The 228,210-nt window shown below is 59.9% G+C and carries 212 protein-coding genes, 2 tRNA genes and 4 pseudogenes (1 of these 218 only partly in view); 116 read left to right on the top strand and 102 right to left on the bottom strand.

What is annotated here, in order from left to right; all coding sequences use genetic code 11:
- Positions 1-48 precede the first annotated feature (48 nt).
- Together tkt and gnd are read left to right on the top strand one after the other, a co-directional pair.
- The gene (gene tkt, locus ACMX25_RS05145; protein ID WP_414948451.1) at positions 49-2,145 is read left to right on the top strand and encodes a transketolase; all 2,097 of its coding nucleotides are present in this window, start codon (positions 49-51) and stop codon (positions 2,143-2,145) included.
- 6 nt (positions 2,146-2,151) lie between these two features.
- On the top strand, positions 2,152-3,138 hold the full coding sequence (gnd, locus tag ACMX25_RS05150; RefSeq protein WP_414948452.1) for a phosphogluconate dehydrogenase (NAD(+)-dependent, decarboxylating): 987 nt from the start codon (positions 2,152-2,154) through the stop codon (positions 3,136-3,138).
- Between the two features lie 134 nt (positions 3,139-3,272).
- Here gnd and ACMX25_RS05155 read toward each other — a convergent pair whose 3' ends face one another.
- Both ACMX25_RS05155 and nodI read right to left on the bottom strand, forming a co-directional pair.
- Positions 3,273-4,154, bottom strand: coding sequence for an ABC transporter permease (locus tag ACMX25_RS05155; RefSeq protein WP_414948453.1), 882 nt, complete (start codon positions 4,152-4,154; stop codon positions 3,273-3,275).
- A gap of 3 nt (positions 4,155-4,157) precedes the next feature.
- Entirely contained in the window at positions 4,158-5,135 is a 978-nt protein-coding gene (nodI, locus tag ACMX25_RS05160) for a nodulation factor ABC transporter ATP-binding protein NodI (protein ID WP_414948454.1), read from the bottom strand.
- Positions 5,136-5,536: 401 nt separating this feature from the next.
- On the opposite strand from nodI, the gene ACMX25_RS05165 reads away from it, so the two are divergent.
- Positions 5,537-6,043 carry a universal stress protein gene (locus ACMX25_RS05165; protein ID WP_414948455.1) on the top strand — a complete coding sequence of 169 codons (507 nt, stop codon included), beginning with the start codon at positions 5,537-5,539 and terminating at the stop codon, positions 6,041-6,043.
- 83 nt (positions 6,044-6,126) lie between these two features.
- Here ACMX25_RS05165 and ACMX25_RS05170 read toward each other — a convergent pair whose 3' ends face one another.
- The 3 genes from ACMX25_RS05170 to lexA form a co-directional block, all read right to left on the bottom strand.
- Positions 6,127-6,768 carry a DUF2939 domain-containing protein gene (locus ACMX25_RS05170; protein ID WP_414948456.1) on the bottom strand — a complete coding sequence of 214 codons (642 nt, stop codon included), beginning with the start codon at positions 6,766-6,768 and terminating at the stop codon, positions 6,127-6,129.
- A 157-nt stretch (positions 6,769-6,925) separates the two neighbouring features.
- On the bottom strand, positions 6,926-7,312 hold the full coding sequence (locus ACMX25_RS05175) for a hypothetical protein (protein WP_414948457.1): 387 nt from the start codon (positions 7,310-7,312) through the stop codon (positions 6,926-6,928).
- 162 nt (positions 7,313-7,474) lie between these two features.
- Positions 7,475-8,131, bottom strand: a complete 657-nt coding sequence (gene lexA, locus ACMX25_RS05180) for a transcriptional repressor LexA (RefSeq protein WP_414948458.1) — start codon at positions 8,129-8,131, stop codon at positions 7,475-7,477.
- A gap of 293 nt (positions 8,132-8,424) precedes the next feature.
- On the opposite strand from lexA, the gene ACMX25_RS05185 reads away from it, so the two are divergent.
- From ACMX25_RS05185 to ACMX25_RS05210, 6 genes are all read left to right on the top strand, one after another.
- Complete coding sequence (locus tag ACMX25_RS05185; RefSeq protein ID WP_414948459.1) at positions 8,425-9,474, top strand: sulfate ABC transporter substrate-binding protein; 1,050 nt, start codon at positions 8,425-8,427, stop codon at positions 9,472-9,474.
- 166 nt (positions 9,475-9,640) lie between these two features.
- Positions 9,641-10,537, top strand: coding sequence for a sulfate ABC transporter permease subunit CysT (gene cysT, locus ACMX25_RS05190; RefSeq protein ID WP_414948460.1), 897 nt, complete (start codon positions 9,641-9,643; stop codon positions 10,535-10,537).
- Positions 10,534-11,463: a sulfate ABC transporter permease subunit CysW gene (gene cysW, locus ACMX25_RS05195; RefSeq protein WP_414948461.1), complete on the top strand. Its 930-nt coding sequence runs from the start codon at positions 10,534-10,536 to the stop codon at positions 11,461-11,463. The genes cysT and cysW overlap by 4 nt, the downstream gene beginning before the upstream one ends.
- Positions 11,464-11,478: 15 nt before the next feature.
- Entirely contained in the window at positions 11,479-12,537 is a 1,059-nt protein-coding gene (locus ACMX25_RS05200) for a sulfate/molybdate ABC transporter ATP-binding protein (RefSeq protein ID WP_414948462.1), read from the top strand.
- Between the two features lie 24 nt (positions 12,538-12,561).
- Positions 12,562-13,488: a CysB family HTH-type transcriptional regulator gene (locus ACMX25_RS05205; RefSeq protein WP_414948463.1), complete on the top strand. Its 927-nt coding sequence runs from the start codon at positions 12,562-12,564 to the stop codon at positions 13,486-13,488.
- A 61-nt stretch (positions 13,489-13,549) separates the two neighbouring features.
- On the top strand, positions 13,550-14,554 hold the full coding sequence (locus ACMX25_RS05210; protein ID WP_414948464.1) for an asparaginase: 1,005 nt from the start codon (positions 13,550-13,552) through the stop codon (positions 14,552-14,554).
- A gap of 20 nt (positions 14,555-14,574) precedes the next feature.
- Here ACMX25_RS05210 and ACMX25_RS05215 read toward each other — a convergent pair whose 3' ends face one another.
- The 6 genes from ACMX25_RS05215 to gcl form a co-directional block, all read right to left on the bottom strand.
- Complete coding sequence (locus tag ACMX25_RS05215; RefSeq protein ID WP_414948465.1) at positions 14,575-15,033, bottom strand: GNAT family N-acetyltransferase; 459 nt, start codon at positions 15,031-15,033, stop codon at positions 14,575-14,577.
- 174 nt (positions 15,034-15,207) lie between these two features.
- Positions 15,208-15,849: a Vat family streptogramin A O-acetyltransferase gene (locus tag ACMX25_RS05220; protein ID WP_414948466.1), complete on the bottom strand. Its 642-nt coding sequence runs from the start codon at positions 15,847-15,849 to the stop codon at positions 15,208-15,210.
- 197 nt (positions 15,850-16,046) lie between these two features.
- Positions 16,047-16,547 carry a peptidoglycan-binding protein LysM gene (gene lysM, locus ACMX25_RS05225; protein WP_414948467.1) on the bottom strand — a complete coding sequence of 167 codons (501 nt, stop codon included), beginning with the start codon at positions 16,545-16,547 and terminating at the stop codon, positions 16,047-16,049.
- 308 nt (positions 16,548-16,855) lie between these two features.
- Positions 16,856-17,737: a 2-hydroxy-3-oxopropionate reductase gene (glxR, locus tag ACMX25_RS05230; RefSeq protein WP_414948468.1), complete on the bottom strand. Its 882-nt coding sequence runs from the start codon at positions 17,735-17,737 to the stop codon at positions 16,856-16,858.
- 18 nt (positions 17,738-17,755) lie between these two features.
- A complete protein-coding gene (gene hyi, locus ACMX25_RS05235; RefSeq protein WP_414948469.1) occupies positions 17,756-18,559 on the bottom strand; it encodes a hydroxypyruvate isomerase in 804 nt (267 codons plus the stop codon).
- A gap of 15 nt (positions 18,560-18,574) precedes the next feature.
- Positions 18,575-20,350, bottom strand: coding sequence for a glyoxylate carboligase (gcl, locus tag ACMX25_RS05240; RefSeq protein ID WP_414948470.1), 1,776 nt, complete (start codon positions 20,348-20,350; stop codon positions 18,575-18,577).
- Positions 20,351-20,492: 142 nt separating this feature from the next.
- Between gcl and ACMX25_RS05245 the strand changes: the two genes are divergently transcribed.
- The 6 genes from ACMX25_RS05245 (at position 20,493) to ACMX25_RS05270 (ending at position 24,627) form a co-directional block, all read left to right on the top strand.
- Positions 20,493-21,404 carry a LysR family transcriptional regulator gene (locus ACMX25_RS05245; RefSeq protein ID WP_414948471.1) on the top strand — a complete coding sequence of 304 codons (912 nt, stop codon included), beginning with the start codon at positions 20,493-20,495 and terminating at the stop codon, positions 21,402-21,404.
- 174 nt (positions 21,405-21,578) lie between these two features.
- Positions 21,579-21,980: a 30S ribosomal protein S6 gene (gene rpsF, locus ACMX25_RS05250; RefSeq protein WP_031359789.1), complete on the top strand. Its 402-nt coding sequence runs from the start codon at positions 21,579-21,581 to the stop codon at positions 21,978-21,980.
- Between the two features lie 43 nt (positions 21,981-22,023).
- Positions 22,024-22,323, top strand: coding sequence for a primosomal replication protein N (gene priB, locus ACMX25_RS05255; protein WP_414948472.1), 300 nt, complete (start codon positions 22,024-22,026; stop codon positions 22,321-22,323).
- Between the two features lie 2 nt (positions 22,324-22,325).
- Positions 22,326-22,601 carry a 30S ribosomal protein S18 gene (gene rpsR, locus ACMX25_RS05260; protein ID WP_158935384.1) on the top strand — a complete coding sequence of 92 codons (276 nt, stop codon included), beginning with the start codon at positions 22,326-22,328 and terminating at the stop codon, positions 22,599-22,601.
- 28 nt (positions 22,602-22,629) lie between these two features.
- Entirely contained in the window at positions 22,630-23,085 is a 456-nt protein-coding gene (gene rplI / locus ACMX25_RS05265; protein ID WP_414948473.1) for a 50S ribosomal protein L9, read from the top strand.
- A 153-nt stretch (positions 23,086-23,238) separates the two neighbouring features.
- On the top strand, positions 23,239-24,627 hold the full coding sequence (locus ACMX25_RS05270) for a replicative DNA helicase (RefSeq protein WP_031359785.1): 1,389 nt from the start codon (positions 23,239-23,241) through the stop codon (positions 24,625-24,627).
- A gap of 113 nt (positions 24,628-24,740) precedes the next feature.
- On the opposite strand, the gene ACMX25_RS05275 is transcribed toward ACMX25_RS05270, so the two are convergent.
- The 14 genes from ACMX25_RS05275 to ACMX25_RS05340 form a co-directional block, all read right to left on the bottom strand.
- A complete protein-coding gene (locus ACMX25_RS05275; RefSeq protein ID WP_414948474.1) occupies positions 24,741-26,582 on the bottom strand; it encodes a TadE/TadG family type IV pilus assembly protein in 1,842 nt (613 codons plus the stop codon).
- Positions 26,579-27,163, bottom strand: coding sequence for a TadE/TadG family type IV pilus assembly protein (locus tag ACMX25_RS05280; RefSeq protein ID WP_414948475.1), 585 nt, complete (start codon positions 27,161-27,163; stop codon positions 26,579-26,581). The genes ACMX25_RS05275 and ACMX25_RS05280 overlap by 4 nt, the downstream gene beginning before the upstream one ends.
- A gap of 86 nt (positions 27,164-27,249) precedes the next feature.
- A complete protein-coding gene (locus tag ACMX25_RS05285) occupies positions 27,250-27,744 on the bottom strand; it encodes a TadE/TadG family type IV pilus assembly protein (RefSeq protein ID WP_414948476.1) in 495 nt (164 codons plus the stop codon).
- Positions 27,741-28,646 (bottom strand): tetratricopeptide repeat protein, encoded by a 906-nt coding sequence (locus ACMX25_RS05290; protein ID WP_414948477.1) that lies wholly within the window; start codon positions 28,644-28,646, stop codon positions 27,741-27,743. The genes ACMX25_RS05285 and ACMX25_RS05290 overlap by 4 nt, the downstream gene beginning before the upstream one ends.
- Positions 28,643-29,605, bottom strand: coding sequence for a type II secretion system F family protein (locus tag ACMX25_RS05295; RefSeq protein ID WP_414948686.1), 963 nt, complete (start codon positions 29,603-29,605; stop codon positions 28,643-28,645). The genes ACMX25_RS05290 and ACMX25_RS05295 overlap by 4 nt, the downstream gene beginning before the upstream one ends.
- Complete coding sequence (locus ACMX25_RS05300; RefSeq protein ID WP_414948478.1) at positions 29,602-30,576, bottom strand: type II secretion system F family protein; 975 nt, start codon at positions 30,574-30,576, stop codon at positions 29,602-29,604. Before ACMX25_RS05300 ends, ACMX25_RS05295 begins: the two co-directional genes overlap by 4 nt.
- Positions 30,573-31,982, bottom strand: a complete 1,410-nt coding sequence (locus ACMX25_RS05305; protein WP_414948479.1) for a CpaF family protein — start codon at positions 31,980-31,982, stop codon at positions 30,573-30,575. The genes ACMX25_RS05300 and ACMX25_RS05305 overlap by 4 nt, the downstream gene beginning before the upstream one ends.
- Entirely contained in the window at positions 31,982-33,202 is a 1,221-nt protein-coding gene (locus tag ACMX25_RS05310) for an AAA family ATPase (RefSeq protein ID WP_414948480.1), read from the bottom strand. Before ACMX25_RS05310 ends, ACMX25_RS05305 begins: the two co-directional genes overlap by 1 nt.
- Before the next feature lie 28 nt (positions 33,203-33,230).
- Positions 33,231-33,605 carry a CpaD family pilus assembly lipoprotein gene (locus ACMX25_RS05315; protein WP_414948481.1) on the bottom strand — a complete coding sequence of 125 codons (375 nt, stop codon included), beginning with the start codon at positions 33,603-33,605 and terminating at the stop codon, positions 33,231-33,233.
- A 10-nt stretch (positions 33,606-33,615) separates the two neighbouring features.
- Positions 33,616-35,022: a type II and III secretion system protein family protein gene (locus ACMX25_RS05320; protein WP_414948687.1), complete on the bottom strand. Its 1,407-nt coding sequence runs from the start codon at positions 35,020-35,022 to the stop codon at positions 33,616-33,618.
- A gap of 112 nt (positions 35,023-35,134) precedes the next feature.
- Positions 35,135-36,103 carry a Flp pilus assembly protein CpaB gene (cpaB, locus tag ACMX25_RS05325; RefSeq protein WP_414948482.1) on the bottom strand — a complete coding sequence of 323 codons (969 nt, stop codon included), beginning with the start codon at positions 36,101-36,103 and terminating at the stop codon, positions 35,135-35,137.
- A gap of 12 nt (positions 36,104-36,115) precedes the next feature.
- Positions 36,116-36,625: an A24 family peptidase gene (locus ACMX25_RS05330; protein ID WP_414948483.1), complete on the bottom strand. Its 510-nt coding sequence runs from the start codon at positions 36,623-36,625 to the stop codon at positions 36,116-36,118.
- 72 nt (positions 36,626-36,697) lie between these two features.
- Positions 36,698-36,877: a Flp family type IVb pilin gene (locus tag ACMX25_RS05335; RefSeq protein WP_414948484.1), complete on the bottom strand. Its 180-nt coding sequence runs from the start codon at positions 36,875-36,877 to the stop codon at positions 36,698-36,700.
- An 836-nt stretch (positions 36,878-37,713) separates the two neighbouring features.
- Positions 37,714-38,115 carry a hypothetical protein gene (locus ACMX25_RS05340; RefSeq protein ID WP_414948485.1) on the bottom strand — a complete coding sequence of 134 codons (402 nt, stop codon included), beginning with the start codon at positions 38,113-38,115 and terminating at the stop codon, positions 37,714-37,716.
- 858 nt (positions 38,116-38,973) lie between these two features.
- On the opposite strand from ACMX25_RS05340, the gene ACMX25_RS05345 reads away from it, so the two are divergent.
- Entirely contained in the window at positions 38,974-39,600 is a 627-nt protein-coding gene (locus ACMX25_RS05345) for a DUF47 domain-containing protein (protein WP_089159053.1), read from the top strand.
- Between the two features lie 29 nt (positions 39,601-39,629).
- Complete coding sequence (locus ACMX25_RS05350) at positions 39,630-40,643, top strand: inorganic phosphate transporter (RefSeq protein WP_414948486.1); 1,014 nt, start codon at positions 39,630-39,632, stop codon at positions 40,641-40,643.
- 69 nt (positions 40,644-40,712) lie between these two features.
- Here ACMX25_RS05350 and ACMX25_RS05355 read toward each other — a convergent pair whose 3' ends face one another.
- From ACMX25_RS05355 to ACMX25_RS05405, 11 genes are all read right to left on the bottom strand, one after another.
- Positions 40,713-41,519, bottom strand: a complete 807-nt coding sequence (locus ACMX25_RS05355) for an SDR family NAD(P)-dependent oxidoreductase (protein ID WP_414948487.1) — start codon at positions 41,517-41,519, stop codon at positions 40,713-40,715.
- Between the two features lie 129 nt (positions 41,520-41,648).
- Positions 41,649-42,851: a C40 family peptidase gene (locus tag ACMX25_RS05360; RefSeq protein WP_414948688.1), complete on the bottom strand. Its 1,203-nt coding sequence runs from the start codon at positions 42,849-42,851 to the stop codon at positions 41,649-41,651.
- A 224-nt stretch (positions 42,852-43,075) separates the two neighbouring features.
- Entirely contained in the window at positions 43,076-44,944 is a 1,869-nt protein-coding gene (locus ACMX25_RS05365) for a PhoH family protein (RefSeq protein WP_414948488.1), read from the bottom strand.
- A gap of 474 nt (positions 44,945-45,418) precedes the next feature.
- Complete coding sequence (locus ACMX25_RS05370) at positions 45,419-45,880, bottom strand: peroxiredoxin (RefSeq protein ID WP_414948489.1); 462 nt, start codon at positions 45,878-45,880, stop codon at positions 45,419-45,421.
- 246 nt (positions 45,881-46,126) lie between these two features.
- Complete coding sequence (locus tag ACMX25_RS05375; protein ID WP_414948490.1) at positions 46,127-47,023, bottom strand: polysaccharide deacetylase family protein; 897 nt, start codon at positions 47,021-47,023, stop codon at positions 46,127-46,129.
- Positions 47,024-47,032: 9 nt separating this feature from the next.
- Positions 47,033-48,082, bottom strand: coding sequence for a bifunctional UDP-4-keto-pentose/UDP-xylose synthase (locus ACMX25_RS05380; protein WP_414948491.1), 1,050 nt, complete (start codon positions 48,080-48,082; stop codon positions 47,033-47,035).
- Entirely contained in the window at positions 48,079-49,101 is a 1,023-nt protein-coding gene (locus tag ACMX25_RS05385; RefSeq protein ID WP_414948492.1) for a formyltransferase, read from the bottom strand. Before ACMX25_RS05385 ends, ACMX25_RS05380 begins: the two co-directional genes overlap by 4 nt.
- Positions 49,098-50,126: a glycosyltransferase gene (locus ACMX25_RS05390; RefSeq protein WP_414948493.1), complete on the bottom strand. Its 1,029-nt coding sequence runs from the start codon at positions 50,124-50,126 to the stop codon at positions 49,098-49,100. The genes ACMX25_RS05385 and ACMX25_RS05390 overlap by 4 nt, the downstream gene beginning before the upstream one ends.
- Positions 50,127-50,226: 100 nt before the next feature.
- Positions 50,227-51,390 (bottom strand): DegT/DnrJ/EryC1/StrS family aminotransferase, encoded by a 1,164-nt coding sequence (locus tag ACMX25_RS05395; RefSeq protein WP_414948494.1) that lies wholly within the window; start codon positions 51,388-51,390, stop codon positions 50,227-50,229.
- A gap of 108 nt (positions 51,391-51,498) precedes the next feature.
- Complete coding sequence (locus ACMX25_RS05400) at positions 51,499-51,870, bottom strand: SMR family transporter (RefSeq protein WP_089159042.1); 372 nt, start codon at positions 51,868-51,870, stop codon at positions 51,499-51,501.
- 119 nt (positions 51,871-51,989) lie between these two features.
- Complete coding sequence (locus ACMX25_RS05405) at positions 51,990-53,663, bottom strand: glycosyltransferase family 39 protein (protein WP_414948495.1); 1,674 nt, start codon at positions 53,661-53,663, stop codon at positions 51,990-51,992.
- A 91-nt stretch (positions 53,664-53,754) separates the two neighbouring features.
- Here ACMX25_RS05405 and ACMX25_RS05410 point away from each other — a divergent pair, with 91 nt between their 5' ends.
- Entirely contained in the window at positions 53,755-54,018 is a 264-nt protein-coding gene (locus ACMX25_RS05410; protein ID WP_414948496.1) for a hypothetical protein, read from the top strand.
- A gap of 57 nt (positions 54,019-54,075) precedes the next feature.
- Here ACMX25_RS05410 and ACMX25_RS05415 read toward each other — a convergent pair whose 3' ends face one another.
- Complete coding sequence (locus tag ACMX25_RS05415) at positions 54,076-54,450, bottom strand: Mth938-like domain-containing protein (protein ID WP_414948497.1); 375 nt, start codon at positions 54,448-54,450, stop codon at positions 54,076-54,078.
- Between the two features lie 572 nt (positions 54,451-55,022).
- On the opposite strand from ACMX25_RS05415, the gene ACMX25_RS05420 reads away from it, so the two are divergent.
- From ACMX25_RS05420 to ACMX25_RS05440, 5 genes are all read left to right on the top strand, one after another.
- The gene (locus ACMX25_RS05420) at positions 55,023-56,261 is read left to right on the top strand and encodes a pyridoxal phosphate-dependent aminotransferase (protein ID WP_414948498.1); all 1,239 of its coding nucleotides are present in this window, start codon (positions 55,023-55,025) and stop codon (positions 56,259-56,261) included.
- A gap of 26 nt (positions 56,262-56,287) precedes the next feature.
- Entirely contained in the window at positions 56,288-57,604 is a 1,317-nt protein-coding gene (locus ACMX25_RS05425; RefSeq protein WP_299707220.1) for a homoserine dehydrogenase, read from the top strand.
- Between the two features lie 9 nt (positions 57,605-57,613).
- Positions 57,614-59,059: a threonine synthase gene (thrC, locus tag ACMX25_RS05430; protein ID WP_414948499.1), complete on the top strand. Its 1,446-nt coding sequence runs from the start codon at positions 57,614-57,616 to the stop codon at positions 59,057-59,059.
- Between the two features lie 231 nt (positions 59,060-59,290).
- Positions 59,291-60,883, top strand: coding sequence for an ABC-F family ATPase (locus ACMX25_RS05435; RefSeq protein ID WP_414948500.1), 1,593 nt, complete (start codon positions 59,291-59,293; stop codon positions 60,881-60,883).
- Between the two features lie 236 nt (positions 60,884-61,119).
- Entirely contained in the window at positions 61,120-62,277 is a 1,158-nt protein-coding gene (locus ACMX25_RS05440) for an NAD(P)H-dependent flavin oxidoreductase (protein WP_414948501.1), read from the top strand.
- A 27-nt stretch (positions 62,278-62,304) separates the two neighbouring features.
- Here the strand turns inward: ACMX25_RS05440 and ACMX25_RS05445 are convergent, their stop codons facing one another.
- The 3 genes from ACMX25_RS05445 to ACMX25_RS05455 all read right to left on the bottom strand — a co-directional run bounded on the left by ACMX25_RS05445 (position 62,305) and on the right by ACMX25_RS05455 (position 65,770).
- Positions 62,305-62,508 carry a DUF1289 domain-containing protein gene (locus ACMX25_RS05445; protein WP_414948502.1) on the bottom strand — a complete coding sequence of 68 codons (204 nt, stop codon included), beginning with the start codon at positions 62,506-62,508 and terminating at the stop codon, positions 62,305-62,307.
- Between the two features lie 65 nt (positions 62,509-62,573).
- Entirely contained in the window at positions 62,574-63,833 is a 1,260-nt protein-coding gene (locus ACMX25_RS05450) for a phospholipase A (protein WP_414948503.1), read from the bottom strand.
- Between the two features lie 596 nt (positions 63,834-64,429).
- Positions 64,430-65,770, bottom strand: a complete 1,341-nt coding sequence (locus ACMX25_RS05455; protein WP_414948504.1) for an Nramp family divalent metal transporter — start codon at positions 65,768-65,770, stop codon at positions 64,430-64,432.
- Between the two features lie 675 nt (positions 65,771-66,445).
- On the opposite strand from ACMX25_RS05455, the gene ACMX25_RS05460 reads away from it, so the two are divergent.
- From ACMX25_RS05460 to ACMX25_RS05475, 4 genes are all read left to right on the top strand, one after another.
- A complete protein-coding gene (locus ACMX25_RS05460; RefSeq protein WP_414948689.1) occupies positions 66,446-67,525 on the top strand; it encodes a polyamine ABC transporter substrate-binding protein in 1,080 nt (359 codons plus the stop codon).
- Positions 67,526-67,824: 299 nt separating this feature from the next.
- Positions 67,825-68,934 carry an ABC transporter ATP-binding protein gene (locus ACMX25_RS05465; protein WP_414948690.1) on the top strand — a complete coding sequence of 370 codons (1,110 nt, stop codon included), beginning with the start codon at positions 67,825-67,827 and terminating at the stop codon, positions 68,932-68,934.
- Positions 68,931-69,854 (top strand): ABC transporter permease subunit, encoded by a 924-nt coding sequence (locus tag ACMX25_RS05470; RefSeq protein ID WP_414948505.1) that lies wholly within the window; start codon positions 68,931-68,933, stop codon positions 69,852-69,854. Before ACMX25_RS05465 ends, ACMX25_RS05470 begins: the two co-directional genes overlap by 4 nt.
- Positions 69,851-70,672, top strand: a complete 822-nt coding sequence (locus ACMX25_RS05475) for an ABC transporter permease subunit (RefSeq protein ID WP_414948506.1) — start codon at positions 69,851-69,853, stop codon at positions 70,670-70,672. The genes ACMX25_RS05470 and ACMX25_RS05475 overlap by 4 nt, the downstream gene beginning before the upstream one ends.
- Before the next feature lie 25 nt (positions 70,673-70,697).
- Here ACMX25_RS05475 and ACMX25_RS05480 read toward each other — a convergent pair whose 3' ends face one another.
- The 3 genes from ACMX25_RS05480 to mfd form a co-directional block, all read right to left on the bottom strand.
- The gene (locus ACMX25_RS05480; RefSeq protein WP_414948507.1) at positions 70,698-71,711 is read right to left on the bottom strand and encodes a threonine/serine dehydratase; all 1,014 of its coding nucleotides are present in this window, start codon (positions 71,709-71,711) and stop codon (positions 70,698-70,700) included.
- A 39-nt stretch (positions 71,712-71,750) separates the two neighbouring features.
- Positions 71,751-72,995, bottom strand: a complete 1,245-nt coding sequence (gene argE / locus ACMX25_RS05485) for an acetylornithine deacetylase (protein WP_414948508.1) — start codon at positions 72,993-72,995, stop codon at positions 71,751-71,753.
- 89 nt (positions 72,996-73,084) lie between these two features.
- Positions 73,085-76,576, bottom strand: coding sequence for a transcription-repair coupling factor (mfd, locus tag ACMX25_RS05490; protein WP_414948509.1), 3,492 nt, complete (start codon positions 76,574-76,576; stop codon positions 73,085-73,087).
- A 110-nt stretch (positions 76,577-76,686) separates the two neighbouring features.
- On the opposite strand from mfd, the gene ispD reads away from it, so the two are divergent.
- Both ispD and ispF read left to right on the top strand, forming a co-directional pair.
- Positions 76,687-77,400: a 2-C-methyl-D-erythritol 4-phosphate cytidylyltransferase gene (ispD, locus tag ACMX25_RS05495; RefSeq protein ID WP_414948510.1), complete on the top strand. Its 714-nt coding sequence runs from the start codon at positions 76,687-76,689 to the stop codon at positions 77,398-77,400.
- Between the two features lie 40 nt (positions 77,401-77,440).
- Positions 77,441-77,932, top strand: a complete 492-nt coding sequence (ispF, locus tag ACMX25_RS05500) for a 2-C-methyl-D-erythritol 2,4-cyclodiphosphate synthase (protein ID WP_031359751.1) — start codon at positions 77,441-77,443, stop codon at positions 77,930-77,932.
- A gap of 82 nt (positions 77,933-78,014) precedes the next feature.
- Here ispF and ACMX25_RS05505 read toward each other — a convergent pair whose 3' ends face one another.
- The 4 genes from ACMX25_RS05505 to ompR form a co-directional block, all read right to left on the bottom strand.
- Entirely contained in the window at positions 78,015-78,539 is a 525-nt protein-coding gene (locus tag ACMX25_RS05505) for a carboxymuconolactone decarboxylase family protein (protein ID WP_414948511.1), read from the bottom strand.
- A 104-nt stretch (positions 78,540-78,643) separates the two neighbouring features.
- Positions 78,644-79,192: a peroxiredoxin gene (locus ACMX25_RS05510; protein WP_414948512.1), complete on the bottom strand. Its 549-nt coding sequence runs from the start codon at positions 79,190-79,192 to the stop codon at positions 78,644-78,646.
- A gap of 225 nt (positions 79,193-79,417) precedes the next feature.
- Entirely contained in the window at positions 79,418-80,779 is a 1,362-nt protein-coding gene (locus ACMX25_RS05515; protein WP_414948513.1) for an ATP-binding protein, read from the bottom strand.
- Between the two features lie 55 nt (positions 80,780-80,834).
- A complete protein-coding gene (ompR, locus tag ACMX25_RS05520; protein WP_031359745.1) occupies positions 80,835-81,560 on the bottom strand; it encodes an osmolarity response regulator transcription factor OmpR in 726 nt (241 codons plus the stop codon).
- Between the two features lie 177 nt (positions 81,561-81,737).
- On the opposite strand from ompR, the gene ACMX25_RS05525 reads away from it, so the two are divergent.
- The 3 genes from ACMX25_RS05525 (at position 81,738) to ACMX25_RS05535 (ending at position 85,313) form a co-directional block, all read left to right on the top strand.
- Positions 81,738-82,304 (top strand): hypothetical protein, encoded by a 567-nt coding sequence (locus tag ACMX25_RS05525; protein WP_414948514.1) that lies wholly within the window; start codon positions 81,738-81,740, stop codon positions 82,302-82,304.
- 199 nt (positions 82,305-82,503) lie between these two features.
- Complete coding sequence (locus tag ACMX25_RS05530; protein WP_414948691.1) at positions 82,504-84,087, top strand: DUF1800 domain-containing protein; 1,584 nt, start codon at positions 82,504-82,506, stop codon at positions 84,085-84,087.
- Positions 84,088-84,095: 8 nt separating this feature from the next.
- Positions 84,096-85,313, top strand: coding sequence for a DUF1501 domain-containing protein (locus ACMX25_RS05535; protein WP_414948515.1), 1,218 nt, complete (start codon positions 84,096-84,098; stop codon positions 85,311-85,313).
- Positions 85,314-85,773: 460 nt separating this feature from the next.
- Here ACMX25_RS05535 and ACMX25_RS05540 read toward each other — a convergent pair whose 3' ends face one another.
- From ACMX25_RS05540 to ACMX25_RS05555, 4 genes are all read right to left on the bottom strand, one after another.
- Positions 85,774-86,667, bottom strand: coding sequence for a squalene/phytoene synthase family protein (locus ACMX25_RS05540; protein WP_414948516.1), 894 nt, complete (start codon positions 86,665-86,667; stop codon positions 85,774-85,776).
- A gap of 1,006 nt (positions 86,668-87,673) precedes the next feature.
- Positions 87,674-88,477, bottom strand: coding sequence for a transglutaminase-like domain-containing protein (locus ACMX25_RS05545; RefSeq protein WP_414948517.1), 804 nt, complete (start codon positions 88,475-88,477; stop codon positions 87,674-87,676).
- A 28-nt stretch (positions 88,478-88,505) separates the two neighbouring features.
- Positions 88,506-89,387, bottom strand: a complete 882-nt coding sequence (locus ACMX25_RS05550) for a transglutaminase family protein (protein WP_414948518.1) — start codon at positions 89,385-89,387, stop codon at positions 88,506-88,508.
- Positions 89,388-89,627: 240 nt separating this feature from the next.
- On the bottom strand, positions 89,628-90,407 hold the full coding sequence (locus ACMX25_RS05555; protein ID WP_414948519.1) for a sigma-70 family RNA polymerase sigma factor: 780 nt from the start codon (positions 90,405-90,407) through the stop codon (positions 89,628-89,630).
- Positions 90,408-90,602: 195 nt separating this feature from the next.
- On the opposite strand from ACMX25_RS05555, the gene clpP (ACMX25_RS05560) reads away from it, so the two are divergent.
- Complete coding sequence (gene clpP, locus ACMX25_RS05560) at positions 90,603-91,205, top strand: ATP-dependent Clp endopeptidase proteolytic subunit ClpP (protein WP_414948520.1); 603 nt, start codon at positions 90,603-90,605, stop codon at positions 91,203-91,205.
- 84 nt (positions 91,206-91,289) lie between these two features.
- On the opposite strand, the gene ACMX25_RS05565 is transcribed toward clpP (ACMX25_RS05560), so the two are convergent.
- Positions 91,290-91,376: transfer RNA gene (locus ACMX25_RS05565), tRNA-Leu, on the bottom strand.
- A gap of 314 nt (positions 91,377-91,690) precedes the next feature.
- Here ACMX25_RS05565 and ACMX25_RS05570 point away from each other — a divergent pair.
- The 3 genes from ACMX25_RS05570 (at position 91,691) to ACMX25_RS05580 (ending at position 96,073) form a co-directional block, all read left to right on the top strand.
- Positions 91,691-92,113: a DUF2946 domain-containing protein gene (locus ACMX25_RS05570; RefSeq protein WP_414948521.1), complete on the top strand. Its 423-nt coding sequence runs from the start codon at positions 91,691-91,693 to the stop codon at positions 92,111-92,113.
- A 103-nt stretch (positions 92,114-92,216) separates the two neighbouring features.
- On the top strand, positions 92,217-94,622 hold the full coding sequence (locus ACMX25_RS05575) for a TonB-dependent receptor (protein ID WP_414948522.1): 2,406 nt from the start codon (positions 92,217-92,219) through the stop codon (positions 94,620-94,622).
- Positions 94,623-94,666: 44 nt separating this feature from the next.
- The gene (locus ACMX25_RS05580; protein ID WP_414948523.1) at positions 94,667-96,073 is read left to right on the top strand and encodes a PepSY-associated TM helix domain-containing protein; all 1,407 of its coding nucleotides are present in this window, start codon (positions 94,667-94,669) and stop codon (positions 96,071-96,073) included.
- Between the two features lie 46 nt (positions 96,074-96,119).
- Here the strand turns inward: ACMX25_RS05580 and ACMX25_RS05585 are convergent, their stop codons facing one another.
- Positions 96,120-97,289: a glycerate kinase gene (locus tag ACMX25_RS05585; RefSeq protein WP_414948524.1), complete on the bottom strand. Its 1,170-nt coding sequence runs from the start codon at positions 97,287-97,289 to the stop codon at positions 96,120-96,122.
- A 518-nt stretch (positions 97,290-97,807) separates the two neighbouring features.
- On the opposite strand from ACMX25_RS05585, the gene tig reads away from it, so the two are divergent.
- The 7 genes from tig to ACMX25_RS05620 all read left to right on the top strand — a co-directional run bounded on the left by tig (position 97,808) and on the right by ACMX25_RS05620 (position 105,871).
- Positions 97,808-99,163 (top strand): trigger factor, encoded by a 1,356-nt coding sequence (gene tig / locus ACMX25_RS05590; protein ID WP_414948525.1) that lies wholly within the window; start codon positions 97,808-97,810, stop codon positions 99,161-99,163.
- Positions 99,164-99,310: 147 nt separating this feature from the next.
- Complete coding sequence (gene clpP / locus ACMX25_RS05595; RefSeq protein ID WP_414948526.1) at positions 99,311-99,964, top strand: ATP-dependent Clp endopeptidase proteolytic subunit ClpP; 654 nt, start codon at positions 99,311-99,313, stop codon at positions 99,962-99,964.
- A 286-nt stretch (positions 99,965-100,250) separates the two neighbouring features.
- The gene (gene clpX / locus ACMX25_RS05600) at positions 100,251-101,522 is read left to right on the top strand and encodes an ATP-dependent Clp protease ATP-binding subunit ClpX (RefSeq protein ID WP_089159577.1); all 1,272 of its coding nucleotides are present in this window, start codon (positions 100,251-100,253) and stop codon (positions 101,520-101,522) included.
- Between the two features lie 204 nt (positions 101,523-101,726).
- Positions 101,727-104,150 (top strand): endopeptidase La, encoded by a 2,424-nt coding sequence (gene lon / locus ACMX25_RS05605; RefSeq protein ID WP_414948527.1) that lies wholly within the window; start codon positions 101,727-101,729, stop codon positions 104,148-104,150.
- A 361-nt stretch (positions 104,151-104,511) separates the two neighbouring features.
- Entirely contained in the window at positions 104,512-104,784 is a 273-nt protein-coding gene (locus ACMX25_RS05610; RefSeq protein ID WP_414948528.1) for an HU family DNA-binding protein, read from the top strand.
- Between the two features lie 133 nt (positions 104,785-104,917).
- Positions 104,918-104,993: transfer RNA gene (locus ACMX25_RS05615), tRNA-Val, on the top strand.
- 170 nt (positions 104,994-105,163) lie between these two features.
- Positions 105,164-105,871 (top strand): FadR/GntR family transcriptional regulator, encoded by a 708-nt coding sequence (locus ACMX25_RS05620; protein WP_414948529.1) that lies wholly within the window; start codon positions 105,164-105,166, stop codon positions 105,869-105,871.
- Here ACMX25_RS05620 and ACMX25_RS05625 read toward each other — a convergent pair.
- Positions 105,847-106,287 (bottom strand): annotated as a pseudogene (locus ACMX25_RS05625) (FadR/GntR family transcriptional regulator); the annotation flags it as partial. The gene ACMX25_RS05620 and the pseudogene ACMX25_RS05625 sit on opposite strands and share 25 nt — an antisense overlap.
- A gap of 395 nt (positions 106,288-106,682) precedes the next feature.
- On the bottom strand, positions 106,683-107,555 hold the full coding sequence (locus tag ACMX25_RS05630) for a helix-turn-helix domain-containing protein (protein WP_414948530.1): 873 nt from the start codon (positions 107,553-107,555) through the stop codon (positions 106,683-106,685).
- Between the two features lie 175 nt (positions 107,556-107,730).
- Here ACMX25_RS05630 and ACMX25_RS05635 point away from each other — a divergent pair, with 175 nt between their 5' ends.
- From ACMX25_RS05635 to ACMX25_RS05670, 8 genes are all read left to right on the top strand, one after another.
- Positions 107,731-109,290: a sugar ABC transporter ATP-binding protein gene (locus ACMX25_RS05635; protein WP_414948531.1), complete on the top strand. Its 1,560-nt coding sequence runs from the start codon at positions 107,731-107,733 to the stop codon at positions 109,288-109,290.
- A 9-nt stretch (positions 109,291-109,299) separates the two neighbouring features.
- Positions 109,300-110,394 (top strand): ABC transporter permease, encoded by a 1,095-nt coding sequence (locus ACMX25_RS05640; RefSeq protein ID WP_414948532.1) that lies wholly within the window; start codon positions 109,300-109,302, stop codon positions 110,392-110,394.
- A 38-nt stretch (positions 110,395-110,432) separates the two neighbouring features.
- Positions 110,433-111,539 carry a substrate-binding domain-containing protein gene (locus ACMX25_RS05645; RefSeq protein ID WP_414948533.1) on the top strand — a complete coding sequence of 369 codons (1,107 nt, stop codon included), beginning with the start codon at positions 110,433-110,435 and terminating at the stop codon, positions 111,537-111,539.
- A 134-nt stretch (positions 111,540-111,673) separates the two neighbouring features.
- Positions 111,674-112,933: an LVIVD repeat-containing protein gene (locus ACMX25_RS05650; protein ID WP_414948534.1), complete on the top strand. Its 1,260-nt coding sequence runs from the start codon at positions 111,674-111,676 to the stop codon at positions 112,931-112,933.
- Positions 112,934-113,103: 170 nt separating this feature from the next.
- Positions 113,104-113,346, top strand: coding sequence for a hypothetical protein (locus ACMX25_RS05655; protein ID WP_414948535.1), 243 nt, complete (start codon positions 113,104-113,106; stop codon positions 113,344-113,346).
- 27 nt (positions 113,347-113,373) lie between these two features.
- Positions 113,374-113,613, top strand: a complete 240-nt coding sequence (locus ACMX25_RS05660) for a DUF6566 family protein (protein WP_414948536.1) — start codon at positions 113,374-113,376, stop codon at positions 113,611-113,613.
- A gap of 199 nt (positions 113,614-113,812) precedes the next feature.
- Positions 113,813-115,054: an NAD(P)/FAD-dependent oxidoreductase gene (locus ACMX25_RS05665; protein WP_414948537.1), complete on the top strand. Its 1,242-nt coding sequence runs from the start codon at positions 113,813-113,815 to the stop codon at positions 115,052-115,054.
- Between the two features lie 56 nt (positions 115,055-115,110).
- Positions 115,111-115,383: a UBP-type zinc finger domain-containing protein gene (locus ACMX25_RS05670; protein WP_414948538.1), complete on the top strand. Its 273-nt coding sequence runs from the start codon at positions 115,111-115,113 to the stop codon at positions 115,381-115,383.
- Positions 115,384-115,442: 59 nt separating this feature from the next.
- Here the strand turns inward: ACMX25_RS05670 and ACMX25_RS05675 are convergent, their stop codons facing one another.
- The 6 genes from ACMX25_RS05675 to ACMX25_RS05700 form a co-directional block, all read right to left on the bottom strand.
- On the bottom strand, positions 115,443-118,244 hold the full coding sequence (locus tag ACMX25_RS05675) for an ATP-dependent Clp protease ATP-binding subunit (protein WP_414948539.1): 2,802 nt from the start codon (positions 118,242-118,244) through the stop codon (positions 115,443-115,445).
- Positions 118,245-118,321: 77 nt separating this feature from the next.
- Positions 118,322-118,927: an Hsp20/alpha crystallin family protein gene (locus tag ACMX25_RS05680; RefSeq protein ID WP_414948692.1), complete on the bottom strand. Its 606-nt coding sequence runs from the start codon at positions 118,925-118,927 to the stop codon at positions 118,322-118,324.
- Between the two features lie 104 nt (positions 118,928-119,031).
- Complete coding sequence (locus ACMX25_RS05685; protein WP_414948540.1) at positions 119,032-119,454, bottom strand: PRC-barrel domain-containing protein; 423 nt, start codon at positions 119,452-119,454, stop codon at positions 119,032-119,034.
- Between the two features lie 76 nt (positions 119,455-119,530).
- Positions 119,531-120,106, bottom strand: coding sequence for an HdeD family acid-resistance protein (locus ACMX25_RS05690; RefSeq protein ID WP_414948541.1), 576 nt, complete (start codon positions 120,104-120,106; stop codon positions 119,531-119,533).
- 173 nt (positions 120,107-120,279) lie between these two features.
- Positions 120,280-121,026, bottom strand: coding sequence for a helix-turn-helix domain-containing protein (locus ACMX25_RS05695; protein WP_414948542.1), 747 nt, complete (start codon positions 121,024-121,026; stop codon positions 120,280-120,282).
- 420 nt (positions 121,027-121,446) lie between these two features.
- Entirely contained in the window at positions 121,447-122,292 is an 846-nt protein-coding gene (locus ACMX25_RS05700; protein ID WP_414948543.1) for a phytanoyl-CoA dioxygenase family protein, read from the bottom strand.
- A 104-nt stretch (positions 122,293-122,396) separates the two neighbouring features.
- Between ACMX25_RS05700 and ACMX25_RS05705 the strand changes: the two genes are divergently transcribed.
- Positions 122,397-123,284 (top strand): LysR family transcriptional regulator, encoded by an 888-nt coding sequence (locus tag ACMX25_RS05705; RefSeq protein WP_414948544.1) that lies wholly within the window; start codon positions 122,397-122,399, stop codon positions 123,282-123,284.
- Between the two features lie 26 nt (positions 123,285-123,310).
- On the opposite strand, the gene ACMX25_RS05710 is transcribed toward ACMX25_RS05705, so the two are convergent.
- Positions 123,311-123,970 (bottom strand): carbonic anhydrase, encoded by a 660-nt coding sequence (locus ACMX25_RS05710; RefSeq protein ID WP_414948545.1) that lies wholly within the window; start codon positions 123,968-123,970, stop codon positions 123,311-123,313.
- Positions 123,971-124,253: 283 nt separating this feature from the next.
- On the opposite strand from ACMX25_RS05710, the gene ACMX25_RS05715 reads away from it, so the two are divergent.
- Complete coding sequence (locus ACMX25_RS05715) at positions 124,254-125,582, top strand: NAD(P)/FAD-dependent oxidoreductase (protein ID WP_414948546.1); 1,329 nt, start codon at positions 124,254-124,256, stop codon at positions 125,580-125,582.
- 187 nt (positions 125,583-125,769) lie between these two features.
- Here the strand turns inward: ACMX25_RS05715 and ACMX25_RS05720 are convergent, their stop codons facing one another.
- From ACMX25_RS05720 to ACMX25_RS05765, 10 genes and pseudogenes are all read right to left on the bottom strand, one after another.
- Positions 125,770-125,958 carry a hypothetical protein gene (locus tag ACMX25_RS05720; RefSeq protein WP_414948547.1) on the bottom strand — a complete coding sequence of 63 codons (189 nt, stop codon included), beginning with the start codon at positions 125,956-125,958 and terminating at the stop codon, positions 125,770-125,772.
- A 598-nt stretch (positions 125,959-126,556) separates the two neighbouring features.
- Positions 126,557-126,964 (bottom strand): Hsp20/alpha crystallin family protein, encoded by a 408-nt coding sequence (locus tag ACMX25_RS05725; RefSeq protein WP_414948548.1) that lies wholly within the window; start codon positions 126,962-126,964, stop codon positions 126,557-126,559.
- Positions 126,965-126,994: 30 nt separating this feature from the next.
- Positions 126,995-127,429, bottom strand: coding sequence for an Hsp20/alpha crystallin family protein (locus ACMX25_RS05730; protein WP_414948549.1), 435 nt, complete (start codon positions 127,427-127,429; stop codon positions 126,995-126,997).
- Positions 127,430-127,709: 280 nt separating this feature from the next.
- Complete coding sequence (locus tag ACMX25_RS05735; protein WP_414948550.1) at positions 127,710-127,994, bottom strand: DUF6723 family protein; 285 nt, start codon at positions 127,992-127,994, stop codon at positions 127,710-127,712.
- Between the two features lie 139 nt (positions 127,995-128,133).
- On the bottom strand, positions 128,134-128,337 hold the full coding sequence (locus tag ACMX25_RS05740; protein WP_414948551.1) for a CsbD family protein: 204 nt from the start codon (positions 128,335-128,337) through the stop codon (positions 128,134-128,136).
- A gap of 68 nt (positions 128,338-128,405) precedes the next feature.
- Positions 128,406-129,275 carry a manganese catalase family protein gene (locus tag ACMX25_RS05745; protein WP_414948552.1) on the bottom strand — a complete coding sequence of 290 codons (870 nt, stop codon included), beginning with the start codon at positions 129,273-129,275 and terminating at the stop codon, positions 128,406-128,408.
- 524 nt (positions 129,276-129,799) lie between these two features.
- Entirely contained in the window at positions 129,800-130,096 is a 297-nt protein-coding gene (locus tag ACMX25_RS05750; protein WP_414948553.1) for a hypothetical protein, read from the bottom strand.
- Positions 130,097-130,484: 388 nt separating this feature from the next.
- Positions 130,485-130,702: pseudogene (locus tag ACMX25_RS05755) on the bottom strand (hypothetical protein); the annotation flags it as partial.
- A 27-nt stretch (positions 130,703-130,729) separates the two neighbouring features.
- Positions 130,730-132,174, bottom strand: a pseudogene (locus ACMX25_RS05760) (aminotransferase-like domain-containing protein).
- Positions 132,175-132,597: 423 nt separating this feature from the next.
- Positions 132,598-134,184, bottom strand: a complete 1,587-nt coding sequence (locus ACMX25_RS05765; RefSeq protein WP_414948554.1) for an EAL domain-containing protein — start codon at positions 134,182-134,184, stop codon at positions 132,598-132,600.
- Positions 134,185-134,454: 270 nt separating this feature from the next.
- On the opposite strand from ACMX25_RS05765, the gene ACMX25_RS05770 reads away from it, so the two are divergent.
- A complete protein-coding gene (locus ACMX25_RS05770) occupies positions 134,455-135,906 on the top strand; it encodes an aminotransferase-like domain-containing protein (RefSeq protein WP_414948555.1) in 1,452 nt (483 codons plus the stop codon).
- Here the strand turns inward: ACMX25_RS05770 and ACMX25_RS05775 are convergent.
- The 3 genes from ACMX25_RS05775 to ACMX25_RS05785 form a co-directional block, all read right to left on the bottom strand.
- Positions 135,903-138,689 carry an EAL domain-containing protein gene (locus ACMX25_RS05775; RefSeq protein WP_414948556.1) on the bottom strand — a complete coding sequence of 929 codons (2,787 nt, stop codon included), beginning with the start codon at positions 138,687-138,689 and terminating at the stop codon, positions 135,903-135,905. The two genes, ACMX25_RS05770 and ACMX25_RS05775, sit on opposite strands and share 4 nt — an antisense overlap.
- 487 nt (positions 138,690-139,176) lie before the next feature.
- Positions 139,177-140,046, bottom strand: a complete 870-nt coding sequence (locus ACMX25_RS05780) for a fumarylacetoacetate hydrolase family protein (RefSeq protein WP_414948557.1) — start codon at positions 140,044-140,046, stop codon at positions 139,177-139,179.
- Positions 140,047-140,233: 187 nt separating this feature from the next.
- Entirely contained in the window at positions 140,234-141,163 is a 930-nt protein-coding gene (locus ACMX25_RS05785; protein WP_414948558.1) for a LysR family transcriptional regulator, read from the bottom strand.
- Positions 141,164-141,292: 129 nt separating this feature from the next.
- Between ACMX25_RS05785 and ACMX25_RS05790 the strand changes: the two genes are divergently transcribed.
- From ACMX25_RS05790 to ACMX25_RS05800, 3 genes are all read left to right on the top strand, one after another.
- Positions 141,293-142,087, top strand: coding sequence for a hydroxypyruvate isomerase family protein (locus ACMX25_RS05790; RefSeq protein WP_414948559.1), 795 nt, complete (start codon positions 141,293-141,295; stop codon positions 142,085-142,087).
- A 105-nt stretch (positions 142,088-142,192) separates the two neighbouring features.
- Positions 142,193-143,476: a Rieske 2Fe-2S domain-containing protein gene (locus ACMX25_RS05795; RefSeq protein ID WP_414948560.1), complete on the top strand. Its 1,284-nt coding sequence runs from the start codon at positions 142,193-142,195 to the stop codon at positions 143,474-143,476.
- Between the two features lie 81 nt (positions 143,477-143,557).
- A complete protein-coding gene (locus tag ACMX25_RS05800) occupies positions 143,558-144,898 on the top strand; it encodes an MFS transporter (RefSeq protein WP_414948561.1) in 1,341 nt (446 codons plus the stop codon).
- 155 nt (positions 144,899-145,053) lie between these two features.
- On the opposite strand, the gene ACMX25_RS05805 is transcribed toward ACMX25_RS05800, so the two are convergent.
- Entirely contained in the window at positions 145,054-146,130 is a 1,077-nt protein-coding gene (locus ACMX25_RS05805) for a tartrate dehydrogenase (RefSeq protein WP_414948562.1), read from the bottom strand.
- A 67-nt stretch (positions 146,131-146,197) separates the two neighbouring features.
- Positions 146,198-147,205 (bottom strand): PDR/VanB family oxidoreductase, encoded by a 1,008-nt coding sequence (locus ACMX25_RS05810; RefSeq protein WP_414948563.1) that lies wholly within the window; start codon positions 147,203-147,205, stop codon positions 146,198-146,200.
- Positions 147,206-147,514: 309 nt separating this feature from the next.
- Here ACMX25_RS05810 and ACMX25_RS05815 point away from each other — a divergent pair, with 309 nt between their 5' ends.
- The 14 genes from ACMX25_RS05815 to ACMX25_RS05880 all read left to right on the top strand — a co-directional run bounded on the left by ACMX25_RS05815 (position 147,515) and on the right by ACMX25_RS05880 (position 161,315).
- Entirely contained in the window at positions 147,515-148,414 is a 900-nt protein-coding gene (locus ACMX25_RS05815) for an AraC-like ligand-binding domain-containing protein (RefSeq protein WP_414948564.1), read from the top strand.
- A 284-nt stretch (positions 148,415-148,698) separates the two neighbouring features.
- Positions 148,699-149,400 (top strand): maleate cis-trans isomerase family protein, encoded by a 702-nt coding sequence (locus tag ACMX25_RS05820; RefSeq protein WP_414948693.1) that lies wholly within the window; start codon positions 148,699-148,701, stop codon positions 149,398-149,400.
- A gap of 61 nt (positions 149,401-149,461) precedes the next feature.
- Positions 149,462-150,508, top strand: coding sequence for a ferritin family protein (locus ACMX25_RS05825; protein ID WP_414948565.1), 1,047 nt, complete (start codon positions 149,462-149,464; stop codon positions 150,506-150,508).
- Positions 150,480-150,797: an MmoB/DmpM family protein gene (locus ACMX25_RS05830; protein WP_414948566.1), complete on the top strand. Its 318-nt coding sequence runs from the start codon at positions 150,480-150,482 to the stop codon at positions 150,795-150,797. The genes ACMX25_RS05825 and ACMX25_RS05830 overlap by 29 nt, the downstream gene beginning before the upstream one ends.
- A 2-nt stretch (positions 150,798-150,799) precedes the next feature.
- Positions 150,800-152,275 (top strand): ferritin family protein, encoded by a 1,476-nt coding sequence (locus tag ACMX25_RS05835; protein WP_414948567.1) that lies wholly within the window; start codon positions 150,800-150,802, stop codon positions 152,273-152,275.
- 10 nt (positions 152,276-152,285) lie between these two features.
- Complete coding sequence (locus ACMX25_RS05840) at positions 152,286-152,561, top strand: hypothetical protein (RefSeq protein WP_414948568.1); 276 nt, start codon at positions 152,286-152,288, stop codon at positions 152,559-152,561.
- 29 nt (positions 152,562-152,590) lie between these two features.
- Positions 152,591-152,947 (top strand): (2Fe-2S) ferredoxin domain-containing protein, encoded by a 357-nt coding sequence (locus tag ACMX25_RS05845; protein WP_414948569.1) that lies wholly within the window; start codon positions 152,591-152,593, stop codon positions 152,945-152,947.
- 25 nt (positions 152,948-152,972) lie between these two features.
- On the top strand, positions 152,973-154,175 hold the full coding sequence (locus tag ACMX25_RS05850; protein WP_414948570.1) for an NADH-ubiquinone oxidoreductase-F iron-sulfur binding region domain-containing protein: 1,203 nt from the start codon (positions 152,973-152,975) through the stop codon (positions 154,173-154,175).
- Between the two features lie 79 nt (positions 154,176-154,254).
- Entirely contained in the window at positions 154,255-155,922 is a 1,668-nt protein-coding gene (locus ACMX25_RS05855; RefSeq protein ID WP_414948571.1) for a purine-cytosine permease family protein, read from the top strand.
- A gap of 24 nt (positions 155,923-155,946) precedes the next feature.
- Positions 155,947-156,783, top strand: a complete 837-nt coding sequence (locus ACMX25_RS05860) for an alpha/beta fold hydrolase (RefSeq protein WP_414948572.1) — start codon at positions 155,947-155,949, stop codon at positions 156,781-156,783.
- 4 nt (positions 156,784-156,787) lie between these two features.
- A complete protein-coding gene (gene groEL / locus ACMX25_RS05865; RefSeq protein WP_414948573.1) occupies positions 156,788-158,395 on the top strand; it encodes a chaperonin GroEL in 1,608 nt (535 codons plus the stop codon).
- Between the two features lie 32 nt (positions 158,396-158,427).
- A complete protein-coding gene (locus tag ACMX25_RS05870) occupies positions 158,428-159,474 on the top strand; it encodes a 2,5-dihydroxypyridine 5,6-dioxygenase (RefSeq protein ID WP_414948574.1) in 1,047 nt (348 codons plus the stop codon).
- On the top strand, positions 159,471-160,094 hold the full coding sequence (locus ACMX25_RS05875) for an isochorismatase family protein (protein WP_414948575.1): 624 nt from the start codon (positions 159,471-159,473) through the stop codon (positions 160,092-160,094). The genes ACMX25_RS05870 and ACMX25_RS05875 overlap by 4 nt, the downstream gene beginning before the upstream one ends.
- A 177-nt stretch (positions 160,095-160,271) precedes the next feature.
- The gene (locus ACMX25_RS05880; protein WP_414948576.1) at positions 160,272-161,315 is read left to right on the top strand and encodes a porin; all 1,044 of its coding nucleotides are present in this window, start codon (positions 160,272-160,274) and stop codon (positions 161,313-161,315) included.
- Between the two features lie 43 nt (positions 161,316-161,358).
- On the opposite strand, the gene ACMX25_RS05885 is transcribed toward ACMX25_RS05880, so the two are convergent.
- The 6 genes from ACMX25_RS05885 to ACMX25_RS05910 all read right to left on the bottom strand — a co-directional run bounded on the left by ACMX25_RS05885 (position 161,359) and on the right by ACMX25_RS05910 (position 166,977).
- Positions 161,359-162,087, bottom strand: coding sequence for an SDR family NAD(P)-dependent oxidoreductase (locus ACMX25_RS05885; protein WP_414948577.1), 729 nt, complete (start codon positions 162,085-162,087; stop codon positions 161,359-161,361).
- Positions 162,088-162,092: 5 nt separating this feature from the next.
- Positions 162,093-163,406, bottom strand: a complete 1,314-nt coding sequence (locus tag ACMX25_RS05890; protein WP_414948578.1) for an MFS transporter — start codon at positions 163,404-163,406, stop codon at positions 162,093-162,095.
- Between the two features lie 67 nt (positions 163,407-163,473).
- A complete protein-coding gene (locus tag ACMX25_RS05895) occupies positions 163,474-164,001 on the bottom strand; it encodes a 2,4'-dihydroxyacetophenone dioxygenase family protein (protein WP_414948579.1) in 528 nt (175 codons plus the stop codon).
- A gap of 105 nt (positions 164,002-164,106) precedes the next feature.
- Positions 164,107-165,048 (bottom strand): TauD/TfdA dioxygenase family protein, encoded by a 942-nt coding sequence (locus ACMX25_RS05900; RefSeq protein ID WP_414948580.1) that lies wholly within the window; start codon positions 165,046-165,048, stop codon positions 164,107-164,109.
- 157 nt (positions 165,049-165,205) lie between these two features.
- A complete protein-coding gene (locus ACMX25_RS05905) occupies positions 165,206-165,916 on the bottom strand; it encodes a GntR family transcriptional regulator (protein ID WP_414948581.1) in 711 nt (236 codons plus the stop codon).
- A 131-nt stretch (positions 165,917-166,047) separates the two neighbouring features.
- On the bottom strand, positions 166,048-166,977 hold the full coding sequence (locus ACMX25_RS05910; RefSeq protein ID WP_414948582.1) for a LysR family transcriptional regulator: 930 nt from the start codon (positions 166,975-166,977) through the stop codon (positions 166,048-166,050).
- Positions 166,978-167,129: 152 nt separating this feature from the next.
- Here ACMX25_RS05910 and ACMX25_RS05915 point away from each other — a divergent pair, with 152 nt between their 5' ends.
- Entirely contained in the window at positions 167,130-168,269 is a 1,140-nt protein-coding gene (locus tag ACMX25_RS05915; RefSeq protein ID WP_414948583.1) for an iron-containing alcohol dehydrogenase, read from the top strand.
- Between the two features lie 203 nt (positions 168,270-168,472).
- Here the strand turns inward: ACMX25_RS05915 and ACMX25_RS05920 are convergent, their stop codons facing one another.
- Entirely contained in the window at positions 168,473-170,089 is a 1,617-nt protein-coding gene (locus tag ACMX25_RS05920) for an EAL domain-containing protein (RefSeq protein WP_414948584.1), read from the bottom strand.
- A gap of 125 nt (positions 170,090-170,214) precedes the next feature.
- Entirely contained in the window at positions 170,215-171,045 is an 831-nt protein-coding gene (locus tag ACMX25_RS05925) for an oxidoreductase (RefSeq protein ID WP_414948585.1), read from the bottom strand.
- Positions 171,046-171,210: 165 nt separating this feature from the next.
- Between ACMX25_RS05925 and ACMX25_RS05930 the strand changes: the two genes are divergently transcribed.
- Both ACMX25_RS05930 and ACMX25_RS05935 read left to right on the top strand, forming a co-directional pair.
- Positions 171,211-172,122 (top strand): AraC family transcriptional regulator, encoded by a 912-nt coding sequence (locus ACMX25_RS05930; RefSeq protein WP_414948586.1) that lies wholly within the window; start codon positions 171,211-171,213, stop codon positions 172,120-172,122.
- 301 nt (positions 172,123-172,423) lie between these two features.
- On the top strand, positions 172,424-173,071 hold the full coding sequence (locus ACMX25_RS05935; protein ID WP_414948587.1) for an isochorismatase family protein: 648 nt from the start codon (positions 172,424-172,426) through the stop codon (positions 173,069-173,071).
- 104 nt (positions 173,072-173,175) lie between these two features.
- Here the strand turns inward: ACMX25_RS05935 and ACMX25_RS05940 are convergent, their stop codons facing one another.
- Both ACMX25_RS05940 and ACMX25_RS05945 read right to left on the bottom strand, forming a co-directional pair.
- Positions 173,176-173,682: a universal stress protein gene (locus ACMX25_RS05940; RefSeq protein ID WP_414948588.1), complete on the bottom strand. Its 507-nt coding sequence runs from the start codon at positions 173,680-173,682 to the stop codon at positions 173,176-173,178.
- Positions 173,683-174,269: 587 nt separating this feature from the next.
- Entirely contained in the window at positions 174,270-175,061 is a 792-nt protein-coding gene (locus ACMX25_RS05945; protein WP_414948589.1) for an SDR family NAD(P)-dependent oxidoreductase, read from the bottom strand.
- A gap of 394 nt (positions 175,062-175,455) precedes the next feature.
- Here ACMX25_RS05945 and ACMX25_RS05950 point away from each other — a divergent pair, with 394 nt between their 5' ends.
- The 7 genes from ACMX25_RS05950 to yghU all read left to right on the top strand — a co-directional run bounded on the left by ACMX25_RS05950 (position 175,456) and on the right by yghU (position 180,881).
- Positions 175,456-176,520, top strand: a complete 1,065-nt coding sequence (locus tag ACMX25_RS05950; RefSeq protein ID WP_414948590.1) for an LLM class flavin-dependent oxidoreductase — start codon at positions 175,456-175,458, stop codon at positions 176,518-176,520.
- A 134-nt stretch (positions 176,521-176,654) separates the two neighbouring features.
- Entirely contained in the window at positions 176,655-177,401 is a 747-nt protein-coding gene (locus ACMX25_RS05955; RefSeq protein ID WP_414948591.1) for a GntR family transcriptional regulator, read from the top strand.
- Between the two features lie 14 nt (positions 177,402-177,415).
- The gene (locus ACMX25_RS05960) at positions 177,416-178,279 is read left to right on the top strand and encodes a sulfite exporter TauE/SafE family protein (RefSeq protein WP_414948592.1); all 864 of its coding nucleotides are present in this window, start codon (positions 177,416-177,418) and stop codon (positions 178,277-178,279) included.
- Positions 178,276-178,602 carry a DUF1634 domain-containing protein gene (locus tag ACMX25_RS05965; protein ID WP_414948593.1) on the top strand — a complete coding sequence of 109 codons (327 nt, stop codon included), beginning with the start codon at positions 178,276-178,278 and terminating at the stop codon, positions 178,600-178,602. The genes ACMX25_RS05960 and ACMX25_RS05965 overlap by 4 nt, the downstream gene beginning before the upstream one ends.
- Before the next feature lie 186 nt (positions 178,603-178,788).
- Entirely contained in the window at positions 178,789-178,911 is a 123-nt protein-coding gene (locus tag ACMX25_RS05970) for an aromatic-ring hydroxylase C-terminal domain-containing protein (protein ID WP_414948594.1), read from the top strand.
- 260 nt (positions 178,912-179,171) lie between these two features.
- A complete protein-coding gene (locus tag ACMX25_RS05975; RefSeq protein WP_414948595.1) occupies positions 179,172-179,813 on the top strand; it encodes a DsbA family oxidoreductase in 642 nt (213 codons plus the stop codon).
- Between the two features lie 189 nt (positions 179,814-180,002).
- On the top strand, positions 180,003-180,881 hold the full coding sequence (gene yghU / locus ACMX25_RS05980; protein WP_414948596.1) for a glutathione-dependent disulfide-bond oxidoreductase: 879 nt from the start codon (positions 180,003-180,005) through the stop codon (positions 180,879-180,881).
- Between the two features lie 103 nt (positions 180,882-180,984).
- On the opposite strand, the gene ACMX25_RS05985 is transcribed toward yghU, so the two are convergent.
- The 3 genes from ACMX25_RS05985 to ACMX25_RS05995 are packed head-to-tail and all read right to left on the bottom strand — an operon-like array spanning position 180,985 to position 182,575.
- Entirely contained in the window at positions 180,985-181,416 is a 432-nt protein-coding gene (locus ACMX25_RS05985; RefSeq protein WP_414948597.1) for a carboxymuconolactone decarboxylase family protein, read from the bottom strand.
- Between the two features lie 47 nt (positions 181,417-181,463).
- Positions 181,464-182,108 (bottom strand): FMN-dependent NADH-azoreductase, encoded by a 645-nt coding sequence (locus ACMX25_RS05990; protein ID WP_414948598.1) that lies wholly within the window; start codon positions 182,106-182,108, stop codon positions 181,464-181,466.
- On the bottom strand, positions 182,105-182,575 hold the full coding sequence (locus ACMX25_RS05995) for a GNAT family N-acetyltransferase (protein WP_414948599.1): 471 nt from the start codon (positions 182,573-182,575) through the stop codon (positions 182,105-182,107). Before ACMX25_RS05995 ends, ACMX25_RS05990 begins: the two co-directional genes overlap by 4 nt.
- A gap of 101 nt (positions 182,576-182,676) precedes the next feature.
- Here ACMX25_RS05995 and pdxR point away from each other — a divergent pair, with 101 nt between their 5' ends.
- From pdxR to ACMX25_RS06025, 6 genes and pseudogenes are all read left to right on the top strand, one after another.
- The gene (gene pdxR / locus ACMX25_RS06000) at positions 182,677-184,098 is read left to right on the top strand and encodes a MocR-like pyridoxine biosynthesis transcription factor PdxR (protein ID WP_414948600.1); all 1,422 of its coding nucleotides are present in this window, start codon (positions 182,677-182,679) and stop codon (positions 184,096-184,098) included.
- Between the two features lie 324 nt (positions 184,099-184,422).
- Complete coding sequence (locus ACMX25_RS06005) at positions 184,423-185,670, top strand: DUF1479 domain-containing protein (RefSeq protein ID WP_414948601.1); 1,248 nt, start codon at positions 184,423-184,425, stop codon at positions 185,668-185,670.
- Between the two features lie 176 nt (positions 185,671-185,846).
- Entirely contained in the window at positions 185,847-187,091 is a 1,245-nt protein-coding gene (locus ACMX25_RS06010; RefSeq protein WP_414948602.1) for an ABC transporter substrate-binding protein, read from the top strand.
- Positions 187,092-187,141: 50 nt separating this feature from the next.
- Positions 187,142-187,540, top strand: a complete 399-nt coding sequence (locus tag ACMX25_RS06015; protein ID WP_414948603.1) for an aldo/keto reductase — start codon at positions 187,142-187,144, stop codon at positions 187,538-187,540.
- Positions 187,527-187,760: pseudogene (locus tag ACMX25_RS06020) on the top strand (heme-binding protein); the annotation flags it as partial. The gene ACMX25_RS06015 and the pseudogene ACMX25_RS06020, both read left to right, overlap by 14 nt.
- 22 nt (positions 187,761-187,782) lie before the next feature.
- Positions 187,783-187,977 carry a heme-binding protein gene (locus tag ACMX25_RS06025; protein WP_414948604.1) on the top strand — a complete coding sequence of 65 codons (195 nt, stop codon included), beginning with the start codon at positions 187,783-187,785 and terminating at the stop codon, positions 187,975-187,977.
- 508 nt (positions 187,978-188,485) lie between these two features.
- On the opposite strand, the gene ACMX25_RS06030 is transcribed toward ACMX25_RS06025, so the two are convergent.
- Positions 188,486-189,109, bottom strand: a complete 624-nt coding sequence (locus ACMX25_RS06030) for a LysE family translocator (protein ID WP_414948605.1) — start codon at positions 189,107-189,109, stop codon at positions 188,486-188,488.
- Positions 189,110-189,296: 187 nt separating this feature from the next.
- Between ACMX25_RS06030 and ACMX25_RS06035 the strand changes: the two genes are divergently transcribed.
- The 3 genes from ACMX25_RS06035 (at position 189,297) to ACMX25_RS06045 (ending at position 192,932) form a co-directional block, all read left to right on the top strand.
- On the top strand, positions 189,297-189,686 hold the full coding sequence (locus ACMX25_RS06035) for an Lrp/AsnC family transcriptional regulator (RefSeq protein WP_414948606.1): 390 nt from the start codon (positions 189,297-189,299) through the stop codon (positions 189,684-189,686).
- 249 nt (positions 189,687-189,935) lie between these two features.
- The gene (locus tag ACMX25_RS06040; protein WP_414948607.1) at positions 189,936-191,090 is read left to right on the top strand and encodes a 2-aminoethylphosphonate--pyruvate transaminase; all 1,155 of its coding nucleotides are present in this window, start codon (positions 189,936-189,938) and stop codon (positions 191,088-191,090) included.
- 201 nt (positions 191,091-191,291) lie between these two features.
- Complete coding sequence (locus ACMX25_RS06045; RefSeq protein ID WP_414948608.1) at positions 191,292-192,932, top strand: methyl-accepting chemotaxis protein; 1,641 nt, start codon at positions 191,292-191,294, stop codon at positions 192,930-192,932.
- Positions 192,933-193,018: 86 nt separating this feature from the next.
- On the opposite strand, the gene ACMX25_RS06050 is transcribed toward ACMX25_RS06045, so the two are convergent.
- The gene (locus ACMX25_RS06050) at positions 193,019-194,116 is read right to left on the bottom strand and encodes an NADH:flavin oxidoreductase/NADH oxidase (protein WP_414948609.1); all 1,098 of its coding nucleotides are present in this window, start codon (positions 194,114-194,116) and stop codon (positions 193,019-193,021) included.
- A gap of 104 nt (positions 194,117-194,220) precedes the next feature.
- Here ACMX25_RS06050 and ACMX25_RS06055 point away from each other — a divergent pair, with 104 nt between their 5' ends.
- The 3 genes from ACMX25_RS06055 (at position 194,221) to ACMX25_RS06065 (ending at position 196,335) form a co-directional block, all read left to right on the top strand.
- Positions 194,221-194,523: an ArsR/SmtB family transcription factor gene (locus ACMX25_RS06055; RefSeq protein ID WP_414948610.1), complete on the top strand. Its 303-nt coding sequence runs from the start codon at positions 194,221-194,223 to the stop codon at positions 194,521-194,523.
- A gap of 128 nt (positions 194,524-194,651) precedes the next feature.
- Positions 194,652-195,668: an Ldh family oxidoreductase gene (locus ACMX25_RS06060; protein WP_414948611.1), complete on the top strand. Its 1,017-nt coding sequence runs from the start codon at positions 194,652-194,654 to the stop codon at positions 195,666-195,668.
- A 172-nt stretch (positions 195,669-195,840) separates the two neighbouring features.
- Positions 195,841-196,335 (top strand): lysozyme inhibitor LprI family protein, encoded by a 495-nt coding sequence (locus ACMX25_RS06065; RefSeq protein WP_414948612.1) that lies wholly within the window; start codon positions 195,841-195,843, stop codon positions 196,333-196,335.
- 156 nt (positions 196,336-196,491) lie between these two features.
- Here ACMX25_RS06065 and ACMX25_RS06070 read toward each other — a convergent pair whose 3' ends face one another.
- Positions 196,492-196,725: a hypothetical protein gene (locus tag ACMX25_RS06070; protein ID WP_414948613.1), complete on the bottom strand. Its 234-nt coding sequence runs from the start codon at positions 196,723-196,725 to the stop codon at positions 196,492-196,494.
- A gap of 655 nt (positions 196,726-197,380) precedes the next feature.
- On the opposite strand from ACMX25_RS06070, the gene ACMX25_RS06075 reads away from it, so the two are divergent.
- A complete protein-coding gene (locus ACMX25_RS06075) occupies positions 197,381-198,394 on the top strand; it encodes a lysylphosphatidylglycerol synthase transmembrane domain-containing protein (RefSeq protein ID WP_414948614.1) in 1,014 nt (337 codons plus the stop codon).
- Between the two features lie 15 nt (positions 198,395-198,409).
- On the opposite strand, the gene ACMX25_RS06080 is transcribed toward ACMX25_RS06075, so the two are convergent.
- Positions 198,410-199,174, bottom strand: coding sequence for a glycosyltransferase family 2 protein (locus ACMX25_RS06080; RefSeq protein WP_414948615.1), 765 nt, complete (start codon positions 199,172-199,174; stop codon positions 198,410-198,412).
- 221 nt (positions 199,175-199,395) lie between these two features.
- Positions 199,396-200,289 (bottom strand): LysR family transcriptional regulator, encoded by an 894-nt coding sequence (locus tag ACMX25_RS06085; protein ID WP_414948616.1) that lies wholly within the window; start codon positions 200,287-200,289, stop codon positions 199,396-199,398.
- A gap of 122 nt (positions 200,290-200,411) precedes the next feature.
- On the opposite strand from ACMX25_RS06085, the gene ACMX25_RS06090 reads away from it, so the two are divergent.
- Positions 200,412-201,245, top strand: coding sequence for an SDR family oxidoreductase (locus ACMX25_RS06090; RefSeq protein WP_414948617.1), 834 nt, complete (start codon positions 200,412-200,414; stop codon positions 201,243-201,245).
- Between the two features lie 14 nt (positions 201,246-201,259).
- Here the strand turns inward: ACMX25_RS06090 and ACMX25_RS06095 are convergent, their stop codons facing one another.
- Positions 201,260-201,976 carry a hypothetical protein gene (locus ACMX25_RS06095; protein ID WP_414948618.1) on the bottom strand — a complete coding sequence of 239 codons (717 nt, stop codon included), beginning with the start codon at positions 201,974-201,976 and terminating at the stop codon, positions 201,260-201,262.
- A gap of 352 nt (positions 201,977-202,328) precedes the next feature.
- Positions 202,329-202,625 (bottom strand): Clp protease/crotonase-like domain-containing protein, encoded by a 297-nt coding sequence (locus ACMX25_RS06100; RefSeq protein ID WP_414948619.1) that lies wholly within the window; start codon positions 202,623-202,625, stop codon positions 202,329-202,331.
- A 219-nt stretch (positions 202,626-202,844) separates the two neighbouring features.
- Between ACMX25_RS06100 and ACMX25_RS06105 the strand changes: the two genes are divergently transcribed.
- Positions 202,845-203,198, top strand: coding sequence for a DUF1428 domain-containing protein (locus tag ACMX25_RS06105; protein ID WP_414948620.1), 354 nt, complete (start codon positions 202,845-202,847; stop codon positions 203,196-203,198).
- A 30-nt stretch (positions 203,199-203,228) separates the two neighbouring features.
- Here the strand turns inward: ACMX25_RS06105 and ACMX25_RS06110 are convergent, their stop codons facing one another.
- Positions 203,229-204,167, bottom strand: a complete 939-nt coding sequence (locus ACMX25_RS06110) for a DMT family transporter (protein WP_414948621.1) — start codon at positions 204,165-204,167, stop codon at positions 203,229-203,231.
- A gap of 310 nt (positions 204,168-204,477) precedes the next feature.
- Here ACMX25_RS06110 and ACMX25_RS06115 point away from each other — a divergent pair, with 310 nt between their 5' ends.
- From ACMX25_RS06115 to denD, 7 genes are all read left to right on the top strand, one after another.
- Positions 204,478-205,182 carry a FadR/GntR family transcriptional regulator gene (locus tag ACMX25_RS06115; protein WP_414948622.1) on the top strand — a complete coding sequence of 235 codons (705 nt, stop codon included), beginning with the start codon at positions 204,478-204,480 and terminating at the stop codon, positions 205,180-205,182.
- 24 nt (positions 205,183-205,206) lie between these two features.
- Positions 205,207-206,109: an L-threonate dehydrogenase gene (ltnD, locus tag ACMX25_RS06120; protein WP_414948623.1), complete on the top strand. Its 903-nt coding sequence runs from the start codon at positions 205,207-205,209 to the stop codon at positions 206,107-206,109.
- A complete protein-coding gene (gene otnK / locus ACMX25_RS06125) occupies positions 206,109-207,395 on the top strand; it encodes a 3-oxo-tetronate kinase (protein ID WP_414948624.1) in 1,287 nt (428 codons plus the stop codon). Before ltnD ends, otnK begins: the two co-directional genes overlap by 1 nt.
- A 2-nt stretch (positions 207,396-207,397) precedes the next feature.
- Complete coding sequence (otnC, locus tag ACMX25_RS06130; protein ID WP_414948625.1) at positions 207,398-208,051, top strand: 3-oxo-tetronate 4-phosphate decarboxylase; 654 nt, start codon at positions 207,398-207,400, stop codon at positions 208,049-208,051.
- A gap of 68 nt (positions 208,052-208,119) precedes the next feature.
- Positions 208,120-209,457 carry an MFS transporter gene (locus ACMX25_RS06135; protein WP_414948626.1) on the top strand — a complete coding sequence of 446 codons (1,338 nt, stop codon included), beginning with the start codon at positions 208,120-208,122 and terminating at the stop codon, positions 209,455-209,457.
- A 22-nt stretch (positions 209,458-209,479) separates the two neighbouring features.
- Positions 209,480-210,277 (top strand): 2-oxo-tetronate isomerase, encoded by a 798-nt coding sequence (gene otnI, locus ACMX25_RS06140; RefSeq protein WP_414948627.1) that lies wholly within the window; start codon positions 209,480-209,482, stop codon positions 210,275-210,277.
- A 7-nt stretch (positions 210,278-210,284) separates the two neighbouring features.
- Positions 210,285-211,250 (top strand): D-erythronate dehydrogenase, encoded by a 966-nt coding sequence (denD, locus tag ACMX25_RS06145; RefSeq protein ID WP_414948628.1) that lies wholly within the window; start codon positions 210,285-210,287, stop codon positions 211,248-211,250.
- 7 nt (positions 211,251-211,257) lie between these two features.
- Here denD and ACMX25_RS06150 read toward each other — a convergent pair whose 3' ends face one another.
- Complete coding sequence (locus ACMX25_RS06150; protein ID WP_414948629.1) at positions 211,258-211,950, bottom strand: response regulator; 693 nt, start codon at positions 211,948-211,950, stop codon at positions 211,258-211,260.
- Positions 211,947-213,632 carry an ATP-binding protein gene (locus ACMX25_RS06155; RefSeq protein WP_414948630.1) on the bottom strand — a complete coding sequence of 562 codons (1,686 nt, stop codon included), beginning with the start codon at positions 213,630-213,632 and terminating at the stop codon, positions 211,947-211,949. Before ACMX25_RS06155 ends, ACMX25_RS06150 begins: the two co-directional genes overlap by 4 nt.
- A gap of 311 nt (positions 213,633-213,943) precedes the next feature.
- Here ACMX25_RS06155 and ACMX25_RS06160 point away from each other — a divergent pair, with 311 nt between their 5' ends.
- Both ACMX25_RS06160 and ACMX25_RS06165 read left to right on the top strand, forming a co-directional pair.
- Positions 213,944-214,309, top strand: coding sequence for a DUF2866 domain-containing protein (locus tag ACMX25_RS06160; RefSeq protein ID WP_414948631.1), 366 nt, complete (start codon positions 213,944-213,946; stop codon positions 214,307-214,309).
- Between the two features lie 965 nt (positions 214,310-215,274).
- Entirely contained in the window at positions 215,275-216,069 is a 795-nt protein-coding gene (locus ACMX25_RS06165) for a winged helix-turn-helix domain-containing protein (RefSeq protein WP_414948632.1), read from the top strand.
- Between the two features lie 21 nt (positions 216,070-216,090).
- Here the strand turns inward: ACMX25_RS06165 and ACMX25_RS06170 are convergent, their stop codons facing one another.
- Complete coding sequence (locus ACMX25_RS06170; RefSeq protein WP_414948633.1) at positions 216,091-217,020, bottom strand: glycosyltransferase family 9 protein; 930 nt, start codon at positions 217,018-217,020, stop codon at positions 216,091-216,093.
- A complete protein-coding gene (locus ACMX25_RS06175; protein WP_414948634.1) occupies positions 217,017-217,922 on the bottom strand; it encodes a glycosyltransferase family 9 protein in 906 nt (301 codons plus the stop codon). The genes ACMX25_RS06170 and ACMX25_RS06175 overlap by 4 nt, the downstream gene beginning before the upstream one ends.
- A gap of 430 nt (positions 217,923-218,352) precedes the next feature.
- Here ACMX25_RS06175 and ACMX25_RS06180 point away from each other — a divergent pair, with 430 nt between their 5' ends.
- The 11 genes from ACMX25_RS06180 to ACMX25_RS06230 form a co-directional block, all read left to right on the top strand.
- Positions 218,353-219,204 carry a polysaccharide deacetylase family protein gene (locus ACMX25_RS06180; RefSeq protein ID WP_414948635.1) on the top strand — a complete coding sequence of 284 codons (852 nt, stop codon included), beginning with the start codon at positions 218,353-218,355 and terminating at the stop codon, positions 219,202-219,204.
- Between the two features lie 594 nt (positions 219,205-219,798).
- Positions 219,799-220,488 (top strand): beta-ketoacyl synthase chain length factor, encoded by a 690-nt coding sequence (locus ACMX25_RS06185; protein ID WP_414948636.1) that lies wholly within the window; start codon positions 219,799-219,801, stop codon positions 220,486-220,488.
- Positions 220,472-221,266: a lysophospholipid acyltransferase family protein gene (locus ACMX25_RS06190; RefSeq protein ID WP_414948637.1), complete on the top strand. Its 795-nt coding sequence runs from the start codon at positions 220,472-220,474 to the stop codon at positions 221,264-221,266. The genes ACMX25_RS06185 and ACMX25_RS06190 overlap by 17 nt, the downstream gene beginning before the upstream one ends.
- Positions 221,241-221,546 carry a phosphopantetheine-binding protein gene (locus tag ACMX25_RS06195; RefSeq protein WP_414948638.1) on the top strand — a complete coding sequence of 102 codons (306 nt, stop codon included), beginning with the start codon at positions 221,241-221,243 and terminating at the stop codon, positions 221,544-221,546. The genes ACMX25_RS06190 and ACMX25_RS06195 overlap by 26 nt, the downstream gene beginning before the upstream one ends.
- Positions 221,543-221,794, top strand: a complete 252-nt coding sequence (locus ACMX25_RS06200; protein ID WP_414948639.1) for an acyl carrier protein — start codon at positions 221,543-221,545, stop codon at positions 221,792-221,794. The genes ACMX25_RS06195 and ACMX25_RS06200 overlap by 4 nt, the downstream gene beginning before the upstream one ends.
- Positions 221,794-222,468: a COG4648 family protein gene (locus tag ACMX25_RS06205; RefSeq protein ID WP_414948640.1), complete on the top strand. Its 675-nt coding sequence runs from the start codon at positions 221,794-221,796 to the stop codon at positions 222,466-222,468. The genes ACMX25_RS06200 and ACMX25_RS06205 overlap by 1 nt, the downstream gene beginning before the upstream one ends.
- The gene (locus ACMX25_RS06210) at positions 222,465-224,153 is read left to right on the top strand and encodes an AMP-binding protein (protein WP_414948694.1); all 1,689 of its coding nucleotides are present in this window, start codon (positions 222,465-222,467) and stop codon (positions 224,151-224,153) included. The genes ACMX25_RS06205 and ACMX25_RS06210 overlap by 4 nt, the downstream gene beginning before the upstream one ends.
- Positions 224,150-225,883, top strand: a complete 1,734-nt coding sequence (locus ACMX25_RS06215; protein WP_414948641.1) for a glycosyltransferase family 2 protein — start codon at positions 224,150-224,152, stop codon at positions 225,881-225,883. Before ACMX25_RS06210 ends, ACMX25_RS06215 begins: the two co-directional genes overlap by 4 nt.
- Positions 225,870-227,471 (top strand): HAL/PAL/TAL family ammonia-lyase, encoded by a 1,602-nt coding sequence (locus tag ACMX25_RS06220; protein WP_414948642.1) that lies wholly within the window; start codon positions 225,870-225,872, stop codon positions 227,469-227,471. The genes ACMX25_RS06215 and ACMX25_RS06220 overlap by 14 nt, the downstream gene beginning before the upstream one ends.
- Positions 227,464-227,901 carry an acyl-CoA thioesterase gene (locus ACMX25_RS06225; RefSeq protein WP_414948643.1) on the top strand — a complete coding sequence of 146 codons (438 nt, stop codon included), beginning with the start codon at positions 227,464-227,466 and terminating at the stop codon, positions 227,899-227,901. Before ACMX25_RS06220 ends, ACMX25_RS06225 begins: the two co-directional genes overlap by 8 nt.
- Positions 227,889-228,210, top strand: the 5' portion of a protein-coding gene (locus tag ACMX25_RS06230) for a LolA family protein (RefSeq protein WP_414948644.1). 326 nt of this gene lie beyond the right edge of the window; 322 of the gene's 648 nt are visible here — the first part of the coding sequence; the start codon lies at positions 227,889-227,891; its stop codon lies off the right edge, out of view. Before ACMX25_RS06225 ends, ACMX25_RS06230 begins: the two co-directional genes overlap by 13 nt.

Genomic DNA, 228,210 nt, shown 5'->3' on the forward strand with positions numbered 1-228,210 from the left:
TGGCGCCTCTCGTGCCTCAGCGCGCCCTACGCAAAGGAGTCGTCGCTCATGCCGCAAACCCCCTCGAAGTCCTCTTCCGATCTCGACACCCTCGCCATCAACACCATCCGCACGCTGTCTATGGACGCGGTGCAAAAAGCCAATTCCGGCCACCCGGGTACGCCGATGGCGCTCGCGCCCGTCGGTTTTCATCTGTGGCAGAACCACTTGCGCTACGATCCAGCCGAGCCGCTGTGGCCAAACCGCGACCGCTTCGTGCTGTCGGTCGGTCACGCGTCCATGCTGCTGTATTCGTTGCTGCACCTGACCGGCGTGAAAGCCGTCGATCACGCCGGCAAGCCAACGGATGGTCCGGCCGTGTCGCTGGATGACATCAAGCATTTTCGGCAGCTGGATAGCAAGACGCCGGGCCATCCCGAATACCGCATGACAACGGGCGTTGAAACCACCACCGGTCCGCTCGGGCAAGGGCTAGGCAACAGCGTCGGCATGGCCATGGCCGGGCGCTGGTACGAGTCGCATTTCAACAAGCCGGATGCGAAGATTTTCGACTATCACGTGTACGCGTTGTGCGGTGACGGCGACATGATGGAAGGCATCTCGCACGAAGCCGCTTCCATGGCGGGTCACCTGAAGTTGTCGAATCTGACCTGGATCTACGACAGCAACCGCGTGACCATTGAAGGCCACACGGATCTCGCGTACAGCGACGACGTGGAAACGCGTTTCAAGGGCTATCACTGGAACACCATCCACGTTGACGACGCCAACGACGCCGGCGCGCTCGAAGCCGCGCTGAACCAGGCGAAGGCCTACACGGACGGACCTACGCTGATCGTGGTGAAGAGCATTATCGGCTGGGGTGCGCCGCATAAGCAGGACACTTCCGCCGCGCACGGCGAGCCGCTGGGCGTGGACGAAATCAAGCTCGCGAAGAAGTTTTACGGCTGGCCGGAAGATTCGAGTTTCCTCGTGCCGGACGGCGTGTATGAGCACTTCAACGAGGGCATCGGTGCGCGCGGCAAGGCGGCGCGCGTTGCGTGGCAAAAGAGTTTCGATGACTACGCGAAGAAGTATCCGGACTTGGCGAAAGAGTTTGCGCAGATCGAAGCGCACGAGTTGCCGGCAGGCTGGGACGCGGATATTCCTACGTTCGATGCCGATCCGAAGGGCATGGCGTCGCGGGAATCGTCGGGCAAGGTGTTGAACGCTATTGCCAAGCGTTTCCCGTGGATGATCGGCGGTTCGGCGGATTTGTCGCCATCGACGAAAACCGATATGAAGTTCGAAGGCGCGGGCAGTTTCGAGTTCGATAACTACGCGGGCCGCAACCTGCACTTCGGTATTCGCGAGCACGTGATGGGCGCAATTTGCAACGGGCTCGCGCTGTCGAACCTGCGGCCCTACGGTTCCACGTTCCTGATTTTCAGCGACTACATGAAGCCGCCCATCCGGCTTTCGGCCATCATGGAGGTGCCGGTCATCTACGTGTTCACGCACGATTCCATCGGCGTGGGCGAAGACGGTCCGACGCACCAGCCGATCGAACAACTGGCGTCGTTGCGCGGTGTGCCGGGGCTCAGTACGTATCGTCCGGGCGATGCAAACGAGGTGTCCGAATCGTGGCGCGCCGCGCTTGCTGAGCCGCAACGTCCGGCGTGCATCGTGGTGTCGCGCCAGCCAATGCCGACTTTCGACCGGTCGAAATATGCATCGGCGAAGGGCGTCCACAAGGGCGCGTATGTTCTCGCCGACGCTGAAGACGGCAAGAAGCCGGAAGTCATCCTGATGGCGACAGGTACCGAAGTATCGGTTTGCGTCGATACGTATGAAAAGCTCAAGAGTGAAGGCATCGCGGCGCGCGTCGTGTCCATGCCGTCATGGGATCTGTTCGAACGCCAGGACAATGCCTACAAGGATTCCGTGATTCCGCCGGACGTCGACGCGCGTGTTTGCGTTGAGCAGGCGGGCACGCTCGGCTGGGATCGCTATGTCGGCCGCCTCGGTTCGCAGATCGTGATGCATACATTCGGGGCATCGGCTCCGCTTTCCGACCTGAAGAAGAAATTCGGCTTCACGCCGGAACACGTCTACGACGAAGCCAAAAAGCAGATTGAACGCGTCAAAACCAGCCATAAGGAGTAAGCCATCATGCAGATTGGTATCGTGGGATTAGGGCGTATGGGCGCGAACATCGCACGCCGGTTGATGCGCGGCGAGCAGACATGCGTGGTGTACGACCATGCGCCCGAAGCGACGCAGGCAGTCGTGGCCGACGGCGCGACCGGCGCGAGCGACCTGGGCGATCTCGTGAAGAAGCTTGCCGCGCCGCGCTCGGTCTGGCTGATGTTGCCGGCGGGCAAGATCACTGAAGACACGCTGAACGATCTCTACGAGATCCTGGAAGCGGGCGATACGGTTATCGATGGCGGCAACAGCTTTTACAAGGACGACATCACCCACGCGGCGAAGCTGAAGGAGAAGGGCATTAATTTCGTCGATGTCGGCACGTCGGGCGGCGTGTGGGGACTGGAGCGCGGCTATTGCATGATGATCGGCGGCGACAAGGACGTCGTGCAGCGGCACGATCCGATTCTGTCGGTACTTGCCCCCGGACGTGGCGATATTCCCGCCACGCCGAATCGCGAGGGTCGCGATGCGCGCGTCGAAAATGGCTATATGCACGTGGGGCCGGTCGGAGCGGGTCACTTCGTGAAGATGGTGCATAACGGGATCGAGTACGGGTTGATGCAGGCGTACGCGGAAGGGTTCGACATCCTCAAGCACAAGTCATCGACGGAGTTGCCCGAGGCGCAGCGCTACGATCTGGATATAGCAGACGTTGCTGAGGTGTGGCGCCGGGGCAGCGTGGTGTCGTCGTGGCTACTCGACCTGACTGCGGGCGCGTTGGCCGGCAACAGTACGCTCGACAAATACTCGGCAGAAGTGGCCGATAGCGGCGAAGGGCGCTGGACGATTGAGGCTGCACTCGAAGAGGCGGTGCCGGCGCAGGTGTTATCGGCTGCGCTGTATGCGCGGTTCCGGTCGCGCGAGGATAATTCGTTCGCCGACCGGATGTTGTCAGCAATGCGCTTCGGGTTTGGCGGGCACAAGGAGTTCAGCCCGGGATTGAAGTAAGTTGAGTTTTCTGCTGAGTTGTCTGCAGCGGCAAGCGGATTGAAGCATGTAAAAATCCCGTTTCAACTTACGTTGGAACGGGATTTTTCTTATTTGAAGTAGCTAAGAGCGGTTCGTGATTTCAATCGATTCGTTCAACGCATCATCCGTCTACGAAACAGCACCGCGCAGATAAAAAACGGCACGATGGCGTATGCCGCGAGCACAGCCAGATGCAGCACGACGTGCTCTGCCGGCCGGTCGAGCATCGCGGGACGAATCAGTGCGACCGCGTGCGACAACGGCAGCAACAGTGAGACGTTTTGCGCGACCGCCGGCAATTGTGTAAGTGGGAAAAACACGCCGGAGAGCAGCAACATGGGCGTGAGCGCGAGTGTCTGGTAGAACATGAAGAAGTCGTAGCTCGGCGCCACGGCGGTCACGATCATCGCCGTGCTGGAGAATGCCAAACCAGTCAGCACGATCACGGGCAACGCATACAGCATGGTCGGGAAACTTGCATAGCCGAGCACACCGGCCACCAGCATGATCGCAACGCCGGACAGCACCGATTTACTTGCGGCCCACACAATTTCGGCGAGCACGATGTCGCCCAGCGTGAGCGGCGTATGCATGATTGCTTCCCACGTTCGCTGCACATGCATGCGTGAGAAGCCGGAGTACATGGCCTCGAAACTCGCCGACATCATCACGCTCGACGCCACCGTACCCGCCGCGAGAAACGCGATGTACGAGACGCCGTCCACATGGCCGACCATCAGGCCGAGTCCGAGACCCAGGCCGAACAGATAGATCATCGGGTCGGCGAGGTTGCCGAACATCGACGCGATCGCCAGTTTTTTCCAGACGAGATAATTTCGCCGCCAGACCGACATCCAGTTCGATGCGTTCGCAGGCATTGCGCTCAGGAACGGCTCACGATGAGGCTTGCGTTGCGACGTCCCGGCCGCGCGGGGGATACGCGCAGTGGGAGACGCAGTGGATTCGGCAGTGTTCACATTCGGTTCGCTCGACATCGATCAGTCCACCATCTCGCGCCCGGTCAGGCGCAAAAACACATCTTCAAGATTCGCCGGCCGGTGTAGATAACGCACGCCAGGCCGTCCCTTGACGCGTTGATGCACGGGCGCGGGGTCATCGACATAACAAAACAGCGTTTCACCGCTGATCTCCATGCGGCTGACGAACGGCAGGAGTTCGTCGCGAAGCGCTTGCGGATCGGAACCGTAGATCTCGATCACATCGCAGCCTATAACCCTCTGGATCAGATCGTCGGGTTTGCCTTCGGCCACTTTGCGGCCTTCCTCGATCACGCACAGCCGGTCGCAAAGCCGTTCGGCTTCCTCCATGAAATGCGTGGTGAGAAGGATCGTCTTGCCGCGTGCGAGCAGCGAACGTAGCCGCTCCCAGATCAGATGCCGCGCTTGGGGATCGAGTCCAGTGGTCGGTTCGTCCATGATCAGCACGTCGGGATCGTTGACCAGTGCGCGCGCCAGTGTCAGCCGCCGCTTCATTCCGCCCGATAACTCCCCGACCCGCGCATTCGCCTTGCTTTCCAGCCGCGCAAATTCGAGCAGCGAAGGCACCACGGCTTCAATTTCGTTGCCACTCATGCCGAAATAGCGGCCGAACACGAGCAGGTTTTCGCGAACGGTGAAGTCCGGATCGAGGTTATCGAATTGCGGCACGACGCCCACGCGGCGACGGGCGTAACGAGCACGCGAGGGGATGGGTTCATCGACTAGATGGATCGTGCCCGCATCCGGCGCGGTCAGGCCGAGCAGCATCTTGAGCGTGGTCGTCTTGCCCGCGCCGTTAGGACCCAGCAGGCCGAAGCACTCGCCAGGCTGGACGTGAAAAGACAGGCCATTGACGACGGTCTTGTCACCGTAATGCTTTTCGACGTCGACAAACTCGATCGCCGGGCCGGCCGGCTTTGCCGGCGGCCGGGTGGTGTCGCTGGGAAAGTCTTTAGGAAACACTGCTGCATCTGACATGCGCAAACTCAGGTGTTGGGTCTGATTTAGGTCCGAAGACAAGCTAACTAGTTTAATCGATTGCACCAACGAGGCGCGTCCCTCTGTCTGACCTGCACAGCAAGGGCGCACGGAGGTTGTTTTTCGGCTGCAGAGCCCTTTCGCGACGCTCCAATTAATTGCCGGGAAGCCCACCCAGCAAGGGATTCGCGGACCTGGCACGCTGTCCGCTTGGCGTTTCGCGGACGACTGGACCGCATTAGCGTTTTCCATCGTTGCCACCGTTTCAACGACGCACCATGATGAAGGCAACGCGGCCCGGGCTTTTGTCGCCCGCCCGGTCCACGGGGCAGAACTTGCAACACTTGACGACCGTCTTTTCGATGCCCTTTGCTGCCCTCGTTGCAGCGCGGAGAACCACCATGGCGAGCTACCGAAAAATCCTGCTGTGTTACGACGGCTCCCGCGAAGGGCGTAAGGCGTTACGTGACGGCGCGAATCTGGCGCTCGACCTGAAAGCCGAAACGCACGTGCTTGCCGTTGTCGACATGCGTTCCAGCATCGCCCAAAGCGCAGGCCTTCTCACCGATATGGCGTGCGGCCGTTTTGAGGACGCCGCCCGGGACATCCTGCGCGAAGGCGTGGAATGGCTGACCGAGCGGGGCGTGCCGGCGCAGGGCCACTTTGCGTTTGGGCATCCTATCGATGAAATTGCCGGGCTCGCTCAGAGCTTGCAGGTGGATTTGGTCGTGGTGGGGCATCGGTGCCGCACGGGCCTTGCGCGCTGGTGGATGGGCTCGGGCAACACGCCGCTGATGGATCGGGTGTCTTGCAGCATTTTAGTGGCGGTGTCGCCGACGGGTACATCCGCCGAACAGGAGGACGCTGCGCACGCGGCGAAGCCCGTGAAGGCCGAGGTGAGTGCCTGATAAGTAGATGGCTAAGCGGGTCCCGCTGGCCGCCCGCAGCAACCGGATAGCGTTCGGTTGCTGCGGTGAATCTGCTGGCTCGCCTAACTGTCGTTCAGTTCCACGGCGACCAGTTTCCAAGAGAACAACCCGTATCGCCGAAGAATGGCTGAATAGCGTGCTTCGCCGGTGCCATGCTGGTAATTCACCGCGAAAGTATTAAAACTTCGATACCCCGCCGTGGTTTGAGGCGGCGGTTTCGGTGCGGATGGCGCAGCGGCGGCAGGCGCCGGTTGAGCGGGCGCGAGCGGCGGCGCTTGCGCGGCTTCCGGAGACGCAACTACAGCGCCATTGGCCTCCGCCGGAACCGGCGGTTTCTCGCCAGGATCACCTCTTGGCGGTATGCCATTGAGAATAGCCGCCACGCCGTCGGGCGTTGCATACGAATCGACCAGTGGGCCGACTAGCGCCGCGCCAATCATGGCGCCGATTATCGCTAACGGATTGCCGCTTTTCTGTATATCGATTCTTCGGGTCAGCAGCTGCCCGACCTGGTCCTTCAGGCTTTCACGTAGCAACGGAAAGTCGACGTACTGATTCACGGTCTGAACGTCACGGGCGTCGGCGGCACGTTTTAGCCGATCGAGGGCAATATAGGGCGACGCATAAATCACACCGAGAACCGCCACAACAATAACAACCAACAACGCAATAACAACGGACTTGCTGGTACGGGACAAAGGCATACGCGTGGGGACCTTTTGGCTGATGAGGTAGACGCGGCTCGAAATGCAAGAGTTGTGGCCAAACGAAAGGCCTAACGAGAGACCTTGGACGACTCAACCATTGAATGGACCGCACCGGCGCCAGAACTATCCCCGCGAATTCACCGCGCCTTAAATATCAGGCGAACAATCCATCTTCAACGCCTGCGCGTTCCTCGTCGATGCAGCGGTCGATCATGCGCGATACCGCTTCGATATTGCCCACCATGATGACCCGCGACTCACCGCGATAAACCCGCACGGGTGCACGTTGCTCGGACTGCGTATGCACCGATGTACTCAACGATACCCGGGCGAACGCCGGTTGCCGCGATGGCAAGACTGGCAATTCGATGAAGAGATCAGGCGTGTCAGCAGGTTTTTGTGTCTTGCAGGAAATCAGCGAGCGCAGATGCCGCAAACGGCCAAATTCCCGGAATTGGCGAAACGAAAGGGGTGCGCGTGCTGCCGGCGCAAACGATGCGGATAAAAAAGAAGCAGAAAACAACCGGGCGAATCGTTCCATGATGTTTCTCCGATAACCGATGACAACCGATGAGAATAGGGCGCGCGCCGGTTCCTCGCGAATGCGATGTCCGTCACGCTTTATGGGGCTGGAATTCAAGCGCAGCGCGGCTGGGGAGAAGATCCACCGCCGCCCTGCAAATCAGAAATCAACAATCAGAAATCAAAGCTCGCCGGAGCGGATCAACCCGACCGCAATACCTTCCAGCGCAAAGTCGTCACTGCCTGATGCAACGAAGATATTCTCGTAATCAGGATTTTCAGCGATCAGTTCAACGCCATCTGGACGACGTTTCCAGCGTTTCACCGTGACGTCGTCGCCGAGTCGTGCCACGACGATCTGCCCGTCCTTCGCCTCGTTTTTCTTCTGTACGGCGAGCAGATCACCGTCGAAGATGCCTGCGTCGCGCATGGAAAGACCGCGTACCTTCAACAGATAGTCCGGCTTGCTGGAGAACAGTGCCGGGTCACAGGCGTAATGCTGGGAGATATGTTCCTGCGCAAGGATCGGGCTACCGGCCGCCACGCGCCCGACCAGCGGCAACGACAATTGCATGATGCTGGCGTGCGGCAACGTGAACTGGTGAGGGCCGTCGTCAAGACTGCCATTAGTCAGCAAACGAATGCCGCGCGATGAACCCGCAGCCAGCTCGATCACCCCTTTACGCGCCAGCGCCCGAAGATGCTCTTCGGCGGAGTTAGCCGAGCTAAAACCGAGTTCAGCCGCGATCTCGGCGCGCGTGGGCGGAAACCCCGTACGTTCGATAGCGCGCTGGATCAGTTCGAAAACCTCTTGCTGTCGCGCAGTCAGTTTGCTCATTTTGGTCACGTGCATTTGCCCCTTTATGGCCGGTCGTCCACTGTATGGATGAACAGATGCCTGTAGTTTTATACAGTATTCGGCGCTTTTCAAGCTTTACTTTAAGTTCGACGTCGTCAGAACCACACAGAGGCCCCAAACACGGTGCTCCAGCGGCTCTTTGATGGCCGCAACGCCGCTTCCAGTCTTCATTAGCACTTTTTGATCTAAAAGAATGAATAACAATTATTTTTAATAATGAAAGCCCGTCGATAGACTCGGCTGCTCAAACACATAAGACGGGGAGCGGGGCAATGCTGAGTCGGAATTCGGGGTGGGGCGCACGGGCAAGGAAGCTGGTTGCCACGACGGTGATCGGGGCCGCGTCGGCGACCGGGATGATCGTGGGAACGATCTCGCTGGCGCACGCCGACACGTCGTTCCTTAACGTGTCGTATGACCCGACGCGTGAGCTGTACCAGGACTTCAATCAGGCTTTCGGCAAGAAATGGAAGGCTGAAACCGGAGAAACCGTCACGTTCAAGCAGTCGCACGGCGGCTCAGGCGGTCAGGCGCGCTCGGTTCTCGACGGTTTGCAGGCCGATGTAGTGACTCTGGCGCTGGCCTATGACATCGATGCGCTCGCGGGCAAGGGGCTCGTGGCGCAAGACTGGCAGAAGCGCTTGCCGGACAACGCGTCGCCGTACACATCGACAATCGTGTTTCTCGTGCGCAAGAGCAACCCGAAGCAGATCAAGGACTGGCCGGACTTGCTCAAGCCGGGCGTGTCTATCGTGACGCCGAATCCGAAGACATCCGGTGGCGCGCGCTGGAACTATCTCGCGGCATGGGCGTACGCAGAACATCTGCCGGGTGGCAACGCGACGACCGCCAAGGAATTCGTGACCAAGCTTTATAAGAATGCCGGCGTGCTGGATTCGGGCGCGCGGGGTGCGACCACCAGTTTCGTGCAGCGCGGGCAGGGCGACGTGCTGATCGCGTGGGAAAACGAGGCGTTCTTGTCGCTGAAGGAATTTGGCTCGGACAAGTTCGAGATCGTGGTGCCGTCGGTGAGCATCCTGGCTGAACCGCCGGTCGCCGTAGTCGACAAGGTCGTGGATCGTCACGGCACGCGCAAGCTGGCCGAGGCGTACCTGAAGTATTTGTACAGCGAGGAAGGTCAGGAGATCGCGGCACGCAACTTTTATCGGCCGCGTTCCACTGCCGTTCCTGCTGCGCTGACGAAGCAGTTCCCGAAGATCAAGCTCTACACGATCGATGATTCCTTCGGTGGCTGGACCAACGCGCAAAAGACGCATTTCGCCGATGGCGGCGTGTTCGATTCCATCTATCAACCGCAGTAAGCGTAATGGTTTGAAAGGCAGCATCGCCGGCGCTCATGCGCCCGCGATGCTGTAGTCGTAAAGAAGTTTGAAACAACACTACGGCCGCATAGACGGCCTGTAATTAACCCGAAGCTCGACCCCGAAGCGCCGTCCCCGCGGCGCGGCGGAACTGGATGATTCACGCATGACGACCTTCACTTTCCGCAAGCCCAGCGCGCTGCCGGGCTTCGGCCTGACGCTTGGCATCACGGTGGCGTATCTGAGCCTCGTAGTGCTGATTCCGCTCGCCGCGACCTTCGCCAAGACCGCTACGCTCGACTGGGCGACGTTCGTGCGCGCCGTTACGTCGCCGCGCGTGCTGGCGTCGTATCGGCTGACGTTTTCGGCGGCTCTCGGCGGCGCGCTAATCAACGCCGTGTTCGGCTTTCTCGTGGCGTGGGTGCTCGTGCGCTACACGTTCCCGTTCAAACGCGTGGTCGATGCCGTCGTCGATCTGCCGTTTGCGTTGCCGACTTCCGTGGCCGGTATCGCGCTCGCGGCCGTGTATGCGCCGAATGGCTGGATCGGCCAGTTTCTCGCGCCGCTCGGAATCAAGGTGGCGTTCACGCCATTCGGCGTGCTCGTGGCGCTGACGTTTATCGGCTTGCCGTTCGTCGTGCGTACCGTGCAACCGGTGTTGGAAGATTTCGAGCGCGAGCAGGAAGAAGCGGCCGCGTGCCTTGGCGCGACGCGCTGGCTGACGTTTCGCCGCGTGGTGCTGCCGTCGCTGTTTCCAGCCATCCTGACAGGCTTCGCGCTCGCGTTCGCGCGTGCACTGGGCGAATACGGGTCGGTGATTTTCATCGCGGGCAATGTGCCGATGAAGTCCGAAATCACGTCGCTGCTGATCATCACGAAGCTCGAACAATACGACTACGCAGGCGCGACTGCGATTGCCGTCGTGATGTTGTGCGTATCGTTCCTGATGCTGCTGCTGATCAACACGCTGCAATGGTTCCTGCAACGGCGTACGAGCCGCAGCGGCGCAGGACCGGCGCCCGCTTCGGCTGGTGCATTGCATATCGACGGGGCGAAAGCATGAGCACCGTCAACCAGAAAGCAGTGGACGCAGCCGCGCCCCGCGTGACGGAACACAAGCTTGATCCGGTAACTGAACCGCGCGCCGTGCGCTGGGTCCTGACCGCCATCGCGCTGATTTTCCTGGCGCTGTTTCTCGTCGTGCCGCTCGTTGCCGTGTTTGCGCAAGCCTTCGCGAAGGGTGTGGACTATTACTTCAATTCGCTGAAAGACCCCGACGCGTGGTCCGCGATCAAGCTCACGCTGATCGTCGCTGCTATTGCCGTTCCGCTGAACGTGGTGTTCGGGTTGACGGCGTCATGGTCTATCGCCAAGTTCGAATTCCGCGGCAAAGCCTTCCTCACGACGCTGATCGATTTGCCGTTTTCGGTGTCGCCGGTCGTCTCGGGCCTGATCTACGTACTGATGTTCGGCGCGCAGGGCTGGTTCGGCCCATGGCTCATCGATCACAACGTGCAGATCATTTTCGCCGTGCCCGGCATTGTGCTCGCCACTATCTTCGTCACGTTCCCGTTTGTTGCGCGCGAGCTGATCCCGCTGATGCAGGCGCAAGGCAACGACGAGGAAGAAGCCGCGCATGTGCTTGGCGCGTCGGGCTGGCAGATCTTCCGCCGCGTGACGCTGCCGAACGTGAAATGGGGCTTGTTATACGGCGTGATTCTCTGCAATGCACGGGCGATGGGTGAGTTCGGCGCGGTATCGGTGGTATCGGGCCATATTCGCGGACAAACCGACACCATGCCGCTGCACGTCGAGATTCTCTACAACGAATACAACTTCTCGGCGGCGTTTGCCGTGGCGTCGCTGCTTGCGCTGCTCGCGCTCGTCACACTCGGCCTGAAGCTGCTCGCCGAGCGCCGCATGTCGCAATCGATTGAAGCAGTGCAGGCGCGGCCCGCTGATGTGCCGGTTGCGTCACTCCAGAACTAGAAGGCGAAAATCATCATGAGCATCATCGTTCGGAATTTGCAGAAACGCTTCGGCGATTTCGTCGCGCTGGATAGCGTCTCGCTCGATTTTCCATCGGGCGAGCTGGTCGCGTTGCTCGGGCCGTCGGGCTGTGGCAAGACCACGCTGCTGCGCGTGATCGCGGGGCTTGAATACGCGGACGCCGGTTCGGTCGTGCTGAACGGCGAGGACGTGGCGGCCGTGGGCGCGCGGGAACGGCAGGTCGGTTTCGTGTTCCAGCACTACGCGCTGTTCCGGCACATGACCGTGTTCGAGAACGTGGCATTCGGCCTGCGCGTGAAGCCGCGCAGGGAGCGGCCGACCGAAGCCGTGATCCGCGAGAAAGTGCATGAATTGCTGAAGCTCGTGCAGCTTGACTGGCTGGCGCAGCGGTTTCCATCGGAGCTTTCGGGTGGGCAGCGGCAGCGGATTGCGCTGGCTCGCGCGCTGGCAGTCGAACCAAAGGTGCTGCTGCTCGACGAGCCGTTCGGCGCGCTCGATGCCAAGGTCCGCAAAGAGTTGCGTAGCTGGCTGCGGCGTCTGCATGACGACCTGCATATCTCGACTATTTTCGTCACGCACGACCAGGAAGAGGCGCTTGAAGTCGCGGACCGGATCGTTGTGCTGAATCGTGGGCATGTGGAGCAGGTCGGCAGTCCGCAAGACGTCTATGATCATCCGCAGACATCGTTCGTCTATGAATTCCTGGGTGCGGCAAACCGGCTCAAGGGCAGCGTGGATGCGAACGGTTTTGTGGCGCAAGGCGCCGCGCAGCCGATCAGGACCGAAGCGAATTTCGCGGGTCCCGCGTTCGCTTATGTACGGCCGCACGACCTGACGCTGTTCCCGACGGCTTCGGGTCATCGCGATGGCATCGTGGTCGATGTCCGGCGCGTCGTGACGCTTGGCGGCTCAGTGCGCGTGGATCTGGAAGGCGCCGAAGGCAACGTGCTGGAAGCGGAACTGGATCGTGAAACCTGGCGTGGATTGAATCTGAATATCGGCGATGGTGTGACCGCCGTGCCGCGTGTTCTGCGCGTATTTCCGGCGCATTGAGCTTACTAAAAAAGAGAGGCTGACATGAACTTCCAGCAATTGCGTTTTGTACGCGAAGCCGTACGGCAGAACATGAATCTGACCGAGGTCGCGAACGTGCTTTATACATCGCAGTCGGGTGTATCGAAGCAGATCAAGGATCTTGAAGACGAACTTGGCGTCGATATCTTTATTCGACGCGGCAAGCGTCTCACCGGCCTGACCGAGCCAGGAAAGGAAGTGCATCAGGTGATTGAACGCATGCTGCTCGATGCCGAGAACCTGCGTCGTGTCGCGCGCCAGTTCGCCGATCAGGACAACGGCCATCTGGTGGTCGCGACCACGCACACGCAGGCGCGTTACGCGCTGCCCAAAGTGATCCGACAGTTTACCGAAGTATTCCCGAAGGTTCATCTCGCGTTGCGTCAGGGCAGTCCGCAACAGATCGCTCAGATGATCATCAACGGCGAGGCGGACATCGGCATCTCGACGGAAGCGCTTGACCGGTATCCTGATATCGTCACGTTCCCGTGCTACACGTGGCATCACACGGTGGTCGTGCCGAAGGGACATCCGCTGGTCGGCCGCGAGAACATCACGCTCGACGAGATCGCTGAATATCCGATCGTCACCTATGACCACGATTTCACCGGCCGCTCGCATGTCGACCAGGCGTTTGCGAAAGCAGGTGCGCTGCCGGACGTGGTGCTGACCGCAATCGATGCCGATGTGATCAAGACCTATGTGGAACTGGGCCTCGGCATCGGCATTGTGGCGGCGATGGCCTTCGACGAAAAGCGCGATACCGAACTCGTCGCGCTCGACACGCAGCATCTGTTCGAAGCCAGTACCACGCGCGTGGGTCTGAGGAAGGGTGCTTTTCTGCGGGCGTACGCGTACAGGCTGATCGAGATGTTCGCGCCGCAACTCGATGAAGCGCAGATCGCGGCGCAATTGCGGGAAGCTGTCTAGCTGTTAGAAGGATTGCAGCGTACAAGAATCAGCCAGCCGCCGCTCCGCTACAATTACGGCTATGAACTCCTCACACACTTCATTGCCGCGGATCGTGGTGCTGGCTACCGGCGGAACCATCGCGGGCGAGGCCGGCGATGCCGCGAAAACCTCGGGTTACAAGGCCGGCGTAGTCGGCGTCGACAAACTGCTCGGCGCCGTGCCTTCGCTCTCGCAAGTCGCGCGGATTCATGCCGAGCAAGTCGCGAGTATCGACAGTAAGGACATGACCCCGGCGCTATGGGCCACGCTCGTCGCGCGAGTGAATGCGTTGCTGGCGCAGGACGATGTTGACGGCATTGTCATCACGCACGGCACCGATACGCTCGAGGAAACCGCCTACCTGCTGCATCTCACCGTTAAGAGCGAGAAGCCGGTTGTGCTGACGGCGGCCATGCGGCCGGCAACGGCTTTATCCGCTGATGGCCCGCTGAATCTTCTCAACGCCGTGACGGTGGCGGCGAACCGGGCATCGTGGAAGCAGGGCGTGCTGGTCGCGTTCAACAACCAGATTCATTGCGCCCGCGATGTGACCAAGACGAGCACTTATGCCGTCGATGCCTTCCGTTCACCCGAAGGCGGTGCGCTCGGCTGGGTGCAGGACGGGCAGGTGGAATTCCAGCGTTTGGTAGTAAGGCCGCATACGGTGCGTAGTCCGTTCCAGATGTCGGCTGATCTGCCCGCGGTCGAGATCGTGACGAGTTATGCGGGGGCGTCGCGAGTGGCTGTCGATGCATTTGTTGCCTCGGGTGTCCAAGGGCTTGTAATCGCAGGGACAGGCAACGGTTCGATTCATTCGACCCTGCAACAAGCCGCGGCCGATGCCATCAAACAAGGCGTTGCAGTGGTTCGTTCGTCGCGGGTAGGCGCGGGTCACGTGATGCGCAATGGCGCGGCGCCTGACGATGCACTTGGCTCGATCACCGCAGGCGGTTTAAACCCGTACAAGGCGCGCGTGCTGCTGATGTTGGCATTGGCCGCGGGCACCGCACCGGCAGACTTGCAACGCGCATTCGATACGTACTGAGCGCGGCGTAACGCAGAAGCTCAGCCCAGCAATTTCCGATACTGCACGAACCCGGACCGATCTGCGATGCGGTCATATAACTGCATCGCGTCGGTATTGGTTTCATGCGTCAGCCACCAGACACGCGAACATTCAGCTTCTGCGGCCTTGGCATAGACATGCTCGATGAGCTTGCGTCCGATTCCGGCTCCGCGAATATCCGGCTCCACGTACAGGTCCTGCAGATAACAATAATCGCCTGCAGTCCAGCACGACCGATGCATGATCCAGTGCACTATCCCGACTACGCGGCCATCCATTACCGCTACTGCGGCGAACACCGGCTCTGCTGGATCGAGCATGCGAACCCATGTGCACTGGGTCGTGTCCATGGGGATATCGGTCTTGTAGAACGCCTGATATCCGCGCCATAGCGTCAACCAGGCATCGAAGTCAGCCGCAGTCACGGGTCGGATTTCAATAGGGCTTGTCGATGTCATGGGCGTGATCTTCTTGGCGTGTGGGTGGTGAGGAGGATCATAGAACGCGTCCACGCAGCCCAAAAGAGCCAGCGCAGCTCGTTTGCACGGAGCCACGCGTCGATTGTCAATCAATCAGAACACGCAGGATACTGATGCGCTCGCTACCGTATGCGTGGTGCGAACAGAACAGAGTCAGCCTTCCTTTGCGCAGTCGCTCAAACGCTCGACATCACCCGACACAATATGTTCGAGCTGCCGCGTGATCGATTCTATGGGCCAATCCCACCAGGCGAGCGCTTGGAGTTTTGCCGCGACATCAGGCGCGAACCGTTCCTTGAGCGGTTTAGCAGGGTTGCCTCCCACGATAGTAAAGGCGGGAACATCGTTGGCGACGACCGACCGCGACGACACGATCGCGCCGTTGCCAATCTTGACGCCCGGCATGATGAGCGCGTCGTAGCCGATCCATACGTCGTTGCCGATAACGGTGTCGCCCTTGTAGGGCAGCTCGGTCACTGCGGGCATGACCTTCTCCCAGCCGTTGCCGAATATTTGAAACGGATAAGTGGATACCCCCGAGAGCTTGTGATTCGCCCCGTTCATGATGAACTGAACACCTTTGGCAATCGCACAGAATTTTCCGATCACGAGTTTGTCGCCGATGAACGGGAAGTGATAAAGGACATTCCGTTCGAAATTCTCAGAGTCTTCGGGGTCGTCATAATAGGTGTAGTCACCAATCACAATGTTCGGGTTGCGCACCGTGTTCTTGATGAAACAGACCTGTGGGAACCCTTCCATGGGATGTTTGGTATTTGGATCAGGACCGTTCATGTGGCCTCCTGGGAATATTGATCGTTGGACGCGAGAAGCCGCTCGGCCCCGCGCGCGGCTGGCCGCTCAGTGTATTGGGAAACCTGTCCGTCGGTCGATCCTGCCGTACGTAGCTGAGCCTTGCGAACCTCGCACATGAAAAAACGCGACCCTCGGGTCGCGTTTTTATTGAAGCATTCAACCGTGCTTGATACTGATCAAGCCAGCGCGGGAATCCGCAGGACCTGTCCCGGATAAATCTTGTCCGGGCTCTTGAGCATCGGTTTGTTGGCTTCGAAGATTACGTCGTTCTTCGCGCCGTTGCCGTAGTACTTGTCGGCGATCTTCCAGAGATTGTCGCCGGAAACCACCGTATGGAATTGCGAAACGGGCGTGGGATTCAGTACGGTTAGTTGATCGTCGACCTTGTCCACGTGCTGCACGTTACCTGCTGCCACGAGGATCTTTTCCTTGGTTGCCTGATCGGCGGCCTGGCCGCTGACCGTGACCGTATGTGATGCGCCGTTGAAGCTGACTTGCAGGTTGTCGGCGTTCAAGCCTTGAGCGCGGATGTAGGTGGCGATTGCGTCGCCAGCCGTCTTATTGAGCGCGGCGACATCCGGTGCCGGTGCTGCTCCTGCGGGGGCCGCAGTTGCCGAAGTTGATACAGCGCCGAACAACTTCTCGCCGGCGTCCTTGATGAAACTGAAAATGCCCATGTTGCAACTCCTGTAATGACCGCGTGAATCGGCACGATAAAGCCGAGCCCTTTAGTCGCGAGAACTAACCGATAGTTCTCGGTTTCACCGATGGAGTTGTAATACTGTGTGGACGGACATTTTGCAAAACGTGTTTGAGCACGTCAACAAAAAAAGATCCGGCAAGGCGAACACCCGGCAATGACGTCTGACCGACCAAGGCTTCCACGGCATCACCGGGTGCCGCTTGACGGACCCCGCTTTATTGCACTTTCTGCAACCGGCTATACGTATAGAAATACGCACGCGTCAGCCGGTTTTCAAGCAGTTCATTCGGTAACCTGATGATTCGACATCAGTTCCAGCGCCTTCACCATTCCAGAGTGATCCCACTCGCGTCCACCATTTGCCACGCACACGCTGAACAATTGCTGTGCGCTCGCCGTATGCGGCAAAGCAAGACCGAGTTTCTTCGCACTTTCCAGCGCGAGGTTCAAATCCTTCTGATGCAATTCGATTCTGAAGCCCGGATTGAACGTGCGTTTTGTCATGCGTTCGCCGTGAACTTCCAGAATCCGCGATGCCGCAAAACCGCCCATCAAAGCACGCCTGACACGTTCAGGGTCTGCGCCGGATTTAGACGCGAACAACAACGCTTCAGCCACCGCTTCAATATTAAGCGCGACGATAATCTGGTTCGCGACCTTGCACGTTTGTCCCGCACCGTTATCGCCGATGAGCGTGATGTTCTTGCCCATGACATCGAAGAGCGGCTTTGCGCGTTCGAACGCCGCTTCCGGGCCGCCGACCATGATCGTCAACGAAGCTTCACGCGCACCCACTTCACCGCCCGACACCGGCGCATCTAGATAGTCGCAACCCAGCGCGTTGATTTTCTTCGCGAACGCTTGCGTTTCGAGCGGCGAGATGGAGCTCATGTCGATCACGAGCTGACCTTTCTCCAGTCCTTTCGCAACGCCGTCGTCCGCGAATAAAACGTTAGCGACGTCGGGTGTATCGGGCACCATGATGATGACGATTTCGCTGGCCCGCGCCACGCCCGTCGAACTGTCGACTACTTTGCCCAGTGAACGCAGATCGTCCGGCACGGGGTACGCGCCGTTCAACACCAGCGCATGGCCGGCTTTCTTCAAATTGCGCGCCATGTGCGCGCCCATGATGCCAAGGCCGATAAATCCGATTGTTGCCATTACGTGTGTCTCCTCCAGTTATGCCACTGCTCGCGCAGTCTTCCATCCAGCGATTTCCTGCAGCCAGACAAGGCCGGCTACAGTCGTGCTGCGCGGTTTGTACTCGCAACCGACCCAGCCGTCGTAGCCGAGCGAATCCAGCAGCGAGAACAGGAATGGATAGTTGATCTCGCCCGTGCCGGGCTCGTTGCGGCCGGGGTTATCGGCCAGTTGAATATGCGCAATCGATGGCAGGTTGCGCTTGATCGTCGCAGCCAGTTCGCCTTCCATACGCTGCATGTGATAGATGTCGTATTGCAGGAACAGGTTGTCCGAGCCCACGTCGTGAAGCACGTCCAGTCCTTCCTGCGACCGGTTGAGCGCGAAGCCGGGGATATCGAAGTGATTGCACGGCTCGACCAGCAGCTTGATGCCTTCTTTCTTCAACGCGGCGGCCGCAAACTTCAAGTTTTCGACGATGGTCGCCCGCGCTTCCGCGCGGCTTACCGAAGCCGGCGGAATGCCAACGAGACAATTGAGCTGGGGCACGTTCAACGCTTTCGCGTACTCGATGGCCCGCGTTACGCCTTCACGAAATTCCTCTTTGCGATCGGGCAGACATGCGATGCCTCGCTCGCCGCCTTCCCAATTCCCAGCCGGCAGGTTATGCAGCACGAGCTGGAGATTATTGGCGTCGAGCCGTTGACGCAGGTCGGCCGCCGGGTACTGATACGGGAACAAGAATTCAACCGCTTCGAAGCCCGCATCGGCGGCCGCCGCGAAGCGATCGAGAAACGGCAACTCGTTAAACAGCATGGTCAGGTTTGCAGCAAATTTCGGCATGATCTTGGTTCTCTCTCAGGCGCTATGCGCAATGGCCGTCGGTGCGTCCTGCTCGCTTTCGGCGAGTGGTTCGAATTCGTTGATTGCATCGATCTCCGTGCCCATCGCGATGTTCGTCACGCGCTCGAGGATCACTTCCACGATGATCGGCACGCCGAATTCCGCGAGCATTCCCTGCGCCTTGCGGAGGGCGGGAGCGAGGTCTTCCGGATTGAACACGCGCACTGCCTTGCATCCCAGGCCTTCGGCCACCGCGACGTGATCGACGCCATAACCGTTCAGATCGGGCGCGTTGATGTTCTCGAAGGCGAGCTGGACGCAGTAGTCCATATCGAAACCGCGTTGCGCCTGACGGATCAGGCCGAGGTACGAGTTGTTCACGACCACGTGGATGTACGGCAGCCGGAATTGCGCGCCAACGGCGAGTTCTTCGATCATGAACTGGAAGTCGTAGTCGCCGGACAAAGCGACGATCGGCCGTTGCGGGTCCGCTGCACGAACACCGAGCGCGGCCGGAATGGTCCAGCCGAGCGGGCCGGCCTGACCGCAATTGATCCAGTTACGCGCCTTGTACACATGCAGGAACTGAGCGCCGGCGATTTGCGACAGACCGATCGTCGAGACGTAGCAGGTATCGCGGCCGAAGACCTTGTTCATCTCTTCGTAGACGCGTTGCGGTTTCATGGGCACGTTGTCGAAGTGCGTCTTGCGATGCATCGTGCGCTTGCGTTCCTGGCACTCGCCGACCCACGTGCCACGATCCTTCAGCTTGCCCGCGGCCTTCCATTCACGCGCCACTTCGACAAACAATTCGAGCGCGAATTTGGCGTCGGAGACGATGCCGAGGTCCGGGCCGAACACGCGGCCGATCTGCGTTGGCTCAATGTCGACGTGCACGAACGTACGGCCCTTCGTATACACCTCGACGCTGCCCGTGTGACGGTTCGCCCAGCGATTGCCGATGCCGAGCACGAAGTCGGACGCGAGCATCGAAGCGTTGCCGTACCGGTGCGCCGTTTGCAGACCGCACATGCCGGCCATCAGCGGATGGTCGTCGGGGATCGCGCCCCAGCTCATCAGCGTGGGGATCACCGGCACGTTCATGATTTCCGCGAACTCGACCAGCAAATCTTCAGCCGCTGCATTCAACACGCCGCCGCCGGAAACGATCAACGGCCGCTCCGACGCCGTCAGCATCGCCAGCGCTTTCTCGATTTGACCGCGCGACGCTTTCGGCTTGTAGACGGGCAGGGGCTCGTATGTATCGATATCGAATTCGATTTCCGCAAGCTGCACGTCGATCGGCAGGTCGACCAGCACCGGACCCGGACGACCCGAGCGCATCAAATGGAATGCCTGCTGGAACACGCGCGGCACGAGCGCCGGTTCGCGCACGGTCACGGCCCACTTGGTCACCGGCTTGGCGATCGATTCGATATCGACGGCCTGGAAGTCTTCTTTATAAAGACGCGCACGCGGCGCCTGACCCGTAATTGCCAGAATAGGGATGGAGTCAGCTTGGGCGGAATACAGCCCGGTGATCATGTCCGTTCCGGCCGGTCCCGACGTGCCAATACACACGCCGATATTCCCCGGCGCCGCGCGCGTGTAACCCTCGGCCATATGCGACGCGCCTTCAACGTGGCGTGCCAGCACATGGCCGATGCTGCCCGCGCGTTGCAGGGCGGAGTAGAACGGGTTGATCGCCGCGCCCGGGACGCCGAACGCCATTTCGATGCCTTCTTTTTCCAGCACGAGAACGGCTGCGTCGACTGCTCGCATTTTTGTCATGAGTGTCTCCTTCCATTGTGTTCTGCTGCATTGCGCCGTTGCGCAATGTCGTTGAAGTGACTTTATGCGGTTGCCGGAGTGTTGATAAGATCAGGCAAAGTTGTTTTATCCGATACAAAAAGTACGGAATGGAGACATGACAATGGACCGCTTCAGGCAGATTGAGACGTTCGTAAAGGTCGCCGAGGCCGGCAGTCTGGCCGCGGCGGCGATGGAGGAGGGCGTGTCTCCAGTTATTTTGGGGCGGCGTATTGATGCGCTGGAGAAGCGTCTGGGCGTCAAGCTGATGTACCGTTCCACGCGCCGTCTAGTGGTAAGTGAGGAGGGCGCGGCGTTCCTGGAGCGCTGCCGTGGTTTGCTCGCTGACTGGAACCAGGCGGAAGACGAACTTGCCGATGGCCAGCGCACGGTCGATGGCCACCTGATCGTTTCGGCGCCGGCGGCTTTTGGACGAATGCACGTAGCGCCGCACGCGCCGGCTTTTCTCATCGATAAACCTGCGCTGCAGATGTCGTTCAACCTGAACGACCGGGTCGCTGACCTGATCCGCGAGGGATACGACCTGTCGATCCGAATAGGCGGGGCGGTCGACCAGAACTTCGTTGCCGTGAAACTCGCCGATAACCGCCGGGTGGTCTGCGGCACGCCGGCATATTTCAAGAAGCACGGCAAGCCGAAATCGCTCGATGACCTGCCGCGCCACAATTGCCTCGCGTTCAATTTGCAGGGCGGGCAGAACCGCGGCTGGTATTTCCGTCGCAACGGCAAGCTCGCGACGGTGCGTGTCTCGGGCAACCTGGATTGCAACGACGGCGAATTGCTCCACCGATGGGTTTCCGAAGGCCATGGACTCGGCTGGCGCTCGACCTGGGAAATCCAGCGGCAATTGGCAAACGGCGAGCTGGAAACCGTCCTGGACGAGTTCGCGCTGCCCGATTACGACATCCTCGCGGTGTATCCGCAGCAGCGCTACGTGCCGGCGAAAGTACGCTACTTCATTGATTATTTGAAGAAAATCTACGCGCAGCCGGATTACTGGAACCGCGAAAGATGACTTTCAGGGCCTAGCTGCCACGCAAAACCGCTAAGCCATTGAAAACACAGCGGAAGTAATACGCGAAATGCGTAAATCAGTTGTGTGGGCGGCCGTATCTCGCTATAATCGCTGGCTTCTCTCTTGCCGCACCGGTCCGACGCCCGGGTGGCTTTATATCCTCAAGGAGTAACAATGCGTCATTACGAAATCGTATTTATCGTGCATCCGGATCAGAGCGAGCAAGTGCCCGCCATGATCGAACGGTACAAAACCACGATCACCACACACGGTGGTTCGATCCATCGCATCGAAGACTGGGGCCGCCGTCAGCTGGCTTACATGATCGAGAAGCTTGCGAAGGCTCACTACGTATGCATGAACATTGAATGCAGCCAGGAAACGCTCGAAGAACTGGAACACGCGTTCAAGTTTAACGACGCTGTGCTGCGTCACCTCATCGTCAAGCTGAAGAAGGCCGAAACCGGCCCGTCGCCGATGATGAAGGAAGTTCACCGCGAAGAAGCCAAGAAGGCGGCCAGCCAGCCGTCGACTGAAGCGCATGCAGCTCCGGCCGCAAGCTCGCAGGCAAACTAATCAAGTAGGCGACTTTTGAAGTCGTCGCGTCACCAGGAATCAAGTGAACCGGCTGCAACTGACAGCAAGCGTTATGGAGCGAGAACCGGTGCGGTACACCCCCGCCGGCGTCCCCATAGCGAGTTGCACGTTGCATCACCGTACGGAAGTCGTCGAAGCGGGCATTGCCCGGCAAATCGAACTGACTCTCCCGGCGGTGGCCGCCGGAGCAGCGAGCGGTAAGCTGGAAGGCCTTGCAATGGGCGTAGAAACGCTCTTCACGGGCTTCATGGCGAAGAAAAGCCGCAACGCGCGAACCCTGGTGTTTCACATCACAGAATTGCAGGATATTGGAAAGGACTGAACATGCCCCGCCCGACTGGTAAGAAATTCGACAAACGTCGTCAGCAACAAAACCCGCTCTTCAAGCGCAAGAAGTTCTGCCGTTTCACCGCGGCCAATGTCGAGTCGATCGACTACAAGGACACGGAAACGCTGAAGGACTTCGTTGGTGAGAACGGCAAGATCACGCCGGCTCGTCTGACAGGAACGAAGGCTCACTACCAACGTCAGCTCGATACGGCTATCAAGCGCGCTCGTTTTCTCGCGCTGCTGCCGTACACCGACCTGCACAAGGCCTAATCAGACGACGCAATAAGGAAAAAGCCAAATGCAAATCATTCTTTTGGAAAAAGTCGTCAACCTGGGCAACCTGGGCGACATCGTTCGTGTCAAGGACGGTTACGCACGTAACTTCCTGATCCCGGGTAAGAAGGCCCGCCGTGCAACGAAGGACGCAATCGCTGAATTCGAAGTACGCCGTGCTGACCTGGAAAAAGTTGCCGCTGAAAAGCTGGCGGCGGCTACGGCTCAAGGCGAAAAGCTGAGCGGCGCGACCGTTCAGATCTCGCAAAAGGCTGGCGTCGACGGTCGTTTGTTCGGTTCGGTAACGAACGCGGACATCGCCGAAGCGCTGAAGAAGCAAGGCCTGGCCGAAGTCGAAAAGTCGCAAGTGCGTCTGGCCGACGGCCCGCTGAAGCTGGTTGGCGATCACGCCATCCAGATCGCACTGCACACCGACGTAGTTGTCGACGTGACGGTGTCGGTGCTGGGCGAACACGCTTAAGTGCATTTCGTCTGCATCGGCCGCGGGGCTTAGCCTGGTTGTCGATGCAACCGTAGTGCCGCAGTAAAAGAAAGGCGGGAACCGCGTGCGGTTCCCGCCTTTTTTGTTTTTCCGTCTCCCTTCGCTCCGTCATTTCGCCGATAATTCCTCCCCATGAACGCACCGTCGAAAGATCCCCAACTGGATGCGCTGAAGGTCCCGCCGCATTCCATCGAAGCCGAGCAGTCCGTCATTGGCGGCTTGCTGCTCGATAACGCCGCATGGGACCGTATTGCGGACGTGATGTCGCACGGCGATTTCTACCGTTACGACCATCGGATCATTTATGAGGCGATCGGCAAGCTGATCGCGACCACGCGCCCGGCCGACGTGATCACCGTCTACGAGGCGCTGACGAATACCGGCAAGGCAGAGGAAGTGGGCGGGCTCGCGTACCTGAACGCGCTCGCGCAGAACACGCCGAGCGCCGCGAATATTCGCCGATATGCGGAAATCGTGCGCGATCGGGCGGTCTTGCGCCGGCTGGTTTCCGTCGCCGATGAAATTTCCGCCGACGCTTTTAATCCGCAAGGCAAGGAAGTGCGCCAGTTGCTGGACGAGGCCGAAGCGAAGGTGTTCTCGATCGCGGAAAGCGGCGCGCGCGGCACGCAGGGTTTTCTCGAGATCGGGCCGCTGCTGACGCAGGTGGTTGAGCGTATCGACACGCTTTATCACACCGCGAATCCCAGCGATGTGACCGGCACGCCGACGGGTTTCGTCGATCTGGACCGCATGACGTCCGGTATGCACGGCGGCGAGCTGATTATCGTGGCGGGCCGGCCGTCGATGGGTAAAACCGCGTTTTCGATGAATATCGGAGAATACGTGGCTGTGGAATATGGTCTTCCGGTTGCAGTGTTCTCCATGGAAATGCCGGGCACGCAGCTCACCATGCGTATGTTGGGCTCGGTCGGCCGCTTGGATCAGCACCGGATGCGTACCGGTCGTCTCACGGACGAAGATTGGCCGAAGCTCACGCACGCAGTGCAGAAAATGAGCGAGGCGCAGATTTTTATCGATGAAACGGGTGGTCTGAACCCCATGGAACTGCGCTCGCGTTCGCGTCGCCTGGCGCGGCAATGCGGCAAACTGGGGTTGATCATCGTCGATTATTTGCAGCTCATGTCCGGCTCCGGTTCTGCTGGCGAAAACCGGGCGACCGAAATTTCGGAAATCTCGCGTTCACTGAAAAGCCTCGCCAAGGAACTCGATGTTCCGGTCATGGCGCTTTCGCAGTTGAATCGTGGGTTAGAGCAGCGTCCGAACAAGCGCCCGATCATGTCCGACTTGCGCGAATCTGGCGCTATCGAGCAGGACGCGGACGTGATTCTTTTCATTTATCGCGACGAAGTCTACAACCCGGACAGCCCGGATAAAGGCACGGCCGAGATCATTATCGGCAAGCAGCGGAATGGTCCTATCGGTCCTATTCGCCTCACGTTCCAAGGCCAATACACGAAATTCGAGAATTTTGCCGGCGCGCAGAATTTCTACGGCGACTGAAAATCTTATCCGCCGCCCGAACTCAGTCTTGTTTTCGGCTCAGCTCGGGCGCGCGTCAGCAGTGGATTGCTCGGCGGAATCCCGGTAGCGCCAAGTGAACATTACCGTGGCGACTATTGCGTGAGCCGTAGCACCCCTAAATTGCCCGCGATCTGCTGAAAAATGGTGTTGAGTGTCGCGTTGTCCGGCGCGTGATAATAATTTCCGGGACTAGCGCAGTTTTGCATCGCCTGTTGCGCAACCGAGTTAGAGGCACCGCTGCCGAAGGTGATTGCGTACACGGTCACACCGCTCTGCTTGATTGCCGTGCAAATTGCCGACTGGAAGGTGTTGACGTCATCGGGCCAGCCTGCGTTATTGCCGCTCGAGGGATCGGCCGGATTGTTTCCGTGAAGTTCCGACGAGTCGGTCAGGCCATTGCTGAGAGAAGTGCCGTCCGTGCGCACGACGGTTGGCGCAGCGAGGCTGCGGGAGCCGACGCCTGACAGACCATTGAAATACAGGTCGTTGGGAATGGTTCCAGCCGCGCCGATCTGGTTCTCGCCATCCGTCAAAACAATCATGACGCGTTGCAGTCCAACCGTGGTCTCCGGTTTTGGAAAACTCGTATCGGTTGAAATCCAGCCGTTGCCATGGGAAACGTCGTTGGACCACGTCGACGACAGCATGCGCCATCCCCACAACAAGCCCTCCGGGATGATGGTTGAACCACCCGCGGTCATGTTGTTGATTGCGTTGGTGAGCGTTGACTGGTTGTTGGTGAGGAACGTAACGGGCTGCGCAATGCAGTCCGTGTTCTGCGTCAGGGTTGTCGTCCCATAACCGCTGTTGGACACCTGGTCATAGTAAATCCCGAGGCCGGTGCCCGTTACATTCGACAAATAACCGCTGCAGTAGTTGGGCTCACCGTCTCTATCCAGTGTGACAGGTACACCGAGTACCGTGGACGTTGTTGATTTGCCGCAAAACTGATTGCTGTACGAACGAATTTGCAGGCCCGCAGACGGTACGTTGTAGTAATACGGCGTGAACTTGAGCGTGTCCGAAGGGGAGTAGACATTCGGATACAAAAAGCCGTTCGCGTCCCGTGGCTCGACCGCGCAGCCGCCCCAACCGGCAACTTTATTTTTCGCGATCATTCCGACATTCGTCGTGTTGTAGGCGAATGACGGATTCATCCAGCTGCCCGCTGCGGGCAACGCGCCGCTGACATTCACCGTGCTCGCGAAGGGCACGAGACCAACGTAATAGGTGGACACCGCTTGCGCATACAAATCTTGCACGAGACTCGTGGTTGCCGCCTGGAGACCCGCCATCTTGCTCGGCCCGTTCCCTGACCCGGCGGCGGGATCGTTCATGGACCCCGTGTTATCCAGGACCATCACGAGTTCGAGCGTGCTCTTCGGGAGGTACAGCGCGGTGTTGTTGGCAGCCAGGGGCGCAGTGGTCGGCAATGCCGTGGAACCGGACCCCGACCCGTTGCCCGAGGTCCCCGGCAAGACTACCGGCGCGATCAGTTTCAAGCTGCCCGTCGCCGACAGTTGAATGGTTTCGCCTGCCGCCGGCGATCCGGTCACCGTGGCCGCAAAGCCGCTGTCGGGCATGGTCAGGGCCATATAGCCGGTCGGCATGTTCGCGTTGTAGTAGGCGCGCGCGTCTTGCTGCCATAGTGCGAGGTTGGTACCCGTGGTCGTGCTGAAATGCAAGAGATCAACGCCCGCCGAAAGTGTCGCCACATCGAGCGCCGACTGCATGCGTGAGTGCGTCATGCCGCCGTCGATCGTATCGAGTGCGATGCACATGGCCGCGATCATCATGCTGCCGCATATTGCAAACACCACCGCGACTGCGCCATCGTCCCCACGCACCAAGGCCGCAGCCTGCCGCGGATTCGACTTACGCGGACGGGCCGGGTTGTTATCGCAATGTTTCTTCGCGGAACGAGTCAACATCATCCGGCCACCAATGTGAGCGGTTGAGGCGTGCGCGGACGCACGTAGATGCGCTCGTAAAGAGTTTGCGTCCCCGGAGCGCCCGGCCACAACCCGGCTGTCATCGCGAACGGATTAAACGTATAAAAGACCTCCACAATAATGGCCGAGTCCCCGTTGCGGAACGGCCATGCTGAAGGAAGGATAGCGCCGGGAGTCACCCTCGTTGTCATACCGCTGCCGTTCCATGGCGCGCTCGCTTGCCACCAGATTTCCGGGACGCCGACTGCCATGGTGTTCGAATGATTCAACGGCGACGTGCACGATGACGTGGTTTCGCATACCGAAGTAATGATGACGCCGCCGCCCTGGTTCAAGCTGTTCGGGGCGCTTAGTAGCGCTGCGGCGTTCCAGATCGAACCGAGATCATTTGAGTCGGTGGTGGCAGTGGTGTTGATGATCTGGGTTGTTTGCCCGAGAGAATCGGCGAGGGTGAAAGCCGTGTGTTCCAACGCGCTCACTGCCCGCATATACATGTAGATTTCACTGAATCCCACCATCAGCAACACCATGAGCGGAATGATGATGACCAGTTCCACTGCCACGCTGCCACGGTCCGAGCGAAGCAGCTTCCGCAGGGTCGCTCGGAACCGTAAATGTCTGCGCGACCGCGGTGGGGCGAAGGCATGTGTCATTTTTCGTTTTGCACAATGTAGTTGCGCTGGAAAGTCAGCAAGGGAATGCCCACCATTTGGGGAATGCCTGAGATGCCCGGTGTCGTCAGCGTGATGTTGTACGAGACGACATCGCCGAGCGATCCAAGCCCCGATGTGTAGCTGGTGCTGCCGACATTGTTGTACGTGCTGTAGTCGAGCTCGGTGATAGTGAGCGTCGTTTTGGGCATTCCGGTCCAGCCGCTCATGATGTTCTTCACGATCTGCTGCGCCTGAGTCGCCCGCGTGCCCGTCGAAGGATTGGTTGTCGTCAGTCCCACGCGAGACGCGGACTGGGCGGCGATCTGCACGGTCGCGTCGATCATCATGTCGACTGCGAGCTCCACGGTACCCAGCACGAAGATGAACACGAACGGCGCGGCGATTGCGAACTCGAGCGCCGACACGCCGCCGCTGTCGCGGAGCAGAGCGGCAAGGAAGCGCACGAACCCGCGCAGATCTGCAGCTTTCATCGCACGCTCGACGCCTGGATCGACGCTGTCGGGACAGCCGTAGCCACCGTGGCAGAATGGCCCGGCGTCTGCGTCAGAAGAGCGCGCTGGATTTCGTAGAAGTGCAGGTTGTCCTGGACCGACGCTTTAGGCAATGTTTTCCCAAGGATTTCGGCTGCCGCCTCGTCATTGCCAAGCAGCCCATAAGCGAGCGCCAGGTCCTGGCGTGCCTGTGGCGGCGCTTCCGGGTAGCGCGTGACGTCGAGCAGCACGTTTGCGCCTTCGCGCGGATTGCCGCCGAGCACCAGCGACAAACCAAGGTTCACGCTCAGTAACGGATCGCCCGGATTAGCCCTGAGCGCCTGACGCAACACGGCTTGTGCGCCTGCGTGATCGCCCTTCAGGTCCAGCGCCGCGCCTAACCCTGCCGACGCCATCGGATCGCCGGGCATGCGGGAGAGCACGCCTTGATAGGTCGCGATCGCATCGTCGAAGCGGCGCTGATGGATTGCGACACGCGCAATGCCGATCAACGGCGCCACGGCGGCGGGATCGAAACTGCTGGCGCGCTGGTAGTAGACGCCCGCCCGGGTGAAGTCACCGACCGCGTAGAGCGTGTCACCGAGCCCGGTCAGACCCGGCACGGACTTCGGATCGGCCTTTACGACCTTGTCGAAGAGCGAAGTCGCCAGCTCGATGTTGCCCGAGTCCAGGGCGGTCGCCGCGATACGCAACTCGCCCATCGTGCCCGGCGACGAATTCCGTGTCGCCGGGCGCGCTTCGGTCACATGCTCGGTCGTCGTGCAGGCAGCGCTTCCGAGCAGTAGTAAGCCGCTTAGCGCAGCGAGATACAAGATTCGGATCACTGACAATGAAGCAGCGGCTGGCGAGAGGTCATCAGAAAGCAGAGCGGACGAGTTCATTTTTTGTTGATCACTTCGAGAAGCTGAATGACGGCCGGCCCCGCTGCGATCACAACGACCGCCGGAAGAATGAAGAGCATCATCGGGAGGACCATCTTTGGCGCGAGTTTGGCCGCTTTCTCTTCAAGGGTAACGATGGCCGTCAACCGTTCTGTACGTGACAAAATACGTAATGCCTGGGTGATCGGCGTGCCATAACGCATTGATTGCGTCAGCGTCGAGATCAGCGCGCGGATCGAGGGCAAGTCGATACGCTCAGCCAGGCCGTGCAGCGCGCGGGTACTGTCCCCGGAAAGCTTCAACTCGTCGGCGGTCAGGGAGAATTCCTCTGACAGGGGCGTGCAGATCGTCACGAGTTCATCGGCGACGCGCCGGATGCTGACGGCGAGACTATTCCCGGCGTTCGTGCAAATCACGAGCAGATCGAGTGCGTCGGGCAGAGAGCCAGCCATCTCTTTGCGCCGGCGTGATGCCCGGAATCCGATCGCATATTCGGGGAGCATCATGCCGATCACGAAGGCGCCCATCATGGCCGCACCGCGTCCGACCGGAAATGAGCCGATCAGCGGAATATATTGGCCCAGCATGACCGTTGGCGCGGCACACAGGAGACCGAAGCAAAACTTGACTGCAAGAAGAACCGACACGGCATAGTGGCTGCGATAGCCGCTGCGGACCATTTCCAGACGAAGTTTTGCGCGGTATTTTGCGTCGAAGAGCGGCAGTTTGTCGCCAAATGTGGCGAGCCTGCGTAACACGCGGCGGCGAAAAGTGTTTTCTCGCCCGTCGTCTTCGAAATCAGCCGGTGCCGTCTGATGACTGAGCCCGGCCTCGCGCACCCGCTCGGCAATACGCCCACGTCTTCCGCCGTGTTTGGTTGCCCACCAGATCGCGAGCCCTGCGAAAAGCGCCAGCAGCATCAGCAGATTGATCAGCGTCTCGACGTTGGAGGGACTCATCGCGAAGTATCCAGTTTCGCCAGCTTGTTGATCAGCGCCACGCCGAACACGACCGAGATCGCGGCGTAGGTCAGCAGTTGGTGACCTTCCTGCCGTTCGAATAGCACCATCATGTAGGGGCGGTTCATGAAATACAGGCACAGCATGATGCAGATCGGGATGGCCGCGAGGATCTTGGTCGTGATGCGGGCCTCGGCAGTAAGCGCCTTGGTTTTTTGACGAACCTCCCGCCGGGTCCGAACGATGCCTGACAAGTTTTCCAGTGTCTCGCCAAGCTGGCCGCCGGTTTCCCGTTGCAGCAGCAAACAGACGCAAAAGAAGGAGAAATCGGCTATTTCTATACGCCGCATTGCAACGGCCAGAACTTCTTCGAGATCACGTCCGACCTGCAGCGAATCGCTCATCTGCTTGAACTCTTGTTTCAGCGGCTCGGGACATTCATCGGCTGCCGATCCAATCACATGCGTGACTGGCACGCCCGCGCGCACCGCGCGCACGATCAAATCAAGCAGGTCCGGGAAACCATTGAGGAAGCGTTTGCGAAAGCGTTCGACTAAAAAACTGTAAGCGCGCATAGCGCCGAACACAGGCAGCCCGAGGATCAGGAGCGGTTTTGCGAAACCGGGTAGCGGCATGAAGTGCGTCATGAGAAGCGCAACCAATTCGCTGGCAATCGTCACCGCAACGACGATGCGAACGCCACGGATTCCTGACACAGTGCGCAGCCGCGAAAGCTTGGGCCGAAGCCAGCGGCTCAACACGTTGTCGGTTTTATCGACGGTAAACAGGTCCGAATTAACGTCGACCGTGCGCTTCTCAAGCGTTAGATGACCCAGAAACGATTCACGCATGCGTGTCTTGATCCGCGCGTGTGGCTGCTTCTGACGCATGTCCATGACGACGAGCGCCATCGCGCCGCAGAGAATGACGCCGATGAACGAGCACACCGTGAAGACGTCGATCGGACTCATGTCCTCATGGCCTCCAGTAAAGCTTCCTCCAACCCGTAGTAGGCGGCGCGCGCCGAAAACGCGGGTCTGACGGACGCACATTCGTACACGCCCTTGACCTCTTCGCTGTAGGCAGTCGCGTCATAGTGAAACGTGAACAGGTCTTGCGTGATGATGACATCACCTTCCATGCCGACCAGCTCGGTGATGCGCGTAACACGCCGCATGCCGTCGCGCATCCGCTCGATCTGCACGATCAGATGCACGGCACTGGCGATCTGCCGGCGAATCGAGAGCAGCGGCAGGTTGCCGTTGGCCATCATGACCATGCTTTCCAGCCGCGTGATGCCATCGCGTGGCGTATTCGCGTGGATGGTGGTCATTGAACCGTCGTGGCCCGTGTTCATGGCTTGCAGCACGTCGAACGCTTCGGCGCCACGTGTCTCACCGAGGATGATCCGGTCCGGGCGCATCCGCAGCGCATTGCGCACGAGATCGCGCTGGGCGACGGCGCCGAGTCCTTCGGCATTTTCGGGTCGCGTCTCGAGGCTGACCACGTGCGGCTGCACGAGTTGCAGTTCAGCCGCGTCTTCAATCGTGATGGTGCGTTCACCCAGTCCGATGAAATGCGACAGCGCGTTGAGCAAAGTCGTCTTGCCGGAACCCGTACCGCCCGACACGATGATATTGAGGCGACACGTGCTCGCGAGCTTGAGCACGTTCGCCATGGCCATCGACATGTTGCCCTGCTGCGCCATGCGATAAAGCGTGATATTGCGCTTCGAGAATTTACGAATGGAGATGGTCGCGCCGTGAATGGCGAGAGGCGGCAGCACGACGTTGACCCGGCTGCCGTCGGCGAGGCGTGCATCGACCATCGGGCTGCTTTCATCGACACGGCGTCCCACGCCCGCGGCAATCCGCTGTGCGACGTTGACGACGTGCGCATTGTCGCGGAACTTGTACGCGGTCAATTCGAGCCGGCCGTTGCGCTCCACATAAACCTGGTCGGGGCCATTGACGAGCACGTCGGTGACGGTTTCATCAGCAAGCAGCGGTTCAATGGGCCCGAGCCCGAACATGTCGTTGAGCAACTCGCCGACGATCTGTCCCTGCTCGGATATGGTGATGTTCAGGCGCTCCCGTTCGGCAATGCTTGACACGAGCTGTTCGACACCCGGCTTCATCTGCTCGCGTGTCTTGCCGATCACCGCCGATGCGTTCATGGAATCGAACACACCGCTGCGGATCACCTTGAACAGATCCGAACGAACCAGCGCTTCGTTGCCTTCGGCCATCGGGGCGTGGGCGGCAGCCGGAGCCGCCGCAGCGGGTGCTCGGACCTCCTCGAACGCCGCGAGCGCGGCCTCTCCGGCGGTGGGAACGAATTCGGTCTCCGTTCGCGTGACCAGTTTTTGCCCGAACATCACGCTTTCCTCAATTTGAACTTGTGCAGCAGCGTGCGTTCAACTGCCGCGTGCTGGCCGGTCAAATCATTGGCGATTCGCGTGATCGACAGATTGAAGCCGGTCAAGGACTTTTCCTTCGGCGCCTCACCGAGGTTTTCGGCGATCGACAAGGACTTCGCTTCGAACAGCACTTCGTGCAGCACATTGCGTCCGACTGCCGAGGTGAAATCGCCCGTCTCAACCTTGCCCGCGCTCGCCGCGGTGGGACTGTTTAATAGCAGCGACGTCGCCGGATTGTTATCGCGATCCTCGATGTATCGCAACATACGGATGGTTTGCCGCGTGGAGAACACGGTGCGGTCGGTCACGAGATACACGCGCGACGCGTTGTCGAAGGCCTCTACCGCAAGCGGATCAACGGGGTTGCTGATGTCGAGCAGTACATAGTGAAAGCTGTCACACAGCAATTGCAGCACGCGCTTCAGTGCACCCGCCTGATAAGAGTGTGCAGCGTCGAAGTCCATCTCGGCCGACAACAGGAACAGCCGGCTGCCCTTCGCGACGAGCGCGCGTTCGACGTATTGCGGATCGAGCCGATGCACATTCTGCAGGACGTCGTTCAAGCCGTTGTTGCTCGTCGTGCCGAGCATGCTGTTGGCGGCGCCGCCGTTCAGGTTCAAGTCGATATAGGCGACCCGCCTGTGGGTTTCATCGGCGAGATGGCGCGCGAGATTCAAGGCGATTGTCGTGACGCCCACGCCTCCGCGCGTCCCGGTGAACACGATTGTCTTGCCGATCCGAGCGGTCGCAATCGGGCTGATCTTGCCATCGTCGACATTGATGGTTCTCTTCAGCAGCTCGACGGTCAGCGGCTTCACGAGATAGTCGCGCACACCGATTTTCAACAGGCTGCGGAACAGCCCGACGTCGTTACGTTCGCCGAGCGCGACGACCTGGACCGACGGTTCGCATACCTCCGAGAGGCGGGCGAGGTCGGACAGCGGCATGGCGGAGTTATGCAGGTCGACCAGCAGAAAGAGCGGCGAGCGATCGAGTTTTGCGACGTACGCGATGGCGTCGTCAATCCCGCCGATCACGACATGCACATGAGGCATCGCCTGTTCGAGCACGAAGGTCTTCAGGACCCGCTCGGTTGCCCGGTCGGAGACGAAGGCGATGAAGTCCGCGACCCGCACGCCGGTGCTGGTTTTCGTCAAGTTAAATCCTGTCGTGCTCATGGCGTGTCTTCGTTGAAGGTTGAGCGCATCACTTGGAGTCGCGCGACGTGGTCGTGTCGAGCGGGATCACATGGCCGGTTTCGTAACGGTGCACGGCGCTCGCTGCAACGGCAGCATCGGCTGGCGCGAGTTTTCCCGGCGCCACGAGGTCTTTCGGATGAGCGACCTGGGCGGCGAGGTTGGTGTACGTCGCGCAACCCCACTGCATGGAGGGGCGGTGCCAGCCTGCGTCGGTCAACACCGAGCCGCGAGCAAGCTCGGTGCAGTCTGGCGGTATCGCATTTTTACCGTCGAAGCCGATCACCGACTGGTCGGGCATGTCGCGTGGCGGCTTGAAGCAGCCACTGACACCTGTGGTGATTGCACAGACAAGAAGGAGGGTCAGGATTTTTGTGGAGTTCATGGCATCCGGCTCAATAAACATATCCGGCCGCGCCGACGAGACGTGGCTCTGCGACCTGCGAGGACGCGCCGGCTGTCCGATGTTGCTGGAAGCTGTATTCCACGTCATTGCTGGGTGACACGAGCGATTCCAGCGGCGTACGCAGCTTGCCGGGGTCGGTCGGCTCGACCAGATAGGGCGTCACCATGATCACCAGTTCGGTCTTGTTGTTCTGGTAGTTGGTCGATGAGAAGAGCTTGCCCAGGATCGGAATGGAACCCATGCCCGGAACCTGCGAAATGATGTCGGTCGTATTGCTTTGAAGCAGCCCGCCTATCGCGAAGCTTTGGCCGCTCGCCAGTTCGACGGTTGTATCGGCGCGGCGCACGCTCAGCCCCGGGACCGTGATGCCCCCGGTCGTTACGCTCACGGTTGTGTCGATCTGGCTGACTTCAGGACGGACCTTAAGGCTGATGCGGCCTTCGCTCAACACGGTCGGGGTGAAGTCGAGCTTGACGCCGAACTGCTTGAACTCGACGGAAATCGCACCGTTGACTTGCGACACGGGAATGGGAAATTCGCCGCCGGCGAGGAAACTTGCCGTTTGCCCTGACAGCGCCACGAGACTTGGCTCGGCGAGCACAGTGACCAGGCCCTCCTGGTTCAACGCGTCGACCAGAGCCTGAATGTCCGTGCTGCCGGTCTTGAATTGTCCGAATAGCGAATAGGCATTGTTGCTCGGCAGATTGACTGGATAAGTGACCTGGCCGTTAGCGCCGGTCAGCGGTTGCGCCAGGTTATAGATGGGACGACCGCTATAGATGCCGCCGAAAAAATTTCCGGCCGCATTGCCCATCGCTTGCCAGTTGATGCCGAGTTGCTGCGTGACATTCCGGTCGACCTCAGTGATGCGCACGCGCAATTGCACTTGCTGCGGACGATCGATCGTCATGCGATTGACCAGCACTTCCTTGTCCGCCAGATACGGCGTGAGTGATTGCACCACGGCGTCGGCATCGGCGGCGTTGGCGGCCTGTCCTGACACTTGCAATGATCCATTGCCCGTGCTCAATTGCAGATTCATCGATGGGAACCGCGCGCTCATCATGCTGTGCAGCGCGTCCATGTCGCGCCCGACCACGATCGAGCGCTGCAGCAGCGTCTTGTTGTTCGCGCCGAGCACATAGAGCGTCGTGGTGCCGGCCTTCTTGCCCAGCACGAACACCGCCCTCGGTGAAGGGACGTGAACATCGGCGATCGCCGGGTCTGCCACGAACACCGAGGTCGCGTCTTCGTTGAGACGCACGAGCGTGCCCTTGCCGGCGGCGATATCGAGGGAACCCTGAGTAGTGGTCGGCGCGTCGGCGGCCGCGTTGGCTGCATTGGCCGCTAGTCGCGGCTGTGCAGCGTGTGCCGGCGCAGTAAGGACCAAAGCCATCGCGCACAAGGCGCATGCCGGAAGCCTCGTTGTGTTGGCACGCAAACTGAACGGCAGAGTCATGACTTCCTGTCCTGGCGAATGGGTGCGGCGTCGAACGGGTTGCATGGGATCACCGCGGCGTGGCGAGGGTTGGGAGCGGCGGCACCGCATCACCCCCGGTTTGGGCAACGCTTGATGTCGAGTCAGCCTTTTCGGAGCCTCTATACACGGTCACCGATTTTGGCATAGCCGGCATCGCCGGTCCGCCTGCCTTGACTGCGACCGGATGTGCCCTGGGCAGGTCACGCAGTGCACGGGAAATATCGCCGGCCCAGACGGGCGCGCGCGGTGCATCGCCGGCTGCAGAGGCGGCGACAGCTACCGATGCGAGTGCATAGGGGTCGCGCGACACCGTCGCGAAGCTGCGCAATGCAAGTGACAAGCTGCCGAGCCGGGCGGCCACCGCCACGACTTCGCCCATGTGCGGCGTCACTTCGAGCGTCACGGTTCGAACGCGCGCGCTGTGCTCCGTTGCGTCTCCGCTTTTCGGACGACTGATATCGGAGCCGGACGCCAGCACGCGAACATGTTCGACGACGGTTTCACTCGATACCGCCAGATCGGGCGAATCGGTCCTGCGATCCATTTGTTGTGTGAGCAGCAGGTCCACGTAGTCGCCCGGTTGAATCAGTCCGGCATTGCCGGAGACATCGTCGACGGCAACCGATACGGCGCGCATTTCAGGTTTTAGCGTGGCGGCCAGGAAGCCGGGTGCGCTTGGGAGAATGACATCGTCGGCGACGATGACCGTATCGCCGGTCACCGGATGACGCAACAGTGCGCCCTTTAATTCGACCGCGTCGGGCACGCCGGACACGATGGCGCCCGGCGGCAACGTTGCGACGGGCACATCCTTCCACTTGATGTCTTCATCGCGCAGCAGTAAGCCCTGAGGAAGATCCGCTGCGCTCACACGCACTTTCTCGCTGTTGATGGTCGCCTTGGATGGCCGTGACGCACTAGCGACGACCACTCGCACGATCAGCGCAAGCAGGATAGCGCCGACGATCAGGATGGCGAATTTAATGATATTGGACATAGGGACGCCGTCCTATCGCGTCAAAATCAAAGGCAGTAAGGCTGGCAGTACGATGATCGAGCCGCCGCCGAGCGCGAGCGCAACGCCGTAAGGCACCCCTCGCGTTCCTGAAAACATCGCTAGGGCCCGCATGAGTCCGGAGTGCTGGTCCGGATTCATGTTTCGCGTCGCAAGGCTGACCAGCGAAACGAGCGTTCCGATCACGGAGATCAGAGTAAGGGTCGGAAGCCACAAACCCGCCCCAGCCCACAGAAAAATGATTGAAGCCAGTTTTGCATCGCCGCCACCTAGCATCTTTGCAGCGAACAATCCCGCGCATACTACGAAGACGCCGAATGCCAGCAACAGATGCGCAAGAGCATCGCCGAGCGACATGCGAACGATCAGTGCGTCGACGAAAAAGAGCGCCCCGATTGCAAGGACCGCCGGGGTCGGCAGGCGCCTGACACGCACGTCGACGACTGCCAGCCATAACAGCGCGCAAAGTACAACGAGGCGGATTGCAAGGGACAGTGGTTGCACGACGGTGCGGTCCGGAAACAGTGTATGAAGTGGAGATTCGGACCATGGAGTCCGAATCTCCAGGGACGGCAATTACAGAGCCTGCTGCGCTGCGATCGCGGCGAACATGGTCGTAAACATAGCTGTCACTTTTGTACCGAACGTTGCGCCCACCCCTCCAAGCGCTACCGCTACGATGCCTGCCAGAACCGCATATTCCATGGCGCTGACACCGCGCTCATCGCGAACGAACCAGCTGATAAATTTGCGCATTTTTAGATTCCCCTAACGTGATGGTTGGCGTCGGATCATCAGGTGAGTGACGCCCTGAAGACCGACATATCGTACCCAGCAGCCCAATTTTCTCTAGGGAGCAGACGCGAGGCATATCTCGCCTCAGTTCGCACTTTTGAATCCGGGAGCGGGTGATTCATTTAACGACCGCGCGCAGAAAAACTTTAGGAATGGAAACGAATCAGCTCTGGCGGAACAATTTTCTCTTACTGTTCGCTGTCACGATATGAGTCGAGGTGCGCTTTGCAAACGTTTGTGCACTGATCTTTTATTGTTGCGCCTAGAGTGTGAGGCGTTTGAATTCGCGTACGCTTGTGGGAAAAGCCTTAGTGCGACCGATTCATTGGTCACGCTCAATCAGAGAATAAGTCGGGCAGATTTCGTGATCCTTATCGTCGCCAACATCAACATTTGGGACGTGGCTGATGTAGTCAGGAAGTCGAAAGGAATGACGAAGGGAAACCAACTTTGGGGAAGTCGTTAACGGGGGAGATCCGCCAATTAATGCGGGAGAAATTTGCGACGGCATGCGAAGCGTCGGATTTGATCGCCACACAGTTCAGTTAAGAACCAAGCGCGCTCCGCGCGAACAACGCGGTGTAAGGTTGGCCGAGCGCGAATTAGCGCGTGTCGGAATTGACGAGGCTACGGCCGTGCTCACGCGTAGTCTGAGCGCTTAATGCGACACCGATCAGATAGCAATGCGCACTTCCTGTGAAACGCGACGTTCAAGATCGGTTCGGCCCGTTCACCACGCCAACGAACGCGTCAAAATCGTGGTCGTGCAATGCAGCGACGCCACGCAATGATGCCGCTTATTGCTCGCATTGCACATCCGGCCGTGGCACAACAATAATCGCCGGGTATGTCCCCCGGTCGAGTTCGATGCGCGCGACAACGGTCATCGTCGCGCTGTCGGTATCGTCGTACACGCTGACTTTTTCGTGCCGAAGGTTCGTGATGCCAACGCAGCCTGACGCACTTCCTTCTTCAGACACCCGGCATTGGATCGGGTTGTCCGCAAGGAAACGATATTTGTCCCTGTCCGGAGTAGCAAGGTATTCACGAACGCTCTGTCCCGATCCACCGACGCCGGTGACATAGCCAATGGCGCACGGTTGTGCGGCGGCATCGCCGTTCAGGGATGTGTCGGCTTTCGCGATTCCGCTTGCGGCCGCGATGGCCGCCGTGAGCGTGATTGCAAGAAGATATTTCATGGCTGAAATCACGGTAGTCGGATCGAAGTGCTGGATTGTAATGGCACTTCGCCAAAGGGGTGGGGGAGCAAAGAGCGCTTACTCTTGCCAACCATCAACACCAACTCTCTGCCAGCACACAGCGTTCGAGCATGCCGTTGATCTCCCGTCTGGCCGGAACGATAGAATCGTCGCAATCCAACCGCTCGCTTCGATCACGGTATCGCTCTCGGATGGGGCCGCCTTGTTTAGGACACGCTCAAAACAGACTGGCTCGCGAGGCTACCCTTTGCCTCAGTCAAGATAAGCGACGCGTATTTCGTCGTCGTGCCTTACGGGAAAACCATCACACCTGCCATAGACGGGCTGATTGACTGGCTTCGGGAAGATGTTATCGAGCAAAGCGATCGAAGCGTACGTGGAGTCGCGTAACTCAAATGGACGTACGATCCGGACGGCACCCTTCGGCATACGGCACACACGGGTAAGAATTTCGACACGACCTGTCGCATGTTTTCGCCGTTCACAGAAGTTTATGTCGACTGGTTCTCGCGCTGGTATGCGGCCCGACGGAACGCGCACGGCGTGTGAGCATCCGGCGATAAACTGACGCCGCTTGTACTCGCGCACGTTGCCACCAGGGTTGGGGCGCTTGTCCCGCGCGCCCAGAACCAAGAGCGCAAATCACCGATTGTGGCGACCCGACACGCCTGCCTGTGAGCGGGCGCTTTCCGTTAGAATCCCACCTTGTCACGAGCTTGTCATATCGACTCCCCCTGGTCAGCAAAGTCGTACAGATCACGTACTGCGCTGACCCGGATCGCGTGAGTTTCGGTAAATGCCTGATTTAATGCAGGAAAATTACTTTTCGGGATTTTCATGTTTGGACGTTTCATGCCCACCGAGGGCAAATTTTTCGAAATCTTCAATGCACACGCAAAGTGCATTGTTGACGCTAGTCATGAACTCGAACTGCTGATCGACAACATGGATCAGATGGAAGTCCATAAGCAGAACGTTCAGACCAACGAAAAACGTGCGGACAAGCTTACGCACGAAACCATCGATTTGCTGCACAAGACGTTCATCACGCCGCTCGATCGCGACGAAATCCACAAGCTCATCACGACGATGGACGACATCCTCGACCTGATGGAAGACGTCGCCACCGCCATTTCACTGTATGACGTGCGCGAATCGACCGCGGAAATGAGCCAGCTCGCGCATATTTGCACCGCGACCTCCGAGCGTGTGCAGCAAGCCGTCAAGCTGCTCGCCGACATGAAGCGCGCCAGCGAAATCCTCAAGATCTGCGAAGAAATCGACCGTCTGGAATCGGATGCCGACCGGGTGCTGCGTTCGGCCATGTCGAAACTCTTCCGCGAAGAGGACAACGTCAAGACGCTGATCAAGCTCAAGGCAATCTACGAGCTGCTCGAGACGATCACCGACAAATGCGAGGATGTTGCAAACATCATCGAAGGCATCGTGCTGGAAAACGCCTGATTTCAGCCGCGCCACTCACTCGATAAACGATGCAACCGATTCAACTCGCCCTCTGGGCTGTCATTACGCTCGTCGTGGTCGCGCTCCTGTTCGACTTCATGAACGGCTTCCACGACGCCGCCAATTCCATCGCAACCGTTGTATCCACCGGCGTGCTGAAACCCCAGCAAGCCGTGGCGTTTGCCGCCGCGTTCAACGTCATTGCGTATTTCATCTTCCATTTGAAGGTGGCCGCCACCGTCGGCCGGGGGACGATCGATCCGGCTATCGTGGATCAATACGTGATCTTCGGTGCGCTCGTCGGGGCGATCGGATGGAACATCATCACGTGGCACTACGGCATTCCGTCGAGCTCGTCGCATGCGCTGATCGGCGGCCTCGTCGGTTCGGCGTGGGCGAAGTCAGGCTGGGGCTCGCTGAATATGGAAGGCCTGCTCAAGACCGTTTCGTTCATTTTTATCTCGCCGCTACTGGGCTTCGTGCTCGGATCGCTGTTCATGCTGATCGTCTCGTGGATGTATTTCCGCACGCCGCCATCCAAGGTGGACCGGCGGTTCAGGCGCTGGCAGCTCATATCGGCGGGGTTGTATAGCCTTGGGCACGGCGGCAACGACGCGCAGAAGACGATCGGCGTTATCTGGATGTTGCTGATCGCAGCGGGTTATTGGTCAGCGGCGGCGGAAGCGCCTCCGATCTGGGTGATCGGCGGATGTTATCTGTCGATGGGACTTGGAACGCTGTTCGGCGGCTGGCGCATCGTACGCACGATGGGCCAGAAGATCACGAAGCTCAAGCCGGTCGGCGGGTTTTGCGCGGAATCGGGCGGGGCGATTACGCTGTTCGTCGCGTCGTTTCTGGGTATTCCCGTGTCGACCACGCACACGATCACCGGCGCGATTGTCGGTGTGGGGGCGACGCAGAAATTCAGCGCAGTGCGTTGGGGCGTGGCGGGGAATATCGTCTGGGCCTGGATTTTGACCATTCCGGCGTCAGCCGTGATGGCCGCCGCCGCTTGGTGGCTCGGACATCGCTTCCTTCCCTGAAACTTGAAACTTGAACGCAACGCGCTGAGCGAGGGTGACTTTTTTACAAGTCACCCTCGCTTTTGTGCGTCAGATCAGCGGCGCGCCGACACCGTCCATCGGAATGATCGCGCCCGATACATAGCTTGCCCGGCGGCTTGCCAGGAATAGCGCCACGTCCGCGATCTCCTCGGGTTTTGCGTATCGGCCGAGCGGCACTTTTGCCTGACTCTGCGCCAACGCTTCATCGCGCGTCACACCCAGTCTCTTGGCCTCGAGCGCAAGCGATTCCTCAACCCGTTCCGTCAACGTCGCACCCGGATTGATCGCGTTGATCCGAATGCCCAGCTTTGCGTAATGATGCGCGAGACCAACGGTCGCGAGCATCAATGCCGCATTGGCCGCGCCGCCCGCGATATGAATATCGCTCGCGATCTTCCCACCCATGCCGATGATGTTGACCACCGAACCCGGCTCGGCTTTGGGGTTTGCTTTCAGCCGTTCGGCCATTTGCTTCAGCACGGCTTGCTGCGGATAGATACACGGAAAATATTTGGCTTCCATCGCAGCCTTGTAGCTGTCGGCATCGAGGAGATCGGGATCGTAACGTTTAGCGGCGCCCGCGCAATTCACGAGAATATCGATCGGGCCGAGCGCACCCGTTGCTTCTTCTACAACGTCTTGCGCGCTGTGCGCTTCGTGAAGATCGGCCCGCGCGAGATGCACGTGATAGCCATCTTTCGCGAGTTCTTCGCGAGCGCGGGCGAGGTTTGCCGGGTCGCGTGAAACAATCGCGACGCGCGCGCCTTCCGCTGCAAATGCCCGCGCGCACGCGAAGCCGATACCCTTGCTGCCGCCCGTGATGAGCACGATCTTGCCGGCGAGTCCCAAGTCCATGAGGTTCACTCCTTTCGAGTTCGATGATCGATCCAATAATGCGTGGAATCGTTATCGAGACACGATAGCAGACGCTGGGAAGTGTGTGCGATTCAGAAAAGCGCGCGGGCGGCCTTGGCAGGTGAAGGCTTAGTAGCTGCCGTTGGCGAACTTCGCGATGGGGTCGTCGGCGGCAGCGGGGCGCGAGGGCGTGAGCGCATTCGTGGAGGCGCGCATCACGTGGGCGGCGGGATCGGCGGCGGGGATCCGGTTAACCGATGAAGGTTGTTGCTCTGGCGATCGCTCTTGTAGCGAGCGCACTTGCTGCGCCGCGAGACGGGCGGTGGGCGGCGGAGGCTCGAAAGCATCGGCAGCAGCTGTAATGGGATCGGGTGCATTCGATGCCGCATTCGTTTCAGCCTGCGACGCGCGTGGTGCCGGCGTTGCGCTTACTGCAGCTTGCGATTGCCACTGTGCCGCGGACAGCGAGGGCGGTGGCGGTTCGAACGGATCGGCGCCGGAGCGGGCGGTGGTGATGGCCGGCTCAACGGCACCCGCCGATTGCGCCTGCCGTTGAGCTGCTGATAGCGCGGGCGGCGGGGGCTCGAACTGGTCGGAGGCGGTGCTACGAGAGGAGCTTGCCGCTGTAGTCGCCATGGCCGGCGGCGTTTCATATCGATCGCCGACCTGCGTGGCAACTTGTATTGGCGGACGGCCTGACGCGGTCTCCGCCGGAGCAGCTGGAGCAGCCGGAGCAGGAACCGGAGCCGGCGACGCCAGGTACGTCGGTGCATCGAACGGAGCCGGCGCGGCTTTCGGTGGCGCGACGCGGCGGATGCCATCGAAACGCTTGGCCCAATACGGATTGGTGAGGTAATCGAGCCGCACGGTGCCGCCTGTGGATGGCGCGTTCACGAAGCGCAGCTTGCCCACGTAGATGCCAACATGCGAATGCGGCCGGCCCGTCGTGTTGAAGAAAATCAGGTCACCGGGGGCGACTTCATCGGGGTCGATCGACTCGCCGCGCACACTCATGTCCGCGGTCGTGCGCGGCAGGTTCACCGACGCCGCCCGGTCCACCACATAGCGCACGAGCCCGCTGCAATCGAAGCCTGCTTCCGGCGTATTGCCTCCCCACCGATACGGCACGCCCACGAGCGACATCGCCTGGATGGAAATTTCCTCGCGCCCGACGCTGTGATCGACGAAATTCGGGAAGCCGGAGGGCGTGGCAAACGTGCGATTGGACGCAGTAGCGTTCGATGCAGCCGGTGCACGCGACACCCGCGTCGGCGCGCTGGAGCACGCGGCAGCGAGAAGGGTGAGTAGCAGCAATGACCAGAGTCGACGCATTCGGCGGGGCGAGCTAAGCGTGAACATGAACGCTCGCCGTGGTGATGGTCTCGCGATACTAGCCCGTCGGACGGGGCCCGGGCAAGTTTTCTTGATAAGTCACTCGAGGTTTACGCTGTAAGTGTTGCATCGAAGGAACGTGATTTCAGGTTCAAAATACGCCGAAAAGACGCAAAAAAGCCCGGCAAGCGATGCTTGCCGGGCTTTCGAAGCGTGTCGAAAACTTAAAGAATCTCGGACGCGTAATCCGCCAGACGTGAGCGTTCGCCGCGCGCGAGCGTTACGTGACCGCTATGCGTCCAGCCCTTGAAGCGGTCGACCACGTACGTCAGCCCCGAACTGCCTTCCGTCAGATACGGTGTGTCGATCTGCGCGATATTGCCCAGACACACGATCTTCGTGCCCGGACCGGCGCGCGTGACGAGCGTTTTCATCTGCTTCGGCGTCAAATTCTGCGCTTCGTCGATGATCACGTACTTGTCCACGAAAGTCCGGCCGCGCATGAAGTTCATGCTCTTCACCTTCAGGCGCGATCGGATCAGTTCCTGCGTGGCGGCACGGCCCCATTCGCCGGCAGCGTCGTCGGTCTTCTGCAGGACTTCGAGGTTGTCGTCGAATGCGCCCATCCAGGGCTGCATCTTCTCTTCTTCCGTACCCGGCAAGAAGCCGATGTCCTCACCAACCGGAACAGTCGCACGCGTGACGATAATCTCGTTATAACGCTTGTCGTCGAGCACTTGCGCGAGGCCGGCGGCCAACGCCATCAAGGTCTTGCCGGTACCGGCCTGACCCAGCAGCGTGACGAAATCCACGTCCGGGTTCATCAGCAGGTTCAACGCGAAATTCTGCTCGCGATTGCGCGACGTAATGCCCCACACGTTGTTCTTGTGGTGGCTGTAATCGCGCAGCGTTTGCAGCAGCGCCGTCTTGCCGTTCAACTCGCGCACGATGCCGTAGAACGACGGTTCGCCATTCTGCGGTTCGAAATAAACGAACTCGTTCACCAGCATGGACGCGCATTGCGGACCGGTCACGCGGTAATACGTCGTGCCCGTCTTCGTGTCCTGCCAGCTTTCCATGCCCTTAGCGTGCTTCGTCCAGAAGTCCGAAGGCAGGGCACGCACGCCGGAATAGAGCAGGTCCTTGTCTTCGAGCACCTGGTCGTTGAAATAATCTTCAGCGGGGAGGCCAAGCGCGTGGGCCTTGATGCGCATGTTGATGTCTTTCGACACCAGCACGACCTGGCGGTCCGTCCGCTCCTTCTGCAGCGCGCGAACCACGCCGAGAATCTGGTTGTCAGCCTTGCCGACCGGCAGGCCTTCGACCGGCTCGATATCGGTCAGCGTGGTCTGGAAGTACAGGCGGCCGGTTGCATCGCGATTGCCCAGAGCGGACAACGGCAAGCCTGCCGACATCTCGCCAACATGCGCCACCAGCGCATCCAGCGTACGGCTGACCTGACGCGCATTGCGCGCTACTTCCGACATGCCCTTTTTATGGTTATCGAGTTCTTCGAGCGTCATCATGGGCAGATAGACGTCGTGTTCCTCGAACCGGAACAGCGATGACGGATCGTGCATCAGCACGTTCGTGTCGAGCACGAACAGCTTGCCAATCTCGTTTTCCGGCTGACCGCGCTGGCGACGCTTCTGCTGACCGCGCGGTTGAGCCGCCGCAGCCACGGGCGCGGCAGGCGCTTCGGAGCGTGACGGCGTGCGCGCTTCGACTGGCGTGCGGGCAACAGCCGGCTGCGCGGTTTCGACCTGTTCGGCAGGTGTCGCAGCGGGTTGCAGCAACGCCGCCGTTTGTTTCGTGCGGCGCGTACGCGCGGCGGGTGCAGCGTCGGAGGCTTCTACCGCCGAGCCCTTGGCCGCGTTCGCAAGCGTTTCGCTGGCTATGGCGCGCAACGTATTGGCGGTATTCGCGGCGGCAGGCCGCGAAGCACCGACGCCCGCGCCAAAATCGGTTTCGGTTTCAACTAGATCGCCATCGCTTGCCTGCTTCTTCGATGATCGGGCAGGGCGGGCTTTGGCTTTGTATTCTTCAGACGGCAGGAGGTTGCCGAGCTTGACGGGTGCGGTAGGCAAAGGCATGGTTTTCCTCGATAGGATTCGGATCGTATGTCGTGCGTCGCCTGTCGCATCCTGCTTGGGTCTTTCAGGCCTCAGGTTTTGACCAGAGGGCCGGACGTCGATGCAGTTTGCGCCCGGAGACGCGCTTCGGTTTCGAAAACGCCGGTTCGCCTAGATTTCGATCGGCTCCTTGGAAGTTGCGTCCTGAAGAAAACGGGCATGAAACGCACGGACGGCGCGGGACGCCCTAGGGGCGCACGCTGCGGGAGAGGAAGCGTCCGCAAACAAAAAAGCCGCCGTCCCGGACGATGGGACCAGCGGCTCGACAGCGCCTGCTTCAAAGCGCCTTTCAACTTCCGCCACGCCCCGGGATTCCAGGCGTGGCGTGTAGCGGAACCCCGTGCCGGTCGCGGGGAAAACCGCGAAACACCGGACGCTACGCAAAGAGAAATGGAGGGAAGGGCAAGCGCTCATTGCGAATCAATATATCGTGCCTCAAAGCGCTTGTACAGCTTCCACAATCTGCTCAACGTGACCTGGAACCTTTACGCCACGGAACTCCCGGCGAAGCACGCCGTTCGCGTCCAGCAGGAAGGTCGAACGCTCGATTCCGCGCACTTCCTTGCCGTACATTTTCTTCATTTTGATGACACCGAAGAGCGTGCAGATGGCTTCGTCGGAATCGGAAACCAGCGTGTACGGCAGTTCCAGCTTCGCCTTGAAGTTGTCGTGCGACTTCACGCTGTCGCGCGAGATGCCGATCACTTCAGCGCCTGCCTTCTTGAACTGGGCATAAAGATCACGGAACTGCAGGCTTTCCGTTGTGCAGCCGGGCGTGTTGTCTTTCGGATAAAAAAATAGCACGACTTTCTTGCCTCGCAGCGAGGACAGCGAAAAGTCGCCGCCCGTTGCGGGCGCGGTGAAATCGGGAACGGCTTGATCGACTGCGATCGGCACGAAGTTTCTCCTTTTTTTATCGGGTGACGCGTTGCTCGTGCGCCAGTTTCTGGTGAACGAGCATGTTGGAACAGTAGTGCGGATCCGGGAGAAGCTTAAAGCGTTGGGCAAGGTTGGGTCGTGAAGGTCGGCGTGCCCGGCTCAGCGGCGCCGGATTCGGTCCGGCGGCCCGAGTGCAAATAACCTGGTCTTCCAAGCTCGAAACACGCTTCAGGCGTCCACGTGCTTCAATTCGCCCGAAGTGTATTAGTCCGGCTGAAGGATCAACTCGCCCGCGCGACCTGGAATCTCACCCCAGGCGACAGGGTACGTGGGCAGCGTCGCGCGGTCCAGCGTCGCATGATAGTCGCCCATCGTGCAGAAGCTGTGACCCTGTGCACTCCAGCCAGCCAGCAATTGCTCGAATACCGTGGCCAGCTTTTGTCCTTCGAGTTCGGCATGCAGCGTGTAGACCTGGTCGTGCGCCTGCTTCGACGTGAGACCCAGCAAATGCGCCGCGACGTTGTTCATGTCGACGCCATCCACCCCTAGGATTTCATCCAGCGTGGGCAGCGTGGTGGGCATCTGGATGTGGTTCAGCGCCCGGCCGTCGAGCACCGGAATGTAGGGCGTATGGCCACGGCCGTCGGACGCGTACTTCATGCCCCAGGCATCGATTTGTTCGAACGCGTAGCCGTTCATCTGCCAGCCCGCCGCACCGTGCGTAACCGGCGGCGCGCCAAAGATCTCGGCGAAACGTGCGTGACTGTGCTGCATTTGCGCGGTGGTCCATTCGCGATTTCCGGCGCGGACGTTGTCTTGCCAGTACACGTGATCCCACGTGTGGATGCCGCACTCGAAACCGCCTTCGTGGACTGCGCGCATTTCCGCAACCGCACGACGGCCGATATCCGGTCCCGGCAGAAGCACGCCGTACATGAGCGTCTTGATGCCGTAATGCTCGACCACCGACGTCCGCGACACCTTCTTGAGAAACCCCGGGCGAAACACGCGGCGCAACGCCCAACCCGTGTGATCGGGTCCGAGGCTGAAAAGGAACGTGGCGCGAGCGTGGTATTTGTCGAGCAGGCGCGCGAGATTGGGCACACCTTCGCGCGTACCGCGCAGGGTATCGACGTCGATTTTCAGAACAATGCGAGCCACGCGCCGTCCTTAAGACTGGTCTTCGACAAGGCGCCGCGCCGTGCCTACATCGCCGCGATAGGCTTCGAAAATCTTGCGCAACGCGTCGTCCATGGTGGCGACGGGTTTCCAGTCGAGTTCCTGGATCGTGTTGTCGATCTTCGGCACGCGGTTTTGCACGTCCTGATAACCCGCGCCGTAGTAATCGCCCGAGGACGTTTCCACGAGTTGGACCGTTTTCGCGCTTTCGGCGTACTCGCTGATCTCGTTCGCGAGCTTCAGCATCTTGTGCGCGAGTTCGCGAACCGAGAAGTTGTTGCTCGGATTGCCGATGTTATAGATCTTGCCGGTCGCCACGCCGTTCTTGTTCTCGATGATCTTCATCAGCGCGCCGATGCCGTCATCAATATCCGTGAACGCGCGCTTTTGCGCGCCGCCATCGACGAGGCTGATGTTTTCACCGCGCACGATGTGACCCAGGAATTGCGTCACCACGCGCGAGCTGCCTTCCTTCGGCGTGTAGATCGAGTCGAGGCCCGGGCCGATCCAGTTGAACGGACGGAACAGCGTGAAGTTCAGGCCTTCCATGCCGTAACCCCAGATCACGCGATCCATCAACTGCTTCGAGCACGCGTAGATCCAGCGCGGCTTGTTGATCGGGCCGTAGCTCAACTGCGATTCTTCGGGATCGAATTGCTCGTCGGTGCACATGCCGTACACCTCGGACGTCGACGGAAACACAAGGTGCTTGCCGTATTTCACTGCCGAACGGACGATGGGCAGGTTCGCTTCGAAGTCGAGTTCGAACACGCGCAGCGGCTGCTTCACATAGGTGGCTGGCGTCGCAATAGCGACCAGCGGCAGGATCACATCGCATTTCTTGATGTGATATTCGACCCACTCCTTGTTGATCGTGATGTCGCCTTCAAAGAAATGCATGCGCTCGTGGTGGGCGAGGTCGCCGAGACGGTCGCGCTGCATGTCCATGCCGAAGACTTCCCAGTCGGTCGTCTCGAGAATGCGCTTGGAGAGGTGGTGGCCAATGAAGCCGTTGACACCCAGGATCAGGACTTTTTTCATGAATGAGGAATTGATTGAGTGAGTCGGCCGAATTCGGCGGGACTGATGACGCGTTCGCTGCCGGCGGGAGTCTGGCTTTCGCTCACGAATGGTTGCCGTAGTTCACGGATGGCGACGACGCGGCTGTCGCCGCATACGCCAAACAGCGCATTATCCTTCACGTGCAGGCCAGGCGGCAAATTCGACAGCTCACGCAGGCTCTCGGCAGCGATGCCCGGCAAGCCGTTTTCGGGCACGAGACGCGCCCGCGCGACGATAAACCGCTGCTGGTCGATGTCCGTAAAAGCCCCCGGATACGGCGGCGCGACGGCGCGAATCAGGTTGTAGACCTGCTGTGCCGGTTGCGACCAGTCGATACGGCCATCCTCCGGCTTCCGGCCGCCGAAATAGCTGCCTTTCGTCAGGTCGTTCGGCAAATGCGGCGCTTCGCCCGCGATCAGGGCCAGCAACACGCGCCACAAGGTTTGTTCTGCGGCGACGGTGGTTTTGTCGAAGACTTGCGAGGCGGTGTCGTCGGGGAGAATGGGGACGGGCGTTTGCGCGAGGATTGCTCCTGCGTCGGGTGCGGCGGCCATTTCGTGCAGCGTCGCGCCCGTTTCTGTTTCCCCATTCAGCACGGCCCAATTGGTGGGCACGCGTCCCCGGTACTTCGGCAACAACGAACCATGCATGTTGTACGCGCCGCGAGCGGCGAGCGCGAGCACGCCGACCGGCAGCATGTGCCGGTAGTAGAAGGAGAAAATGAAGTCCGGCGCGAGTTCGCTGATTGCGTCATGCAGTTCGGGCGACTTGGGGTCGGCTGGCGTGATCACTGTGATGCCGTGATCCTCCGCGACCGACTTCACGCTGCCGAACCAGATGTTCTCGGCCGGATTGTCCTCGTGCGTGACGACCAGCGCGACTTCAACGCCGCGCGCGAGCAGGACTTGCAAGCAGCGAACGCCGACGTTGTGATATGCGAACACGACCGCACGCGGTTTCGCGCGGGGTGCATTTGTGACGGCAACTCCATCGTTCATAGCGGATCGACCTCGCGGCTGATTGCCGCTACCGCTTCCTGGCGAGGCATGGTTCGCGCGAGTTTGCCGTCGCGCTCTTCCAGGATGGTTTGCACCAGGTAACGCGGCCGCGCGCGCACTTGCTGATAGATCCGGCCGATATATTCGCCAAGTAGCCCAAGCGCGAAGATGATCACGCCAAGCATGAAAAAGGTGATAGCGAACAATGTGAACACACCCTGGACTTCCGCGCCGAACATGAAGCGTCGGACCAACAGCAGCAGGAACAGGCCTGCGGACCCCACGGACAGGATCACGCCGATGAACGACAACCACTGCAGCGGTACGACCGAGAAGCCGGTCACCAGGTCAAAATTGAGTCGGATCAGGCTGTACAGCGAATACTTCGATTCCCCAGCAAAACGCTCTTCATGCGCGACATCGATTTCAATCGGATTCTGCGCGAAGGTATAGGCCAGCGCCGGAATGAAGGTGTTGATTTCACCGCACCGGTTAATGGTGTCAATGATGTGCCTGCTGTAACCGCGCAGCATGCACCCCTGGTCGGTCATGCGAATGCGCGTGATGCGCTCGCGCAGCCGGTTCATCAGGCGCGACGCTTTCTTGCGCCAGAAACTGTCCTGGCGTTGCTGGCGAATCGTGCCGACATAGTCGAAACCTTCGCGCATCTTCAGAAGCAGTTTGGCAATTTCCTCAGGGGGATTCTGCAAATCGGCGTCGAGCGTAATGACGCGTTCCCCGCGCGATTGCTCGAAGCCCGCAAGAATGGCCATGTGCTGGCCATAGTTGCCGTTGAGCAGGATCACGCGCGTGGTGTCCGGCCGCGCGCGAAACTGCTGGGCGAGCAATCTCGCCGACTTGTCGCGGCTGCCGTCGTCGATGAAGATCACTTCATACGTTGTGTCGAGCGCGTCGAGTGCGGGATACAGGCGGGAGAAGAGGGCGGCGAGGCCTTCTTCTTCGTTGTACACCGGGACCACGACCGTTAATTCCGGGCCGGTCGGCAGAAAATCCGTTTGACTCATGTTGACGATGGTTCCGCTAGGTGTCCGTGGTGATAAATGTGGTTCTTGTTTTGCTATGCCATCCGCGTGCCGACGATGCCTTCAGTGCACGTCCAGTGCGCTAAATCGCGTGCGCCGCGCAGATTTCGTTGACTGCATCTACGACACGGGTCACGTCGTCCTGGGTCATCTGCGTGAAAAGCGGCAGCGTGACCGTTGATGCACCGTATTTTTCGGCGTGCGGGAACATGCCTTCGTGAAATCCGCGTCCACGATACAGCGTGAACAAATGCAGCGCCGGGTAATGCACGCCCGTGCCAATGCCGCGTTCCTTCATCAGGCTCATGAATGCCGAGCGAGTCAGCGACAAGCGCTCGAGCGGCAGTGCGATCTGGAACATGTGCCAGTTGCTGTCGGTGAAATTCGGCACCGGCAATTGCACGCCCGTTCGCACGGCCGCGCCGTTTGCGAAAGTCTCAAAGTATGCGCGTGCAAGCTCGCGGCGTTGTTCCGTGAAGCGCTCCGCGTGCTTGAGCTGGCCGAGGCCGACGCGCGCGGCGACATCGGTGAGATTGTATTTGCCGCCGAGGAGATCGCAATCCATGCCGTCAAAGCCAGTGCGCGTGATGCCTTGTAGCCGGTACTTTTGTGCGAGCACGGCTTCTTCCTCATTATTCAGGACCAGCGCGCCGCCTTCGATTGACGTGACGTTCTTGTTTGCGTGAAAGCTAAACGAAATAATGTCGCCGAATGCGCCGATCTTCTGGCCGCGCCACGACGATCCAAATGCCTGGGCTGCGTCTTCGATCACGCGCAGCCCACGCTCGCGCGCAATGCCGTACAGCCGGTCCATGTCCACGGGCAGACCCGAGAGATACACCGGCAGGATTGCCTTGGTGCGTGGCGTAATGGCCTTTTCGAGTAAATTCAGGTCGATATTGCGCGTGACCGGGTCAATATCTGCGAACACCGGCGTAGCGCCTGTTTCAATGATTACATTGCTGGTCGAGACCCAGGTCATGGGCGTGGTGATCACTTCGTCGCCTTCGCCCACGCCTGCTATACGCAAGCCAATCTCCATGGTCGCCGTGCCGGAATTGAACGTGCGTACCGGGCGGCCGCCGCAATAGGCGGACAGTTCAGCTTCGAACTGCTGGTTTTGCGGACCGGTCGTGATCCAGCCTGAACGCAGCACGTCGACAACGCCCTGAATCGTCTCTTCGTCGATCTCGGCGCGTACGAAAGGCAGAAAGGGAAGCGTATTAGAAGGCACGTTCTGGGTCATGGAAGCTCTGCGAAGGAAAGGAACGGTGAGATCTTTGATACACAGTCTTTGTGATACACGGTGACAGCCGGGCAGGTTCGCTCAAGTGGCCTGGCCACATGAATTGTCTCAACCGCGCGTCAGGACCACGACGCCGATCAGGATAATGCCGATCCCTACCAATCGCTGCAACGACAGGATTTCGCCAAATAAATACCACGCCGCGAACGCGTTCACCACGTAACCGAGCGAGAGCATGGGGTACGCGATTGATACGTCGACCCGCGACAATCCCACGATCCACACGAAGACGCTGATCACGTAGCACGCCAGTCCGCCGATGATTGGCCATTGCGTCGCGATCTTGAAGCCGATCGGCACGATGTTCGCGGGGGTGAATTCGAAATGACCCACGGCGTTTACGCCCGCTTTGAGCAGCAACTGCGCACCGGCGTTCAGCATGACGCCGGTGATGATGCAAATGAAGGATATCGGGTTCATCGTGAGCCGTAATAGGGATTTTTTTAGCGCAGCGCCGCAAAACGATAAGGCTTGGAGGCGTCTCCGGCTTCTGTTTTCGCTGGCGGCCGGTCCTCAGGCAAACACGCGGCGCCATTGTTTCAAGGTTGGGGTTTCTCGACAATCACCCTTCGGTCGTCCCGCGCAATGACCTGCATGGGCACCTGCTTCGCCAGCAGCTCGTCGTAGCGGCCGGGCGGCATCAGCGCAAGACCATAGCGTTGCGCGTCCCAGCGCTGAATCCACTCGTCGATGGTCGGCACCCACTTCTGGGGTTCCGTCGTGACGCCGAACTGCAATTCGTCGGGCTCCTGCACCATGATCATGGTGTGGCCGAGGTAGAACGGCATGGTGTGATCGAGCTTGGCGACCGAGTAGAACGGCGTGTCGGCGGGCAATCGGGCCATGGCGGCTTTCACCGCGGGCACCAGCTGCACGCCCGAACTTTCGCGGCCGAACACATCGTGGCCGGTGCCGGCGATCGTGCCCATGAGCAGCCACGCAGTTCCCAGTAGCACCACGCCACCCATCGAACTACGCCGGTTCAGCCAGATGGCAGCCAGCGTGACCACGAAGGCCACCGCGAGCGCGGCGTACACCCAGACCTGGAATTCCTTGTACAGCGCATTGGGCGTGTGACCCCCGCCCATCCGGCCCAAAAAGATCGCGCCAAACGCTGCCACGACCAGAAACACCGCGTACCCCGTCAGATGCTTGTGCCATTGGGCGCGTGTGAGCAGCGGCAGGTAGATGGCGATCAACAACGCAATGGAAGGCGCGATCGGCAGGGTATACGACAGCAATTTCGAATGCGACGCGCTGAAGAACAAGAAGATAAACGCCGTCCAGACGAGAAGCAGTGTGACAGGCGCGAAGCCGTTCGGCTGGCGCGGCACCTTCAGGGCATGCCGGACGCTCTGGAACGTCACCGAGAGCCAGGGCAGGAATCCAACAATCAACACCGGCACGAAGTAGTAAAACGCACCCGGCCGGTTCTGTTCGGGGGTCAGGTATCGCGCAAACTGCTGCACGATGAAAAAGAAATTCAGGAACTCCGGATTCTTGATCTGGACCAGAACGAACCACGGCGCGGCAATGATCAGGAACAGGATCAACCCGCTGCCAATATAAAGCCGGCGCCACAGCGCCCAGTCACGCGCGATCAACGTGTAGAGCACCAGCACCGCGCCCGGAAGAATCAGGCCGACCAGCCCTTTTGACAACAGCGCGAGCGCCATGCCGGCCCAGCAAAGCCACATCCAAAAGCGGACTTGGGGCGCCGGCAGGTTCGGACGTTGCGCCAGCAGCAAGCTGCAGAGCGTGAGTTGCATCCAGAACGACAGGCCCATGTCGAGCGTATCGAAATGGCCCATCAGGTTCCAGTACGGCGAAGTCGCGAGCACCACGGCCGCGCAAAACCCCGTCACTCCGTTGAACACGCGAGCGCCGGTATAGCCGATCAGCAGCACGCCGGCAAAGCCTGTTAGCGCCGTATAAAGGCGGGCTTGCCATTCGCCGATGCCGAACCATGCGAACGTCAGGGCGTTCGCCCAGGTTTGCAGCGGGGGTTTTTCGAAATACTTGTAGCCGTTGTAGCGCGGCGTGATCCAGTCGCCGGTCACGAACATTTCGCGCGCCATTTCGGCGTAACGGCCTTCGTCGCTTGGAACAAGATGACGCAGGCCCAGCGGCGCGAACCAGATCACGGCAAGTGCCGCGATCAGCAAGAGAAGCGAGAGGCGGGTGAGCGGTAGCCGGGAAGGCGTATCGTTCATGAGGGTTGACCTGTCCGATGCCACTTTCGCGGCGCTAGCAAAATCCATGAGGGGCCCGAGTTTGGCTCATTGAGGCTTAAGGCCGGCTTATTTGGCCCGGTTCCGCACGTTCGGCCCGTTTGGGGCGAGCTGCGCGGCTTATCCGGTGACCTCGGCGCGTCAGCCCATGCAGATTCCGCTGCTTCGACCAAACGCACAAGTCAGCCAGACGGCCAGTCCTTGTGCACCTCGTCATGCGGCGGGCGCTCAAGGGACCAGTGCGTCGACCTGCGGTGCGCAGAAAACAGGCGCTACCGTTGCCGATAGCCGTACCGATATCGACGCCGGGCGGCAGTTTATCGCACTGGCGCAGTGAATCCGTGTTGAAGCGTTGATGTGGCCGTTCGTGCCGGCCTCCATCGGTCAGCCGGGACTACGTTTCGATCAGCAGCGCAGCCGCAACCCGGCGGCCTTCCGACATGAGAATGTTGTAAGTACGGCATGCGGCGCCGAAGTCCATCGTCTCCACGCCAATGCGTTGCTGGGAGAGCTTGGCGATAAGCCGTGGATGCGGAAAACGCAGGCGCGCGCCGCTGCCGAACACGACGACTTCAGGTCCGACCGCGATGAGCGCGTCAAAATCTTCCGGGGTCAGCGCCTCGAACGACGACACGGGCCACGCGATCACCGGCGTTTCCGGCATCACGATGATGCTGCCTTCGTGGTGTTGCAGATTGATCGCGACGTAATTGGCGCCGTAACTCGTGATGGTATTGAGCGCGCCGCTGGCTTCCTGGTGTAATTTCAAATCGGTATTCCGACAGGCAAGTTGATGGCGAAAGGTGACTGCGCGAGCGGCCTGTGACAAAGAGGAGGCCCGGCGCGCAACGCAGCCTTCATCGGTTCACGCGAGGACCCTAATGAAGCCGATGTGCACGCGTTTTACCGGTGGCGCATTGCGAAAGTCACGGATAATCCGCTAAATTATAACTTTTAAGCCGCCAGCGGGTTGCGAGCCCGGGCGGCGCGATGCATCGCGTGCCGCCACAAGCTGCTTGCCGACACGCAATCGGGCGTTTTGCCTTGGCCTGATGGCCATAAGCTCACACGATTCCGCCCAAACCTGCCTCTATCCGACGCATTTTCGCTAGACTGCCTGTTCCGCGTTGCTACTCAGGGTTTCCGCGCGGTGTCCGGTCCGCTTAATGTCTCGCTCAAGGACTCGGTTCGACGTATTTTCACGCTCCGCGTCCGAAGCGCCGGGCAAAAATAACGGCGTTGCCAGCGTTGTGGCGGGTCCGCGGACCTGACTTGTCAATTTTATTTGTCGTTTTCCCTGATCCAGAGCCTGATTTCAGTAACCCAGTGAGCTTTCCTGCCGTGAAACCGATTCTAAAATCCAATAAATTACAGAACGTCTGTTATGACATCCGCGGTCCCGTGCTCGAGCACGCGAAGCGGCTGGAGGACGAGGGCCACCGGATCATCAAGCTCAATATTGGCAACCTGGCTGCCTTCGGCTTCGACGCGCCGGACGAAATCATCCAGGACATGATCCGCAACCTGCCTACTTCGTCGGGGTATTCGGACTCGAAAGGCGTGTTCGCCGCGCGCAAGGCGATCATGCATTACTCCCAGCAGAAGGGCGTGGCAGGCGTCGAGCTGGACGACATCTACATTGGCAACGGCGCGTCCGAATTGATCGTGATGGCCATGCAGGGCTTGCTCAACGACGGCGACGAAGTGCTGCTGCCCGCGCCGGACTACCCGTTGTGGACGGCCGCGGTGAGCTTGTCGGCAGGTACGCCGGTGCATTATCTCTGCGACGAATCTGCCGACTGGATGCCCGATCTCGACGACCTGCGCTCGAAGATCACGTCAAGCACGAAGGCGCTTGTCATCATCAACCCGAATAATCCGACCGGCGCGCTGTATTCGGACGAGTTGCTAAAGGACATGATCGAGATTGCGCGCAAGCATGGCCTGATTATTTTTGCTGACGAGGTCTACGACAAGATCGTCTATGACGGCCGCAAGCACACGGCGGTCGCGGCGCTGTCCGACGACGTGCTGACGGTCACGTTCAATAGCTTGTCGAAAAGTTACCGGGCCTGCGGATATCGCGCGGGCTGGATGTTCATCTCGGGGCTGACGGGTGAGAACCGCCGCATTGCCCATGACTATATGGAAGGGCTCGGCATCCTGGCCTCCATGCGCCTGTGCGCGAACGTGCCCGGGCAATACGCCATCCAGACGGCGCTCGGCGGTTACCAGAGCATCAACGACCTGATCGTGCCGGGCGGGCGCCTGTTCAAGCAGCGGGAACTCGCCTACGACATGCTCACCGCCATTCCCGGCGTGACTTGCGTGAAGCCGCAGGCGGCGCTCTACATGTTCCCGAAGCTCGACCCGAAGATGTATCCGATCGTCGATGACCAGCAGTTCATTACGGACCTGCTGCTCGAAGAACGCACGCTGCTTGTGCAGGGCACCGGCTTCAACTGGCCGACGCCCGATCATTTTCGGGTGGTGTTCCTGCCGAACGTCGATGATCTTGCTGACTCCATCAACCGTATCGCGCGCTTTCTCGATGGTTATCGAAAACGTCACTCTGTCTAAACCTCTCTTATAAGACTCACGCTGCAATGGAACCGATCAAAGTTGGCCTGCTGGGCTTCGGCACCGTCGGCAGCGGCACCTTCACGGTGCTGCGCCGCAATCAGGAAGAAATCAAACGGCGCGCCGGACGGGGCATCGAAATTACGCGCATCGCGGTGCGCACGCCGTCGAAGGTGCAGGGCGCCGAAGGTATCGACGTCACGACTGACTTCAACGCGGTCGTTGACGATCCTTCTATCGACATCGTCGCCGAGATGATTGGCGGTACGGGCGTTGCGCGCGAACTGGTGCTGCGCGCTATTGCAAACGGCAAGCACGTGGTGACGGCAAACAAGGCGCTCCTCGCCGTGCACGGTAGCGAGATTTTCGAAGCGGCCAGCAAGAAGGGCGTGATGGTCGCGTTCGAAGCCGCGGTCGCGGGCGGCATTCCGATCATCAAGGCGCTGCGCGAAGGGCTGACGGCGAACCGGATCCAGTACATCGCGGGCATCATCAACGGCACGACGAACTACATTCTCTCGGAGATGCGCGACCGCGGACTCGACTTCGCGACCGCGCTGAAAGCGGCCCAGGAACTGGGTTATGCCGAAGCTGATCCGACCTTCGACATTGAAGGCGTGGACGCGGCGCACAAGGTCACGATCATGAGCGCCATAGCGTTCGGCGTGCCCGTGCAATTCGACCGGGCTTACGTGGAAGGGATTAGCAAGCTCGACGCCATCGATATTCGCTATGCCGAGGCACTCGGGTACCGAATCAAGCTGCTGGGTATTGCGCGCCGCACGGAGAAGGGCATCGAGTTGCGCACGCATCCCACGCTGATTCCGGCAAAACGCCTGCTGGCGAACGTGGAAGGCGCGATGAACGCGGTGGTCGTCCACGGCGATGCGGTGGGCACCACGCTCTATTACGGCAAGGGCGCGGGCGCCGAGCCGACCGCGTCGGCGGTAGTCGCCGATCTCGTGGACGTTACACGCCTGCATACGGCCGACCCGGAACATCGCGTGCCGCATCTGGCGTTCCAGCCGGACAGCCTGGCCAACACGCCGATCCTGCCGATCGAAGAAGTGACGAGCAGCTACTACCTGCGCCTGCGCGTGGCCGACGTCACGGGCGTGCTCGCCAACATCACGCGGATCCTCGCCGACAAGGTCATTTCCATCGACGCGTTGCTGCAGAAGGAATCCGAGCATGTCGACGGTGAGGACAAGGGCGAGACCGACATCATCCTGCTGACGCACGAAACGGTCGAACGGGAAATCAACGCGGCGATCACGCAGATCGAGGCGCTTTCCACCGTGGTCTCGAAAGTGACGAAGCTGCGCATGGAAGGTTTGAACTAGGGCTTTGAAATGAACTACATCTCTACGCGCGGCGCCGGTTTTGGCGAGCGCCATACTTTCTCCGACATCCTGCTCGGCGGTCTCGCGAAGGACGGCGGCCTGTATTTGCCCGCTGAATATCCGCGCGTCACGGCGCAGGAACTGACTGCATGGCGCACGCTTTCGTATGCGGATCTGGCCCACGAAATCTTGCGCAAATTCAGCGACGACATTTCCGACGATGACCTGCGCTCGCTCACGCGCCGCACTTATACGGCGAGCACTTACAGCAACGTTCGCGATCACGAGAGCGCGTCGCAGATCACGCCGCTGAAAACGCTGGGCGAAGAGGGCGGCACGACCGTGTCGTTGCTGGAATTGTCGAACGGTCCCACGCTCGCGTTCAAGGACATGGCCATGCAGTTGCTCGGCAACCTGTTCGAGTACACGCTGGCCAAGCAGGGGCAGACGCTGAACATTCTTGGCGCCACCTCGGGCGACACCGGCAGCGCGGCCGAATACGCCATGCGCGGCAAGCAGGGCGTGCGTGTTTTCATGCTGTCGCCGCATCAGAAGATGAGCGCGTTCCAGACGGCGCAGATGTTTTCGCTGCAGGATCCGAACATCTTCAACCTTGCGGTAATCGGCAACTTCGACAATTGCCAGGACATCGTCAAGGCGGTGTCGAACGACCACGCGTTCAAAGCGGCCAACAAGATCGGCACGGTCAATTCGATCAATTGGGCACGTGTGGTGGCGCAGGTCGTCTACTATTTCAAAGGCTACTTCGCCGCGACGAAGTCGAACGCCGAGCGGGTCTCGTTCACAGTGCCATCGGGCAATTTCGGCAATGTTTGCGCCGGGCATATCGCGCGGATGATGGGCTTGCCGATCGAGCAACTGGTTGTCGCCACGAACGAGAACGACGTGCTCGACGAATTTTTCCGCACCGGGATTTATCGCGTGCGCACGGCGGCCGAGACGTATCACACGACCAGCCCGAGCATGGATATCTCGAAGGCGTCGAATTTCGAGCGTTTTGTGTTCGATCTGCTCGGCCGCGATCCCGCACGCGTGCTTCAGCTTTTCCGCGACGTGGAAGAAAAGGGTGGTTTTGACCTCGCGGCCAGCGGCGACTTTGCGCGCGTGAAGGAGTTTGGTTTCGTGTCGGGACGCAGCAGCCATGCGGACCGGGTGGACACCATCCGTGACGCGTTCAAGCGTTACGGCACCATGATCGACACCCACACGGCCGACGGCCTGAAGGTTGCGCGCGAGCACCTGATACCTGGCGTGCCGATGATCGTGCTGGAAACTGCCCAGCCGATTAAATTCGGCGAGACCATCCGTGAAGCGCTCGAGCGCGAACCAGAGCGGCCGGCGGCATTTATCGGTATCGAAGAATTGCCACAGAAATTCGATATCTTGGCGGCCGAGGCGGATCTGGTGAAGGCGTATATCGCGGAACGCATCTAGGCTCGGAATGCGCGGCGCCAGCGGATCCGGGCAGGTCCAACCAGCCCGGAACGCCTGGCGCAGTCTCGACCGTGGTGCCATCGTGGCGCCATTGCGGCGGCATTTGCGGACCGGCGGAAGCAGCGGTCTACGCACTCCAAGCGTGCGGCTTTTCGCTGCGATGCCGCAATTCGTCGAAAAACTGCTAAAATTGCAGGTTTTTCGCCGTACATCATTCAAAAAGGACGCGCTGTGCTGTCTACTGCCAACATCACCATGCAATTCGGGCCGAAGCCCCTCTTCGAGAACATTTCGGTCAAGTTCGGGGAAGGAAATCGCTACGGCCTGATCGGGGCGAACGGCTGCGGCAAATCCACGTTCATGAAAATCCTCGGCAGCGACCTTGAGCCGAGCTCGGGCACCGTCATGCTGGAGCCGAACATCCGCTTGGGTAAATTGAGCCAGGATCAGTTCGCCTACGAAGACCAGCGCGTGATCGACGTCGTCATGATGGGCCACACTGAAATGTGGCGCGCGATGTCCGAGCGCGATGCCATCTACGCGAATCCCGACGCGACCGACGACGACTACATGCATGCCGCCGAACTCGAAGCAAAGTTCGCCGAGTACGACGGTTATACGGCCGAAGCGCGCGCGGGCGAGTTGTTGCTGGGTATTGGCATTGCCATCGAAGACCATAACGGTCCCATGAGCAACGTTGCCCCGGGCTGGAAGCTGCGCGTATTGCTGGCGCAGGCACTGTTCTCGAAGCCGGACGTGTTGCTGCTCGACGAACCGACCAACAACCTGGACATCACCTCCATTCGCTGGCTCGAGGACATACTGAATCAGTACAACTCGACCATGGTGATCATTTCGCATGATCGACACTTCCTGAACCAGGTCTGCACGCACATGGCGGACATGGATTACGGCACGTTGAAGGTGTACCCGGGTAATTACGACGACTACATGCTGGCGTCGGCCCAGGCGCGCGAGCGTCAGGCGAATGCGAACCAGAAGGCCAAAGACAAAGTGGCCGACCTCCAGGACTTCGTGCGCCGGTTCTCGGCCAACAAATCGAAGGCGCGTCAGGCGACCAGCCGTGCGAAGCAGATCGAGAAGATCAAGATCGAGGAGTTCAAGCCGTCGTCGCGGCAGAACCCGTTTATTCGCTTCGACTTCGAGAAAAAGCTGCACAACATCGCAGTGGTGGCGACCAACATCACGAAGAAATATGACCGCACCATCTTCAACCATTTCAATCTGAGTGTTCAGCCGGGCGAGCGGATTGCGATTATCGGCGAGAACGGCGCGGGCAAGACCACGTTGCTGCGCGCGCTGAAGGGCGCAATCGAACTGGATGGAGGCACGGTCAAGTGGGCGGAAAACGCGCTGGTCGGCTATATGCCGCAGGACACGTACGAAGAGTTTCCGAAAGACGAGACGCTGACCGACTGGGTTGACCAGTATCGTCAGGACGGCGACGACGACCAGATGGTCCGTGGCACGTTGGGCCGTTTGCTGTTCAACGCCGACGACATCAAGAAGTCGGTCAAGGTGCTCTCGGGTGGTGAGAAGGGCCGCATGATCTGGGGCAAGCTGATGCTCGGGCGCCCGAACGTGCTGTTGATGGACGAGCCGACCAACCACATGGACATGGAGTCAATCGAGTCCCTGCAGATCGCGTTGGAGAAATACGATGGCACGCTGATCTTCGTTTCGCATGACCGCGAGTTTGTGAATGGACTGGCGAACCGGATCATCGAAGTGAAGAACGACGGCACGTTGCGCGACTTCGGCGGCACGTACGAGGATTTCCTGGCGAGCCAGGGGATTCACTAACTGAGCGCGCATTACATCGCGAGCAATACAGCAGTTTGCCTTTAGAAACATTTAGAGAAACAAGCAGCAACGCAAACGGCCCGCTTCGTAAGGAAAGCGGGCCGTTTGCGTTTTCGGGAACGAAGCACGTTCGGAAAACTGAAATACAGCACAGTCGAATTTGCTTGATAAAAAGCAACATCAATTTGTCCAACCTCCTGCAAGCTCAAAACTTTGACTCTGGAGATGAACCTTCGATGACCCCTCTTACCCCCCTGACCATTCGCGGCCGCACCTTGCTTCCTGTTGTGCAGGGAGGCATGGGCGTGGGTGTGTCCGCGCACCGGCTGGCCGGCGCCGTCGCCCGGGAGGGTGCAATGGGAACAATCTCCAGCATCGACTTGCGGCATCACCATCCCGACCTGCTCGAAATATGCAAGCAGAATCCGGATCAGGCGACCCTGGAAGCCGCCAACCAGACGGCGTTGCGCCGCGAGATCATTGCTGCGAAGGCGCTTAGCGAGGGCCGCGGCATGATTGCCGTGAATGTCATGCGCGCGGTGTCGTCCTACGCGGCAGCGGTGCAAACGGCGTGCAACAGCGGCGCGGACGCTATCGTCATGGGTGCAGGCCTGCCTCTGGACCTGCCGGACCTGACGCAAGGTGTCGATATCGCGCTGATCCCGATCTTGTCGGACAGCCGTGGCATCGCGCTGGTGCTGAAAAAGTGGCTCAAGAAAAATCGTCTGCCCGATGCCATCGTGATCGAGCATCCGGGGCATGCGGGCGGCCATCTTGGCGTGGCAAGCGTCGCGGATATTCCGAGCGAGCGCTTTGACTTCGCCCGTGTGATCGACGAAACCATGCTGACTTTCGATGCCCTCGGCATGGGCCGGACGCAGATTCCGCTGATCGTGGCGGGTGGTATCGACGGGCATGCAGCGGTGCGTCGCTGGCTGGCGGCAGGTGCGTCAGGCGTGCAACTCGGCACGGCGTTCGCGGTGACTGAAGAGGGTGACGCGCATCCTGAGTTCAAGCGCATTCTGGCCGATGCAACGCCGGAAGACATCGTCGAATTCGTGAGTGTGACCGGCCTGCCGGCTCGCGCGGTGAAAACTCCATGGCTCGATCGCTACATGCGCAATGAGCAACGGATTCGCGACAAAATTGGCTCGCGTGAGCAAAAGTGCCCCACGGGCCTCAATTGTCTCGTGGCGTGTGGTTTGCGCGATGGTATCGAAAAGTTCGGGCATTTTTGTATCGATACCCGTCTCGCCGCGGCCCTGCGTGGAGATCGTGCGAACGGATTGTTCTTCCGGGGGCGCGAGGCGCTGCCGTTCGGATCAGCCATTCGCAGCGTGCGTGAATTGCTCGACTTGCTGGTCGCGGATATCCGGCCTGCGACGGCAGCCTAAGCGACCAAGACTCAACTCAACCGCAACTCAAACCTTGTCCCGCGTGAAGCGCATCGCAGTGCCTTCGCGGGTAATGCGTTCCCAAATGGCGAGCTTCTCGGCGTCGCTGAGAAACACCCAGTTGGAGACTTCTCCGGCCATGCGGCCACAGCCTTTGCAGATATCGTCGAAGAGGGTCGAGCAGACGCCGATGCACGGGCTGTCGGGTAAATCATGAAGGTTCGATGCCATAAAACACCTGTAGTCGGGCGCGGCATGCAGTGAAAACCTGCGGCGCCCGCGCAAAAGCCCTCAGTTTAACGCGCGATGCTGTATCCGATCCGCGCGATCCAGTGGTTACGCTGGTTGTAATCGAGAATGTCTTCGCCGTAGCCATTGAAATATCCCACCCACAAATAGCCGCCCCACGCGCTGCCGATCAGCTTGGCGAGCGGATAAGTGAATTGGGTGTCAACGCTGCCGTAGCCGTGTTTTGTGCCTTTGCGCAGTGTCGTGGCGAGTTGCCAGCCATCGGGGCTGCCGTACTTCACGAGCAGGTCGACGTACCCGCGATAGTCCTGGATATCTTCGTTGCCGCTCTTCGTGATGTAGTAATAGATTTTCGGCGCTATGGTCAGGTGGTTCGAATTGACATCGCCGAAATCCCAGCTCGGACGCACGAACGCAATGTTGATGCCGCGCGAATCCGCGCCGCTCTTGCCGTTCGACTCATGGCCGATACCGGCGGTCACGCCCATGCGCGAAAACAGCGAGCTTTTCCAACCTGTGTTCTCCAGGTAGTAGAACAGTTGCGGCTCGTAACTCGTGTCACGGAAAGGCGCCGATTCCGCCGACAGGTCCCAGATCGACGTTTGCGTGTAGGCAAAATACAGGTTGTCGAGGAAGCCGCGCGAGCGGGGATCGTCCGGCATGATCAGGCGATATTTAAAGCTGAACTGGAATTTGGCGAGGTTATCGCCGTTCTGGCCATCGGCGAAATACATCGGTTCGAAGGTCGACAACCGGCCGCTGAACATGCGGTCACTCGTGCTCGTCGGAACGGCCGATGTGTTCGCCGCGGCCTCGGCGCTCGCCAATTGCTGCGGCGTCTTCGCTTTCGTCTCAGCGGTTTCCGCCGCCACCACTTGCGTCTGCGACTTGCCGCGGTTCAGGGTGATCAGCATGGGGGATGAATCGAAGCCCACCGGATCGACCTTCATCACGCCGCGCGCCGCGTCGGGCCAAGGGGCGGCGTAGCGAACTTTCCGATATTGGCCGGGGCGCAGCGTCAGCTGGTCGGGGACGTTGCCTTCGCGTTGCAACGCCAGTGGCTGTGGCGGCAAGTCGCCGTTGGTCAGCGTGATGTTGAGCGCTTTCGGTACATCGATGGTAAGCGGTTGCTTGTCGTCGTCGCTATAAAGCAAGGTCAGTTCGAGCGGCTGCTCTGCAGCGGCTTCGCGCACGGGCTGGAGCACGGCAACCGTGGCGTAGGCTGCGCTTGTCCATCCGAGGCCGATAGCGCCCGCGAGCAGCGCCAGGCGGCAAGCCGTCGCGACATCGCGTTGCCGGAAGGGCATAAGGGAGCGGCGGGAGCAGAGGGGAAGCGGCAAAGAGCCTCGGGCCATGAAACGATCGTCCTTGTTGCGTTGAGTAGCGTCGGTGCGGGTGAGGCGGCAGGAGCGCGTATTCCTTGTCGCCCCGATTGCGCGATCCGCGACTGCTTGTTTAGCGACTGGCTTGGCGATTAACTGAGCGGATAGATTCACGCCTGCCATCGGTTGAAATTCGCGGAACGCATAATTGTAAGCGCGCGGAAGGGTCATCTCGATAAGTTGGACGAACGGGCAGCCACAGCAAAAAGCGATCCTGACCTGCATCGACCGACTTATTTCTCGATGAACGAAACGGGAGAAGCGGGGGTGTTTGCTGGTTCGTATCAACGCGTTTGGCGGGCGCATTCACGCCGCGTTGGACCATGCATCCGGCGGTCAGAACGACTAGCCGATTGAAACGTTGGCGGGGTGCGAATCTCAGACTTCCGGGCGGGTCGTCCTGTCAGGCGTGGAAGAAACCTTGAAATGCGGGATAAAAGTCACAGCGAAAAGAGCGCAGTCTCCGCAGCAACCGAAAATCAGCGGCAAACCCAAACGATCCTTGCACGCCCAGACACCCCTCAACTTTCGGTCAACAACTGCCACAACAGCGCGCCGTTCAGCAGCACGATCAGCGCGGCGCACAACCACGCCAGGGCGAGCGGAATGCGCTTGATGCGCCACCGGCCCATGATTCCCGCGTCCGAGGCAAAGCGCACGAGCGGGATCACGGCCAGCGGCAATTGCAGGCTCAGCACGACCTGACTTGCAACGAGCAACTGGTTCGACCCATGTTCCCCGAACGCGCCGACCGCGAGCAGCGCGGGTCCCATGGCCAGCGCGCGGGTGAGGAGCGCTCGCGCCCAGCGAGCGATCTTCAGTTGCAGGAACCCCTCCATGACGGCTTGTCCGGCCAGCGTGCCGGTCACCGTGGCGTTCAAGCCGCACGCCAGCAAAGCCGCTGCGAACACAATGCTCGCCCAGTGACTGCCAACGAGCGGTGCGATCAGGCGATGGGCATCGGCGAGATCATTAACGTCGAAATGGCCGTTGGCATGGAAGACGGCCGCCGCCACGATCAGCAGTGACGCGTTGACGGTGAATGCCAGGCTGAGGGACGCGAAGGTATCGATGTTGACGCCCTTCATGGCGTTGGAGATAGCTTCGTCGTTGCCGTTTTTCGCGTGCTCCTTGACGAGCGCGGAGTGCAGATAGAGGTTATGCGGCATGACGGTGGCGCCGAGGATCCCGGCAGCGAGCCAGATCATGCCGGCGTCGCGCAGCAGGGCGGTGGGCGGTGCAAGACCGGCCAGCGCGCCGCGCCATGACGGGTTGGCAAGCGCGAGTTCGACGACAAAACAAAATCCCACGAAAAAGATCAACGCGGTCACGGCGATCTGGAGCGGCCGCTGCCCACGGCTTTGGAGCGCGAGCATAGCGAACGTGCCTACCGCCGACATCAGGACGCCGACTGTCAGCGAGACACCCAGCAGCAATTGAAGGGCGACTGCGCTGCCGACGACCTCGGCGACATCGCACGCGATGATCGCGATCTCACTGGTGATCCAAAGGAAGAGCGTGGTGCGCCGGCTGTAGCGTTGGCGGCAAAGTTGCGCGAGATCCCGTCCCGTCACAACGCCTACTTTCGATGCCACCCATTGCAGCAGCAAACCCATCAAGCAGGCGAGCAGGACGACGCTTAGCAATTGATAGCCGTATTTCGCGCCGCTCGCGAGCGCGGTGGCCCAGTTGCCTGGGTCCATATAGCCGACAGCGACGAGCGCTCCAGCGCCGACGAACGAGAACCAGCCGCGCTTGGGGAGCGAGCCGTTCGGTTGACCGGCCTGATGTCCGGATGCGGGATCAGGTTGCGGATCGTCCGCGGTGCCGGTTGAAGTGAGAGCGGACGGATTCGTGTTCATGCGGTTTGCGGCCTGTTTCCTGAAGCGGGATGTCGCGAAGCGGTTGGGGAAAAGGCATGAGCAGCGGGACGAACCACCCTCAGGGCCACGAGACGTCACATCGATAAAAACACGGTGCAAGCCGCAGCGCATCCTCGGGCGACAGGCGAACCTGAGCAGAGCCTCAGCAACGACCGTTCCGCTGACTTGCTGCTCGTCGCCGCCAGCCTCCCATCACACTCACGCGGCGCTCTAAAGGCATGGTTATGGGACGAGCGATTTCACATCGGTTTCGGCAAAAGGGCCCCGATAATGACATTACGTAAGCCTCTACCCGGTTGGATTCAACAACGGCAGTGGGGTCTTTATAGCTGGGCCGGCAATCTGGAACCCCTCACAACTCCACTTCACTCCACGATCGGGCAAACGCGTCCCTTGTACACTCCACGCGACAAAACTTGCCGATTGTTTTTTGCGAAGCAACCTTTTGATGATAGTTTTCGTTTTTTTAAGATCGTCTCGAATCGGCTCGGCATTGGCTCGGCTGAGCAGGGGAGAAAGAGCGAATCGAGACATGAAAATCAACGGTCGGCAAGTCGAAAGGACGGAGAAACTGAAATGACAGGAAAAGTGGCGGACCGGTTGTCGAAGCGTTTGGGGGCATCGGGCGCGGCTGCGCGCGTATTGACGATTACCATGGCTATCGCGGGCGTGGCGGCGGTATCGGCACCGCTGGCGGCATCGGCGAAAGACACGCAGCTCAACGTCTACAACTGGTCGGACTACATCGCGAAAGACACGATTCCGAACTTCGAGAAGCAGACGGGCGTCAAGGTCAAGTACGACAACTACGACAGCGACGACACGCTGCAAGCCAAGCTGCTCACCGGCAATTCGGGCTATGACATCGTGGTGCCGACCAGCAACTACGCCGGCAAGCAGATCACGGCGGGCATCTTCGCCCCGCTCGATAAATCCAAACTCCCCAACCTCAAATACCTCGACCCTGACCTGATGAAGCTGGTCGCGGGCGCCGATCCGGGCAACCAGTACACGGTGCCGTGGGCCTACGGCACAACGGGCCTGGGCTACAACGTCACGAAGGTCCAGCAGATCCTTGGCAAGAACGTGCCGCTGGATAACTGGGACATCCTGTTCAAGCCGGAAAACATCTCGAAGCTCAAGGCCTGCGGTGTGTCCGTACTCGACGCCCCTGACCAGATGTTCGCCGCCGCGCTGCATTACATCGGCAAGGATCCAATGAGCACGAACCCCGCCGATTACCGCGCGGCGCTGGCGATGCTCAAGAAGATCCGACCGTACATCACGCAGTTCAACTCGTCGGGTTATATCAACGACATGGTTGGCGGCGACGTCTGCTTCGCCTACGGCTGGTCGGGCGACGTGGTGATTGCCAAGCATCGTGCAGAAGAGGCGAAGAAGGCGTACAGGATCGAGTACTACATCCCGAAGGGCGGTGCGCCAGTGTGGTTCGACGTGATGGCGATTCCGAAGGACGCGAAGAACAAGGAAGCTGCGCTCGAGTGGATCAATTACATCGAGACGCCGCAGGTTCACGCCGCGATCACGAACGAGGTGTATTACCCGAGTGCGAACTCGGAAGCGCGGAAATATGTATCGAAGGATGTTGCCAACGATCCGGCCGTCTACCCGCCGCAAGACGTGATCAAGACGTTGTTCCTGCTCAAGCCGTTGCCGCCGGAAATCCAGCGTTTGCAAACGCGCCTCTGGACGGAACTGAAGTCGGGGCGCTGATCCTGATTTTGAATTCCGGTAAGGTTGCCAGGTTTGCATCGGGCAATTGATCAACGCGAAGCCCCTGGTTCTCCGGGGGCTTTGTTCGTTGCCGGCGACCTTGCGGGCGGTGGTGGCGAAAAGTCGTCGAAAAAATAATTGAGAAGTGCAGCTGGAAAAGCAGCACGAATGCGCGTAGCGCAGGAGCCAGGCAGCAGATCATGAGTGAGCAGCAGTCGAGCGCAGTGCCCGCCGGACCGGGCAATCAAGGCAGGCAGAGCGGTTCGGGAGCTCCCAATGGCCGCAGGCCGGAACCGGGTTTGCGGGACCCGGACTGGGCGGCGGAGAATTTCGTGCGGATCGTCGATGTCGTCAAGAAATTCGATGAAACCGTTGCAGTGAAGGGCGTGAACCTGTCGGTGAAAAAGGGCGAACTGTTCGCGCTGCTCGGCAGTTCGGGCTGCGGCAAGTCCACCTTGCTGCGCATGCTTGCGGGGCTGGAGTCGGTCACCTCAGGCCAGATTGTGATCGATGGCGAGGATCTCGCAAGCATGCCGCCGTATAGGAGACCGGTGAACATGATGTTCCAGTCGTATGCGCTGTTTCCGCATATGACGGTGGAGTCGAACGTGGCGTTCGGGCTCAAGCAGGAAGGCGTGCGCGGCGCGGAACTCAAGGAGCGCGTGCATGCAACGCTCGACCTCGTGCAGATGGCGAAGTATGCGCAGCGCAAGCCGCATCAGTTGTCAGGCGGCCAGCAGCAGCGCGTGGCGCTGGCCCGCAGCCTGGTCAAGCGTCCGAAGTTGCTGCTGCTCGACGAGCCCATGTCCGCGCTCGACAAACAGATCCGCCAGCGCACGCAGATCGAGCTGGTGAATATCCTCGATAAGGTCGGCGTGACCTGCATGATGGTCACGCACGATCAGGAGGAGGCGATGACCATGGCCGGCCGGATCGCGGTCATGAGCGAAGGCGAAATCGTGCAGATCGGCATGCCGCACGAGGTCTACGAATATCCGAACAGCCGCTTCACGGCTGAATTCATCGGCTCGACAAATCTGTTCGATGGCATCGTGGTGGAAGACGAACCGGATCACGTGTTCGTGGAAACGGCCGAGTTGCCGTCGCGGCTGTATGTGAATCATGGCATTACGGGCCCGCTCGGCATGCCGGTCACCATCTCGGTCAGGCCCGAGCGCATTGCGTTGACGCGCAAGCCGCCCGACGGTGCGTACAACTGGGGCCGCGGGACCGTCGCGAACATTGCGTACATGGGCGGCTACACGCTGTATCACGTAAAGCTGGACAGCGGCAAAGTGGTCGTGGCGAACCTGTCGAGCATCGCGATTGGCCAGATCGATTCGCCCACTTGGGACGATGAAGTCTTCGTGCGCTGGACAGCGTCGGCAGGCGTGGTGCTCACGGCATGAAAACGCTGAATTTGCAGGACTTTCTTAAGCGGCGCTTCGGCCTTTCCGGCAGGACGGCGGTCATCTTCGGGCCGTATTTGTGGCTCGTGCTGCTGTTCCTCGTCCCGTTCCTGCTGGTCGTCAAAATCAGTTTCTCCGATTCGCGTCTCGGGATTCCGCCTTATACGGAATTGACGGCGATGAAAGACGGCGTGCTGAGTATCGCGCTGGATTTTTCGCATTACGCGTTCCTGTTCACCGACAGCCTGTACTTCGCGACGTACATGAATTCGCTGCTGGTGGCGGGGGTATCGACGCTGCTGTGCCTGCTGATTGGTTATCCGATGGCGTATTACATCGCGCGTTCGAATCCGGCGACCCGCAATCTGCTGATGATGGCCGTGATGCTGCCGTTCTGGACGTCGTTCCTGATCCGCGTGTATGCGTGGATCGGGATTCTGAAGAACAACGGTTTGCTGAATAATTTCCTGATGTGGACCGGGATTATTCATTCGCCTATCGAGCTGTATCACACGAATATCGCGGTTTATATCGGCATGGTGTATTCGTATTTGCCGTTTCTCGTGATGCCGCTTTATGCGCATCTGGTAAAGATGGATCTCACTTTGCTCGAAGCCGCTTACGATCTTGGCGCGAAACCGTGGAAAGCGTTTTTGCAGATCACGCTGCCGTTGTCGAAGAACGGGATTATCGCGGGCTGCCTGCTGGTGTTCATTCCGGCGGTGGGTGAATACGTGATTCCGGAATTGCTGGGCGGCGCGGATACCCTGATGATCGGCCGCGTCATGTGGAATGAGTTCTTCGATAACGCCGACTGGCCGATGGCTTCCGCTGTCACCTGCGCCATGGTTCTGCTGTTGCTGGTTCCCATGGCGTTGTTCCAGTATTACCAGGCGAAGCAACTAGAGGAGAAGCGATGATTGAACCCAGTCGCTCGCTCCGGTTCACGTTCCTGGGTCTCGGATTCCTGTTCCTCTATATTCCGATCGTGAGCTTGGTGGTGTATTCGTTCAACGAGTCGCAACTCGTGACGGTATGGACGCAGTTCTCGTTGAAGTGGTACGCGGCGTTATTACACGACGACGAACTGATCAACGCGGCGTGGTTATCGATTCGAATTGCGGTGTTCACGGCATGCGCGTCGGTGGTGATCGGGACATGGGCAGGCTATGTGCTCGCGCGCATGGGGCGGTTTCGCGGCTTTACGCTTTATGCCGGCATGATCAATGCGCCGCTCGTGATACCTGAGGTGATTCAGGGGATTTCGCTGCTACTGCTGTTCGTGGAAATGGCGAAAGTATTTGGCTGGCCGGCAGGACGCGGCATTTTCACGATCTGGATCGGTCACGTCATGCTGTGTATTTCCTATGTCGCGATCATCGTGGAATCGAGAGTCAGGGAATTGAATCCGTCGCTTGAAGAGGCCGCGCTCGATTTGGGCGCAACGCCATTGCGCGTGTTTTTCGCGATTACGTTGCCGCTGATATCGCAGGCGTTGGTGGCGGGATGGCTGCTGTCATTCACGCTGTCGATTGATGACCTCGTGTTGTCCGCGTTTTTATCGGGACCGGGGTCGACTACGCTGCCGCTTGTCGTGTTTTCGCGCGTCCGGCTCGGCTTGAATCCCGAGATGAACGCGCTCGCCACGTTGTTTATCGCGTTCGTGACCGTCGGCGTGATCGCTGCTAATTACTTCATGCAGCGCAGCGAGCGCAAACGGCTGATGAATGTGATTTAGATGCAGTGATTTAAAAGCGCAAGCCTCAGTCGTCTTGAGCCGCCCTTGCGAGGTGTTTGCCGAGCGTGGCCGAGTCGGTGTTGGTGCCGCACAGCAATACGCCAACGCGTTTGCCCTGCAAGGTCTCGCGTAACGGCCCGAGCAATGCGGCGGTTGCGGCGGCACATGCCGGTTCAACGGCCAGCTTCAGCTCGTTGAACAGATGCAGCATGGCGTGGCGCAGTTCAGTGTCCGACACGGTCACCAGACGGTCGATATGCCGCCGGCACAATTCATAGCTGTAGTCTTCGGTGTGCGGCGCCATCAACGAATCGGCAATGCTTTGCATCGCGCCCATCTTGACGGTGTGATTCGCGGCGAAACTCTGGCCCATGGCATCGGCGCCCTTGGGTTCAACGCCATACACATGAATCGATGGATTCGCGAGCCGGAATGCCAGCGATACCCCCGCCGCCAATCCGCCGCCGCCGATCGGCAGGATGACTGCGTCCAGATCGGGCGCCTGCGATGTCCATTCGTAGCCGAGCGTCGCTGTGCCCACGATCGTCCGATAACCGTTGAACGGATGCACGAAATAGCGGCCTTCCTCGGCTTCTATGCGACGCACGATCTCGAATGCTTCGGCACCGTTTTCCGCCATCACGATGTCTGCCCCAAAGCGGCGGCAGAGCGCCAATCGCGCTGGACTGGCCGTCTTGATCATCACGACCTTTGCGCTGATCTGAAGACGCATCGCGGCATACGCGACCGCGACCGCGTGATTGCCCGCCGATACGCACGTCACGCCCGCGTCGCGTTCACCTTCCGTGAGCGCGAGCAGATGCGAAAACGCGCCGCGTGTCTTGAACGTGCCGCCGACCTGCAGCAACTCGAACTTGAAGTTGACCGGCGTGCCTTCCAGCGTGGGAAAGTCGTGACGCTCGAAGGTCGGCGTGCGCGCGACCCATGGCGAGAGCGTCATGTGCTGGCTGGCGATATCGTCGAGCGTGGGAATCGGCGTGCCGTCGATGGTGTTATCGGAGTGATGGGCGGTGGACATGGATTCCCTTGTGAACTCAACGCGCAATTTCAACAGACATCAACGCACCTGCGCCTCAACCGACATGCTGTGAATGAACTTGCCCAAAAACGCTTCGCACGCCGCAAGCTGCTCCAGCGACACATATTCGTTCGCCTTATGCGCCTGCTCGATATTCCCCGGCCCGCACACAATGCTCGGCACGCCAGCGAGCTGGAACAAACCTGCTTCCGTCCCGTAAGCCACCTTGCGCTTGTCCTGATTCTCCGTCAGCGCCCGCACCAGTTGCGTGATCGCCGCCTGCTCGGAGGCATCCAACCCCGGCGCCGAAGCAATCTTCGAGAACTCGATCGCTGCGTTCGCGTGTTCCTTCTGCATCTTCGGCAACAACTCTTCCCGCGCGTATTTTTCGATGCGCTGATAAATCGGCTCAGGATCAAGCGTCGGCAAATTGCGGAATTCGAACGCGAAATTGCATTCGGCGGGCACCGTGTTGATCGCGTTGCCGCCATTGATCGTGCTGGTCTGCGCAGTCGTGAAGGGCACGTCGTACTGTTCGTCGAATGGGCCCTGCGCGCGGAATTGATCTGCGACATCGCGGATGTAGCAAATCAGCCGCGCTGCATATTCAATCGCGTTCAAGCCCTTCGGCGTCAGCGACGAATGCGCTGCAAACCCGCGCACGCAGCAGTTGTACGCGTTGATGCCCTTATGCGCGATAACCGGCCGCATGCTGGTCGGCTCACCCACGATGCAGCCATCGGGACGCAATCCGCGCTTTTGCAGGTCGGTGATCATCAGCGGCGCGCCGGCGCAGCCGACTTCTTCGTCGAAGGAGAGGGCGAAATGTATCGGCCGCGCAAGTTTCGTGGCCTGCATCTTCGGCAACAAGCTCAGCGACGCACCGATAAACCCCTTCATGTCGCACGTTCCGCGACCGTACAACAGGCCATCGCGGACTTCAGGCTTGAACGGATCGCTGTCCCATTTCTGGCCATCGACAGGCACCACGTCCGTATGCCCGGAGAGCACGATCCCGCCATTCGTCGCGCCATCGTGCGCGGGCACGGTTGCGAACAGGTTGGCCCATTTGCCGGACGGATCGGTGCTGAGCGTGCAATCGACACCCGCCGCGCGCAGTTCGTCGCGCACGGTTTCGATCAAGCCCATGTTCGGGTTGCGGCTGACGGTGTCGAAGGAGACGAGCTTCTTGATCCACGGCAACGACGCCGGCTCGGAACCTGACGATGCATTGGAAGAAGGTGTTTGGGCGACGGAATCCGTCGATTCAGCGATCTGCGACATGACGCTCTCCTTGGAATTATTCGCTTTCGATAATACCGAAAAAACCGGCCGCGCACCGCCGGATAAGGCAGTGCGCGGATGTGCATGGTTCAGCGCGACGGCAACGACGCAATCGCGGGTTTCTGCTGACGCACCGGCGCGCCCAGCGCGCGCAGCGTTTCCTTGACCGTCGAAATCCGCACAGCAAGATCCGGACTGCGCACTTCTATGCGCAGCTTGTCTTGCCCTGCGAGCTTGACGTGCTTGTTCTTCTGCACCATCTCGATGATCTTCATTGCATCGATGGGCGGGTTCGGAATGAACTGCAATGCAATTGCGTGCTCGGCCGCGTCGATCTTGATAATGCCCAGCGGCTTGGCCGCGAGACGCAGCTTATGCGTCTCGACCAGCGCGCTCGCCTGCGGCGGCAACTTCCCAAAACGGTCGATCAGCTCTTCAAGAATGCTGTCGATGGCATCGCTCGTCTCGCAGTTCGCCATGCGTTTATACAGCGACAAACGTTCCTGCACATCGCCGCAATAATCGGCGGGAAGGATGGCCGGCGCGTGCAAGTTGATCTCGGTCGTGGCGGCGAGCGGCGAGTTCAGGTCGGGCTCGCGGCCTTCCTTCAACGCTCGCACGGCGTCGTTGAGCATGTCCGTGTAAAGCTGGAAGCCGATCTCGTGGATTTCGCCCGATTGTTTATCGCCGAGCACTTCGCCCGTGCCGCGAATTTCCAGGTCGTGCATCGCAAGATAGAAGCCTGAACCGAGCTCTTCCATCTGCTGGATGGCCTCCAGCCGACGCTGCGCCTGCTTGGTCAGCGCGGCCGGATCGTGAACCAGCAAATACGCGTAAGCCTGATGGTGCGATCGCCCAACGCGCCCACGCAATTGATGCAACTGCGCGAGGCCGAATTTATCGGCGCGATGGATGAGGATTGTGTTTGCGCTCGGCACGTCGATCCCCGTTTCGATAATCGTCGTGCACAGCAGCACGTTCGCGCGCTGGCCAACGAAATCGCGCATCACGCGTTCGAGTTCGCGCTCGTGCATTTGCCCGTGCGCGACCGCAATGCGCGCTTCGGGCACGAGTTTTTCGAGCATCGTACGCCGGTTTTCAATCGTTTCGACTTCGTTGTGCAGGAAATAAACCTGGCCGCCGCGCTTGAGTTCGCGCAGCATCGCCTCGCGGATCACGCCGTCTTCTTCGCGTCGAACGAAGGTCTTGATCGCCAGGCGCTTTTGCGGCGCGGTCGCGATGATAGAGAAGTCGCGCAGTCCTTCCAGCGCCATGCCGAGCGTACGTGGAATAGGCGTAGCGGTGAGCGTGAGCACATCGACTTCCGCGCGCAGCGCCTTCAACGCTTCCTTCTGACGCACGCCAAACCGATGCTCCTCGTCGATGATCACCAGCCCGAGCCGCTTGAACACGACATCGGTAGACAGCAGCTTGTGCGTGCCGATAACGATATCGATCGTGCCTTCATTGATCGCCTGAATTGACGCGCTGACTTCCTTCGTGCTCTTGAAGCGCGACAACTCGGCAATCTTCACCGGCCAGTCGGAGAACCGGTCGCTGAACGTGTTCGTGTGCTGTTCGGCGAGCAGCGTGGTCGGCGACAGAATGGCCACTTGCTTGCCGCCCATCACCGCGATAAACGCCGCCCGCAGCGCCACTTCCGTCTTGCCGAAGCCGACGTCGCCGCAAACCAGCCGGTCCATCGGCTTGCCGCTCGTCATGTCGCCTATCACGGCCGTAATTGCCGCGGCCTGGTCGGGCGTTTCCTCGAAGCCGAAACTCTCCGCGAACTTCGCGTAATCGCGCGCTTCGAGCGGGAACGAATGACCCTCGCGCAGCGCGCGGCGTGCGTAAAGATTGAGCAGTTCGGCGGCGGTGTCGCGGATTTGCTGCGCGGCCTTGCGCTTCGCTTTGTCCCACTGGCCGGAACCGAGCGCGTGCAACGGCGCGCTTTCCGGATCCGCGCCGCTGTAGCGCGAGATCACGTGCAACTGGGCAACCGGCACGTACAGCTTGCTTTCGTTCTGGTATTCGAGATGCAGGAATTCGGTTTCGCCTTCGCCCAGATCCATCGATACCAGGCCCATATAGCGCCCAATACCATGCTGCGTATGCACGACCGGATCGCCGATCTTCAGCTCCGAGAGGTCGCGCACCATTGAGTCGACGTTGCTCGCCTGCTCCTGCCGGCGCCGTCCCGCGCGGCGCGTGAGCTGGCCGTACAGCTCGGTCTCCGTGATGATCGAGATGCCTTCGCCGGGCAGCGCAAATCCGTTCGCGAGCGGTGCGACGCCCAGCGAGAATTTGTTGTCGCCGGTGAGCCAATCCTGGAAGGTATCGTCGAGCGATGCGCGCAGGCCGTTATCGGAGAGCAGTTGCTGGATCGTCTCGCGGCGGCCGGCGGATTCAGTCGCGAACAACACGCGATTCGGCGTCTGTTCCAAGTAATGACGCAGCGCGAGCAACGGTTCCTCGGCGTGACGGTCGATCGCGAGACCCGGCAACGGCACCGCCCAGCCGCCTTCGGGCGTGGCCGGGAACTTGATCTGCGCGAACGGTTTGGCGAACGAGAAAAAATCGTCGTCGCTCAGAAACAGGCGCTGCGGTTCGAGCAGCGGCCGCTCGCGGTCGTGCGACAAGAAGTTGTAGCGCTGCCGCGTGTCGTTCGTGAAGCGCTTGATGGCCGCGTCCATGTCGCCGACGAACGCCAGTTGCGCGTCTTGCGGCAAGTAATGGAACAGCGTGGCGGTTTCGTCGAAGAACAACGGCAGGTAATACTCGATGCCCGCCGCCGGCACGCCATTGCCGATGTCTTTGTATATCGATGAGCGGCTTGGATCGCCCTCGAACACCTCGCGCCAACGGCTGCGGAACGCAGTGCGCGCGGGTTCATCGAAGGGAAATTCGCGGCCCGGGAGCAAGCGCACGTCGCGAACCGGATACAAGCTCCGCTGCGTATCGGGATCGAAGGCACGGATGGAATCGACCTGATCGTCGAACAAATCGATCCGATACGGCAGCGGCGAGCCCATCGGATACAGGTCGAGCAGCGAACCACGCACGCAATATTCGCCGGGACGCACGACCTGGCTCACGTGTTCGTAGCCGGCGAGCGTCAACTGGCTCTTCAGTTTCGCCTCGTTCAGCCGCTCGCCCTGCGTGAATGAAAACGTGTACGCAGCCAGAAATGATGCCGGCGGCATCCGATACAGCGCCGTCGTCGCGGGCACCAGCAGGATGTCGCAGCGGCCTTCACCCAGATCGTGTAACGTCGCCAACCGTGCCGAAACAAGGTCCTGATGGGGCGAAAACGTGTCGTAGGGCAACGTTTCCCAGTCGGGCAAAAGTCGCACGCGGGCATCGGGCGCGAAAAACGGAATTTCGACCGCGAGACGCTGCGAATCAACAGCGCTCGCACACATGACGACCAATAACGGGACTTTTTCGCGAAAAGCCAGGTGGTAGCGTGCCAGGGCGAGGGCGTCGGAGGAACCGGTGGCGCCATCGAAGGCAAAGCGCTGACCAGCTTTGACGAGCGCGATAGGGGACGTTGACTGCAAACTGACGGCTTTTGAAGGCATAAAGAGTGCGGGGAACCGTTCGCGTGCGAAAGTGCACGCGGGACCGGCATGGTCGCGATGGTCCTATTATAAAATCCGGGCTTCACTTTTGACTTGGGCGTTTTCAACTCGTGACTTCCCGCCTGTTCGCCCTCATTCCGTGCGCCGGTTCCGGCAGCCGCTCCGGTGCACCGATGCCGAAGCAATACCAGACTATCGGTCGCCATCCGATGCTGCGTTATTCGCTCGCCGCCTTCGACGCCTGTTCCGAATTTGCCCAGACGCTGGTCGTGCTGGCACCGGGCGATCATCATTTCGATGACCGCCGTTTCGCCGGCTTGCGCTTCGCCGTGCAACGCTGCGGCGGCGCGACGCGGCAAGCGTCGGTGTTCAACGGGCTCGCCGCGCTGACCGGTTTCGGCGCACGCGACGACGACTGGGTGCTCGTGCACGACGCGGCGCGCCCCGGGCTCACGCCGGAGATGATCCGCAGACTGGTGAGCGAGTTGAAGAGCGACCCGGTTGGCGGAATTCTGGCGCTGCCGGTGGCTGACACGCTCAAGCGGATCGAAGCCGAGGGGGTAGCGCACACAGAAGGGCGCATCGCCCGCACGGAGTCGCGCAACGGCTTGTGGCAGGCACAGACGCCGCAGATGTTCCGCCTGGGCATGTTGCGCGATGCAATCACGCGAGCGCAGCAGGACGGCCACGATCTCACCGACGAAGCCAGCGCCATCGAATGGCTCGGGCACGCGCCGCGGCTGATTCAGGGAAGCCTGCGCAATTTCAAGGTGACGTATCCGGAAGATTTCGCGCTGGCGTCCGCTATGCTCGGCGGCGCTTGACGCAGCAATTTGATTTGCCCTTTACTTTCTAGGACTATCGATGGATTTCAGAATCGGACAAGGCTACGACGTTCACCAACTGGTCGAAGGCCGGCCGCTCATCATCGGTGGGGTCACTATTCCCTACGAGCGCGGGCTGTTGGGTCATTCGGACGCTGACGTGCTGCTGCACGCAATTACAGATGCGCTGTTCGGCGCTGCTGCCATGGGCGATATCGGCCGGCATTTTCCCGATACAGACGCGGACTTCGCCGGCGCGGATAGCCGGGTGCTGCTGCGCGAAGCCTTTTCGCGAGTCTCGGAAGCCGGCTTCGCGATCATGAATGTCGATTCCACGGTGATTGCGCAGGCCCCGAAGCTTGCACCGTTTATCGAGGCGATCCGGGCGAATATTGCCGAGGATCTCGAACTGCCGCTGACTCGGGTAAACGTGAAAGCCAAGACGAACGAGAAGCTGGGGTATTTGGGGCGCAAAGAGGGCATCGAAGCGCAAGCGGCCGTGCTGCTGATGCGCACGGGTATCGACGCCTGAGTTTTCACGCGCCTGAAAAGCAAAACGCCACGTTTAACTAAACGTGGCGTTTCTTTAGTCGCAAGCTCGACCCTTCTACCGTTTAGTTGCCTTCAGCGGTGATTGCCAGCTGAGCAGCGTTGATCACAGCGGCGATCCGGCCTACATCGCGCAATTGCGTCGTGCTCATGCCCTCGCCAACGAGGTTTTCATAGTGCGACTTCACGCAAAAGTGGCACTTGCCAACAATCGATGCCGCCAGCGCGTACATCTCGAAGCGACGTTTATCGACGCCGCCATGCGTTGCGTATGCGTTCATGCGAAGTGCTGCGGGCTGCGTCTTCAGATCGGCGTTATCGGCCATTTCCAGGTACGGATACCACACGTTGTTCATGCCCATCAACGCGGCTGCGGTCAACGCGCCATTCGTTTCCTCGGCCGACAACACGCCTGACGCGCGGATGATCGCGACAATCTTCGACGCCTTTGCTGCAAACGCGGCCGCCAGCGCGACGCCGACCGCGTCATTGCCTTCCAGCGATGAACGCGCAATCGTGCCATCCACGTTCAAGCGGATGTCTTTTGCATAATCGGGAATGAGTTCTTTAATCGATGCGAGGAATTCCATAAATTTCTCCTATCTAGTAATCGATAAAAAAGCCCGCCGGTTCGAGCTTGACTCGGAACGCTGACGGGCCAGGGCGAAAGCCATCGGGCTTTCGCCAATACAACTTACAGCGTCGAACCGCCGACCGCGCGATTGCACGGGCACAGTTCGTCCGTTTGCAGGCCGTCGAGAATACGCAGGATTTCTTCCGGATTACGGCCGACGTTCAGGTTGTTCACCGAAACGTGCTGAATCACATTATCCGGATCGATAACGAACGTTGCGCGCAGCGCCACGCCAGCTTCCTTGTCGCGGATGCCGAGCTGGTCGATCAGCTCGCCCTTCACGTCGCCGAACGAATAGTGGTTCAGCTTGCTCAGGTCCTTGTGTTCCCGGCGCCATGCCAGTTTCACGAATTCGTTGTCCACGCTGCCGCCGAGCAACACTGCATCGCGATCGGCGAAATCGCTGTTCAGCTTGCCGAATTCGACGATTTCCGTCGGGCAAACGAACGTGAAATCCTTCGGGTAGAAGTACAGGATCTTCCACTTGCCAGGAAACGACTGTTCGGTGATGTCTTCGAACGCCGACACGCCATTTTCTTCGTGATTATTAAAACCCGGCTTAGCAGCAGTAACGGTAAACGCTTCAACTTTGTCGCCCACGGTCTTCATATGAATACTCCTGTGTTCGTTGGAAGAGGAAATCAAGACTAACTGATCGCTGTAACGCTCACATGACGCAGGATCAAACTTGTTCGTGAAGCTGATGGCTGCGTTGAGCGACTTTCATGATAACTCTATTAGCTATCTATTTCAATAGATTTTGACTAATGCACCGGATAGCTTTTTACGAATGGACCGATAGCGTTTTCTTGAAACGATCGGCTGATGCGTGGCCTAGCGGAAGCTGCTGCGCTTTTCCATCGCCGGGAAGTCGATGGTCACCTCGAACCCCGCCTGCGGATGGCGGTTGCGCAAGCGCAAGGTACCGCGCTGCCGCGTGACGAGGCGCTGCACGATCGCCATGCCGAGACCAGTGCCGTTCGCTTGCGTGCGCGCAGTGTCCACCCGGTAAAACGGCCGGGTAATCAGCGCGACCTGATCTTCGGGAATGCCGCGCCCTTCATCCAGTACCGACAACTCCACGCGTCCGTGGTTGACCCGCGTTTGCAGCGTGATCCTCGCGATATCGTCCACGGCGCTGCGCCCGTACTTGCGCGCGTTTTCCAGCAAATTGCCGATCACGCGCCGTACGTCGGTGGGATCGCCTTCAACGATCGCGCCCTGAGCCAGGTCGGTCTTCATCAGCACGCCGTCTTCCGCGTAGAAACGCGCGGCCATTTCCCCGCCGATCAGCGAGAGATCCACCGCTTCGGCCATGCGCTGCATCGGCCGGGCGTAGTCGAGGAAGCGCCCGATGATCATGTCCATCTGTTCGATGTCATCGACCATCGCAAGTTTCGTCGCTTCATCGGAAGGACTCATTTCGGTTTCGAGCCGCAAGCGCGCAAGCGGCGTGCGCAAGTCGTGCGAGATGCCGGCCAGCATCAGCGCACGGTCGGCGTCGAGCTGCTCGAGGTCCTGCACCATCTGGTTGAAACTGCGATTGGTTTCGGCGGCCACGCCCATGCCGCGCTCGGGCAGCGGCTCAGGCGATTGCCCTGAGCCGACCCTGCGCGCCGCGAGCGCCAGCCGCGCGAACGGCCGGTTCACCAAACTGGTAATGAACGCCGCGCCGAATAGCGACAGCGCGAGCGCAAAGACACCCCAGCCGGCCCATTGCAGACCAGTGACGTTATCGAGCTGATCGCGATCGAGCGCCACCCAGTAATCGTCGTCGTCGATCTTGAAGCTGATCCAGACACCCGGGATATCGTTGACCGATTGCGCGATGACCGTGTCGTTGCCGAGCCGGCCGCGCACGTCGTGCTCGATCAGCCGGTTCAGCGACTCGTCGGGCTGCAGGCGATATTTATCGGTGGTTTCGCGCGGATACACGCGCACGCCTTCGTTGCTCTCCAGATCCTGCAGCAACGCGCGGCGCAGGTCGGGATCGGAATAAAGGAGGGCGGTGCGGGTGAGCTTGACGACCGCGACGAGTTGCAGCGCCACGCGCTGTGCGCGCGGTTCGCGTTCGATCACGCGGAAGCTCTGGAACCATGCGGCGATGCTGACCGCAATCAGCAGCGCGATCAAGGCGAAGGTCCGCCAGAACAGGCCGCCGAACGCGAGCGTCAGTAGCCGCCTGTCAATCCGCATGGTGTGCTGATGCTCTTGCTGGTGGCGCGCACGGGGCGCGTTGGTCAGAACTCAATCAGGCTGCGCCGTCGGGGATAAAGACATAACCGAGACCCCACACCGTCTGGATAAAACGGGGGCTGCTCGGGTCCGGCTCGATCAGCTTGCGCAGTCTTGAGATCTGTACATCGAGGCTGCGGTCGAAAACTTCGTACTCACGGCCGCGCGCCAGTTCCATCAGTTTTTCACGCGACAGCGGGGCACGCGGATGCCGCGCAAATACCTTCAATACCGAGAATTCGCCGGTGGTCAGCGGGATTTCCTGGCCGTTCTTGGTCAGCGTCCGCGTGGCGAGATTCAACGCAAATTCGCCGAACTCAAAGACTTCGGTGGTTTCGGACGGCGCACCCGGCAGTTCCGACGGCGACTGGCGACGCAGCACGGCGTGAATCCGCGCGACGAGTTCGCGCGGGTTGAACGGCTTTGGCAAATAGTCGTCCGCGCCCATTTCCAGGCCCACGATGCGGTCGACGTCCTCGCCTTTCGCGGTGAGCATGATGATAGGCGTGCGGTCGTTGCTGCCACGCAGGCGACGGCAGATCGAGAGTCCGTCTTCCCCTGGCAACATCAGGTCGAGCACGAGCAGGTCGAAACGTTCGCGAACCCAGAGCTTGTTCATCGACGGCGCATTTTCAGCGACATAGACGTTGAAGCCCTGTTCGCCGAGATAACGTCGCAGGAGATCGCGCAAACGGGGGTCGTCGTCGACTACGAGTATTTTTGAGGGATTTTTGGTTTCCATGCCCGCATCTTAGCGCGATTAGAAAGAGAGCCTAGTTTGCTCCTTTTCTAAGGTAACAGATAGTTACAAAATTTACGGCGAGTGTGGCACGACATAAAGGTTCTATGCGTACACTCCTTTACCCAAGCCCGTCATTCGGTGGATACTCCATTAGTACAACGATTGCGCGTCAGTATCATGGCGGCATTAACCGTCAATACTGGCATGACACGCAAGCACGCCAAAGAGCCTGAGACTGTCCGGTTGTCGAGCAACGAAGGGAACAACATGAAGGGAGCGCGGCGGCGCATACCTGTGCGCACCAAGCGCATCATCCGACTAACGCTAATCGCTAGCGCGTTTTACGCCGTGTTTGCCGCGCGTACCGCTCTGGCGCAACCCTCTTCATCTACCAATCGCAGTTCGTCCGCGTTCGATCGTCCTGATTCGTCGATGTCGTCGTCTTCATCATCTTCGTCGCCAGCTTCTTCCCGGTATTCGAATCCAGAGGTCGAGAGTGCGGATTTCAATTCGCAACAGACCCGGAAACGCTTCGATGGCCGCTTCATGCGCGCGCAACATCGGATGCAAAAGCCGGCTAATGGGAATCGCGACCCGCAACTGTCCATGCCGGCCATGGCCCCGCCGCCAAGCGATCCGCAACCGCCCGAGCGGCCTCCGCGGCATGGCGTGATGACCGCTGATGAACGGCGGCTGCTGCGCCAGCATATTGAAGAAGCGGTCAGGGATCTTTACAAGAGATAAGGCCTGTGCAATGGCGCGGCCTTTGCGGGTCCGCGGAGCCGGATGCCGAAGTGGCGCCGGCGGTCAACGGGCGCCGACAGCGCGCCGTTGATTGAGATAGCACGGCCACCGGACTCGCTCCTTGATACACCCCTTCAGGTTTACCGATGTCCACATCGCACGCGCTTCGGATCGGCGCGAGCGTGGCGTGCGTATCGTCATGCTGGTTATCGCGTTGTGTTTGATGCTCACCAGCGCGCTGACGGCTCAGGCAGCGCAAAACAACACGCCGCGCCGCGTGCGCAACGTACATAGGACGGAAACCACGGCAGTCGATGCCGATCCGCTCGATGCCACCGACGCCCGCTTCCTGCTTACTCGAACAGGCTTCGAAGCAGACGCCGCCGAGGTTGCCCCGTTGATTGGAATGACCCGCGAGCAGGCTGTTAATGGGTTGCTTGCGGGCGCTCGTGCGGAAGCTTCGGTACCACCGCCAGCGTGGGTCACGGAGCCGATTCCATCGGTTGTAGTGCGCCGTGCCTGGACGCAGGACGAGCGGCGCGATGACCAGCGCGAACAAAGCCGTCGCTACGATGATTTGCGCGGCTGGTGGATACGCGAAATGGTGACTACGCGTTCGCCGCTCACCGAGCGCATGACGCTCTTCTGGCACGATCACTTCCCGTCGGGTGAAGACAAGGTTCACTATCCGCAGCTTATGTTCCGGCAGAACGCGTTGTTGCGTCGCGACGCGCTCGGCAATTTCGGCGACTTGCTGCATGCGGTGTCGAAAGATCCGGCCATGCTGCAATATCTCGATGTTGCCGGCAGCCGCAAAGGCCGCCCGAACGAGAACTTTGCGCGCGAGGTCATGGAGTTGTTCACGCTCGGCGAAGGCCATTATTCGCAGCGTGACGTGACCGAAGCCGCGCGGTCCTACACCGGCTGGGCGCTCGATCCGAATACGCTCGCTTATCAATTCAATCCGAAAATCCACGATGACGGCGACAAGACCGTCCTCGGTCAGATGGGCAATTTCGATGGCGATCAGGTTCTCGACATCCTCCTCGCGCAACCCGGAACGGCGACGTTCATCACGACCGAATTGTGGCGCGAGTTCATCTCAGAGACGCCGGACCCGGCTCAGATCGCACCGATCGCCGATCGTTTTCGCGCGTCGCGTTACGACATCAAGACTGCGTTGCGGGGACTGTTTTTATCGGAGGCGTTCTGGGATGAGCGCAACCGCGGCGTGCTGGTCAAGTCGCCTGCGGAATTCGTGGTTGGCGCTGTGCGCGAGTTCGATATAGGTTATGCCGATCAGGACGCAACCGCGCTTGGTGCCCAGGTGCGCAATTTCGGCGAGAACCTCTTTTATCCGCCGAACGTGAAGGGCTGGCCCGGCGGCGAAAACTGGATTAACAGCTCCACGTTGCTCGCGCGCAAGCAGTTCATCGAACAGTTGTTCCGGGCGACCGAAGCACATGGCATGCGCCCGGCGGCGGCCAATGCGAAGACGAGCGCGAAGCTGGACTCAGTGGCTGACAAGACGCAAAGCATGATGACCACCGCCGCGATGAAACCCGCATCGATGCAAAGGTCTCATCCGGGCTTGCGTTTCGATCTCGACGCATGGCTCGCGCGATACAACACGACGCCTGACGCGCGCCCGGACTTGTCGACGCAATTGCAAATGCAGCGCGCGGTGCTGGCGGTTTCTCCGGCGGACGCCATAGAGCCTGATGTCACCAGCAGTGCTTATTTGCGCGCTTTGCTGATGGACCCTGCGTACCAGTTGAAATAGGCGACCTCATGAACCGACGCGATTTCCTTTCGATGACCGGCGCAGCCGGCGCCTTTGCGTTGGCGCCGTCGGCATTTGCCGCTGCAGGCCCGCTTCCGGTCGAGATGCGTTCGACCGGCTATGGCAATGTGCTGATCCTGGTCGAACTGAAGGGCGGCAACGACGGCCTGAACACCGTGATCCCATTCGCCGACCCCGCTTACGCCACGTTGCGTCCGGGGATTGGCATCAAGCGAGAACAGGTCATCCAGCTTGACGAGCGCACGGGTTTTCATCCGGCGATGCAGCCATTGATGCCGCTCTGGAAAGACCGGCAACTTGCGATCGTGCAGGGCGTGAGTTATCCGCAACCGAATCTCTCGCATTTTCGATCGATTGAGATCTGGGATACCGGTTCGCGTTCCGATCAATATCTGCATGAGGGCTGGCTCACGCGCACATTCCGTGCGCAACCCGTGCCGACCGGATTTGCTGCTGATGCCGTGGTGATCGGCAGCGCGGAAATGGGGCCGCTTGCGAACGGCGCGCGCGCGGTCGCGCTCGTGAATCCTGCGCAGTTCGAGAAGCAGGCGCGGCTTGCGACGCCGGTATCGTTGAAGGAACGCAATCCTGCGCTCGCGCATATCTTGGATGTAGAAAACGAGATCGTGAAGGCGGCTGACCGGCTGCGTCCGCGGGCTGGTCAGTTCGCGCTCAAGACGCAATTTCCGGGCGGTGCATTTGGGACGTCGATCAAGACCGCGATGCAAGTGTTGGCCGCAACCGATACCTCCGCCGGCGTGCCGCAAAGCGGGCAGGGTGTTGCGGTGATCCGCTTGACGCTTAATGGTTTCGATACGCATCAGAACCAGCCGGGACAGCAGGCGGCGTTGCTGAAGCACTTATCGGAGGGAATGGTGGCGATGCGCTCGGCGCTAGTTGAACTGGGCCGATGGAACGAGACGCTGATCATGACCTATGCTGAGTTTGGGCGGCGGCCGCGAGAGAACCAGAGCAATGGGACGGATCACGGCACGGTCGCGCCGCATTTCGTGATGGGCGGCCGCGTGAATGGTGGGCTACATGGAGCGGCGCCGGAATTGGGAAGATTGGATGGGAATGGCAATTTGCCGGTTGGCGTGGACTTCCGTCAGATGTACGCGACTGTGCTGGGACCGTGGTGGGGAATGAATTCTAGTGCAGTGCTGGGCCAGAAGTTCGAGACGCTGCCGTTGCTGCGGGCGTAGACCGCGCGGCGGCTTGCCAAGTTCGTGGCTTCGTTCCTTGGTCGGTTATCCGCGGATAGCGCGGGGTGCACCTTGGGCAGGTTCAATCACTGGTGGCGAAGCGTGGGGTATCCGTGTTCGGAGAAAGAGGGGTTCACACATCCGTGGCTCTGGCGAGCACCGTGCTTTTGGGGCACCCATGAAATGGAACTGCACGCTGTGGACACTTAGGGTAGAGCGGTGAAAGCGTTTTCTTTGCTTCGTTTCTTTGTCGCTAAGGACCAAGAAATGACGCGCCGCCACGCGCAGTGGCTAATAGCGCAAAAGAAATCAGCTAACACTAAACGCGCAAAGACCTAGACAGCAACAACCCGGCACTGACCCCGACCGCTAACACAAAAACCTGGCAACCCGGCACTGACCCTGACCAAAATCCCAAGCCCGCAACCCCCAAAAAACCGTCCACCGACGCGAGCAACCCCTACCTGATCCGCCAACTAATCCAAAGCTTGCGAATAGGCGTAAGCGCAATCCTTTGATGAAGCACCTGAAAATTTTCGCGTTCAATCTCGTCGAGCAGAGCTAGTGATAAAGCCGCTTGCGTACGCAGAACGCGCTGCGCGGCGCGCTCGTCTGGAGGGATTGCGGCCAGAGACTGCTTAAGCGCTTCCCTTGCACGGTTAGTTTGAAAGCGCATGAGCTCATTAAACGCATCGCTGTATTTGCGATTGATGAGATCTGCGGCCGTAACATTAAAGCGCTGCATCTCGTCGATAGGAATATAAATGCGCCCATGACGCGCATCGTCACCCATTTCGGCGATGCGTTCCGCGAGCATCAGTGCAGTGCCAAGCGAGTTAGCCCAGCCCGGTGCGTCGTCGGGACGGTGCGCACTCGCCCGCGCGATGATTAACGCAAACTCGCCACCGACGTTATCCAGATAGCGCCGCAAACCCGTCCAGTCGAGATATCGCGCCTGATCGAGGTCCATGCTGAAACCATCGGCCATATTGTTGATTGATGCCCGTCCTTGCTCGTCGAGAACCGGCGTATTCGCCTGATGTGCAGCGATCGCCTTCGTCACCGGATGCGCGGGTTCGCCGCCGAACAGGCTGGCCAATTCCTTTTGCCACCAAGCGTGTTTGGTGCGGCCAATGGTCGGATCGCTCGTTTCCTTGACGGTGTCCTCCAGCTCCCGGCGCAATGCGTAAAACGCGGTCAGGAGCGGCCGGCTGGCCAAGGGCGCACGACGCAGGGCGTAGTACGTGCTGGAGCCATCGGGTGCGGCTTTTTGCTGGCAGTAGTCGTCGAAATTCACGGCAATGGAAGGTGATGACGGCGTAAGCCGATCGGTCCGGGCCAGAAAAAAAGCCATTGAAACTCAATGGCTCGCGCGTGTTCTGGAGACTGGACAGGTAACTGAGGAGTCTTTTTCGGAGCGGTGAAATCTACTTCACCGCCCGCAATATTCAGCGCGAATTATCCCCCGGATGCGAATGTGCTGCAAGACGGCCCGGAACGGGTGCTGCCCACGCGGTGACATCAACCCGTTCCTCACCGCGCGATGGCGGTTGGGGTCAATGCCGGGGTGCTAGGTTCTGGCGTTAGCGGTCTGGTTCATTGCCGGGTTGCTGCTTTTTAGGTTTTTGCGCGTTTTATGTTGGCTGATTTCTTTATCACTATTAGCCACTGCGCGTGGCGGCGCGTCATTTCTTTGTCCAAAGCGACAAAGAAACGAAGCAAAGAAAACGCTTTCAACTCTCTAAAAATTAAGTGTCCACAGCGTGCAGTTTTTATTCATTGGTACCCGAAAAGCACGGTGCTCGCCAGAGCCACGAATGTGTGAACCCCTCTTTCTCCGAACACGGATACCCCACGCTTCGCCACCAGTGACTGAACCTGGCTAAGGAACACCCCGCGCTATCCGCGTGAACCATCCACCAAATTAATACGCTTGACGAACCACGTCGCCAGCCCACCAAGAAACGGAGTCTCAAAAGCGCGTGAGGCCGTGCCGGTCCGTGGAACACGGGTGCTTGCCCGAGAGCGTACGGGGCGAAGCGTTTTACTGTCAGGATTCGCGAGAAGGAGGGTTTCACACATCCTAAGCTCTGGCGAGCACCGTGCTTTTGGGGCACCCATGAAATGGAACTGCACGCTGTGGACACTTAGGGTAGAGCGGTGAAAGCGTTTTCTTTGCTTCGTTTCTTTGTCGCTAAGGACCAAGAAATGACGCGCCGCCACGCGCAGTGGCTAATAGTGATAAAGAAATCCGCTAACACCGAACCCGCAAAGACCTGGAAAGCAGCAACCCGGCAAAGAACCAGACCGCTAACGCCAAAACCCGTGCACCCATTAGATATCCAAACTAAACGGGCTCACTACTCCGCCTCGCAGACTACATCGAATTTGAGCAGCTTGGTGGGACCGAAGGTATTGCTGATAGCGACATCGGCGGCATCGCGGCCTCGCGCCATCAACACACGGCCAATTCGCGGCACGTTGTTGCGGGCATCGAATGTCTGCCAGTTTCCGCCGATAAAAGCCTCGAACCACGCCGCGAAATCCATGGTGGTGTATGGCGGCGGCATGCCGGCGTCGCTGATATACCCCGTGCAGTAGCGCGCCGGAATATTCATCGCGCGACACAACGTGACGGCCAGATGCGCGAAGTCGCGGCATACGCCCTGACGCTCGTTAAACGCTTCCCACGCCGTCTTGGTCGGGCGTGCGTGTGCGTAATTGAACACAATATGGTTATGCACGAAATCACAAATGGCCTGCACGCGCGGGCGTCCCAGCGGCGTATTGCCGAAGGTTTTCCACGCGAACTCTGACAGCAGGTCCGTTTCGCAATACCGGCTACCGAGCAGGAACACAAGGCATTCGTTCGGCAGGTTTTCAACGGGATGCTGCTCGCCATCCGGCCCGGGCTTTTCAAATTCGGACGCCACTTCAAGCAACGCCGACGTCGACAATGCGATCTGGCCTCCGGGCGCAACGATCCGGCTGCACAGGTTGCCGAAGCCATCGCGATACTGCGAGATCGGCACGGGCGGATCAACGACAAGCAGATCGGCGAGCAAGACCTGGGGAGCAAACGAGAAATGCGTGTTCAGCATGAGAAGCATGGGTGTCGGTTGTTGACACTCGTAGACCAGCTCGTAACCAACGCGGAGTTTCATGAGAGTGGCCTTTCTATGGAAGAGGACATCAGCGGTTCTCGGTCACGCTGACCTCGACATCGAGGCTGCGGAATGAGCCGGGCTCGCCGTTCCAGGTTCCCCATAGCGGGAGGGCCTGATGGTGGTCCCAAGCAACCGCGACGCGGATGAGATGACGGTTGCCGATTATGCTGTTGGTCGGGTCGAAATCGACCCAGCCAGCACCGGGAAGGTAAATTTGCAGCCACGCGTGCGTGGCGCCGCCGCCGCGCGTCGCGTTGACCGGGTTGACTTCAGGCACGAAGATATAACCGCTGACAAAACGCGCGGCCAGACCCAGCGAGCGTACCGCGTCCATCATGAACACGGCGAAATCCCGGCAACTGCCGGTGCGCAGGCGCAGGGTATCGGCGGGACGATTCACGCCTTTTTCCGTGCGGCGGACGTACTTGAAGTCGTCGTTGATCGCCTGGTTGATCTTGCGCAAAAGCGCCATCGTGCCCATGGGTTCACCGGGCGTGACGAAGCGTTTTGCCCACGCATCGACATCGCCATCCGGCTCCGGCCGATTGCGCGCGTTGACGAGATCCGACGCTTCCTCGTTCGTGTATGCAAAGGGGAACGTGGCGGCGTAGCGCTCGAGCGCGTAGTCCGGTTGCGGCGTTTCGAAGTGCTCGAGCTTGACTTCACTTTCGAATGTCAGCTCCGTTGCCTGGCTATCGAACGTGGCGACGGCCACCGAGTTGTCGAAGATATCGTGCAGCCAGCGCAAGCGCGCCGGCTCCGGCGTGATCTTCAACTGCATGGTGACGAGGCGCAGGTCGTGGCTGGACCTTGGCCGGAACATCATTCGATGCTCGCCGAAATCGACCGGTTCCGAATACCGGTAGATGCTTGTGTGCCGTACGGTAAAGCGTTGTGGCTCGTTCACTTGACGGTACCGTTTAAACGAAAACCAACAGGCAGGAGGCCGCTGGTCAACGTGCTCTGCGGCCCTACCGCGACAGTCGCGGCCTGATTGCTGAAAGCCATTGTGGATCCTTGATGGAGGTGGCTGGACGTCCCAGACACCAGTTTTCAGGATACACGAGACGGTTCAAGTGAAAGAATTCGTTTGCGGCTTGGCTGGCGGCCTCGCGCGGGCGTTTTGCCGCGCATGGCCGCCGCGGTCTTAGGCGAGGACGAGCGGGGAGGTGCGTTCTCGGCCGACAGTCGAGGACAAGTCGATGCGGCCGATCCGCAGCCGCGCGATCAGCGCATGCGTCAGTTGGGCAGCCTGCTGCTCGGCGATCGCTGTCACGGACACTGGAGCCACTGGAGCGGCCGACGCCGTAACAAGCGTCAGCGCGACCAGCGCGTTGACATCCTGACGCGCGATGGCATCGAGTAGCGACTCGATAGCGTCATCTTCCTGCGCTGAATGCGTTGCGTCGATGGATTTTCGATCGTCGCGCACCCGGTCTTTCGCGCGATGCACGATTTGCCGGCAATGCGCGGCGCTCCGGTTAAGTATCTTCGCGATACTCGCGTAGTCCGCCTCGAACGCCTCGCGCAGTAAAAATGCTACTTGTTCTTGCGCCGACAGCCGGTCGAGCACGAGGCGCATTCCGTACGATAAATCCGATGCCCGTTCCGCGAGTGTCTCAGCTGACAGAGCATGGTCGAAGGAACCGAAACCATCCAGTTTGTCGATATCGCCGGGCAACGATGCTTCATGTTTCAGCCGCCGCAAGCGGTCGATAGCGGACCGTTTCGCGACCGTCGCGAGCCATGCGGCGGGCGTGTCCAGCGCGTTGTGTCCCGTGGCGGCCACCGCGCGCTGATGCAGATGCCATTTGACGAACGTGTCCTGGACGACGTCCTCGGCGTCCGCGCGCACGCCGAGGATCCGGTAAGCGAGCGAAAACAGCCGTGCGCGCGACGCCTCGAAGATATCCGTATCACCAGTCATGCAGGTTCCCCTCAATTACGCGCGTTTGCGATGTATTGGCCGTCAAGTACTTGGCCTGACGTCCGGCGCCACGCGGATGTGACAGCCCCCAAGCAAAAATATATCGCGTGAACGGGCGTCACGCACGGACGGCCTTGCGCGTCATATCGATTGAAGGCATTCACAACGGGCAAAAAGCAAAGGAACCGCAACGATATGAATCCCCAAAACCTGGGCCTCGTGCCGACCGTCATTGAGCATTCGGGACGCGGCGAGCGCGCCTACGACGTCTATTCGCGGCTGCTGCGCGAACGCATCATTTTCCTGGTGGGACCGGTGACGGACCAGACGGCGAGCCTGGTTGTCGCGCAATTATTGTTTCTCGAAGCAGATAACCCCGAGAAGGACATTGCGCTGTACATCAATTCGCCGGGAGGCTCGGTCTACGACGGCATGGCGATCTTCGACACCATGCAATTCATCCGGCCGGACGTGTCCACGCTGTGCACCGGATTTGCCGCGAGCATGGGGACCTTCCTGCTGACGGCGGGCGCGAGGGGCAAGCGTTATGCGCTGCCCAACGCGCGCATCATGATCCACCAGCCTTCGGGCGGCTCGCAGGGCACGGCGGCCGATATCGCCATCCAGGCCAAAGAAGTGCTCTATTCGCGCCGGCGCCTGAATGAAATCATGGCGGAGCGCACGGGGAAGAGCGTGGAGCAGGTCGCCACCGACACCGACCGCGATAATTTCATGTCGGCGGATGAGGCGCGGGAGTATGGGCTGATCGATGAAGTGCTGGCGCAGCGAGCCGCTTGAGCCGGGGCCGCTCGTTCAGCCAGGAAACCAGCGGTTAAAATGACGAAGCCTCGCAGTTTTCACTGCGAGGCTTCGTTTTCAGCTTGGTGCGTGAGGTCGGACTCGAACCGACACGACATTGCTGCCGTCAGGACCTAAACCTGGTGCGTCTACCAATTTCGCCACTCACGCGCGTTTGTGCGGCTAGTTTAAAGCGGGTTCTTAGAGCCTAACTCCGCTTGATGCAACCTCGGGAAAGCGAATTTCCCGGCGACGCAGGTGCATGCGTCGCGCCAAGCCCGGCATTCTAACCGAATCGATGGCCGATGTCTCCATGTGCAATCTGCACGCGGCGTGCCTGCGAACCCGGCCCAATGCGCACCAAAGCAATACATCGACAATCGCTGCCCGAAACCCCCGAACCGCATTGCATCGCGCAGACGGCGTGCTTACAATCGGTTCTCATTCTCGTTTGCCCGTCCGCGGCTGAACTTATCCTGATCCTGATGAATCGCACTTCGCGCAATCGCCTCGTTGCATGGCTCGGCATGGCCGCCATGTGGCTGGCTATTGTCGCACCGGTGATTAGCCAGACGCTGGCGTCACGTCAGCAAGGTGTCGATCCGCAAGCAGCGATCTGTTCCGCCGATGCTCTCGCGCAAATCGTTTCATCGGCGCTTTCCACACCGCCGCAGACTGCGGTTCAAAGCCACGAACAAACCGGCCATCACATGGCCGGCGCCGATTCGTTCGACGCCTGTTCGTATTGCGGTTTGCTGGCGCACAACGTGCCGCTGGCATCGGCGCCGCCTGCAGCATTGGTGCGGGTCGAACGCGTCACGCGCCTCGCTGCCGCGCCGGTCGCGCAAGTCGTTCACGTCAAGTCGTTCAACGCCGCGTCTCCGCGCGCGCCGCCCATCGTTTCCTGAAGTCCGTCCGTATCGACCGTCCTGCCTATTTGCCATGATCGCGCGCGCCGTTTGAGCGCCCGTGGCCGGCCGGTCTGCGTCCACTCATTCAGGATTTTCTTCGATGCTCAAGCTCCTCAAGCGAGCATGGCAGCCGTCAGGCCGCCATGCCGCCGCGCGTTCGCACGCGCTCAGGTTTCATGGATTCACACTACAGCGCCACGCCTGCGGCCCCTTGTCCCTGCTGGCGCCAGCTTTTGCTCTGGCTGCCCCCGCAGCGGCCAATTCGGAAAGTCCACCCGATCGTCGAGAAACCGACGCCATCCAGCTCGCGCCGGTAGTCGTCACCAGCACCGCGGGTTCATCGGCACGTTCCCCGCTCGATCCCAACCTTCCTGCCACGACCGCGACGGTCACCGCCGACCAGGCGCAATACTGGAACGTGGTCACGCCGGAAGACGTGCTGAAGTACGTGCCGAACATGGCGGTGCGCAAGCGGTTTATCGGCGATGTGAATTCGCCAATCGCCGTGCGCGGCACGAGCAATTCGCAAACGGCGCGCGGGCTGGTCTACGCCGACGGCCTGCTGCTCAGCAACTTCCTCGGCAATACGTTCACGTTCGCGCCGCGCTGGTCGATGGTGTTCGCTGACGACATCGCGCGCACCGACGTCATCTACGGGCCGTATTCAGCGCTGTATCCCGGGAATTCGATCGGCGCGACGGTGGCCGTTACCACGCGCATGCCGGAGAAGTTCGAAGCCGATGCCCACGTCCAGGCATTCAGCCAGCACTTCGATCTGTTCGGCGTGAATCGCAGTTTCAACGGCACGAATTCATCGGCGACTATCGGCGATAAAAACGGCAAGCTGTCCTGGCTGATTGGCGTCGATCATTTGGAAAATACCGGTCAGCCGTTGCAATTCGCGACGCTGGCGGCATCGGCTATTCCAGCGAAGTCGACCGACCGGCCCGTGGCGGGCGCGGTTTTTTACAACGACCAGAACAACACCCGCACGGCGGTGCTGGGCGTGACAGCGGAAGGGATCGAGCGGACGTTCCAGGACCAGTTCAAGCTGAAGCTTGCGTACGACCTCACGCCTACTTTGCAAGCCGGCTTTACGCTCGGTTACTGGCATCAAAAATACAACAGCGATACGCAGTCGTTTCTCCGCGATGCCGCCGGCAATCCGGTCTACAGCGGCCTCGTCAATATCGGCGGCTACGAATACAACCTACCGGCCGCCACGTTTGCGCCGAGCCAGGGTTCGAGCGAGAACTTCCTGTATGGGTTGTCGCTGAAAACACGGAACGCGACCGGCTGGAACGCGGAAGCCATAGCGTCATATTTCGATATCACGCAGAGCATTGCGCGCACCGCGAATTCGGGCGTGCCGGGCAATGGCGCGGGCACGATCGCATTCGGCGATGGCACCGGTTGGAAGACGCTCGACCTGCGCACGACATGGACGCCGGCTTCGCCCACCGCGGGTCTGGGCGCGCACTGGCTGTCATTCGGCTACCACTACGACAACTATTTCCTCGATAACGAAAACTACAACACGCCGGCCTGGCGCGACGGCGGCGGGACGTCATTTGCCAACGCGTTCGGCGGACGAACCGAGACGCAAGCCGTGTACGCGCAAGACGCGTGGCGGTTCTTGCCGCGCTGGAAGTTCACTTACGGCGCGCGCTACGAGAACTGGAACGCGTACGACGGCACGCGAGCCGTTGGCGCGACCTCGCTGAATTACGCTGAAGTCAGCCAGAGCCACTGGTCGCCGAAAGCCTCCCTGTCCTTCGATGTCACGCAAGACCTGTTGCTGCGCGCATCGATAGGACGGGCGTACCGGTTCCCCACCGTCGGCGAGTTGTTCCAAGGGCAGATCACGGGTTTATCGATCGTCAACAACAACCCGAACCTGAAGCCGGAAGACGATCTCTCGAAGGAACTGACAGCCGAGTGGCAACACGGTAACGGCGTGTATCGATTCACGCTGTTTCAGGACGACGTGAAGAACACATTGTTCAGCCAGACGAACACGACCGTAATTCCGAACATCACGAATTTTCAGAATATCGACAAGGTGCGTTCGCGCGGTATCGAAACAAGTTACGAAGGGCAGGACGTGCTGATTCGCGGCCTGGACCTCACGGCGGGGCTGGCGTATACGCAGTCGAAGATCATCGCGAACAGCGGCAACCCGGCGTCGGTGGGCAAGTACTTCTACCGGATCCCGTTGTGGCGCGCGAACGTGGCTGTCACATGGCGTGCGACGAGCCAGAGCGCGATCACAGTTGCCGCGCGTTATTCGGGCCGCGAATACAACACGCTTACCAATACCGATACGAACCCGAACACCTACGGCGGCACGAGCACGTACACCGTTGTCGACGCCAAATTCACCTTCCGTCCGACGAAGCGAACCGAGCTTGGCATCGGCGTGGATAACCTCTTCGATCACCGCTATTACGTGTTCCATCCGTACGCGGGACGGACGGTTTATGTCGAAGGTCGAATCGGGATTTGACGGCTGGTTTGGGTTTGCAATCTACTCATTGAAGGACATCTCACATGCAACCGGCATCTCTCTCCGATGCACGCATAGCTGCGCGGCATCGTTTGTTATGGCGCTGGCATTTCTATGCCGGCTTGTTTGTCATGCCGCTGCTGCTGGTGCTCGCGATCACCGGCACGTTGTACTGCTTTCAGCCGCAGATCGAGCCGCTGCTGTATCGCGACCGCATGGTCGTCGATGCCCGCGCCGAGCCGCGTCTCAGCCAGCAAGTCTTGCTCGCGAAAGCGACGGCCGCTGAACCGCGCGATGCCGTGCCGACCACTGCGGTGATCAATGCCGATCCACGCCGCAGCGCCGAATTTGTGTTCCGTCTGCAGGCAGGATCGAGCGAAAGCGTCTATCTGAATCCGTACACGGGTGAGGTGCTGGGCAGGCTGAGCGTCGAGAACCGCTTGATGAAGCAGATTCGCAATGTGCATCGCGGATTGATGCTGGGAAAAACCGGCGAGATCCTGATGGAACTGGCTGGCTGCTGGACACTCGTGATGATCGGAACAGGCATTGCCTTGTGGTGGCCGAAAGCGCGCCAGGCGGGCGGTCGCTTTGTGCCGCGGTTATCGTCGCTGAAAGGCCGTGCGTGGTGGCGTGAATTGCATGCGGTCGGCGGTGCATGGCTCGCGATTGGCGCGCTGTTCTTTGTGCTCAGCGGCTTGCCGTGGTCGAGCACATGGGGCACGCAATTCAAGGCGATGGCAACGTCCGCGCAGCTGGGTTATCCGCAAGGGGCGTGGGGCAAGCCGCATGTCCATTCCGCGAAGCCCGCGATGGACATGACCGATCCATCGATGGCCGGCATGAAGATGGATGATCTGCCGTTGCCGCAGACACCGTGGGCAGTGGGCGCGACGCATGTTCCTGACAGCACGGCTGATGCACCGGACGCCACCATTCCGCTCGACAAGGTCATTGCGTTGGCAGCGCAAGCGGGCGTCAAGGATGGCTACGGCATCGCATTGCCGACCACCGCCGATGGCGTGTACACCGTGTCGTATTTTCCATCCGATCCGCAGGATGAACGCACCTTGCACATCGATAGATACAGCGGCCAGATTCTCTCGGACATCGCGTATCGCGATTACGGGCGTGTCGCGAAGTGGATTTCGTATGGGACGTCGCTGCACATGGGGCGTTATTTCGGCGTTGCGAACCAGATACTCGCGTCGTTCATCTCACTCGGACTTGCTGCGATGTCGATCAGCGGCTTCGTGATGTGGCGCAAGCGCAAACCGGGCAGGGCGATCGGCGCGCCGTCGAGACCGGTTCTCAATCCGCCGATGCGCGCATGGGTCGGCGGCCTGACGGCACTCGGCATCGTCTTCCCGATGATGGGTCTGACGATGCTGATCGTGTGGATATCGGACCGCATGCTGTTCAGTCCCGGCAGGGTTGCCGGCACGCGGTAACTACCCAAATAAACGCGGCGGCCAGCAAGTCGCCGGCCGCGGCAACTTACCTTGAACCGAACTTCAACCGCGTCAGTTGTTCGGCTTCGTTTGCCAGCAGGGCGGCGGCGTCGCGGATTGCGACCTCTAGCGCGATCGGGCCGGGTGCGGGAGAAAAACAGCCGCTGAAATGCTCCGACAAACGCGGCAAGGCGGCCGGATCAATAGCGCCTGACAGCAGCGACGCTTCCACGCCATGCGCACGGGCGTGCTGACACGCGATGAACGGCGCCTTGCCATGCAGCGTCTGCACGTCCGAACGTCCTTCGCCCGTAATCAACCAGTTCGCGCCATCGAGCGCCTCGTCCAGCCCAACTTCGCGCGCGACCACTTCCGCGCCGGCCTCGAAACGCGCGCCGAGCATATGCAGCGCAAAGCCGAGCCCGCCCGCCGCGCCGGCGCCGGGTTTATCGCGTCCGGTGCGTTGGAGCGCCGGTTCAAGCAAATCAGCAAAATGCCCAATCGCTGCATCGATGGTCGCAATCTGATCGGGCGTCACGCCTTTCTGCGGCCCGAAGATCGCCGTTGCACCGTGCTCGCCGGTGAGCGGATTGTCCACGTCGGACATGCCGGTGAATTCGGCTTCCAGCACACGCGGATCGAGCCCACTCGCATCGATGCGCGCAATTCGCGCCAGTTGCGAGGGCACCGGTTCGAGCGGTTTGTTATCTGCATCGAAGAGTTTCAGGCCCAGGCCCACCAGAAGCCCCGCGCCGCCGTCGTTCGTGCTGCTGCCGCCCAGCGCGACATAGAACTTGCGCACGCCGAGATCGAGCAGTGCGCGGATCGCTTCGCCCATGCCGAGCGAACTGCGCTCGGCGACCGGCACGGCCATGCCGTCCGGGTCCGTGATCCCCACGACTTCCGCCGTTTCCACCACCGCGCTGCCATCCGCCAGCAAACCCGTTGCGGCTTGGCGGCGCTTGGCCGCCGCACCCCGTACATCGATCAAACGACGTTCGCCGCCTGCCGCGAGCATGGCGTCGAGCGTGCCTTCACCGCCGTCGGCCATCGGCACGATGCGGATGACGGCATCGCTGCGCGCGCGCCGGATGCCGCCCGCAATCGCGTCCGCGACCTGTTCGGCGCTAAGCGAACCCTTGAAAGAATCCGGAGCGATCACTACAACGGGAGAAGGCGAGGAGGCGGAAAAACCGGCAGGTTGGGAATTGGGCATGATGTCTCGAGTTATGAATTTGCTTGAAATCTAGCGACACGGCCCGAATTAATCAAACCTTATGCGTGTACGGCATGCTTTCGATGCGCGCAGGCAATGCAACCCGCGCTGCCATTGCCCGAACGCGCGGTCGGAAACGAGTCGGGCGGAATGCAACCGGAGCAGCGTCACGGTGCCCGTGGACCGTAAAATTCGCACCAAAAGCGCCCAAATGGATTGAATTTGGCAGTGAATTTGCCAGTATTTGGCAGAGCAAACCCTCATCCGCCACGACCCTTGCAAATAGTTTGGTAAAATGTTTGGCTCGGTTGACTCAAACCGGCGCGTACGGCTTCCAGACACGGCTTGGCGGATCTACGGTATTGAGCGTTGGCGGTGTTTGCCAATGATCTCAGTCAGGCTGCTTGCATTGTTCAGGAACCACTGTGTGCCGTGCGCCTATCGTGGCGCGAGATCGAACCAGAACTGACCAGACACACGAACCCGAATACTCGATTTACTCTAGGACGATAGAAGCCATGGCTAACGTTGTTGAAAACCTCGGCAAGCTGGAACGCCGTGTGACGATTTCCCTGCCGAAAGATACGGTGCAAAAGGAAGTGGATTCGCGTATCCGTCAGCTGGCGAAAAACGTGCGCATGCCGGGTTTCCGCCCGGGCAAGGTACCGCTCAAGATGGTGACGCAGCAGTACCAGGGTCAGGTTGAAGCCGAAGTGCTGAGCGACAAGGTAGGCAAGGAATTCTTCGACGTCACGCGCACCGAAAACCTGCGCGTGGCAGGCCAGCCGAGCTTTGCGCCCAAGGGCGGCGAAGTCGCTGGCGAAGCGGCCGAATATGCATTCGACGCAACTTTCGAGGTATATCCGGAAGTGAAGATCGGCGACGTGGCGACGGCTGAAATCGAACGCACGGTCACGACCATCTCGGAAGCCGAAATCGACCGCACGCTGGAAATCCTGCGCAAGCAGCGCGTGCATTACCACGCACGCGGCGAAGGCGGCGAGCACGGTGACGGCGGCGCGGATACGGCAGCTAAAGACGGTGACCGCGTCACCATGGACTTCGTCGGCAAGCTCGACAGCGTGCTGTTCGAAGGCGGCAGCGCTGAAGACTTCACGTTCGTGCTGGGTGAAGGCCGCATGTTGCCGGAATTCGAAACAGCGGCGCTCGGCCTGAAGGTCGGCGAGTCGAAGGAATTCGACCTCAAGTTTCCCGACGACTACCACGGCAAGGACGTGGCCGGCAAAACGGCTCAGTTCACCATCACGATGAAGAAGATCGAATGGGCGCACCTGCCGGAAATCGATACCGACTTCGCGAAATCGCTGGGTGTGGAAGACGGCGACACGACGAAGATGCGCGGCGAGATTAAAGACAATCTGGAACGTGAAGCCAAGCGCCGCACGCAGCAGATCGTGAAGAACCAGGTCATGGACGCGCTGCTGAAGATTTCCGAACTCGACGTGCCGAAGGCGCTGATCGAGCAGGATCAGCAACGTCTGGTTGAAATGGCACGTCAGGATCTGCAACAGCGCGGCGTGCCGAACGCAGCGGACGCTCCCATCCCCGCAGAAATGTTCGCGGAACAAGCTGAACGCCGCGTCAAGCTGGGCCTGGTTCTGGCTGAGCTGGTCAAGAACAACGACCTGCAGGCGAAGCCGGAACAGATCCGCGCGGAAGTCGACGAATTCGCGAAAAGCTACGAGGACCCGAAGGAAGTCGTCCGCTGGTATTATTCGAATCAGCAGCGCCTCGCCGAAATGGAAGCGTATGTTGTGGAGAGCAACGTCGTGGACTTCGTGCTCGGCAAGGCCCGAGTGAGCGACAAGGAAGTAAGCTTCGAAGAATTGGCCAGCGCGACGGCGCAAGCGTAAGCAGCGTCGACAAGGCGTGCAGGGCCGTCGAGGTGACGGGCCGGCACGCCTTTTTTGCATTTCGGTTGGCGGTCTTGTTGCCCAGTTGTGCCGTTTTTCGGATGTTCCTTTGTCGTTCAGTATCCCTATTCCGAACAAGGAAATTGCATGACCTTTCGCGCTCAATTACTGGACACGCTCGCGTCGAACGCGCCGCATGATTTCGAAACCAAGGCGCTCGGTCTGGTGCCCATGGTGGTGGAAACGAGCGGCCGCGGCGAACGTGCCTATGACATCTATTCGCGCCTGCTCAAAGAGCGACTGGTGTTCCTGGTCGGCGAAGTGAACGACCAGTCGGCCAACCTTGTGGTCGCGCAGTTGCTGTTCCTCGAAAGCGAAAACCCCGACAAGGACATCAGCCTGTACATCAACAGCCCGGGTGGCTCGGTATCGGCTGGCATGGCCATTTACGACACGATGCAGTTCGTGAAGCCGGACGTTGCTACGTTGTGCATGGGACTGGCCGCGAGCATGGGCGCTTTCCTGCTGGCAGCGGGCGCCAAGGGCAAGCGGGTTGCGCTGCCCAACTCGCGCGTGATGATTCACCAGCCGCTCGGCGGCGCGCGTGGTCAGGCATCGGATATCGAAATTCAGGCACGCGAAATTCTGTACCTGAAGGAACGTCTGAACCAGTTGCTCTCGCACCATACGGGTCAGCCGGTGGAACGTCTTGCACGCGACACCGACCGCGACAATTTCATGTCCGGCGATGACGCGCAGGCGTACGGTATCGTCGATCAGGTTCTTCACAAACGTCCCTGAGCGGCGTCCATAGGCGCCCTTAACCGGGCGTCGAGCCGGTCGGTGGGAACGGGTTGGAAACTGACGGGCCGGCTGTTCCGTTCTTGTCCATGCGGACGTTGCGATTTCGGGCCAGACCGCCAACGGCGGGCGCGGCAACCGAAGCCGCGCGTCAAGGCTGGAGCCAACGCGGAAAACGGCGTCAAAGCACACGCCACACGCGCTTTCAGCTTACGCAGAGGCCATTTCTGCGTAGGTAAATTGAGCGGCGTATTATGTAATCGAGTGTCCGGAGGCTCGCACATCCATGGCGGACAAAAAAGGTTCTAACAGCGAAAAGCTGTTGTATTGCTCGTTCTGCGGCAAGAGCCAGCACGAGGTCAAGAAGTTGATTGCAGGTCCTTCTGTGTTCATCTGCGATGAATGCATCGACTTGTGCAATGAAATTATCCGCGACGAAGCTGCCGGCGCGGCGGAAGAGGCTGGCCTGACGAAGTCGGATCTGCCGAGCCCGCAAGAGATCAGCGAGATCCTGAACCAGTACGTGATCGGTCAGGAGCGCGCGAAGCGGATTCTTGCAGTGGCCGTGTACAACCACTACAAACGTCTTAAGCATCTCGAGAAGAAAGACGACATTGAGTTGTCGAAGAGCAACATCCTGCTGATCGGACCCACGGGTTCGGGCAAGACCTTGCTCGCGCAGACGCTTGCGCGCATGTTGAACGTCCCGTTCGTGATTGCAGACGCAACCACGCTCACGGAAGCCGGTTATGTTGGCGAAGACGTTGAAAACATTATTCAGAAGCTGCTGCAGAATTGTAATTACGAAGTCGACAAGGCTCAGCGCGGCATTGTTTACATCGATGAAATCGACAAGATCAGCCGTAAGTCGGATAACCCGTCCATTACGCGCGACGTGTCGGGCGAGGGTGTTCAGCAAGCGCTGTTGAAGCTGGTCGAAGGCACCATGGCTTCGGTTCCGCCACAGGGTGGCCGCAAGCACCCGAACCAGGACTTCATCCAGGTCGACACCACCAATATTCTCTTCATCTGCGGCGGCGCGTTCGACGGCCTTGAAAAGGTCATCATCGATCGTACGGAAAAGACCGGCATCGGTTTTGGCGCGAGCGTGAAGAGCAAGAAGGATCGTGACGCGGGTGAAGTGCTGCGTGAAGTGGAACCGGAGGACTTGATCAAGTTTGGTCTGATTCCTGAGCTGATCGGCCGTCTGCCCGTGGTGGCGACGCTCGGCAAGCTCGATGAAGACGCGCTGATCAAGATCCTGACCGAGCCGAAGAATGCGCTGGTGAAGCAGTATCACAAGCTGTTCAACATGGAACGTGTGGACCTGGAGATTCGTCCGGGCGCCTTGAAGGCCATTGCGTTGAAGGCAATCCGTCGCAAGACGGGTGCGCGCGGTCTGCGGTCCATCTTGGAACAAGCGCTGCTGGATGTGATGTACGAACTGCCGGCAATGAAGGGTGTGAGCAAGGTTATCGTAGATGACAATACAATTGATGGCGACGGCAAGCCGCTCTTGATCTACGAAGACACGCCGAAGGTAGCAGGTTCTAACTGAGTTGGGCTGTGTGTCGGCGAAAAGCCGTTCATGGCAACGTGAACGGCTTTTCGTTTATTTTTCGGATATCTTGTGGACGTTACTGACACGTTACTGAGGCGAATTTTTTCGATTCATTGATCTTTTCCCACACGCTTAAGGCTTGCAATCCATTTTGACGGCCTTATTTACGACTGAACTGATTCCACTACTGGGGAAATGAAAATGTCAGGAACCCAACTCCTCCCGCAGGAACGTATTACTCTCCCGCTGCTTCCGCTGCGTGACGTAGTCGTTTTCCCGCACATGGTAATTCCGCTTTTTGTCGGACGACCCAAATCGATCAAGGCACTCGAAGCCGCGATGGAAGGTGGCAAGCACATCATGCTTGTCGCCCAGAAGACCGCTGCGAAAGACGAGCCGACCGAAAAAGACATGTACGAAGTGGGATGTATCGCAAACATCCTGCAAATGCTGAAGCTGCCGGACGGTACCGTGAAGGTGCTGGTCGAGGGCTTGCAACGTGCCAAGACGCTCACGATCGAAGAACAGGAAACTCAGTTTTCCTGCGACGTGATGCCGGTCGAACCCGACCACGCCGACAGCGCTGAAACCGAAGCGCTGCGCCGCGCGATTGTGTCGCAATTCGATCAGTACGTGAAACTCAACAAGAAGATCCCTCCTGAGATCCTGACGTCGCTGTCGGGTATTGACGAAGCGGGTCGTCTGGCCGACACCATCGCGGCGCATTTGCCGTTGAAGCTCGACCAGAAGCAGCACATTCTCGAGATGTTCCCGGTTGTGGAACGCCTTGAGCATCTGCTTGCGCAACTCGAAGCCGAAATTGACATTCTTCAGGTCGAAAAGCGTATCCGTGGACGCGTGAAGCGTCAGATGGAAAAGAGCCAGCGCGAGTATTACCTGAACGAACAGGTCAAGGCGATCCAGAAGGAACTGGGCGAAGGCGAGGAAGGTGCGGATCTCGAAGAACTCGAGAAGCGCATCACGAACGCACGCATGCCCAAGGAAGCCAAGAAGAAGGCCGACGCGGAGTTGAAGAAGCTCAAGCTGATGTCGCCTATGTCGGCTGAAGCCACTGTTGTGCGCAATTACATCGACACGCTGATCGGCTTGCCGTGGCGCAAGAAGAGCAAGGTCAACAATGACCTCTCGAATGCGGAACGCGTGCTCGACGAAGATCACTTTGGCCTCGAGAAGGTCAAGGAACGGATCCTCGAGTATCTTGCGGTCCAACAACGGGTTGAAAAGGTCAAGGCGCCTATCCTGTGCCTCGTCGGGCCTCCGGGGGTCGGCAAGACCTCGCTGGGCCAGTCGATCGCACGCGCAACGAACCGCAAGTTCGTACGCATGGCGCTTGGCGGTGTGCATGACGAGTCCGAGATTCGCGGTCACCGTCGCACGTATATAGGTTCGATGCCCGGCAAGATCTTGCAGAGCCTGTCGAAGATCGGTGTGCGCAATCCGCTTTTCCTGCTCGACGAAGTCGACAAGATGGGCATGGATTTCCGCGGCGACCCGGCGTCTGCTTTGCTTGAAGTGCTCGATCCGGAACAGAACCATACCTTCGCCGATCACTACATTGAAGTGGATTTCGACTTGTCGGACGTGATGTTCGTGGCGACGTCGAACTCGCTGAACATTCCTCCGCCGTTGCTCGACCGGATGGAAGTGATTCGCCTCTCGGGTTACACCGAGGACGAGAAGGTCAACATCGCGCAGAAGTATTTGTTGCCCAAGCAGATCCGCAACAACGGCCTCAAGGCTGGCGAAATGGATCTGACCGAAGAAGCGATCCGCGACATCATTCGTTATTACACGCGTGAAGCCGGCGTTCGTTCGCTTGAGCGTGAAATGTCGAAGATCTGCCGCAAGGTCGTGAAGATGCTTCTGCTGAAAAAGGCGGAAGGCGCGGTTCGGATCGACGGCAGCAATATCGACACGTTCCTCGGCGTGCGCAAGACCGACTTTGGTCTGGCCGCGAAGGAGAACCAGGTCGGTCAGGTGACGGGTCTCGCGTGGACGGAAGTGGGCGGCGACTTGCTGACCATCGAAGCTGCTGTGATGCCGGGTAAGGGCAACATCATCCGCACGGGTTCGCTCGGCGACGTGATGAAGGAGTCGGTCGAGGCAGCGCGTTCAGTGGTGCGTTCGCGTTCGCGTCGTCTGGGCGTGTCGGATGAGGCGTTCGAGAAGAAGGACATCCACATCCACGTGCCCGAAGGCGCGACGCCGAAGGACGGTCCGTCTGCCGGTATCGCCATGACGACGGCGCTGGTATCCGTGCTGACCGGTATTCCGGTTCGTGCAGACGTTGCAATGACTGGCGAAATCACGTTGCGCGGCGAAGTGTTGCCTATCGGCGGATTGAAGGAGAAGTTGCTGGCGGCACATCGCGGCGGCATCAAGCTCGTCCTGATCCCGGAAGAGAACACGAAGGATCTGGCTGAGATTCCTGACAACGTGAAGAACTCGATCGAAATCGTTCCGGTTCGCTGGATCGACAAGGTGCTCGAGCTTGCGCTCGAACGTGTTCCTGCAGCTTTGCCGGAAGAAGAAGCCAAGCCGGCGACGCCCGCTGTCGCGGATAAGAAGGACACGCCAGCCGCTGGTGAGTTCGTGAAGCATTAAGCTAAGCAACGCCCGGCGCCCGGCGCCCGTCGCGGCGCGGCCTGAAAAGGTTGTGCCGGAGTCGAGCCAAAGTCGTGCATAGCAAAACCCGCGTGGTCAGTACGAACTGACCACGCGGGTTTTTATTTGGGCTTTAATCAGCGCTTTTTACTGCCGTTTCTAACGCACGTTTCCAGCGTGTTTGCGCGTCAACGGTCAGGCAAAGGCGCGCTGATCAGGCTCAATCCCGGTTGACACCGGTCTTTCGGCTACTTCTAATGACCGCCGCACTTGGGGCTTCCGGGCCGGTGCTCCAGCAGCTTGTCGTGAGCCAACTCTTTGCAGCATCGCCCAACCACAAACCATTATTCGGGGGATCACAATGAACAAGACGGACCTGATCGACCATATTGCGCAGCAAGCTGATATCTCTAAAGCGGCGGCCGGCCGTGCACTCGAAGCCGTGATCGGCGGGGTCAAGACGACACTGAAGAAGGGCGGCTCAGTGACGCTTGTCGGCTTCGGTACCTTTGCTGTGGGCAAGCGGACCGCACGCATTGGCCGTAATCCCCGTACCGGCGATGAGATCAAGATTGCTGCTGCGAAGGTTCCGAAATTTCGCCCTGGCAAAGCGCTAAAAGATGCGCTAAACTAGCGGGCTCGCTGGATACGGACCGGTTTGAACAGTTCGGGTCTGGCGGAGCAGGTCACATACTCAGTTGCGTAACGAGCGAGTGTGAGGATCGCTCCAAAAGATCATCCAAGCAGATTGCATAAGATCGCGAAACGGGTGATTAGCTCAGTTGGTAGAGCGGCGCCCTTACAAGGCGTAGGTCGGCGGTTCGAGCCCGTCATCACCCACCAAACCGTCTCGTTGGTATCGTCCAAAGCAGTCTGAAGAAGCACAGAGTAGTATCCGAAACCCGCAAAGCTATTGGCTCTGCGGGTTTTTTATTGCCAAGTCGAATGAATAAGAACTTGACAGTGCGCGCCGTCATCCGTATTGTCCGACAACCTGATAAAGAGATGAGCCCATGCTCGAGCTGGAACGCCCCGATTCGCTGGTCAAACGTGTCGTCGACGCCATTCGCGCGGAGATCGAATCGGGACGTCTGGCCGCAGAGGCACGCTTGCCGACGGAGCATCAACTGGCGGAGCGTCTCAACGTGAGCCGCTCGGTGATCCGCGAGGCAGTGGCGCAGTTGAAGTCAGACGGTGTGCTGGTGGCGCGGCGCGGTGCGGGTTCGTATATCTCGCAGACACCGGCAGGCACGGTGTTTCGTTTGCCGAGCGAGGCCGGACGCAAGCCCGACCTTGCTCAACTGTTCGAGATGCGGTTGTGGATCGAGACACAGGCGGCCACGAGCGCGGCTCAGCGCCGCTCGCCGAGCGATCTCAAGCGCATGAGCGACGCGATCCGTGAGATGCAGAAAAAGCGCAACGATTTCGACTCGGCTGCTGCTGCCGACGTGGCGTTTCATCGTGCGATCGCTGCTGCAACGAAGAACGATTACTTCGTTGCATTCCACGATTTCCTGCGCGGCCAGCTTGCAGCGACACGTCGGAAAGCGTGGGAAAACTCGGCGTATCACGCGGGCGGCTCGACCGACGCGCAGCAAGAACACGGCGAGCTGTACGACGCGATTTCGCGTCGTGACCATCGCGCCGCAGCCGCAGCGGCAGAAAAGCATTTGCGAGCCGCGGCCAAGCGGCTGGGAATCGAGTTGCCCCCGACAGATTGAACCGGATGCTGCGATTCCGGATCCGCCTTCAGAGGTTGGTCCGAAATCGCATCATCGTTTTTTTTGGCAAAAGTTAGTCTGACGGTCGCCGCGACTTCACCTTCCACCATCTTGCGGGCGCGAATGAGCTCGAGCGGACCTTCTTCGCTCGACAGGTCGAGAACATCATTGTTGCGAGGCTGACGCAGTGCCCGTACGTAAATGCCTGAGCTGACGCGTACCTCGATCAGACCTTCCACTTCCAGCGCAATCAAGGCTTCTCGCAACGAAGGCCGGCTGACGCCGAGCTGTACTGCTAGATCCCGTTCCGCCGGCAGGCGAGTCCCCACTGCGAATTCCCCGTTCATGATGAGCGCGCGTAATTGATCGCTGATCTGCCGGTAAAGTCGTTGGGGTTCGATTGCCTTGATGGGCATAGGCTATTCCGTTGCTGTTACTGAGTTTGGCTCGGGCACGAGCCAGTGAATGAGGGCGAGGCAGGCGGTTGAACCCCGCTTTAGCCTGCTGGCTCGCGCGATTCGGACTGTTGAATTATACCCGCCCGGAGACCCTGCGAACTCGCGGGGAAAGCTAATCAGGAGTCGACGCCAGGTGCAATGCGTCGCGCGAACGGATCGCTCGGTGTGCGTACCGTGCCCCCGGATGTGTGCGCCGCGACTTCTCCCGGCGCCGCCCACGCGTCCTGTGACCGGCCCCGTATCTCAACAGCGTGGAGGTCTTGTTTGGGCGTTGCGAGAGATCGGTTCCGGGGCAGCGTTTGCGAGAGGCTTAACGTTGGCAGAAGCGCTGGGAGAAGCGCTGAACCCTGACGCTAAACCTCGCTCTCGATACGGCTGCCCATCGCGTTGTTCGGAATGAACGTTTCGTTCAGGAAGTCGCGTGTGTACGAGCTTGGGGTCTTCCCTGTGAACGAAGAAAAGGCCAGTGTAAAAGCGGCCACGCTATTGAAGCCCACTTCCAGCGCCGTTTGTGTGACGGACAGACGTTTGCGCGTCATCAGTTCTATCGCGCGCGCCATGCGCAACTCTTGCAAGAAGCGGCGCCAGCTCATTCCCAGCTCGTCCTGGAAGTATCGACGTAGCGTGCGCACCGACGTGCCGGCCGCTTGCGCCGCCAGTTCGATCGTCGCCGAGTCCAGCCGCGTACGCGTATAAGCGATGGCACGCTTAAGCGCCGGCGACTCGCCAAACGGAATCCACATCATGCGCGAGCACTCGAACCAGTCCTTGCATAAGAGGCCGAGCGCCTGGAAATAGGCGTTGGCGATGGTGTCATCGGCGGCGCGTTCACGGCCCCAGCGCAGCGCATAACCGAACATCTCGCGCGCCAGCCCGCTGACCGGTGCTGCCCAGCAGCCTTCATGCTGCCACACCGTATGTTGCGCGCCAACGTGGGTCACCACCACTACGGCATCGGCACTGGTGTAAAGCCGGTATGGCCGGCTATGTGGAATAAAAACCATATGCGCGGGCAGCAGCAACCACTCACCGTGCGGCCCTTCAAGTTTCAGGCGCCCCTGCTCGACATACAAAATCTTGTTCTTCGGATCGCCGCGCGAGCCGATCACCGCCTTGCCCGGTTCCACGCGTTCGACACATTCCGGCAGCGGATCGCCGCATCGAAACGGGTTGACAGGATCGTCCTCCGGCAGGGTCCAGTCGATCAATTCGTCGCTCTCTTTCATGGTGTCTCGCTCCGTTCTTCCGGCTTTTACGTCGTTTCCGCGCTGGCCGATTTTCGATGTTGAGCTGGCCGGTTTTCGATGGGCGGCCGCGAATGCCTCGTCCAATAATAGTAAAAACAAAAAAACTGTGTGACAAACACTAAATTCGGCCAACGGGCTAATGATGGAGTGAGACATGTCTGCAACGATGCAACACGCGGCCGAGCCACGTGCAGCACCGCGTATCCCGGTGCTCGAAGTTCGCGGTGTCGGCAAGCGCTTCAACGGCGTGAGCGCGCTCGAGGACGTCAGCTTCGACGTCGCCGCCGGCGAAATCGTCGCGTTGCTTGGCGAGAACGGCGCCGGCAAATCCACGCTCATCAAGATATTGGCCGGTGTTCACGCACCGTCGAGCGGCACGCTGCTGTTTCGCGGCGCGCCGACGGATGCGCGCGCCATGCGCGGCCGTGTCGCGTTCGTGCACCAGGATCTGGGGCTCGTCGACTGGATGACGGTTGCCGAGAACATTGCGCTCGCGACCACCTATGCGAAGCGGCGCGGCCTGATCTCGTGGGGCGCAGTGCGCGCGTCTGCTGAAGCGGCGCTGTCGCTGGTGGGCGGAGACATCGATCCTGAACAGCGCGTCTTCACGCTGTCGCGCGCGGAGAAGTCACTGGTGGCCATAGCGCGTGGCTTGTCGAGCCGCGCTGATCTGCTGGTGCTCGATGAACCCACGGCAAGCCTGCCCGAAAGCGAAGTGCAGCGCCTGCATCGGGTGTTGCTGGGTCTGCGCGAGCAAGGCGTTGCGATGATCTATGTATCGCACCGGCTGGACGAGGTGTTTGCGCTGTCCGATCGCATTGTGGTGCTGCGCGATGGCCGGCGCGTCGCGCAGCAGAACACGGCAGACACCGCGCCCGCTGAACTGATTCGCCATATTGTCGGACGTGAACCTGACTCGGTATTCGTGCGGCCGCCCGCGCCGGTTGCTGCGCCCATCGCGTTGTCGGTGCGCAGGTTGCATACCGAAGAAGCGGGTCCGCTTAACTTCGATGTCCGCCGCGGCGAGATCCTCGGACTGGTCGGCTTGCGCGGCGCGGGCCACGATTCGCTTGGCAAGGCGCTGTTCGGCGCGGAGCCGATCCTCTCCGGCACCGTGCTGCTCAACGGCGAGCAAGTGGACCTGTCATCGCCCGGAGCAGCTGTGGCGAACGGCTTGTGCCTGGTCGCCGGCGACCGTTACGGCGAGTCGATAGGACCTGGCCTCAGCGTCCGCGAAAACCTCTTTCTCAACCCTCGCGCGAGCGGCCGCAAGGGGCTGCATATGCGCTCGGCGGCCAGCGAAACCGTCGAAGCGCTGGCGCTGGGACGACGTGTTGCGTTGCGCCCGAACGATCCGGCGGCGTTGATCGAAACGCTCTCGGGCGGCAATCAGCAGAAGGTCGTGATTGCACGCTGGCTGCGGATTGGCGCGCATGTGCTGATTCTCGAAGACCCCACCGCAGGCGTCGATATTGGCGCGAAGGCCGAGATTTATCGGCTGCTTGGGGAAGCGGTGCGCACCGGCATGGCGGTAGTGCTGATCTCGTCGGACTTCGAGGAGACCGCCCAGATCTGCCATCGCGCACTGGTGTTCCGGACAGGCACGATTGCTCGCGAGTTGCCCGTCGACCAGCTCAGCGTGTCGGAGTTGCTGCATTGCGCGTCGCTGGATTATGGCGTGAGCCCAGCCGATGTTGTTCCACTTACTGCCTGAGGCACCCCTATGCAATCGCTCAAATCCAACGCGCTCGAACCCACGCGCCGTGAACTCGCCGGCCTCTCGCCGATCTCCCGATTCGTGCGTCTGTTGCCTGTGTTCGGCTTGCCGGTCCTCACGCTCGCACTGATCGTGCTGTTCTCGCTGATCCTGCCTGACACGTTTCCCACCTTGCTGAATGTACGTTCAATCGTCGGCGACAAGTCGATCATCGCGATCCTCGCACTCGCCGCGATGATCCCGATGGCAACCGGCCGCATCGACCTGACAGTCGGCTACGGGATTGTGCTTTGGCACATCCTCGCCATCAGCTTGCAGACGTCCTACGGGATTGACTGGCGGGTCGCGGTGGTCATTGTTCTTGCACTTGGCGCGCTGCTGGGCCTGCTCAACGGGCTGCTGGTCGAAGTCGCGCAAATCGATTCATTCATTGCCACGCTGGGAACAGGCACCGTGCTTTACGCCATTGCGATGTGGCATACCGGCGGACGTCAGGTCATTGGTACCTTGCCCGACGCTTTCACGTCAATCTTTACCACGTCATTGTTCGGACTGCCGATCGCTGCAACGTATGTGGTGGTGATCGCGGTCGCGTTATGGATCGCGGCGGACTATCTGCCGATCGGCCGCTACCTCTACGCAATCGGCGCGAACCCGCGTGCTGCCGCACTCAACGGTATTCCGGCCCGTCGCTACGTGATTCTTGCCTTTGTCAGCTCGGGCGTGCTGACGGCCTTCGCGGGGATCGTGCTCGCGGCCAAGCTGCGCATCGGCCAGGCGAGCGTCGGACTTGACTACTTGCTGCCCGCGCTGGTTGGCGCGTTCCTCGGCTCGACCACGATCAAGCCCGGGCGGGTCAATGTGTGGGGCACGGTAGTCGGTGTGTCCATCCTGGCGGTCGGCATAGCGGGGATCCAGCAGCTTGGCGGCGACTTCTACATCGAACCGCTTTTCAACGGCGCGACGTTGCTGGTTGCTATCGGCATTGCCGGGTACACCCAGCGGCGGCGCCGCAGCCCGCGCAAGTCCATTCAGACCCCTGTGCCGGGCGAAACCGATGGATCGGCGCACACGCTGCCGGGTACCGGGCGCAGCGAGTAACCACACGTACCGCACTGATAAAACTAACAGGAGACACCATGAAGCAGCGTCTTATCATCACCTTTTGTGCCGCGCTGGCCGCATCGTCCGCATTGAACGCACGCGCAGATGACACGTTCCTGGCCGAAGCGAAGGCCTATACGGCGCAGGCGACGAAGTCGGGTCAGGCGTGGAGCGGACCGACTACCGGACCTGCCGCGCAGCATGGAAAAACGATCGTGTTCGTATCGGCGGATCAACGCGACAGCGGACCACGCGGGGTGGCGGAAGGCGTCAAGGAAGCGACGAGTGCGATCGGCTGGAACTTTCGTTTGATCGATGGCCAGGGTTCGATCTCGGGACGTTCCGCCGCGATGAATCAGGCCATTGCGCTCAAGCCCGACGGTATCGTGCTTGGCAGCGTTGACGCGAGGGAGCAGGCTTCGCTGATCCACCAGGCCGTTGCGCGCGGTATCAAGGTGGTGGGCTGGCATTCGTTGCCCAAGCCCGGACCCGCCCTGAAGGATGGGTTCGTCACCAACCTCGCGACGGATCCGCTCGACGTGGCGAAGGCCTCCGTCATGTACGTGATCGCGCAGTCGAACGGCAAGGCGGGTGTGGTTATCTTCACGGACTCGACCTACGAGATCGCAACGGCCAAGTCGAACGCGATGGCGGATCTCGTCAGGAAGTGCACGGGTTGCCAGTTGCTGAAGATAGAGGACACGCCGCTGTCCGATACCGCGACGCGCATTCCGCAACTCACCTCCACCATGTTGCAGCGCTACGGCGCGAAGTGGACGTGGGCGCTGACCATCAACGACCTGCCGTTCGATTTCATGTCGCCCGCGTTGCAGCAAGCCGGCTACAAAGGTACCGGGCCGCTGCTCGGGGTCTCGGCGGGCAATGGCAGCGAGTCGGCGTTCCAGCGCATTCGCAATGGTGAATATCAGGCGGCCACCGTTGCCGAGCCGGTGTCGCTGCACGGCTGGCAGGCGGTGGACGAGCTGAACCGCGCGTTTGCCGGTACGCCGGTGAGCGGCTACACGGCGCCGGTGCACCTGGTGACGGCAACCGATATTCCCTACGACGGCGGGAGGATGAACCGCTATGACCCGGACAATCATTATCGCGATGTGTATCGACACATTTGGGGCGTTAAATAACCGACGGCGTCATCTTGTTTTCGATGACGCCAATCACATAATTTGGATTCCGTATTAAACACCATTCCCGCTATCCGGTTCATGCACCGGCGCGGGGGCCGAACACGTCGGATTTCCCGGACCCAGGTCTCATCATGACTGACATTCAATTACCCACTCCTGATTTTTCGCGAAACATGCGCCTGATTGGTCACAGCGACCAAGGAGGTCGTGCCGACGGTGTGCAACTGATGGTGCATCGCGGTTACGCCTACATTGGCCATATGTTCTCGAAGGGTTTCAGTGTCGTGGATGTGCGTGATCCGCGCCGTCCCGCCACGGTCGCTTACGTGCCGGCGCCACCGAACACATGGAACATTCACTTGCAGACGCATGACGACCTGCTGCTCGTCATCAACGCCAAGGACATGTTTGCGGCCGCGGAGTTTCAGGATGAACGTGCGTACTACGAGGGCGCACTCGGCAAGAAGGTCGGCACCGCGCAACGCTCGACCGGCAATCGAAACTGGCGCGCGGGCCTGGCTGTGTATGACATTTCGAAGGGGGATACGCCGCGTGAAATTGGCTTTATGCCGGTCGAAGGCGGGGGCATCCACCGCGTCTGGTACACGGGCGGACGCTGGGCGTACGCATCGGCGCTGCTTGACGGTTTTTCGGATTACATCTTCATCACAATCGATATGTCCGACCCGAGCCATCCGCGCGAAGCGGGGCGGTTCTGGCTCCCCGGCATGCATGTTGCCGCCGATGAAACGCCATCATGGCCGGCGACTCGGCGTTACGGCTTGCATCATCCGATCGTTCATGGCGATACCGCTTACTGCGCATGGCGGGATGCCGGACTTGTCGTGCTCGACGTCGCCGAGCGCAGCGCGCCGAAGCTGATCACACACCGCAACTGGTCGCCGCCCTTCGGCGGCGGTACCCACAACTGCCTGCCCTTGCCCGAGCGTGATCTGCTGGTCGTGCTCGACGAGGCGGTGCTCGATCATCAGGAGGACGGCGAGAAATTCATCTGGCTATTCGATGTCCGCGAGCAGTCGAATCCGGTCAGCATCTCGACTTTTCCATCGCCCAGCGAGATCGGGTACCGGCAGAAACCAGGGCACTTCGGCCCGCATAACCTGCATGAGAACCGGCCGAGCAGTTTTGTCAGTTCGCGGCTGATCTTTGCGACTTATCAGAACGCGGGAGTACGAGTATTCGACATAAGCGATCCGTACCGGCCAGTCGAAGTCGGGGCGTTCGTGCCACCGCAACCGGCACAACTGATGGATCATCGTCCAAACCGGCCTAACGTGATCCAGTCTTCCGATGTATTCGTCGATGCCGAAGGGCTGGTGTATTCGACCGACTACAACGGGGGGCTCTACATTCTTGAGTTCCAGGGTTAGAACATCACGCTGCCTGAAGCGAACGCCGCCTGGAATTTCATTGCATTTGCCGGTGATTATCCGGATTAGCGACTAGACTTGAAGCATTGCCGGCGCATGCTCATGCTCACGCAAGAGGAATATGCGCCATTCAGTGATGATCCGGACGTGCGACCAATCGAGGCACAACGATGCCGAAGACCGTTCAAACCGCTGAGCAGATTCGCGACGAACTGCAGAGGCGCATGGCTAACATTGCCGCTGACGCGCCCGGAGTTTCGCGCGTACGCATACCATTACCAGAGCGTCATCCGCCGGACGCATCCGGCCGCAACTGGAATATCGTGCCGCTCAATGAGCCCGGCGCAGATTACGTCCATCATGTCCAGAAGGTGATCGAAGACATGCGTACTGAGTTCGTGCTTCCAGATTGACGCCTGGGTGCGAAACCGGAGCGGCTCATGCAAACGCACGTGTTTGAACATCGAGGCTACGAGATCGTAGTGCAGCCGGAGCAGAACGCGTACAACGCGTGGCAGGCGAAAGTGAGTGTGCGTCATGTCGATAGCACCGTGGCCGAATTCCGCCCGGAGACGGTTCAGCCGGAATGGCTGACGCAGGAGGAGGCAGTGCGCGATGGCATCGAATGGGGCACGCGTTTTGTCGATCACGCGCTGAAAGAATCGCACGACCGGATGTGATTGAACGATCAGCGGAAACCGGAAAAAACCCGCAGGATCGCGAAAGACACCGCCCTGCGATGGATTTACGATGCACGGATACGGCTAACTGTCGCTACGCCGTTACGTCGTTACGTCGTTACGTCGTTTCCCGGCGCCTGCCTGCCAGTGACGTGCGTGAAACCAAACACACTCCTGAACGTCTTCAAAGGTGGATGCCATGTCTGTCGTCAGGATCTATGGACGCATGGGCAGCGCTAACGGATACGTGATACGCGACTTCCTGCATCGCAGCGACATACCGTTTGAATGGATCGAACTGGGCAGCGATAAAGAAGCGAAGGAACTGGCGCACGTACAGCATCTTTCTGATTCACGCTTGCCGGTCTGCGTCTTCCATGACGGCACGCGGTTCGAATGTCCCACCATCCGGCAAATTACCGAGAAGCTCGGCTGGTTCGCGAGTCCATCCCGCGAGGCCTACGATCTGGCGATTTACGGCGCCGGACCGGCGGGATTGAGCGCGGCGGTGTACGGCGCATCGGAAGGGCTGCATACCGTACTGGTGGAGCGTTGGGCACTGGGCGGCCAGGCAGGCAGCAGTTCGAAAATCGAGAACTATCTGGGCTTCCCGGAAGGCACGAGCGGCGCGGAGCTGGCAGAACGGGCGCGCGTCCAGGCCATCAAGTTCGGCGCTGAGATCCTGCTGGCGCGCGCCGGCGTGCGCGCGGAATTTCCACCCGGCAACGGCATCGTGTATCTGGAGGACGGCACACGTATCACGGCGCGCACGTCGATCTGTGCGACGGGCGTCGCATATCGCACGCTAGGCCTGGAAGGTGAAGAGCGCTTTGTCGGCGCGGGCCTTTATTACGGCGCCGGCGCGAGTGAGGCTGCGCTGATCCATGGCGAAGACGTCTATGTGGTGGGCGGCGGCAACTCGGCGGGACAGGCCGCCATGCATTTTTCGCAGTCCGCCAACCGCGTTTATTTGCTCGTGCGTGACCCATCGCTTAAGAACACGTTGTCCCAATACCTGGTGGATCGCATCACGTCGGCGCCGAACATTGAAATGTGCCCGTGCACCGAAGTCACCGCGCTCGCAGGCAGTGATGTGTTGCAGGAAATCACGCTGACCGATGTTCACAGCGGCCGGCAACGCAAGGTCAAGACGAGTTGGCTATTCGTCTGCATTGGCGGCGTGCCGCAGACCGAATGGGCGCAGGAGGTCGGCATTGTCCGCGATGAGGGCGGCTATCTCGTGACAGGTCCCGACCTGCAGGAATATCGGTCGGACCTCGCATCGCCGCTCCAACGCGCGCCGTTGCATCTGGAGACCTGCGTGCCCGGCGTATTCGCAGCGGGCGACGTGCGTCACGGTTCGATCAAGCGTGTGGCGTCGGCAGTCGGCGAGGGTGCAATGGCTGTCGCGCTGGTGCATCGCTATCTGAATGGCGCGTGAAGGTAGGCACTGGTAAGCGCTGCCTTGATGCGTGCAGCTATCCGAGGAGTACGATCATGACCCGTGGTTGCACGCACCTGGGCGAGGCCCGCATTCTCCACACGCACATCAACTATTGCGAGGACTGCGTGAAGCTTGGCCAACCCTGGCTACATTTGAGGCTTTGTCTTTCGTGCGGGCACGTCGGCTGCTGCGATTCGTCGCCCAACCGGCATGCAAGCAAGCATTCTCACGCGACCGGCCATCCTCTGGTGCGATCAATCGAACCGGGCGAGACGTGGATCTGGTGCTATCGCGATGAGATCGTCGTAGGTGAAATCGGATTGTGACGATTGTGACGGCACGCCGCCTGCACGTGCGGGCGGCGTCGTCTTGATGCGTGCCAGCGTCACGTATGCGCCGGTTCTTGCGTCGGCGCCTCGCGGGGCGCTTCTGTGGGCGTTGCTCCCTTCTGCACACGCACAGAGCGCGTACCCGGGTCGTAGGTCATGGTGACCTTGTCACCGTCACGCACGTCGCCGCGCAGCAGCGCATCGGCTAGTTGCGATTCCACTTCCGCCCGGATCTTGCGCTTGAGCATCCGTGCGCCGAACTCCGGGTCATAGCCGATCTCCGCGAGATGTTCGCGCAGCGAATCCTCGAACGACAACTCAATGTTTTGCCCGGCCGCGGTGCGCTGCACGCGCGCGAGTTGCAGATCGACAATCCTGCGGATCTGCTCCTTGCCGAGCGCACGGAACACGACTACTTCATCCACCCGGTTCAGGAACTCGGGCCTGAAATGATGCCGCAATACTTCCATCAGGCGGTCGCGCAGCTCGGGGTAGTCGAGCTGCTTCTTGTCGGAGCGCATGTTGTCCTGGATCATCTGCGAACCAATGTTGCTCGTCGCGATGATGATCGTATTCGTGAAATCGACGAGACGTCCCTTGCCGTCGGTGAGACGGCCTTCGTCGAAGAGTTGCAGCAGCATGTTGTGCACGTCAGAATGCGCCTTCTCGATCTCGTCGAGCAGCACCACGCAATACGGGCGGCGGCGCACCCGCTCGGTCAACTGGCCGCCTTCGTCATAGCCGACATAACCTGGAGGCGCGCCCACCAGCCGCGCCACGGTATGCCGCTCCGAGTACTCGCTCATGTCAATGCGCACCAGCGCATTCTCGTCGCCGAACACCGATGCGGCGAGCGCTTTGGCGAGTTCGGTCTTGCCCACGCCAGTCGGTCCGAGAAAGAGGAAGCTCGCGGTCGGCTTACCGCCTTCGGTGAGACCGGCGCGTGAGAGCCGGACCGCCTTCGCGACGGCGCTGACCGCCTCGTCCTGACCGACCACGCGCTCCTTCAGACGGTCCTCGAGACGCAGGAGCTTCTCGCGGTCCTCGGCCGTGAGTTCGGACACCGGCACGCCGGTAAGCGACGCCACGATCTGCGCGATGTCCTCCGCGGTCACCTCTTGCGAACTGGTGCCGCGTTCTTTCTTCCACACCTCGGTCTCATCGTTGAGACGCTTCTGTTCGGAGACGAGCTTGTCTTCCAGTTGCTTCGCCTTGTCGAACTGCTTGGCGGCGCTCGCCGCGTCCTGTTCCTGGCGCGTGCGGCGGATGGTCGCCTCGATGTCATGCAGTTGCGACGGCCGGGAATTCGACGAGATGCGCACGCGGGCGGCTGCCTGGTCGAGCAGGTCGATAGCTTTGTCCGGCAGGAAGCGCGCGGCGATATAGCGGTCAGACAGCTTCGCCGCGGCCGTGATGGCCTCTTCGGTGATCTTCACCTTGTGATGCGCTTCAAGGCGGTCGCGCAGTCCGCGCAGGATTTCGATGGTTTCCGCGACGCTCGGCTCGGGCACGTTCACCGGCTGGAAGCGCCGTTCGAGCGCCGAGTCCTTCTCGATGTACTTCTGGTATTCGTTAAGCGTCGTGGCTCCCACGAGATGCAGTTCGCCGCGTGCGAGCGCCGGCTTGAACACGTTGCCGATGTCGAGCCCGCCTTCGCCGCCGCCCTGGCCGGCACCGACGATCGTATGCAGTTCATCGATGAAGATGATCAGCCGGTCCTGGTTTTCCACGATCTCGTCGAGAACCTGCTTCACGCGCTCTTCGAACTCGCCACGATACTTGGCGCCCGCCACCACGCTGTTGATATTCAACTCGACGACGCGCTTGCCGCGCAGCACTTCGGGCACCTGGTCCTGGGCGATGCGCTGCGCGAGTCCTTCGACGATCGCCGTCTTGCCCACGCCCGGTTCGCCGATCAGCACCGGGTTGTTCTTGCGGCGGCGCGCAAGAACTTCGATAGTCGTTTCGATTTCCTTGTCGCGGCCGATCACCGGATCGAGCTTGCCGCGCCGCGCGAGATCGCTGAGATCTCGCGCGTACTTGTCGAGCGTCGGGGTAGTGGAGCGGCCCTCGACAGTGCCTTCCTCGGCGCCCTTGCCGACCACCTTGACCGTCTTCTGCCGGAGCGCATGCGACGACAGGCGGTACTTGCGCAGCAACTCGCCCGCGAAGCCGTCTTCCTCTTCGACGAGCCCGACCAGGATATGTTCCGGTCCGACGTAGCTGTGACCGAGTTCCCTCGACGCGGTGAGCGCGTTCTCCAGCGCGCTTTTCGCGCGCGGCGATACGCCGATGCGTTCTTCGTCCGTCTTCCCGGCGCGGGTGCCGCGCGGTGCGTTCTGATCGATGTTCTTCTTGATCTCTTCAGGATCGAGCTTGAATTCGCGAAAGATCTCCTGAACCACGTTGTTGTCGGCGAGTGCCAGCAGCAGGTGCTCGGTATCGACTTCAGACTTGCCGAACTCTACGGCCTTTTGCGCAGCCGCCTGCAAGCGGTCCAGGCCGCTTTCGCTCAGGAACGTCTGCAGGTCGACGGCTTCACGCGCACGGCGATGCCTGCGCGGCCGGCCGCCTGTCCGGCCCTGGCCTTCCCCTGCGCTCGCGCGCGTCGTCTCCTCCGGTTGGTCGAGAGCTTGCCAGCCGCCGCGCCTGCCTTCGAGCGGCGACCGCATATCGTCGAAGAGACTTTCGAACAGACCGCCGTGAAAGAGCGATTCGAGCGGCGAGAGGCTGGACTGCCTGCGCGCCATAAACGCCATGTAGTGCTCGTCGCACAGCGTCAACAGACGGCGCCGGCCGTTCTCGGTGATCGTAATCTGTGAGGTCGCCGGTTTTCCGCAAACGCTGCAAGTGGCCATGATGTTATCCATTGGGTGGGCAGGGGAGGACAGGGAAGCTGACGCGCTGTTTCACGAGTGTCGCCGGGCGCATTGCGCTATTTGATCTCGAGTCGCCGCTTCGCCGCGGGTTCACTGGCCGCTTTGGGCAACCGCACGGTGAGCACGCCGTTCTCAAAATTTGCCTCGGCCCGTTCGAGATCGACGCCAGAGGGAAGCGGAATCGCGCGCTGGAACTGTCCGAACGCCCGCTCCACCCGGTAGCAGCCCTTCTCATCGCTCTTCGATTCGATACGCTTTTCGCCAGTCAGCACCAGCATGTCTTCGACGACTTCGAGTTCCACGTCCTCGCGCGACATGCCTGGCAATTCGATGACGATGCGCAGCGCGTCGCCGTCGTCGACCACGTCGAGGCGCGGCTGAAACCGGCTGGAACTGAAGTCGCCGAACCAGTTGCCGAGCGGACCCGTCCCGCCGAACGGATCGCGTATCAGGTCGGTGAGAAGGTGCAGGGGATCGGGCAGCGGCCAGCGCGCCGTATCGAACAATGCCGGCAAGGCGGCCGCGGCCCCATCTGGAGTCGACGGCGAGGGCGCCTGCTGTGAGGCCGCGGGCGCGACGTTCGGTTTCGCGCCCGCGCCCTTTTCCTCAGGGCTCTTGCGCAGGAAACGGAAGGGATTCCACTTATCGAGGTCCAATAGCATCGCCATGCTCCTTGTTCTGGTGAGCCGCCAGAGCGGCCGGGATCTTCAGTGACTCGCGCCGCGGCGTTCGCGGCTGACGTCAGCCCTTGATTCAGCCCTTGACGTCAGCTCTTGGCATATTCGAACTCCGGCAGTTTTTTCAGTGCGTCCTTGTTTGCGCCGGTCAGGATTGCCTTCGGCGCGATCTGTTTGAACTGCTGAATGGGGATGGCGACGCGGTGCGCGGCCATCCCGAGAAAGCCGCCCACGTCGATAATCGCGGCGGAGAGCGAGCCATCGGGTGCAACGATCAGGTCGTCGACGCGGCCGATCTTTTCGTTCTTTTCGTTGTAGACATCGGTGTGGATCATTTTCGATGCGCGCCAACCCGTTGCGACCAGTTGCGCTTCGGTGACCATCACGCCGAGCGTCGCCTTGCCGGCAATTGGTGCGTCCTGCGCGGTCGCGCCGCCGGCCACGAAGCTGGCAGCGGATAGCGCCAGCACGATTGTCGACAGCCATGCGGCCGATGCGAGGATAGTCTTCATGACGTTCTCCAGAATGCACAACGAGAGACGCGGGCGCAGGTGCAAGATGGGCTCAAGAATTGGGCTCACGATGGGCTCAGGAATGCAGCGGCGACTTTTGCTCGTCGCGAAGGACGGTGTCGCGGCCGTTCCGTGCGGCGAGGCTGAGGACGACCAGAAGCGCGCCGGTCACGAACGCGTAGGTGCTGATGATCCAGACGAGGGCGAGCGCTCCAGCACCCGGGAACAGCAGCACGAAGATGCCGAACAGCATCGACACGATTCCGATGACGAAGAGCAGCCACTCCGTGCGTCCACGCCTGTTCAGCCGAATCCCGGTGATGACATCGAGCACGCCGGTGACGATGGCGTTCGCGCCCATCACGGCGATCAGCACGAGCGCCGTGATGCCCGGCGCCACGACGGCGATCAGGCCCGCGGCGATCGTGCACAGTCCGAGCAGCAACGGGATCCACCAGTCCTTGTGGATCGAACGATGTCGTATCGCTGCGCTGACCGCCGCGATGCCTCCGATGAGTGCATACGCCGCGAACATCCCGACGAGAAGCAGCAGCGTGAGGCCAGGCCACAAGAGCGCGAGGAGCCCGAACAGGATTCCCGCGGCACCGCGCAGCGTGAGCATCCACCATGCGCGTCCGAGCAGTTCGTCCATCGTTGGGCTCCTCGGTCGGATCGCCGAATTCCGGCTGATACAGCGGGCCTCATCTCCATGCGGCACGTAGAGTCAAGCCTACGTCCGCCAGGCGCGCGCTTCTTTCGAGTTCCTGCCCAAAGGTGTCGGATTTCTGTGTTTGTTGATCGCTCACCGATCCAGTCGTAAGCGCATCAACGGACCGTCGGGCGGTGGTGCGCCACGCGGAAAGCGCGGGGCGTGCAGCCCGTATATCGATGAAACACTTCGGTGAAATGCTGCTGCGTCTGAAAGCCCGCGCGTGCAGCGACATCGATCAGCGGGAGGCTTCCTTCCGACAGCATCGACTGCGCTAATCTCAACCTTTCGGTTGTCAGGTAGAAGTGCGGCGGATGCCCGGTCGCGTTCTTGAAAGCCCGTGCGAAATGCGACGGGCTCATGTGCACGAGCGCGGCGAGGTGCTCGATCTGGATGCTCTCCGCGATGTGCTCGCGTATGAAGTGCTCCACCACACTCAGCTTTGGCTGGGAGAGACTCGTACCCGCGTCGCACTTATCGGCGTTGTGTCCGTACCGGAGGGCGAGATGGAGTGCGAATACGTCGGCGAACGCGGTAAGGCACATCGGGTCCGGGCTTCCGCCGACGTGCAACGCAATGAGCGTGACGGCCGCTTCGCGCAGGAAAGGGTCCCACGCTGTGAACCAGCACGGGATATTGCACGCGGTGGTGCCTAGCGCCTTTCGAGCGGTTTCCCTGAGCTTGGACAAATTGAGCGCCACGACAAGGCCGCACGGATCGTCGTCATTGTCGAGTTCGACGCTTGCCCGTGCCGGCACGATAGCGATGAACGGCGCGCTGACGCTTATATGCCGGCAGGGGCGCGCGTTGTCGCCGACATCGCTCGCATGCGCGGTGGTCCGGTCCGCCGGGATGACACACAAGATCCTTCGTGCCGACTGAACGGCACCATCCGCGCACGCCACGCCGATCGAATGGCAGCGAAGATCTTGCACATGTGGAGAACATGGTAATTGCTGCATGGGGGCGCATTGCCAGGCGTGAATGGAAGCCGCGAACTCTGAATCCTGGTATCCAGTTAATTCTAGTGTTCAGGTTTCGTCTAAGTATCTTTTGCCTTGTTATGTGGATGTGGAAGACGCTGCATACCCGACGGCGGGAATGCAGCGTCAGGCAATGCACGCGTGGCGCAGAGGCCGAACGTCGAAAACAGTCTGGTTCACAATGGTCTGGTTTCGGACATATCATCGCGGGCGTTGAGCGGGTCGCGCTCGTCCGGGACCCGCACCTTGCTGGAATACTTGCGCTCAGGCGAGCGTCATACCAGCCCGCCAGACCACCATTTACTTCACCGCACTGACGTCTAACCCGCTTGCATAGTCGTGCACCGCATGCCGCTGGTTCAGAATGTCGTCGCTACCCAATTGCAACGGCACGAAGTTAGTCGAACGGACGTAATCCGGACGCGGCTTCTCGACATTGGCGGGACGGTTCGCGACCGGGTTGTACACGATATACGCCTGCCAGCGGTCGTCGCCGGAAAGATTATGGCCCGACGAATGCACGATGTTGGCATCGAAGAACACGACCGTTCCTGGCGAGCCCATGATCGGCACCGCTTTGGGATGCGTCGATAAAACTTCGAGCATCGTCGGCTTCGGCACGACGTAAAAGCGGTATCCGGTCGCGTCATCGAATGCGGGTTGCAGCGAGCCGAGCTCGTGACTTCCGGGAATGAAGTACAGGCAGCCGCCCATTTCGGTCGGTTCATCGAGCATGACGAGCGCGGTGGTCATCGCCGGATTCGGCACGCCGTCGAGGTGCCACGTGCCGAAGTCCTGATGCCATTGCCATACCGAACCATCGATGGCGGTTTTCAGGTTGCACTTGGTGTGATGAATGTAAAGCGCCGGGTCGTTCAATAACTGCTGCGCCGGCTCGAGCAGACGCGGCGCGCGCGATAGCGCATGAAACACCGGCGATGCCGTCGGACTCCGCGTTTCGTGCACCTTATAGATCGTCTTCGCAATGCCACCGGTTTTTTCGCGCACCAGATGATCGGTATCGATTTGCTGGATGCGCTTCAGGTCGCGCTTCATTTCCTGCACTTCCTCGCTGGACAGCAAGGACGGCAGAACGACGAAGCCATCGCGCGCATAAGCGGCCAGTTGGGCGTCACTGAGTTTCACGATGCATATCTCCTTGTTGATGTGTTTGAAGATCGATCGTAGTGGCATCGGGAAGCGATGTAAAAGATATAATAAGTTCGCTTTCAGTACCTTAAAGGTATGACATGGAGCTTCGTCATCTGCGCTATTTTCTGGCGGTCGCGCAAACCCTGAACTTCACCAAAGCGGCCGAGCGTCTGCACATGGCGCAGCCGCCGCTGAGCCGCCAGATTCGCGAACTCGAAGAAGAATTGGGCGTGGAACTGTTCGACCGGCGCGGCAAGCGCGTGGCATTATCGTCGGCAGGAATGGTGTTCGCGGATCGCGCCCAGCGCATTCTGGCATCGGCGGATGCTGCCGTGATCGACTCACAGCGCGCGGCGCGCGGAGAGATTGGACGCCTGGCGGTCGGCTTCTTCGAACATATTGCGTACACGCTGTTGCCCGCGCTCATTCGCGAGTTCCAGCAGCGTTTCCCCGATGTATCCATCGAGTTGCGCTGGTTCACGGCCGCCGAGCAGGTCAACGCGCTCGCGCGCGGTGAAGTCGATGTCGCGTTCGTGCGCGCCGTGCCGCCCGAGACGAACCTGGCATCCACGATGATCCTCCGCGAGCCGTTCGTCATTGCCATTGCAAAGGACAATCCGCTTGCCGCGAGACACACCATTTCGATCGTCGATTGCGCGAACATGCGCGTCATCAACTATCGCAAGGATGTCGCGCCCGACTATCACGCGATGATCAATCAGCTCTGCGCGCTGGGCGGCTTCACGCCATCGCCGCTATTCGAAATGGGACAGATCTATGCATCGCTTGGACTCGTGAGCTCGGGATTCGGCATTGCGCTGGTGCCCGCTTCGGTCCAGCGAGTGCACATGGATAACGTGGTGTATCGGCCGCTTCGCGAACGCCATGCAGTGAGCGAATTGCTGCTCGCGTGGACGAATCCATCGCCGCCTGCGGTGTTGAGCGCGTTCGTGGAGCTCGCGCGCGAGATTGCCGCGCGGCCCTGAAATACGACCGCCCTCAACCTGTCCCACTAGATCCGTCCGCCGTTGCGCGCAGCCACCGCGACGGTGGTCGGCGAAGCAGCTAGCGGAACGAAGCTTCGCGTCGTGCCGTCGAGCGCATCGATGTTACCCGTCTCGATGTCGTAGACCCAGCCGTGCAGGTTCATGCGCCCCTGTTCGAGCGCGAGGGCCACCGAAGGATGCGTGCGCAGGTTCGCCAGTTGCGCGATCACGTTTTCGCGCACGAGGCCGTCGAGCTTCGCGCGCGGCGTGTCGAACTGATGCGCCGCATTGATCGCTTTCGCGGCGTCCGAGTGACGCAGCCAGTTCGCGACCGCCGGCAAATGATCCAGACACGTGCAGCGCGAAATCGCACCCATCGCTCCGCAGTCAGAGTGGCCGCAGACCACGATGTCCTGCACGCCCAGCACCGCGACTGCATATTCGACCGTGGCCGACACGCCGCCCGGTTCCGGACCGTACGACGGCACGATGTTGCCCGCGTTGCGGATCACGAACAGCTCGCCCGGCTCGCGCTGTGTGAGCAGTTCGGGCACGACGCGGCTGTCCGAGCAGGTGACGAACAGTGCCTTCGGATTTTGCGTCGTTGCTAGCTGCCTGAAAAGCTCGGCGCGTTGCGGATAGACCTCGCGCTGGAAGCGCAGAAAGCCGTCGACAATGTCACGCATGGCGTCCTCCCAATTCGATTGCCGGATGCTGGCACGACCGTTTGATACGCCGTCGCGCCGCTGTGGCCGACATTATCGCCGACATCGCGCGTTGGCTGAACTTCGATCGACAAGGATCATCGTCGTATCCCCTTCAGATACAACAGGATCGTCCTATCAGCGAAGCGGTGGAAGATACCAAAATCGTAGCCATTATCTGCGGATGGACATCGCGCTTCGGGCGCGCATTTCCGAAGGTCTTGATTGCAGCAACCCAACGAGAAGCGGCATAAACGGCTATGACATGCTAAGGATCGACGAAGTCACGGTTAGCGAAGGTTTTCCCGAACGATGCGATGTCGCGGTGATAGGCGGCGGTATCGTTGGCGTCAGCACCGCGTACGAACTGGCGCGACGTGGCGTTCAGGTGACCCTGCTCGAAAAGGGCGTAATCGGCTGCGAGCAGTCGGGGCGCAACTGGGGCTGGGTGCGTCAGCAAAACCGCGACCTCTATGAGTTGCCACTGGCGATGCAGAGCCTCAAGCGCTGGAGCGAACTAAGCGAAGAACTGGGCGAGGACATTGGGTTTCGTAAAGCAGGCATCCTGTACGGCACGGAGCATCAATCTGACGTCGCGCAATGGGAATCGTGGCTTGCCCGCGCCCGGGAAGTCGGCTTTAACAGCGAAATCCTCAGTGCGCGCGAACTGGCAGCGCGCATTCCGTCCGGACGCGCAAAGTGGGCTGGAGGTCTGTGGTCAGCCTCGGACGGCCGCGCCGAGCCGTCGAAAGCAGCGCCTGCGATCGCTCGCGGCGCGCAAGGTCTCGGCGCGAAGGTGTATCAGAACTGTGCGGTACGAAGTCTCGATACGAGTGCGGGGCGTGTCTCCGGCATCTGGACGGAGCGCGGCCGCCTCGCCGCCGACACGGTCGTTCTCGCGGGAGGCGCCTGGAGCGCGCTGTTCTGCCGGCATCACGGCATTGATCTGCCCACCATCAACGTGATGGGAACGGCGTTGCGAACCGCCGAGGCGCCGGGGGTTATCGAAGGCTGTTTCTCCGGGCCTGACTTCGCGTTGAGGCGACGGCTGGACGGCGGCTATACCATCGCTGTGCCCGGACATGGACGCGTGGAACTCGCGCCGCAAAACCTGCGGCACTCGGTGAAGTTCGGCAGCATGTTCCGCAGCAAGCTGAAGAAAAAACTGAAGATTCGTGTTGGCGCCAGCTTTTTCCACGGACCGGAGGCAAGCGCGGCCTGGCGCGACGATGACGTCTCGCCGTTCGAAGAAATACGGGTGTTGGATCCCCGGCCTGATTCCGAATGGCTCGATCGAGCCCTGCAAAACGTGGCGAGCGTGTTTCCCGAGCTGTCGGGCTTGCGGATCGCTCACGCATGGGCGGGCGCGATCGACACGACGCCGGACCTCGTCCCCGTCATCTCGAAGGTCAATGCGAAACCCGGTCTCGTCATCGCATCAGGCTTTAGCGGACACGGCTTCGGACTAGGGCCAGGCGCAGGCGTGCTCGTGAGCCGGCTGGTAATGGACGAGGCGCCGCAGTTCGACATCGGTCCCTACAAACTGGCCCGCTTTTCCGATGGAACGAAACTGAACAGCCCCGAAATGATGTGAGTTGAGGCGGTGGGCGAGCTATCGCGGTAGCCCACTTCGGGAGATTGAACCTCCAGTACGATTCAACTGTATTGATCAACGGCCGTTGCAATTCTAAGAGCGTCCAATCGCGTTGCTCTAATGACAAACGGTTAGTCAGGCCCGAAGCCACATCATCAGGATGAACTGCCGCTCGGGCGGTCCAACATTAATCGGCGGCGGGATCGTCCGGGATGAGTCCGGCTCCCGCGCCCTTCTGGATTGACGTGGGTCGTTGGCTGACGTCCGCAGGAGGCATCTGAGGCTGGGAATCTCGCTGAAGCAGGGCGAGCAGCTCCGGGCGTAATCCGTCCCCTCGATGCGCAACCAACGCATGAAAAGAAAGCAATGGCAACATGATTGGACTCCTGTGGATGATATCTGCCTTCGTTGACCTTGCCGGTAGCAACTCGCTTTTCGCTTGACGGGATGCGTCCTCTGCAGTGACTTCAACTTATCGTCGCGCGCATCCAAAAAAACTCCGTTTCTTGCGGTTTAATCCCGCTGTGCGCTGTGCGCTGTGCGCTGTGCGCTGGACGCGTCGTAGTCGACCGCATCGTTGCGTCGGCTAGCCAGCTACGTGCCACCCCGCCCCGGGACAAGCCGCCGGTCGAAACGATTCGTGCTGCTTTTCGTCCTGCTTCCGCGGCTGCTTCCAACTGCGCCGCACAACGCCCGTCGTCGTGCACGGTGGTCCCAACGAAGATGTCGTATGCCTTTCTTGGTCCCGATAAACGGCCTCTACGAGTCGCGCACGCGCGCTCATGTTGTTCTCGATTGCAAGACGCGCGACGTCAGCTACTGTATTCAGCAACTCAGCGGGGCACCCACGCGTCGCGTGCAGTCGTGCCCGATGTTTGCCTGGAGTTTTCCACTCGGCGTCGAATTCCACAGAGCTTTCCCGTTGATTTGAGCACCCGCCGGCGCTGCGATCGCCGGCGGGCGCCCCTCGACATTTATCCAACGCTCACTTCTACCCGCCGCGGTTTCGCCTCCTCTCGACGCGGGATGTTCACCTTCAACACTCCATCGGCGAGATTGGCTTCGATCTTCGACGAGTCGAAGTCTGAGCTCAGCGAAAACGCCCGCGCAAACCGCGGTTCACGAATCTCTGCATGGTGCAGGCGCAGACCGTCCGGCGTATCGATCAGTACCTCGCCTTCGATGAAGAGCGTCCGATCCTGCAGGTGTACATTCAAGCGATCGCGCGACACCCCCGGGAGATCGGCCCACAACGTAATGCCATGAGCGTCTTCATGGATATCGACGGCCGGCGCGATGGTGGGTCCCTTTCGCGCATTTTCGTCATTGAACTGCGCAAGGGAGCCGGGCTTGCGTTCTGCAAGTTGAGTTGACGTATTCATGCTGTCCTCCTCGAATGTTTCAGCGGTTAATTACTGGATCGCGATGGTGCGCGGCCGCGAGGTTTCCCGTTTGCCCACGCTGATGGCAAGGCATCCATTCGCATAGCGCGCCTTCACCTTGTCGGGATCGGCGTCGCGCGGCAACTCGATAGCACGGCGAAAGCTCCCGGCGAAGCGCTCTTGCGCATAAGCGCGGCCCTCGGCAGGGGCTTCGACGCCGGCACGCTCGCCGCTGATGGTGAGCAGTCCCTTGTCTATCGTCACTTCGATTTTGCCCGGATCAATGCCCGGAGCGAACGCAACGATCTCGACCGAGTCGTCGGTGCTGCCGAGGTTGATCTGAGGGAAGGTGCTCAAACGCGTGGCCCGGATACTCGTTGGCAGGCCACCAAACACCGACGACATCTGGCGTTGCAGACGGTCGAACTCGTCGAACAGGCTGGTATTAAAAAGAAGGTCACTCATGGCTGCAATCTCCCATAGGCGGCAGGAGGCGAACCGGCATACGCGCTCCAGTTCGTCTGCCAGGTTTCTGACAAACCAATCGAAACACGCAGCGCGAAAACCGCGGCTGCTTTCGAATCCAAAATAGGAAATGCCTAAAAATTTTCAAGGGGGCTGAATGAATTATTTTTGCTTCTGAATGCGACCGGTGACATGTGGCCAAACATGGCAGCTTCCCGTGAAATTCTGCGGCTGACTACCCGACCGACTACCGGGCCGAGCGTACGGATGACATCGCAAGTCACAGCTCAGGGTTAGCGATATCGGCTTGTACTATTTTGGCGCCGAGTTCCGCCGCCGCGTTGAGCGCTTGTTCCTTTGAGTCAAAGGGCCCAATTGTGCCGGACCCGTCAAAGGGGAACAGGCGCCGGCCATCAGTTTTTCTAATGGAGCCGACAAAGCGGCCGTGATCTACTCGATAGGTCGCGTAGACCGCGAAGTCGTCAAGGTATTCGCCCGCACGCGCCGGAGTAAATGCGTTTCGCGGAGCAAATACATTTTTTGGTTTTCTTCCAGCTTGTCCCATTGGTTCCTCCCGCGGACGAACTGAGGCATACATGTGTGTAAACAAAAGTCGGAAAAATCGCAATGTGGCGGCCTTGAAGCGTCATGACCTGCCCGTCTAGGCAGAGTCGCGCGCCTCGTGCGAAGCGTGCACAAAGGCGCTATTCATTGGATGGATTGTCCGGGTCGTCAGCACCTTTGTCGACGTTGTCCTTGAAGTCGGCCAAATCTTTTTTGTTCGAGCCGTTTGTGATTTCCACCTGGCCGCGAAGCTCAAGATCTTCGTTGCCAGTGAGCTTGCCCAACGCAAGATCGATTACACCTTTCACCTGTTCCTTCGCACCGCTAAGCTTTTCTTTATCCATTGGTGACTCCAGTACGAAATGTACGAAACGGCCAGCCGCGTGCCGGAATACGACACGCGGCACCCTGGCTAGGTTGCTTGACCTGAGCCAAGGTCAGCGCCGGTTTTAAGATCGGCTGTCGGATCAGATGCAGTACGCGACGCCATCGCTTGCAGAACAGCCACGTCTGCCTCAGTGACACCGACGATTGCCAGTCCGTCTCCACCGTCGACCGCGGGTTGCGGGTCTTCAACGAACTTCCAGTCGCCGCCTTCATTCCACGGTCCGCGAGCATCCTCGCCCTTTGACATGTTGAAGTAGACGCTGGTGAATTCCGGGTTGCCCGGCAGCTTGCCTTGCGGGAAGTTCGGTTGAATGGAGTGCAGCGCCTTCTCAAAAGACTTTTGATGCGCGATTTCCCGCGTCATCAAAAAGCCTAGCGCGTCCTTGATACCAGGATCGTCGGTCACGTTGATGAGACGCTCATAGACAATCTTCGCCCGCGCTTCTGCAGCGATGTTGGAGCGCAGGTCGGCCGTCGGCTCGCCGATCGTGTCGATGTAAGCGGCCGTCCATGGAACACCGGCCGAATTGGTCAGAGCCGGGCCGCCACCGTGCAACAAAGCCGTGGTGTGGGAGTCGTTGCCGCCACCAGTGAGCGAACGGTAAAGCTCAGCTTCGGATTCGACTGCTTCCGCGAGCTGCCCCTTCGCACCCTTGTTCAACATTGCAACGATAGAGCCAATAATTTCAAGGTGACTCAGCTCTTCCGTCGCGATGTCGAAGAGCATGTCTTTTCGGCCCGGATCGTCTTCACTGACAGCCTGCGTGAAATAGCGGCATGCCGCGGCAAGCTCGCCCTGTGGACCCCCGAACTGCTCAAGCAGCAAATTGGCAAGGCCGGGGTTCGGAGCCGCCACACGAACGGTGTATTGCAGGCGTTTGTTATGAACGAACATAAATTTCCTCCATTAAAGACGGGCTAGGTTAGAGCCAGTTGAGTGAGCAAACCAAGTAGCCCGGACAAACCGATGCGAAGAACGCGATGGCGAAGAACGGACAAGGTCCGCTGTCCAGGTCTCGGGGAAGAGAGCTCCCCCGGCGTCGTGGCGGAGAACCCGCCGATAAGATGAACCGCAACTCTCGCTGTGCATTCGCCGTGCCAGAGGGAGGCGTTAAAGAATGCAAGTCTCTTTTCTTGATTGGGAACACAATGTTAAGGAGCACTGCATATCCGGAGTCCGTGACGACTCGAGACCGTGTCGTTGTCCAGGGTCGTATGTTGCCGTTCGTTGCTTGTTGATCCACCGGGGGATCGACCCTGGAACGGCACCCTTTACCCGGCAGTCGAGCCTGGAGGGACGGGATTATTGTCCTGAGCAGGCCCCAGGGCGTTTTCCGATGCCGGGTGCTTGCAGTGTTCCACCTTGTCTCGCGCAGCTTGCTCTGAGAACAATCGCGAGCTACGAGTCGTGGTATGCAATCAAACCTGCTTCAACTCGTCTAGGTCGACGACGCCAGACTGGCTCGTGAACGCCAGCGAGTGTCCGTGGCTCTGCTGCTGAGATACCCCGCTAATTCGATGATCGCCACTGTCATAGGTACGAAGCTCGCCATTCTCTTCGATCAGCAAGCGCTGTTTGTCCGGGAAAAACGCGTAGCGCACGCCGTTTTGCGAACCGCTAGCAGACGCGTGACCCAATTCGTCAGGCCACCATTTTTCCATGGCGGGCATGGGCTCCATCGGTTTCATAGGTTGCATGGGCTTCATCGGTTCCATTTCTCTCTCCTTGCAGATGAAGACGGCAGATCGCCGCCGTCCATGTCTTTACGATGAGTGCAAACGGCGTACCAGTTACCGGGAGAACACCAGGCTAGATGATGGCTCCAGGGAGAAAATCAGCTTTTGGACGCTTGCAGTGGGCCGCGGGCTGCTTGACTTGACCCTTTTTCGATTCGCAGCGCATATGCAAGCGGGCGGGGCGGTGAAGCGCCCCTGACAAGAAAACTTCATTTGCACTGCACTCCTGGCGCGCACCCATCCCCGACCGGGTCCGGTCATCGCTACCGAATGTCAACGGGGGTATCTGCCACACATTCCTTCCGGCCCCATGCCACAGGGTTGTTCCCCGGTTGAACTTTTATCTTGTGCCGAGGCGTGATGTCTTCTACGACATGGCTCGGCCGAGCACTCGCCGGTCACCACGGCAGCACGATTGATCGTTGTACTTTAAGAGGCCATCGACTGCCTTTCTGATCATGTGCATTCATTCGATCCCACTTAAATGGCGCGCGCGCAGTGGAAATCCTTGAACCCTGGCATCGGCTGGTTGATTCGTTCGATGGGCCGATACATAACGCGTCTCGTCCGAAACGGCCGCAGCCTGGAGAAGAGCGTTCGATCCTTATCGTTCTAACCGTTGGTCTGCTGGAAGGCGGTACGCTGTCCTGACGATGAGCCGGCACGGCAGGCCAGTGCTCCCAGCGTGCGCATGGCGGTCTCGATAGCAGGCGTCCACGGATGCCCGTAGTTGAGCCTGATGTAGCGCCGCAAATCTCCCGTCGCTGAAAAAATGGGTCCGGGTGCGATCGCAATGCCGTGTGCCGCAGCGGCTTCGAACAGATGTACTGAGTCGACATGCGGAGGCAATTCAACCCACAAAAAATAACCTCCGTCCGGTCTCACAAGCGACGTGCCCCGCGGGAAATAGTCGCGTATGGCTCGCAGCATCTGGGCCTGAAGACGCATGAGATCCACACGCAGCTTGCGCAAGAAACGGTCATAACCGCCGTGTTCGAGATAGTCTGCGATGGCGAGCTGCGCCGGCACCGATGCCGACAATGCGGCGGTCGATCGTGCGCGCGCGATCCACGGGGCAAAGCGACCCGCTGCGACCCAGCCGATCCGGTATCTTGGGGCGAGACATTTGGAGAACGAGCCGCAGTGCAACACAAGATTGTTGCGGTCAAATCGTTTGACGGGATGAGTGGGGGTCGACCCGAAATGCAGTTCGCTATACACGTCGTCCTCGATCAATGGCACGTCATGCGCAGCGAGCAATTCGATCAGCGCTTTTTTCTTGTCATCCGGCAAGGACACACCGTTGGGTTTTGAAGCGACGTCATGAACCAGCAGACGCGGATGGGATTCCGCCCAAGGGCCTCAGCCAGTACGTCGAGATCGAGCCCTTCGTGCGAGTCGACAGGTATCTCCACGACCTTCAGGTGAAGGCGCTCGATCGCGCTAAGCGCGCCGTAAAAGGTCGGGTGTCCTATAGCGACGATATCGCCGGGGCGGGTGAGTGTTTGCAGGCTTAGCGTCAATGCATCGAGCGCGCCGCTCGTGATGATGATTTCGTCGATGGGTACCACCATGCCCATGGTGAGATAGCGCCGTGCGATCTGGCGGCGCAGGCATTCTTCACCAATCGGCACGGGCGCGGGATTTTCGCCGCGATCCATGTTTCGGGCCGCCCTGTTCAGCGAGCGGGCCAACCGGCCCAACGGAAAGAGCTCCGGGTTCGGCCAAGGGGAGGCAAGGGCAGCATTGTCGCAATCTTGCAGTGCCTGCATGAAGCGATGCGTCAGGCTGGAGGTTTGCGCGGCTGCGCTGTGCGCGAGGATGGGCGCCGGGCGGAGGTCTGATGGCTGCCGGCAATTGACAAAATAGCCTGAGCGGGGCCGCGCCACGACCAGGCAGCGTCGCTCCAGTGCGTAATACGCCTGGAATACCGTTGACGGACTGATGCCGTATGAACGGCTTGCCTGACGCACGGACGGCAGCCGCATGCGTGGCTTCAGCACTCCACTTTCTATCAGTCCTTCGATCTGAGACGCGAGTTCTTGATAGCGCTTCATGCCAGAAGCGGTCCTTGTATTGCTTGCGTACCTATCATGCTGCGCCTTCGTGAGTCATGCTATTTGCGCGCTTGCCAACATCGCGTGAGCAACGGGGGTGCCGTACGCTGCAGATGCGGTACGCGGATTCTTTTGCGCCGCGTTTGTTGTGACGCCGTGCGAGCTGCCGACCGGTTGTCGGCGTCTGATTCAGGCCGTTCCCTCGAATGCCTAAACTGTCCCTTTGGTGAACAAAACCCAGACAATGCCCGTGCGTGAGGAAATTTAGAAGGATCAGTTGAGCCAAGAATCGGCGGATCAGATTATTTGTGCCGAGCGCCGGGCTTGTTTCATCAAGCTCCCCGGCCCGGGAATGGCGTGGTTGGAATCCCCCCACGACAACGCGTTGCGACTGACATCGGCCTCACGCGCCGGGCGCTCGCTCTACGAATATTTCCTGATGCGCCATGCAAGGATGGCGGCGCCACCGCCGTCGGCAAGAAATGCCGCGAGACGGGCAATCTTGAGCGCTCGGCCATAAAAAAATCCCTGACCGAATTCCGCTTGTGTCGTGCGCACGGCGGCATGCTGCGCTGCCGTTTCCACGCCCTCCACTACGACCATCACATCAAGACGGTGCGCCATGCCGATAATCGATTCAAAGTAACGCGATCGCTCGTAGGGAGTGAGCTCGAAGATGCCCTGGCTTACCTTGACCATCTCGAAGTTCATTTGTGAATACGAGCGAAGATCGGTGAAAGGCGCACCGATTCCTGCGAGTGCGAATTGCACGCCTAGTGCGCGAGCACTTGTCATGACTCGCGCCAGTTGCGGTCCCATTTCCGTGACCTCGTCTTTATCGAGTTCGAGTATCACCGTGGGCTCGCTGGCACGAATCGTATTGCGGAGATCTTCCATGAACTCCACGCTTAGCAGTTGCGCCGCGGACATGTTGAGGCTCACATAAAGCGACCTCGCGTCCGGGATCGCGCTTATCTCACGCGTAGCAGTCGACAGTACGAATTGCGTCAACCGCCCGACCAGACTGCTTTTCTCGATGTATGGCATGTAGTGGTCGGGGCCCAGTGAGCCGAATGCCGAGTTGTCCCATCGCAGCAACGCCTCGGTGCCCACGCACCTGCCTTGTCTCAAGCTCACCACGGGTTGATATTCGAGATGAAACTCGTGACGCTTGAGTCCAGCTCGCGCTGCGCGTATCAGCGCCAAGTCGTAGCGGGTCCAGCGTTTGAACAGCAGCCATCCCACGGCAGCAATGAGCGCCAGCAGAAGCGGCCAGCGCAGACGACTCCAGACGCGCACCAACGCATTAGACCCGGCTGTGACGGAAGGCGTGGCGAACCCGATGCGCTCAGCCGTGGGGGCTTTGTTCTGGCTAATCGACGGGGAAGGACGGGCATTGCATGGCGGGCTCGTCGAGCAAGTGCTGTCATCCGCTGTCGACGTGTCTTCGGCGAGCTCAACTGTCCGGTCCTCTGGCCGGCCCTCTGCATGGGCGACGGCGTTCTCATTGTCGCCGGGCGACCATCCGGAGTCGGAAGAGTCAAGGGGGGACTCTAGCTTGAAGAGAAAGGTCTGCGACGGAGCGCTCCATTCGAGCCTTGCAAGCGAAGGTCCGCTAGCGCTGCTTACCATGTTTTCGCTGCCCTCGCCGAACGCATCAAGCAGCGAGTCGCACACACGGGTGAGGGGAAATAGCGGACTCGCGTCAGGACCCGCAAGCGAGGCCGGAATCAGGGGAAGCGAGATTGGCAGTGCGCACGCCGCGCCAAACCGGACGGACGTCTCGACTGCGGGCGCGGGTTCGCCGAACGTCTTCGGCAGTTGGCCAATGATGCCGGAATAGCTGTGTTCGGCGTTCGTGCCGGTGTAAGAGCCCGCGCCTGTGTCCGCGCGTGCGAGCGATAGCCTTGCGACGGCCAGCAGAAGGATAACTGTCCAGCGAATGAAATCGAAACGCCGCGGCTCGACAGCGCGACGCTTCGAATGTTTCCCTACAAGACCCAACGACATGAATGTCTCTTCTTCGCAAATTACGTGGGCCTGGAACGGTCGAAGCGCGACTGCGCCTGATAAGCGCTGGCGACTCCTCCGATAAAATTCGGCGATGGGAATGGAAGCGCACTTTGCCAGTGAACGACGTACGGCGACAGGGGCAGATTCGTCCAAAAAAGACGTATCAGACGCTTTCTGGAAAGCGCTACCGGCGAGCGTTGACAACGGGTTGCATCAGGTAGAGCCTGTCGATTAAGTCATGCAGCACGTCTTGCATGGGAGCCGAAGATGAAACGTTATGAGCGGCTGGCCTCACAAATCGGCGACCTGATAAAGCGCGGCGACCTGCCGCCGGGCGCGCGCATCCCCGCGGTTCGCGCTGCGTGCGACGCTTATGGCGTCAGTCCATCCACCGTGTTTCGCGCGTATTACATGCTCGAAAGGCAGGGCTTGGTCGTGGCGCGGCCACGCTCGGGCTATTTCGTCTCGGCGGCCGCTCCTGGCGCTCCCCTGCATGGAGCAGCCTCGACGCCGAATGAACCATCGAAATCCGTCAACATCAGTGAGCTCGTGTTCGAAGTGCTCCACTCGACCAGGGACACGCGTACCGTGGCACTCGGCTCGGCATTCATGAGTCCCGCGGTCTTTCCGATGCAACGTCTTGGAAAGTCGTGCGCATTGGTCAATCGTTCGACTGATCTCGCAAAAATGGTGGCCGCGCTGCCGCCTGGCGATGACGCATTGCGTCGTCAGATAGCACTGCGCTACCTGATGGCCGGGATGGTGGTGCATGTCGATGAAATCATCATCACGAGCGGCGCACTCGATGCGTTGACGCTGAGCCTTCAGGTTCTTACTCGCGCAGGCGATGAAATCGTCATCGAAAAGCCTACGTTTTACGCGGCGCTCCAGGCGATCCAGCGGCTTCAGCTGAAGGTGGTGGAAATCCCTGTCGACCCTGTGGAAGGTCACGACATGGAGGCGCTCGCGCAGGCGCTCGACCGCCATCCGATCCGCGCGTGCTGGTTCATGACCGCGTTTCAGAACCCGACAGGCGCGACGCTCTCCAACACAAAAAAGCAGGCGCTGGTCGCCTTGCTCGCGAAGTACGAAGTACCGCTTATCGAAGACGACGTGTACAGCGAGCTGCGTTTTGGACCGTTGCCGAACCGCCCGGCGAAATTTTTCGACCGGCGAGGACTCGTGCTGCATTGTGGATCGTTCTCGAAGAGCCTCGCACCCGGTTATCGAATCGGCTGGGCGGCGGCCGGACGATTCGCGGAACGGCTCGAGCGCGCGAAGTGGATGACGACGCTATCGGCTAGCGTCCCGGCGCAACGCGCGATAGCCGACTACCTCGAGCATGGCGGCTACGACCGGTTTCTGCGCAAGCTTCGCCGCGACCTGGCGGCTCAGCAGGCGGCCATGCTGAGTGCCATCGACCGGTATTTTCCCGCGCAAAGCATGGCGACTCACCCAGACGGCGGTTACTTCACGTGGGTAGAGCTGCCGCGCCAGGTCGATTCGCTACGCCTGTTCGAAGCGGCGCTCGAGCGGGGGATCAGCGTCGCGCCCGGGCCCATGTTTTCAGCCAGCGGTGAATTTCGTCATCACATCCGGCTGAACTACGGGTATCCGTGGTCCCCGGAAATAGAGCGCGCGATGGCCACCCTCGGCGAGCTCGCTCAGGACGAGGCGCTTGTATCCGCGAGCCTCGCCGGACCCGCACAGCCGTTCTAGCGGCCGGACGATGCGGCAGCCAAAGGCGCGTCCAGCGCGGAAATCTCCTGCATGACGAAACGTCCTTTACCTGCCTGCTTGGCGCGATACATCGCATCGTCCGCAGCCTTCAGCAGGACTTCGCTCGACAGCGTCGCGCTCGATTCGGGTACGAGGACGCCAATGCTGGCTGACAACTGGATGGCCCTTCCGTCGATTCGCATCGGCTGGCCGATCGTTTGCAAAATGACTTGTGCAATGCCCGCGATCGCGTGTTTGTCGGACCCGCTGCCGGTGAGCAGGACGGTGAATTCATCGCCGGCAAGACGCGCGACCACATCGCTGTCACGCACGCAGTGGCGAATGCGCGCCGCGACTTCGACCAGCACTCTGTCGCCGGACAGATGCCCGTAGGTGTCGTTGACTGCCTTGAAGCCGTCGAGATCGATGAACATCACGGCGGCGAGACAGTCGCGGCACTCGCGCAACGCAGTATCGAGTTTCGACAGGAACGCACGCCGGTTGTGGAGCCCGGTCAGGGCGTCATGAAAGGCGAGATCCCGGAGGCGATCGACCAGGGCCTGCCGCTCGGTTACGTCCTGCACAAGGAGGTAGTAGCCGCCGGCGGAGCGTCCTTGAATGTGGGTTGGGACCAGCAGTCCGCGCAACACGCGCCGGGTTCCGTTGATGGTTGCGCTGATCTCATACTCGACGCGCTCTCCCGCGAGCGCACGCTGCACGTACGGCTCGATAGTCGCCACATACTCGGGGTCGAGCACTTCACGCACGGTGCGCCCGAGGATTGCTTCGGGATCCAGCCCGAACCAGTCACGGTAAGTGGAGTTGGCAAACCGGAAGCGCCGCTCGCTATCAACGTAGGCTACCAGCACCGGCAAATTGTCTGCGAAGGCGCGCAGATCGAAGCGACGGCTGACCAGCTGCTGCGCGGTGTCCGCAAGCTGCCCATAGGAATTTCGCAGATCGTCCGAAGCCGATTGCGCGGCCTGATGAAGGCCAGCTTCACGTTCCTGTTGCTCGGCGTGGGCGTCGTGAAAGACGAACAGAAGCTCGTCGTCGGGGGATTGGGTATCACGCTGCAGTGCGATCTGCACCCGCGCACCCTTCTTGCGGCCGTCAGGCAGGCGCAGCGTGACTTCCACCATAGTCAGGCCGGCGTGATACGGTTCATCGAAGGCGGTAAGGGCGTGCTGCAGGGCGTTGCGTTCCGTTTCATCGAGGAGTTCGGGCAGCGTCGTCCCTGTCAGGCTTTCACGCGAGTTGCCGAACAGTTTGACGCAGGCCGCGTTCATGCGCCGCCACGTCCAGTCGCGTCCAATATGGGCGATTGCGACCGGGGCCTGGTAGAACGTATCGAAATAGAGCGCGTGCTGATTTTGAAGCCGCTCGATAATCTGTTGAATGGGCAGGCCCGAAGGTTCTTCCAGCTCCCGAAGCCGCAGTTCGTGTTCGATCATCCTGCCGAGATCCATCAACATCTCGCGCTGTTCGAATGAGAAGCGGCGTGGCACGCGGTCCATCACGCACAGCGTACCGATCGCGATGCCAGAGAGCGTTCGCAACGGAATGCCCGCGTAAAAGCGGATTCGCGGCGCGCCCGTCACGAGCGGGTTGGCGGTGAAGTCCGGATGGGCGCGTGCGTCGCGAACGACCAGCAGGCGATCGAGGTCAAGCGCCCGCTGGCAGAACGCGATATGACGCGGCGTGCTCTGGATGTCGAGTCCGACCGATGCCTTGAATGTCTGAGTTTGCTCGTGCAGAACCGACACCGCGGCAATCGGCATTCTCAGCGCGCGCGACGCAATGCGGGTGATCCGGTCCAGGACCTCCTCCGCGCCGCTCTCGAGCAGCCGCGTCGCACCGATGACCGATTCCCGATATCGTTCATCGGCGGCGCTCGCGGTATTTTCAGGTACGACGGGCACGCCGTTCTCCTGCGTCGCCACGAGCTGGCGCTGCATCGTTTCGGCGGATGCAAACTCCCGCAATTGTTTGATTGTCATTGGCATTCCATACCGATACCCCTGTGCCAGATCGATGCCCGACTGTCGCACGGAGCGATGTTGTTCGGCGGTCTCCACGCCTTCCACTACCACCTTCGCGCCGAGCGAGTGCACGAGGTTGGCGACCGCCTTAAGAAAAGCTGGGCGATTCTCGTCGTCGGTCACGAGGTACCGACGGTCCACCTTGACGAGATCAAAATTGAAATCGCCGAGAAGGTCCAGGTTACTAAAGCCGGTGCCGAAATCGTCGAGAGACAGGAGTACACCGGCCTGCTTCAGAGTATGCAATGCCGCGCGGACTTGCGGCGTGCGCGCGGCGCAACTGCGCTCGGTGATTTCCAGAACGGTGCGGTTAAGCATCGTTCCCGCGGCCTGCCGGATGTCATCGACAAAACCCCTGCTCGCCAAATGTCGCGCGCAGATATTCACGGAAATGTGCCAGTGATCGACGCCCGGCGTCTGCCTGATATCGATGCTTGCCTGGCGCAGTACAAAGCGGGTCAACGGACCGATCAGCGAGGTGCGCTCGAGATGCACGATGAAATGATCAGGGCCTGCTCCGCCGAAGGTATCGTTACGCCATCGGACCAATGCCTCGACACCGACGCACGCGGAGGTGTTGACGTCGAAGATGGGCTGGTACACGACGTAGAACTCGCCGCGACGCAGGCCCCTTCGCGCGGCGCGCAGGAGCTTTGCTCGCGATAGAAAGTGGACCGCCCGCTCGATAGTGGCATGCTTGACGCCAGATTCTGCTGCGAGCGTAGCAATGAGGCGTCTCATGAGCATGACGAAGATCTGTTCAAACGAAAACGGGCGGGGAACGAGCAGGAACGCGTCTGCGCTGCAGCGAGTGTTTGCGGCCTGAGGTTTCGCCGAGGAAGCGCACGGTCGGCGAAGGGGGGACTATGACTGAGATCTTTTCAGGAAACGAGTATCACATCCACCGAAAAAAAGCGGATCAGTGCGTTCCGTTCACGTGCGCTGTCCAAACCTGCCGGAACGTGTGACGGAACATAGGCGGCGGGGATAAGACAAAAGCCCGGCAGTTAGCTGGGCCGGAGGGGGAGACATGGGTCATTCCGATGGCGAACCGTCTTGGCCGAATACTGCCAGGCAGCCTATCCGGTTCACCGGCGATCATCTCGACCGCCTTTACTCGTCGTCGCTGCTTAAGTCCTGGCGCTTTTGCCGTTTACTTGTTTGAATAAATCGATTCAACAGTAGGGCACTGGCCGTTTTTCCGGAGGCGGTCGATGTGAGCTTGACCCTAACGGGGCGTGTCGGCAACGACTGGATTTGTTAGCGTTCCGATCCCTTCGATATAAACTTCGATTGTATCGCCGGGCTTCAGAAAGACGGGCGGCTGGCGCTTGAATCCGACGCCGCCAGGCGTGCCGGTCACGATCACGTCACCTGGCGTCAATGTCGCGAAACGTGAGATGTACGAGATCAGATACGGAATGTTGAAGATCATCATGTGCGTCGTGCCGCGCTGCATTTCTTCGCCGTTCAGTCGCGTGACGACGCTGATTTCCGCGTCATCGGGGACCTCGTCACGCGTCACGAGCCACGGTCCAAAGGCGGCCGTAGCATCGAAGTTTTTACCAGGTGTCCATTGCGTTGTATGCTGCTGCCACTCGCGTACCGAACCATCGTTGTAAGCAGCATAACCGGCGATAAATGACCAGGCATCGGCTTCAGCGATCCTGCGCCCGCTACGGCCGGCGCTGTTGCCGATTACGATCGCCAGTTCTCCTTCGTAATCCAGAGAAGCTGACTCGTCCGGGACGATCAGCGGCTCGCCGTGCCCGACTTGCGACGTTGGGGTGCGTACAAAAATCGCCGGCTGTCCAGTCTTCGGCCGGTTCGCCTCGACGCGATGCGCTTCATAATTGAGCCCGATACAAAAAATCTTCTGCGGCTCGGTGATCACCGGCAGGTGACGCACTTCGTCGAACGCGAGATCTGCCGCGCGCCCCTCAGCCTGCCGCGCGAGTTCAACCAGCGAATTAGACGCCAGCGCCGCGCGCAGCGTCGGCACGCGCCCCCCGGACAACGCGCCGAGATCGACGATGCCACGCTCGTTCAGCAAGCCCCAGCTTTGTTCACCCGCATGCTCAAAACTCAACAGTTTCATTTGCTCTCCAGGATCCAGCCCGTGGACGCACCGCGCGGGGAGCGTCTGAGAAGGCTTAAGTCGGTCACACAAAGTAAGCGACACAAAGTACGACGAGAGTAAGGGGATCCCGTGCGTCGAGCTATTCGACTTTGCTAATGAATGGATTGGAGATTGTGTTGAGTGGTTATGAGGCGCTCAGGTGCGCTCAAGCAGTTTGTTCGGCGTCCGGGTCGGGGCGTGTCCGGAAGCCGGCGGTAAAGGTGCTTAGGAAATCGCGAAAGGCCTCTGCCGCTGGCGACAGGCTCTTGCCCCGTCGTTGGAAAAAACTGACCTGCCTGTCGACCCACGGCGAGTCGACGCTGACGGTGGCGAGACCGGACAGCATGATCATCGGCATGGCAGAGGCGGGCAGCGCCGTGATGCCATGGCCGCACTTGACCATGCCGAGCGCGGTGGTCAGGAACGCGACTTCGTGCTGCGGCCGCAAGATCAGCGAGGACGAATGCGCCGCCAGATCGGCCTGCAGCCGCGACGTGTAATCGGAGGTCAGGCTGACGAAGGGGTGTTCGAGCGCCTCCCGCCACGTGACACGGCCGGTCTTCCTGAGTGGATGATCCTCCGGCACCACCAGTTCAAAACGATCGCGGAAAAGGGGTTCCTGGACGATGTCCTGGGAGGTCGGGCGGGTAGGCGCGACGGCGAAGTCCACCTCGTCGCGAGCCACGCGCTCCAGCGCCTGCTCGTTCAGCGAATCAAGCAGCCGCACGCGAATCGCCGGGTAGAGCCGCTTGTATTCAGCCATCGCGGCGGGCAGCAGCCCGAAGCTGTAGAGCGGCGTGCATGCGATGCGCAGCGCGCCGCGCTGCATGTCCTGCAGTTGCAGCGTGCTGTTCACCGCGCTGTCGAGATCCCGCAGTACGCGGAAAGCGAGCGGGTAGAAGTCGGCGCCGGCAACCGTGAGGCTGATGCGCCGCGTGCTGCGGTCAAACAGGCGCAGGCCCAGTTCGGTCTCCAGTTCCTTGACCAGCAGGCTCAGGCCGGACTGCGTCAGGTAGAGGCGCGTCGCCGCGTCGGTGAAGCTGCCGGCGTCAGCTACCGCCGTGAAAGCCCGTAACTGCTTCAGCGTGATGTTCATAACTGGGGTTCATCAAGTTTCATCATGAATCGATTAGCAAGCCGGATTGGATGATAGGGCGTGCGCTCTTATCCTGTCACTAGCTGCCGACCCGTAGCGGCCTCGTTCAACGATCCCCGAGAGATACCCATGCTGCGCTTTGACCCGAATCTACGCTGGCTTTACACCGAATTGCCGATGCTCGAACGTTATGCCGCCGCGGCAGGCGCCGGTTTTCGCGGTGTGGAAGTCGCTTTCCCCTACGACTACGCGGCGGCCGAGATCGCGAAACGCCTCGACGACAACGGCCTCACGCTGGTGCAGATCCTCACGCCTTGCGACTGGGCCGCCGGCGAGCGCGGCATTGCGGCACTGCCGGGCCGCGAGGCCGACTTCCGCGCCAGCGTGCAGGTTTCGATCGACTATGCGCTGCAGGTCGGCAAGCCTCTGATTCATGCAATGGCCGGCAACCTCGGACAGGAAATGAATTACGAGGCCTGTCGCGACACCTTCGTGGAAAACATTAGCTACGCCGCGGCGCTGGCCGCCCGCGAAGGTCTGACAATTATTCTGGAACCTTGCTGCCGTGAGCGTTTCCCCGACTATTTCTACCACCGTCTCGACGAAGGCGTGCAAATGATCGAGGCAGTCGGTGCGGCCAACGTGAAGCTTTGCTACGACACGTTCCATGTGCAAAGCGAAGAGGGCGCGCTCACGCAACGCCTTGAAGCCGTCTTTGAGCACATCGGCCATATCCAGGTGGGCGATGTGCCGGGGCGCCATGAACCGGGCACCGGCGAGATCCGCTTTGCGTACTTGTTCGACCTGATCGAGCGGCTTGGGTGGCAGGGCTGGATCGGTTGCGAATACTCGCCTTCGTCCAGGGACACCAACGCCCGCCTCGAGTGGGCCGCGCCTTTTGAAATCGGACAGCCTGTGCGCTGATGGCGCTGGAACGCCGCAGGGCATCGCAGCGCGCTGCGGCGCGGCTGCGGCGCAACAAGAATACTGACGGAGCATACGAAAATGTTGAATGCGCAGGACAATCAGATGCTGACTCACACCGGTCCCGGCACGCCAATGGGAGAGCTGTTCCGGCGCTTTTGGCAGCCGGTGGCGTTGTCGCGCGAACTGCCGGAAAACGACGGTACGCCGATCCGCGTGCAGCTTCTCGGTGAACATCTGGTCGCGTTTCGCGACACGAAGGGACGCGTGGGCCTGGTCGAGCCGCGCTGTCCGCATCGAGGCGCCGATCTGTTCTACGGGCGCAACGAGGAATGCGGGCTGCGCTGCGTTTTTCACGGCTGGAAGTTCGATGTCGACGGACGCGCGGTCGATCTGCCCAATGTTCCCCCGGATTCGAACTACCACGAGAAGATCACCATCAAGGCGTATCCTACGCGCGAATTCGGTGAAATCATCTGGGCGTGGCTTGGCCCTCGCGAATCGATTCCCGAAGTACCGCAACTCGACTTCGGCACGATGCCCACCAGCCACCGCTACGTGACCAAGAAGCTGCAAGAGTGTAATTGGGCGCAGTCGGTTGAAGGCGCGCTCGATACGTCGCACTTTTCGTTTCTGCACATGCCGGCACCGTCGGTGCCGTCAAACGCCAATCCGGATGCGCCCGCAGACGAGCGCCGCTTGCGCTGGATCCGTGAAGATCCCATGCCCCGTTTCTCGATTCTCGAGCATGACGTCGGCTTCGTGGTCGGTGGGGCACGCAAGACCGACAGTGAACAGTTGTATTGGCGTTCCGCGCAGTTCGCACTGCCGTCGCATAGCACCACACCGTCGACACTGCCCGGAGAAAATCACTTCGGTTACACGTTTGTGCCAATCGACGATTTCTCGTGCTGGATCTATACGTATGTCTGGAATCCGGAGCGGCCGCTCACCGACAGCGAACGCACGCAACTGTGTGGGGGGCACGGTGTGGTCGCGGAGGTGGACAGCGAATACCGGCCCCTGCGTAACCGTTCGAACGAGTATCTGATCGATCGCCGCGAGCAGAAGACCCTATCGTTTACCGGCGTACGCGGCGTCGCTGAACAGGACGCGCTGGTGCAGGAAAGCATGGGCGCCATCACCGATCGCACACGTGAGAACCTGACCATGACCGATGCCGCCGTGGTCCGTTTCCGCCGCACCATGCTAAAGCTTGCGAAGGAGCTTGCTCAAGGCCGTGAACCTGAGGCGCCCCGGCACCACGACGGCTACCGGCTGCGCTCGGGAAGCTGGATGGCGGCCGAAGGCGTACCGTTCGACGATGTCATGCGCGAACGCTTCGGCCATCCTTTCGGCCACGTGGAAACCGAGAAGTCCACTGCGTGAGGTGGAGTGATGCGCGTCAAGCTGGCGGAGTATCGGACAGGCGCGCGCAGGCGGGATATAAAAAGTTCAAAGGAGACATTCATGGAAAACCTGATCGGGCGATACGCCGCGGAGTCGGCGACCGCTCGCGCTGTCAGCGACGCGGTCTATGCAAAAGTGACCCGCCGTCTGCTGCCGTTTCTATTCATCTGCTATGTGTTGAACTTCATCGACCGTGTGAACATCAGCTTCGCGCATCTGCAGTTCAAGCAGGATCTCGGTTTCAGCGATGCGTCATACGGGCTCGGTGTAGGACTGTTTTTTATCGGCTATGTGCTGCTCGAGGTGCCAAGCAATCTGCTGTTGCAAAGGATCGGCGCGCGCCGGACGATTGCGCGGATCATGGTGTTATGGGGAATTGTGTCGGCGAGCATGATGTTCGTTCGCACACCGATAGAGTTTTATGCCGCGCGGATTCTGCTAGGCGCCGCCGAAGCGGGATTCTTTCCCGGCATCGTACTGTATCTGACCTACTGGTTCCCGGCCGCGAGGCGCGCACGGATCACGTCGATCCTGCTGTCGGCGGTGGCGGTCTCGGGAATCGTCGGCGGTCCCATGTCGGGTTGGATCATGGGGCATATGACCAACACATTCGGGCTGCGCGGCTGGCAGTGGCTGTTCCTGCTCGAAGGCATCCCGGCCGTGATTGCGGGCGTCGTTGCGCTCTTCTACCTGACCGATCGCCCGTCGCATGCGCGCTGGCTCACCCATACCGAACGCGCGCTGATCGAGACCAACCTGCAGGCCGACGAGCGCGAGAAAGGCGATGCCGCACCGCATTCGTTCCGCCGTGCGCTGGCTGATCCGCGTGTGTATATTGCGGCGCTGGGTTATATGGTTGTGCCATGGGCGGGCAGCGTGCTCAACTTCTGGGCGCCTTCCATCATCCACAAGTCGGGGGTAACGAACGTGTGGCACGTCGGGTTGCTGTCGACGATTCCGTTTCTCGTGGGTGGTCTCGCGATGATTTTTATCGCCAACAGTTCGGACCGCTGGCTCGAACGCCGCTGGCACTTCACGGCGTGCGCATTTCTCGCGGCGCTTGGCATTGCGTTCCTACCGGCGGTAGCGGACAACTGGGTTGCATCGATCGCGCTGCTGACACTGTCGACCATCGGTTATCTGTCGGCGGTGTCGCTATTCTGGACGATTCCGCCCGCGTATCTGTCCGGGCCCGCGGCGGCAGGCGGCATTGCGTTGATCAGTTGCATTGGCCAGGGCGGCGGCCTGATCGCACCCGTCGTCATCGGCAAGGTCAACGAACTGACCGGCAATATCGCGCTGGGTCTGTATGTGGTTGTCGGCGTGCTGGTGACCGGCGGCCTCGCTATCGTGCTGGGTATTCCGGCGCGGGCCTTGCGAGAGCAGCGCGAGTTCGCATGACGCTCTGGGTTTGACCATGTTCGTCGGGCCGGCGCTTTTCCGGTCTGGCTTGCCACGTAAAAAGAGAGGACGGAAGCCGCGCTTCGTCCTCTCTTTCATGTGACGCCCGACGACACCGTATCTGCCGCGTCCTTCGTAAGGATCCTCCCCACGATCTACCCGCCGCGTCGGATCGCCATCTCGATCGCGTTGCCGACGTCGCGCGTATTGGCGGTACCGCCGAGGTCCGGCGTGCGTGGCGCTTGCGCATCGACAAGCACTGCTTCGATCGCCTGCATGATCGCCTCGGCGGCGTGCGGATGACCGAGGTGTTCGAGCATCATGGCGCCGGACCAGATCTGCCCGATCGGATTCGCAACCCGTTTGCCGTAGATGTCGGGAGCCGACCCGTGCACCGGTTCGAACAGCGACGGAAAACGCTTGTCCGGATTGATATTGGCCGACGGGGCAATGCCGATCGTGCCTGCGGTCGCGGGCCCCAGGTCGGACAGGATGTCACCGAACAGATTCGACCCGACGATCACGTCGAAGCGGCCGGGATCGAGCACCATCTGGATCGTGATTGCATCGATGTGGTACTGGCTCGTCGACACGTCCGGAAAGTTTTTGGCTATCGCCGCGAAGCGTTCGTCCCAGAACGGCATGGTGATGGAAATGCCATTCGATTTGGTCGCCGATGCAATCCGCTTGCGCGGCCGAGACTGCGCAAGTTCGAATGCGAACCTCATGATCCGGTCGGTGCCGAAGCGGGAAAATACGGATTCCTGGATGGAAATCTCGCGCTCGGTGCCGACGAACATGCGCCCACCCGCCGCCGAGTATTCTCCTTCCGTGTTTTCGCGCACGACATAGTAGTCGATGTCGCCTGCCTGCCGGCCACGCAACGGCGACACTACATTGGGCATCAGCCGCACCGGGCGCAGGTTCACATACTGGTCGAACTCGCGGCGGAACTTCAGCAGCGAATCCCATAGCGACACATGATCGGGCACGCGCTCGGGCCAGCCGGTCGCGCCGAAATACAGGCAATCGAACTCCGCCAGTTGTGCGAACCAATCGGCCGGCATCCATGCGCCGATCCGGTCGTAGTTGTCGCTGCTCCAGTCGAACTCCGCGAATTCGAGTTCGATATCGAAACGGGCAGCCGCGGCGCTCACCGCCTTGACGCCTTCCGGCATGACTTCCTTGCCGATGCCGTCGCCGGCAATGACTGCAATACGTTGGCGTGTCACGCACACTCCTTTCAAACTGGGGGAAAAGCTGCGCGGCGTGGTGTTCGATCCGCGCAGGAAAAGGGAGCTACAGATCGAGCACCAGCGTGGCGCTTTTGCAGCCTGAGCAGCAGATCATCATCGTCTGCTTCGACGCGCGTTCGTCCGGTCCGAGCACGCTGTCGCGGTGATCCGGCTCGCCTTCGAGCACGCGGGTCTCACAACTGCCGCACACGCCCTCCTGGCATGAATGCGGCGCATCGACGCCGCGTGCGAGCACCGCGTCGAGAATCGTCTGTCCCGGGGCGATGCGTATCGTCTTTTCGGAGCGGGCAAGGACGACGTCAAAGCCGCCTTCGACCGCAGGCGCTTCGTCCGCCGCGAATCGTTCGAGATGCACATGGGTAGCCGGTCGAGGGCGGCACGCATCGACAAACGCGTCGAGCATGGGCGCCGGGCCGCAGCAATACAGATGCGCGAACGCCGGAGCCGAGGCGATGCGCCTGGCCAATTCGGTCCGCGACCCGGCTGCATCGTCGAAGTGAAAATGCATCGAGCAGTGGCCGCGGGACGCCAGTTGAACGAGCGCTTCGGCAAACGCGGCATTGGCGCGCGAGCGGGCAAAGTAGTGCATTTCCCAGGGGCGCTGCAGGACGTCGAGGCGCTGCGCCATCGAATAGAGTGGTGTGACGCCAATGCCGCCGGCGAACATCACCGTGCACTGCGCGTCCTCGGCGAGTGGAAAATGATTGCGCGGCGCACTGATCGATAAGAAGTCACCGGCCTGTAGTTGCTCATGAATGAACTGTGAGCCGCCGCGCGATGACCGGTCGCGGTTGACCGCGATGACATAACGATGTGTTTCGAGCGGCGTGTTGACGAGCGAATAGCTGCGCGAGAGTCCGTTGGGCAGTTCGACCTCAACGTGAGCGCCCGCGTTGAACGGCGGCAAAGGCGATCCATCGACGGATCGCAAATCGAGTGACAGCACATTTTGCGCTTCATCGCGGCGAGCATGAATGCGGACCTGAAGCGCGGTTTGAGCGACGGCGCCAGGCTGCGGCAAAAGCGTAATAGAGGCGGACTGGGTGAACATGTCGAAGGTCTTCGTTTCTCGAAGAGCCCATCGTAAAAGCCAGCGTTGTATCCGCCTATCTAAGTCGGTTAATGGATTAAAGAGAAAAACTTATGTGACAGGGGGGCAGCGTCAGCACGGACGTCGTATTTTTTTGGCGCGTTGCGCTCTTTCCAGCGGGTGTGGTAAAAAATGTGGCATGCGCGGTCTCTTCGAATCGCCCGCATCGCACAGTTGTTCGTTCAGGTCGATGAAGAAAGTCACTCCATGTCCTGCGTTTACACGACAAAAAATGCTGCATCAAACGAGGCAGGCGCCGCCTGGAGGGAAGTGGTCGCCTCCATTTTCTTCGATATGGAGCTCGACCTTTTGCATTCCGAGGGGTTCGACGGTCAAGCGGAATGCTGGGACTTCGGCGATCTGCGCCTGACCCGTTTCGAGTCGAGTGCGGTGCGCTACCAGCGGTTGCGGCGGCATTGCGACGGCAATGAGCCGCAGATTCTTGTCAGCGTGCCGCTTGCCAGCACGATCGAATTCGAGCAACTCGGCCGCCAGATCCGCTGCGAGCCCGGGCAGTTTTTGCTCGAACACAGCAACGCGCCCTACGAGTTTCGCTACGGCGAGCGCAGCGACATGTGGGTACTCAAGGTGCCCGAGGCCATGCTGCAAAGCCGCACCGGCAGCGCCAGCCGCTTTTGCGCGATGCAGTTCAGTGCGAGCGAGGGCGTTGGCAAGCTGTTTCGCGACTATCTCGCCCTGATGGTGCAACACGCGGCGATTGCCGATCCCCGCTTTCAGGCCTTGATGGGCATGCAGTTCACGGATCTGCTCGGTGCCGTGCTGGAAGCGGATCCGCGAGTCATGCAGTCGTCGGGATCGGCGGTGAAAAGCGCGCACCTCGCGCGCATCGAGCATTATGTCAGGCAGAACCTCACCGACTTCGAGATGTCGCCGGAGCGGGTCGCCACTGCGTGCAACATTTCGGTGCGCTATCTGCATCTGCTGTTCAAGGAGTCTGGCCGCACGCTGTCGAGCTGGGTGCGCGAGTTGCGGCTGCAGAGCGCGTATGAGCTCCTGCAGCGCGGCGCAGTGGGCGTCAGTGTGGCGCAGACCGCGTATCAAATGGGCTTCAACGATCACGCCCAATTCTCCAACGCGTTTCGCAGGCAGTTCGGCCGTTCGCCGAGCGACGTGCTTCGCGAAGCACGCATCGCTACGTCAAAGTTCTGACGATTCCCCGCTGGCTACGCTCTTCCTAGAGCACAGTACTTTTTGCTTTATCGAGCAAAAACGGAAGTGCACTGGAACACAAACTTTCCTGCACCCCGCCTCAAGTCACGCGATTAGTGGCTTCCTAACATCTGTTCCATCGATCGGTTCAACGCGCTGACAAACGGCGGCGAACCGGCATTTCGCCCGCTCGCGCTCGACGCGTTGCGAGCTCTCGACAATGGGGCAGTGCAGTGAAGAACCTCTATCGCATCGGACAAATCGTTCCGAGCTCGAACATCACGATGGAAACGGAAATTCCGGCGATGCTTGCCGCGCGTCAGCTCGTGCGTCCGGAGCGCTTTACATTTCATTCCAGCCGGATGCGCATGCGGACCGTCAGCAAGGACGAGCTCGCCCATATGGATGCCGAATCGAATCGCTGCGCGCTGGAACTGAGCGACGCGCAGGTCGATGTGCTCGGCTATGCGTGCCTCGTCGCGATCATGGCGATGGGCCACGGCTATCACCGCGAGTCGCAGGCGCGCCTGCGCTCGCTCACCGCCGGGAACGGCGGCGACGCGCCGGTAGTAACGAGCGCGGGAGCGCTCGTCGACGCATTGCATCTGATGAAAGCGAAGCGCATAGCGCTGGTCGCGCCTTACATGAAGCCGCTGACACAACTCGTTGTCGACTATATCCAGGCAGAAGGCATCGCAGTGGCCGACTGGACCGCGCTCGAGATCCCGGACAACCTCGATGTCGCCCGCCACGATCCGGCCAGGCTGCCCGCGATCGTGCGCGACCTTCGCACGGCCGATGTGGACGTCGTCGTGCTCTCGGCCTGCGTGCAGATGCCGTCGCTCGCGGTCGTGCCGCTGGTGGAGGCGATCACAGGCAAGCCGGTCGTAACGGCGGCAGTCGCTACCACTTACGCACTACTGAAAAGCCTCGGCCTCGAACCAGTCGTGCCGGGTGCCGGCGCGCTGCTCTCCGGCGCCTACTGATCTGGCGCCTGGCCGCGAGCCACTGAGAACTTATGAACGTCGATATCGCAGGAGGTAACGCATGGCACGGTCAAGCTGGTCCTATCTGAAGGGTGAAAAGCGCACCGGGGAGTACGAGGAACTGACCGTTCGTTCCATCGGACACTGGTGGATGAAGGACGATCCCGCGTGGCCAGAGGTGTTACGCGATGGCTACCATCTTTCGTCGGAAACGGGAATCGCAATGATCGAGCCGACAGCGCTCATCACGAGCGATTCCGCCGCTTATCGCGATCGTTTCAAACTCACGTATCGAAGCTATGTACTGCAGCAGGACGGCGAAGAGAAGAAGCTCGACGCGATCGTCGAGGGAGCGAAGAAGCGCGGTGCATTTGCCGAGACGCGTATTCCACTCCCCATCACGCGCCAATACATTCCTGCGATGCGTCATTACTTCTGGGGCTCCGGAATGATGCAGATCTATGGCGCGACCTATACGCCGTACGGTCCCGTCATGAACTCGCTGCTCTTCCAGATCTTCGATTCCATGCGTCATGCGCAGCGCCTCGTCGAACTGTCGTGGGAACTCAACCACGGCATTGCCGAGCCGGTTGATTCACACACGGCATGGCTCGACTGGCAACCGGTCCAGCCGCTGCGAAAGTTTATCGAACACGGCCTGAGCGTATTCGACTGGGCTGAGACTTTCGTTGCGCTCAACTTCATCCTAGACCCGATTTTCCTGCCTATGCATGACGTGATGCTGGTCGACATCGCCGAGCACGAGGGCGACTGGGCCATCGCGCAGTTCTGGCTGGTGCTCGCCGAAGACATGATGCGTCACATGGTCAGCGGCGCGGATTTCGTCGCCGCCATGCTCAAGGAAAGCGAACACAACCTTGCCATTGTGCAGAAGTGGCTGGATCGCTGGTATCCGATGGCGGTCGACGTGCTTGAGGGTCTGCGACCCCTCATCGACGACGCGAACCGCATGGGTTTTCCGAAGCGCTTTGAGCAACTGAAGACCGAAATTCTCACGCGCTACGCCGATAGCCTCATTCCTTACGGGCTGACCGTGCCCGTCACTCACGGAGAGACATATGAGTCAGAAGCCGGTTTTCACGGATAACAAGCATCACGTGTGCATGGAACTGATGAAAGGCGAAGTGGCCGACGCGGTCCTCGACGCGATCAGGGAAAGCAACGACGGCGTGAAGGTCAGCGATCTGCCGGGATTCATCGTGATCGAGGTGCCGCAGCGCATTGCGTTCGATGCTCAGACCGTGCGTGAGCACCTCGGCAAGCTCGACTGGACCATGAACGATCTGAACGAAGTGATGCACGCGTTCGCCGGAAACATCGAAACCTATACCGCCGACAATTTTGTGCTGTCGCGGCTGAAGATCCAGGAGAACTGATCATGTCGAGCGAAACGCTTGAAAAGAGGATGGAGAGGGAGGCAGCCGCGCTGCGCGATCCGGGTCAGTACTATCGCGAAACCTCGCGAGGGCTCTATTGGGAGCCGACTTACGTCACGCGCGAAGCGGCGTATCCGCATCGCTACACGCCGCAGTCGTCGCGCATTCGCGCAAAAAACTGGGACGCGTGGGAAGACCCGTTCCGGATGTTCTATCGCGAGTACGTGCGCATCCAGGCGAAGAAGGAGATGTCATATCACAGCATTGCCGATTCGAACCAGCGCTTCGATGTCGCGAAGCAGATCGACCGCCGCTGGGTAGAAGGCATGAAGCTGTACATGACCGGCCTGTCGAACACTGAGAATTTTTCGGCCAACCTGATGATGCGCATGGCGCGCTTCATTCCTTCGCCGTCGTTCAGCCAGGCCGCGATGTATCAGGCGATCGACGAGGTTCGCCATGGTCAGAACGACGTCAACTACATGCGCTGGATCAACAAGCACCATGGCGGCCTGGACGACTGGATGGAATGGTTCCAGCGGCACTGGCTGCTCCAGACGGCACGCGTGGGCTTTGAAAATTTATTCTCCGGCGATCCGTTCGAGATGGTGATTGCGGTCAACACCGTGTTCGAAGCCGGCTGGACCAACTTGCTGTTCGTGGCGAACCCCGCGGTTGCGGTCGCAAACGGCGACATGATGTTCGGCCAGCACCAACTGACTACGCAAACCGATGAAACCCGTCATATCGCGATCGGCATGACCGGTGTGCGAATGATGCTCGAAGCGGATGAACGCAATATCCCGGTGGTGCAGGAGTGGTTCGACAAGTGGAGCTGGCTGTTGCACCGGATCGTAGGCGGTGCGACGAGCGTCTTCATCGACTACTTTGGCAAGAACAAGGTCATGTCCTACAAGGAGGCGTTCCAGCACTACTACATGAAGAATTACATCGAGGGGCTGATCGAGGATCTGGGGCCGTTGGGACTCAAGCCGCCGCGTTTCCTCAAGAACATGATCGATGAAAACGAAGTGTATTCGCACGCAATCTGGAAGAACCTCTATGAAGGCCGCGATGCGAATATCCACAAGGTGGAGATACCCGATGCCGCCGAGCGGGCGTGGTTCACCGAAAAGTATCCGCTGTTCAAGAAGCTGTATGAACCCTTCTGGGAGGCGGCCGACGACGGGGAGCCGCTGCAGCTCAACACCACGTTCCTGCATTGCAAGGTGTGTCAGTTCCCGATGCTTTTCGTCGATGCGGACAACCAGCCGGTCGTCCACGCGCAGACGCACAACGACAAGCAGCATTACTTTTGTTCCGAACCCTGCAAGTGGATTTTCAACCTCGAGCCGGACAAGTACACCCGTGTGTTCACGCAGGATGAAATTTTCGCGCAGGGGATCGTCGAAGCCGACGACCTGACGAATTTCTGGGCTGTGGGCCGTGCGGACAACGGTCAACTTAAACGCGATTAAGGAGGTTGCGATGGCTGTGATCGTCAGGCTGGAAGGCGAAATGCCGCCCGTGGTCGTCCCACCGTATTCGATGAACGGCGACACCACGGTGAGCGAGTTGATGGAGGCCGCATGCAGGTTTTTCAAGCGCGGACCAGGTGAATCGAAACTGATTGCATTCGATAGCGGTCAGGAACTCAACGAGCCCGGGCGGCAGCTGAAAGATTACGGACTGGGTCACTGGTCGCTGATGACGCTCGTGCCGACCACTGGCAAGGCGTATAAGCGCGTGACCTTCGGCAACTGACCTGAACTCTTGAACCAAAGGTGTTTGCAATGCAGCAAGAAGACGTCGAAGTATTCGTTTGCATGAATGTGGACTGCAAGAGCCGCGGTGCAGAAGCGGTCCTTGCGCGGCTCAACGAGCGGCTCGACGAACTCGGGCTCGACCACGTGGTGCCCGAGCCGTATCTGTGCTTCTCCGCGTGCCAGTTGGGACCTAACGTGATTATTCCGTCAAAGCGTTGCTGGATGTCCGGCGTGACGGCGGCGGATGTGAACGAGGTGGTCGATTACCTGAACGGTGGCAGCGAAGTGCCGCGCCTCACCGAAAAAAGCGATCCCGGTTTAAGAAAGCTGATCTTCGACATCATCGACGCCGGGCTGTTGCCTGGGCGTGGCGACTACTTCTAAGCGAGCGACGGTGATGAGAACCGCAATGTTCAGGCTCGCCCGCAAGCCTGTCCGATACACGGCATGGACACGCGCACTGACGCTCGATGCCCAGGCGCTGATCGGCATGGTGGAGTTGTCCGGGCTGACGGGGAAGGGTGGGGGGGCGTTCCCGACGCACAAAAAGATGCGGCTGATGCTTGCACAAGCCGGCGAGCGAAAGGTGCTTGTGATCAACGGGAGCGAGCACGAACCGGGCTCGCTGAAGGATCGGCGATTGCTCGCGCAGTATCCGGAGCTCGTGCTGGAGGGCGCACTCATCATGGCTCACGCAGTCGGCGCGACAGAGATCGTGGTGGCGATAAACCGCGCGGCGAGTTCCGCGCTACAGGCGTTCAGGGACGCAATCGGTGACGCAGGCCACGAACTGCGGGGCCTGACCGTCCAGATCGATGAAGTGCCGGATTCGTACATTGTCGGCGAGGAAACGGCGTTGCTGGAGGTGCTGGAAGGCCGCGATGCATTGCCCCGAAAGAAGCCGCCGTTCCCTATCGAGCACGGCTTGCACGGGTTACCGACCCTGATCCAAAACGTAGAAACGGTTGCGCATCTGCCGCTCATCGTGGGCGAGGGGGCGGAGGCTTACCGGGCGCTGGGCCTGACGTTATGCACGCTGGGTGACGAATTCGTCCATGCCGGCGTTCATGAGGTTCGGTCGGGAACTTCGTTATACGAAATTTTATACGAAATTGGCGGAGGGCTTCGCGACGGCTCCCGCATCAAAGCGATCCAGACCGGCGGTCCGTCATCAGGATTCCTGCTGCCCGGCCAGTTCGACCTGTTGTTCGACGCGGGCGTCCTGGCGAAAAACGGCGCGTCGCTCGGCTGTGCGGTGATCCGGGCGTATTCGGAGAACGACTGCATGGTCGAGGCTATCGCACGCATCACGGGTTTCTTCTCCGAGGGCTCATGCGGTCAGTGCCCGCAGTGCCGGATGGAGACGCAGATGCTCGACGCGATCATGAGGCAGACCTTGAACGGCAAGGGCAGTTGGCGGCTACTCGATCGTGTCGGTGACATCCTCAAGATGGCAGAGGGCGCCGGACTGTGCAGCCTGATCAAGATGCCGGTGGCACCGGTCGTAAGCGGCATCGACTTGTTCCGGTCTGAGTTCGCTGCGCACATTGAAGGCGCGTGTATCGAATGCGCCGCGGCAGCAGGAAGAGAACCCTTGCGGGCTGACGCTTGAACACAATTCCAAGTTTCTTGAGCGGTTGTACAGGTTGTCTAATTATTTGGGTCGCAAAGAGCGACAAAGGGGATTTCTCATGGACAGACTACAGCGGCTAAATCAACTACCGGAACATGAGGTCTATGACACGCGAGTCGTCCTGAAGCGCACAGGCGACAGCGAGACCGCACAGGATGACTACGCCCTTCGGCGTGTGCCTGCTACCTGGCGATGGAGCGCGTGGGGATCGCTCTGGGCCTTCAGTGGCATGTCCACGGCCATGGCCTACCCGCTGACCGCGGCGTTGCTCGCGATGGTGCTGGGTGGCAGCGCAGTGGTATGCGCCTTGATCCTTTCCATGCTCTACACGTGGGTAGGCGTCTGGTACATGTCGAAGAAGGCGGCCAACGAAGGCGCTATCCTCGAACTCATCAGCAAGCATACGTTCGGCTTCAAGGGCTCCGCGTACCAGATCGTGGTATTCGGGCTGCTCGGCACCATCTATTTCTCGCTCGAAGGCCATGTGATGGCGACGGCGCTGACGGAGTCGGTGCCCATGCTGTCGTACAAGCTCAGCGCCGCATTGATCTGCGTGGCGTTCATTCCGCTGACCATGTATGGCATGCAGTTTCTGTCGCGCTTTCAGTCGCTGACCGTGTGGCTCTATGCGTTGGGCATTGTGCTGGCGCTGGTAGGGCTGTTTGGCGGCTGGTCGAGCGACATTAGCAGCAAGCTTGCAAGTGCTCGCTGGTGGGAAGTGAATCCCGGCAATGCGCCGTTTAGCTGGGTAGCGGTACTGAGCGCGTTCGGCGCATTCAGTGGGTTGCTGGGTTCCATCCTGGTTCTGCTTTGCACCGATACGGCCCGTTTTGCAAGGCGCCACGAAGCGGGCAAGGTCGCTGCGTTGACGTCGCTCATCGGGGCCACTGTGCCTGTGATCGCCACGACGCTGTTTGGTATCTATCTGCTTGCGAGTTCCGGTGGCAAGGTGCCGGATCCCGGTGTCTCGCTGGTTCGCCTCCTCGGCTCGGCTGGCTTGTTCCTGATCATCGTGACGCAATTGCGCGTGAACGTCATCAACGTGTATTTCGGTACGAACGCGCTTGAAAATTTTGCATCGCAAGTATTCAAGCTTAACTGGAAGCGTTCCCGGTTTCTCATCCCTTTCATGATCATCGCGTACTTGATCGTGACCTCGCCGTTCCTCGCCTACTTCGGCACGATCATGACGATGCTCAGCGTCTTCCTGTTCAACTGGACCATGGTGTTGTTCGGCGACCTGATGCTGGTGCGCAAGCGTTTCGACCTTCCACAATGGTCTGAATTCCGTCGTGGTTATGTTGCCCAGTACAACAAGATCGGCATGATCTCCATGTGGGTCCCAACCGTGGTCGGCGTGGTCATGGGCAGCGGGTTTTTCGGTGTGAAAGTCCAGGCGTTGGCAGTACCGCTGTCCGGTGCCGCGGCTTTCCTGATGCCGACGCTCGTCAGTCGGATGATGTCGCGCAAAAGCGTGATAGACCAGTATTTCGCACGAATTCCCGAGAGCGTTGCCGCGCTTTCCGAGGAGCATCAGTGCGATGTCTGTACGCACAGTTTCCACCGGTCCGACTTCGTACTGTGCCCGTATCACGGGGGCAAATTCATCTGCTCGAACTGCTGCGCCGCGGAGAAGTCGTGCGGGACAATGTGTCACACCGAGTCGATCGTGTCAGCACCGGCCAGCCGTAAAGGTGCGCCGGTGACGGCCGCCGGGACAGTCTGAAAGATGCATTCACAAGGAGTCTCCATGAACAGCCCCAGGCATTTCGATCACTTGTACGTGAAGGGAATGGACATCGAACTGCATCTGCTTTCCAAAGGCAACCGAGGCGGAATTCCGGTGATCTTCCTGCCCGGCATTACCAGCTACAGCCGCTCGGTGATGCGCATGCTCGACCTGATGCCAGACGATTATCATTCGCTTGCACTCGACATCCGTGGCCGCGGGCGTTCGAGCTGGCCGAAGCGAGGATATCGGCTGGCGGACTACGTTGGCGACCTGCTCGATGTACTGAACGCGCTTGCCGACAATCCGGTCTCGCCAGTTCTCGTCGGCCATTCGATGGGCGCGCGGATTGCCGCCGCGTTTGCGGCGCGTCATTCGTCGCTGGTGTCGGGTCTGGTGCTGATCGATCCGCCTGTCAACGGCCCCGGCCAGAGGCAGGTGTATCCAAACGCGCTCTCGATGTTCCTGCAGCAGAAGGCGGCAGCCGACCTGAACGACATGGCATCGTTCCGAAGCTATTTGCCGTCGTTCTCTGACGCTGCGCTGGAAGAACGGGCGGATGAGTATCGCAACTGCAGTCAGCAGGCATTGATCGAGTCCTATGAGTCTTTGCTGAGCGAGCCGTTCCAGATCCATGTGAAGGCCGTTACCTGTCCGATGCTTCTGCTTGCCGCCGAACACGGCGATACGATCCGTGAGACGGAGTTTGCGTCGCTTAAAGCGCTCAACGAGCGCCTGCGCGGGGTGCGCGTTCCGGGCGTCGGCCACATGATCTACAAGGATGCTCCTGAAGAGACGGCGCGGCATATTGTCGAGTTTGTCGGCGAACATGCTCGCCGGCCGGTAGGTGAGCGTTAAGCGGATGGCACACGACGCAGCTCACGGTCCGGTCCCCAAGACCCTGACGTTCGGGCCCGACGGGATCAGGCAGATCGCTAGCGGCGTGAAGATACTGGCCGGCGCCATGCGGCGTGCTTATGGACCGAGACGCAGCCTCGTCGTGATGGCGCGTCTGCTGGACTCTCCATTGCTGGTATCGAGCGCGTGGCAGATCGCGAAGGGGTTCGAGTGCGAAGGGCGCCTGCCGAACATCGGCGTGAGACTGCTTCAGGAAGCACTGGACGATGTCAGGGCCAGCGCGGGCGACGGCGGTACGACGACCGCTATCCTGCTCGATGAAATGCTTCGCGATGGCCTTCGTTGCATCGTCGCCGGCATCAATCCTCAAGGTCTCTGGCGCGGCATGGAAAGGGCTACGTCGACGGCCCTTAACGCCATACGGGCAACCGCGTGGACCCTCGACGATGACTTCGTGGTGGCCTCGCTGCTGAACGCCAGCGGGTTCGACGTGGCCCTGTCGCGGCTGATTCAGGAAGCGGTCAGCCGTGTCGGTGTCACAGGGATGATCCGCGTGATCGAATCGACGAAAGCGGTTTGCGAACTCATCGTTCACGATGGCATGTTTTTCGAGCGCGGATTGGTGTCGAACTTGCTTGCGACCAATACCACCAAGGTCGAGGCGAGGCTGCATAGACCTTATGTGTTCGTCACCGATCGCGTGCTCGCATCGCACAACGACGTGCTCGGGATTCTCGATCAAGTCCACGCGAAGGGTGGGGCGCTGTTTATAGTCGCCGATGATGTGCAAGGCGACGCGCTGTCGACGCTGATCAGCAATCAACTCGGCAACGTCATGGCAGTCGCCGCTATCCGCTCGCCCGAGTACGGCGAGCAACGCGACGAGGTGTTGCAAGACATCGCTGTCAGCACCGGTGGGCTGGTCCATCAACAGGCCATGCACAGCGCAGTGCCCTTCGAATGTTTTGGCCGCGCGGACGAGATCGTCATCACCAGGGATTCGACGCTGATCATCGGTCCGCATCGCAACGACTTGCAGTGTGCGGTCCGGTTGGGCCAGGTTCAGGATGATATCGGCCCGGCGCTATCGCAGTTCGATCAGGAACGCTTGCAGCGGCGGGTCGGTAATCTAAAAGGCGGGACGGCTGAGCTGCGGATTGGTGGTGCAACGGACGTTGAAATGGGCGAGTTGCAGGAGAAAGCCGTCTATCTCCTGCACGCTATTCGAACCGGGTTAAAACATGGCGTGGTTGCCGGCGCGGGTTCCACTTATGTCAAGGTTGCCGCGAACATGACCGGCATGCCGGCAGTGAATGCGGATGAACAAGCGGGCGTCGATGTTGTGCGGCGGGCGCTCGAAGCCCCAGCGCGGCAGTTGTTAAGCAATTCACATATTGATGATCTTTTGGTTGATCAGATTATCAAGCGATACAGAATGGTTGGTAGTGATCTGGTCTATGACCTTGACGGTGGCGGCTGGACAAACACGCTCGTCGGCGGCTTGGTCGATCCGGTTCTCGCGTTAACCGAACCCCTGCGCGTCGCCACGTCGATGGCAGGGCTGCTGCTAAACACCGGAGCAGTGGTCAGCGACGATCTGATGATCAACTAGCCCGGTTTCCTTAACGCACTCAGGAGTAAGACATGTCCGTAAGCGATGCAGTGATGTTCGATGCGTGGATGCAGGTGCTTAAACTATCGCGTCTCAAACGCGGACAGATGGTCACCGTGCTGACATCCGTCGATACCCATCCGCAAACACTTTCGTCCGCCATGTCGGCGGCGCATGCGCTCGGCGCGACCGTCAACCGGCTCGAATTGCCGCCGGTCAACGCGGAGAAATCGCTAAGCCGCGACGCGCTTGCGTATGTCGGCACGACGCCGCTTACCGGCAATCGCGCGGCGATGGCTGCGCTAAAAGAAAGCGACCTGGTCATCGATCTGATGCTGTTGCTGTTTTCACCGGAGCAGCATGAGATCCTGCAATCAGGTACGAAGATCCTGCTGGCAGTAGAGCCGCCTGAAATACTTGCCCGGCTGGTACCCACCGAAGAAGATCGCGTGCGCGTGCTCGCGGCGGCCGAGCGCCTCGCGGCAGCGCGCAGCATGCACGTCAGCTCTGCTGCGGGCACCGACTTGCATTGCGCTGTTGGCGACTATCCGCTGCTCAAGGAATACGGTTTCGTCGATGAACCGGGCCGATGGGATCACTGGCCGAGCGGATTTCTAGCGACATGGCCGAACGAAGGAAAAACGCACGGGCGGATCGTGCTCGATCGTGGCGATATCCTGTTGCCGATGAAATCGTATGTTCAGCAACCGATCGAGTTGACCGTCGAGGCGGGCTATGTCACGAGCATAAAGGGGGGCCTCGACGCCGACTTGCTCAACGATTATATGGACGCCTTCGGGGACCCGGAGTCGTACGCGATCTCGCATATCGGCTGGGGCTTGCAGCCTCGTGCGCGCTGGTCCGTGCTGGGGCTTTACGACCGCGAGCGCACGATTGGGATGGATGCCCGGGCATTCGCCGGCAATTTCCTGTTCTCACTCGGGCCGAACACGGAGGCCGGTGGTACACGTGATACGCCTTGTCATATTGATATCCCGATGCGGCGCTGCTCCGTGTCACTGGACGGTGTCGATGTGGTGCGTAATGGCAAACTGATCGACGATGAGGTGATGGCATGACAATCGCAAACGACGAGCAGCGCTACAAACGGCAAGGATTCGGTGCTGCGCTTGGCGTGAGTGGGCGAATCGGCTTATTGATTGTCGACTTCGTTGTCGGGTTTGCCGATCCCGACGCATTCGGCGGCGGCAACATTCGGGAGGCTATCGCGGCGACCGTGCCCGTGCTAGCAGAGGCTCGCCGTCGGGGCTGGCCGGTGGCTCATACCCGGATCGTTTTCGCCGACGACGCAGGCGATCACAACATTTTCGCTGCCAAGGTTCCCACGCTGCTTGCGTTGACCGAGACCGCCGCCGGCAGCGCAATCGTGCCCGAACTGACGCCCGTCGAAGGCGAACTGGTTGTGAGAAAAACGGTACCTTCGGCCTTCTTCGAGACCGGTCTGCGCTCCTGGCTCACACAGCGTGGCGTCGAGACACTGTTGATCGCAGGCACAACGACGAGCGGCTGCGTCAGGGCCAGCGTGATCGATGCCATGTCGTGCGGATTCAAACCAGTTGTCCTGGAAGACTGCGTTGGCGATCGCGCCCTGGGACCGCATGAATCGAACCTGTTCGACATGGGTCAGAAAAACGCCGACGTGCTGAGGTTCGCGGGGGTTCTTGCGCAATTGTCGTGACGTCCTGGCGTCAATGGATCCCGGACGTGCGCGCAGCGTCATCGTCCGGGGGGCGCGGATAGCAGTTCGAAGTTGAAAATGTTGGTTAGTTATTTAGGTATCCGATATTTATTTTTGTAAGAAGATCAATACGACGTTGTCCGTCAAATCCATCAATATCAAACAAAAGATACCACTATGAAAACCTTCAGACGGACTCTTCCGTTTCTGTCGATTGCGTTCGCCGTGTCAGCGCACGCGCAGTCCTCGGTAACACTTTATGGCGACATGGATCTGGGCATCCAGTATTTGACGCATGCGGGCAGCGGCGGGGGTAAAACAATAGGTTTGCAGTCCGGCAATGAGCAGCCGAGCCGCTTCGGTTTTACCGGATCAGAAGACTTGGGCGGTGGATATGCTGCCGTCTTCAGGCTCGAATCCGGATTCAATCCGGGTACCGGCGGCTACACCATTCCAGGAACCCCTTTCGATCGATACGCCTATGTCGGCTTGAGTAGTAATAAGTTGGGCACGCTGACGCTGGGTCGCCAGCGAAGCATCTTGTTCGAGCAATCGCTGTTCTATGACCCGACCTATCTCGCCGAATACTCATCGGAATCGACGAATTACATTCCGGTGTCCAGCTTCAACCAGAACAGCTCGGTCAAATGGGCGAGTCCGGTGTACGGCGGATTCTCAAGCGTCTTGATGGTTGGTTTTGGACAGCAACTGGCAGGCAATGCGACTGCGGGCCGCTTCGCCAATGGGGCGCTAATATGCGAAAAAAATTCGTTCGGCGCGCATGTCGTCTATGAACAGAGCCGCGGTTCCGTGGCGACGGGTGCTGACTTGTCGTCGGCGGTCGATCGGCGCATCAATGGCGCCGTTCGCTATGCAATCGGCGACGCTACCGTCTATGGCGGCTATACGCATAACAGCGGTGACCTGCATCTCTCGCCAGCCGGATACACCTACTACGGCGGCTTGCAGTATCGCCTGTCGCCGGCGTTAGCGCTGGTCGGGGAGGCCGCGCACTATCACACGAGTGACAATGAGGGCCAGCCGACGTGGTTCATTGCCGGGGCGACGTATTCGCTGTCGAAGCGCACGAGTATCTATGTTTACGGCGGCATCCTGAAAAATCACGGAGGAACGTCGTTCACGCTTAATACGTACGACTTCAATTCGCCGGGCGGCTTTGATCAGACCGGCGTGATGATCGGCCCGAATCAACTTTTTTGACCGGCGCAAGGAGAATACCGGCTGGATCGCCGGCAGCAGCGGCCTATGCGACCAGATACCCGCCGTCGACCGGGACAACCGCGCCTGTCATGAAGGCTGCCGCCGGCGAGCACAGGAAAGCGACGACTTGCGCGACATCGTCAGGCTGGCCCCAGCGTTTCATCGGCGTGCGGTCGAGGATAGCTTGCGACCGGTGTTCGTCGGCCTGTAGTGCTTGCGTCAAGGGCGTCGCGATCCAGCCGGGAGCCACCGCATTCACGCGGATGCCATCGGCCGCATAGGCGATCGCAAGTGACTTCGTCAACTGCACAATGCCGCCCTTGCTTGCGCTGTACGCCGGCACAAGTCCACCGCCGAAAAAACTGAGCATCGATGCCGTGTTCACGATCGTCCCGCCGCTCGCCTTGAGTCTCTCGCGCGCCGCGGCGCACACGCGCATCGTGCCGCTAAGGTTCACGGCGATCACACACTCGAACACATCGATCTCAAGCTCGTCGCCGCGCCGGATCATTCCCGCGCAATTGATGAGCATATCGATCGAGCCTGCTCGCTCGACGAGGGCCGCAACGCTCGCATCGTTGCTGACGTCGAGCTCAACGACATCAATGTCTCGTCCAAACGCCTCGCGCTGGGAATCGGTTGGCGCAATCCCGCCCACGACCACGCGTGCACCCAGGCGAGCCAGGCGCTGCGCGATGCCTGCGCCGATACCCTGTGTCCCGCCCGTCACGACGGCGGTCTTGCCGTTGAAAAGATCAGTTTGAAAAGTCATGTTGGTCAGGCAGAAAAATCGGAAACAGCTGCAGAGGAGACAGCAGTTTCACTGTCCTCAATCTTCGTTTTAACGATAAACATATAAACCAGCGCAGCAGCAAACGCTACCGCCGCGCTGATCAGGAACGCATTGACAAAGGAGTGCGTCCGGTCCACGACGATGCCGGTGACAAACGGTGCAAACGATCCGCCGAAATAGCCACCGAAATTCTGGATGCTGGCAAGCGACGCCACCATGTGACGGGGCGCCGCGACCGTCGCGAGCGCCCAGCATGCGCCGCTCGCCAGATTAACGAAGTACATCGCGGCGCAGAGGTACACCATCGCGAGCGTCAGGTTGGGCGTGAATGCAGCCGGCACGGTGAAGAGGGCCGCGCCGAGGAGGCCAACGCAGATCGGCCACTTGCGGCTTCTCATGGGCGCCATGCCACGTGCCATCAGCCCGTCCGCCACGAAGCCGCTCGACAGCATGCCGAGCGTGCCGAACAGATAAGGAATCGAAACGAGCCACCCCGTGCTGGCGATGGAAAGGTGACGCTCGTGTTCGAGATACGCGGGCAGCCAGGTGAGATAGAGCCATACCATGTAGATCACGCCCATGTTGCCGAAGATCATGCCCCACGTGGTCGACTTGCTGAACAGGCCGCGCCACTCGCGCATCGTCATGCGGCGTTCGGCGCGCTGTTCTGGTTCACCTTCAGTCAGATAGGCGATCTCGTCGCGCTCGAGCGGGACCTTGCGGCGATCGCGATAGACAAGGTACCAGCCGATCGATACGGCAATGCCGAGCACACCCATGACGATGAACATCGTGCGCCAGCCGAAGATCAGCAGGAGCGCGGTGAGCACGGGCGGAGCAAGAGCGGGGCCAATGGTCGACGACGTAATGAAGATGCCCGTTGGCCGGCCACGTTCATGCACGCCAAACCACTCGCTGACGACTTTGGCGCCAGCAGGAAAATTAGGCGCTTCGCCGAGCCCGAGCGCCACGCGTGCCACGAGGAATTGCGGCAGGCTCGACACCAGGCCGCCGCAGAGCTGCGCGCTCGACCAGATGAACATGCCAAGGCCGAGCATCACGCGCGCGCCGAAGCGATCGAGCAACATGCCGATGGGCAATTGCGAGAACGCATAGGCGAACGAGAAGGCTGACAGCAGCAGGCCCATCTGCGACGCCGACAGTCCCAGTTCCTGGCTCACGGAATGGTTGGCTATCGAGAGGGTGCTTCTATCGAGGTAATTGACGATGCCGGCAAGCGTCAAGAACGCGATGGCAACGACCTGAATATGCTTCAGGCGAGGGGATTTCAGAAGCATGGTGTCTCCTCCAATGCTTTTCGTCACTTTGAGCGACGTCTGTTGTTATTGACGGGAAAGGCGAGCGTTACCGGATGAACTGGTCGGCGAAGTCCTCACCGAGTCCGACCGATGCAAAGTGTTTGCGGCACATGTCGACCTTGGTGAAAACGTCTTCGTAGCCGGTGTAATTGCCATACGGGTCGCAATAGAACATCACGCCATTGACTTGGAAGTAGGTGATCATTTCTTCCACGTCTTCAGGCACATATAACGTATGGGTTTCACCGGGCGGCTCGAATACATAGCTGCCTTCAGTCGCTTCCCAATCGTGTTCGAGATACCGCCAGCGGCCCTTGAGGACCATGCCATGCACGGCTTGCGGATGCCGGTGCCGGCTGAGCACGCCGGATTTGCGCACGCGCAGGAGGTTCATCCAGTATCCCGTCGATACGTTCAGACACAGCGGACGGAACCAGACGTTCTCGGCTTGCGGAACCCAGAGGCGTTCGTCGGTGGGTATCGCCGATTCAACGACGATCTCCTTTGCCGCTTCCTTGGGGAACGGCAATTGGTACGGCGTCATTGCATCCGCCGAGGGTTTGGCTACAGCCATGCGTTGCCTCCTGGTAATAGTCAGTAGTGGGAAATGTCGATAACGGCACCGCGCCGACGATGCGCCGTGACCCATCTGCATTGCGCCGGAGCCGTATCGTGGTGGTTATTTCGCTGCCCGCTTATTGCCGATCACGGCCCGTGAATAGGGTCCGAGGACGGGGCCATCGCCTGCGACCGTCGTCCGGCGAAACACCCGGCGATACTTGCTCATATCGTAGGCTTCCGCTTTATGCAGCATCGTCCGGTTGTCCCAGACAACGAGATCGCCCTTTTCCCACTCGTGGAAGTACGTGAACTCCGACTGCGAGATGTGCTCGACGAGTTTCCTGTGAAGCGCCTGGCCCTCCTCGAGTGGCAAGCCGCTGATTTCATTTCCCGCGTTTGCCGTGAAATATAGCGAACGCTCGTTGCCGCGGTCCGGATGCACGCGCACTAGCGGTTGGCTCACCGGGGGCACGCTTTCCTTCTCATGCTTTGAAACCGGCGGCAGTTCCGGGAACAACCGGCGGCCGAATTCGTAGGTGTGAACCATGTGCAGCGGTTCGATTTCGTCCTTGAGCGCCTCGGGCAGGGCGGCGTACGCCTTGATCATGTTCGAAAAACCGGTGCGTCCGCCCGGCGCGCCTTTGGGCATGACCTCGATTCCGTAGAGCAACGAGACGAATGCCGGGACATATCGATACGAACTGTCGGTATGCCAGCGTGCATTGACCTTCTGGAAGATCACGCGGAAATCCGTTTCGGGCAGACTCTGCCCGTCGGCCGAGACGTTCGCCACGTGATACACCGTGGCAGCAGCCACCGTCTTGTCTTCTTCCGGGAAATCTTCGAGCGGACCCCATTGTTTCGAGAACTCGATCTGCTGCGCCTCGCTCAACGCCTGTTTGCGAAAGCACAGCACGCCGTATCGCCCAATCGCTTTTTTCAATTCGTCGATGGTCTCGCCGCTCAACGGTTGCGTGAGATCCAGCCCCGTTACCTCGGCGCCGAGCGCATCGCCCAATGGTGAAATTACATAGTCCGTCGCTGCTGTCGTTTGCTCCATCGTCTTCTCCAAAGTGTCAGGTTTGTTGTGGCATGCCACTGGCATGCCACGAATGGAGGCGATAATAAAACGTCGTCACGAGTGAGGACAACGGGGAGTTAACCCTTAGTGATGCAGCATGAAACCGGATGCCAGGGGAGGGTTCGGGACGGTCGGGTCAACCAAGGCTGTGGTGGTGCGGCAGCGTGGCGTTCGCGAATTCGACGAGATAATCGATCAGTTGATTCGACGCCGCGCCTGCAAGCGCTGGATCGCCTGACGCAATCGATTCGACGAGATGGCAGTGAATGGGGCCGATTCCGGCCAGCGCCGTATGTTCGTCGTGGTGATAGAACCAGAAGCGGCGCGACACCGTATGCAGCATGGACGCCAGCGCTGCCGCCGTGCCATTTCTCGCCGCTTTCGAGAGTAACTGGTTCAGCTCGGCGTCGAGCCGCAGGAACTCTCGCACGTCGTTGCCGGCGACTGCTTTTAGGGTGAGCGCGAAGTTATCGGTGAACAACGCACGTTCTGCCATGCTCGAGCGCTTCGCGGCGGCCGCGCTCAGCAGGCGGTCGAGTTCACGCCGGGTTTCGAGCACTTCGAACTGGCGGCGGACATCGATGGTCGTCACCACGACGCCGCGCCGCGGAATGATTTCCACGAGATATTCCCGCGCGAGCCGCTGCAGCGCTTCACGGATGGGCGTGGTGCCAATGCCGAGTTCGCGGCTGAGTATCGATTCGGAAACGAGCGAGCCGGGCGCCAGGTCCAGCGTGACGATCATTTCCTCCAGCCGCCGATACGCCTCCTGATTGAGCGTGGTGCCCGGCCGCGGCACCGGTTCGGCGGCAGGGGCGGCTTCATTCGTGTCGGTGAGGTGCTGCACAGCACAAGTCTCCCAAGGCAAGCAGTAATCTGTAATCTGGTTTGGTGTTTCGCAAGATGCGTGCGTCAACCTATAGCTTACCTGAGCAAGAATTTAGACAGGCGTTGACCACGGTGTGCGTGGCCGGCGGGCTATCTCGCTCCGGCGTTGACTATTGCTTTCATCAGCATGCCTGCTCCGGGCGACAAAGGGGCGTCGCGCCGTGTCACCAGTTCATAGGGTTCGCTAAGTGACGAGAACTGCAGCGGCAGGGCGCAGGCAATACCATGCCCGATACAAAAGTCCGCGACGTCCGTCGATACCAGCGCGACGAAGGAGACGTTTTTCTGCAGGAGAGAGACCGTTGCGAACGCCGACGTGGTCTCCAGCAGATGGGTGGGGAATCGAAGTCCAGCGTCGTGGAATTCGCGTTCGAGCAGCAGCCGCATCGGCATGTTCGCCCGATAGACAACCCACCGATAATTCGCGAGATCCTTGAGTGCGACGCGGCGCTTGCGCGCGAGCGGATGCGACGCATTGGCAATGACCGCAAGCGTTTCTTCACGTACGAACACGCTGTCATACAGGTACGGCGTCTGGCTCACGCTCGTGCGGCAAATGGCGAGATCGAGGCGCCCTGCGTCAATCAAGCTGAGCAGGGCAGCGCTCGTGTCTTCGACGATTTCGACCGACATCTCCGGTTGCTCCGCGCTCACCGAAGTAAGCGCGTCCGCGAGGAGCGGAACTGAGCCCATGATTACGCCCACCGATACGCGTCCACCATAACCGCGCATGACGCCGACGATCTCCTCGCGCAGATGGGCGAGATCAGTCTGGATCAGTCGCGCGTAGCGGATCACGCAATGTCCAACTGCGTTCGGCTCCAATCCGCGATTGGTGCGCACGAAGAGACGCGCGCCGAAAGTGGTTTCGATCTCGTGCAGGGCTTTGCTGGCGCCCGGTTGCGTCAACGCCAGCTGTTTCGCCGCGCCAAGCAGGGACCCGTGTTCTCCAAGCGCGATCAAAAGACGTAACTGCTTTACGTGCAGACGGGAAATGATCGAGTCGAGCGACGGGATCATCGGACTTGAGAAAAAGTAATAGCGGTATCAAATGTTGTCAATACCGCGACGGCGTGTTGGTCCATATACTGCGGAATTCCCGTGGTTTATCGGGTCGGGAAAACGAATCCCCGGCAAGAGCATCGCTCCCCTATAACTCTTCCTCAACTGTCATGTCCCTTATCAACTACATAACCCAAATCCAGTTTGAATATGGCGCGATTCGGCTGCTGGCCGGTGAATGCGAGCGCATCGGCATACGCCGGCCTTTGATCGTGACGGATGCGGGCATCCGGGAAGCGGGCATTGTCGACACCGTACTGGCGGCGCTCGCCAGCACAAGAGATTTGCCGGTGTTCGATCGCACCCCGCCGAACCCGAACGAGGGCGTCGTGCGGGACGCTGTCGCAATGTATCGGGCGCATGGATGCGACGGTGTGATCGCGGTGGGCGGCGGCTCGTCGATCGATCTGGCGAAGGGTGTCGCTGTTTGCGCCACGCATGACGGTCCGCTGCAAAGCTTCGCGGTGATTGAAGGCGGCGCGGCGCGCATCACGGCGGCGACGGCGCCCGTTATCGCGATTCCGACCACGGCGGGAACCGGCAGTGAAGTAGGTCGCGGCGCAATCCTGATTCTCGACGACGGCCGTAAGGTCGGGGTGATTTCTCCTTACGTGGTGCCAAGGGTTGCCATCTGCGATCCAGAGCTCACGCTCGGCCTGCCGCCGATGCTCACGGCCGCCACCGGCATGGACGCCATCGCGCATTGCCTCGAAACGTTCATGTCACCGGCATTTAATCCGCCCGCCGACGGCATCGCGCTGGACGGCCTGTGGCGCGCGTGGCGCCACATCGAACGTGCGACTCGCCATCCCACCGACCGCGCCGCGCGCCTGAACATGATGAGCGCGTCGATGCAGGGCGCGCTCGCCTTCCAGAAAGGTCTCGGATGCGTGCACAGCCTGAGCCATTCTCTTGGAGGCATCAATCCGCGCCTTCACCACGGTACGCTCAACGCGATCTTCCTGCCAGCCGTCATCGCCTTTAATCGCGCGGCGCCTTCAATGCAGGAAGAAACCAAGCTCGAACGCATTGCACAGGCGATGGGTCTTGCATCGGCTGACGAGGTCGGCCCGGCGATCCGTGTGATGACCGCAGCGCTCGGACTGCCGCTTGGTGTCGCGGAACTCGGCGTGACGCGCGAGATGTTTCCACGCATTGTTGCCGGCGCCCTGAAGGACCATAGCCACAAGACCAATCCACGCGAAGCGACGACCGATGACTACCTCACGTTGCTCGAAGCATCGATGTAACACCGCGATGCCGAGCGCTTAGGAGCGCGCTGGGCAACAATAAAAACCCGCAGACAACAATGTCGAGGTGCTGCAGTGACCATCGACTCTCATTTTGCTATTTTTGTCACGGGCCTTGTCTTCACCCAAGGCGTCTCGACACGGTGCCTGACACGCAAGCGTGCCCCGGCCCGAATACGAGGCACCCGGTCCCTCTCGCCGGATCATTTCACTGGATCTGCAGCCGACACCACTGCCGGCGGAACGCCAAAAAATTCGTCGGCGGCCACCGGCCGCCGGTAGAGGTAGCCCTGACCGTAGGGAATCCCCAGCCTCCGCAGTGCGTCATGCTGCGCTTGCGTTTCGACACCTTCGGCGATCACCTGCATGCCATAGTGTCCTGCCACGGCGGCGATTCCCTCAATAAGGCTCGCACCACCCTTGTCGACTTGCTCGATGAACTGCCTGTCGATCTTGACGAAATCGAACGGGAACCTCGCGAGCAGATCGAGGTTGCTGTGCTCCGTACCGAAGTCGTCTAGCGCGAAGCGCACGCCGTGTTCTCGCAGGGTCTCGAAGATCTTCCGAACTCGGGGATGCCGGGCCAGCAAGAAACGCTCGGTGACCTCGAGTACAAGAATCGTCGATTCAGGCAGTCGTTCAGTGAGCGCGAGCACTTCCGATACGAACTCTTTGCGTTCAAGGTCCATTGGCGCCACGTTGACAGCGATCCGGAACGGCGCGCTGCCGGTCGGCCCGCGGATATCGGCCGTGGCCCGTTGCAGCACAAACCGGGTGACGTCGGCGAGAAGGCTGCTCGATTCAACCTCCGCCATGAAGACAGCGGGGCTGATCGGCCCCCAGCGAGGATGACTCCAGCGCAGCAAGGCTTCGGCGCCCACAATGCGGCGGGTCGCGATGTCGACGACCGGTTGATAAACCACATGGAGCTGACCGGTCCTGAGCCCTTGCCGGACGGCGGACAGCAACAATCGCCGCGGCGCGAAGGCAAGCAGGTAGGCGGCGGCAATCAGGAGACTCAGCAGCACTCCGATCCCGAAATAGATCGCGCCGTACTTCCACCGCATCTGCGACGCGAAAGCGGGCGATGCCGCTACCGTCACGGAAAAGGGGAACCCGGCTGATCCTACCTGCGTGCCGGAGCGCTTCGTCACGGCGGCACCGGCCGCGGAAAATACATCGTTTTCGTCAACTGCACCGGACCCGATGACAGACAGTGTCACCTTGCTTGCGCCGTAGCGCAGGCCGTGCGCCAGAATATCTGCGATGTACGGGGCTTCGATAACGTACAACAGGCCGTTGCCATATCCAGTCGAGCGAAAGACTGGCAGTACAGGGATGGCAGGTTGGTAAGGGGTGCCACGGATCAGGCTGATGCCGGGATCGCGTTGCATGGTGGAGATGTAGGCCGACAACGGTACGTTCATCGGCCCTAACGCAGAGGAGCAATAGAGGCGTCCATTCTCAACGAGGTTGACGCCGCGCACGTAGCGGACGTATGTCTTCAATTCGGCGAGTTGCTTCGCCACGGTTTCACAAGGCTGGCCCGGCAGCCGATCGAACGGCTCGCGCTGACTGGACACTACATGATGCAGGATGCGCTCGACCGAATCGACCATGTCGCTGGCGACGAGTTGTTCGCGGGCACGGATCGCACCGGCCGCATGGTGCTCGCCGAACGCCACGGCGGACAGCATCACGCAGACGCCGCCAATCACCGCACTCGCACCCGAGATATTGCGTGCGGCGCCGCGTCCCCAGACCGGGCCACGATCGGGAAAGAAAGACGGGAATTGCCGAGCGGGTTTGAGCTTAAACACTCGAAAGTATTGTGTGAAAATCGAACGGGAGACACAGGCGTCGCGCATTCATCATACTTGTTCTTTGCTGGCAAGTTAAGTGACCCTTGCGCCAGCCGACCTGGGCTGGTCGGCGCGCTACACACTCATCCGTCCGTCGATCTCGTAACACTTTCCCAAGCGTTAAATTCTGCATTAAGCGACGAGATTTTTTCCCTGACCAAACCAAGCGCGTCACTTCCTAACAGAAGATGCGCTGGCGGTTCATCGCTTTCGATGGTGGCCAACATCGCGCGCGCCGCTTTCACAGGATCGCCGAGTTGCCTGCCGCTTTTCTCTTCCCGTCCTTTTCTGATCGGGTCGAACAGGGCGTCGTAGTCGGGGATCGAGCGCGGCGTTCGCACCATCGAACGACCGGCCCACTCAGTGCGAAAAGACCCGGGCGCTACCGCGGTCACGTGGATGCCGAACGGTTTGACTTCTTTGCCGAGGACCTCGGAGATCCCCTCCAATGCGAATTTACTGCCGCAGTAATAGGCGATGCCCGGCATGGTGACAAAGCCGCCCATCGATGTGATGTTGAGAATATGTCCGCGTCGTCGCTCTCGCATAAACGGCAGCGCGCTTTTCATGACAGCAACGGCTCCGAACACATTCACGTCGAATTGCCGGCGCATTTCCGCAAGCGTTGACTCTTCCATGACGCCCTCGTGACCGTAGCCGGCGTTGTTCACCAGCACGTCCAGCGGCCCGACGCTCGCCTCAATTTCATTTACGACAGGTTCGACAGACTCAAAGTCAGTAACGTCAAGCACGCGACCGAATGCATTGGCGCTAAGCGCTTCGAATGTCTGTTTTGCCTGCTCGCTTCGTACCGTGCCGACGACCCGATACCCTGCCGCAAGCGCTTCTTCCGCCAGAGCGCGTCCGAAGCCGCTGCTGACGCCAGTGATCAGCATTGTTTTGATCGATGACATGAAAACACTCCCGGGTTGATATGAAAGATTGCATGTTATTCTTAATAAGTGCTCAAAATCAGACCCGATTCTCTACTTATGTTGCCTATTTCTATGAGCGGATTGGACGTCACAGAAGGCGCTGAGAAAAGTGTTTCCTCTGCCGGTGCACGTGATCAGCATCGAATGATTGCCTTGCTTACTGCGTTGGCACCGCAGGAAGGCTACAACCTGACTGCGTTGCGCGATGTACGTGTCCTGCGCTCGGACCGGGCGTTGTCTCGGACGCCGGTGTTATACGATCCCGGCATCGTGATCGTCTGCCAGGGTACAAAGCGTGGATTTTTTGGTGACCGGGTCTACGTGTATGACGAGCAGCACTATCTGGCGGTTGCAGTGCCGGTACCCTTCACAATGGAAACCGACGCAACGCCCGAATGTCCGCTGCTGGCCATCTATATGCATCTGGACTTTCAGGTCGCGGCGGAGCTCATGATTCAAATAGACAGTCATGGCTTGCTTAAGTCGGACGACGCGCCGCTGACCATGATGTCCAGTCCAATGGATGCAGGAATGCGAGCATCTGTATTGCGCTTTCTGGAGGCGATGAACCAGCCGCTTGACGCCGCAATACTCGGCGCGGGACTGGTACGTGAATTGTATTTCCGTGTGCTTACCGGCGAGCAAGGTCACGCGATGCGCGCGGCTTTATCGATGCAAGGGCAATTCGGCAAGATTGGAAGAGCGCTTGAGCGTATCCACGCGACCTACGCAGAGCCTCTCGATCTTCCGGTGCTGGCAAGCGAAGCCGGCATGAGCGTGCCCACATTCCACAGTCACTTCAAAGCGATCACGAGTACTTCGCCCATGCAGTATGTGAAGTCCACTCGATTGCATCAGGCTCGCTTGCTGATGGTGCGTCAGGGCATCACTGCTGAGGTCGCATGTCATGCGGTCGGCTATGCCAGTTCCTCGCAGTTCAACCGCGAATTCAAGCGACTCTTTGGGCTGACGCCTGCCGCAGAGACGAAACGCCTCCGCGACACCTTTGCGCTGCCTCCGGCTTTTCCAGACGCAAGGTTCGTCTCCTCACATTGAGGGAATTTCGTTTCTCTTGTTAGCGGTCGTTCTAACTCTGTTGTGATTCACCGCTTCGCTTTATAAGCGTTGGCGCGAGCTTTTAATCGTTGGCTTGCTAATAGCATCGCAAGTGTCGGCATCATGCGGCCCCGGCCCATCCACCATCGCTTTGCTCAGCGCCAGCACGCAAAGCTCGAATGCGGCTTTAAAAAAGCGCTTAGTGCGTCGTTGCTTTTGGAGCCTCCATTTCCTCATCTGATCGAAGGGGCTCGGGTCGATGAAAGCCGGTGAGCCTTCATGCATTCATTTGGAGGTCCGCATGATCTTTGATCGAACCGAGACAGCCGTGGTTTTCATTGACCCGCAAGTCGATGTCCTAAGTGAGAAAGGCAAGAACTGGGGCGCAGTCGGTGCAAGCGTGACAGAGAACAGGACAGTAGAAAACATGCTACGAATCTTCAAGGCGGCAAAGTCCGTGAAGTTCGCAGTCTTTATCTCGCCACACTATTTTTTTCCGACTGATCGCGCGTGGAAGTTCAACGGACCGCTAGAGACGGATGAATTCGCCACCGGTACTTTTGCGCGCAGTGGTGCGTTGAGCCTTGAAGGTTTTGAAGGCTCCGGAGCGGACTGGCTCGACGTCTTCAAGCCCTACATCAACGACGGTGAGACGATTGTTGTCAGCCCACATAAAGTGTTCGGACCTCAGACCAACGATCTCGTTCTTCAACTGCGCAAGCGGGGAGTGAGAAGGGTGGTGCTGGGCGGCATGCTTGCCAACATATGCGTGGAGTCCCATCTGCGTGATTTGCTCGAACAGGGATTCGAGGTCTTTGTAGTGAGCGATGCCTCGGCGGGTCCGCGTCATCCGGTTTGGGGCGATGGGTACAAGGCGGCGATGATCAACTACGCATTTCTTGCGCACGCCGTCGTTAGTACCGACGAAGTTGTTGCTTCAATGGGATGACGCACAACCAAGGCCGGTCGAGTAGTTGCCGATCGTTCGTCATCACCGATTTCGCCGCCTCTCATTGCCAGAGCCCTGGCCGAGGCCCAGGGCCGTCACCTGGATCATCTTGCGTCCGCAGCGGGCGCTTGGGTCCAGCGTGCAACGTCACGATGCGTCGTGGTACTGATGACTTTGCTTGACACCGTCTGAATCGGCGCGTTCGCATGGCGCCGCACTTCCAGTGCAACGTCTTCGCTCAGCCAGTCCAGCCAGCTGGCATTTCGTTCGCCGAGAATAATCAGGTCGGCTTCCCACGTGTTGGCGACAGAAGCGATCGCCCCGCCGACCGAAAGACCCGACAGGGGCAACGTAATCATGCGGGTTTCCGCGGGACCCGAATGGTTGTCGAGCACTTGCGCCATTCGCGCGACGATTTCGCGTCCATGTGCTTCCATCGCTTCAATCATGAGCGCGAAGTCATAGTCGATTGGCGACATCAAGTAGGGCGCAGGATTAACCGCGTGCAGCGCAAGAATGCATGCGTCGTGCTTTCGCGCAGTGTAGATGGCCGATGCCAATACTGTATCGATCGAATTTGCATTAACCGCAACTAGAATCTTGGTGAACATTCTGGGTGCCTCGTTGTATTAGGACAGTGGAGCACGGCGGCCGCCTTGCGCTGTTCGTGATCCATGACCGTATCTTCACGCGGCAGAATGAGAGCAAAATTAGCGCAGTCTTCAGACAGGGCGCGGTAAGGAAAATGCCGCTCTCGCGCGTCTCGCCGACCCCCAAACCGACTCACAACCCCATGCCGATGCGAACATCATGGCGACGGTCATACTATTTCACTCAGTCCTTGGCCTCAGGCAAGTCGAAGCCGAGGCATCCAGCAGAATGAGAATTGTCGGTCACACGGTATTCACGCCCGATCTCTACGATGGCATGAAAAAGATCTCGAGGGTCACGAGGCGGACCTGATTGAAGGGGGAACTTAAACGCAAAGAAAGTGGTCACGTTCAACAGGTCCCGTTGCTTCGGAAGACTGTGCTAATGCTTAGGATCTGAAATTTACATCGTTGTTATTTGCATATTCATGTGATGCGAAATGCCGGAGATCTTTCTGGCAATATCGTGACGAACCGGTACACGGGCAATCTCTCGGCGAGTGACCCGCGGCTAACCAGTTTGAAAGAACGATCAACCGCGGTGTCTGTCATTCCGGCAATGTCACGCCGAGGCTCGCCATCAGGCCCCCGTCAACCTTGAACTCCGCTCCTGTACAGAAACTTGCACGATCGCTAGCCAGAAAGGCGACGACCTCAGCGACTTCTTCCGGGTGCCCGATTCGGCCGAGCGGCTGCGCCTTACCCCATTCCCTGAGGATTTCTTCCTCTCTCCCCGGAGCGGTTTGAGCGGCCGCAAAGCGTGTCATTGGCGCATCGATGCAGCCCGGACAGACCGCATTTGCGCGGATGCCTGAGGGACCAAAATCCACCGCGAGCGAGCGCGTCAGAGCAAGCATGCCAGCCTTCGAAGTGGCGTATGCGGCTACCCGTGTCTGGTTGGCAAGCGCTTGTACTGAGGCAATGTTGATGACTGAACCGCGTTGTTTCTTGAGCATGTATGGCAACGCGTAATGACATGCCAGATAAGTTCCGCGCAGATTGATTCGGATGACGTTGTCCCATTCAACCGATCCCATGGACACAACGGTGCCATAGGGTTGAATGGCCGCATTATTAATCAGGATATCGATTGATCCCAGAAATTCCGCGGCCTGTTCCATCGCGGTGGCAATGTCATCTTCTATGCCAACATCGGCCACGATCGCGGTGACATTGAGTTTTTCGGCGCGCAACGTTGTCACTGCCTGTTCCAGCATTTCAGGGTCCTCGCCCAGTAATGCGACCGATCCGCCACGCTCGGCGATCAGCCGTGCACATGCCAGCCCGATACCGCGTCCGCCGCCGGTCACAACTGCGCCTTTGCCTGTTAGCTCACTCACGAATGCCCCCGCTTTTCTGCCCGCTGTCAGGTGGGCGAAAGTAGATTGAAGGATGGTCAACTGCGCACCGGCGCAGACAGGCAGGGCGCCCACGGCACGTATTGCCAATACGCTTGCGAAGAGATTGGCGAGCGAATCACTATCCCGGACAGGTCATTGTTTTTCGCCCCGAACTTCTTTCCTAGTATGAAACGTTATATTTACCTGAGTCAATCGGGGTTAGACGATGCGGCGATCCATAACGCAAGTTATTAGCTCTGACCACGTTCCATCCCGGTTTGCGTTCTATCGATATACAAACAAACTCGAAGACCGTCATTGACCGCTGCACCGCGACCGACGCATGCTTGCAGGCTCCGATTTTCTTCTTCCTTAATCCACGCCAGGTCAACTGATGCCTTCGTCAACTCCCCGCTTCGGCATTTGGGCGCTTGTGCACGGTAGCCGTGCCGCGCTGCAGGATCCCGACGAACCCTACGACGCGTCATGGTCACGCAACCGTGAGCTCATCCTGGAAGCCGAGCGGCTCGGCTTCGATTCAACACTGGTCGCGCAGCATACGATCAATCCCCACGACGAAACACTTGATCAACTCGAGGCCTGGACGGCGTCGGCAGCGTTGGCTGCTTTAACCACGCGCATCGAGATCATCACCGCGATCAAGCCATACCTCTATCATCCCGTCACGCTGGCCAAGATGGCCCTGCAGATTGAAGAAATCAGCGGTGGGCGATTCGCCATCAATCTGGTCAATGCATGGAACCGTCCCGAGCTGGCCAAGGCCGGCATCGGCTTTGCTGAGCATGACGAACGATATGCGTACGGACGTGAATGGATCACGGTCGTGAACGATTTGATGCTTGGAAAGCGTACCCATTTCAAGGGCAAGTTCTTCGACGTCGAAGACTATGTCCTGCGCCCGGCCGGCCGCTTCCGGGAGAGGCCGCGTATTTATGTCGGCGGTGAGTCCGAGCCGGCGAGGGCGCTCGTGGCCGACCGCGGCGATGTCTGGTTCATCAACGGTCAACCGCTGCCCGATGTGCGTCGGCTGATTGAAGACGTGGGAGGGCGCGCGAGGACGGGTCCGCCATTGCGCTTCGGGCTCTCCGCGTTCGTGATTGCGCGGCCAACCGATGGGCAAGCGCAAGAGCACCTTGATCACCTGTTCGCGCTTGCTGCAAAGGACGCTCCCTTGCGTGCAGTGCAGAAGGAAAACAGTGATCCAAAGGTGGTCATGCACCAGACGTTCGCCAAGTCGGCGCGAGTGGGGTCGAACGGCGGGACCGCAGCGGGGCTGGTGGGCAGCTACGAAACGGTCGCACGGCGTATTGTCGAGTTTCATCGGGCGGGAATCGAATTGTTCATGCTGCAGTTTCAGCCGTTTGAAGCAGATATGAAGCGCTTCGCACAAGAGGTCATACCGCTCGTTCGTGAACTGACAGCCCGGGACGATAAGTAAGACAGGACGCACATCTCAGCGAACGGTTTTCTCGGGCTGTTCGCGAAGGACCAACCGCCCCGTGGTCCGCCGAAGGCGTCGTCGGGCTCGGCGCGCGCCTTGACAACCAGACATCATGACGTCATGATGTCTATATGAATTCAAGCCGTGACAGCCAACTTCCCCTTTACGCGCAGGTAGAAGCGGAGCTCGTGGCCCGCATTGCCGACGGGACTTATACTCCGGGAGCGCAACTGCCCAATGAAGCCGCCTTGTTAGCGGCGTTCGGCATAAGCCGGACAACCCTTCAGAAGACCGTGCAGAATTTGATCAACCGGGGGCTGATTGAAATCCGCCGCGGCAAGGGCACGTTCGTTTCACAGCCTCGCCTGACGCAAGAGCTCACTGAGCTGAGCGGTTTTGTCGAAGATATGCGCGAGCATGGCCGTCATCCCACCGCGCGCTTGTTGACCAAGAAAATTCAAAACGCCAGCGATCTTGTCGCTCGCAAGCTTTCGCTCGAGCCCGGCGCGCAGGTAGTCCACATTCAGCGCATACGCATTGCCGACGGCACCCCGTTATCGTTCGATGAAACCTGGTTGCCGAAGGAAATCGGCGAGAAGATCATGGAAAATGATCTGGAAACCGAACCAATTTTTGAATTGCTTGAGCAGAAGTACGATACGCCGCTCATGAAGGCGGAGTACAGGCTCGAAGCTGTCTTGGCAAACAAGATTGTCGCGCAAGCACTTGAGATCAAGGCAGGTAGCGCAATTTTTCTGATTGAGCGCACGTCGTACAGCGAGCACGGCACGCCCGTCGACTATGAAAAGTTGTACTACCGCGGCGACCAGATCCAGTTCGTCACGCACCTCAAGCGGCGCAAGCCGCATGGCCGGTAGGACGAGGATTTCCCATGGATACGGGTCATGTAGTCTGGCTGTTTGCGATGTCGTTTGGGGCTAGTGCGCTAGGTGGAATGCTGGGCATGGCGAGCGGCATTTTTATCGTGCCCATCCTGACCGTGTTCGGCCATGTCGACATTCATGTTGCAATTGGCGCCAGCATCGTCTCGGTAATCGCCTGTTCCTGTAGCGGCGCTGCTCCTTTTCTTCGCGGTCGATTGACCAATATCCGGCTTGCTATTGTTTTGGAGACCGCTACAACGCTAGGCGCATTGTCCGGCGTGCTGATGAGCGGTCTCATTCCAGTCCCTGTGCTCTATTTCATTTTTGCTGTAATCCTGATGCTGTCAGCGCAGCAAATGCTTGCGAGGCGCTCCGATCCTGTTGTTGTGCTCTCTACCGCGAGCGCCGTTGCGTGGAGTGTTTCGTTGGGCCTGGATTCCCGGTATCCGGATCACACGCTCGGACGCGATATCGAATACCGTGTGCATCGCCTCGGGCTTGGCATGTCCTTGATGTACGGTGCCGGATTGATTTCGGCGTTACTCGGCATCGGCAGCGGCGTCCTCAAGATTCCGGCAATGGATATGGCGTTGCGCCTGCCGATCAAGGTTTCCTCCGCGACGTCCAATTTCATGATCGGCGTGACGGCTGCGGCTAGCGCAGGCGCGTATTTCCTGCGCGGTGAAATTATGACCGCGATTGCCGCACCCGTGGCGCTGGGTTCCGTCGTGGGCGCGGTACTTGGCGCACGCATTTTGATGCGGATATCGAGTGACAAACTGCGCGTGCTTTTCGTCGTCGTGCTCGCGATCCTTGCCGTGCAGATGCTTCTCGAAGCACTGGGTATCCGCCTCTTCGGAGGGCCGGCATGAGGCGCACGGCATCGGAGGCGCCAGGGCTTGAACGGTGGTTGGCCTGGCTTCTGCAATATGGCACATGGGTGGCCGCAAGTACGGTTGCGGCAGGACTCGCGATGGCGCTGCTGGATTCATGGGCTCGCAACGGGTCCGTGGCAACGTCGGTGGTCGCCACCCGAATCATGACGACGGGGATCGCACTTTTCATCCTCCTCCCGGTCGCGCGTTTGACCTTGATGCTGGGTGTTTTCCTGCATCGACGCGACTATTGTTTCAGCGCGATCGCCGCGTTGGTACTGACGATCGTGATCGCCGGATCAATGATCGGCGTAGCGTGAACGGGCGCATACGTGGCTGTGCACCGGCACGGTAATTTCGTGTCGGCAGAAGGTGATCGATCAGGCGTAAGGCGTGCCTGCCATCGCAGCCTTCAGCCCGATAGTTCCCTTATCAACAATAGCAAGAAAGGCGGCTTTCGCTTCCTCGGTATCGTATGTTGTGCATCCGTTGATACAGGCCCTTCAATGCTGATCCGTCCCGACGCCTGCATTGCCTGGACCGGTGAGCAGAACAGCACAGAAGGATTGGAGGACGCGCTCCGCCGCTGGTTTATTCCGGACACATGCTTGACTGATGGGAACAATTGAAATGCGGCGGGCCATGCTGATTCCGCGTCGAAACTCGTCCAGAATAGAATCCGTGCCCGATCAGGACTGAAACGTCCGCTGCGTTTCTCGAAGGATTCACCCGCCGTTTTGTACCGCGTTCCCAGGCCCCGGACGCTCTTTGCTCGGCCACCGCTTCAGCCACCGATTCGGCAAGCATTTGCAAATCCGGCTACGCTGTAGGTGGCTGTTGCCCTCGTGTCGAACCGGTGACGAAACAGACAATCATCATCAGGAAAGCAATGAAACAACCGATCAGAATCGATTTTGTCTCCGACATAGCGTGCCCGTGGTGTGCTGTCGGTCTATCTTCGCTGCAGCTTGCGTTGTCGCGACTTGGCGATACGGTCGACGCCGAAATAGTGATGCATCCCTTCGAACTGAATCCGCAGATGGGTGAGGAGGGTGAAGACCTTGTCGACCATATCAGCAAGAAATACGGGCGCACTCCGCAGCAGGTAGCCCAGGCGCAGGACGATCTCCGGCAGCGCGGCGCGGATGTGGGTTTCACTTTCGGCAAGCGTAGCCGGATCTATAGCACCTTCGACGCGCATCGTCTGATGCATTGGGCCGGGATCAAAGGCAAACAGGTTGAGCTTAAAGAGGCGCTGCTCCAGGCTTATCACGGCGAGGGCAAGGCCACGAGCGACCATGACGTTCTGGTTGCAGCGGCGGAATCAGTGGGGCTTGACGGCGCTGAGGCGCGCTCCGTTCTGCAAGGAGGCGACTATGCCAATGAGGTCCGTGCAGAAGAAGAGAAATATCAGTCAATGGGTATTCAGTCAGTGCCGTCGATCATCTTTAATGACCGCTACTTGCTGACTGGCGCACAACCCGTTGAAGCGTTCGAGAAAGCCATTCGACAGATTCTGTCTGAAGCGTAATCACACTACAGTGAGCGGCCGCGAGTAGCAGTCGTTCACGCTCGCAGACCGCCACGGTCGAGCATTCACTCGTCAACGGTCAATAGCGTCAATGCAGGACCTTCCTGCACGCCTCGCGCCAATTTGTTACTGTCGCTTCAAGATACCGATTTCCCAAAACGATTCCCTAAAATGCCAGGAGCTTTGAGCATGACTGATTCCGCTGACTACGTGCCGCCGAAAGTTTGGGCCTGGAATAAATCCGGCAGTGGCCGCTTCGCTAACATCAACCGCCCGATATCCGGACCGACCCACGACAAGGAACTGCCAGTCGGCCGTCATCCTTTCCAGCTCTACTCACTGGCGACACCGAACGGCGTGAAGGTCACGACGATGCTGGAAGAATTGCTGGCGCTCGGTCACAGCGGTGCGGAATACGATGCGTGGCTGATCAGGATTGGTGACGGCGAGCAATTCGGTAGCGGCTTCGTTGAAGCGAATCCCAACTCCAAGATCCCCGCGCTGTTCGATCACAGCGGCCCGAAGCCAATCCGGGTTTTTGAGTCCGGCGCGATTCTGCTTTATCTTGCCGAAAAATTTGGCGCGTTCCTGCCGACGGAAGCGAGCGCGCGCGCCGAATGCCTGTCGTGGCTATTTTGGCAGATGGGAAGCGCGCCGTATCTGGGCGGAGGTTTCGGTCATTTCTATGCGTACGCGTCGACGAAGATCGAATATGCCATCGACCGTTTCGCGATGGAAACGAAGCGTCAGCTCGATGTGCTCGACAAGCAGCTTGCACGCAACGAATATATCGCCGGCAGCGAGTACACAATTGCCGACATGGCCATCTGGCCTTGGTACGGTGGCCTGGTAAAGGGCTGGATATACGAGGCGGCCGAGTTCCTGGCTGTGCAGGACTACAAACATCTTCAGCGCTGGGCTGATGCGATAGGTGAGCGCCCGGCCGTGCGCCGGGGGCGGATGGTTAACCGTGTTTTTGGCGAGCTTTCCAGTCAGCTGCATGAGCGCCATGATGCCTCTGACTTCGATACCCAAACACAGGATAAGTTGGTTACCCAGCCGGAGTGAGGCACGACGGCTCCTCTAAAGAATCGCCAAGCGGACTGCAAGCAAACTGCCAAGCGGAGCCGTTCAAAACTAAAACGCGGATACTCGCAACACAAACAAAAACCTACAGCAGCATGCCGATAGCGAGACGATTAAACGCGTTCATCAGCGCGATGGCGATCGTCAGATCCGAGATTTCCGCATCGGAGAAAAGCGCCTTCAGTGGAGCGTAGCGTTCCTCCGGCGCACCTTGTTGGTCGACGTGCGTCAATGTCTCGGCCCATGCCAGCGCGGCGCGTTCCCGTGCATCGAACAACTCGCTGACACGCCAGCCCGCGAGTTGGTCGAGCTTGCGTATGGCAATACCGGAATCACGCAGCGTCGACGAATGTTTGTCGAGACAGAATGCGCAGCCATTGATCTGCGAGATGCGCAGATAGATCAATTCGATCAAGGGCATACCGAGGCTGCTGTTGGAGAGTGCCTTGCTTGTTGCGAGGAGCCCCTGGTAAGCGGCAGGCGATAGTGTCGTAAATGGAAGGCGAAGTTGGCTCATGGTCAGGCTCTGAAGTAGTTAAAGAGGCTTTTAAAAAAAGCGAAAATTCATGCCGACGGTACAAACGCAGTCGATTCGGGTTCGACGCCGGCAAATAGCGGCGTCTTCGATAACTGCTGACAGGCGGTGGAGATTGCAGCGGCCACCGCTTCTTCACTTCCGACCATTCCTTGCAGATAAATGAAGTGACTGTTAGTAATCCCAATTGTCTTCAGTGCATGTCTCAGGTAATCGGACAAGAAATCAGGTTGACGCGCTTGCGGCCCTTGATGAATTCCGCCGGAACTCACAATGATGTAGGTCGGGCGGTCAGCTAGCAAACCGACTTTACCTTCGGGCCCTGCCGAAAAAGAACGTCCAATCCGAAGCACGTAATCGATCCACAACTTCAGCGTTGCCGGCACCGTGAAGTTATGCATCGGCGTGGCGATCAGCAAGTGGCGGCTGCGCTCCAGTTCATCGATCAACTCCTCCGATTGCCGAAACGCGGGATCGTCGAAGGGAGTGCGTTTTGTCAGCGCGGATCCATATGCGGCACTCAGCGGCGGCAGCGGATTCGCCGCGAGGTCGCGTTTATTCACGCTCATTCCCGGATGTCTTTCACTCAGCTTCTTGAGCAGCGCGTCAGCAAAGCGGTACGCGTGTGAAGCTTGCTGATTCGGGCTCGCACTCAAGAATAAAAAGTCGTTCATATCGCGTCCCGTTGCTGTGTTTGCAGTTGTTGCGGTAGCGGCTGGACGAAATGCATGCCGCGCGCCAACAAGCCTTGGCGAAAGTAAAAGCGCTGTGCCAATGCCATATGCAGGCCGGTATCGAGGACAAAATGCTGACATCCCAGGCGCGTTGCTTCGTTGCGCACTGTCGAGATCAGGAATGCGCCGAGACCCTGCTGACGCTCGTCTATGTCGATGACCAGATCGTCGACATAGACGAAGCGGCCATACACCGTGTTTTCCATCGCGCGATAACCAATCAGCCCCGCGATTCGCTCGCCCATATAAGCGGCAAGCAGCCGATACCCTTGCGCATACTGACGCACGATCTGTTCGACGAACGCGGCTTCGCCAGTCAGGTGAGGGCGCAGTTCGCGCATCAGCGCAAAGCCTGCGCGCTGCAGCGTGGGGGTGTCCAATTCCTGGAGTTTCATGGCTGGTGCCATCGGCGTACCTCTTTGTTTGTCATCGTTGAGGTACTTTAAGCGATTGATGTCATACACTATAGAGCCAAGAAATGTGAATTTGAGTAGGACATGCGAGAGACATGACGCTGCCATTTAGCCCTATCAATCCCATCGGTGCCGCGACGGACGGCCCGATTTATCGGCAGATATATCTGCGCATTCGTCAATCCATTGCGGATGGTGTGTTGCGGCCCGGAGACCGCGTGCCGTCGGTGCGGGGCTTGGCGTCGGAACTGAATCTGGCGCGCGGCACGGTTGAATCGGCTTATCAGCTTTTGATCGGCGAGGGTTATCTGATCGCTCGTGGACCGGCCGGGACGGTGGTCTCACCCCAAATCAAACTGCCCGAGTCGGCTGGGCAGTCCAGCGTTACGCCGGAGACCGCGCTGTGGTCGGAACATACCGGCTCGATGCCGTTGCCTTTGCAGATGGGCCTTCCGGCGCTGGATGCCTTTCCGAGCACGGTCTGGAACCGCCTGGCGGCGCGCGAGATGCGCCAAAGCGGTCTCCAGGACCTGATTTATCCCGATCCCCAGGGGCATGCGCCGCTGCGTGCGGCCATTGCCGGGTACTTGGGTGTATCGCGAGGCGTTGCCTGCTCGCCCGATCAGGTCTTTATTTGCGCGGGATATCGCGCCAGTCTGGATCTGATCTGCCGCGCGGTATTGCGCAGTGGCGACGCGTGCTGGTTCGAGGATCCCGGCTATCTCATGGCGCGGCACTTCCTGAGCAATGCGGGGATGAAACTGCTGCCGGTTCCAGTCGATGACGACGGCCTCGATGTCGAAGCCGGCATCAAGATGGACGCGAATGCACGCTTTGCGCTGGTCACACCCAGTCATCAGAGTCCGCTGGGCGTGTCGTTATCCCTTTCGCGCAGATACGCTTTGTTGGACTGGGCAAGAGCCGGTGACCGCTGGATTATCGAAGACGATTACGACAGCGAATACCGGTATAGAGGGCGGCCGCTTCCCGCGTTAAAAAGTCTTGATACAGGCGGCCCGGGGAGAGTGCTATACACAGGCACCTTCAGCAAGGTGCTCGCACCCGGGTTGCGTCTGTCGTATTTGGTGGTGCCGCAAGAGCACGTCGCCCGGTTCTTTGAAACTGCTAATCGAATGCAGAATCAATGTCCGCGTTTGCTACAGGCGACGCTGGCAAGGTTTATCGAAGACGGCTATTTCGCGCGGCATATTACCAAGATGCGGAACATCTACGCGGATCGCCGCACGATGCTTGCAGATGCGCTTGGGGGCAGTTTAGGCATGCGCGCGCAACTTCGTTTGCAAGCTGGCGGCATGCATCTTCTTGCGATGCTCGAAAACGGATCCGATGACAGTGCGATTGCGTTGCGTGCGCGGGGCCTCGGGTTATCGGTGAATGCGTTGTCGAGCTGGTATGCCGGAGCAGCATCGAAACGAGGACTGCTGATGGGATTCACCAATGTCAGGTCTGCCGAAGAGGCGAGCGCATTGGCTCGTACTCTGCTTAGCGCGTTCTGACCTCTAGAGTAGGTGGCAGAGGACGAAGAGTTTCTAATTTGGATTGCTAACTGTTTATTTTACAACTCGGGAGACGCTTAGAAACGGGACCTTTCCTGATGGAAAATAGGCTAAGGGCGCCTGAGATTAATTCGGTTCGCGTTCGATAAAGACTTAAGTTAATCGATAACGGGTTAACCCGCAGCGCCTAGCCGCCGTTAATGACGGACACGTCCATCCCCTAAAGCTCGATGGCTGAAAACGCAAATTGATTGTCTTGATCGTATCACTTCTTATTCGTGGCTCAGCTTAAGCTCCGCACATACCAAATACGCGGAGACAAACATGCACCCCCTGCAAATCGATGACTTGCCCGCCGCCATTCGCGAAGCGAAGCGGGCGTTGCGTCAAGCCTTACCCAATTATCGTGAAGTGTTTCTTGCAGTCGAGGATGACATCAAGCAGCAAGCCGGCGTCATTGCAGCACAGCGTGCTCGCAGCGACTCGGTCATTCCCGAACTTTCCTATGAGGACATCGCCGCGCAGCGCGTCAGTGCCGACACCATTACTTTCATCAAGGCTCGCGGCGCTTGCGTGGTGCGACGCGTATTCAGTCCGGAGCAAGCCACGCAATGGGACGCGCAGATCGCCGAGTACGTGGACACCAACAATCTGGACGAGCGGCTGCTGAATCGCGCGGAGGACAAGTACTTCGGCAACCTGGCATCGAGCAAGCCGCAAATCTATGGTGTCTATTGGTCCGCGCCTCAAGTTGCCGCGCGTCAATCGCCTGAATTAACTGCCACCCGCGTGTTCCTTAACCGCTTGTGGAAAGCGGAGAGCGAAGGCCGTCAGCACTTCGATCCCGATCATGTGCCGGTCTACGCGGACCGGTTGCGCCGGCGTCCGCCGGGCTCGGAGTCGTTAGGATTGTCCGCCCATTGCGATGGCGGTTCCGTCGAGCGGTGGCTTGAGGAAAACTTCAGGCGGGTTTATCGGCACGTCTTTAGCGGCGACTGGGAACGCTATGACCCATTCGACGCGGCTTATCGGGCGGACGTAAGGGAGATCGCGTCGCCCGCAGTGTGCTCGATGTTCCGGACCTTCCAGGGCTGGACTGCGCTGACGCCGCAAGGGCCGGGCGATGGCACGCTGCAACTCATTCCAATCGCGAACGCCATGGCCTATGTACTGCTGCGGGCGCTTCAGGACGACGTTCCAGAGGACGACCTCTGCGGGGCCATGCCGGGCCGGGCGTTGTCGATCAAGCCCGAATGGCACGGCCCGCTTTATGAGGCGCTTTCGTCAATCCCTAAGATGCAAGCGGGAGACACTGTGTTCTGGCACAGCGATGTCATTCACGCCGTTGAGGATGCACACCGCGGCACGGGATTTAGCAATGTCATGTACATATCGTCGGCGCCGGCTTGCGCCAAGAACGATGCCTACTTGAAGCGTCAACTACCGAGCTTTAGGGAAGGGAAAAGCCCTCCCGACTTTCCCGCCGATAACTTCGAAGTTGATTTCGTCGGACGCGCGACCGAGGCGGATTTAACGCCGCTAGGCCGTGAGCAACTCGGCCTTTCACTTTAAGCCGCTTTTTACGTCGTTTTACCGCTTCCTGTTTTACCGCTTCCTTTAACGCAGCTCCGGTCAAGTACCTGAGTTGAGCGAACTCTCTTTGCCCGGCAAAAGCTTAAGTCCGCTAAGGCCAGGCAAAGAAAATAGACGAGCCGATCAAGGCTACATGTAATTCCCAGGAGACAACGATGAACAAAAATCTTAAACAGGGCATGTGCGCCTTATTCAGTCTCTGTATATGCCACGCGGCGAGCGCCGCTGAGTCCATTTCAGTGCTGCACTGGTGGACCTCGGGCGGCGAGTCAAAAGCGGTCAGGCTGCTCAAAGACGACATGACCAAACAAGGCTACGAGTGGAAAGACTTTGCAGTAGCCGGAGGCGCGGGCGCGGCCGCAATGACCGCGTTGAAGGCCCAGGTGATCTCCGGCAACGCGCCATCGGCTGCACAGATCAAGGGCCCGCTCATTCAGGATTGGGCCGATCAGGACATGCTGGTTTCAATCGACAAATCCGCGGGCGATTGGAAGAGTCATACACCTCCGCAAATCGATGCAATCATGCGCGCCGGCGGTCATTATGTTGGTGCGCCATTTTCCGTGCATCGAATCAACTGGCTCTGGATAAACAAGGCAGCGCTAGACAAGGTCGGGGGAACACCGCCTGCAACATGGCCTGAATTCTTCGCACTGGCTGACAAGTTTCGCGCGGCAGGCATCACCCCGGTTGCACACGGCGGACAGCCTTGGCAAGACATGACGGTTTGGGAAACGGTCGTGCTGTCGCAAGGCCCTGACTTCTACAAGAAGGCATTGGTCGACCTCGACCAGAAGACGCTGACATCTCCGCAAATGGTGCAAGTGTTCGAGACAGTCAAGAAGATCGAGTCGTACTTCGATAAAGGCTATGCGGGCCGGGACTGGAATCTTGCCACTGCAATGGTGATCAACGGTACAGGCGGCATGCAGTTCATGGGCGACTGGGCCAAAGGCGAGTTCGAAAATGCGAACAAGAAGCCGGGTGTCGATTACGTCTGCGCTGTCGCGCCAGGCACGTCCAGCGCCTTCACTTACACCGTGGACTCCTTTGTATTTTTTCAGCAGAAGGGCTCAAAAGAAGCAACGCCAGGTCAGCTTGCCTTAGCCAAGACCATCATGTCGCCCGATTTTCAACAACAGTTCAGCCTGTACAAGGGTTCCATCCCGATCCGTCAGGATGTATCGATGGACAAGTTTGATGACTGCGCCAAGAAGTCGTACGCCGACGAACAAAGGACGATCAAGTCAGGCGGTTTCCTGCCATCGCTTGCATTTGGCATGGTGCAGTCGACCGTGACCGCAGGCGCCATGTCCGACGCCATCAGCAAGTTCATGAACTCCAATGAGGACGCAAAAACCGGTGTCCATGCACTCGCTGCGGCGGCTAAAGTTAAATAAGGTCAACGGCTTGATTGCACTACTTAAACAGGAAAAAAATGAACGCTGACATGAAAAAGACCTGGCCACGCTCGGAGCTGGACGTAACGGTGATGGGTTTTGGCGCATCGCCCATCGGCAACCTCGCCCGGCCGATCTCGGAAGAGACCAGCGCCGCGCTGATTCAGGCGGCATGGAATGCGGGCATTCGCTATTTCGACACGGCGCCCATGTATGGCCATGGCCTTAGCGAAGCGCGTTGTGGTCAGGGACTTCGCTGGTATCCGCGTGACGAGTTTGTCATTTCCACCAAGGTCGGCCGTCTGCTAAAGGCGGCAAGGAGATCGGATATCGACTTTAGTCCGTGGGCAAGCGGACTGCCGTTCGAACTGCGTTTTGATTACAGCTATGACGGTACGATGCGCTCTATCGAAGTAACGTCCAGGGGAAAATTCAGTGCTAGTTCATAGCGGTGTTAGCAACGCGGAAGCGCTCGCCGCAATAGAGCACATGCGGCAGGCGCTTGAAAAAAATGATGCAGCCGCTGTGCTTGCGGTCAGCGATGCACATGGCGAATTGATCGCGCTGGTACGGATGGACGGGGCGCCACTGCCTTCCATAGCTGTCGCGCAAGCCAAGGCCTTTACAGCCGCCCGGCAAGGAATGGCTACTCGCCAACTGGCATTGGAGGCCAAGGCGGGGGGGCTGGAGCATGTCTTCTTACGGAGATGCGCGTTATATCGGCTGGGCAGGCGGCTTACCGATTCTGATAGACGGGATGGTGGCCGGCGCGGTTGCGGTCAGCGGTTTATCCGAAGATGACGACGAACGAATCGCGCAGCTTGGTGTTGATGCAGTCATCGCCCTGCAAGCAACGCAAAACGCAAGGCTGTCTACCGTGAAATGACAGACGTGAGATCCGGCTCTGAAAAGTCGCAGAGCCGCCTCGCGAGGTCGGCGACCATGGAGTAGAGCGGCGTGGGACCATCGTTGCGGCAGAGTTAGCGAGGAAGCACGCGACCTAAGGCGACGGCTTTTGCAGCGCGGGATTGTTGCAGGTTTTAACGTCGGGCTCTCGATTCGAGACTGTAATGTAACGATGCTAGGATTCCAATTCCCTTCAACGTCATATTGTCATATGAAAAAAGCCATTCTTGCCGTCATCACCGCCGCTCTTACGCTCGGCGCTTTTACTTCCGCTTTCGCAGAAGATCACCATCACCGCGTATGCCACAAAGTGAAGGTGCATGGCCACTGGCAAAACCGCTGTCATTAACTGACGCCAGAGGCAGCGCCAGCTGCCCTAAGGAAACGTTCGCGCGTCTAGCGGTGACGTTTCCTTAAGCCGACTGATCTATGCTTGCACAGAACACCGATCAAAACGTTTTACCCAAGCGCCGATATCACATCCGGCGTCACGCCTTGGCGAATGCGGTTAGCGCCCCCGCGGCGATCAACACAACACCGCTTATCCGACTCGCGGCACCCGCCCATTTCCGATTCGCAGCCAATCCCTGACTCTTTGCGCCGAGCCACGCATAGAAGGAATAGGAACAGAGGTCCAGCAGCACCGTCGTTAAGCCGAAGATCAGCATTTGAAGCCAGATTGGTTGGTGCACCTCAACGAACTGCGGAAGTAGCGCGACGAAAAAGAGCAGCGCTTTCGGGTTCGCCAACTCAACCATCAGACCCTGACTCAACGCACGCGGACCGCTGACTGCCGCAATGCCCGCAGGCTGGATGGTCAGCGCACTCGACCGGTTGAATAAGGCCCGAACACCGAGATACACGAGATAAGCAACGCCGGCCCATTTCACTGCATTAAACACGTTGTGACTGGTGACGATCAGCGCCGCCAGACCCGTCGCCGATAAAGCAAAATAAATTGAATTGGCAAGCGCGATCCCGGCGATGGTCCAGTAGCTGCGCCGCACGCCGTTAGAGATGCCTTGAGCGACAACGAGCAGTGCTGCAACGCCGGGCGTGAGACACACGAGACCCGTTGTCGCGACGAAGATCAGCCAGATTTTCAGGTGCATGTAGAGTCTCTTACCACGAAGGGATTTACTTATAATCTATCGCGTCGTCATGGTTTTTATAACCCGCATTCAATGGTATTTTTCGACAAAGCCCGATCATTGATCGGATTTATCGAAGGATTTCCATGAATACCAAAGTTGATCACCATGACCGCAAGATCCTCGAACTTTTGCAGCAGGACGCGCGGTGTCGCATGCTGAAATTGGCCGGCGCGTACACCTCAGCCAGCCCGCCGTGTCTGAGCGGATCAAGCGGCTGGAAGTGCAGGGCGTCATAGGGGGTTACCGTGCGTGGGTTGACCCGGCGAAGCTCGGCTACACGATCACCGCGATGATCCGTGTGCAGGCTCAGGCAGGGCGGCCGTATGAAGCGTTTGCCCGCGAGCGCCCCGAAGTCATTGAATGCCTGACGGTGACAGGCGACGATTGTGCGGTGCTGCGTGTGCTCGCAACCGACGTGCAGCATTTGCAGGGCATTATCGATGCACTGAACACCTATGGCACGACCTCGACGGCGATCGTGCTGTCGACGCAGGTCGCCCACAAGCCGGTCAAGCCGCCATCACGCGATGAATAAGTTAGGATAACGAGCAATATGCCTGGTCGGATTTCAAGCGACTTGTCATTTGATTATCTGGCCACTGCGCGAGCGAGGACGCCGCACGGCTGACGATGTGTTTCATGTCGACGCAGGCGGAATTTTCGCATCGGACAGCGCGCGGTTAAAATGTCGTCATGCGCCGAGGACCTTGCGACGTGAACGTCACACACTCACCATTCTTCGTGCAGCCTTAAACGCCACACATCGATATCGGACACCCTTCTTATGAATCAATCCACGGTCCTCAAACCAGCTGCCACCGAAACGGGCGATCCCTTTCTCCTGACGCCCGGACCCCTGACGACCTCGCGCACCGTCAAGGCTTCGATGGCACACGACTGGGGCTCGCGCGATGCAAGTTTTGTCGCAATCAACAAAGCGGTGCTCGCGCGGCTCGTCGAGGTTGTTCATGGCGAAGGCGACTATGTCACGGTGCCAATGCAAGGTTCCGGTACCTTTGCAGTCGAAGCCATGCTGACGAGTTTCGTGCCACCAGGCGGCAAGGTTCTCCTCCTCATCAATGGCGCTTACGGTCAGCGCGCGAAACGCATTCTCGACATTGCCCGGCGCAAGAGCGTCATCCATGAAACGGCTGAAGATGCACCGCCGGACCTTAAAAAGGTCGAGACAATCTTGAAGCGCACGCCGTCGATCACGCATATCTTCGTGGTCCATTGCGAGACGACCTCAGGCATCCTGAATCCGATTGCCGAGATTGGCGCGCTTGCGGCCAAGTACAAAAAGGGCTATCTCATCGATTCAATGAGCGCGTTCGGCGCACTGCCAATCGATGCACCCGCGATCCACGCAGATGCAGTCGCGGCTTCGTCGAACAAGTGCATTGAAGGCGTGCCGGGTCTTAGCTTTGTCGTGTGCCGGCGCGACGCGCTGGTGGCGACCAGGGGCAACGCCACCACGCTGGTTCTCGATCTCCACGATCAGTGGGCAAATTTCGAAAAGACTGGGCAATACCGGTTCACACCCCCTACGCATGTGATCGTGGCGTTCCATCAGGCGCTTCAGGAATTTGATGACGAGGGTGGCGTGGCGGGACGAGGGGGACGGTACCGGAACAATTGCCGCGTTCTCATCGACGGCATGAAGGCGCTCGGTTTCGAGCTTCTGCTGAAGGCGGATCTGCAGGCGCCGATCATCGTGACCTTCCGCATGCCTGCGCATCCGGGCTTTGTTTTCGAACGTTTCTACGATGGACTGAAAACACGGGGATATGTGATCTATCCCGGCAAGCTGACGATCGCGGAATCGTTTCGTATCGGCTGTATTGGCAGGCTCTATGAAAAGGAGATGCACGGTTTGCTCGCCGCAGTGCGCGACGTGCTCGATGAAATGGGTGTGAACACGCTGAGTGCAACGCGATAATAGACTGGTGCGCTTCGCCGGGCGACAAGCTCGGCGTAAGCGCGTTTGACTTGCATCGTAAGCTTGATGGCCCCATCAAATTGGGTCATGTTTCTTCGAAACGCATACCGGCTTCACACCTTCAGTTTTGGGCCAACGGACCGATAAGCAGTAGTCCAACCGCGCGCTCCCGTCGCGGCTTGTCGAATCCGAGAACCATCAATGAAGCTCAGCCTCAAAATTCCCCTTGCCTTCGCCGTCGCGCTGCTGCTGATGTTCGCCGGCGCACTGTATGGCATCTTCGCGCTCAACCAGTCGATCAACGTCTACGGAACTACGGTACAAGAAAACGTTGCGAATGAACGCATGGTGTCCGCCACGCTCGTCGCATTCAAGCTGCAAGTCCAGGAGTGGAAGGACACGTTGTTGCGTGGGAAGGACCCGGCAAATCTCGACAAATACTGGTCCGCCTTCCAGACCCGCGAAAAGACCGTCAGCACGCTCGCGGCTGAACTCAAAACCAAGTTGCCGGAAGGTGAAAGTCGCACGCTGATCGAACGCTTTGCCATCGCACACGCGGCGATGGGCGAGGGGTATCGCAAAGGCTTCGAGGCATTCAAGTCAGCGGGGTTCGAACCCTCGGCCGGCGATAAAGCCGTGGCCGGTGTAGACCGTGAACCTTCAGCGCTGCTTGAACAGGCTACTCAAAAAATCGCGGCTGACAGCGCGCAGGTTTCGGCGCAGGCCGCTATCGACGCACATCATGCGACTGAGATCAGCATTGCGCTGATGTTGTCGGTACTCGCGCTCGCGATGATCGGCGGCGTCATGTTCAGCCGCACGGTCTCGCGGCCGCTTGGTCACGCGCTGAATTGCGCACGAGCAGTGGCGACCGGTAATCTTTCGATGGAGTTTGACTCCAGCGGCAAGGACGAGATCGCGCAATTGCTTGCGGCATTGAAAGACATGCAGTCGAGTTTGTCGCAAGTGGTCGCCAAGGTTCGTGAGAATGCCGAAGGCGTGGCGACGGCCAGCGCCGAGATCGCATCGGGCAACCTGAACCTTTCGTCGCGCACGGAAGAGCAGGCGGCATCGCTCGAAGAAACGGCGGCGAGCATGGAAGAACTCACTGGCACGGTTCGCCAGAACGCAGAGAACGCGCGGCAGGCATCCACGCTCGCGGACGCGGCTTCACACACCGCTTCGCGCGGCGGCGTGATGATGGATCAGGTCGTTGAAACCATGCACGGCATTGCCGATAGTTCAAGCAAGGTCGCGGAGATCATCGCCGTGATCGACGCCATTGCGTTTCAGACCAATATCCTTGCGCTTAACGCAGCCGTGGAAGCGGCCCGCGCGGGCGAGGAAGGGCGCGGTTTCGCGGTCGTCGCAGCGGAAGTGCGCACGCTCGCGCAACGCAGCGCCTCGGCGGCAAAGGAAATCAAGGCGTTGATCGCCCAGTCGACCGATCGCGTGAACGCGGGTTCGGTGCTCGTCGGCGACGCGGGGCAGATCATCGCGGAGATCGTGGGGTCGGTGCAGCGCGTGACGGATATTGTGGGCGCGATTTCTTCGGCGTCACAGGAGCAGAGCACGGGTATTGAACAGGTCAATACGGCCGTTACGCAAATGGACGAGGTGACGCAGCAAAATGCCGCGCTGGTCGAGGAAGCGTCCGCAGCGGCACACGCGCTTGCCGAACAGGCCAATTCGCTGCGCGATGCGGTGGCGGTGTTTACGCTGCGTGGCGATTCATCGCGGTCTGGTTCGGATGACGTATCCACGGGTTCGCGGTCGCATCGGCCCGGCGCGGCACGCGAGGCGATGAGTGCGGTTCAGCGGCGCGAGCCGGAACTTGCTTAGGAGTCTTTGTAATTAACGCTAACGCGGCAATACGCCGACAACCGTGCAAAAAATGCACATCGATTGCCGGCGTCGTGGGCGCGTGATTAGCTGACCGCGTAGCGTTCGAGCCAATGCGCGTAGGGCGCAGGCAGCGTCCACGAAGGACGTGCAATGCCGAGCTTTTTCGCCGCGTAATACGTCCAGTGAGGATTGGCCAGATGCGCGCGGCCGACCATCACGAGATCGAGTTGACCTTCGCGTACGGCGTTGTCGGCGAGCTCCGGTGTATCGATTCCCCATGCCGATGCAACCGGCAGTTGCGCCTCACGCCGCACCCGATGTGCTATAGGCGCAAGGAACGCGGGCGCCCACGGAATGTTTGCTGCAGGCGTAGAGAACCCCACGCTGACGCTGAGCAGGTCCAGCCCGCCACGCTTGAAATTTTTCGCCAGCTCATTGGACTCCGCGAGGGTTTCCTCATCGCGGCCGTCATATTCGATCACGCCAAAGCGTGCCGTCAGGGGCAGGTGCTCAGGCCAGACTTCGCGCACTGCGGCGAGCGTCTCCAGCATGAAGCGGCTGCGGTTGTCGAGGCTTCCGCCATAGGCATCGTCGCGGTGATTGGAGTGCGTCGAGAAAAAGCTTTGACCCAGATAGCCGTGCGCGAAGTGCAGTTCCAGCCATTCAAAACCTGCGTCGCGCGCGCGCTTTGCGGCATCGACAAAATCCTGGCGCACGCGGGCGATATCGTCGACGGTCATCGCCTTAGGCACCTTCGGCAGGTTGGCTCCAAAGGCGACAGCGGAAGGCGCAATGGTGTCCCAGCCGCGCGGATCGTCTGCGGCGATATGGTCGTCGCCTTCCCACGGCCGGTTGGCGCTGGCCTTGCGGCCCGCGTGCGCGATCTGGATGCCCGGCACCGCGCCTGCTGCCTTGATCGATGCAACGACGGGCACGAAGGCTTGCGCTTGCTCATCATTCCAGATGCCCGTGCAGCCCGGGGTGATGCGCCCTTCAGGCGACACGGCGGTCGCCTCGACGATAACCAGTCCAGCACCGCCGCGCGCGAGACTCGCCAGATGCACGCGGTGCCAGTCGTTGATCAGGCCATCGACCGCGGAGTATTGGCACATCGGCGGGATCGCGATGCGGTTGCGCAACGAGATATCTTTGAGTTTGAAGGGTTCGAATAACGTGGGCATCGGGCAGGCTCCGTGGAAAAATCGAGTGCGATAATTCGGGTAATCCAGATAGTTCGATATAAATCGAACTATCGATTATCACAGAAACCGGTACCATCTGCTGCATGCGCAACTATGACCATCCCGGCCCCGAGGACTTTACCCTCCAGCGGCTTTTCAACGCCTTGAGCGACCCGGTACGGCTCGACATCGTGCGGCATTTGTCGCTTGTCACGGAGGCCACCTGCGGAGAGCTCGACGGCGGCCGCCCTAAATCGAGCATGTCGCACCACTTTCGCATCTTGCGCGAGGCGGGTCTCGTGCAGACCCGCGTGGCCGGCAAGGTTCATCAGAACACGTTGCGGCTTGCCGAGCTCGATAGCAGGTTCCCGGGTCTCATGGACGCCATCCTCAAGCAAATTTCGTGACGGAATCGCAGATCAATTGCGTGCCGCAGATTAAGGCACGCATTTTTTAAATGCGGTTGCACGTTCCTTGCAATACGCATCGCAGCCGCGCTTGCAGCTTCAAATCCATAACTTAAAAGGAATGACCGATGTCCCGACTGCTTCCCGACGCGCTGAGCGCGCTTGCTGTCGACTCGCTGCTTGCCGCCAGCGCATTGCCCGCGACCGCACAATCGACGGCACGCGCGCTTGTTTATGCTGACGTGCGCGGGTTGTCGTCGCACGGCGTGTCGCGCCTGCCGATGTATTGCGCGCAACTCAGGAATGGCCGCGTCGATCCGTTGGCGCAGCCGGGCATCGTCTCGGATCGCGGCGCGGCCGTGCTGGTCGACGGCGCGGACGGACTCGCTTATCCCGCCTGCGATCTCGCCATCAGCGCGTTGATCGAACGCGCGCGGCAGTTCGGCAGCGCGGTGGCGGGTGTCAGGCGCAGCCATCACTTCGGCGTCGGCGCGGCGCATCTGCAGGCGCTCGGCACGGCGGGCATGGTTGGCCTGGCGTTCAGCAACTCGCCCGCGGCCATGCCCGCGTGGGGCGGCCGGCGCGCGCTCTTCGGCACTAATCCCATTGCCGCCGTCTTCCCGCGCCGACAGTCGGAACCGCTCGTGATCGACCTGGCGCTCTCGCAAATTGCACGCGGCAAGGTTGCCATTGCCGCGCGTGACGGCAAGCCGATTCCGGAAGGCTGGGCGACCACCCGCGACGGCCAGCCGACGACCGACGCGCGTGCTGCCCTCGACGGCATGATGCTGCCATTCGGCGGAGCGAAGGGCGCGATGCTGGCGTTGGTCGTTGAGTTGCTCGCGGCGGCGCTGACCGGCGCGAACTTCGGTTACGAAGCCGGTTCGTTCCTGACCGAGGAGGGCGAGCGTTCGCGCATTGGCCATTTATTTTGGGCGATCGATCCGGGCGCACTGGCCGGCGACGATACCTATCTTTCGCGCGTGGAAACGCTGATTGAAATGATGCTTCTGGATGATGACGTCCGGCTTCCGGGTTATCGGAGAGAACGTCTCGCCGATGCGTCGGAACAGGAAGGTGTTGATATTCCCGATACGTTGATCGCGCAATTGAAGGAGATTTCAAACAATCGGCGTGACGGATAGTTCCTCTCGCCAGTCGCGATTTTGCTTGAGCGCCGTCGAGTGAAATATTAAGTAAGGCCTTGAGAAGGTCGCCTCCTTTTCGATGGGTTCGCTTGCCTGAAACCTAGGATCATCGGCTTGACGATGCATGCAACGTCAACGCAACTTCAACGATGAATCAACGGGGGCAGGAATGACCAAGTCAGGAAAATTGGAATCGAAACGGTTTGACGTGAGGCGTGCCGCCGGGAAAACCGCGCTGGCGTTACTGGCGTCACTCATGCTGGGCGGCGGCTTCTCAGCGACGGCTCAGGCCGCGAGCTTCCATTGCGGCAAGCGAATCTCAAGCTCGGAAAAGTTGGTGTGCAATGATCCCGAGCTGTCATCGCTCGACGACAAGCTGGCGATCTCCTACAAGCGCGCGAAGGACGTCACGCCTGACACGGCAGCTTTCGAGGACGACCGGGTCAAGCAATGGCAGTGGCGTCAGCACAACTGCAAGGACAAGGTCTGCGTGGTCAACTGGTACAACCGTCGCATCAGCGAACTCGATGCCGACTTTGATCAGGGAACTGAGAACCAGGCCACCGTGCTTAAGGCTAGTCTCGCTGAGCAAAATCTGGCGCCTCCGGCTCAGGCGGCCGTATTGAGGATCAAAGGCGACGCAGGCTCGTTGTCGATGCAATAACGTTTGGACGGTGCTGGTTTAATCGATTGTGCTGGGCAGAACCCATCATCGTGGGTTTTGCCCAGATCGTTTTGTCGATCCTATGCGCCTTGTCCGCGTGACGTCTTACTGGGCGACGCTAACGCCCAAGCAAAAACCGAGCGATCGCCTCTCTGTTCAACTGGTCTGCTGTTGCTCAAACGGCGACCGCGGCAAAGGCTCGCCGTCGATGAACGCAGTCGCACTGCGCACAGCAAACTCAAAGGCACAGTCACGATTGGCGAACTGACCAAGGTTGCCAAGCGAGGTCGCTTCACCGTCCTCTTCCAGGATGGAAACGCGCGCCAGGAACGTGTTGCCTAGTCTCGTTACCGAAGGCTGAATTGCTGCACCATGGTGATAAAAGACCATTGCATCTCCTTTCATTGATAACCACCCTTCGATAACTTTAGTCCCATCATTCATCGGTCAAAAATATAATTTTTCGCACTCGGCACTTAACTAAAAATGGGCGCTTGACACGTGGGTGCGCGCTAAAAGTGGCTCTGCCGTACCCGCGTGAAAACATAATCTTCGTCGACCGGGGAGTCTTATGAAGCTACGCGGATCAGACGACCGTAATGTGACGCAGGGGCTTCGAGCACAGAACGCTCCTGCGCCGCAAGCTAAGCCGTTGCACGAGAAGTGGATCGCAGCAGGTTCAGCGCCGTATCACGCGACCGCGGGCAATTGGCCTTGCGCAGAACGCATCGACTTGTTGAGGGGCGTTGCTTCGTTTGTCGAAACGAATCGCAGCGTGTTTGACATTATTGTGTTGGAGAATGAGGGTGCGACCGCAACCGGCGGCTAAGTTGTATCGGACATCGGATTGCTTTCGCGTTGCTTCTGCCGCAAGTACACAGCGAACCACGTTGCTTTAAGGACCATCCAGCCGCATGCCTATTTTTCGGCCTCCCACCTTGCAAGTTGCAGTGGAAAATCCGATCGCGCCCTCAGCGCGAGCTGACTCGTCGATGTCGATTCTCTCTACTCTCAATCCTCATCGGCAATTGCACAGGCGGTGCTTGTGACGCGTACCCACGCACGTAATGTTGCGACCCTGCTTGCTTTACTCGGGGTCGGGCTCTCAATGGGCGTGCCTTTTATATTAGGCTCGCACGACCTTGTGGCCGGTCTTCGCACTGTCCCGGCAGAAGTGTTCATTGTGCTGGCTGCAAGCGCCGCCGTCAGCGCGTTGGCGAAGGCCGGCAAACTGCAACTGATGCAAACAGCGCTAGGCTTGCGCGTGCCATTCATGCGCACGTTTGCGATTACGCTCGTGACCGATTTCGCGTTCCTGGTGTCGCCACTGGGAGCCGCGGGGTATGGGGTCAATATCGGCTTGCTGCAGCGCGCCGGAGCTTCGTGGGCCATCGCCACCACGGTAGTGGGTGCAGACCAGGCGCTCGACCTGACGTTCTTTGGCGTGGCTATTCCAATCGCGCTTTTGCTCTCCATCGGCCCGTTGGCTCATTTGCTCCCGAGCGTGAGTTTGTCCGCCGTTGTCGCCACGCTGGCAGGGCTAGTCATTCTGATAGGCGCCCTTTGGATGTGCCGCCGCTACCTTGCGCATGCACTTGGGGCGACGGGCCAGCTTGTTCCATGGCTGAGGGCCCGGCGGACTCGTTGGGACAAGTTTCGCCACAGCGTGCACGAGCAGTGGCGGCTACTTATCACAGGGCCTCGTAACCGGCTTGTCGCGCTGTTGCTGCTGACCACCTTGCAGTGGCTGCTTCGCTATAGCGCCCTATGGTTCATCTTGCTGGAACTCGGATATCGATTGCCGCTTGGATTCGTTCTCGCGGTGCAGGCGGTGGTCTTGCACGCGGCGCTCTGGACGGGCGTACCTGCTGGCGGGGGCGGAGGCGATCTAGCGCTTGCAGCCGCATTCGTGGCCTGGGTCCCGCGAGCGGCCATGGCGACCGCCCTGATTCTCTGGCGCTTCGCAACGCTCTACTGCCCGCTGATACTGGGCGCTATCGGCTTCGCTACGCTTGCGTGGCGTCGACGCACGGCGATATCTGCACCGGCTCCTGACTGACGCTTCGAAGGCAGCTTAAGCCGCGTTATCGCGTGGGCTTCTGATCCTGACAAAGAACGGTGCGTGCCCGGCGTGATCGACCCTTAACGAAAAAAGATGACATGTCTGTGACAGCAGCGCCAGCGGATAAGTGACTTTCAACAAGTCGGCAATCATGCGCCATTCCGCGCGGATGCCAGCCCAGTAGCCGAGCTTTTCGGTCTTGCGCGCCTGCGTCACTTTCGGCCAGTGAGTGACTGCAATTGAGAGCCGGCGTTCAATGATCAAGCGGTTCATGAACACTTCGATGCCAAAGCGCGGCAAGCCATGAATTTCCTTGAGCGCCTCGCTTAGCAGTTCTTTCCTGACCACGCGCTCACCCGAAACGAAGTCCAGGCCGATCGCGCGGAACAGCAGCAAGCTGTTCTGTCGCAGGCTCAGGCTGACGTTCGCAGCGCCGCTTAGAACGGGCGCGGCGAGCGCCGTGATGTGTTCGCTCGCGAGCCCCTTGAGGTCCGCATCGAGCAGCATCAGCAATTCATTCTGGGCAGCGGCAATGCCGATGGCCATCGCAGCGCTTTTACCGCGGTTCACCGGACACGTGATCAGCCTGACAGAAGGGAAGCGCCTGACGATGTCAGCGGTGTTGTCGGTCGAGCCGTCGTCGACCACGATAACCTCGGCCAGCAGCGGATGCACCGTTGCAACGGCCAGCACAGCGCCGATCCGCGGACCTTCGTTGAGTGCGCAAATGATGCATGAAACACGGTGGCGATTGGACGATGTCGAAAGGGCAGTCATGCGGGATGGCTGATGAGCAATTGGAGAATGCGGCCGTAAGGTGCCGCGAATGTTCCCGCTATGGCGCCAGTACTGACAGCGTGTTTGCGTGCTTCGCATCCTACCGCACGAAGCAACAACGCGCTCCGTAAGCCGAGGGAAACTTGATGAGACGTTGGCGGAAGCTCAACGGTTGCGTCGCGCGGTCGGCGTTCTTTGATCAATCCCAGGTGCGAACCTGCTCACGGCATCTCACGCAACATATCGACAAACGCTTTTAGCCCTGAAGGCACATGACGGTGCCCGGGATAATAGAGAAATAATCCGGGAATGGACGGGCACCAATCGTCCAGCACCGTCACCAATTTGCCTGCCTTGATAAGCGGCTGAGCGGAATGGTCCGGCACGTACGCAATCCCCATTCCGTCCGCTGCCGCCTCGATCGTCAACCCGATATGGTCGAGGGTGAGCGAACCCGGCACATCGACCGTCAACTCCTGGCCGTGCTTCGCGAATTCCCATCGATAAAGCTTGCCGCTTGGCAGGCGAACGCGAATGCAGGCGTGATCCTTGAGATCGTCCGGTACGAGTGGCGGCGTTCGCCCCGCGAGATAGGCGGGCGATGCAACCGCGAGAAAACGCACCGGGCCACCGAAGCGCACGGCGATCATGTCCTGCGGCAATGATTCGCCGAGTCTTACGCCGGCATCGAAACCGCCAGCCACAATATCGATCAGCCGGCCTTCCGTTACCAGGTCGACCGACATGTCCGGATAACGCGTAAGAAAGGTTGGGACAACTGATTGCATGAGCAGCCTCGCCGCCGGCTCACTAGCATTGATACGAAGTGATCCGCTGGGGCGGCTACGCACTGAATCGACTTCTTCCAGCGCAAGGTCGAGTTCCTTTAGCACCGGTTGTAGACGGGCGACGAGGCGTTCGCCGGCCTCGGTCGGAGAGACGCTGCGGGTTGTGCGATTCAGCAGCCGCACGCCCATCTTCAACTCGAGCGTTCGCATCATGTGACTGAGCGTGGACGGCGAGACCCCCAGTTCATCCGCCGCTTTGCGAAAACTGCGATGCGTAACGATCGCGGCCAGTGCAGTCAGGTCGCTTAGGGCGGGCCGGTCATTCATGTCTAATTTTCATCAAGGCATCCAATATCGTGCGGATAGTATCAGGAATAGAGCGGGTCTAGCATGGTCCTCAAGACGCGTTGCAATCTCGCGGCGCGATTGGCTTTTTGGGGACAATTCACATGAGTCAAACATGGTTTATCACCGGGAGCTCTTCTGGTTTCGGGCGTTTGCTGGCTGAAAATTTATTGGCACGCGGCGACCGCGTGGCCGCGACGTTACGCAAGGTGCACGCCCTTGACGACTTGAAGGAACGGTTCGGCGAGCGCCTCTGGGTGGCATCGCTGGATGTGACGGATACCCACGCCATCCGGCAAGCAACCAGCAGGGCTTTTGCCGAGTTGGGGCGTATCGATGTGGTCGTCAGCAACGCCGGTTACGGACTCGTCGGCGCAGCCGAGGAACTGAGCGATGAGCAGATCCGGCAGCAGATCGACACTAACCTTATCGGTTCGATCCAGGTCATACGCGCCGTGTTGCCGCATTTGCGCGCCCAAGGCGGTGGCCGGATCCTGCAGGTGTCGTCAGAAGGCGGACAGATGACGTATCCGGACTTCAGCTTGTATCACGCGACGAAATGGGGAATTGAAGGCTTCGTCGAGGCGGTCGCCACGGAAGTTGCATCGTTCGGAATCGAGTTTACGATTGTCGAGCCGGGGCCGGCAAAAACGAGTTTCAGCGGGGGCATTGTCAAATCGACGCCCATGGCGATCTACGACAACACGCCCGCCGGCGATGTCCGGCGCGCGATCGAAACAGGTTCGTTCGCGTTGAGAGGCGATCCGCTCAAGATGGTCCAGGCGATGCTCGATAGCGTCGAGCGCACGCCCGCGCCGCTGCGGCTGACCTTGGGTAGCGGCGCCTTTGACAGGGTCCGCGCGGGGCTGTCGAAACGGCTTGCCGAGTTGAATGCGCAGGAGGACATCGCCCGGTCGACGGAACTGGACGACGCGTAAGTCAGCGGCGTGAATCAGTGCTTGCCGTAGATTTCGTTGTTGTTCGCGAATACCTGAGGACTGCGTCGGATCCTGTGTTTTTCAAGCGGTTGCCGATGCGTCATATTCGCAGCGTCGCTCCGTTGGTTGACCTTCACGGCGGTGACCTGGTTTGCGCCGGATTGCGTGACGGCACGTAGAAGCATTGCGCGTGCTTCGGAATCGGTTACGTCGCTCGCTAGCGCGTCACCGGCCGATCGCAAGACGCACGGCACATCGCCTGCTTTCTCGCAGGCCCGCGCGAGACCCACAGCCGAATCTCTCGCGTGTTCGCGCTGGGCCAGTTCGAAGGTGATTCGCTGGACATCTGCTCGTTGATCCGCACCCGGACGAAGCAGGGTCAGTTGCTGGCGGGCCGTATTCAGCTCGCCTCGCACCATCGCCGAACGCACTGCATCGATGATTCTCGCCACATCGTTCAACGCGTTATTTGCAGTGAGCGGGGCATTGATGCTGGCCGGCTGAGCGGCTGCGGTCACGTTGTTTGTCTCAGCAAGCGGCCCGCTCACGGACTTCGCTTCCTGGGGCGCGTCATTGTCAGCAGAGCCGTAATACAGGTACGAAGCGCCCGCGATCATCGCAACCAGGACGACAAGGGCAGCCCCGGTAAATTTGATGCGTTTGTTCGAGCGGCTTTGTGCAATCAACGTAGAAGTTTCCGGATCAGGCGTTCTCGGATAGCGCGAGTCCACCGGCGTCTTCTTCTCATGGAATCGGTCGGGAAATACTTCGTTGGGCGCTGCTCCGGCGGCGCTCGCGGCCGCCGGTTTCGTTTTACATCGCGGACATGTTGCGTCAGGCGATGCCAGGAAATTGCCGCATACGGGGCAGTCACTGGTGGTTTCTTGGGTACGCACGTTTAAGTCGGTCATCAAAAGGCTTGGAAAGCATTATGCAGGTCACGGTGTTTTCTTACTGCGCAGGACGTGTTCGATGCCGAAACGTTCGGCTATTGAATCTGCCTCGCAGTTGCCTATCTTCGCGCTAAAGCGCTACTTTAACGCGGCACGTCGTTGATCAGAGATTGCGCGTCGCTTCATCGGCTCACAAATACGCTGTTTTTGGCGGGTTTTGACGGTTCCTATTGCGCGCCACCATGCCGGCCAGCGCCAGCGGCGAAGCGGCCCGCACCCGCGAGTCCTTCGGCAAACACCGCAGCATGGCGACCGTCATCGAGGGGCCAGCATCGAATAGTTCGAAGGCCGCGCGCAATGCATCGGCGACTTGCCGGTCGACCGCATTTCGCCGCTCGGGCCGATCGAGCACGACCGTCGTAACACGCGAATCCATCGGATGCAATTCGAGGCGGACGTGATCTCCGAAGCGCGTAACGTACAGCATGATTTTTCTCCTGAGAAAACGGCATGCTGAGAAAACGGCATGCAGGAAAGCATACGCCGCAGAATCTCGATGCACGTCCAATCGCCACGCTTCAGAAAATAGTTGGCAAGGCATGTCGACTCCTGAAAGCGCCGCACGTCGTGGGGATAGGGCGGCGATGCAAAAATGTTGCTTCGTGCCCCTTATTGTCGACATCGGAAAATCGAAAGGAGAGCGGTCATGACTTACGTAGATGGGTTTGTCGTCGCGGTGCTGACAACAGATCGCGAGACATACACAAAGCATGCTGAAGCGGCAGCGGCCGTTTTCAAGGAGAACGGCGCGTTGAAGGTAGTCGAATGCTGGGGAGATGATGTGCCGGAAGGGAAGCTGACGTCGTTTCCAATGGCAGTCAAATGCAAGGGCGACGAGACGGTGGTGTTCTCGTGGGTTGTCTGGCCGTCGCGTCAGGTGAGGGATAAAGGCATGGAAGCGGTAATGGCCGATCCCGGGTTGCAGCCGGAAACGAACCCGATGCCTTTCGACGGCAAGCGCCTGATCTACGGTGGTTTCGAGGTGATCGTGGACGCATGATCGGGCGATGCGCCTGGGCCACCGAACACGCTACTTCACAGGAGCCTCACGTCGCGGACGCATGCCCGGCAGCCGCTTGATCACACCCGTAGCCAGCGCCGTCCCAACCAGAATAGTGGCACATGCCTTGATCATTCCGGGTGATACCTGTTCCGAGAGGAAGAGTTCGCCCCAGAGAATGCCGAAGATCGGGATGACGAACGTGACGCTGATCGTACGCGCGGGACCGGTTGCCGCAATAAGACTGAAGAACAGCATATAAGCGATGCCGGTACACGCCACGCCAAGTGCGATTACTGCTCCCCAGGATTGTGCCGAGATGGGCGTAGCCGGCCACCAGATCAGCGCGAAGGGCAGCAGCACGGCTGTTGCTGCGGTCATCGTGCCGGTGGCGACGACGAGGGAATTGACGCCGGTGAGATTGCGTTTGGTGTAGCTTGCCGAGATCCCATACAGCAGCGTCGCGCCGAGCGCAGCCGCCGCCGCGAGCGCGGTTGTCGCCGGCGTCACAGGCACGCCTGTGCTTGTCCCTATGTCCATCTGATTCCAGACCAGCGCGACCACACCGAGAAAACCAATCACCAGTCCGACGATGCGTAGCCCGGTCAGGCGATCCTTCAGCCACAGGAATGCAACGATCGCGCCCCACAGCGGCGTGGTTGCATTGATCACCGATGTCACGCCCGCTGATAACGTGAGTTCCGCATAAGCGAAGAGGCAGAACGGTGCGGCCGAGTTCAGGATGCCGACCACGAAAAGCGGCCATGCATGAGTGCGCATGGTCTGCAGGGAGGCGCGAGCGGACCCGCGCAGGAGCAGCACGGCCAGCAGGAACAATGCGCCGATGCCGACCCGCAGCGCCATCGACGGTGCGACGCCAAAGTCAGCGACACCGATGCGAATAAAGAGGAACGATCCTCCCCACAAGGCGGCGAGGACGAGCAACTGGACGATATTTATCGGATTCATTTGAGGGCGTCGAGCGCAGTGGAGTCGTGACGCGGCGCCATCGTAAGCGTGCTTTGGCGCGAGATGGTTCATTGCGGCGTAAAACGACGAATGAGCAACACCGGAGGTCGCTGGTGTTGTCATCGTAGGTGTATTGGCCCCAAACAGCCAAACGAACATTTCTCATGCGTATGTGAGAAAAATTACGATCGAATCGCATAGCAAGGATGAAACCGCCGCCCGCCCAAGGTGCCCTCAGGGTTATCTCTAGTATCTCAACAAGTTGGCAAATTTGTATGATGACCACATCACCTAACAAATCAGGGGCTGCATGTTCGACAAGATTCCTGCCCGGGCCCTGAGCGATACCGTCGCGCAGCAGCTTCAGTTGCAAATCGAAAAGGGCAGCTTCGTCAAAAGCGGCAAGTTGCCGACGGAAGCCGTGCTGGCCCAGGAGTTCGGCGTGAGCCGGACGGTTATCCGCGAGGCGATCTCGCGGCTGAAGAACGAAGGCATGGTCGAGCCGCGCCAGGGCAGCGGCGTGTTCATCGTCGAACGGGCGGGGATCAGGCCGCTGCGAATCGATTACGCCCAAGCCGTCGAACCGGGCGCGGTCGTGCAGATCCTGGCGCTGCGCCGTGCGATCGAGGCGGAAGTTGCGTCGGAGGCGGCCATGCGCCGCACGGACGCGCAAATGGACGTGATCGAAGCGAAACTTGCGCAGATTGAACTCGCCGTTGCTCAAGGCGAGGACGGCGTAACTGAAGACGTCGAGTTTCACCGGGCGATCGCCAACGCCACCGGTAACCCGTATTTCCTGACTACGCTTGCGTTCCTGAACCAGTATCTCGAGGCCGGCACGCTCGTTACGCGTCGCAACGAAGCGTTGCGGGAAGACTTTTCGCGGCAGGTCCGCGAGGAACATGCGCGGATCGCAGCGGCCATTCGTGCAGGCGACCCCATGGCCGCACGTAACGCTGCACAGACCCATCTTTACAACGCCGCTCGCCGCCTCGCGGAAGCCGGTATTTGCTGACCCGTTAATTCGAAGGATAACGAAATGTCCAGAAGCGTAGGAGTGATCGGCCTGGGTGCAATGGGTCTGGGTGTAGCGCGTTCGTTGTTGCGCGCGGGCTTCAAGGTTCATGCTTGCGACGTGCGTGCTCAAGTACTCGAAGCATTCGCGGGCGAGGGCGGCATCACCTGTGCCACGCCGGCCGAGCTGGGTAGCCAGTGCGAGGTGGTGGTGACCGTGGTTGTCAACGCGGCGCAAACGGAGACGGTGCTGTTCGGCTCCGAGACTCATTCTGGCGCTGTTTCCACCATGAACCCCGGTGGTGTTGTCCTGGCGTGTGCGACGGTGTCACCGGCCTTCGCCATCGAACTCGGCAAGCGCGTGGAAGCGGCCGGCCTGCATATGCTCGATGCGCCCCTGTCCGGTGGCGCGGCCCGTGCTGCATCCGGCGAAATGACGATGATGACGTCCGGTCCCGAAGCCGCCTTTGAAGCTTGCGAGGATGTGCTCGAAGCGATTGCGGGCAAGGTGTACCGCATGGGCGACGAGCATGGCGCAGGCTCGAAGGTGAAGATCATCAACCAGCTTCTGGCGGGCGTACACATTGCCGCGGCGGCCGAGGCCATGGCGCTTGGGCTTCGCGAAGGCGTGGACCCGGATGCGCTCTACGACGTCATCACGCATAGCGCGGGCAACTCGTGGATGTTCGAGAACCGCGTGCCGCACATTCTCGCAGGTGACTACACGCCGCTATCTGCCGTCGATATCTTCGTGAAGGATCTCGGCCTCGTACTCGATACAGCGCGCGCATCAAAGTTTCCGTTGCCGTTGTCGGCCGCGGCGCACCAGATGTTCATGATGGCGTCGACGGCCGGCCACGGTGGCGAAGATGACTCGGCGGTGATCAAGATTTTCCCGGGCATCGACATTCCGAAGGGAGCCAAATAATGAGCAAGGCCTTGCTTGGCTGCATTGCCGACGACTTCACTGGCGCAACCGATCTTGCCAACATGCTTGTGCGCGGCGGCATGCGCGCGGTGCAGACCATCGGCGTTCCGGCATCGGATACGACGACTACAGCCGGCCTGGAAGCCGACGCGCTGATCGTCGCGTTGAAATCGCGCACAATCCCCGCGGAGGAAGCGGTCGCGCAATCGCTGGCTGCGCTCGAATGGCTGCGCGCGCAAGGCTGCCGGCAGTTCCTGTTCAAGTACTGCTCGACTTTCGATTCCACCGATAAAGGCAACATCGGTCCAGTCGCCGATGCGCTGCTCGATGCGCTGGGCGAGGACTTCACCATCGCGTGTCCCGCGTTTCCGGAGAACGGCCGCACGATCTTTCGCGGCAACTTGTTCGTGGGCGATGTGCTGCTGAGTGAGTCGGGCATGCAAAACCATCCGCTGACGCCCATGACCGATCCTAACCTCGTGCGTGTGCTGCAACGCCAGACGAAATCGAAGGTCGGGTTGATCGCTTATGACGTGATCGCCAAGGGGCCGCAAGCGGTGCGCGACCGGATCGCCGTGTTGCGCAAAGAAGGCGTGCGTATGGCGATTGCCGATGCCGTTTCCGACGCCGATCTTTACGTGCTGGGCGAAGCCTGCGCGGATCTCAAGTTGATCACGGGCGGCTCGGGTATCGCGCTCGGCTTGCCGAACAACTTCCGCGCGGCGAACTTGCTGACTGAAGCGGATCATGCGTCGGACTTGCCGAAGATCGAAGGTAAATCGGTTGTGCTGGCCGGCAGCGCGTCGAAGGCAACCAACGAGCAGGTGGCGGAGTGGCGCGCGAGCAAACCGAGTTTTCGAATCGATCCGCTTGCGCTCTCGCGCGGTGAACCTGTCGTCGAAAAAGCCGTTGAATTCGCGGCGAAACACGGCGATGAAACCGTGCTGATCTACGCTACGTCAACACCCGACGAAGTGAAAGCCGTGCAGAAGGAATTGGGCGTCGATCAAGCAGGGCATCTGGTCGAACAAGCATTGGCATCGATTGCAAGCGGGCTTCGCGAGATGGGTGTGCGCAAGTTTGTCATTGCCGGCGGCGAGACGTCTGGCGCGGTCGTGCAGGCGCTCGGTGTGAAGTCGCTGCGGATTGGCGCCCAGATCGATCCGGGTGTGCCGGCGACGCAATCCATTGGCGAAGAACCGCTGGCGCTCGCGTTGAAGTCCGGCAATTTCGGCACGAGGGATTTCTTCGTGAAGGCACTGAACGCTCTCGATGGAGCCGCGTAACCATGGCGACGAACGAGAACCGCATTCGCGAAGAAATCTGCGAGACGGGCGCGAGTCTTTATGAGCGCCGTTACACGGTGGGTACGGCCGGGAATATCAGCGCGCGGCTTGACGACGGCTGGCTGATCACGCCGACCGACGCTTGCCTTGGCCGCCTCGATCCCGCAGATATCGCCAAAGTCGATGCAGCGGGTAATCATGTGTCGGGCGGTAAGCCATCGAAGACATTGGCGTTGCATCGAAAGATCTATGAGAACAATGGCGACACGCACGGCATTGTCCATACGCACTCCACGCATCTGGTCGCTTTGACGCTTGCGGGTATCTGGCGGCGTGACGACGTATTGCCGCCCATCACGCCGTACTACGTGATGAAAGTCGGGCATGTGCCGTTGATCGCGTACCGGCGTCCGGGCGACCCCATTGTCGCGGATCAGGTCGCCGCGCTGGCGTCCAAGGTGCGTGCCGTTTTGCTGGAACGGCTGGGTCCTGTCGTCTGGGAAAAATCGGTCAGCCACGCGTCGTACGCACTGGAAGAGCTTGAGGAAACCGCACGGCTTTGGCTCCTCGCGCGATCGGCCAACGCGCCGCTTCCTGAGCCGCTCGACGAGGCGGCCATCGAAGATTTGCGCAAGACCTTCAACATCCGCTGGTAGCGCGTACGAAATCGAAGTCACTGAATCAACCGACCCAACGATCTAAAAACTGCCTCATGGAGACGAGCATGACCCCTGACCAAGCGGTGCCTGGCGGCCCGCGCACGCCTGTAGCTTCTGCCTACGACAATCAAGAACTTTCCCGCACCTATTCAAAGGTGTTCTGGCGCATCGTGCCGTTCCTCATGCTGTGTTACGTGGTGGCCTATCTGGATCGCGTGAACGTGGGCTTTGCGAAACTGCAGATGTCACAGGATCTGGGTTTCAGCGAGACTGTATTCGGCCTTGGAGCAGGGGTATTTTTCCTCGGCTATTTTCTGTTCGAACTGCCAAGCAATATCCTGATGCACAAGATTGGCGCGCGCATCTGGATTGCGCGGATCATGATCACCTGGGGCATTCTCTCGGCGCTCTTCGTGTTCGTGAAAACTCCCACGCAGTTCTATGTCCTGCGTTTCCTGCTCGGACTGGCTGAAGCAGGTTTTTATCCCGGCGTGATTCTGTACCTGACCTACTGGTTTCCGTCGCATCGGCGCGCGAAGATTGTTGCCGTGTTCATGTCGGCGATTCCGGTGGCGGGTATCTTCGGCAATCCATTATCCGGGTGGATCATGCAGACGTTCTCGGACAGCCGCCACTTCGAAGGCTGGCAGTGGATGTTCCTGATCGAGGCTGTCCCGGCGCTGTTGATCGGCATTGCCACTATCCTCTATCTGGACAACAATATCCGCAGCGCGAAGTGGCTCAGTGAACGTGAAAAGTGCTTGCTGGAAGATGAAATCAGCGCGCAGCCGCAGCACGCCGGCGACAGCACCAAGCATTCGCTGCGAGCACTATTCGCCGACAGCCGCATGTGGTGGATGTCGTTGATTTACTTCGCGTTCGTGACCGGGCAATACGGCCTCACGTTCTGGATGCCGACCTTTATCAAGTCCACGGGCGTGAGCGGCGCATTCAATATCGGCTTGCTGAGCGCCATTCCGTTTCTGGTGGCTATTGTGGTGATGAACGTGCTGGGTCATAGCGCGGACAAGCGGCGCGAACGGCGCTGGCATCTGATCGTACCGGCGCTTGCTGCAGCAGTTGGCTTCTCGGTGGCGGCATCGTTCGCCGGCAATACCGTGGTGTCGATCATCGCGCTCTCCGTTGCCGCCGCCGGTGTCCTGACATGTGCGCCGTTGTTCTGGTCTTTGCCAACCGCTTTCATGTCGGGCGCCGCAGCGGCCGCCGGCATCGCGGTGATCAATTCGATCGGCAATCTGGCCGGCTTTGCGAGCCCCTACATGATTGGTTACCTGAAGGACCTGACGCACAGCACGGCGACGGGCATGTACGTTCTCGCCTGCATGCTTGTGATTGGTGCTGTTGCCACGTGGCTCGTGCCGGCCAAGCTCGTGAATCGCTGAACTCATACAAGGAGTCGATGTTATGCCCCGTTTTGCCGCCAACCTCACGATGATGTACACCGAGCACGCGTTCCTCGATCGTTTCGCTGCTGCTGCGAAAGACGGTTTCAAGGCCGTGGAGTTCCTGTTCCCCTATGAATTCGCCGCCGCCGAGATCAAGGCGCGGCTCGACGAACATGGCCTCACGCAAGCCTTGTTCAACGCACCGCCGGGCGACTGGGCGGCGGGCGAGCGCGGGATCGCTTCGTTGCCGGGGCGTGAGAACGAGTTTGCGCGTGCGCTCGATAAAGCGCTGGAGTACACCGCCGCGCTAGGCAACAAGACCTTGCACGTGATGGCGGGTCTGATCACGCCCGAACAATCGCGCGAGAAACATCGTGGGGTTTATCTGAAGAACCTCGAACTGGCGGCAAACGCTGCGCGCGGGGCTGGCATCACGATCGTTATCGAACCGATTAATACGCGGGACATCCCTGGCTTTTTTCTCAACCGCCAGGACGACGCGCAAGCGATTTGCGAAGAGATCGGTGCGCCCAATCTCAAAGTGCAATTTGATTGCTACCACTGCCAGATCGTGGAGGGCGACCTCGCGGTCAAACTTCGGCGCGACATGAAACGCCCGAATGCGGGCGTCGGTCATATTCAGGTCGCGGGTGTGCCTGAGCGGCACGAACCGGACTTGGGTGAACTGAATTATCCGTACTTGTTCGACCTGATCGATTCACTCGGCTACGACGGCTGGATCGGTTGTGAATACAGGCCGAAAGCCGCGACATCCGACGGGCTCGGCTGGATCAAACCTTATCTGCAACGTGCGTGAGGGCAACATGAATATTCTCATCACCGGCGGCGCCGGTTTTCTCGGACAGCGGCTTGCGCGCCGTCTTCTCGAACGCGGGACGCTAATGGGCCAACCGATCACCGGACTTACGTTGCTCGACGTCGTGCGTCCGCCGGATCTGGGCGACAAGCGCGTGCGCGCCGAGACCGGCGATATCGCAGATCGCAGCGTGCTCGAGCGGTGCATCAGTGCTGACACGCACGCGATCTTCCATCTTGCCGCGATCGTGAGCGGGCAGGCGGAAGCGGATTTCGAACTGGGCATGCGGATCAATCTGGACGCATCGCGCCTGCTGCTCGATGTATGCCGTGCGCGTGGACACGCGCCGCGCGTCTTGTTCACAAGCTCCGTCGCGGTGTATGGCGGCACTTTGCCCGAGGTCGTACGCGACGATACCGCGTTGAATCCGAAGTCATCGTATGGAACGCAAAAAGCCATCGCCGAGTTGCTGTTGTGCGATTACTCACGACGCGGATTTGTTGATGGCCGAGTGCTGCGCTTGCCGACCATCAGCGTGCGTCCGGGACGGCCGAATGCAGCGGCGTCGTCGTTTGCAAGCGGCATCATTCGCGAGCCGTTGAATGGTGAACGCGCGGTGTGTCCGGTCGGTGGCGACGTACGTTTGTGGCTGCTGTCGCCGAAGCAGGCAATCGAATCGCTGATCGCCGGTTGCGAGCTTGAACAGGCCGAACTCGGCACATGGCCGGTCGTCAACCTGCCGGGGCTTTCGGTCAGCGTGACAGAAATGGTCGATGCACTGAAAGACGTGGCCGGCGAAGACGTGGCTGCGCTGATCGACTGGCAACCGGACCCGAAGATCGAAAAGATTGTCGGGAGTTGGCCGGGAGCGTGGGACACGTCGCGAGGAGAAAAGCTGGGGTTGGCGGCGGACAGCAACTTCAGCGAAGTTATTCGCGCCTTCATTGAAGGGAGCAAACCCGCTGGAGCTTGAACGCTCGCTAAAGTTCCAGCCGATACCCCACGCCATAGACTGAAACAATCGGCTCGCTATCGGGGCGCACGACCTGCAGTTTGCGGCGCAGGTTCTTGATGTGACTGTCGATGGTGCGGTCTGTCACGACCCGATGATCGTCGTAGAGCTGGTTGAGCAAGTAATCACGCGGGAAGATCCTGCCCGGCGATTTCATCAGCAACGCGAGCATGCGCAGCTCGACCGGCGTGAGCTTCAGCTCCTCGCCGTCGAGCCGAGCGCTATGGAATTGCTGGTCCACTTCCAGGCCCGTTGCCGCGGGCGCAGCGGTTGCAACGGGTGGCGCCGCGCGTCGCAGAATGGCCTTCACTCGCGCGACGACCTCGCGAGGGCTGAAGGGCTTGCAGACGTAGTCATCGGCGCCAATTTCCAGGCCGCGCAGACGGTCGGCTTCATCCACGCGCGCCGTCAGAATAATCACCGGAATCGTCGAGAACTGCCGCACCTCGCGGCATATATCCATGCCGTTGCGCCCGGGCAGCATCAGGTCGAGCAGCATTAGCGAGGGCGGGGTGGTGCGAATGAACGGGATCACCTCGGCACCGTCGCTGATTGATGTTGTTTCGAATCCTTCGATGTGCAAATAGTCCGCCATGACCGCCGCCAGCTTCGGCTCGTCCTCGACGATCAGGATTCGAACGCCGCGTCGCTCGGTACTCATGCCACGCCTCCTTCCGGTTCAAAATGGGCTGTGATCCAGACGCCGCCAAGCGGTGACGGCCTGGCGATCGTCGTCCCGCCGTGCGCGGTCACAATGGCGCGGCACAGTGCAAGGCCGAGGCCTGCGCCACCGCTCTGGCGGCTGCGTGATTCATCGACTCGATACAAACGTTCGAACAAATGCGGCAACGCTTCGGCGGGCACGCCGGGTAGGGAATCCTGGATATCGAGCTGCCAGCCGTTAAGGCCAACAGTCACCGAGACGCATACGCTTCCGCCAGGATCGGTATAACGCAATGAATTGAGCAACAGGTTTTTAAGCAGTTGCACAAAGCGCGCGGGGTCGACCTGGAAGACCATGCCCGTTGAGTCGTTCGCTGACTTTTGCGCCGATGATTCCGGCAGCGTCAGGCTCAATGCGATTTGCTTCGCTCTGAATGATTCCCGCATGGCTTCGACCGATGCACGCACCAACTGTCCGATATCCGCCGGCACCTTCCGGTAACTCAACGCGCCGACATCGCTCAACGATAACTCGTACAGGTCTTCGATCAACTTGTTCAGCATCGCGACTTCGGTCTGCAGTGAGGCGAGCGAGTGGTGATCGAATGCATGCACGCCGTCCTCGATCGCTTCCAGTTCACCGCGCAACACTGCCAGAGGCGTGCGTAGTTCATGCGAGATATCGGCGATGAAATCCCGGCGCGAGCGTTCCGCGCGCTGCAAGGAACCCGCGAGCACATTGAAGTCGCCTGCAAGCCGGTCCAGTTCATCGCGACGCCCGGCTGCTACGCGCGTCGTGTAGTCGCCGCCCGCGAGCCGATGCGTTGCGATCATCAGGCGCTTGACCGGCGCCAGCACGATCCGCGCGAGCAGCATGGCAACCAATGCAGCCAGGATCACGGCCACCCCGGCGATCTCCCAGGTCGCGCGCGCCTGTTGTGCCTGGAACGCGATATCGGCGGCATCGGAGAGTGTGTTGGGCGCGTTGGCCGCGACCCAGCCGACTATTTTGCCGCTGTAGACCACCGGCTTGAGGGCGGCGTCGGGCGGCGGATCTGAGTCGGTCGTTACGACCAGCTCATGGTTGGCGTCGTAGAGCGTGGCGGGTTGCGGAGCGCCTCGTCCTCCGCGTCCCATCAGCGGGCGTGGCGACCGTTCGTAGGCAGGGTCGTCGAACGCGACGTCATGTCCGGTGTTACGGTCGCGGCTTGCCACCACGCCCGAGTCGGCGAATGCGGGCGCGGGCAGGCGCATTCCCCAGTGCGAGCGTTCTTCGTTGCCCGACAGCGGCCCGAGCATTTGCTGGACGCTGGCGCTGCCGGGAAAGGTGCGCCAGCTCGGCGGCTTGTTCGTCTGCGCCTCGACCATCTCCTGCCTGAGGGCCTGATCGTGAGCGGCGTCGAGCAGTGTGATCCATTCTTCGGGATGCTGGCGCAGGAAATTCCAGCTGCCGTGAGCAGCGTATTCGGCGGTCACCTTCGCCATGACGGCGTTCATGCGTCCGGCGTCGCGCGCGCGGACGTAGTGCAGGAAACCGTTCTCGAAACTCAGGCGCAGCGCGTATCCCATTGTGAGGGAGATTGTCAGGCAGGCGATCAGCACTGCAAGGAACATCTTCCACGTAATGCCAAAGCGAATCTTGCCCGCCCGCGCACGCGAGTGGCTTCCAAGTGCTTTCAAAATGTTACGCGAGCTGCGGCGCGGGGTTGGGCCGATGGGCGGGCCTGTTTTTGCGCCGAGTGGTTCGGTATGTGTTTCGCTGTGCATTCGCGGATTCTAGTGGAAACGGGGGTGCTGGCTCAGGTTCGCGCGACGTTCCCGTGCAACCTCCACGATTTCTCCTTCTTTTGTTCATTGTCAGTGCGTGATGCCTGGCTAGTATTCGATTCTGCCAAAGGGGTCGTTCGAACCCGATTCACTTAGTTGCTTATTCTTTGTCGATTTATTGGCCGTTTCTTTGTCGATTCTTTGTCGATTTTTGGAGAGAACAGATGCAAACCGCTTCGAGTGTTCAGCCTGGCTTATTGAAGGTCTTCGGACGCGGTGCGGCGTCGGCGCGTGGGGATGGTCATCGGGTGGCGGCCAAGGGCGTCTCGGCTGGCTCTGCGAGCGCTGCGCAACAGGTCATCAAGCTGCGGGGCGCCCGAGTGTCGGAAACGCTGCCGCGGCCCTGGGGCGAGTGCTGCAGGATTGTCGAATGGGTCAATCGCGAAGGCCAATACTCGTGTATTGCAGTGCCGGGCGATGCGTCGGAGGAGGAGATTCGCCAGCGCATGCGTTCGCACAGGAACGGTTCGCAGTACCTCGTGGTGGATGATCGTGAGTTGCCAGGGAAGGTGGTTTTGCCGCGGGCTTAGAGAGTGGTGAGGTTTGGGCGGTGGGGATGCACGGGTTCTGGCGTTGGCGGTCGGGTTCATTGCCGGGTTGCTGCTTTTTAGGTCTTCGCGCGTTTTATGTTGGCTTATTTATTTATCACTATTAGCCACTGCGCGTGGCGGCGCGTCATTTCCTGGTCCTTAGCGACAAAGAAACGAAGCAAAGAAAACGCTTTCACCGCTCTGCCCTAAGTGTCCACAGCGTGCAGTTTCTATTCATGGGTGCCCCAAAAGCACGGTGCTCGCCAGAGCTTAGGATGTGTGAACCCCTCCATGTGTGAACCCCTCCTTCTCGCGAATCCTGTCAGTAAAACGCTTCGCCCCGTACGCTCTCGGGCTAGCACTAACGACTGAACCTGCCCAAGGAGCGCCCCGCGCTATCCGCGGAAAACCTTCCACCGAATTTGTACGCAGCCGAACCATTTTTTAAACCACCTGCAGAATGCATAAGGCCTAAAACCGACAAATAACAATGCAAACTGATAGCTAACCCGCGAAGCACCACAGCGGCAATACGCGTGAGGCCGTGCGGGTTGGTGGGGCAAGGGTGCTTGCCCGAGAGCGTACGGGGCGAAGCGTTTTACTGACAGGATTCGCGAGAAGGAGGGGTTCACACATCCTAAGCTCTAGCGAGCACCGTGCTTTTCGGGTACCCATGAAATGGAACTGCACGCGGTGGACACTTAATTTTTAGAGAGGTGAAAGCGTTTTCTTCGCTTCGTTTCTTTGTCGCTAAGGACCAAGAAATGACGCGCCGCCACGCGCAGTGGCTAATAGTGGTAAAGAAATCAGCTAACACTAAATGCACGAAGGCCTAAGAAGCAGCAACCCGGCAATGAACCAGACCGCTAACCCCAAAAACCTAGCAACCCAGCACCGACTCCGACCGCTAACGCAAGAACCTGTGATCCGCCACAAAAAACCCCTCCTATCCCTGAGGATCCCAAATGAAAACCCGCATCTTTTTTGTAGAGGCCAACCCGTCCATCCACGGGAACCTTCGCGATGCCCTGAAAACCCGCTACACCGACGTCCACACGCTCAGCAGCGGCAGCGCATTAATCACCCGCATGGACCACAACGATGTCCCCGCGTTAATCGTGCTGCGCGATGGCCTGCCCGACATGAACGCATCGGCCGTGCTCCGGGCCTTGCAACACGCCGGCCATGACACACCGGTAATCGTGATCGGAGATACCCTCGACTCGGTGGAACTGATCGTATGCCTCGAACTCGGCGCCGATGATTACATCAGAATGCCGTGCAATCCACGCGAACTGCTATCGAGAGTCGAGAACGTACTGCGCCGCGCGCCACATAAATCCCGAACACCGGCGAATACAACAGGAATGTGCACCATCGGCGATTTCGTCCTCGATATCCGCGCTCACATGCTCACGCGCCGCGGCGTGCCCGTCGCCCTTCATTCAAGCACGTTCGCGTTGCTGCGCCTCTTCGCGGAACATCCGCTCGAGGTGCTGTCACGACGCATCATCGCCGATAAATTGCGCGGCGCCGGCGAAGGCCATTGCGATCGCTCACTGGACGTACTCGTCTGCCGATTGCGGAGGATTGTCGAAGCCGACCCTTCAATGCCTCGCCTGATCCAGACCATCCGTGGACGCGGTTATGTCTTCACCCCGTCCGGGATGAACACCGCTCCTGTGGAATACGATGAACTGAATGTCAAGCCGCTGGAACCGGCACGCAAGCAACTCTCTGCAGCAAGCAGTTACGCTTAGCCATCGCGCTCACCACTGCGATCAACCGTTCATGTGCGCTACCTGCCGTGTCAACCGCGCGAACGCCGCAAGTACGCGGTTACACGTCAACGTCTGCCGCCATAGCTTCTCTTTCAGGTACGCGGTCGGCACCCACTGCCACGGCAACACCACATCGACCACGCCCCACGCGGGCCGCCACCGCTCCGCCACCCGGCGACGCCGGAAAAGGCTCAGGCTTGGAATGCCCAGATTGGACGCAAGATGGCCAATCCCCGAGTCGTTGCCAATGAACCAGCCCGACTCGTACACGCAGCACGCAAGCTCGTGCAGATCCGCAAAATGAGGCGCCGGAATATCGAGCGCCGCGAGGTCACGCCAACGTTCGCGCTCATGCGGCGCAATCACGAACTGCACGTCGTAACCGCGCTTGCGCAAACGCTGGGCAAGCCTCACGAAGCGGTGCGAGAACCAGCGCTTGTCCTCGGTGCTGGCCTCGGGATGAATCATCACGCGCTTGCCATTCCTTCGATGCACGAGGCTTGCAGGTGCCGTCATGCCGTTATCCAGCACCGGCGTGCTCAACGCGAGATCGTCCCGGCAAAAGTCAGCGAATCGCTGCGCCATGCAGCCCGGCCGGTCGCCGAATTCAACGCCATGCAACGTGACCACGTGAGGATGAGCATCGATGAGATCGCGCAGCGGCTGGTTCCATTGCATCTGGAAGACCGTGTCGTACGAGGCGAACGCGGCAGCGTGGTCGTCGTGCGGAAGTGCGTGGATAGCGACGCCAGGAAACCAGTGCCGAAGCGCATGCGCGGGCGTGCCGTAAACGGTGACGTCGATGCCGTTGTCGATCAGATTCCTGACGATCACCATCGACACGAGCGTGTCGCCGATCGCGTTGGACGCGACGAACGCTACCCGGCCGACCGGGGCGCGAAGAGCGGACGATGTGTTGGACGTATTCATGCGCTCGCAGTCAGTGCGCGCAGCCGGTCGAATGCCTGAGACACCTTGTTCACCGACAACATGTATTTCCAGTAACGCTCCTTGAGCCGCCCGGTCGGCAGATACGCGCTGCCGATCAGAACCTGGCCCACCCCCCAGCCCGGACGCCATGTGCGGGCAGTGCCACGGCGCATGAAGAGCGATAGCGTGGGGATCTCGAGGCTCGATGCAAGGTGGCCCACGCCTGAATCGTTACCAATGAACCAGCCCGACTCGTAAAGCCACGCGGCGACCTGATCGAGCGGCCCAAGATCGGCGAGCGTGAGCCCGAATTTCTCAATATGCGTCCAGCGCGCGCGCTCTTCGGGCGCCACGACAAATTGCGGATCAAAGCCGCTGTCCCGCAGCTTGATCGCAAGCCCGATAAAGCGAGACGGCAGCCAGCATTTGTCAGTCGTGCTCGCCATCGGATGGATCGCCACACGCAGCGAGCGTTGACGATGCGTCAAACCGGGCGGGGGCGTGATGCCGTTGCCTTTATCGACGAGGGTAAGGCGCAGTTCATCACGGCAGAAACGGGTGAGGCGTTCGGCCATCGACTCTGTCGAATTGGCGCTGCACAAATGAGCCAGGACAATGACCCTGGGGTGCAGCCGCTCAAGGTTCAAGAACGGCTTGTTGGCGTGGAGCTGGATCACCGTGTCGAAGCGGGCGAGTTGTTCCGCGCAGTCGTCTGGTTTCAGTTCGGGCTCGATATCCATGCCGGGAAACCAGCTCCGCATGGTATTGATTTGCTGGCCGAACACCGTGACCGCCACGCCGTTCAATCGAAGGTTGCGTGCAACGGTCATCATCAGCAGCGAGTCGCCGAGCGCCGACGAAAGGATCAATGCCACACTCGACAGTGGCTGGGTTGCGTGCATACATGCTTCCGGCGAGGCGCTCCGCTGTCGGGGGAGCTTTCCGCTCAGGACGGATCCCCGAGCAGGAGGCAGTCTAAGAGCACGTTCCATTACGTGGGTTACGGCAGAACTTACCAACGCTTGGGAAGCGGGAGGTGCTGCCGCAAAACCTGGCGGCAAAAACGGTCGCACCGCATGGATTGTCCCGAATCGATGGCGAACAGGATCATGCGATAACCACGTGACCGCTGTGTGTCGGATGTTCCGCCGTGACATTAGTGCTCAGCGCATAAACGCTAAAATCCACATGATTTCCACAAGGCGCAATGCCTCTGAATCCTTTTCGGCGGAAATAGGTAAACTTACCCGCGAGCAACCCGCTCTGCCGGGATGCATTTTTAATAGCGTATAAACACGATCAACGGTTATCGGAATCAAAGAAGGAACATGCATGCTCAAATTTCATCCGCGACTGCAACTCGATCCGGATGCAACCTCCGAGCGTCGCTGGCCCGTGACAGGATCCCCGCTTGCACTGAAGGTTTCGGTGGCCTGGCATGCAGTGGCACTAGCGGGCTGCGCCACCGCGCCGGCGTCGTGGCCATGGTGGCTGGCCGGCACGGCGGTCAACCACGCGGCCATCACGGCGGCGGGATTGTGGCCGCGCTCAACGCTGCTCGGCGCTAACTGGACGCGCTTGCCCGACATCCCGCGCAATGCAAACGCCATCGCGCTCACGCTTGACGACGGACCTGATCCGCTCGTCACGCCCCGGGTTCTCGACCTGCTCGATGCGCATCAGGTTCGCGCGACGTTTTTCCTGATCGGCGAACGCGCACGCCGACATCCCGCGCTGACCCGCGAGATCGTCGCGCGAGGGCATAGCGTGGAGAACCATTCGCAAAAGCATGTGCACACGTTTTCGGTGACGGGCATGGGGGCGTTAAGCCGTGAAATCGATGAGTCACAACGCACGCTGACAGATCTCACGGGCGAGCGGCCAGCGTTCTTTCGCGCGCCGGCGGGCTTGCGCAATATTTTCCTGGAGCCCGTCTTGCAAAAACTCGATCTGAGGCTGGCAGCCTGGACGCGGCGCGGCTTCGATACCCGCGAGCGCAATCCGGAAATCGTTACCCGGCGGCTGCTTCGCGATCTGGCACCATGTGACATCCTGTTGCTCCACGATGGAGGCGCCGCCGTTACCGACGACGGCCAACCGGTTTTGCTCTCAGTATTACCTCGCGTCTTCGACGCCGCCGAAAAGCAAGGCTTGCACTTTATTACCTTACGTGAAGCCTACTAATTAAGCTCGACGGGAGAGCCAGACATAAGATCAAAATGAGACCGCGATTACGCCGCGTCGCGCCGCTGGGTAAGAGACGTTACGCATTGTACGAAGCCAAACTATTGAGCGGGTCACCACAAGACCAGATCAACGGGCCGATGACCGAGGAAACGACCGCCAAGACACCCAACGGTACACACATCCCGTAACTTTTTAGATTTGGTCAATGCGGGTGTGGCAGTTAAATTGGCGATAGTGTCTGTGGAATCTCGCTTGGGACATTGTGATCAATTATGACTTTCTGTCGTGTATGCGGGACTGATGCAGACCCCAACTGGTTTTCGGGCTGATTTAACAAGCAATTTTCAGTATGATTCGCCCCTCGACGCGGAGCCGATGCAAGCCTGGATAATCACTTACCCGCCTCATGTACCCCAATATGGCATTAAACAATCGGCACAAACTGCCGTTAAGTCAGTACAGACATCGGTATATCCAGTTTTCCGCTGAGCGCCGGTTGAATATCGTCCGGACGGAGTGGCCTCATTCATGTGCTGCCCGCACAGGCGGATCCTGGTGAAGTGCTGGTGCCTTTCAAATCGTAAACATCGTATGCACGATCTGCGCTGGACCATGCCCGTTGCCAGATGGTCCGCCACTGCAGCCGCGGCGACCGCCGATATCAGCTTCATCGAGCCGATCGTCCGCCGTCGTCTGAGCAGCCTGTCCCGAAGCGCCCTCAAGGTCGCGCATGACTGCGTGGCCGAGCGGGAGCGCGTGCGCGTGGTGTTCGCATCGCGGCATGGTGAACTGCGGCGCACGACAGACATCCTGCGCGCCATCAGCACGGGCGAACCGGTGTCGCCGACCGCTTTCAACCTGTCCGTCCTCAATGCAATGACCGGCATATTCGGCATCGCCCGTGGCGATCGTTCGCCCGCCAGCGCAATTTCCGCCGGAGCGCAAACCCTTGGGTTTGCATTACTCGAAGCGCATGCGCAGTTCGAAGCGGACCCGTCGTCGCCCGTGCTGCTGGTCTATGCGGACGAGCCGGCCGATGCCACCTACTACGGCACGATTGAAGACGAGGTGCAAGGCGGTGCGCTCGCGATCCTGCTCGACACCCGCGCGGCAGGACTGCTCGCATGCACACTATCGGATGCGGGAAGCCTGTCGGACGTGCCTGACTCTTTCCTTACGCAGAGCGAAGCGGTCCAGCGCTGTCTCGACACAAAAGCGCCCGCCACATGGCAACACGCCGGCACTACCTGGCATTGGAGCTGGCATGATGGCGCGGCTTAACCACGGGTGGCGGCTGGTCGCCACGGGCATGAGTTTCGTCGTGTTCGGCGTCTGCGGACTGCTGTTCTCGGTGCTCGTGTTTCCGCTCGCGTGGCTGTGGCCGCATCGCGCGTCGCGTCAGCGGGTAGTGACGACCATCATTCACTGGTTCTTCCGGGCGTTACTGGCCTTCTTGCAGTGGGTCGGCGTAATGGAACTGGAAGTCTCTGGGGCTGCCGCGTTGCGCGACGCCGGCCCCGTGATCGTGGTTGCCAATCATCCAACCTACCTCGACGTGGTGGTGCTGCTCGCGCTCACGCCTTCCGCGTGTTGCGTCGTCAAGAACGCGCACTGGGGTAATCCCTGCTTCTGGGGTATCGTGCGGGCGGCCGAATACGTGAGCAACGTCGACCCGGTCGAACTCGTTGAAGCCAGCGCCCGCCAGATCGCGGCGGGCTATACCATGATCATTTTTCCGGAAGGCACGCGTAGTCCCGCGCCGAACCGGTTGCACGCATTCTCGCGCGGTTTTGCGCACATCGCCCTCAAGGCCGGCACGCCGATCTTGCCCGTGCTGATGGATTGCGACCCGCCGGCCTTTACCAAACAGATGCGCTGGTATGACGTGCCGTCGCGGGCGTTCCGCATCCGCGTGAGCGTGCTCGAGCGCGTCGCGGCCGACCGGCCCGTGGCGCATGATTTTTCTCCGGCCCTTGCCGCGCGTACTTTGACCAGCGCCATTGAGGCGCACATTAACCAGCGGCTGTTCGACTATGGATTCTTTGAAACTGGAAATTAAGCAGCTTCTGATCGATGCACTCGATCTGGAAGACCTGACGCCTGCCGACATCGACGACGATGCGCCGCTGTTCGAAACCGATGGCATCGGGCTCGATTCGATCGATGCACTCGAGATCGGCATCGTGCTGCGCAAACACTATCAATTGACGATTGCGGCGAACGACGAACGCACGCGAGAGCACTTCCGTTCGATCAGCACACTCGCCGCGCTGGTCGACAGCCAGCGAGGCGGGCTGAGCGCTACGAACGACATCGGGGAAAAGGGGAGTAAATCGTGACCGAGACAGAGATCCTTGAGCGCATCCGCGCCATCTTCAAAGAGAACTTCGCGATCGAGCCCGATCGCGTGACGCCAGAAGCGCATCTGTACGAGGACCTCGACCTCGATAGCATCGACGCTGTCGATCTCGCTATCAAGCTGCAGGAAATGACCGGGCGGCGCATCAAGCCGGAAGAGTTCAAGTCGGTACGCACGGTCGGCGATGTGATCGGTGCGGTGGAATCGTTGCTGGCGGAACAGGGGTGATGCAAGCGGAGCATTCACGTTCCGTCGGGCAGGGCGCCGTGGCGCCCGAAGCTGACGGCTCTGACTCGAAAGCCAGGCCCCGCGGCTGGCTGCGAGCGGTTCTGCAAGTTGCACTGAAGGTCGCGTACCCGTTGATGATCCTGTGTGCCTGGCGCTGGGACGAGCCGCGATACATTGGCGCCGCGTTGTTCGCTCTGCTATGGCTGCAGCGCTGGGCCGGCACGGGTACGTTCGCGACGTCGCTGCGCCAGCTTACCGCCACCGACTGGTGCGTAGCGGGCCTTCTAAGCTGCGCATCGGCTGCGATCGTAGTGTCCGGCAGTGAATTGCTGTTGCATCTGTATCCCTCGTTTGTGAACCTCGGACTGCTGGTCGCGTTCGGCGCGACGCTTGCGCGCGGACCATCGATGATCGAAAAATTCGCGCGCATGGGCAATCGCCAGCTTGGCGCGCATGCGGTGCGTTACACGCGCCACGTCACGCAAATGTGGTGCGTGTTCTTCACGCTGAACGGTGCATTTTCCGCCTATACGGCGTTGTTATGGGCGCGTGCTGCCTGGTCGCTGTACAACGGCGCGATCGCGTATGTCCTGATAGGCGTGCTGCTGGTTGGTGAGATCGCATGGCGCTACGTGGCCGTGCTGCCGAGAGCCGCGCGCTCGGAGGCGGCATGATCGCGTTGCACGATCTGTTGTCGGCCAGTCGCGATGCCGGCACGCCGGTTTGCCGCGATCGCGCCGACGTACTCGATTTCGCCACGTTCCTTGCACGAGTGCGAGCTATCGCCGCGCGTTTAAGCGAACAGCCGGCACGACGTTATGCATTGTGTATCGACGATCCGTTCAACTTCGCCTGCGCGCTGTTTGCGTTATTTGCGTCGGCCAAGGAACCGGTTATTCCAGCGCATGCGGCGCCTGGTTATCTGGCCGATCTCTCGAATGCCTACGACGCTGTTCTAACCGATGCGGACATTCCTGCGCTGGTTTCACAACCAGATCACGTTGGATTCTCGGTATCGATCGACCCGCACGCGCCGCTCACGCTGTACACCTCCGGCAGCAGCGGCACCCCGAAGCCTATCGCCAAGACACTCGCGCAATTCAACGCTGAAGTTCATACGCTCGAGGCGCAGTGGGGCACGCTTGTCGGCGACGCAACCGTGCTCGGCAGTGTTCCGCATCATCATATCTACGGGCTGTTGTTCCGCGTGTTCTGGCCTCTCGCGGCCGGCCGCGCATTTGACCGCGCGCTCAGCATCGAACCGCAACATCTGCAGGCGCGAATGACGCAATGCGGGCCCGGGTCATCGGTCGTGGTGTCCACGCCGGCGCAACTGTCGCGCTGGCCTGAACTCGATGGTTTCGCAAGCCTGAGTCCCGCACCGCGTGTGTTTTTTTCATCGGGCGGTCCGCTTGCGGCAGACGCAGCGACCACCTATGCCGCGGCCTTCCACGCGGCGCCGGTCGAGATCTACGGCAGCACGGAGACGGGCGGTATTGCATGGCGCCGGCAGGATCAGACGGACGCGTGGCAAGCGTTGAATGGTGTCGAGATCAATCGCGGTGACGACGGTGCGCTTAATCTCCGTTCACCGCATCTGGGCCACGACGACTGGCATCGCACCGACGACATCATCGCGTTCGACGAGGACGGGCGCTTTCGCCTGCAGGGCCGCTTGGACCGCGTGATCAAGCTCGATGGCAAGCGCGTGTCGCTGCCCGAACTTGAAGCCCGCCTCGGGCTGCATCCGTATGTGGCGCAGGCGGCGGTCGTGTCACTTGAAGGGATATCGCGCGAGCGTGTTGGCGCAGTTGTCGCGCTCACCGAAGCGGGTAGCGAAGCACTTCTCGAACGAGGCCGCGTGGCGCTCGCCAAGATCCTGCGCCGCCACCTTGCGGCATATTTCGATATCGTCGTGCTGCCGCGTTTCTGGCGCTTCCGGTTCGCGCTTCCATTCGATGCCCGAGGCAAGTTGCCGGCGGCGGCCGTTGCCGCAGCGTTCGATGCACGCGCGGACGGTGTGGAAGTGCTTTCCGAAGCACGCAGCGACACCGCGTTGCATTACGAACTTCGCGTGCCGGCTACACTCGTGCATTTTGCCGGCCACTTCCCCGGTTTGCCGATCCTGCCGGGCGTTGTACAGATCGACTGGGCGATGCGATTGGCGGCCGAGCAAGTGCCGGGCGTACGCATGCTGGCATCGATCGAGCAGTTGAAATTCAAGGCGCCGGTGCCACCGGGCGCGCTGCTCGATCTCACATTGACGCATGACGCGGTGCGCCGGCGTGTGCAGTTTGCGTATCGGCTGGGTGCACGGGATTGCACGTCGGGTGTCATCGTTTATCGGGGGGCGGCATGAGCGTTGTGTCGTGCATCATCATCCCGATCTACAACCACAAGGACGCGATCAGCGCGACCGTCGCGAATCTCAGCATGCATGGGTTGCCGCTTTTTATCGTCGATGACGGCAGCGACCAGGCTACCCAGAATGTGCTCGCTGCGCTTCAGCAACAATACGCGGACACGCTCACGCTGATTCGTTTGCCCGAGAACGGCGGCAAGGGCGCAGCCGTGATGGCGGGCTTGCGGGCAGCGCGGAAGGCGGGCTTCACGCATGGCTTGCAGATCGACGCGGACGGACAGCATGACAGCGCCGATGTACCGCGCTTCATCGAAGCCGCGCGCGCGGAACCTCGTGCTGTGATTCTCGGCCGCCCTGTCTACGACGACTCCGTACCGAAGTCGCGTCTCTACGGGCGTTACCTGACGCATGTATGGGTCTGGATCGAAACGCTCTCGTTCACGATCCGCGACTCGATGTGCGGTTTTCGCCTGTATCCGCTCGACGTGGTGTGCGAGTTGATCGATCACGTGAAGTTGCCGACGCGAATGGATTTCGACATCGAGATACTGGTGCGGCTGTACTGGCGCCGGACAGCATTTCGTTCGATCCCGACGCGCGTCACCTATGCAAGCGACGGTGTTTCACACTTCGACGTGCTATGGGACAACGTTCGCATCAGCCGCACTCATACGCGGCTCGTCGTGGGCATGCTGCTGCGGCTGCCCATGCTGCTTGGGCATAAATTGATACCGCGCGCATCGGCGGCGTCTTCGAAGGAAAACGAGCAGCACTGGTGGCAACTCGCGGAACGCGGCAGCCATCTCGGCATGTCCTTGCTCGCGCTCAGCTGCCGTCTCTTCGGCACGCGCTTTACCGCGTTGTGGCTGCATCCGATCGTCGCTTATTTCTTGTTGACCGGTGGCCGCGCACGTACTGCATCGCGCAGCTACTTCACGCACCTTCAACAAGCCGCGCCGCAAGATGGAACGCCACGGCCAGGATGGTGGTCCGCATATAAACATATGCTGGCCTTCGCGCGATCCGGCTTCGACAAGCTCGCTGCGTGGTCGGGTCGCGTCAACATGGATGACATCAAGTTTGACGACCCCGCCGCGTTCGAAGCGCTGAGCGCCAGCGGCCGTGGCGCACTGGTAATCGGCGCGCATCTCGGCAACCTCGAAATGACCCGGGCGCTTGCCTCGCGCGGCGCGCATGCGAAGATCACCGCCGTTGTCTATACGGAGCACGCGCGCCGTTTCAACAGCGTGCTGGCATCGGCGAATAGCAACTTCGCGCAACGACTGGTCGAGGTCAGCGACTTCGGCCCCGAGACGGCGATGATGATGCAGGATCGGGTGGAAGCAGGCGAGCTGCTGGTGATCGTGGGCGACCGCGTGCCCGCGCATGATTCCGGCCGCACGACCGAGGCGCAGTTTCTTGGCTCGACGGCGCCTTTCGCGCAAGGTCCGTATGTGTTGGCCCATGCACTCGGTTGCCCCGTGTACCTGTTTTTCTGCCTGAAGGAAGAGCAGGGATACAAGCTCTATTTCGAGCCGTTCGCAGAGCGCATCGAGTTGCCGCGCCGCGAACGTGCGCAGCATCTCGCGGCGTGGGCACAGCGTTATGCATCGCGCCTCGAACACTATTGTCGCAAGGCGCCTTATCAATGGTTCAATTTTTTCGATTTCTGGGCGCGTCCCAATGGCAACGGTAATGGCACTGGAGGCGCGAATGGCCGAACATGATCCGAGCGGAAAGATAGGCAAGCTAACTATCATCCCCACCGAAGAACCGGTTGTCATCGGCGGCAGGCGGCTGACGATTGAAGAGGTTGTATCGATTGCGAATCAGCGAACGCCTGTCGCGCTGAGCGCCGATGCGGCGTGGCGCGCACGTATTGACCGCGGCGCCGATTTCTTGCGCCGTCATCTGGCCGAGGGCGCAACCGTCTATGGCGTCAACACCGGTTACGGCGACTCTTGCGTGGTCGATGTCCCCATGGAACTGGTCGAAGTCCTGCCCCTGCAATTGCTGCGTTATCACGGCTGCGGCATGGGCCAGCATCTCGACGACGCGCAGACGCTCGCCGTCATCGCCGCGCGCCTCAATTCGCTGGCATACGGGTTCTCGGGAGTACGGCACGTCCTGCTTGAAAGGCTCGCAGACCTGATCAATCATCGCGTGCTGCCAAGGATTCCGTCGGAGGGATCGGTGGGGGCGAGCGGTGACTTGACACCGCTGTCCTACGTGGCGGCCGCGCTGGTTGGCGAGCGCGACGTGCGGTTCCGCGACGAGTTATGCGATGCCCGCAGCGTCTGGGCCAAGCTTGGTCACGCACCGCTCACGCTCGCCCCGAAAGAAGGGCTTGCGTTGATGAACGGCACGGCGGTCATGACGGGCCTCGCGTGCCTTGCGTTCGCCCGAGCCGGTCATCTGACGCGGCTCGCCGCACGCCTGACCGCGTTGTCCACCGTCGCGCTCGACGGCCGCGCCGCGCACTTCGACCCGATGCTATTCGAAGTCAAACCACACGCAGGGCAGGCGGAAGCCGCCGCATGGATCCGCGAGGATCTCGCGGGCCGTGAGGACACGCCGGGGCATCGCCTGCAGGATCGCTATTCCATCCGCTGTGCACCGCACGTCATTGGCGTGGCACGCGATGCGCTGACATGGGTGCGTCGCGATGTCGAGAACGAGCTGAACAGCGCCAACGACAACCCGCTGATCGATGCCGATGGCGAACGCGTTCTGCATGGCGGCAACTTCTACGGCGGCCATATTGCGTTCGCGATGGATGCGCTGAAAGTGGCGGTCGCGAATCTTGCCGACCTGATGGATCGCCAACTGGCGCTGCTCGTCGACGATAAATTCAACAACGGCCTGCCGCGCAGCCTGTCGGGCGCAGCACCTGAGCGCGCGTCGATCAATCACGGTTTCAAGGCGGTGCAGATATCGTCGTCGGCGTGGACTGCGGAAGCGCTCAAGCTGACCATGCCCGCGAGCGTGTTCTCGCGTTCGACCGAAGCGCATAACCAGGACAAGGTGAGCATGGGCACGATCGCCGCACGCGATTGCCTGCGGATACTGGAGTTGACGGAGCAAGTCGCAGCGGCCCATACGCTTGCGACCGTGCAGGCTGCGCGCTTGCGTCTGCTCGTCAACAATACGACACCCGTTCCCCCGCCGTTGCTTGCATTCATGGAGAGCGTGACGGCTGAATCGCCGTTCGTCGATGAAGACCGCGCGCTCGAAAGCGACCTGCGCGCATTGACTGCGCGGATCGCGGCGTGCGATCTGGTCGGGGGCTACGGTGGAGAGGATCAGCATGAGTGAAGCTGCGACCCCCAGGATCCTGACGGCGAGCGCGGGCGTTGAGATACCGTTCCACGACGTCGATGCCATGAATGTCTGCTGGCATGGCCACTACCTGAAATACTTCGAGATCGGCCGGGCCGCATTGCTGCGTTTGTTCGACTACGACTATCGCGAGATGCAGGCGTCGGGGTATCTCTGGCCCATCGTTGAAGTGCATCTCAAGTACGTGCGTCCGGCCATCTACGGTCAGCGGGTCGAGGTACGCGCGCAATTGCTGGAATATGAAAACCGCCTGAAAATTGGCTACGAGATCGTCGATGCCGCTTCAGGCGAGCGGTTGACGAAGGGCTATACGATCCAGGTTGCTATCGAGGCTGCGACGCAGGAACTGCAGTTCGTGTCGCCGCCCGTGGTATTCGAGAAGCTGGAGCGCGCATGGGCACGTTGAGTTTGCGCAGTGTCGTGGCGGCTGGGCTCATTGCCCTGGCATCGCCCGTGTTCGCGGCGCAGCCAGCATCCGCAAGCGACACCGGCCTCGTTTCGCAGATAGCAGGGCATCTCGCTCAAGCGAAGGGCGTGCGCGCGCAGTTCACGCAAACCCAAACGCTTGCCGCGATGAAACAGCCGCTCGTCAGCACGGGCTCGCTGGTTTTCTTTCGTGAACGCGGTGTGATCTGGCAGATCGATACACCGTACAGAGCGACCTACGTCATCACGGATTCTGGCGTAAGTGAAGTCAATGCCAATGGCCAGCGCA

This window comes from Caballeronia eucalypticola (assembly GCF_047608185.1).
Classification (GTDB): Bacteria; Pseudomonadota; Gammaproteobacteria; order Burkholderiales; family Burkholderiaceae; genus Caballeronia.

Excerpts from the sequence above, each read along its gene's own strand:
- ACMX25_RS05460 (WP_414948689.1), top strand. The coding sequence starts at position 66,446 with ATGGCTATCGCGGGCGTGGCGGCGGTATCGGCACCGCTGGCGGCATCG.
- ACMX25_RS05965 (WP_414948593.1), top strand. The coding sequence starts at position 178,276 with ATGAGGCGCACGGCATCGGAGGCGCCAGGGCTTGAACGGTGGTTGGCC.
- ACMX25_RS06190 (WP_414948637.1), top strand. The coding sequence starts at position 220,472 with ATGATGGCGCGGCTTAACCACGGGTGGCGGCTGGTCGCCACGGGCATG.
- ACMX25_RS05360 (WP_414948688.1), bottom strand. The coding sequence starts at position 42,851 with ATGCGTCGACTCTGGTCATTGCTGCTACTCACCCTTCTCGCTGCCGCG.
- cysT (WP_414948460.1), top strand. The coding sequence starts at position 9,641 with ATGACGACCTTCACTTTCCGCAAGCCCAGCGCGCTGCCGGGCTTCGGC.
- ACMX25_RS06205 (WP_414948640.1), top strand. The coding sequence starts at position 221,794 with ATGCAAGCGGAGCATTCACGTTCCGTCGGGCAGGGCGCCGTGGCGCCC.
- ACMX25_RS05285 (WP_414948476.1), bottom strand. The coding sequence starts at position 27,744 with ATGAAAGCTGCAGATCTGCGCGGGTTCGTGCGCTTCCTTGCCGCTCTG.
- ACMX25_RS05295 (WP_414948686.1), bottom strand. The coding sequence starts at position 29,605 with ATGAGTCCCTCCAACGTCGAGACGCTGATCAATCTGCTGATGCTGCTG.
- ACMX25_RS05245 (WP_414948471.1), top strand. The coding sequence starts at position 20,493 with ATGGACCGCTTCAGGCAGATTGAGACGTTCGTAAAGGTCGCCGAGGCC.
- ACMX25_RS05365 (WP_414948488.1), bottom strand. The coding sequence starts at position 44,944 with ATGCCTTTGCCTACCGCACCCGTCAAGCTCGGCAACCTCCTGCCGTCT.
- ACMX25_RS05860 (WP_414948572.1), top strand. The coding sequence starts at position 155,947 with ATGAACAGCCCCAGGCATTTCGATCACTTGTACGTGAAGGGAATGGAC.
- ACMX25_RS05940 (WP_414948588.1), bottom strand. The coding sequence starts at position 173,682 with ATGTTCACCAAGATTCTAGTTGCGGTTAATGCAAATTCGATCGATACA.
- ACMX25_RS06165 (WP_414948632.1), top strand. The coding sequence starts at position 215,275 with ATGAAAACCCGCATCTTTTTTGTAGAGGCCAACCCGTCCATCCACGGG.
- ACMX25_RS06195 (WP_414948638.1), top strand. The coding sequence starts at position 221,241 with ATGGATTCTTTGAAACTGGAAATTAAGCAGCTTCTGATCGATGCACTC.
- ACMX25_RS05825 (WP_414948565.1), top strand. The coding sequence starts at position 149,462 with ATGGCACGGTCAAGCTGGTCCTATCTGAAGGGTGAAAAGCGCACCGGG.
- ACMX25_RS06185 (WP_414948636.1), top strand. The coding sequence starts at position 219,799 with ATGCACGATCTGCGCTGGACCATGCCCGTTGCCAGATGGTCCGCCACT.
- ACMX25_RS05730 (WP_414948549.1), bottom strand. The coding sequence starts at position 127,429 with ATGAGTGACCTTCTTTTTAATACCAGCCTGTTCGACGAGTTCGACCGT.
- ACMX25_RS06065 (WP_414948612.1), top strand. The coding sequence starts at position 195,841 with ATGACCAAGTCAGGAAAATTGGAATCGAAACGGTTTGACGTGAGGCGT.
- ACMX25_RS05900 (WP_414948580.1), bottom strand. The coding sequence starts at position 165,048 with ATGGAGCAAACGACAGCAGCGACGGACTATGTAATTTCACCATTGGGC.
- ACMX25_RS05850 (WP_414948570.1), top strand. The coding sequence starts at position 152,973 with ATGTTCAGGCTCGCCCGCAAGCCTGTCCGATACACGGCATGGACACGC.
- ACMX25_RS05470 (WP_414948505.1), top strand. The coding sequence starts at position 68,931 with ATGAAAACGCTGAATTTGCAGGACTTTCTTAAGCGGCGCTTCGGCCTT.
- ACMX25_RS05320 (WP_414948687.1), bottom strand. The coding sequence starts at position 35,022 with ATGGCTTTGGTCCTTACTGCGCCGGCACACGCTGCACAGCCGCGACTA.
- ACMX25_RS05350 (WP_414948486.1), top strand. The coding sequence starts at position 39,630 with ATGCAACCGATTCAACTCGCCCTCTGGGCTGTCATTACGCTCGTCGTG.
- ACMX25_RS05650 (WP_414948534.1), top strand. The coding sequence starts at position 111,674 with ATGACTGACATTCAATTACCCACTCCTGATTTTTCGCGAAACATGCGC.
- ACMX25_RS05970 (WP_414948594.1), top strand. The coding sequence starts at position 178,789 with ATGCTGATCCGTCCCGACGCCTGCATTGCCTGGACCGGTGAGCAGAAC.
- ACMX25_RS06170 (WP_414948633.1), bottom strand. The coding sequence starts at position 217,020 with ATGAATACGTCCAACACATCGTCCGCTCTTCGCGCCCCGGTCGGCCGG.
- ACMX25_RS05685 (WP_414948540.1), bottom strand. The coding sequence starts at position 119,454 with ATGAAGACTATCCTCGCATCGGCCGCATGGCTGTCGACAATCGTGCTG.
- ACMX25_RS05610 (WP_414948528.1), top strand. The coding sequence starts at position 104,512 with ATGAACAAGACGGACCTGATCGACCATATTGCGCAGCAAGCTGATATC.
- lysM (WP_414948467.1), bottom strand. The coding sequence starts at position 16,547 with ATGGGCATTTTCAGTTTCATCAAGGACGCCGGCGAGAAGTTGTTCGGC.
- argE (WP_414948508.1), bottom strand. The coding sequence starts at position 72,995 with ATGTCGCAGATCGCTGAATCGACGGATTCCGTCGCCCAAACACCTTCT.
- ACMX25_RS06210 (WP_414948694.1), top strand. The coding sequence starts at position 222,465 with ATGATCGCGTTGCACGATCTGTTGTCGGCCAGTCGCGATGCCGGCACG.
- ACMX25_RS06005 (WP_414948601.1), top strand. The coding sequence starts at position 184,423 with ATGCACCCCCTGCAAATCGATGACTTGCCCGCCGCCATTCGCGAAGCG.
- ACMX25_RS05425 (WP_299707220.1), top strand. The coding sequence starts at position 56,288 with ATGGAACCGATCAAAGTTGGCCTGCTGGGCTTCGGCACCGTCGGCAGC.
- ACMX25_RS05675 (WP_414948539.1), bottom strand. The coding sequence starts at position 118,244 with ATGGCCACTTGCAGCGTTTGCGGAAAACCGGCGACCTCACAGATTACG.
- otnC (WP_414948625.1), top strand. The coding sequence starts at position 207,398 with ATGGCGACGAACGAGAACCGCATTCGCGAAGAAATCTGCGAGACGGGC.
- ACMX25_RS06040 (WP_414948607.1), top strand. The coding sequence starts at position 189,936 with ATGAATCAATCCACGGTCCTCAAACCAGCTGCCACCGAAACGGGCGAT.
- ompR (WP_031359745.1), bottom strand. The coding sequence starts at position 81,560 with ATGGAAACCAAAAATCCCTCAAAAATACTCGTAGTCGACGACGACCCC.
- rplI (WP_414948473.1), top strand. The coding sequence starts at position 22,630 with ATGCAAATCATTCTTTTGGAAAAAGTCGTCAACCTGGGCAACCTGGGC.
- hyi (WP_414948469.1), bottom strand. The coding sequence starts at position 18,559 with ATGCCGAAATTTGCTGCAAACCTGACCATGCTGTTTAACGAGTTGCCG.
- ACMX25_RS05570 (WP_414948521.1), top strand. The coding sequence starts at position 91,691 with ATGAATCGCACTTCGCGCAATCGCCTCGTTGCATGGCTCGGCATGGCC.
- clpP (WP_414948526.1), top strand. The coding sequence starts at position 99,311 with ATGACCTTTCGCGCTCAATTACTGGACACGCTCGCGTCGAACGCGCCG.
- otnI (WP_414948627.1), top strand. The coding sequence starts at position 209,480 with ATGCCCCGTTTTGCCGCCAACCTCACGATGATGTACACCGAGCACGCG.
- denD (WP_414948628.1), top strand. The coding sequence starts at position 210,285 with ATGAATATTCTCATCACCGGCGGCGCCGGTTTTCTCGGACAGCGGCTT.
- ACMX25_RS05345 (WP_089159053.1), top strand. The coding sequence starts at position 38,974 with ATGTTTGGACGTTTCATGCCCACCGAGGGCAAATTTTTCGAAATCTTC.
- rpsR (WP_158935384.1), top strand. The coding sequence starts at position 22,326 with ATGCCCCGCCCGACTGGTAAGAAATTCGACAAACGTCGTCAGCAACAA.
- ACMX25_RS06225 (WP_414948643.1), top strand. The coding sequence starts at position 227,464 with ATGAGTGAAGCTGCGACCCCCAGGATCCTGACGGCGAGCGCGGGCGTT.
- ACMX25_RS05775 (WP_414948556.1), bottom strand. The coding sequence starts at position 138,689 with ATGAGACGCCTCATTGCTACGCTCGCAGCAGAATCTGGCGTCAAGCAT.
- ACMX25_RS05680 (WP_414948692.1), bottom strand. The coding sequence starts at position 118,927 with ATGCTATTGGACCTCGATAAGTGGAATCCCTTCCGTTTCCTGCGCAAG.
- ACMX25_RS05270 (WP_031359785.1), top strand. The coding sequence starts at position 23,239 with ATGAACGCACCGTCGAAAGATCCCCAACTGGATGCGCTGAAGGTCCCG.
- mfd (WP_414948509.1), bottom strand. The coding sequence starts at position 76,576 with ATGCCTTCAAAAGCCGTCAGTTTGCAGTCAACGTCCCCTATCGCGCTC.
- ACMX25_RS05640 (WP_414948532.1), top strand. The coding sequence starts at position 109,300 with ATGCAATCGCTCAAATCCAACGCGCTCGAACCCACGCGCCGTGAACTC.
- ACMX25_RS05315 (WP_414948481.1), bottom strand. The coding sequence starts at position 33,605 with ATGAACTCCACAAAAATCCTGACCCTCCTTCTTGTCTGTGCAATCACC.
- ACMX25_RS05890 (WP_414948578.1), bottom strand. The coding sequence starts at position 163,406 with ATGCTTCTGAAATCCCCTCGCCTGAAGCATATTCAGGTCGTTGCCATC.
- ACMX25_RS05385 (WP_414948492.1), bottom strand. The coding sequence starts at position 49,101 with ATGAACGATGGAGTTGCCGTCACAAATGCACCCCGCGCGAAACCGCGT.
- ACMX25_RS05895 (WP_414948579.1), bottom strand. The coding sequence starts at position 164,001 with ATGGCTGTAGCCAAACCCTCGGCGGATGCAATGACGCCGTACCAATTG.
- ACMX25_RS05720 (WP_414948547.1), bottom strand. The coding sequence starts at position 125,958 with ATGTTGCCATTGCTTTCTTTTCATGCGTTGGTTGCGCATCGAGGGGAC.
- ACMX25_RS06070 (WP_414948613.1), bottom strand. The coding sequence starts at position 196,725 with ATGGTCTTTTATCACCATGGTGCAGCAATTCAGCCTTCGGTAACGAGA.
- ACMX25_RS06110 (WP_414948621.1), bottom strand. The coding sequence starts at position 204,167 with ATGAATCCGATAAATATCGTCCAGTTGCTCGTCCTCGCCGCCTTGTGG.
- ACMX25_RS05915 (WP_414948583.1), top strand. The coding sequence starts at position 167,130 with ATGTCCCTTATCAACTACATAACCCAAATCCAGTTTGAATATGGCGCG.
- ACMX25_RS06080 (WP_414948615.1), bottom strand. The coding sequence starts at position 199,174 with ATGACTGCCCTTTCGACATCGTCCAATCGCCACCGTGTTTCATGCATC.
- tkt (WP_414948451.1), top strand. The coding sequence starts at position 49 with ATGCCGCAAACCCCCTCGAAGTCCTCTTCCGATCTCGACACCCTCGCC.
- ACMX25_RS05960 (WP_414948592.1), top strand. The coding sequence starts at position 177,416 with ATGGATACGGGTCATGTAGTCTGGCTGTTTGCGATGTCGTTTGGGGCT.
- ACMX25_RS06055 (WP_414948610.1), top strand. The coding sequence starts at position 194,221 with ATGCGCAACTATGACCATCCCGGCCCCGAGGACTTTACCCTCCAGCGG.
- ACMX25_RS06100 (WP_414948619.1), bottom strand. The coding sequence starts at position 202,625 with ATGCTGTACGTTACGCGCTTCGGAGATCACGTCCGCCTCGAATTGCAT.
- ACMX25_RS05340 (WP_414948485.1), bottom strand. The coding sequence starts at position 38,115 with ATGAAATATCTTCTTGCAATCACGCTCACGGCGGCCATCGCGGCCGCA.
- clpX (WP_089159577.1), top strand. The coding sequence starts at position 100,251 with ATGGCGGACAAAAAAGGTTCTAACAGCGAAAAGCTGTTGTATTGCTCG.
- ACMX25_RS05950 (WP_414948590.1), top strand. The coding sequence starts at position 175,456 with ATGCCTTCGTCAACTCCCCGCTTCGGCATTTGGGCGCTTGTGCACGGT.
- ACMX25_RS06220 (WP_414948642.1), top strand. The coding sequence starts at position 225,870 with ATGGCCGAACATGATCCGAGCGGAAAGATAGGCAAGCTAACTATCATC.
- ACMX25_RS05840 (WP_414948568.1), top strand. The coding sequence starts at position 152,286 with ATGGCTGTGATCGTCAGGCTGGAAGGCGAAATGCCGCCCGTGGTCGTC.
- ACMX25_RS05645 (WP_414948533.1), top strand. The coding sequence starts at position 110,433 with ATGAAGCAGCGTCTTATCATCACCTTTTGTGCCGCGCTGGCCGCATCG.
- ACMX25_RS06030 (WP_414948605.1), bottom strand. The coding sequence starts at position 189,109 with ATGCACCTGAAAATCTGGCTGATCTTCGTCGCGACAACGGGTCTCGTG.
- ACMX25_RS05955 (WP_414948591.1), top strand. The coding sequence starts at position 176,655 with ATGAATTCAAGCCGTGACAGCCAACTTCCCCTTTACGCGCAGGTAGAA.
- ACMX25_RS05390 (WP_414948493.1), bottom strand. The coding sequence starts at position 50,126 with ATGAGTCAAACGGATTTTCTGCCGACCGGCCCGGAATTAACGGTCGTG.
- ACMX25_RS05200 (WP_414948462.1), top strand. The coding sequence starts at position 11,479 with ATGAGCATCATCGTTCGGAATTTGCAGAAACGCTTCGGCGATTTCGTC.
- ACMX25_RS06015 (WP_414948603.1), top strand. The coding sequence starts at position 187,142 with ATGAAAAAGACCTGGCCACGCTCGGAGCTGGACGTAACGGTGATGGGT.
- nodI (WP_414948454.1), bottom strand. The coding sequence starts at position 5,135 with ATGTCAGATGCAGCAGTGTTTCCTAAAGACTTTCCCAGCGACACCACC.
- ACMX25_RS05795 (WP_414948560.1), top strand. The coding sequence starts at position 142,193 with ATGCTGACTCACACCGGTCCCGGCACGCCAATGGGAGAGCTGTTCCGG.
- ACMX25_RS05820 (WP_414948693.1), top strand. The coding sequence starts at position 148,699 with ATGGAAACGGAAATTCCGGCGATGCTTGCCGCGCGTCAGCTCGTGCGT.
- ACMX25_RS05740 (WP_414948551.1), bottom strand. The coding sequence starts at position 128,337 with ATGGATAAAGAAAAGCTTAGCGGTGCGAAGGAACAGGTGAAAGGTGTA.
- ACMX25_RS05745 (WP_414948552.1), bottom strand. The coding sequence starts at position 129,275 with ATGTTCGTTCATAACAAACGCCTGCAATACACCGTTCGTGTGGCGGCT.
- ACMX25_RS05215 (WP_414948465.1), bottom strand. The coding sequence starts at position 15,033 with ATGACATCGACAAGCCCTATTGAAATCCGACCCGTGACTGCGGCTGAC.
- ACMX25_RS05585 (WP_414948524.1), bottom strand. The coding sequence starts at position 97,289 with ATGCCCAATTCCCAACCTGCCGGTTTTTCCGCCTCCTCGCCTTCTCCC.
- ACMX25_RS05305 (WP_414948479.1), bottom strand. The coding sequence starts at position 31,982 with ATGTTCGGGCAAAAACTGGTCACGCGAACGGAGACCGAATTCGTTCCC.
- ACMX25_RS06045 (WP_414948608.1), top strand. The coding sequence starts at position 191,292 with ATGAAGCTCAGCCTCAAAATTCCCCTTGCCTTCGCCGTCGCGCTGCTG.
- ACMX25_RS05525 (WP_414948514.1), top strand. The coding sequence starts at position 81,738 with ATGGCGGCATTAACCGTCAATACTGGCATGACACGCAAGCACGCCAAA.
- ACMX25_RS05405 (WP_414948495.1), bottom strand. The coding sequence starts at position 53,663 with ATGAACGATACGCCTTCCCGGCTACCGCTCACCCGCCTCTCGCTTCTC.
- ACMX25_RS05665 (WP_414948537.1), top strand. The coding sequence starts at position 113,813 with ATGTCTGTCGTCAGGATCTATGGACGCATGGGCAGCGCTAACGGATAC.
- ACMX25_RS05995 (WP_414948599.1), bottom strand. The coding sequence starts at position 182,575 with ATGGCACCAGCCATGAAACTCCAGGAATTGGACACCCCCACGCTGCAG.
- ACMX25_RS05275 (WP_414948474.1), bottom strand. The coding sequence starts at position 26,582 with ATGATGTTGACTCGTTCCGCGAAGAAACATTGCGATAACAACCCGGCC.
- ACMX25_RS05475 (WP_414948506.1), top strand. The coding sequence starts at position 69,851 with ATGATTGAACCCAGTCGCTCGCTCCGGTTCACGTTCCTGGGTCTCGGA.
- ACMX25_RS06135 (WP_414948626.1), top strand. The coding sequence starts at position 208,120 with ATGACCCCTGACCAAGCGGTGCCTGGCGGCCCGCGCACGCCTGTAGCT.
- ACMX25_RS05735 (WP_414948550.1), bottom strand. The coding sequence starts at position 127,994 with ATGGGACAAGCTGGAAGAAAACCAAAAAATGTATTTGCTCCGCGAAAC.
- ACMX25_RS05170 (WP_414948456.1), bottom strand. The coding sequence starts at position 6,768 with ATGCCTTTGTCCCGTACCAGCAAGTCCGTTGTTATTGCGTTGTTGGTT.
- ACMX25_RS05535 (WP_414948515.1), top strand. The coding sequence starts at position 84,096 with ATGAACCGACGCGATTTCCTTTCGATGACCGGCGCAGCCGGCGCCTTT.
- ACMX25_RS06090 (WP_414948617.1), top strand. The coding sequence starts at position 200,412 with ATGAGTCAAACATGGTTTATCACCGGGAGCTCTTCTGGTTTCGGGCGT.
- ACMX25_RS05445 (WP_414948502.1), bottom strand. The coding sequence starts at position 62,508 with ATGGCATCGAACCTTCATGATTTACCCGACAGCCCGTGCATCGGCGTC.
- glxR (WP_414948468.1), bottom strand. The coding sequence starts at position 17,737 with ATGGCAACAATCGGATTTATCGGCCTTGGCATCATGGGCGCGCACATG.
- ACMX25_RS05715 (WP_414948546.1), top strand. The coding sequence starts at position 124,254 with ATGCTAAGGATCGACGAAGTCACGGTTAGCGAAGGTTTTCCCGAACGA.
- ACMX25_RS06175 (WP_414948634.1), bottom strand. The coding sequence starts at position 217,922 with ATGCACGCAACCCAGCCACTGTCGAGTGTGGCATTGATCCTTTCGTCG.
- ACMX25_RS05705 (WP_414948544.1), top strand. The coding sequence starts at position 122,397 with ATGGAGCTTCGTCATCTGCGCTATTTTCTGGCGGTCGCGCAAACCCTG.
- ACMX25_RS05380 (WP_414948491.1), bottom strand. The coding sequence starts at position 48,082 with ATGAAAAAAGTCCTGATCCTGGGTGTCAACGGCTTCATTGGCCACCAC.
- ACMX25_RS05540 (WP_414948516.1), bottom strand. The coding sequence starts at position 86,667 with ATGGCTTTTTTTCTGGCCCGGACCGATCGGCTTACGCCGTCATCACCT.
- ACMX25_RS05990 (WP_414948598.1), bottom strand. The coding sequence starts at position 182,108 with ATGAACGACTTTTTATTCTTGAGTGCGAGCCCGAATCAGCAAGCTTCA.
- ACMX25_RS05750 (WP_414948553.1), bottom strand. The coding sequence starts at position 130,096 with ATGGAACCGATGAAGCCCATGCAACCTATGAAACCGATGGAGCCCATG.
- ACMX25_RS05455 (WP_414948504.1), bottom strand. The coding sequence starts at position 65,770 with ATGAACACGAATCCGTCCGCTCTCACTTCAACCGGCACCGCGGACGAT.
- ACMX25_RS05690 (WP_414948541.1), bottom strand. The coding sequence starts at position 120,106 with ATGGACGAACTGCTCGGACGCGCATGGTGGATGCTCACGCTGCGCGGT.
- otnK (WP_414948624.1), top strand. The coding sequence starts at position 206,109 with ATGAGCAAGGCCTTGCTTGGCTGCATTGCCGACGACTTCACTGGCGCA.
- ACMX25_RS05355 (WP_414948487.1), bottom strand. The coding sequence starts at position 41,519 with ATGGACTTGGGACTCGCCGGCAAGATCGTGCTCATCACGGGCGGCAGC.
- gnd (WP_414948452.1), top strand. The coding sequence starts at position 2,152 with ATGCAGATTGGTATCGTGGGATTAGGGCGTATGGGCGCGAACATCGCA.
- ACMX25_RS05400 (WP_089159042.1), bottom strand. The coding sequence starts at position 51,870 with ATGAACCCGATATCCTTCATTTGCATCATCACCGGCGTCATGCTGAAC.
- ACMX25_RS05830 (WP_414948566.1), top strand. The coding sequence starts at position 150,480 with ATGAGTCAGAAGCCGGTTTTCACGGATAACAAGCATCACGTGTGCATG.
- rpsF (WP_031359789.1), top strand. The coding sequence starts at position 21,579 with ATGCGTCATTACGAAATCGTATTTATCGTGCATCCGGATCAGAGCGAG.
- ACMX25_RS05835 (WP_414948567.1), top strand. The coding sequence starts at position 150,800 with ATGTCGAGCGAAACGCTTGAAAAGAGGATGGAGAGGGAGGCAGCCGCG.
- ACMX25_RS05975 (WP_414948595.1), top strand. The coding sequence starts at position 179,172 with ATGAAACAACCGATCAGAATCGATTTTGTCTCCGACATAGCGTGCCCG.
- ACMX25_RS05870 (WP_414948574.1), top strand. The coding sequence starts at position 158,428 with ATGTCCGTAAGCGATGCAGTGATGTTCGATGCGTGGATGCAGGTGCTT.
- ACMX25_RS05185 (WP_414948459.1), top strand. The coding sequence starts at position 8,425 with ATGCTGAGTCGGAATTCGGGGTGGGGCGCACGGGCAAGGAAGCTGGTT.
- cpaB (WP_414948482.1), bottom strand. The coding sequence starts at position 36,103 with ATGTCCAATATCATTAAATTCGCCATCCTGATCGTCGGCGCTATCCTG.
- ACMX25_RS05335 (WP_414948484.1), bottom strand. The coding sequence starts at position 36,877 with ATGCGCAAATTTATCAGCTGGTTCGTTCGCGATGAGCGCGGTGTCAGC.
- ACMX25_RS05765 (WP_414948554.1), bottom strand. The coding sequence starts at position 134,184 with ATGTCGTTGGGTCTTGTAGGGAAACATTCGAAGCGTCGCGCTGTCGAG.
- ACMX25_RS05290 (WP_414948477.1), bottom strand. The coding sequence starts at position 28,646 with ATGAACTCGTCCGCTCTGCTTTCTGATGACCTCTCGCCAGCCGCTGCT.
- ACMX25_RS05555 (WP_414948519.1), bottom strand. The coding sequence starts at position 90,407 with ATGACTGGTGATACGGATATCTTCGAGGCGTCGCGCGCACGGCTGTTT.
- ACMX25_RS05165 (WP_414948455.1), top strand. The coding sequence starts at position 5,537 with ATGGCGAGCTACCGAAAAATCCTGCTGTGTTACGACGGCTCCCGCGAA.
- ACMX25_RS05580 (WP_414948523.1), top strand. The coding sequence starts at position 94,667 with ATGCAACCGGCATCTCTCTCCGATGCACGCATAGCTGCGCGGCATCGT.
- ACMX25_RS05655 (WP_414948535.1), top strand. The coding sequence starts at position 113,104 with ATGCCGAAGACCGTTCAAACCGCTGAGCAGATTCGCGACGAACTGCAG.
- ACMX25_RS05670 (WP_414948538.1), top strand. The coding sequence starts at position 115,111 with ATGACCCGTGGTTGCACGCACCTGGGCGAGGCCCGCATTCTCCACACG.
- lexA (WP_414948458.1), bottom strand. The coding sequence starts at position 8,131 with ATGAGCAAACTGACTGCGCGACAGCAAGAGGTTTTCGAACTGATCCAG.
- ACMX25_RS05175 (WP_414948457.1), bottom strand. The coding sequence starts at position 7,312 with ATGGAACGATTCGCCCGGTTGTTTTCTGCTTCTTTTTTATCCGCATCG.
- ACMX25_RS05310 (WP_414948480.1), bottom strand. The coding sequence starts at position 33,202 with ATGAGCACGACAGGATTTAACTTGACGAAAACCAGCACCGGCGTGCGG.
- cysW (WP_414948461.1), top strand. The coding sequence starts at position 10,534 with ATGAGCACCGTCAACCAGAAAGCAGTGGACGCAGCCGCGCCCCGCGTG.
- ACMX25_RS05985 (WP_414948597.1), bottom strand. The coding sequence starts at position 181,416 with ATGAGCCAACTTCGCCTTCCATTTACGACACTATCGCCTGCCGCTTAC.
- ACMX25_RS05575 (WP_414948522.1), top strand. The coding sequence starts at position 92,217 with ATGCTCAAGCTCCTCAAGCGAGCATGGCAGCCGTCAGGCCGCCATGCC.
- tig (WP_414948525.1), top strand. The coding sequence starts at position 97,808 with ATGGCTAACGTTGTTGAAAACCTCGGCAAGCTGGAACGCCGTGTGACG.
- pdxR (WP_414948600.1), top strand. The coding sequence starts at position 182,677 with ATGACGCTGCCATTTAGCCCTATCAATCCCATCGGTGCCGCGACGGAC.
- gcl (WP_414948470.1), bottom strand. The coding sequence starts at position 20,350 with ATGACAAAAATGCGAGCAGTCGACGCAGCCGTTCTCGTGCTGGAAAAA.
- ACMX25_RS05855 (WP_414948571.1), top strand. The coding sequence starts at position 154,255 with ATGGACAGACTACAGCGGCTAAATCAACTACCGGAACATGAGGTCTAT.
- ACMX25_RS05220 (WP_414948466.1), bottom strand. The coding sequence starts at position 15,849 with ATGAACGGTCCTGATCCAAATACCAAACATCCCATGGAAGGGTTCCCA.
- ACMX25_RS05635 (WP_414948531.1), top strand. The coding sequence starts at position 107,731 with ATGTCTGCAACGATGCAACACGCGGCCGAGCCACGTGCAGCACCGCGT.
- ACMX25_RS05785 (WP_414948558.1), bottom strand. The coding sequence starts at position 141,163 with ATGAACATCACGCTGAAGCAGTTACGGGCTTTCACGGCGGTAGCTGAC.
- ACMX25_RS05930 (WP_414948586.1), top strand. The coding sequence starts at position 171,211 with ATGATTGCCTTGCTTACTGCGTTGGCACCGCAGGAAGGCTACAACCTG.
- yghU (WP_414948596.1), top strand. The coding sequence starts at position 180,003 with ATGACTGATTCCGCTGACTACGTGCCGCCGAAAGTTTGGGCCTGGAAT.
- ACMX25_RS06115 (WP_414948622.1), top strand. The coding sequence starts at position 204,478 with ATGTTCGACAAGATTCCTGCCCGGGCCCTGAGCGATACCGTCGCGCAG.
- ACMX25_RS05725 (WP_414948548.1), bottom strand. The coding sequence starts at position 126,964 with ATGAATACGTCAACTCAACTTGCAGAACGCAAGCCCGGCTCCCTTGCG.
- ACMX25_RS06050 (WP_414948609.1), bottom strand. The coding sequence starts at position 194,116 with ATGCCCACGTTATTCGAACCCTTCAAACTCAAAGATATCTCGTTGCGC.
- ACMX25_RS05800 (WP_414948561.1), top strand. The coding sequence starts at position 143,558 with ATGGAAAACCTGATCGGGCGATACGCCGCGGAGTCGGCGACCGCTCGC.
- ACMX25_RS05440 (WP_414948501.1), top strand. The coding sequence starts at position 61,120 with ATGACCCCTCTTACCCCCCTGACCATTCGCGGCCGCACCTTGCTTCCT.
- ACMX25_RS05925 (WP_414948585.1), bottom strand. The coding sequence starts at position 171,045 with ATGTCATCGATCAAAACAATGCTGATCACTGGCGTCAGCAGCGGCTTC.
- ACMX25_RS05885 (WP_414948577.1), bottom strand. The coding sequence starts at position 162,087 with ATGACTTTTCAAACTGATCTTTTCAACGGCAAGACCGCCGTCGTGACG.
- ACMX25_RS05545 (WP_414948517.1), bottom strand. The coding sequence starts at position 88,477 with ATGAAACTCCGCGTTGGTTACGAGCTGGTCTACGAGTGTCAACAACCG.
- ACMX25_RS05630 (WP_414948530.1), bottom strand. The coding sequence starts at position 107,555 with ATGAAAGAGAGCGACGAATTGATCGACTGGACCCTGCCGGAGGACGAT.
- ACMX25_RS05210 (WP_414948464.1), top strand. The coding sequence starts at position 13,550 with ATGAACTCCTCACACACTTCATTGCCGCGGATCGTGGTGCTGGCTACC.
- ACMX25_RS06010 (WP_414948602.1), top strand. The coding sequence starts at position 185,847 with ATGAACAAAAATCTTAAACAGGGCATGTGCGCCTTATTCAGTCTCTGT.
- ACMX25_RS05770 (WP_414948555.1), top strand. The coding sequence starts at position 134,455 with ATGAAACGTTATGAGCGGCTGGCCTCACAAATCGGCGACCTGATAAAG.
- ACMX25_RS05480 (WP_414948507.1), bottom strand. The coding sequence starts at position 71,711 with ATGTCCACCGCCCATCACTCCGATAACACCATCGACGGCACGCCGATT.
- ACMX25_RS05300 (WP_414948478.1), bottom strand. The coding sequence starts at position 30,576 with ATGAGTCCGATCGACGTCTTCACGGTGTGCTCGTTCATCGGCGTCATT.
- ACMX25_RS05880 (WP_414948576.1), top strand. The coding sequence starts at position 160,272 with ATGAAAACCTTCAGACGGACTCTTCCGTTTCTGTCGATTGCGTTCGCC.
- ACMX25_RS05790 (WP_414948559.1), top strand. The coding sequence starts at position 141,293 with ATGCTGCGCTTTGACCCGAATCTACGCTGGCTTTACACCGAATTGCCG.
- thrC (WP_414948499.1), top strand. The coding sequence starts at position 57,614 with ATGAACTACATCTCTACGCGCGGCGCCGGTTTTGGCGAGCGCCATACT.
- ACMX25_RS05155 (WP_414948453.1), bottom strand. The coding sequence starts at position 4,154 with ATGTCGAGCGAACCGAATGTGAACACTGCCGAATCCACTGCGTCTCCC.
- ACMX25_RS05780 (WP_414948557.1), bottom strand. The coding sequence starts at position 140,046 with ATGAAACTGTTGAGTTTTGAGCATGCGGGTGAACAAAGCTGGGGCTTG.
- ACMX25_RS05205 (WP_414948463.1), top strand. The coding sequence starts at position 12,562 with ATGAACTTCCAGCAATTGCGTTTTGTACGCGAAGCCGTACGGCAGAAC.
- ispF (WP_031359751.1), top strand. The coding sequence starts at position 77,441 with ATGGATTTCAGAATCGGACAAGGCTACGACGTTCACCAACTGGTCGAA.
- ACMX25_RS05660 (WP_414948536.1), top strand. The coding sequence starts at position 113,374 with ATGCAAACGCACGTGTTTGAACATCGAGGCTACGAGATCGTAGTGCAG.
- ACMX25_RS05845 (WP_414948569.1), top strand. The coding sequence starts at position 152,591 with ATGCAGCAAGAAGACGTCGAAGTATTCGTTTGCATGAATGTGGACTGC.
- ACMX25_RS06060 (WP_414948611.1), top strand. The coding sequence starts at position 194,652 with ATGTCCCGACTGCTTCCCGACGCGCTGAGCGCGCTTGCTGTCGACTCG.
- ACMX25_RS06160 (WP_414948631.1), top strand. The coding sequence starts at position 213,944 with ATGCAAACCGCTTCGAGTGTTCAGCCTGGCTTATTGAAGGTCTTCGGA.
- ACMX25_RS06150 (WP_414948629.1), bottom strand. The coding sequence starts at position 211,950 with ATGAGTACCGAGCGACGCGGCGTTCGAATCCTGATCGTCGAGGACGAG.
- ACMX25_RS05935 (WP_414948587.1), top strand. The coding sequence starts at position 172,424 with ATGATCTTTGATCGAACCGAGACAGCCGTGGTTTTCATTGACCCGCAA.
- ACMX25_RS06215 (WP_414948641.1), top strand. The coding sequence starts at position 224,150 with ATGAGCGTTGTGTCGTGCATCATCATCCCGATCTACAACCACAAGGAC.
- ACMX25_RS05515 (WP_414948513.1), bottom strand. The coding sequence starts at position 80,779 with ATGCGGATTGACAGGCGGCTACTGACGCTCGCGTTCGGCGGCCTGTTC.
- ACMX25_RS05810 (WP_414948563.1), bottom strand. The coding sequence starts at position 147,205 with ATGTTCACCCAGTCCGCCTCTATTACGCTTTTGCCGCAGCCTGGCGCC.
- ACMX25_RS05710 (WP_414948545.1), bottom strand. The coding sequence starts at position 123,970 with ATGCGTGACATTGTCGACGGCTTTCTGCGCTTCCAGCGCGAGGTCTAT.
- ACMX25_RS06105 (WP_414948620.1), top strand. The coding sequence starts at position 202,845 with ATGACTTACGTAGATGGGTTTGTCGTCGCGGTGCTGACAACAGATCGC.
- ACMX25_RS06180 (WP_414948635.1), top strand. The coding sequence starts at position 218,353 with ATGCTCAAATTTCATCCGCGACTGCAACTCGATCCGGATGCAACCTCC.
- lon (WP_414948527.1), top strand. The coding sequence starts at position 101,727 with ATGTCAGGAACCCAACTCCTCCCGCAGGAACGTATTACTCTCCCGCTG.
- ltnD (WP_414948623.1), top strand. The coding sequence starts at position 205,207 with ATGTCCAGAAGCGTAGGAGTGATCGGCCTGGGTGCAATGGGTCTGGGT.
- ACMX25_RS05510 (WP_414948512.1), bottom strand. The coding sequence starts at position 79,192 with ATGAAGACCGTGGGCGACAAAGTTGAAGCGTTTACCGTTACTGCTGCT.
- ACMX25_RS05910 (WP_414948582.1), bottom strand. The coding sequence starts at position 166,977 with ATGATCCCGTCGCTCGACTCGATCATTTCCCGTCTGCACGTAAAGCAG.
- clpP (WP_414948520.1), top strand. The coding sequence starts at position 90,603 with ATGAATCCCCAAAACCTGGGCCTCGTGCCGACCGTCATTGAGCATTCG.
- ACMX25_RS05450 (WP_414948503.1), bottom strand. The coding sequence starts at position 63,833 with ATGCCCTTCCGGCAACGCGATGTCGCGACGGCTTGCCGCCTGGCGCTG.
- groEL (WP_414948573.1), top strand. The coding sequence starts at position 156,788 with ATGGCACACGACGCAGCTCACGGTCCGGTCCCCAAGACCCTGACGTTC.
- ACMX25_RS05620 (WP_414948529.1), top strand. The coding sequence starts at position 105,164 with ATGCTCGAGCTGGAACGCCCCGATTCGCTGGTCAAACGTGTCGTCGAC.
- ACMX25_RS06085 (WP_414948616.1), bottom strand. The coding sequence starts at position 200,289 with ATGAATGACCGGCCCGCCCTAAGCGACCTGACTGCACTGGCCGCGATC.
- ACMX25_RS05875 (WP_414948575.1), top strand. The coding sequence starts at position 159,471 with ATGACAATCGCAAACGACGAGCAGCGCTACAAACGGCAAGGATTCGGT.
- ACMX25_RS06025 (WP_414948604.1), top strand. The coding sequence starts at position 187,783 with ATGTCTTCTTACGGAGATGCGCGTTATATCGGCTGGGCAGGCGGCTTA.
- ACMX25_RS05530 (WP_414948691.1), top strand. The coding sequence starts at position 82,504 with ATGCTGGTTATCGCGTTGTGTTTGATGCTCACCAGCGCGCTGACGGCT.
- ACMX25_RS05395 (WP_414948494.1), bottom strand. The coding sequence starts at position 51,390 with ATGACCCAGAACGTGCCTTCTAATACGCTTCCCTTTCTGCCTTTCGTA.
- ACMX25_RS05505 (WP_414948511.1), bottom strand. The coding sequence starts at position 78,539 with ATGGAATTCCTCGCATCGATTAAAGAACTCATTCCCGATTATGCAAAA.